Origin of the sequence: Frigoribacterium sp. CFBP 13707, assembly GCF_014842245.1 — a bacterium.
In the GTDB taxonomy this organism is placed as follows: domain Bacteria; phylum Actinomycetota; class Actinomycetes; order Actinomycetales; family Microbacteriaceae; genus Frigoribacterium; species Frigoribacterium endophyticum.
Window position 1 is genome coordinate 522,080 of the sequence record NZ_JACYVL010000001.1, and the last position, 227,131, is coordinate 749,210.

Sequence of the window (227,131 nt, forward strand, 5' to 3'; positions counted from 1 at the left end):
GGCCTCGCCTGGGCCGACGCCCGCACCCGCGAGTCGTCGTCGGCGCTGTACGACTGGGCCACCGCCTCCGAGTACGCCACGCCCTTCGTCGTCGACCCGTCGCACCGGTCGCAGGTCGTCGCGACGATCGACTTCGCCGAGTCGATCGACGCCGCCGCCGTGGCCGCGGCGCTGCGCGCCAACGGCATCGTCGACACCGAGCCGTACCGCAAGCTCGGCCGCAACCAGCTCCGCGTCGCGACGTTCACGGCCATCGAGCCCGACGACGTGCGCCAGCTGATCCGCTCGATCGAGCACGTGGTCGGCGCCCTCTAGGCCCCACCTCGCCGAGACCGCGGGACGCCCCCGTCACCGAGAGGTGGCGGGGGCGTCGTCGTGGGCCCAGGGACCGAGGAGTCGCGGGTCGGGTCGACCGGGTCAGCGGCGGCGACGTCGACGGCGCGGTGCGCTCTCCTCGCGGGGCGCCGCGTCGGAGTCGGAGTCGTCGTCCGAGTCGTCGGAGTCGGAGACTTCGTCGTCGTCGGAGTCGTCGTCCGAGCGGTCGTGCGAGTCGAGCCCGTCGATGTCGACGCCGTCGACGTCGCCACCGTGCACGACCGCCTGGGGCTCGTCGTCGTCGTCGGAGTCGTCGTCGTCCGAGTCGTCGTCGTCGTCGTCCGAGTCGTCATCGTCGTCGTCGTCGTCGTCGTCGTCGTCGTCGTCGTCGTCCGAGTCTTCGTCAGACTCGTCGTCGTCGTCCGACTCGTCGTCCTCGTCCTCGTCGGACTCGTCGTCCGCCCCCTGGGCGGCGAGGCGGTCGGCCCACGGCACCCACTCGGGCGCGACGAGCGCGTCGTCGCCGGGCAGCAGCTCGACCTCGAGCACGGTGGGCTCCTGGCCCTCGACCTGCGCGACGCTGACAGTCCACGCCCAGCCCGGGTAGCCGGGCAGCAGGGTGGCGAAGCGCACGCTGACGACGCCGTCGACCTCGTCGACCGGCTCGAGCTCGGCACCGATGGTGTCGGGCGGGGTGATCTCGGTGAGCGCCCGGCGAGCGAGCTCGGCGTGGGCCGACCCGGTCGGCTGCGCGGCGGCGTCAGACATCGAACGAGTCCGCGACGGTGCGGAGCAGCACGGCGATGCGGGCGCCGTTCTGCGGGTAGCGGCCGTGACGCAGGTCGCCGCCGGCCTTGTCGAGCACCTTCACGAGGTCCTCGACGATGACGGCCATGTCGTCGGCGGAGCGACGGTTCATCTTGGCGAGGCTCGGGGCGGCCTCGAGCACCCGGACGGAGAGGGCCTGGGCACCGCGCTTGCCGTCGGCGATGCCGAACTCCAGCCGGGTGCCGGCCTTGACGCCCACGGTGCCGGCGGGCAGGGCCGACGCGTGCAGGAACACCTCGGCGCCGTCATCGCTGGTGATGAAGCCGAAGCCCTTCTCGTCGTCGTAGAACTTGACCTTGCCGGTGGGCATGACGTGACTCCTCGTCGGGGGTTGGTGTCGGTGCTCGGTGGGGGTGCGCGGCCTCGGCCGCGGCTCCCGGGGGCTCCACCGCCCGGGTCTGCCGGACGGAGACCTCAGCTTAGGGCGCGCTCTCCGAGCACGCCCCACTATCCTGTGCACGTGGCAGAGATCAAAGACCCGACCGTGTCCGGCGGCGTCCATCGTACTGAACGCGTCCTGGTCTCCATGATCGCCGCCGTCGTGGGGCTCTCCGTGCTGGCCTTCCTGGCCCGCATCGTCGGCACCCTCGTCGGCGTCTCCGACTACACGGCGGGCGTCTGGCCCGCGGTGACCGTCCTGCCGCTGGTCGGCTTCCCCATCGCGATCCTGCTCATCATCGCCTTCGTCGTGGCCACCGTCGTCCGACGCGGTCGAGAGACCCGAGGCACCACACGCTAGCCGCAGCCGACGGCTGCGCGCCCCCAGGAGGACCCGCCCATGTCCAGTGCTCTCGACCTCGCCGGAGTCCTCCGCGACACCCCGCCCGACGAGCTGGTGCGGAGGCTCGCCCCACGGCTCGTCCGCGCCTCCTCGGTGAACGACGCCTTCGACCTCGCCGACACCCTCCTCGACCCCTCGTCCGTCCGTGACGCCCTGACGCGCCTCGACCGGACGGAGCTGCTCGTGCTCCAGGCGGCCCGCGTCCCGGGCGACGCCGACGCGCTGGCCGCGCGGCTCGACACCGTCTTCGACGTCGACAGCGACGGCGTGCGGGCGGCCGGCGACCACCTCGTCGACCTCTTCCTCGCCGTCCGCACCGGCGACTCCCTCAGCACCCTCGACGCGGTGGGCGAGCGGCTCGACGACGACCCCGAGCTCTCCCCCGCGCGGCTCGGCGCCGTGCACCCGCCCGTCGTGCTCGAGAGCGTCGGCGACGTCGACCGCGCCGCCGTCGACGCCCGGTCGGCCGAGCGGCTCTACGCCGTGGTGATCGAGGTCGCCGAGATCCTGCGCGCCCTCGACCGCTCGCCGGCCCGCGAGCTCGCCAAGGGCGGGCTCGCCCTGCCCGAGACGCGCCGCCTGGCCGAGGCCGCGCACCTCGACGTCGACGACGTGCCCGTCGTGCTCGCGATCGCGGCGCGGGCCGGGCTCGCCGCCTCGGGGCCCGACGGCTACGCGACCACCGCCGACGCCGTCGACTGGCTCGCCGCCTCCTGGCCCGACCGCTGGGAGCAGCTCACCCGGGCGTGGCTCGCGACCCTGCCGACCGAGATCCTCGCCGTGCTGTCGCAGCGGGTCGAGACGTCGTGGGGCGAGCCCCTGGCCGAGTTCACCGCGTGGGCCTACCCGGCAGGAGGCGCGTGGATCGGCGAGCGCCTCACCTCCTTCGAGCGGGCGGCCCAGCTGCTCGGCCTCACCTCGGGCGGCTCGCCGACCTCCGCCGCCGTCGCGCTCTTCCGCGAGGGGCCCGAGGCCGCGCGGGCCCGCGTCGCCGAGCTCCTGCCCGATGCGATCGACGAGGTGTACCTGCAGCACGACCTCACCGTCGTCTCGCCCGGCCCGCTCGCCCCGGCGCTCGACGCCCGCCTCCGCGTCGTCGCCGACGTCGAGAGCGCCGGCCTCGCCGCCACCTACCGCATCACCGAGGGCGGCATCCAGCGGGCGCTGACCCGGGGCGAGACGGCCGACAGCCTGCGCGAGTTCCTCTCCGGCATCTCGCTCTCGGGCATCCCGCAGCCGCTCGAGTACCTGATCCAGCAGTCGGCCGAGCGGCACGGGCGCTTCCGCGTCGCCGCCGCCGACCCCGCGGCCACCGACCTGCCCGAGGGCACGGCCTCGGTCGTCAGCGCCGTCGAGCGCTCCGACGTCGACACCCTCGAGGTCGACCACGCGCTCTCGCCCCTCGGGCTGCAGCGGCTCGACGGCCAGCGCGTCGCCAGCCGCTTCGAGCGCGAGACGGTGTTCTGGGCGCTCAGCGACGAGCGGTACCCGGTCGTGCTGGTCGACCCCGACGGCGACGAGTCGGCGCCGCCGGTGCGCCGTCGCCCGCGGCGACCGGCCCCGGTCGAGGCCCGCGACCCGCTCCGCGAGATGGTCGAGCGCCTCCGCGAAGCCGGCGCCGCGGCGGCGTCGGGCGGCAGCCCCGAGACGACCGACCGCGCCTGGATCGCCCGGCAGCTCGACGCCGCCGTGAAGGGCCGGCTCACGGTCACCGTGACCATCGCCATGCCCGACGGCAGCACCACCCACCTCGAGATGGAGCCCACCGGCATCGGCGGCGGACGCGTCCGGGGCCGCGACAAGAAGTCCGACGTCGAGCGCACGCTGCCGCTGTCGCACGTCGTCGCGGTGTCGAGCGCCACCTGAGCCGGCACCGGGCCGCTCCCCGTCACCCTGTGAGCGGTGTCGGGGGCCCCGCCTAGACTCGATCCTCATGACCGGCCCCCTGATCGTGCAGAGCGATCGAACCGTCCTGCTCGAGGTCGCGCACCCCGACGCAGGCGACGCCCGCCACGACCTCGCGGTCTTCGCGGAGCTCGAGCGTGCCCCCGAGCACGTCCACACCTACCGCATCACCCGACTCGGCCTCTGGAACGCCCGGGCCGCCGGCCACACGGCCGACGACATGCTCGGCACCCTCGAAAAGTACTCCAAGTTCCCGGTGCCGCAGAGCGTCAGCGTCGACATCGCCGAGACGGTCGCGCGCTACGGCCGCATCGTGATCGAGCGCGACGACGAGGGCGCCCTCGTGCTGCGGGGCACCGACTCCTCGGTGCTCAGCGAGGTCACGCGGGCCAAGAAGGTCGGCGAGCTGCTCGGCGTCCGCCGCAGCGACACCGAGTGGGAGCTCCTGCCCTGGGCCCGCGGCGAGGTCAAGCAGCAGCTGGTCAAGCTCGGCTGGCCCGCGGAGGACCACGCCGGCTACACCCCCGGCACCCCGCATGCGATCGAGCTCGACCCCGACGGCTGGGAGCTCCGCGGCTACCAGCAGCAGGCCATCGACAACTTCTTCGAGGGGGGCTCGGGCGTCGTGGTCCTCCCCTGCGGCGCGGGCAAGACCCTCGTCGGGGCGGGCGCGATGGCGAAGGCCGGCACGACGACGCTCATCCTCGTCACGAACACCGTGAGCGCGCGCCAGTGGCGCGACGAGCTCCTCAAGCGCACCTCCCTGACGGAGGACGAGATCGGCGAGTACTCGGGCTCCGTCAAGGAGGTCAAGCCGGTCACCATCGCGACGTACCAGATCCTCACCGCCCGACGCGGCGGCCAGTACACGCACCTCTCGCTGCTCGACGCCCTCGACTGGGGCCTCGTGGTCTACGACGAGGTGCACCTGCTCCCCGCACCGGTCTTCAAGCTGACCGCCGAGCTGCAGGCCCGGCGGCGGCTCGGCCTCACCGCGACGCTCGTGCGCGAGGACGGCCGCGAGAGCGACGTCTTCAGCCTGATCGGCCCCAAGCGCTTCGACGCCCCGTGGAAGGAGATCGAGGCGCAGGGCTACATCTCGCCGGCCAGCTGCTACGAGGTGCGGGTCGACCTGCCCCAGCACGACCGGCTCGAGTACGCCGCCGCCCCCGACGACGAGCGCTACCGCCTCGCCGCCACGGCGCCGGCCAAGCTCGACGTCGTCTCGCACCTGGTGCACCGCCACGAGGGCGAGCAGATCCTCGTCATCGGCCAGTACCTCGACCAGCTCGACGAGCTCGCCGCCGTGCTCGACGCCCCGACGCTCACGGGCGCGACGCCGATCGACGAGCGCGAGCGGCTCTTCCAGGCGTTCCGCGACGGCGAGCTCAAGGTGCTCGTCGTGTCGAAGGTGGCCAACTTCTCCGTCGACCTGCCCGAGGCGACCGTCGCGATCCAGGTCAGCGGCTCCTTCGGCTCCCGGCAGGAGGAGGCCCAGCGCCTCGGCCGCCTGCTCCGCCCCAAGAAGTCCGGCCTGCCGGCGTCGTTCTACACGCTCGTCAGCCGCGACACGGTCGACCAGGAGTTCGCGCAGAACCGTCAGCGCTTCCTCGCCGAGCAGGGCTACAGCTACACGATCCTCGACTCCCCCGCGCTGGCGGCATGAGCGACGCGCACGACCTGTCGCTGGGCGACGACGAGCTCTGGCGCGACAGCCTGCGGCGGGTGTTCCTGGCCGACCAGTCGGCGACGGCGACCTTCGGGCCGCTGGTCGCCTCCCTCGACCACGACGCGCTGGCGTTCGTCGGCCAGCAGGCGCGCGTCGCGGAGTGGGACGCCTCGGTGGTCGTCTCGGTCGAGCGCAGCTACGAGGTGCAGGGCGGGCTGCACGCCGGCTCCGTGCTGAGCGTCGTCACCTGGAGCCCCGACCCCGAGGTGCTCGAGCGCTCCGACCTCCTGGCGGGCTCGCCGGTCAAGGACCACCTCTTCGCCGGCCTGAGCGCCCTCGGCGAGCTGGACGACGCGGAGGAGGCGCGGGTCGTCTCGGCCCCGGTCGAGGCCTTCCCCGGGTGGCAGATCGCCCGCGCCTCCGGCTACACCGCCGTCCTCGAGCACCGCGACGGCGTGGCCTTCACCCTCGCCGTGCCCGACGAGCTGCTCGAGCTGACGACGCGCATCGCGCTCGTGCCCAACACGGACTGGCCCGGCGAGCACACGGCCCGGTGAGGGCGGGCACGCTGCGCTCACCCGGGTGACTCGCGCTCGGCTCACAGACAACACCGAGGAGGCGCGCAGATACTTGCGTGCATGAGTGACGGCCCCAAGATCCTGATCGTCGACGACGAGCCCAACATCCGCGACCTGCTGACCACGAGCCTGCGCTTCGCCGGCTTCGCGGTGCGAGCGGTCGGCAACGGCGCGCAGGCCATCTCGGCCGTGCTCGAGGAGGAGCCGGACCTGATCATCCTCGACGTGATGCTGCCTGACATGAACGGCTTCGGCGTCACCAAGCGCCTTCGCTCGTCGGGCTACACCTCCCCCATCCTCTTCCTCACCGCGAAGGACGACACGGAGGACAAGATCACCGGCCTCACCGTCGGCGGCGACGACTACGTGACGAAGCCGTTCAGCCTCGACGAGATCGTGGCGCGCATCAAGGCGATCCTGCGCCGCACCATGAACGAGGACGAGGACGCGATCATCCGCGCCGGCGAGCTCACCATGGACCAGGACACCCACGAGGTCACCATCGGCGACACGGCGATCGAGCTCAGCCCGACCGAGTTCAAGCTGCTCCGCTACCTGATGCTCAACCCGAACCGCGTGCTGTCGAAGGCCCAGATCCTCGACCACGTGTGGGAGTACGACTTCAACGGCGACGCCGGCATCGTCGAGAGCTACATCTCGTACCTGCGCCGCAAGCTCGACCAGTTCTCGGCCGAGCCGATCATCCAGACGAAGCGCGGCTTCGGCTACATGCTCAAGGCCGCCAAGGCCTGAGCCGCCCGAGCCCCGGCATCGTCGGCGGCGGACACCCTGCTCCAGCACTCTCCCGGGCGCCTGGGGGCCTCACCGGCTCCCAGGCGCCTCGCGCTAGATTGACCCCTCTATGCACGCACGCCTGTCGCAGTGGTGGAACGAGATCTCCATCCGCACGAAGATCACCGGCATCACGGTCACGCTGGTGACCCTCGGGCTGCTCGTCGCCGGCCTCGGCACGATGACCGTGCTGAGCACGTACCTCTACGGCCAGGTCGACATGTCGCTCGAGGCCGCGGCCAAGGGCTTCACCGGCGCGACGCCGAACACGACGAACGCGCAGTCGTGCACCGTCACGTTCGGCGACACGCGCAGCAGCTACGTCGCCCTGTACCGGGCCGACGGCACCCAGATCTGCGACAACAGCGACGAGCTGGCCGCGGGCACGGCCCCCGACCTCTCGTCCGTGCACATCCCCGCCGACGAGACCAACGACGAGGCCGAGAGCGTCTTCAACGAGGCCCACGACCAGCAGTGGCGGGTCTTCGCCTACAACACCACGCTGCAGACGACGTCGGGCGGGTCGGTCGAGCGCATCGACGCGACCATCGTCACCGGCACGAACCTCGCGGTCACCACGGCCCTGATCGGCCGGTTCAGCGGCATCTTCCTGGGCTTCGGCGTCTCGGTCGTCGTGCTCGGCGCCGCGCTCACCCGCCTGCTCGTCACCTCGACCTTCTCGCCGCTGCGCGACGTCGAGGCGACCGCGGCCCGGTTCGCGGACGGCGACTTCAGCCAGCGGCTCGACTCGACGACGCCCAACACCGAGGTCGGGCGCCTCAACCGCTCGCTCAACTCCATGCTCAGCCGGATCGACAGCGCGTTCGACGACCGGGCGCGCACCATCGACCAGATGCGCCGGTTCGTCGGCGACGCGAGCCACGAGCTGCGCACGCCCCTCGTCAGCCTGCGTGGCTACGCCGAGCTCTACCGGATGGGCGCCCTGACGAAGCCGGAGGACGTCGCCCAGGCGATGGACCGCATCGAGAAGGAGGCGATCCGCATGGGCGTGCTCGTGCAGGACCTCCTGGCGCTGGCCCGCCTCGACGAGTCGAAGCCGCTCGAGCTGGGCCCGGTCGACCTCGTGACGATCGCCCGCGACTCCGCCCTCGACACCATGGCGTCGAACCCCGACCGCGACATCGCGGTGGTCGTGCACGACCCGGTCGTGTCGGAGACCGGCGAGGAGGCGCCCGTCGGCCCGGACGCGCCCGCCAGCGTCCCCGAGACGGCCCTCGACCCCGGGGCGACGGGCCCCGTGTCGTTCGCGGGCGCGACCCTCGCCCGGCTGCGCAGCCTGCGGGCCCGCGCCACGCGGGCCGCCGACGAGGCCGCCGCCGGCACCGGTGACGGCACGGCCGGCCACGGCCCCGAGGCGCCCGCCGTCGTGCTCGGCGAGGAGAACAAGCTGCGGCAGGTGATCACGAACCTGATGGGCAACGCGATGCGCTTCACGGAGCACGACAGCCCCATCGAGCTCGTGGTGCAGTCCGACCCGGGCCGGGGCGTGGCGACGATCGACATCGTCGACCACGGTGAGGGGATCCCGCCGCAGATCCGCGAGAAGATCTTCCAGCGCTTCTGGCGCGCCGACTCGTCGCGCACCCGTGACACCGGAGGCTCGGGCCTGGGGCTGGCGATCGTGTCGGGCATCGTGGCGGCTCACCGGGGCAGCGTCGACGTCTTCGACACCCCCGGGGGCGGAGCCACCTTCCGCGTGGCCCTGCCGCTCTTCCCCGAGAACGGCGTCCCGCCCGAGACGCCGGCGACCGGCGTGCCCGGCCAGGCCCCCGCCTCCCCCGGCTCCGTCACGCTCGCGTAGCCCCCGCCTCCGCCGCTCCGTCCCGGTCGCCTAGCCCGCGCCTCCCTCGCTCCGTCCCGCTCGCGGCCCCTGCACGCCTCCGGCCTGCCCGCCGCCTCCCGGCTCGCGTCCCCCGGCGCGCCCGCCCCGCTCACCCGACGTCCGCCACGTCGTAATTTGAGAGAGATCGGGCGATCGAACGCCGGGGATCCCCGTGATCTGGTCCGCGGCGGACGGATCGCTCGCGTTCTTCCGCGGCCACGGGCAGCCCTCCTGCATGCCCAGAACGAGAGAGTTCACGGCGACAGCCCCCGAGAACGTGGTGCCGCAGAGCCCGTGGCCCAGGATCACTCTCAGATCACGAGCCCCGACCCGAGCGGCCGAGCGGACGCGGAGAGGCCGGGGGACGCGGGGAGGCCGGGCGGACGCCGAGCGGACGGGCACACGGGGCGCACCCCGGGAACGCCGAAGGGCGGCTCCCCCGGAGGGGAACCGCCCTTGAGCGTGGAACCGTGCGGACTAGAAGTCCATGCCACCCGTGGGGTCGCCGGCCGGGGCCGGGTTCTTCTCGGGCTTCTCGGCGACGACGGCCTCGGTGGTCAGGAACAGACCAGCGATGGAGGCGGCGTTCTGCAGGGCAGAGCGGGTCACCTTGGCCGGGTCGATGATGCCGGCGGCGATCATGTCGACGTACTCGCCGGTCGCGGCGTTGAGGCCGTGACCGATCGGGAGGCCGCGGACCTTGTCGGCGACGACGCCGGGCTCCATGCCCGCGTTGAAGGCGATCTGCTTCAGGGGAGCGTCGATCGCGACACGGACGATGTTCGCCCCGGTCGCCTCGTCGCCCTCGAGCTGCAGCTCGGCGAGGGCGGTCTTGCCGGCCTGGATGAGCGCGACGCCACCACCGGCGACGATGCCCTCCTCGACGGCGGCCTTCGCGTTGCGGACGGCGTCCTCGATGCGGTGCTTGCGCTCCTTGAGCTCCACCTCGGTCGCGGCACCTGCCTTGATGACGGCGACGCCGCCGGCGAGCTTGGCGAGGCGCTCCTGGAGCTTCTCGCGGTCGTAGTCGCTGTCGGTCGCCTCGATCTCGCTGCGGATCTGACGCACGCGGCCGGCGATCTGCTCGGCGTCGCCGGCACCCTCGACGATCGTGGTCTCGTCCTTCGTGATGACGACCTTGCGGGCACGGCCGAGCAGGTCGAGCGTGGCGTTCTCGAGCTTGAGGCCGACCTCCTCCGCGATGACCTGGCCACCGGTGAGGATGGCGATGTCCTGCAGCTGCGCCTTGCGACGGTCGCCGAAGCCGGGGGCCTTGACGGCGACCGACTTGAAGATGCCGCGGATCTTGTTCACGACGAGCGTGGCCAGGGCCTCGCCGTCGACGTCCTCCGCGATGATCAGGAGCTGCTTGCCCGACTGGATCACCTTGTCGACGATCGGCAGGAGGTCCTTGATGTTGGAGATCTTCGAGTTGACGATGAGCACGTAGGCGTCCTCGAAGACGGCCTCCTGGCGCTCGGGGTCGGTGACGAAGTACTGCGACAGGTAGCCCTTGTCGAAGCGCATGCCCTCGGTCAGCTCGAGCTCGGTGCCGAAGGTGTTCGACTCCTCGACGGTGACGACGCCCTCCTTGCCGACCTTGTCGATGGCCTCGGCGATGAGCGCACCGATGGTGGGGTCGGCGGCGGAGATCGAGGCGGTCGCCGCGATCTGCTCCTTGGTCTCGATGTCCTTCGCGTCGGCGAGGAGCTGAGCGGAGACCGCGGCGGCGGCCTTCTCGATGCCGCGCTTGAGCGAGATGGGGTCGGCACCGGCGGCGACGTTGCGGAGGCCCTCACGGACGAGCGCCTGGGCGAGCACGGTGGCGGTGGTGGTGCCGTCGCCGGCGACGTCGTCGGTCTTCTTGGCGACCTCCTTGACGAGCTCGGCACCGATCTTCTCGAACGGGTCGTCGAGCTCGATCTCCTTGGCGATGGAGACGCCGTCGTTCGTGATGGTGGGGGCGCCCCACTTCTTCTCGAGGACGACGTTGCGGCCGCGGGGGCCGAGCGTGACCTTCACCGCGTCGGCCAGGATGTTCAGGCCACGCTCGAGGCCGCGACGGGCCTCTTCGTCAAAAGCAATGATCTTAGCCATGTGTTACTCGTCCCTCCCGGACGTCATGAAGCAGAGGTACTTGGCACTCACCTGCGGCGAGTGCCAGAGCGATTCTGGCACTCCCACCTTGTGAGTGCAAGCCGTCCGGGCAGGCCCACGGCGAGCCCCCGGACGTGACGACGCCGCCCGCCCCGGGAGGGCGGACGGCGTCGTGTCGGAGGGGCCGAGGGGCCGAGGGGCGGAGCTCAGGCGAGCCGCACCGACTCCGCCTGCGGCCCCTTGCTCCCGGTGCCCACCTCGAAGACGACCGCCTGGCCCTCCTCGAGCACCTTGTAGCCGCTCATGTCGATGGCCGAGTAGTGCACGAAGACGTCCTGCCCGCCTCCCTCGACCGTGATGAAGCCGAAGCCCTTCTCCGCGTTGAACCACTTGACGGTCCCGTGTGCCATGGTGCTGCTCCCCTTGCTGTGTTCGTACGGCGGCCGGTCGGTGCCGGGGCCGGGTCGACGCAGTGGCCTGCGCACCCGAACGGTGCAGCCTCGCTCGTTCGGGGCGGGGCGGGCGGGCCGTAGGGGGCGACCAAGACCAGATGCTAGTGCGGCCCCCGGCGCCGACGACAGCCCCGAAGGCCGCAGAACGAACCCGCGGGCGCCCGTCGGCCCGATCCTTTACACGCCCGAAACAGAAGGGGCACGAGGAAGCCCCCGAGGAGGCGCGGAGCGGGGCCCCTGCCCCGGTCGCACCGCCCCCGCGCTCGCCCGCTACGACGAGAAGTCGGTGCCGAGCACGACGGTGATGGTCGCCCCCGGGAAGGCCGTGCTCTGCTGCGTCGCGTCGATGCCGAGCGACTCGGCGACGCCGAGCGCGGCCGCGCGGTCGGCGGCCGTGGCGTAGTAGACGGTGGAGGTGGCGGAGCGCTCGGGCGCGTTGCCCTGGCTGCCGACCGTCCAGCCGGCGGTGTCGAGCGTCGTCGCGGCCCGGCCGGCGAGGCCACTCGTCGTCGTCGCGTTGAGCACGGCGATCGTCGTCGAGGCGGGCACGTCGGAGGGGTCGGCCGCGGTGGCCGTCGGGGTCGGCGTCACGGCGGGCGTCTCGCCGGCGGCGTCGGTGGACCCGTCGGTCGCGGCCCCGTCGCCGTCGGTCGCCTCGTCGGACGGCTCGGTCGTCGCGTCGCCGGCCTCGGCCGAGCTGCTCGCGCTGGGGGCGACGAACTGGAAGCTGTCGTTGAGGACGCCCAGGGCGACCACCCCGGCGCCGACGAGGAGGCCGGTGGCGAGGGCCGCCCAGGCGACGACCACCCAGCCGCGCCCCCGGCGGGGCTCGGAGCGGTGCGCCCCGACCCTCTCCAGGTCGCGGGGCACCTCGTCGAAACGGTCGCGGGGGTACTTCGGCATGGTCTCCGTGGTCTTCCGGGTCAGCGGGGCGTGGGCCCGAACGAACGGTCGGCGCGGGCCCGGGCGCGCTGGTCGCGCAGGCGCTGCAGACGACCGACCACCAGGGGCGCGTAGGCCAGTGCAGCAGGTCGGTCGATGAGCGAGTTGAGCAACTGCTGATAGCGCGCGACGCCGAGCCCGAGCTCTCTCCGGATCAGCGCCTCCTTCTGGCCCGGCGTGGCCGGCGGGGACTGCTCCAGGTCGAGGATCGCGCGGTCGAGGGTCGACAACGCGCCCGCGCGCACGCCGGTGCCCCTGCTGCCCTCGTCGGTCACGTCCCGCCCTCTCGATCCTGGTCACCATAACGTCGGGGCGGGCCGTGACCGGGGAGGCGGGGCGCGGTTCGGCCCGTTCAGCCGACGGTCGTGAGGCGGGTGCCGTGGGCGTCGCCGACGGCGAGCGGCCGTCCGTCGAGCGCGAGCACCGCGAAGGCCGACGTGCGCTCGACGAGGGCCGGGTCGACGGCCCCGACGTCGTCGAGCAGGCCGATCCGCTCGTACGAGACCCAGGTGGCGCCGAGCCCCCGGACCGTGTCGACGAACTGCTGTCGTCGTCTGCCCGGCAGGTAGACGAGCGTGCCGGTCGAGACGACGACGAGACGTGCGTCGGCGGGCGCCGTCGCCGCGAGGGCCTCGAGGTCGTCGACGGCGTCGCCGCGGGCGACCCGGGGAGGCGCGGTGCGGGCGAGCGCGACCGCCCGCTCGAGCAGGTCGGCACGCTCCGTCGCCCCGGGCGGGAGCAGCGCGCGCAGCCAGGCGACGGCCTCGTCGTCGCGGACGTCGACGGGGTCGAGGTCGAGCCCGGCGCGCCAGACCACCGCCGGCAGCTCGACCGCGCCGAGCCCGGCGCCCGCTCCGCCGGGTGCGTCGTCGCCGCGGCCGTCCGTCACGTCGAGCGTCAGCTGGACGGGGCTGCGCGGGTCGCCCCACCGGACGTCGCCCGCGCGGTACGAGACGAGGTCGGGCAGCAGGCAGAGGCCGGCCGAGGCCCCCACCTCGAGCAGCGCGACCGGCTCGTCGAGGCGGGCCAGGGCGAGCGAGACCGGGCCGCTCCGGCGCAGGTCGTTCGTCTGCACGGCGCGTCGGCCGAGCTCCGCGACCACGGCGTCGGCGTGGTCGAGGAGCCAGCTCCGGAGGCGCGGCCAGGGCCCCGGGGGCGCACCCAGCCACCGGCACGTCGCGAGCACCAGGACGGGCTGGCGCCGCAACTCCGGCGCCCTCTCGACGACGGCCAGCGCGGCCTCGTCGGCGGCGAGGCCGGCGGCCAGCTCGGCCCAGCCGGGCGACCCCTCGGCGGCGGCCTGCGCCGAGTAGGCGAGGAAGCGGTCGGCGAGCGTCACGGGCCCGAGTCTAGGGAGCGCCGCGGGGCGTCACCCGGGGAATGGGGCTCAGCGGGACAGTGTTGGATGGGGAGTCCCCGAACGTGTCAGGAGTGCACCCATGACGAACGACAACAGCACGTACAAGGTCGAGAAGACCGACGAAGAATGGCGCCGCGAGCTCACCCCGGAGGAGTACTCGGTGCTCCGCCAGGCCGCGACGGAGCGCCCGTGGACGGGCGAGCTGCTCGACGAGGAGCGCGCCGGCACCTACGCCTGCGCCGCCTGCGGCGCCGAGCTCTTCAAGAGCGGCACCAAGTTCGACAGCGGCTGCGGCTGGCCGAGCTTCTACGAGTCCGTCCGGCCCGACGCCGTCGACCTGATCGAGGACTCCAGCCTCGGCATGGTCCGCACCGAGGTCCGCTGCGCGAACTGCGGCTCGCACCTCGGCCACGTCTTCCCCGACGGCTTCGGCACCCCGACCGGTGACCGCTACTGCATGAACTCGATCTCGCTGTCGTTCACCGAGGGCGACGCCGCCTCGACGGACTCGAAGTGACCGGCGTCGCCGACGCTGCCCGTCGGCGACGGTCACGGTCGAAGGTCACCGACGAGGCCCCGACGCGCGAGCAGCTGCTCAGCTACGTCGAGGCCGCGTCGACGGTGGCCGACCACTCGGGCCTGCACCCGTGGCGCCTGGTCGAGCTGCGCGGCGACGACCGTCGCGTGATCGGCCGGTCGCTGTCGGCGGCGACCGGGGCGGACGAGAAGTCGACCCGCAAGGCGGAGGAGAAGTCGCTCCGCGCGCCGCTCGTGATCGCGGTGGTGTCGTCGCCGGTGGAGAGCCGGAAGGTGCCCGAGTGGGAGCAGGAGTCGGTCGCCTCGGGCGTCGCCCACCTGCTGTCGCTCGTGCTCGACGACGAGGGCTGGGGCGTGATCTGGAAGACCGGGTCGGAGACCCGGCACCCGGTCGTGCAGGCCGCCCACGGGCTGACGGGCGACGAGAAGCTGCTGGGCTGGCTGTACGTCGGGGGCCACGGCGAGCGCGAGGCGAAGCCCCGCCGCCTGCTCGACCCGGCCGACTACGTCAGGCCGCTGACCGCGGGCTGACGGCGGCCGCTACCAAGTGCGGCGGCTGTTGCCCAGGACGGTCATCGGGATGCCGAACGACGCCGTCATCAGCACGATGCCGGCGAAGAAGATGAGCGCGTTGGGCTCGCCCGAGCCGAACGAGTACGCGAAGAGCGCGAAGCTCACGAAGAGCAGGACGATCGATCCGATCGCGGTCAGGATGTTGGTCATGGTGGCTCCTCGTCGTCACGGGCGGTGGCGCGCGGCCGACGCCGCCCGTCTACTTCACCACGTCGCCGTCGCCCGCGCCAATCCTGCGCCGAGCCTCGGCGGTGCGCCCCGCAGCGCCCGCGGCGAGCGCCGTGGTCGGTAGGATGGCCGAGCCCGCCGCCTTGGCGCAGTCCGGTAGCGCAGTGCTCTTGTAAAGCGAAGGTCGTCGGTTCGAATCCGACAGGCGGCTCCCCCGGCCCCGTGCCCGCCCTCCGGCGGCACGGGGCCTCTCCCGTCCCCCGCCGCTCCTCCTCCTCCTCCTCCTCCTCCTCCTCCTCCTCCTCCTCCGCGGCACCGTCCGTCGTCGACCGGGGTACAGCGATGCCGACAGACCCCGTCGCGCACCCCCGCGCGAGGGCGACCCGAGCTGGGGCTGACGACCCCCGGCGGCACGGAGCACGCTGGGAGGACGCCAGGGACCCGACCTCCCCGGCGTGAGCTCCTCCCCCCGGCCCGTCGTCACGACCCGCTCCTCCCGAGCCCCGCGACCCGGTCCACCCGCTCCACGCGCACCCGCTTGCCCTTCCCACACGCCACGGAAGGGTCCACCACGCCATGAACACCCGTCACCACCGCCGGGGCATCCCGGTCGTCGCCGCCGTCACGGCGGGCCTCGTCGTCGCCACCGGCCTCGTCGCGGCGAGCACGGCCAGCGCATCGGCCGCCACCACGACCCTCGACGCGGCCGCCGCCTCCACCACCCTCGTCACCGGCGACCTGCCCGGCTGGAAGCAGGTGCTGAAGGACGACTTCAGCACTCCGCTCGCCGCCGGCTCGTTCCCCGGGCCGTACGCGTCGCAGTGGATGACGTACGACGGGTTCCCCGACACGTGGAAGATCGGCGCCTACGACGCCGACACCCTCTCCGTCAGCGGCGGGCTGCTCGACATGCACCTGCACACGGGCGCGGACGGGGTGCCGCGGTCGGCCGCGCCGATCCCGCTCGTGAACGGGCAGTGGGGCGGGCAGACCTACGGGCGCTACTCGGTGCGCATGCGCGCCGACGCCCTCCCGGGCTACGGCACGGCCTTCCTGCTCTGGGACGACGAGAACGTCTGGGCCAACGGCGAGATCAACTTCCCCGAGGGCGGGCTCGAGGGCACCACCCACGCTTACAACCACCAGCTCGGCACCCCGTGGAACAACGACCTCGTGCACGACACGGGCGTCTCGTACCAGGCCTGGCACACGTACACGATCGACTGGACGCCGGGGCGCATCAGCTACCTGCTCGACGGCGTCACGGTCGCGACGACCACGACGAACGTCCCCCGCACGCCGATGCACTGGGTGCTGCAGACGGCGACGGACGGCACGAAGCCGGCCGCGTCGGTCGACGGCCACCTGCAGATCGACTGGGTGTCGCAGTACTCCTACGCACCGTCGACCGCGACCAGCGCGCCGGTGACCGCGCCCGCTCCGACTCCGGCTCCGGCTCCGGCTCCGGCTCCGAAGCCCACGCCCACGCCGGCTCCCGCGCCCGCCCCGACTCCCACGCCCGCCCCGAAGCCGACCCCCGCTCCGGCGCCGGCCCCCAAGACCCTGACGACCACGACCCCGACGGTCAGGGGCGACGTCAAGGTGGGCTCGACCCTGCGGGCGAGCGCCGACGGCTGGACCCCGGGCACGGCGGTCACCTGGTCGTGGCGCGTCGACGGCACCCCGGTGCCCGGCGCGACCGGCAGCACCTTCCGCGTCAGGGCCGGCGACGTCGACCGTCGCGTCACCGTCGTGGCGACGGGGTCGGCGGCCGGCTACACCACCGCCTCCCGCACCTCCGCGTCGCTGCTGGTGCTCCCGACGACGTACTTCAGCTGCGGCGCCCTGAACTCCGAGCACCCCGCCGGCGTCGCGAAGAACACCAGCGCCCGCGACCAGGTCGGCACGCGGACCCTCGCCCAGCCGGCCGGGACGACCGTCTCGGCGACCGTCTACGCCGCGAACGCGAGGCTCGACGTCGACCGCGACGGCCTGGTCTGCGAGCGCCGCTGACCGGCGCCCGCCCGGGGCGCTAGCCCTCGAGCTCGCGCAGCAGGGCCGGGAGGCCCCGCAGCAGGGCGTCCCGCTCGTCGCCGTCGAGGCCCGCGATCATCGCGGCCTCGGCGGCGACCTGCACGTCCAGGGCCTCGGCGAGCCGTCGGCGCCCCGGCTCCGTCGGCACGACGAGCCAGCCGCGGCCGTCGGCCGGGTTGGCCTCCCGGGCCACGAGCCCGGCGTCGAGCAGCACGCGGAGGCGCTTGGTGACGGCGGGCGCCGACAGCAGCGTCTCGTCGGCCAGGGCCGTCGGGGTCAGGGGCGCGTCGTGGCGGACGAGGGCGGCGAGCACGTCGAAGTCGGCCCGCCCGAGCCCCAGGTCGCGCAGCAGCTCGTCGCTGCGCCGCTGGATCAGGCGGCCCAGGCGCGTCACGCGGCCGACGACGAGCAGCGGCGACACGTCGAGGTCGGGCCGGAGGCGCCGCCAGCGGTCGTGGACGCGCTCGATCGCGTCGGGTCGGGCTGTGTCGGCGCGGGCAGGGTCGGCGGGGCTCACGTGTCGAGGGTAGCGGTGGTTCACGGGTAAACTATCGACGACCATCTAGTTCACCCGTGAAGCAGTTCGACGACGAACGCCCACCGTCGTCGAGAGGACCCCCGTGGCACCGTCCCGCCCCGAGCCCGCCGCCAGCCCCGCCCCCGGCGCTCCCGCCGCGCCCTCCTCCCCCGTTCCTCCCCCTGCCCCGCCCGCCCCCGCCGCCCGGCCGGCCGTGCTCCCCCGCCCCCGCGACTTCGTGCGCCTCGGCCCGCACGACGGCGCCCACGTGCCGGCCGCGCGGGTCGCCGTCAGCGTCGTGCTCCCGCTCGTCGTGCTCGCGGCAACGGGCCACCTCGCCTGGGCGCCCTACGCCGTGTTCGGTGCCTTCGCGTCGGCCTTCGGCCGCGGACTGCCCGTGGGCCCGCGGCTGCGGATGCAGCTCGAGGCCGGGGCGGTCCTCGTCGCCTCCGTGCTGCTCGGCGCCGTGCTCTCGACGAGCGGGGCCGACGTCGTGCTCGTCGTCGTCGTCATCGCGGCGGTCGCGGGCCTCGGGTCGCTGGTCGCCGACGTGCGGCGGTGGGCTCCCCCGGGGCCCCTCTTCCCCGTCTTCGGGCTCGGCGTGTGCGCGTTCCTGCCCGCCGCCTCCTCGTCCGTGGGCGTCGCCGCGGTGGTCGCGCCGGCGAGCCTGCTCGTGGCGCTGGCGGCGTCGGCGGCCGTGCTGCTGCTGCCCTCCGGCCGACGGCGGGACCGGGCCGCCCGCACCCGTTCGGTCGCGCCCGCCCCGGCCCTCGACCGTCGTCGGGCGCTCCTGCACGCCGCGGTCTGCCTCGTCGGCAGCCTGGTGGCGGGCCTCGTCAGCGTCGCGGTCGGCTTCGAGAACCCGTACTGGGCGATGGTGTCGGCGGTCGTGCCGGTGGTCGGCCGGGCCACGTCGACCCAGCTCGTGCGGGCCGGCCACCGGCTCGTCGGCACGCTGCTCGGCGTGGGCGTCGCGGCCGCGCTGCTCGCGCTCCGCCCCGGGGAGGTCGGCCTGATCGTCGCCTTCGGCGTGCTGCAGTTCGCCGCGGAGCTCGTCGTCGCCCGCAACTACGGGTTGACCCTGCTGTTCATCACGCCGATGGCCCTCGGCATGCGGGCCCTGGCCGGGCCGGTCGACATCGCGCCGCTGGTCGTCTGGCGGGCTGTCGACACCGGCGTGGGGGTCGGCGTGGCGGTGCTGCTGCTGCTGGCGACGCACCGGCTGCGGCGGGCGGCCCTGCCGCCGGCGGCTGCGCCTGTCGCGGCGACGTCGGCGTCGACGGCGGTTGCCACGGCGGTTGCCCGCCCGGCGCCGAGTCGGACGAGCTAGCCCTGGCGGACCGCCTCGCGGCGTCCGTCACGGCCCCACCAGACGAGGTCGGCGACGCCCTGGGCGACCAGCGCGACGGCGACCACCATGACGATCACGGTGGTGCCGGGCGTCTCCCGGTCGCTCGCGAGGGTCAGCACCTGCACCACCAGGCCGAGCAGCCCGACCGCGATCTCGAGCGCGGGCGGCAGCACCGACCCGGTCTTGGTCAGGGTGAACCAGGGTCGGCGCAGCTCGCTCATGCCGACGACCGTAGTCGACCCGACGGGGAGCAGGGCCCCGGAGGCGCGGGCCGGGTCGGCCCCGTAGCCTGGCCCCGTGAGACGGAAGACTGTCGAGATCGACCCCGACGTGCCGAACTGGCTGCTGACGAAGCAGGGCGGCCTGGTGCGCCCCGTCGTCACGATCGTCTGCGCCCTGCTGGTCGCGGCGAGCATCGTCGCCGCCCTCGCCGTCGGCGGAGGGTCGGTGACCGTCGTCACGGTCGTCGTGCTGCTCGCCGTCGCCGGGGCCGTGGTGTGGGCGGTCGCCGACCTCGTGTGGTGGTCGCGCGACGACCGGCGTCGCGTCGTGAAGCTGCCCCGGGGTCCGCGCGCCTGATCGACCCGGGCGGCTCAGCTCTGCTCCGGTGCCCTCGACCGCGCCCACCCGCGGGGCGGTCCCGCATCGCTGATCCACTCCGGAGTGGAGGAGCACCGTGTCGCTGTCACGACTCGCGGACGACTCGCGGACGGCTGTTCCACTCCAGAGTGGAGGAGCGTTCTCGGCGACCACTCCTGCTCCGCCCGACGGCCGAGCACCGGAGCGCAGACGTCGGCGGGGCCCGCGGGACGCACCGTCGCGGTCGGCAGACCCGTGCCTCCCTTGCTCGGTCCATGCCCTGATCGGCATGTCTGTGCCCCGGCAACCTGGCAACCGCCCAGCGACGACAGCCGTAAAGTAGGCGGGATGCACCCTCGCCGTGCACCCGACGCCCCGGCCCCCGACAGCCCCTCGCTCGCTCGTGCCCGGACGACGGTCAGGCGAGACGCGCACCGTCGCGACACAGACCCAGCACGACCCCGCACGACCCAGACACAGCACGACCCAGAACAGCACGCCCAGACACAGCCAGCCCAGGCACAACTCGACAGGGAGCCCCGTTGACCGGAGACGCCACGAGCGGCAACGCCACGACCCGCCACAGCAACGTCGCCCTGCTCGCCGTCACGAGCACCATGGCCGACCGGGTCACGACCTCCGCGAGCATCGACGAGAAGCTCCGCCCGGTGCTCAAGCGCCTGAAGCTGCCCACCGGCCTGCTGCAGCGCGTCGCCGGCGTGCACGAGCGCCGCAACTGGGGCGCCGACCAGAGTTTCGACGACGCCGCCGTCGACGCCGGCAAGCGCGCCATGGCCGAGGCGGGCATCCGGCCCGACCAGGTGGGCCTCCTGATCAACACCTCCGTCACGCGGCCGCACCTCGAGCCCTCCGTCGCCGTGCGCCTGCACCACGGGCTCGGCCTGCCGTCGTCGGCCACCAACTTCGACATCGCGAACGCCTGCCTCGGCTTCGTGAACGGCATGACCCTCGCCGCGCAGCTGATCGACGCCGGCCAGATCGAGTACGCCGTGATCATCGACGGCGAGGACGCCGACGACGTCCAGGTCAACACGATCGAGCGCCTGCTCACCAAGGGCTACGGGCGCGACGACTTCATGAGCGAGTTCGCGAGCCTCACGCTGGGCTCCGGCGCCGCGGCCGCCGTGCTCGGCCGCGCCGACCGTCACCCCGAGGGCCACCGCATCGTCGGCGGCGTCACGCGCGCCGCGACCGAGAACTACGACCTCTGCGTCGGCAGCGTCGACGGCATGTTCACCGACGCGAAGGCCCTGCTCAAGCGCGGCATGGAGCTCGTCGTCAGCGCCTGGCGCGAGGCGAAGCGCGACTGGGAGTGGCAGGGCATGGACCGCTACATCATGCACCAGGTCAGCGACGTGCACACGGGCGCCTTCGTGAAGGCCGCGGGCATCGACCGCGGGCGCGTCCCGCTCACGTACCCGACCCTCGGCAACGTGGGCCCCGCCTCCATCCCCATCACCCTCGTCGAGGAGTCCAAGACCCTCTCGAAGGGCGACCGTGTGCTGCTGATGGGCGTGGGCTCGGGCATCAACACGGCGATGATGGAACTCGCCTGGTGAGTCGCCTCCCCCGCGCCGCCCGGGCGACGTCGCCCGCGACGCTGCCGCCCGCGGGGCTCGACGGGCTCGACCCGGCGTGGTCCCGTCTCGTGACGGTGCCCGCGGGCACCGCAGGCACCGGGGGCGAGGGCCGTGCCGGAGGCGCGGAGCCGGTCGACCGCACCTGGCACCTCCTCGACACGGCGGGCTCCCTCGAGGCGCTCGGCGTCGAGCCGGTGGGCACCGTGCTCTGCGTGCACGGCAACCCGACCTGGTCGTACCTCTGGCGTCGTCTCGCCGCCCGCACCCTCGCGACCGCCGCCGCCGGCGGTGCTGCCTGGCGCGTGGTCGCCGTCGACCAGCTCGACATGGGCTTCTCCGAGCGCACCGGGGTCGAGCGCGGGCTGCCGCAGCGCGTCGCCGACCTCTCGGCGCTCACCGAGCACCTCGGCCTCGCCGGGCCCGTCGTCACGCTCGGCCACGACTGGGGCGGCGTCGTCTCGATGGGCTGGGCCGTCGACCACCCCGAGCTGCTCTCGGGGCTGATGCTGCTCAACACCGCGATCCACCAGCCCGCCGACGAGCCGATCCCGGCCCCGCTGCGGCTGACGCTCGCCCGGGGCGTGCTGGGTCGGGCGACCGTCGCCACGACCGGGTTCCTCGACGTGACGCTCGCGATCGCGCACCCGCGCCTCCCCCCGGAGGTCGCCGCGGGCTACCGCGCGCCCTACCGCGGCGCCGAGCGGCGCGGCGGGATCGGCGGCTTCGTCGCCGACATCCCCGTCGACCAGCGCCACCCGAGCCGGCCTGAGCTCGACCGCGTCGCCGACGCCCTGACCCGCCTCGACGTGCCCGCGCTGATGCTCTGGGGCCCGCGCGACCCGATCTTCGGCGACCGCTACCTCGACGACCTCGTCGACCGCCTCCCGCACGCCGACGTGCACCGGTTCGAGGGCGCCGGGCACCTCGTCGCCGAGGACGTCGACTACGCCTCCGCCGTCGAGACCTGGCTCGGCGACCGCGTCACGGCCGCCGTGCCCTCGGCCGCCACTGCCGCCGCGGCGAGCGACGCGCAGGAGGCGCCGCCCGCCGCTCAGGACCGCCCGCTCTGGCACCACCTCGACACGCTCGCCGAGAGCGACGACACCGCCCTGATCGAGATGGTGCCGCACGGCGCCGCCCGCGCCTCCGGCCCCCGTCGGGTCAGCTGGCGGCTGCTCAGCCGTCGCGTGACCGAGATCGCCCTCGGGCTGCGGAAGCACGGCGTCCGCCCCGGCGACCGCGTGTCGCTGCTGGTGCAGCCCGGCGCCGACCTCACCGCCGTGCTCTACGCCTGCGTGCGCCTCGGCGCGGTGGTCGTCGTCGCCGACGCGGGCCTCGGCGTGCAGGGGCTGACGCGGGCCGTCCGCGGCTCGTGGCCCGACCACGTCATCGGCCAGCTGCCCGGCCTCACCGCGGCGCGCGCGCTCGGCTGGCCCGGCCGGGTCGTCTCGACCCAGCGGCTGTCGCCGGTGGTCGCGGCAGCCCTCGACGTCGAGACGTCGCTGCCCGAGATCGCCGCGCTGGGTCGTCGTGCCGGGCGCGCTCTCGCCTCGCTGCCCGACGCGCCCGCCGCCGACGCCCCGGCCGCGATCCTCTTCACCTCGGGCTCTACCGGCCCGGCGAAGGGCGTCGTCTACACGCACGGCCAGCTGACCGCGCTGCGCGACGCCCTCGCCGACCAGTACGGCGTCGGCCCCGGCACGGGCCTCGTCGCCGGCTTCGCCCCGTTCGCGCTGCTCGGCCCGGCGCTCGGGGCGACGAGCGTGACCCCCGACATGGACGTCACCTCGCCGCGCACCCTGACGGCCCGCGCCGTCGCCGCGGCGGCGGCCGCGGTCGACGCCACCGTCGTCTTCCTCTCCCCCGCCGCCCTTACGAACGTCGTCGCGACGGCCGACGCACTCGACGCCCGCGACCGCGCCGCCCTGGCCGGGGTCGAGACCTTCCTGTCGGCGGGGGCGCCCGTCTCCGAGCGCCTCCTCGCGGCCGCCGGCGAGCTCATGCCGGGAGCGACGCCGCACACGCCGTACGGCATGACCGAGGGCCTGCTGATGACCGACGTCACGCTCGACGGCGTCCGCGCGGCCGCGGCCGACCCCGCCGCGAACGGGGTGTGCGTCGGCGTGCCGGCGGCGACCACCCGCGTGCTGATCGCTCCCCTCGACGACCGGGGGAGCGCCTCCGACACGGCCTCCGACGCCCCCGGCGTCACGGGCGAGATCGTCGTCTCGGCGCCGCACCTCAAGCGCGGCTACGACCGCCTCTGGCTGACCGACCGCGCGAGCGTGCGCGGCGTGCCGGGTGCCGCCGCGGGCGCGTCCGAGCGCTGGCACCGCACCGGCGACGTCGGGCACCTCGACGACCGGGGCCGCCTCTGGGTCGAAGGCCGGCTGCCGCACGTGCTCACCACCGCGTCGGGGCCGCTGACCCCCGTCGCCGCGGAGCAGGCGGTGGAGGCGCTGGCCGACGTCGCCCGCGCCGCCGTCGTGGGCGTCGGCCCGGTCGGCACGCAGCAGGTCGTCGTCGTCGTCGAGACCGCGGCCCGCTCGCGCTGCCCGGGGCTGGCCGCCGCGCCGCTCGCCGCCGCCGTGCGCGAGGCAGTGCACGCCGCCGTCGGGCACCGCGTCGCCGCCGTGCTGGTCGTGCCCGACCTGCCGACCGACGTGCGCCACAACAGCAAGATCGACCGCGCACGGCTCGCCTCCTGGGCCGGCTCGGTGCTCTCGGGCGGGCGGATGGTGCGCCCGTGAGGGTGCTCGTCAGCCGCCGGCCGGCTCACGAACGGGCGAGTTCGACACCACCGGGCCTGCGCGCACGCCCGACCTGGTCGCACACGCCCGCCCGGCCGACGCCGGCCCGGCCGACGCCGGCCCCGCCGACGCCGGCCCCGCCGACGCCGGCCGTGACGGGGCCGACCCCGTGAGGGTGCTCGTCACCGGCGCGAGCGGGCTGCTCGGCGGCGCCGTCGCCCGGGCCGTGGCGGACGCCGGGCACGAGGTCACCACGTTCCAGCGCCGCGCCTCGGGCGTGCCGGGCGCTCGCGACGTCGCCGGCTCGATGACCGACCCGGCCGCCGTCGACGCCGCAGTCGAGGGGCAGGAGGCGGTGGTGCACCTGGCCGCGAAGGTCTCGTTGGCGGGCGCCCCCGCTGAGTTCGAGGCCGTCAACGTGCACGGCACGAGGTCGCTGGTGGAGGCGATGCGCGCCTCCCGCGTGCCCCGCCTCGTGTTCGTGTCGTCGCCGTCCGTCGCGCACGGCGGAGCCTCGATCGTCGGCGACGACGCGGAGCCCGCCTCGCCCGAGCACGCCCGCGGCCACTACGCCCGCACCAAGGCCGCCGCCGAGCGGCTCGCCCTCGCCGCCGCCGACCCCGACCTGCGCGTCGTCGCCGTGCGCCCGCACCTCGTCTGGGGCCCCGGCGACACGCAGCTCGTCGAGCGCATCGTCGACCGAGCCCGCTCGGGCCGCCTGCCGCTGCTCGACCACGGCGCGGCGCTGATCGACTCGACCTACGTCGACAACGCCGCCTCGGGCATCGCCGCCGCGCTCGAGCGCGTCGACGCCGTGTCGGGCGGCGCCTACGTGCTGACGAACGGCGAGCCGCGCACGGTCGCCGACCTGATGGGCGGCATCTGCGCCGCGGCCGGGGTGCCGGCACCGCGCCTCCGCGTCCCGGCCGGGGTCGCCCGGGCGGCGGGGTCGCTGGTCGAGCGCGCCTGGGCCGTGCGCCCGGGCAGCGACGAGCCGCCGATGACGAGGTTCCTCGCCGAGCAGCTCTCGACCGCGCACTGGTTCGACCAGCGCCGCACGCAGCACGACCTGCGCTGGGCGCCGGCCGTCGACCTCGACGAGGGCCTGCGCCGGCTCGCGGCCTGGTACGCCGCGGGGTCGCCCGCCGTCTGACCGCGCGGTGCGGTGCGGTGCGACGCGGCGCGGTGCGGCCGCACCGACGACGAACGAGGTGCCCCGATCGGGGCCGTGAGCTGTGCCCAGGGCCCAGATCGGGGCACCTCGCTGTGAGCTAGATGACTCCCTCGCTCCAGGCGTCGGGGTTGCCGAAGCGGTGCGCCGTGATCGACACGGCCTGCTCGCGGAGGAACGGCAGCAGCTCGAGCCGGCCCGACGGCGTCACCGGGGCCGCGAACACCGCGACGGCGGGGTCGCCGCCGAGCGCGGAGGCGAGCTCCGAGGCGGCCGGCACCGAGGAGGCGCCTCCCGCGTCGCGCACTCCGGTCACCAGCCGCACGCGCTCGGTCTGCACCGCACCCGCGCGCACCCGGTCGTGCCAGGTCGCGTCGTCCTCGACGACGAGCGAGCCGGCCGCGAGGCCGAGGGCCGGGGCGAGCCCGGCGGGCAGGCCGATCGACGTCGACACGGTGAGCGGAGCCCCGGCACGGAGCCCGGCGAGCAGCACCCGCACGGCGTCGGCCGGCGAGGCCCCCTCGGCGACGCGCACGGTCACCGGCAGGGCGCGGTAGCGCAGCAGGTCGCGCTCGAGGCCCAGGGCGCTGACGTCGCGGGCGACGCCGAACTCGTCGGCCCAGTGCTGCTCGTCGGAGGCCGCGGCCGCGGCCACCGCCGCCCGCTGCGCGGCGTCGGCGAGCAGGGGCGCCGCGGCCGAGAGGGCGGCGGAGACGGCCTGGCCGGGCCGCGCCTCCTGGGGGCCGGTGAGCTCGCCGGGCGTCCACGACCCGAGGTGCACGAGGTAGTTCGGCCCGCCGGCCTTGGCCCCGGCGCCGACCGACGACTTCTTCCAGCCGCCGAACGGCTGGCGGCGCACGATCGCCCCGGTGATGCCGCGGTTGACGTACAGGTTGCCGGCGTCGACCCGGTCGAGCCAGGTGCCGAGCTCGGCGGCGTCGAGGGTGTGCAGCCCGGCCGTGAGGCCGTAGTCGGTCGCGTTCTGCAGCTCGATCGCCTCGTCGAGGGTCTCGGCCGTCATCACGCCGAGCACGGGCCCGAAGTACTCGGTGAGGTGGAACTCGCTGCCCGGGCGGACGCCGGCGCGGATGCCGGGCGTCCACAGCCGGCCGGAGTCGTCGAGCTGCCGCGGCTCGACGAGCCACGACTCCCCCGCGCCGAGCGTCGTCAGGCCGCCGAGCAGCTTGCCCGCGGCGGGCTCCACGATCGGGCCCATCTGCGTCGTGGGGTCGGTCGGGTAGCCGACGCGCATCGTCGAGGCCGCGTCGACGAGCTGACGGCGGAACCGCTCCGAGCTGCCGACCGACCCGACGAGGATCACCAGGCTCGCCGCCGAGCACTTCTGCCCCGCGTGGCCGAAGGCTGACTTGATGACGTCGCCCGCGGCGAGGTCGAGGTCGGCGCTCGGCGTGACGATGATCGCGTTCTTGCCGCTGGTCTCCGCGAGCAGCGGGAGGTCGTCACGCCACGAGCGGAAGAGGGCGGCGGTCTCGAAGGCCCCGGTCAGGACGACGCGGTCGACCGACGGGTGCGCGACGAGGTGCCGGCCGAGCTCGCCCTCCTCGACGTCGACGAGCCGCAGCACGTCGCGGGGCACGCCGGCCTCCCAGAGGGCCTCGACCATGACGGCGCCGCAGCGCTTGGCCTGGCCGGCCGGCTTGATGACGACGCTGCTGCCCGCGGCGAGCGCCGACAGCACCGAGCCGGCCGGGATCGCGACGGGGAAGTTCCACGGCGGGGTGACCACCGTGAGGCGCGCGGGCACGAACTCGGCGCCGTCGACCTCGTCGAGCTGCTCGGCGAGGTGGGCGTACCAGGTGGCGAAGTCGACGGCCTCGCTGACCTCGACGTCGCCCTCCGCGATCGTCTTGCCGGTCTCGCTCGCGGCGACCTCGATCAGGTCGGCCCGTCGGGCGCGCAGCGAGGCGGCCGCCCGGCGCAGCACCTCGGCGCGGCCGCGGCCGCCGAGCGCGGCCCAGCCGGGCGCGGCGGCGACGGCGCCCGCGACGATCTCGTCCACCGTCGCGGCGTCCGTGACGCGGGCCGCCTCGATCGCGGCGGTGCCGAGCGTGCTGGTGCGGGCCCGGCCCAGGATCTCGCGGCCCCACGCCCGGTTCGCGGCGAGCGCCGGGTCGGTGTCGGGCTCGTTCTCGAAGGGGGCCGTGGCGTCGGCGACCGGCTCCGGGGAGGCGCCCCGCGCCTCCTCGAGGCGGCTCTGGACCCGGTGGGGCGCGGGCACGACGTCGTCGACCTCGGCGAGCGAGGCGAGGAACCTGCCCTCCTCGCGGGCGAACAGGGCCTCGTTCGAGGCGAGCTCGAAGACGGCCGACATGAAGTTCTCGCTCGACGCGTTCTCCTCCAGCCGGCGGATCAGGTAGCTGATCGCGACGTCGAACTCGCGGGGGTGCACGACGGGCGTGTAGAGCAGCAGCCCGCCGACGTCGGCCTTGACGAGCTCGGCCTGGCCCTCGGCCATGCCGAGCAGCATCTCGAACTCGACGCGGTCGTGCACGCCGCGCGCCGTCGCGAGCAGGTGCGCGAACGCGATGTCGAAGAGGTTGTGGCCGGCGACTCCGACCTTCACCGCGCGCGTGCGCTCGGGCGTGAGCGCCCAGGCCAGCACGCGCTTGTAGTTCGTGTCGCTCTGCTGCTTCGTGCCGTAGGTCGCGAGCGGCCACTCGTGCAGGGTCGCGTCGACGGTCTCCATCGCGAGGTTGGCGCCTTTGACGACGCGCACCTTGATCGCGGCGCCGCCGGCGTCGACGCGGGCCGTGGCCCACTGGGTGAGGTGCTGCAGGGCGCCGAGCGCGTCGGGCAGGTAGGTCTGCAGCACGATGCCGGCCTCGAGCCCGCGCAGGCGCGGCTGGTCGAGGAGGCGCGTGAAGACCGCGATGGTCAGGTCGAGGTCGCGGTACTCCTCCATGTCGAGGTTGATGAACTTCGGCCGGGCGGAGCGGGCGGCGAGCTCGTAGAGCGGGGTGAGCTTCTCGACGACGCGCTCGACGGTCTCGTCGAAGGCCCACATCGAGAGCTGGCTGACGATCGACGACACCTTGATCGAGACGTAGTCGACGTCGTCGCGGGCGAGCAGGGCGCGGGTGCCGGCCAGGCGGTGCTCGGCCTCGCCGTCACCGAGGACGGCCTCGCCGAGCAGGTTGAGGTTGAGGCGGGTGCCCTCGCGCTTGATCCCGGAGATGGCGGCGCCGAGCTTCGCCGGCCGGGCGTCGGCCACGAGGTGGCCGACCATGCCGCGCAGCACGCGGCGGGCGACCGGCACGACGACGCCGGGCAGCACCGGGGCGAGCACGCCGCCGCAGCGCACGGCGAGGCGCATGTACCAGGGCAGGAAGGCCGGCACGCGGTGCGCGAGGCCGGCGAGGTTGCGGGCGGCGACGCTGAGGTCTTCGGGGCGGACCACCCGGTCGACGAAGCCGATGGTGAACGCGAGGCCCGACTCGTCCTTGAGCACCTGCGCGAGAAGCTGGGCCGAGCCGGTGCTGGGGGCGTGCGACGCCTCCTGCGCCCAGCGGCGGGCGAGGGCGACGGAGGCGGCGCCCAGGTCGGCGGGCAGGGCCGGCGACCCGGCGGGGGCGGCGCTGCCGGCCGCGGGGCTCGTCGTCGAGGGAGCGGAGGACGGCCCGGCCGTCTGGTCGAGGGAGGTCATGCGAGAACGGTACGACCAGAACTTGCCACCTGGCAAGGTTCGTCACGAGACCGTAACGTGGGGCGGGTGTCGGGGGCACCGACGGGGACGCAGCTCGTCGCGAGGCCGTGACGTGGCGCGGCGACGAGCCGTCCACAGCCGACGGATCGTCACTGGCGCACGGCCCCGCGGGCTGATATTTTGCTGCCCAGCACGGGACCGCACCGAGGCGTTCGGTGGCGGCCCGGCGACCGGCGGAGGCCACCATGGCGATGATCGAGGCGCGGGGCCTGACGAAGACGTACCGCTCGAAGTCCGGGCCGGTGCACGCGCTCACCGGGCTCGACCTCGTCGTGCCCGAGGGCACGGTGAAGGCGCTGCTCGGCCCCAACGGCGCGGGCAAGACCACGACGGTGAAGATGCTCACCACCCTCGAGGTGCCCGACGCGGGCACGGCGACGATCGCGGGCATCGACGTCGTCGCCGACCCGCAGGCCACGCGTCGCACGATCGGCGTCTCGGGCCAGTACGCGGCCGTCGACGAGAACCTCACCGGCTTCGAGAACCTCGACATGATCGGTCGGCTCTACCACCTGGGCGCGAAGGTGTCGCGGCAGCGGGCCCGCGAGCTGATCGAGGTCTTCGACCTGAGCGCCGCCGGCGACCGCCCGGTCAAGGGCTTCTCCGGAGGCATGCGACGGCGCATCGACCTCGCGGGCGCCCTCGTGACCAACCCCCGCGTGCTGTTCCTCGACGAGCCGACGACGGGCCTCGACCCCCGCAGCCGCCTGGCCCTGTGGGAGATCATCACGTCGCTCGTCGCGGGCGGCACCACGGTGCTGCTGACCACCCAGTACCTGGAGGAGGCCGACCGCCTCGCCGACGACATCGCCGTCATCGACGAGGGCCGCGTCATCGCGGAGGGCACGGCCGACCACCTCAAGGCGCAGGTCGGCGGGCACCGGCTCGTCGTGGCGCTGGTCGACGAGGCCCGCTCCGGCCAGGCCGTCGAGGTGCTGCGGCGCCACGGCGACGCCGAGCCCACGGTCAGCGGCGACGGGCGGCAGGTCGAGGTGGCCGTGACCGACGGCCCCACGGCGCTCCAGCGGTCGTTGGCCGACCTGGGCGCGGCGGGCATCGAGCTGCACGACGCGGGGATGCGCCGCCCCACCCTCGACGACGTCTTCCTCCAGCTGACCGGGCGGAAGGCCGTGGCCGACGACGACTCCCCCGACGACGCCGGCGCCGCGACCGGCCGGAAGGGCCGTTCGGCCCGGGAGAAGGAGGCCCGCCGATGACCGCCACGGCCCTCACCCAGACCCTCGTGCCGTCGTCGAGCGCCGGGCTCGGCACCTGGGCGTCCGACGGCTGGACGGTGACGAAGCGCAACCTGATCAAGGTGAAGCGCTCGCCCGACATGCTGATCTTCGCCGTGCTGCAGCCGATCATGTTCGTGCTGCTGTTCAGCCAGGTCTACGGCGGCGCCATCTCCGTCGAAGGCACCGACTACACGCAGTTCCTCATGGCGGGCATCTTCGCCCAGACCGTGGTCTTCGGCTCGACCTTCTCCGGCGCCGCCATGGCGCAGGACTTGAAGGAGGGCATCATCGACCGCTTCCGCACCCTGCCGATGAGCGCCTCCGCCGTCCTCATCGGGCGCACGAACAGCGACCTCGTGCTGAACAGCATCTCGATGGTGATCATGATGCTCACCGGGCTGGCCGTCGGCTGGCGGGTGAACGCCTCGCCCCTGTCGTTCGTCGGCGGGGTGGCCCTGCTGCTGCTCTTCAGCTACTCGTTCAGCTGGGTGATGGCCCTGCTCGGCATGAGCGTCAAGACGCCGGAGACGATCAACAACGCGTCGTTCATGATCCTCTTCCCCCTCACCTTCATCTCGAACGCGTTCGTGCCGAGCGACACCCTGCCGACGGTGCTCCGCGTCTTCGCGGAGTGGAACCCCGTCTCGGCGCTCGTGCAGGCCGCCCGTCAGTCGTTCGGCAACGTCGGCAGCACCCCGGTGCCCGACATCTGGACGCTGCAGCACCCCTACCTCACGGTGCTCGTCGGCATCGGGGTGATGCTCGTCGTCTTCGTGCCGCTCGCGGTGCGGAAGTTCCAGCGGATCAGCTCGAAGTAGGGCTCAGGGCCGGGCAGGAGTCGCGGGCCGGCCGGGCGCGTCGCCCGCGTCGCGGTCGGCGACCTCGGCCCGCACGGCGGCGTCGAGCTCGTCGGTCGACACCGTGAGCACGGTCGCCACGACGAGCCTCATCGTCTCGGCGACGTGCACCTCGTCGCGGCGGTACAGCCACTGCAGCTGCAGGCCGTCCTGCACGGCGAGCACGACGCGGGCCGCGGTCTCGGCGGTGAAGCCGTCGCGCAGCCAGCCCCGGCCCTCGGCGACGCCGAGGTACGCCGACGTCGACGACACGATGCGGTCGTAGTGGTCGGCGTAGTAGTCGTGGGCGGGGTGGTCGCTCGACGTGGCCTCGGCCGAGGCCGTGATGAACAGCGAGATCACCGCGGGCACGTCGACGTTGTACTCGGCCAGCTCGACGAGCTCGGCGAGGCGCATGCCGCCGACGTCGTCGAAGTGCTGGCGCAGCCGCTCGTCGCGGCGGCGGAGGACCGCCATCAGCAGGGCGTCCTTGGTCGGGAAGTAGTGCATCAGCGACTGGTGAGAGACCCCGCACTGCCGGGCGACCTCGCGGAGCGACGCGCCGTGGAACCCCACCTTGCCGAACACCGGCAGGGCGGCGTCGAGGATGGCCTCCCGCTTGGCGATGCCCTTGCGGTAGCGGCCCGGCGTGCGGGCGACGGGGTCGTCGGTCTCGGCGCTCATCGCGCCCAGCCTAGGTCGGGTGCCCGCGGGGCGACGGCGTGTGACGTCGCGGGAGGCCGAGGGCGGCGGGCACGGGCGGCGGCCGCGCACGGGCCGCAGGGCCGGGCGGGGGGAGCTCGCGGCCGCCGCGCGTAGAGTGCGCCGGGTGAGATGGTCGCTGCTGCGCATCCCGGCGTTCCGCGCCCTGTGGGTCGGGCGGCTGCTGTCGTGGGTCGGCAGCGGGCTCGCGCCCCTCGCCCTCGTCTTCGCGGCGATCGACCTCGGCGCCGACGCGGTGGGCGTCGGCCTCGTCGTCGCCGCCCGCTCCGTGCCGAACGTCGTGCTCGTGCTCGTGGGAGGCGCGGTGTCCGACCGCCTGCCCCGTCGCGTCGTGACCGTCGGCTCGTCGGTGCTCTCCGCGGCGTCGCTCACCGTGGCCGGCGCGCTCCTCCTCGCCGACCGCGAGACCCTGGTCACCCTCGCCGTCGCGGCGGCGGTCAACGGCGCCGCCGCCGCGTTCTTCGGCCCCGCGACGAGTGCGCTGCTCCGCGACGTCGTCCCCGACGAGGCCGTCCGCGACGGGACGGTGCTGGCGCGCACGAGCATGAACGCCGGCCTCGTCGTCGGCACGGCCCTCGGCGGCGCCGTCGTCGGGGTGTTCGGCACGGGCGCCGGACTGATCGTCGGGGCCGTGCTGTTCGGGGCGGCGGCCGTCGTGTTCGTGCGCGTCCCCGGGGGGCCGTCCCGCGCCTCCGGCGGGGCCTCGCTGCTGCGCGACCTGGCCGCCGGCGTCGCGTTCGTCTCCCGCTCGCGCTGGCTCACCGCGACCGTCGTGCTGACGTTCGTCTACCAGTTCGCGTTCGCCGGCGGGGTGCACGTGCTCGGCCCGCTGATCGCCGACCAGTCGTTCGGGCGCGTCGCCTGGGGGTTCGCCGGGGCCGTGCAGACGGCCGGGCTCGTCGTCGGCGCCGTCTGGGCGGGGTCGCTGCGGGGGCGGCTGCGCCTGGCCACCGCGGCGCTCGGGGCCGTCGCCCTCGTCGCACCGCTGATGCTGCTGGCGGGCACCCTGGTCGACCTGCCCTACGTGCTCGACCCGCCCCTGATCGACCCGCTGCACTGGTTCTTCTGGCTCTGCGTCGGGCTGTTCGTCGCGAGCGTGGGCCTCGAGGTCTTCACCGTGCCGCTCGACGTGGCCGTGCAGCTGCAGGTGCCGCGTTCGTACCTGGGGCGCGTCTTCGCCTGCCTGACGCTCGCGTCGCTCGCCGGGATGCCCGCGGGCGAGCTCGCCGTCGGGCCGCTGTCGCGGGTGATCGGCGAACCGCTGACGCTCACCGCCCTCGCGGGGCTCGTGACGGTCGTCGCCCTCGCCGTGGCCGTGACGCCGCGGGTGCGCCGCGTCGACGCACCGCTCGTGCCGGCCGGGCGTGCCGGTCAGGCCGGGCGTGCCGACCCGGCGGACGCGGGCCCCGCGGACGCGACGGGGGCGGCCCGACCCTGAGGTCGGACCGCCCCCGTCGTGGCTCGGTCAGCGGTAGTCGCCGCGGACGATGGCCTCGGCGTACTTGCGCACGTCCGGGCCGGGCTCGTAGTCGATGAAGCGGCCCTTGAGGCGCTCGTTGAGGGCCGCGAAGGCGTCCTCCCACGAGTCGCCCTCGCCGGTCTCGGCGGCCACGTCGCGGACGGCCTCCTGCAGCACGCGGTCGGCGTCGGTGAGGATCTTGTCGCGGGCCTCGTCGTTCCAGACGACGTCGGTGAGGTCTGCCATGGTCTTCGCTCCTACTTCTTCGCGGCGGTCAGGGCGGACTCCTTGTGGGCCGCCTCCGACCCGGACTTGTCGGACTCGACGATGAAGTACGGCTCGTCGCCCGAGGCCTTGAAGGTCTGGCCGTCGAACTCGAACTCCTTCACGCGCTTCTCCTTGACGGTGCCGTGGGTCTCGCCCTGCGGCGTGTTCCACGTCACGTGGTCACCCTTGCTGAACGTCATCGTTGCCTCCTGGCTGGCGGCCCGGGGTCGAGCCGCGGGTCGGTGATGGTGCGGTGCCGTGCACGCTACGCCGCGACTCCCCGGGGTTCTCGGCTCGTCGGGAGGAGGGGTACGACGACGGCCGCGCACCGCCTACGGGCGCAGCGCGGCGAGCGCAGCCTCGACCCGCCGGGCGCGGGTGGCCTCGGTCTTCGCGTCGGTGACCGACAGGGCCATGGCCTTCTGCTTGCCCGGAGGGAGGGCCGCCCAGGAGGCGCGGGACCCGTCGTCGCCGCCGATCGCCTCGTCGAGGGCGGCGGGCAGCTCGACCGTGCGGGGCTCCGTGTCGAGCCCCAGCGTGACCTCCACCTGCTGCCCGCCCTCGACGCCCGCCGCGGCGCGGTGAGCCGCCGACAGCGGCACGAGCGACAGCCCGCCCATCACGCCGACGGTGCTGCGGTAGGTGTGGCCCCCGACGGTGACGACGACCGGAGGGCGGCCGCCCGCGCCGAGGGCGGCGACGACCTCGGGCGGGACGACCAGGCCGGTGGCCGACACGCGCGCCTGGTGCACGGTCGTGGTGAAGGTGACGGGTGCGGGGGCGGCCGGGCCGTCGGCGGGGGTGCTCACGGTCGCGATCCTAGGGCGGCGGCGCGGGCGGCCACCACCCTGCGGACGCCTGCCGACCCTGCCGACGCACGAACCCCGTTCCGTTCATCGCACCCCTGCAGGACGGGGTGCGATGAACGGAACGGGGTGCGCTGCGCGCGGCGCGGCGCGGCGCGGCGCGGCGCTAGCGGCTGCGGCGCGGGCGGCTGCGGCCGGTGCCGCGCTGGGGCCCGCCGCGGCCCTTGGCCGGCGCCTTGCCCTTGCTGGCACCGCGCGGGTCGGGAGCCGACCCCTTGCGGGCCTTCGCCGGTGCGGGCTCGTCCTCGCGCCTCCTCGACCTGCTGCTGTTGGCGGTGCGGCCGCGCACGACGCCGATGAAGTCGTCGATGTCGTCGTCGAGCTGGCCGTCGGGCCAGACCAGCGCGATCGTCGTGGGGTCGAGGTCGGCGACGAAGCGGTGCGTGGTGCCCTTGACGCCGTGCAGACGGGCGAGCGACTGCGGCATGACGGCGACGCCGGCGCCCGTGGCGACGACGGCCACGGCCTCGGCGAGCGAGAGGGCGGGGTCGAGGTCGTGGCGGTGCTCGCCGTCGAGGTCGGCGAGCGCGACCTCCTCCTCCTTGCCGAGCGCCGCGATCGGGTGCTCCTTGTGCACGACGACCACGATCCGCTCCTCGTAGAGGGGGATCACCGAGAAGTCGTCGCCGGTGGGCAGCGGCAGGCGGCCGAGCAGCATCACGACCGGCTCGTCGCCGCCGAGGGCCGCGAGGGGCTCGTCGCCGTCGACCTCGACGACGTCGAGGGGCAGGTCGCCGCGCCGCTCCTCCCACATCCGCGACCACTTCGCGAGCGTCACCCCGGGCACGAACCCCAGGCGGAAGGAGGCGCGGGTCGGCTCGGTCGTCATCGGCCCAGGCTACCGGTGCCCCCGTCGCGCCCCNGTTCCGGTGCGAGGACGTGGTTCGCGGCCGCACGGTGCCGGGCCGGTACCCTGGGCGGATGAGCGACGAGACCCCCCGCGGCAAGGCCCCGCAGACCCTGAAGCCCTTCACGGCCGCGAAGAAGCTCGGGGTGCACCTGCCGGCGACGCCCGAGTCGTTCCAGTCGACCCCGATCACGCGCGACGAGTTCGCCGAGCTCACGGCGAACCCGCCCGAGTGGCTGGCCGAGCTGCGCCGCACCGGCCCGCACCCCCGCCCCGTCGTCGCGCAGAAGCTCGGCGTCACCATCTCGGGCCTCGCCCGGGGCGGCGTCGAGGAGGCGCTGACCACCGACGAGATCCACGCCCTGCTCGAGCAGATGCCGGCCTGGCTCGTCACCGAGCGCGCCAACATGGCCGAGGTGCGCGAGGAGGAGCAGCGCGTCAAGGACCGCGACGCCGGCCGCGCCGCCCTCCGCGCCGAGCGCGACGAGGCGGAGCGCCGCGAGGCCGAGCGCTCCGGCAAGTAGGCAGACCCCAGCCCGCCCCCGCCCCGCCCCGGGCGGCGGCCGGCGGGCGGCGGGCTCCCCCGTCGCGTAGCTTCTGAGCCATGTCCTTCAACGACGACGCCCGCATCGACAGCAGCAAGGTCACGCGGCGAGGCCGCGGCCGCACGATCGGCGTCGCCGGCGGCGGGGTCGGCATCGTCGGCGTGATCATCGTCGTGCTGATCGGGCAGTTCACCGGCGTCGACGTCAGCGGCGTGCTCGGCGGCGGCACCGGCTCCGACGGCGGTGCGCAGTCCGGCGAGCAGGGCGTGGCGAACTGCACCACCGGTGCGCAGGCCAACGAGGACGTCCAGTGCCGCATGGCCGGCGCCGCCGACTCCCTCGACACTTACTGGGCCACCGCGGCCCCGCAGCTCGGCGCGCAGTACGTGACGCCCGAGTTCGCCCTCTTCACGGCCGCCGTCGACACGGGCTGCGGCTCGGCCTCGAGCGCGACCGGCCCGTTCTACTGCCCGCCCGACCAGACCCTCTACGTCGACACCGACTTCTTCGAGCAGCTGCGCGAGCAGTTCGGCGCGACGGGCGGCCCGCTCGCCCAGATGTACGTCGTGGGGCACGAGTGGGGCCACCACATCCAGCAGCTGACCGGGGCGTTCGACCGGGCCGACCGCAGCGCGACCGGGCCGGGCTCCGACACCATCCGGCTCGAGGTGCAGGCCGACTGCTACGCCGGCGCGTGGGTCGGCGCCGCCTCCACCATCCAGGACGACCAGGGCACGACCTTCCTCGAGCCGGTCACCGACGCCCAGGTCGCCGACGCCCTCGACGCGGCGGCCGCGGTCGGCGACGACCGCATCCAGGCGCAGAGCGGCCAGGTCGACCCCGACACGTGGACGCACGGCTCGGCCGAGCAGCGTCAGCGCTGGTTCGAGGCCGGGCGCGCCGGCGGGCCCGGGGCCTGCGACACGTTCAGCGTGCCCGCCGCCCAGCTGTAGGAGGCGCGGGGCCGCCCCCGCGACCACGCTGCGGCCGTCCGCGTCGCCGGCCGGCCGACGACCACTGGCCGCTCCGTGAGAACTCCCAGCCAGCTCCCGACCTGTCGTCCCCCACCGGGAGCAGACTCAGGGCACGCTGCGAGGAGGCACGACATGGCACGTTCGGGCAAGGCGGTCGAGTTCGACCGGTACGGAGACATCGACGAGCTGCACTTCGTCGCCCAGGAGCTCCCCGTCCCCGCCGACGACGAGGTCGTCGTCGAGGTCGTGGCGGCGGGGCTCAACCACATCGAGAACTTCATCCGGCAGGGCGACTTCGTCGACCGCCTCCCCCTCGAGTTCCCCGCCCGGCAGGGCTCCTGCTTCGCGGGCATCGTCAAGAAGCGCGGCGCCGCGGTGCGCGACCTCGCGATCGGGGCCGAGGTGCTCGGCCACTCGATCGGCGGCGGGGCGCACGCGACCTGGGTCACCGTGCCCGCCACGGCGGTCGTCAAGAAGCCGATGAACGTCGAGTGGGAGGTCGCCGGCGGCCTCTACCTCGCCGGGGTCACCGCCTACGACATCGTCCGCGGGCTGCACCTCGGCGCGGAGGACGTCGTCGTCGTGACCGCCGCGGCCGGCGGCGTGGGGCACATCGAGTGCCAGCTCGCCAAGGCCGCGGGAGCGACCGTGATCGGCACCTGCAGCCCCCGCAACCACGACTACCTGCGGTCGATCGGCGTGATCCCGATCACCTACGGCGACGGCATCCAGGAGCGCATCGAGGCGGCGGTGACGCGCCCCGTCACGGCGTTCATCGACAACCACGGCGGCGACAACCCGGAGCTCGCGACCGCCCTCGGCGTGCCGGCCAGCCGGTTCAGCTCGAGCGACGACCGCCTCGACGTCGAGGTGCGCTTCATCACCTCCGAGCGTGACGACGCCGAGCCGGCGATGATCCTCGGCGCCCTCGCCAAGCTGATCGCCGAGAACAAGGTGCGCGTGCTCATCTCGGGCTTCTACCCGTTCGACGCGGTGGCGCAGGCGTTCGACGACCTCGCCGAGAAGCACTCCCGCGGCAAGGTCGTCGTCGGCATGCAGCCGGTCGAGACCGGCGCGCGCTCGCACTGGTACCTGTCGGGCAAGGCCAGGGCCGTCGCGGAGGCGCGGGACTGACGCGCTCCTAGCTCTCGTCGCCGGGGCGGCGCAGCAGCGCCCCCGGCGCGCGCACGGTGGCGGCGGCGACCGCCATGGCGTCGGTCAGCGCGGCCGCCCAGTCGGTCGAGCCGGGGCCGCTCGTGCCGGCGAGCAGGCTGGCGACGATCGACGCGAACGTCGCGTCGCCCGCGCCCATCGTGTCGACGACCTCGCCCGCCGAGACGGCCACGTCTCGGTGCAGCACCGGGCCGCCCGCGAGCTGCAGGTCGGCCCCGTCGGAGCCCCGCGTGGCCAGCACGGCCCCGGCGCCCGACGCGAGCAGCGCCTCCTGCCAGCCCTCGAGCGAGGTGCCCGCCACGAGCTCGGCGTCGTCGGAGCCGATCTTGACGAGCAGCGAGACGGCGGCCGCACGGGCGAACCCGGCGCGGAAGTCGTCGACGTCGCGGAGGAACCCGGGCCGCGGGTTCGGGTCGACCACCAGCCGCGGCGGTTCGGCGCCCACGTGCTGCAGCAGGCGCTCGGTGAGCCAGGCGTCGTCGAACGGGTACGAGCTGACGGCGACGAGGGGCGCCACGGTGATCGCCTCGACCTGCTCGGGCGAGAAGTCGAGGCCCCGCGCGACGGCGGCCTCGGTGAACGAGTAGCTCGGCTCGCCGTCGACGCGCTCGGAGACCGCGCGGCCGGTGCCGAGCGGGTTGACGGTCGCGACCAGCTCGACGCCGTGCTCGGCGAGGTGCGCGCGGATCGCCGCGCCGTCGGCGTCGTCGCCCACGGCGGCGAGCAGGGTGGTCGGCACGCCGAGCCGGGCGAGGCCGACGGCGACGTTGAGGCCGGCGCCGCCGACGTGGTCGTCGGAGCCGGCGGGGGTGCGGATCTCGTCGATGAGGGCGTCGCCGACGACGACGACCCGGCCTGCGGTCTGGTCCATGCGGGCAGCCTACCGAGGCCCGCCGTCACGGGCGACGGGCCCCGGTACGCTGTCGCCGTGACTGACTACGCTCTCGCCGTCGACGTCGGCGGCACGAAGGTCGAGGCCGCCCTCGTGGCCGCCGACGGCACGCTCGCCCCGGGCAGCCGCGACCGCCGCCCGACCGGCCGCGCCTCGAGCAGCGACGAGCTGGCCGGGGCGGTCCGCGACGTCGTGGCGCACGCCCTGGCCGCGGTCGGGCCCGACGACGTCGTCGTCGGCGCGGGCATCGGCAGCGCCGGCCCGGTCGACCTCGTGCACGGCACGGTCTCGCCCATCAACCTCCCCTCGTGGCGCGGCTTCCCGCTCCGCGACCTGGTCGCCGAGCTCGTCGCGGGCGTCGTCGCCCCCGACGCCCCGGTCACGCTGAGGCTCGACGGCGTCAGCCTCGCCCTGGCCGAGCACTGGGTCGGCGCGACGCAGGGGGCCGACAACGCCCTCGCGATCACGGTCTCGACCGGCGTCGGCGGCGGCCTCATCGTCAACGGCCGCCTGCTCTCGGGCGGCACCGGCAACGCGGGGCACATCGGCCAGATCCAGATCGCCGACCGGCCCGCCGGCCAGAACGCCTCGGCGGCGACGCTCGAGGTCATCGCCTCCGGCCCCAACGTCGTGGCGTGGGCCCGCGCGCAGGGCTGGCAGGGCGAGCGCGGGGAGGACCTCGCGGCCGGCTACCTCGAGGGCGACCCCCTCGCCGTCGCGGCCGTGCGCCGCTCGGCGAACGCCGTCGGCGAGGCCGTGTCGTCGGTCAGCACCCTGCTCGACCTCGACGTCGTCGCGATCGGCGGCGGGTTCTCCCGCGTCAGCGCCGACTACCTCGACCTCGTCCGCCGCACCGTCGACGAGGCCCCGGTCAACGACTACGCGCGGCGGGTGCGCGTCGTGCGCTCCGGGCTGAGCGACGAGAGCCCGCTCGTCGGGGCGGCCGCGCTCGTGTGGCAGGCCGGCCTGCTCGGCTGACCCGCGCCTCCCCCGCTTCTGCCTGCCGCAGACCGCCCCGGTGGGCGAGTTCGACGCGAGCGGGCGCGCGTACTGGCCCGCGCGGGTCGAACTCGCCCGCGGTCGCGCGCCCGCGGCACCCGGCCCGTGAGAACCGTTCCCGGCAGGAGCAGCCCCCCAGGAGGCGCGCCTAGGCTCGTGTCGTCCCCCACAGCGTCGTCGGAGATCAGCGCGCCCACAGGCGCGCGAGACACCCGCAACCCCCGGAGGTAACCCCGTGCCCACCACCGTCCCCGCTCTCGTCGCCGCCTCGGCCGGCGCCTCGTTCGAGCGCAGCACCATCCAGCGTCGCGACGTCGGCGCCCACGACGTGCAGATCGACATCGCCTTCGCCGGCATCTGCCACAGCGACATCCACCAGGCCCGCGAGGAGTGGGGCAAGGCCATCTTCCCGATGGTGCCCGGCCACGAGATCGCCGGCGTCGTCACCGAGGTCGGCTCCGAGGTCACGAAGCACAAGGTCGGCGACCGTGTCGGCATCGGCTGCTTCGTCGACAGCTGCCGCGAGTGCGAGAACTGCCTCGCCGGCGAAGAGCAGTTCTGCGTCAAGGGCAACGTGCCCACCTACAACGGCCGCGAGTACACGGGCGAAGAGACCTACGGCGGCTACAGCACGCAGATCGTCGCGAACGAGAACTACGTGCTGTCGATCCCCGAGGGCATCGCGCTCGACGAGGCCGCGCCGCTGCTCTGCGCCGGCATCACCACCTACTCGCCCCTGAAGCACTGGGGCACCGGCCCCGGCACGAAGGTCGCCGTCGTCGGCATGGGTGGGCTCGGCCACATGGCCGTCAAGATCGCGCACGCCATGGGCGCCGAGGTCACCGTCATCAGCCAGACGCTCTCCAAGCAGGAGGACGGCCTCAAGCTCGGCGCCGACCACTACTACGCGTCGAGCGACCCGTCGACCTTCGACGAGCTGAAGAGCTCGTTCGACCTGATCATCAACACGATCTCGGCCGACATGGACATCGACGCCTACGCCCGCACGCTGCGCCTCAACGGCACCATGGTCTTCGTCGGCCTGCCCGAGAACCCGCAGTCGTTCCGCGCCGGCTCGCTCATCATGGGCCGTCGCAGCCTCGCCGGCTCCAACATCGGCGGCATCCGCGAGACGCAGGAGATGCTCGACTTCTGCGCCGAGCACCACATCGGCGCCGAGATCGAGACGATCAGCGCCGACCAGGTCGACGAGGCCTACGAGCGCGTCGTCGCGAGCAAGGTGCGCTACCGCTTCGTGATCGACACCGCCACGATCTAGTCGCCCCGCAGCACGACGACGGCCCCCTCCCGACCAGGGAGGGGGCCGTGGTCGTCCCCGGGCGGGTCCGTCCACCCCGGGCGACGGTGTCAGCCCGTCGCTGTCGTGGTCGCCCGCCGTCGACCCCGAGGAGTCGCGGGTCGCCTACCGCGGGCCGGCGGGCGTGTTGAAGCGGTGCAGCCAGCCCGAGAACTGGGCGAGCTCGTCGTCCGTCCAGCCCTCGACGTGGCTGCGGAACACGGCGCGGTTCTCGTGCCGGACCTCGAGCATGCGCGCCTCGGCCCGCTCGGTGCTGCGCAGCGTCGAGACACGGCCGTCGGAGGCGTCGGCAACGACGTCGACGAACCCGGCGTCGCGCAGCAGGGCGACCTGCCGGCTCACGGCGCTCTTGTCCATCGCCATCGCACGGACGATCTCGCCGGCCGTGCAGGGCTGGTGCTTCATCACGTAGCGCAGCACGTAGAACGCCGTCGGCGGCACGTCGGGGTCGAAGCGGGAGGCCGCGGCGGCGATGGTGCGCTTGGCCTCCACCATGAGCGAGCCGATCTCGTCGACCACGCTGGCCATCAGGCCTTCTCGGCCCTCGTCGTCGGCCTCGGGGAGGCGCGGGGCGTCGAGCACCGCGCCTCCCGGCTGGCCGTCATCGATCGGCTGCGACATCCTTCTCCTCGACCAGGGACGAGAACACCGGGCTCTCGCTCAGCTCGTCGTCGGACACGGGGTGGCCCGCCACCTCGGCGGCCCCGGTCGCGATGATCGTATCGACGGTCCCGGTGCGCGGCTGCGCCTCGGCCGGGGCGCTCGAGACCGCGGGCGCGAGCCCGGCGGTCGCCGCGGCGCCCTTGGTCGCCGGGGAGGCGGCGGCTCCGTCGACCGGTGCCGCGCCTCCCTGGGGGCCGGCCGCGGCTGCGCGCTGGATGCCCGACTTCGTGCCGAGCTCGACGTTCGGCAGCAGGCAGACGAACACGATGGTGATGATCGCGAGCGGGGCCGCGATGAGGAAGACGTCGGCGACGCCCTGGCCGTAGGCCGACTCGATGATGGTGCGGATCGGGCCGGGCACGGTGCTGAGGTCGGGGATGCTCGTGGTCGACTCGCCGCTGCCGAGCGCGCTCGGGTCGACGCCGGCGTCGGTGAGGCCGTCGGTGATGTAGCCCGAGACCTTCGTGCCGAGCACGGCGCCCATGACCGAGACGCCGATCGTGCCGCCGAGGCTGCGGAAGAACGCGACGCTCGAGGAGGCGGCGCCGACGACGCTCACGTCGACGGAGTTCTGCACGACGAGCACGAGGTTCTGCATGACCATGCCGATGCCGAGCCCCATCATCGCCATGAAGACGGAGACGACGGCGAAGTTCGTGTCGTACTCGATGGTCGACATGAGGAAGAGGCCGGCGGCGAGGAGGATCGAGCCCACGATCATGTAGGGCTTCCACTTGCCGTACTTCGAGATGAGCGCACCGGCGACCATCGACGAGATGAGCAGGCCGAGCACCATCGGCAGGGTCAGGATGCCCGCCATGGTCGGCGACTGGCCGCGGGCCAGCTGCATGTACTGGCCGAGGAAGACGCTGGTGCCGAACATCGCGACGCCGACGCTCAGCGAGGCGATCACCGCGAAGGTGAAGGTGCGGTTCTTGAACAGCGTGAGCGGGATGATCGGCTCCTTCGAGCGGAACTCCACGACGACGGCGAGGGCGAGCAGCACAGCTGCGCCGAGGCCCATCAGCCAGCTGGTGGCCGAGGCCCACTCGAACTGCTTGCCGCCGAGCGACACCCAGATGAGCAGCAGCGAGACGCCGCCGGCGATCAGCCCGGCGCCCCAGTAGTCGACCACGACCTTCTTCTTCGGCTTGGCGGGCAGGTGCAGCGTGCGCTGGATGACGATCAGCGCGGCGATGCCGACGGGCACGCCGACGAAGAAGTTCCAGCGCCAGCCGATGGTGTCGGTGAGCACGCCGCCGAGCAGCGGGCCGCCGATCGTGCCGACGCTCATCACGGCGCCGAGGTAGCCCATGTACCGGCCGCGCTCACGCGGGCTGATGATGTCGCTCATGACGACCTGCACCAGGGCGGTGAGGCCGCCGGCGCCGAGGCCCTGGAAGACGCGGAAGGTGATCAGCGTCGCGGTGTCCTGCGAGAAGCCGGCCGCGACCGACGCGAGCACGAACAGCACGAGGGCCACCTGCAGCAGCACCTTGCGGTTCGTGAGGTCAGAGAACTTGCCCCAGAGGGGCGTGCTGACGGTCGTCGCGAGCAGCGTGGCGGTGATGACCCAGGTGTACGAGGTCTGGCTGCCGTTGAGGTCGCTGACGATGCGCGGCAGCGAGGTCGACACGACGGTCGACGAGAGGATCGCCACGAGCATGCCCATCAGCAGGCCCGACAGGGCCGTGAGGACTTCGCGGTGGCTCATGCCGGGCGCTTCGCCCGGTTCGTGGGGAGCCGCGGGCTTCGTGCCCGCGGCGGTGGTGGTCTGCGACAAGGTGCGCTCCGTGGTCGTTCTGAGATGGGGGTCGCTGACCGCCGTTGGTCAGGTAGTTGCTGAACGTCAACGATACGCCGTAGTTGACGGAACGCAACCATCTCGCTGCAGATCGTGCAGACTTTTTCCCGAGCTCCGTCCGCACACGACGGAGGCGCGGTGTGCGTCCTCCGCACACCGCGCCTCCGGCAGGCCCTCGCGGGCTAGCGCACTTCCTCCGGCCGTTTCTTCCGGAACATCTCCGCCGGCTGGTGCTCGCCGTTCCACACCTGCGTGATGCCCCAGACGACGGCCATCAGCGGCACGGCGATGACCGCGCCGACGACGCCGCCGAGGATGGTGCCGGCGGTCAGGGCGACCAGGATGACGAGGCCGTGCAGCTGCAGGGTGCGGCCCATCAGCACCGGCTGGAGGAAGTTGCCCTCGAGCTGGTTGACGAGCACGACGACCGCGATGACCCAGATGGCTGCCACGGGCCCGTTGGCCACGAGGGCGACGAGCGCCGCGAGGATGCCCGCGGCGGTGGCGCCGACGAGCGGGATGAACGCGGTGAGGAAGACGACCACGGCCAGGGGCAGCGCCAGCGGCACGCCGATGATCGCGAGGCCGATGCCGATGCCGATCGCGTCGACCGCGGCGACGGTGGCCGTGCCGCGCACGTAGCCGCCGAGGGTGGCGACCGTCTTGTCGCCGATGCGACGGGCCCGGGCGTACTGCTCGCCCTTGAACGGGCGGAGGAGGAACTCCCAGATGGCCGGGCCGTCCTTGAGGAAGAAGAACAGCACGACGATCATCAGCACGAGTCCGGTCGCGAAGCTGCCGATCGCACTCGCGCCGGCGAGGGCGCCCGAGCCGAACTGCGCGCTCGTCACGAAGTCGACGACGGTGTTCCGCACGGACTCGATCTGGTCGTCGGTGATCGAGAACGGCAGGGTGGTGATCCAGTCCTGAAGCTGGTTGAAGCCCTCCGTCGCCGACTTGGCGAGCGTCGACGCCTGGTTCTCGACGGCCCAGACGAGCAGCCAGCCGACGAGGCCCAGCACGACCACGACGCCGAGCAGGGCGATGATCGTGGCGAGGAGGCTCGGCACCCGGTGCCGGCGCAGGAAGGCGATCAGCGGGTACATCGCCGAGGCGAAGATCAGCGCGAGCAGCACGGGCAGCGTGACGAGGCTCAGCGAGAGGAAGGTGTAGATCACGGCGATGCCGACGACGACGACGGCGATGATCTGCAGGCTGCGGATGGCCAGGCGGCCGAACGCGTCGGTCCAGATGCTGCTCTGGACGGCGGCGTTGTGCTCGACCACCTCGGCGTCCTTGGTGCGGAAGAGTCCCACGGTTCGTCCTCGTCGTTCTGTGTGGTGGTCATGGTGCGCGGCCGGAGGGCGTGCGACGACGTCGTGCGGTGCACGACCGTCTCATCGAACTACCTGAGGGGCCCGGAGGGCCACCTGCCACGCGGGCGACGGGAGAGGAGCCGCCGGGCGGAGCCGCCGGGCGGAGCCGCGGGGCCCGTCAGGCGCGGGGCCGCAGACGACGCCAGACGGCGCGCGTGCGCAGCGGGTCGGCCCGCCACCAGCGGGTGAACGGCACCCCCGAGCGCCCGTGCACCGCGAAGACCCGCAGCGCGCGCCGCGTCCGCAGCCCCGGGTCGGCGCCCCGGTCGAACGGCCGCGCCGAGATGCCCGCCACGACGTCGCGCCGGTAGACGAGGCGGCCGCCCCGCGTCGGCGCCAGGTCGCCGAGGTGGAGGGCGAGGTCCATGTCGTCGTGCAGCCCCGTGTCGCGGCGGTGCACGACGTCGCTCACGGCGGCCCACGCCGACCGGCGCATCATCATGGTCGACCCGAACAGCGGCCAGTGCGCCAGCGCCGAGCCCACGAGCCAGTGGTACGCGCCGACGTACGCCGCCGAGAGCAGCCTCTGGGCCCCCACGGGCGCGTCGTAGAAGCGGGCGTTCGTCGTGACCGCGAGCACGTCGCCGTCGGCCTCGAGGGTGGCCGCGAGCTCGGCGACCCAGGTGCGCGGCAGCACGCTGTCGGCGTCGCAGCGGCCGATCAGGTCGCCGGTCGCGGCGTCGTACCCGGTGGAGGCGGCGGCCGCGATCCCGACGACGGGCTCGGTGACGACGCGCGCACCCGCCGCGGTCGCGACCGCCACGGTGTCGTCGGTGCTGCCGTTGTCGACCACGAGCACCTCGTCGGGCAGCCGCGTCTGGCGCGCGAGCGACCGGAGGCAGGCCTCGAGGTGCCGCGCGTCGTCACGGACCGGGATCACGACGGAGACTCGCACCGGCCCAGTCAACCGCGCCTAGCCTGGGCCGGTGACCACCACCGTCGTCGTCGTGTCCGACACCCACGTGCCGCAGAAGGCCCGCGCCGTGCCCGACGAGCTCTGGGCGGCGGTCGAGGCCGCCGACGTCGTCGTGCACGCCGGCGACTGGACCGGCATCGCGATCCTCGACGAGTTCGAGCGTCGCTCCCGACGCCTGGTCGGCGTCTGGGGCAACAACGACGGCGACGAGCTCCGGGCCCGGCTGCCGGAGGTGGCTCGCGAGACGATCGACGGCGTCCGCGTCGCCGTCGTCCACGAGACGGGACAGAAGGAGGCGCGGGAGGCCCGGGCGGACCGCCTCCACCCCGAGACCGACCTGCTGCTCTTCGGCCACAGCCACATCCCGTGGGACTCGACCACCGCCTCCGGCACGCGTCTGCTCAACCCCGGGTCACCGACCGACAAGCGGCGACAGCCGCGGGCCACGTACCTCAGCCTCGTGCTCGACGCGGGCACCGTGCGCGACGTCGTGCTGCACGAGCTGCCGCTCCGGCCGACGACCCGGTCGCGCCGGGCCGACCTGCCCGCGGGGCCGGTGCGGGAGATCGACGTGATCGTGCCCCACCCGCGCCGCCGCGACTGACGGCGACGCGAGCCGGGGCGGTCGGGCCGGGGAGTCGCCGCGGCTAGGAGGCGGGAGTCTCGGCCGGGGCCGGCGTCTCGGCCGGTGCCGACTCGGTGGGCTCGGGCGTCGGCGTGGCCGTCGACGTCGCCGAGTCGGAGTAGCTGTTGCCGGCCGCGGTCACGACGAAGTTGCGGAACTCCTCGTTGGTGAACGGCAGGCTCGGGTCGTACTGCTGGCCGTTGACCAGGACGGTGGGCGTGCCGCGGAAGGTCTCGACGTCGCTGTTCGGCAGCGGCCCGTCGAGCACGCGCTCGGTCGAGGCGCTGACCCAGGAGGCGAACGTCTGGTCGTCGATGCAGGTCTCGATCGCCGAGGCCTGCTGCACGCCGTCGACGCCCGTGGCGATGTCGGCGAGCTGCGAGTCGTCGAGGCCGCGCGTGCCCTCCTCCGGCTGCTGCTCGAACATGGCGGTGTTGAAGTCGAAGAAGGAGTCGGGCGAGTAGTTCGCGACGCAGGCGGCGGCGTTCGCGGCTCGGTTCGAGTACTTCGTGCCCAGCGAGCTGTTGGTCAGGATCGCGATCGGGTGGTACTCGACCGTCGCGGCGCCCGACGACACGAGGCCGGCGATGTAGTCGTTGTTGGCCGCCTCGAACTGGCCGCAGATCGGGCAGAGGTAGTCGAGGTAGACGACGATGTCGACGGTGTCGGAGGCCGCCGTGGTCTCCGTCGCGACGGGCTCGTCGCCCGCGTCGAGCGCGGGGGTCGTCTGCGCGACGAAGTCCTGGCCGATGCGGATGCCGTCGCTCGCCATGTTGGCGGGGCCGGGGCCGGCCGGCTTGATGCTGTTCGTGATGACCAGCACGACGCCGACGACGATCGCGACGACGACCAGGCCGAGGCCGCCCTGCAGCACCCAGCGGCTCGTCCGCTGACGGCGCTTCTGCTTCTTGCGGGCGAGCTGCGCCTTCTCGCGGGCGGCGGCCCGACGCTGGTTCTTGGTCAGCGACTTGTCGTTCTCAGTCATGGGGGTGCGGTTCTCCGATGCGCGACGGGGGTCGGGGCGTCGCGTCGTTGAGGGGCAGACGGGTAGGGCGGAGCGGGTCGGAGAGCACGTGGCGCGCCTCCGGCCCCCCGTGATCCTAGGAGAGCGCGCTGGGAGATGTCCGGACACCATCCCCCCGACCCCCCTCCGGCCACCCGTCCGGGGGCCCTGCCAGGGGCCGTTCTGTGGCATGCTGAGGCGCGGTGGTCATCGTCGACCAACACGGTTGATCACCGTCCATTCACAACGGATCGTCCGGCACGTACCTGCCGGTGAAGGAGAAACGAATCATGGCGTCCGTGACGTTCAGCAAGGCAACCCGTCTCTACCCCGGCTCGACCCGCGCAGCGGTCGACGCCATCGACCTCGAGGTCGCCGACGGCGAGTTCCTCGTCCTCGTGGGCCCCTCGGGCTGCGGCAAGTCGACCACCCTCCGCATGCTCGCCGGCCTCGAAGAGGTCAACAGCGGCGACATCTTCATCGGCGACCGCAACGTCACCGACGTGCCGCCGAAGGACCGCGACATCGCGATGGTGTTCCAGAACTACGCGCTGTACCCGCACATGACCGTCGCCGAGAACATGGGCTTCGCGCTCAAGATCGCCGGCGTCGGCAAGGAGGAGCGCGCGACCCGCGTCCTCGAGGCCGCGAAGCTGCTCGACCTCGAGCCCTACCTCTCGCGCAAGCCCAAGGCCCTCTCCGGTGGTCAGCGTCAGCGCGTCGCCATGGGCCGCGCCATCGTGCGCCAGCCCCAGGTCTTCCTCATGGACGAGCCGCTGTCGAACCTCGACGCCAAGCTCCGCGTCCAGACCCGCACCCAGATCGCCTCCCTGCAGCGTCGCCTCGGCGTCACCACGGTCTACGTCACCCACGACCAGACCGAGGCCCTGACCATGGGCGACCGCATCGCGGTCCTCAAGGACGGCGTCCTGCAGCAGGTCGGCACCCCCCGCGACCTGTACGAGAAGCCGCAGAACGTCTTCGTCGCCGGCTTCATCGGCTCGCCGGCCATGAACCTCCTGCCCGCCGACGTCGTCGACGGCGGCATCAAGTTCGGCACGGCCGTCACCTCGGTCGACCGCGACACCGTCGGCCAGGCCAACGGCAAGAGCGTCACCGTGGGCGTCCGCCCCGAGGACGTCGTGGTCAACACCACCGGCGCGGGCCTCGCGGTCACCGTCGACGTGGTCGAGGAGCTCGGCGCCGACGGCTACCTCTACGGCCACACCGAGGTCGACGGCGCGCGCGTCGACATCGTCGTGCGCGTCGACGGCCGCAACCACCCGGGCCTCGGCGACACGATCTACATCACGCCGCAGGCGCACCACGTGCACGTCTTCGACACCGAGAGCGGCCAGCGCCTCGGCGACAAGGCCGTCGTCAGCGCGTAGCCCCCGCACCCCCGATCGGCCCGTCGCGTCGCCAGGAGAACCTCTCCGAGCGACCCGGCGGGCCGATCGCCCGTTCCGCCCCCGACCACCCCCGATCGCCCGGCGCGCCCCGGCCGTCCGACCAGAGAAGACCCATGAGCGACTCCCTCAACATCACCTCGGCCACCGTCGACCCGGCGCTGCTCGACCTGCCGTGGTCCCTCCCCCTCGACGAGTGGCCCGACGAGGCCATCGCGGCCCTGCCGAAGGGCATCTCGCGGCACCTGGTGCGCTTCGCGCACCTCAGCGGCTACGTGATCGCGATCAAGGAGACCTCGGGCGAGATGGCCCGGGGCGAGTACGAGATGCTCCGCACCCTGCAGCGGATGGACATCCCCTGCGTCGACCCCCTGGCGGTCATCACGAACCGGCGCGACGTCGACGGCTCGCCCCTCAACCCCGTGCTCGTCACGCGGCACCTCAAGTTCTCGCTGCCCTACCGGGCGCTGTACTCGCAGACCCTCCGCCCCGACACCGCGAAGCGGCTCGTCGACGCGCTGGCCCTGCTGCTCGTGCGCCTACACGTCATCGGCTTCTACTGGGGCGACGTCTCGCTCTCGAACACGCTCTTCCGGCGCGACGCGGGGGCCTTCGCGGCGTACCTGGTCGACGCCGAGACCGGCAAGCTCTACCCGGGCGGGCTCTCGAACGGCCAGCGCGAGAACGACCTCGAGGTCGCCCGCGTCAACATCGCCGGCGAGCTGCTCGACCTCGAGGCCGGCGGACGCCTCGACGACAACCTCGACGCCGTCGACGTCAGCAACGGCATCGTCGCGAAGTACCGCAGCCTCTGGACGGAGCTGACCGGCAGCGAGACGTTCTCCAGCTCGGAGCGCTGGCGCATCACCGACCGGGTCGAGCGGCTCAACGACCTCGGCTTCGACATCGAGGAGCTCGCGATCAAGACGGCCGAGGGCGGCACCCAGGTGCGCATCCAGCCCAAGGTCGTCGACGCCGGCCACCACTCCCGCCGCCTGCTGCGCCTCACCGGCCTCGACGTGGAGGAGAACCAGGCCCGGCGCCTCCTCAACGACCTCGACGCCTACCGGCTGCGCACCGGCAACACCGACGCGGACGAGGAGATGGTGGCGCACGAGTGGGCCGCCCGGGTGTTCGAGCCGGTCGTCCGGTCCATCCCCCGCGACCTCCGCGGCCGCCTCGAGCCGGCGGAGGTCTTCCACCAGCTGCTCGAGCACCGCTGGTACCGCTCGCAGCAGGAGAACCGCGACGTGCCCATCGCCGAGGCGCTGACCTCGTACATCAACGACGTGCTGCGGCACCGCCGTGACGAGCGCACCGTCATCGACCCGGCCACCGAGTCGATCACCCTGCCCGACGCCGAGCTGCTCGAGGCCGAGGACGACGACGACGACTGGCGCTCCAAGGTCTGACCCCGACGCGGTCCCTTCCGTGACCACGCAGAGGAGGCGCGGTGCCGGTCGACCGGCGCCGCGCCTCCTCTGTGTCGGGGCTGACGAGCGCTACGAGCGCTCGGCGCGCAGCTTCGAGATCTCGTAGAGCGTGACGCTCGCGGCCATGCCGGCGTTCAGCGACTCGACGGCGCCCGTGATCGGGATCGACACGATGGCGTCGCAGGTCTCGGCGACGATGCGCGAGAGGCCCTTGCCCTCGCTGCCCACGACGACCACGAGCGGGCGGTCGGCGAGCTCGAGGCCCGGCAGCATGACGTCGCCGTCGCCGTCGAGGCCCAGCACGAAGACGCCCTGGTCCTTGAACGACTTGAGGGTCTGCGTCAGGTTCGACGCCATCGCGACGGGGATGCGCGCCGCGGCACCGGCCGAGGTCTTCCACGCCGAGGCGGTGAGGCCGACTGAGCGACGCTGCGGGATGATGACGCCCTGGCCGCCGAACGCGGCGACCGAGCGGATGATCGCGCCGAGGTTGCGCGGGTCGGTGATGCCGTCGAGCGCGACGAAGAGCGGGTTCTGGCGACGCTTGATCGAGCCCTCGAGCAGGTCGACCGGGTGCGCGTACTCGTACGGCGGCACCTTGAGGGCGACGCCCTGGTGCACCGAGTCGGGGCCCGTGAGGCGGTCGAGCTCGGGGCGCATGACCTCGAGGATCGGCAGCCCGCGACGCGTCGCGAGGTTGAGGATCTCCTTCGTGCGGTCGTCCATCTCGATGCGCGCCGCGATGTAGAGCGTCGAGGCGGGGATGCGCGTGCGCAGGGCCTCGAGCACCGAGTTGCGGCCGGTGACCATCTCGCTGTCGTCGGAGGTCTTCGGCTTGCGGCGGGGGGCGTCCTGCCCGCCGCGGCCGGCGATCGGCGACCCGGCGCGAGGACCGTTGCCCCCGCGGCCCCGGGCGGCGTCGAGGCGCTCGCGCGCCGCCTTCGCCTTGCCCGCGGGGTGGTACGGGCGGTCCTCCGCGGCGGGCGTGGGCTTCTTGCCCTCGAGCGCTTGGCGCCCCTGGCCGCCGCTGCCGACCTGCTTGCCCTTGCTGCCCTTGCGGACGGCGCTGCTGCTCGGCCGCCCCTTGTTCGCTCCGCTGGTGTTCTTCACTGTTCGAGGCTCCAATGCGACCCGCTGGGGGTGTCTTCGATGGTGACGCCGGCGGACGCCAGCATCTCGCGTACGCGGTCGGCCTGCGCGAAGTCGCGCGCGGCCCTGGCTTCCTGGCGGCTGGCGAGGAGGGTCTCGACGAGGGTGCCGAGCGCGCGGTGCGCGTCGCCCTCGTCGTCTCCGCGCCACTCGGGCGCCAGCGGGTCGATGCCCAGCACGGCCACCATGGCGGCGACGTGCTGGCGGTCGCGGGCGGCCGTGTCGAGGTCGCCGTCGTCGAGGGCGACGTTGCCCGACCGGACGGCGTCGTGCAGCACGGCGATCGCCTGCGGCACGTTGAGGTCGTCGTCCATCGCCTCGGCGAACTCGTCGGGCACGACACGGGCGCCGACACCGGCGAAGCGGGTGTCGGCCAGACGGCGCTCGGCGCGGGAGAGGAACGTCTCGACGCGGTCGAGCGCGGCCTCCGCCTCGACGAGCGCGCCGTCGTGGTAGTCGATGGTCGAGCGGTAGTGCGCCGCGCTGAGGAAGTAGCGGACGACGACCGGCCGCGCGAGGGCGAGGAAGTCGGCGGCGAAGATCGAGTTGCCGAGCGACTTCGACATCTTCTGGCCGTCGACGGCGACGAGGCCGTTGTGCAGCCAGTGGTGCGCGAAGGCGTCGCCGGCCGCGGTCGACTGGGCCAGCTCGTTCTCGTGGTGCGGGAACCGCAGGTCGAGGCCGCCGCCGTGGATGTCGAAGGCGCTGCCCAGGTAGCGCTTCGACATCGCCGAGCACTCGATGTGCCAGCCGGGCCGGCCGTCGCCCCACGGCGACGACCAGCTCGCCGAGGCGGGCTCGTCGGCCTTCGCGCCCTTCCAGAGCGCGAAGTCGCGGGGGTCGCGCTTGCCGCGCGGGTCGGCGTCGGCCGCGGGGGCCATGTCGTCGAGGCCCTGGTTGGTCAGGGCGCCGTAGCTCGGCCAGCTCGCGGTGTCGAAGTACACGTCGCCCGAGCCGTCGGGCGCGGCGTAGGCGTGCCCGCGCTCGATCAGCGTCGCGACGATCTGCTGCATCTCGGTGACGCTCGCGGTCGCGCGCGGCTCGTAGGTCGGCGGCAGCACGCCGAGCGCCTGGTACCCCGCGGTGAACTCGAGCTCGTAGCGGTAGGCGCGCGCCCACCACTCCTCGTCGGTGCCGCTCGAGAGCGCGAGGATCTTGTCGTCGATGTCGGTGACGTTGCGCACCAGGGTGACGTCGAGGCCGCGGTAGGTGAACCAGCGGCGCCACAGGTCGTAGACCAGCGCGCTGCGCAGGTGGCCGATGTGCGGCGACGACTGCACGGTGGGCCCGCAGACGTACAGCCCCACCCGGCCGGGCTCGAGGGGGACGAAGTCGACGAGCGCCTGCTCGCGGGAGTCGTAGAGGCGGATGGTCACGCGGTCAGCCTATTCAGTGGTCGTCGGCGGACGGGTCGGACGACCCGTCGTCGGTGAGCGAGGTCGGGGCGACGGCGCCCCGTGCCGGAGCGGAGGCGGAGCCAGGGCCCCGAGGAGGCGCGGTGCGCGCCGCCGGGTCGACGACCGACACCAGCGCGGTCGCGATCGCCGTGAGCCCCTCGCCGCGCCCGGTGAAGCCGAGCCCGTCGGTGGTCGTGGCCGACACGCTGACGGGAGCGCCGACGACCTGCATCAGCCGCTCCTCCATCTCGAGGCGGCGGGCGGAGAGCCGGGGCCGGTTGCCGACGACCTGGACGGCGACGTCGACGACGTCGACGCCCGCGTGCGTCAGGCGCTCGACGGCCGCGGTGAGGAAGACCTCGCCGCTCGCGCCGGCGAAGCGCGGGTCGTCGGTGCCGAACATCGAGCCGATGTCGCCGAGGCCGGCGGCCGAGAGGAGGGCGTCGACGACGGCGTGCGCGACGGCGTCGCCGTCGCTGTGGCCGGCCAGGCCCGCCTCGCCCTCGAAGTGCAGGAGGCCGAGGTGCAGCGGCGCGGCCGGGTCGAACGCGTGGACGTCGATGCCGAGCCCGGTGCGCAGGGCGGGGTCGGGCCGGAGGCGCGGGTCGGGAGCGCCGACCGCCGCGGCCTGCTGCGCCGCGATCGTCTCGGCGCGTTGGAGGTCCCACCGGGTGGTGATCTTGAACGCGACGGGGTCGCCCTCGACGACGACGACCTCGTGGCCGGCCGCCGCGAACAGGGCGGCGTCGTCGGTGTGCTCGGCCCGGGCCGCGGCGTAGGCGGCGTCGAGGGCCGCCCGCGGGAAGCCCTGGGGGGTCTGCATCGCGACCAGCTCGGAGCGGTCGACGGTGTCGAGCACCGTGCCGGCCGCGTCCACGCGCTTGATCGTGTCGCTGACGGGGAGCCCCGGCACGACGCCGCGTCCGGTCGCCTCGACCGTCGACGCGACGAGGTCGAACTGGGCGGTGGGGGTGAAGGGGCGCGCGCAGTCGTGCACCAGGACGGTCGCGACGTCGGGGGCGACCGCCCCGAGGCCGGCGGCGACGCTGGCCTGTCGGCTGGCGCCTCCCGCGACCACCGCGACGTGGTCGGCGACGTGCCCGGCCGCCGCGACGACGAGCTCCGTGGCGTCGGCGAGCTGCTCCTGCGGCACGACCACGACGATCTGGGTGGGCACCGCCGAGGCGAGCACGGCGTCGAGCGAGCGGGCCAGGATGCTGCGCCCGGCCACCTCGACGAAGGCCTTCGGCGTGCCGAGGCCGAGACGCGTGCCGCTCCCGGCCGCGACGACGACGACCGCCCGACCGACCCCCGTCAGGGAGCCGACCGTGCGGTCGTCGGTGGTGCTAGGACGCAAGAACCTCGTCGAGGACGCTCGACGCCTTCTCTTCGTCGGTCTTCTCCGCGAGGGCGAGCTCGCTGATCAGGATCTGGCGGGCCTTGGCGAGCATGCGCTTCTCGCCGGCGGACAACCCGCGGTCCTGGTCGCGGCGCCACAGGTCGCGGACGACCTCGGACACCTTGATGACGTCGCCCGACGCGAGCTTCTCCAGGTTCGCCTTGTAGCGGCGGGACCAGTTGGTGGGTTCTTCCGTGAACGGCGCACGGAGGACGTCGAACACGCGGTCGAGCCCCTCTTTGCCGATGACGTCCCGGACGCCGACCAGGTCGACGTTGTCTGCGGGTACCTCGATGGTCAGATCACCCTGGGTGACGCGAAGCTTGAGGTACAGCTTCTCTTCGCCCTTGATGATCCGCTTCTTGACTTCAGAGATCGTCGCGGCCCCGTGATGGGGGTAGACGACGGTCTCTCCGACCTCGAACTGCATGAATCAGGCTCCATTCTGCGACGCCCAGGATACCATGGAAGGTCGGTGGTAAGGCTGCCCTGACGAACCGCCCCGCTCTGCCCTCGCTAAGCTGGGGCAGACCTTTGCCGTGAACTGGATCCTGGAGGCACTCGTGCGAGTCGCATCTGCAATTGACCGTCGAGGCGTCCGCGCCCTCGCCGCCGCCACCGTGGGTGCCGCCGTGCTCGTCGTCGCCGCCGGCTGCAACTTCATCAGCCCCCAGCGCACGACCCAGTTCTACGACGCCAGCGACGGCACGAGCGTCACGGTCGGCGACGTCAAGGTGCTCAACGCGCTGGCCCTGACCGAGGACGGCGCCGAGGCCAGCCTCGTCATGTCGATCGTCAACAGCGGCGACGACGCCGCGCAGGTGAGCTTCCAGTACGAGACCGAGTCGGGCGACGAGACGCAGACCGTCGACGTCGACGCGAACTCGCAGGTCGACCTCGGCACCGAGGTCGGCCAGGAGCAGTTCGTGATGAGCGACCTCGACGTCACCCCCGGCGCGCTGCTGCCCGTCTTCGTCCAGTACGGCACCGAGACCGGCAAGAGCCTGCAGGTGCCCGTGCTGACCGGCGAGCTCTCCGAGTACGCGACCCTGCTCCCGACGCCGGGCGAGACCACGGCGCCCTCCGCCGAGTCGACGACGCTCCCGTCGCCCGAGGACGGCACGCCCTCGGCCACGCCGACCCCGTAGCGGCACGCGGCGCCCGAACGGCGCCGAGACGACCAGAGGCCCGGCCCGCGTCAGCGGGGCCGGGCCTCTCGTGCGTCGGCGGTCGGACGGAGGCCGCCCGCCGAGGGCGCCTCAGGCCTCGATGCGGTACCCGAGCCCGCGCACGGTCACGAGCGCCTTGGGCTCGGAGGGCACGGGCTCGATCTTCGAGCGGATGCGCTTGATGTGCACGTCGAGGGTCTTGGTGTCGCCGAAGTAGTCGGAGCCCCAGACCCGGTCGATCAGCTGACCGCGCGTCAGCACGCGGCCGGCGTTGCGCATCAGCAGCTCGAGCAGCTCGAACTCCTTGAGCGGCATCGCGACGTCCTCGCCGCGCACCGTCACGACGTGGCGCTCGACGTCCATGCGGATGTCGCCCGCCTCGAGCATGCCGTCGGCGAGGTCGTCGCCGTCGTCGGCCCGGCGACGGAGGACCGCCCGGATGCGCGCCAGCAGCTCCCGCGTCGAGTACGGCTTGGTGACGTAGTCGTCGGCGCCGAGCTCGAGCCCCACGACGATGTCCACCTCGCTGTCCTTCGCGGTCAGCATGATGATGGGCACCTGCGACCTCGAGCGCAGCACCCGGCAGACCTCCGTGCCGGGGATGCCGGGCAGCATCAGGTCGAGCAGCACGAGGTCGGCGCCCGACTTGTCGAACAGGGCCAGGGCGGACGGGCCGTCCTCGGCGACGGTGACGCGGTAGCCCTCGCGCTCGAGGATGAAGGCCAGGGGCTCGCTCAGCGACTCCTCGTCCTCGACGATCAGGATGTGGGTGCTCATCGGGTATCGGTGTCTCCTCGTGTGGTGACCATGACAGGGACGGAACGGGTGTCGGGGCGGGCCTCGAACTCGGGCAGCCGGATCGTGAAGGTCGACCCGCTGCCGACCTGCGACCAGACGCGCACCTCGCCGCCGTGGTTCTGGACGACGTGCTTGACGATCGCGAGGCCGAGGCCGGTGCCCCCGGTGCGGCGCGACCGGGCCTGGTCGACGCGGTAGAAGCGCTCGAAGACGCGGTCGAGCTCGTGCTCCGGGATGCCGTAGCCCTGGTCGCTGACCGCGATCGAGACGCCGCCCTCGTCGTCGACGGTCGCGCCGATGCCGATCCGCGACCCGTCGGGCGAGTAGGCGATGGCGTTCGAGACGAGGTTGTCGACGGCGGTGACGAGCATCGTCTCGTCGCCGAGCACCTGCGCCTTCTTGCCGCCCCGGACGACGAGCGAGATGCCCCGCACCTCGGCCTCGACCCGGTTGCGGTCGACGGCGGTGTCGACGACCGCCCGCACGTCGACGGGGTCGCTCGACTCGAGCGCGTCGGTGGCCTGCAGCCGCGAGAGCTCGATGATGTCCTGGGTGAGGCGGCCGAGCCGGTCGGCCTCGCGCGTCAGGCGGCCGGCGAAGTGGCGGACGCGCTCAGGGTCGGCCGAGGCCGCGTCGAGCGCCTCGGCGAGCAGGCCCACCGCGCCGATCGGGGTCTTCAGCTCGTGGCTGATGTTGGCCACGAAGTCGCGGCGCATGTCGTCGAGCCGGCGGCCCTCGGTGTGGTCCTCGGCGAGCACGAGCACGTAGCGGCCGCCCAGCACTGCCGCCCGCACGCCGAGGGCGACGGTGGCCTCGGAACCGGGGAGGCGCGCCAGGGTGAGCTGCGCCTCCTGCGGGTCGTCGCTCCGCCGCGCCAGGTCGACGAGGGCCTCGACCTCGGGGTGCACGAGGTGCTCCTGGGCGGAGACCAGGCCGAGCTGACGGGCGAACGGCGAGGCCTTCAGCACGTTGCCCGACGGGTCGACGACGAGCCCGGCCGACGAGAGGGCGTCGAGCACCGCGTCGATGCCGTCCGGCAGCGTCGTCTCGACGAGTGCCGCGACGCGGGCGGCCCGGCGCTGAGCCGACACCACCACCATCACGACCGCGGCGCCGACCAGGACGCCGAAGAGCAGCGAGGCCGGCACCAACCAGGTTGGTTCCATGCAGGTCACGATAGTGAACGCCCGGGGCGGGAACGGACGAGAGCCAGCCGGAGCGCTGTACTTTGGGCACTGTTGGGCCTCCCGTCACCGACCGTTAACCTCCACCCGTGAGAGTCGACGGGACTGTGCGGGCGGCTCCGCCGGCACAGCACGGGGCGGTCGCCCCGAGACCCGGACACCCCCGGAACGACGAGAGGCCCAGACTCCCATGCGCGAGGTATTCCAGCAGGAACTGCAAGAGGTGCAGGAGCGCCTCGTCGAGATCGCGGGCCTCGTCGCCGTCTCGATCGAGAACGCCACCACGGCCTTCAACGACTCCGACGTGACGCTGGCCGAGAAGGTCATCGCCGACGACGACCGCATCGACGAGCGCGCGATCGCCCTCGACGAGCTCGCCATCGACATCCTGGCCCGCCAGAACCCCGTCGCCCGCGACCTCCGCATCGTGGTCAGCGCCCTGCGCATCAGCGCGTCGCTCGAGCGCATGGGCGACATGGCCGAGCACATCGCCCAGCTCGCCCGGTACCGCTTCCCCGAGAAGGTCGTGCCGAAGTCGCTGCGCCCGACCTTCCAGGAGCTCGGCCGCCTCGACGTCGCCATCGCGAAGAAGCTCACCGAGCTGCTCACGACGGAGGACGTCCGCCTCGCGGAGGAGATCCGCAACGACGACGACCGCATCGACGAGCTGCACCTCAGCGTCTTCGACAAGGTGCTCGGCGAGACCTGGAAGGGCGCGGCGGTCGACACCGTCGACTCGACCCTCGCGTCGCGCTACCACGAGCGCTTCGCCGACCACGCGGTCTCGATCGCCAAGAAGGTCCAGTACCTCGCGACCGGCGACTGGGTGGCCGCCGAGGTCTGACCCGCTGCGGGATGATGGGGGGATGGCTTCTGTCGCGATCCTCGTCAACGGTCTGCCCGGCTCGGGCAAGACCACCGTCTCGGCCACGCTGGCCGGCGTGCTCGGCTGCCCCCTGCTCGCGGTCGACCCCGTGCAGGAGGCGCTGGCCGACCTGGCCGGGCCGATGATCGCCCCGCAGGCGGTGCGGCGCATCGCCGTGGACGCCGTCTGGGCGATGGCCGGCGAGGTCGAGGCCGGCGTCGTGGTCGACGCGTGCTGGCGGCCCGACGACGACCTCGACGGCGTGCGCGCCGGCGTCGAGCAGGCCGGCTCGCCCCGCGTGCTCGAGGTGTGGTGCGAGGTGGCTCCCGAGCTCGCGCTCGCCCGCTCGGCGGCCCGCGTCGAGGGCGGCGGCCGTCACCCCGTGCACGGCACGGCCGACGAGCTGGCCGCCGGCTGGGCCGACCGGGTCGAGGGCGCGGGGCCGCTCGGCGCGTGGCCGGTCGTGCGCGTCGACACGAGCGGCGAGGTCGACGTCGACTCCCTCGTGATGGAGATCAGCGCGCACTTCGTGTGACGGGCACTGCGTGTGACACGACGGAGCCCGCCCCCGCACGACGGCGGGGGCGGGCTCCGAGGGAGAGGACGCGCCTACAGGCCCTTTTTCTCCCCCTGCGCCGCGACGGCGGCCGCACCGGCGGCGGCGGCCTGCGGGTCGAGGTAGCGGCCGGGGCCGGTGGGGCGGAAGTCGTCGTCGAGCTCGTAGACGAGCGGGATGCCGGTGGGGATGTTGAGCTCGGAGATCTCGTCGTCGCTGATGCCGTCGAGGTGCTTCACGAGCGCGCGCAGCGAGTTGCCGTGGGCGGTGACCAGCACGACCTTGCCCTCGGCGAGGCTCGCGGTGATGTCGCTCTCCCAGTAGGGGATCATGCGCTCGATCACGAGGGCGAGCGACTCGGTGCGCGGGGCGTCGACGCCGAGCTCGGCGTAGCGGACGTCGTGCGCCTGCGAGAACTCGCTGTCGTCGTCGAGGGGCGGCGGCGGCACGTCGAACGACCGACGCCAGGTCTGGAACTGCTCCGGGCCGTACTGCTCGAGGGTCTGCGCCTTGTCCTTGCCCTGGAGGGCGCCGTAGTGGCGCTCGTTGAGCCGCCAGGAGCGCTTCACGTCGATCCAGAGGCGGTCGGCCTCCTCGAGGGCGATGTCGGCGGTCTGGATGGCGCGGGTGAGGCGCGACGTGTACAGGACGTCGGGCTGCATCTGGTGCTCGACGAGGAGCTCGCCGGCGCGCTTCGCCTCGGCGCGGCCCTGCTCGCTGAGGCGCACGTCGACCCACCCCGTGAAGAGGTTCGCCTGGTTCCACTCGCTGTTGCCGTGACGGAGGAGGATGAGCGTCGAAGTCATGCCTCCAGCGTATCGCCGACGCCCCGGGCTGTCAGACTCGGAGCCATGCCCATCGGATCGATCACGCGCGGCACGACCGGCACCAACCGGCTCCGCCGCGTCGACCGGTGGATCGCCGCGCACCCCGTGCTGCGCCGTGCCGACGACCCGTTGGTCGTCGACCTCGGCTACGGGGCCAGCGCGACCACTCCCCTGGAGCTGCACCAGCGCCTCCGGAAGGTCCGGCCCGACGTCGAGGTGGTCGGCATCGAGATCGACCCGGAGCGGGTGCGGCTCGCGTCGCTCTCGGCGCGGCCCGGCGTGAGCTTCCGGCTCGGGGGCTTCGAGGTGCCGCTCGACGGCGGCCGACGCCCGGCCGTGATCCGGGCCCTGAACGTGCTGCGGCAGTACGACGAGTCGCAGGTCGACGCCTCGTGGCGGCTGATGACGTCGCGGCTGCAGCCCGGCGGGGTGCTCGTCGAGGGCACCTGCAACGAGGTCGGCCGCGTCGCGAGCTGGGTGGACGTCACCGAGGCGGGGCCGCAGACGTTCACGGTCGCGCTGCACCTGGCCTCGCTCGAGGCCCCGTCGGTCGTCGCCGAGCGGCTGCCCAAGGCGCTCATCCACCGCAACGTGCCGGGCGAGCGCGTGCACGACCTGCTCGTCGACCTCGACCGGCAGTGGGCGATCGCGGCCCCGCTCTCGGTCTACGGGCCGGTGCAGCGCTGGATCGCGACGGTCGAGGGCCTGCGCGCCGCCGGCTGGCCCGTGCGGCACGGCCGGACGCGCTGGCGGCTCGGCGAGCTGACCCTGCCCTGGAGCGCGGTGGAGCCCCGCGCCTGAGCCCGTGGCCCGGGGTCAGACGACGGCGAGGCGGCGTCGAGCCTCGTCGTGCGGCAGGCCCGTGGCCATCAGCAGGTCGATGACGAGCGGGCGCATCATCAGCACCACGATCGCCTCGGTGACCGGGGCGCCGGGCGCGACGACGGCCGGGTCGAGGCGGCGGGCGACCGCGCTGAGCGCCTCCCTCGCCGCGGGCAGCCGCTCGACGTCGTCGACCGAGCCGCCGAGCACGACGACCGCGCGGCCGGTGCTCTCGACGAGGTCGGCGAGGCCGAGCCGGTCGCGCCCGTCGCCGAGCGACGTGTCGACCCGGCGGGCGATCACCCGGAGGTTGCGCACCGCGAGGTCGACGTGGAGCCGCAGCGACTGCTGCTGACGGAGGTGAGGGAGGCGCGACCTCAGGAAGGGCGAGAGGCGCGAGATCGAGACGGCCGACTCGAGCGTCGACGCCCAGTCGTCGAGCAGCGGCTGCGTCGACCTCAGGCGCCGGAGCGCCTCGTCGGCCCGGCGGACGTCGTCGGTGCGGAGCGCGACGACGAGCGCCTCGAAGGCCGCCCCCACCTCGGCGAAGAGGGCCCGGGCGTCGGCCCGCGCCAGCCCGACCGGGTCGCGGGGCACGATCGCCGTCACCGCGAGGGCGACGAGCCCGCCGACCGCGCCGTCGACGCTGCGCACGAAGGGGCCGCCCTCCGGGTCAGGCAGCAGCATGACGAGCATCGACTGGGTGGCGGCCGCCGCGGCGAAGGCGCTGCTCGGCGACGCGAACCGCGCGACCGCGAGCACGACCAGCAGCACGGCCGCGACCTGCCAGAGGCCCTTGCCGAGCACGAGCAGCATGACCTCGCTGAGGGCGATGCCGATCAGCACCCCGACCGCGTTCTCGAGCACGACGCGGGGCCGGGCATCGCGGGCCAGGCCGAGCGACGAGATCGTGATCGTGACGGCGAGCAGCGGCACCGCGTGGCCGAGCCCCAGGTGCGTGATCGCGTACGACGCGCTGGCGGCCACGACGATCTGCACGATCGCCGGCATCGACGTCACCGTGCGACGGGTCGCCGCCCGGGGGTCGAAGCCGCGGGAGGCGCGCGAAGCCGCCCGCCGGACGGCACCCGGCTGCCGGGTCGCCACCCGGGCCGCCTAGCGGCGGACGGCTCCCAGGCGCGGCAGCCGGGGCACCCCGGCGGCGGCGCCCGCGGAGGCCGGCACGATCGTCTGCGGAGCGGCGGCGACGACGATGTCGGCCGAGAGCACCGCGAGGGGCGCGGTCTCGTCGGTGGTGCGCTTGACCACGGCGAGCGCGATCGGGCCGAGCTCGTGGTGGACGGCGGAGCTCGTGACGCGGCCCACGGGGGCCAGGTCGGCGAGCGGGGCGCCGGCGGCGGTGGCCTCGGCGACGGCCGCCGCGGTGACGACGGGGTCGCCGGGGGCGGGCAGCACGGTGTCGGAGCCGTCGAGGTGCAGCATCACCAGGCGCCGCGGCGGGTGCCCGATGTTGTGCACCTTGGCCACGGTCTCCTGACCGCGGTAGCAGCCCTTGGCCAGGTGGACCGCGGAGCGGAGCCAGTCGAGCTCGTGCGGGATGCTGCGCTCGTCGACCTCGGTCGAGAGGCGCGGGCGCCACGCCTCGATGCGCAGGGCCTCGAGGGCGAGGGTGCCGGCGGCGGGAAGGTCGGACGCCGCGAGGGCCGCCAGGTCGGCCCGGTCGACGAGCACCTCGCGGTAGCTCCAGTCACGGCCGGGGTGGGTCTCGGCGTCGGCGTAGCCGTGGCCGCCGGGGGCGACCTCGCGCCAGGGGTCGACCCAGACCACGGGCACGCCGGCGGGGGCGAGCACCGGGACGGGCAGCTCGACCTCGGCCAGGGCGCCGATCGTCGCGACGTCGGCCGAGCGGTCGGCGACCTCGACCCGCAGCATGAACCGCATGCGGTCGAGCCAGGCCCGCAGGGGCTCCGCCTCCACGCGGTCGACGAGCAGCCAGGTGGTCTCGCCGTCGTCGACGACGCGCGCGGCGTGCTCGAGGCGGCCGTTCGCGTCGAGCAGGAGGGTCTCGGTCGACCGGCCCGGCTCGAGCCCGAGCAGGGCCTGGCTCGTGAGCGAGTTCAGCCAGCTGAGGCGGTCGGGGCCGCTGACGGTGAGCACGCCCCGGTCGGAGAGGTCGATGACCGCGACGCCGCGGACGAGCGCCCGCTGCTCGGTGAGGGGGTTGCCGTAGTGCGCGGCGACCCCGCTGCCGTCGTCGACGAAGCCGTCGCGCGCCGCGAACGGCGACACGACGACGAGGGCGGGGTCGGCGGACGGCGCCCCCGCGACTCCGGCGGCCGGGGCGTCAGTCAACGCGGGCCAGGCGCCCGGAGGCGTGGGTGCGGAGCTCCTGGCCGAGGGCCGCGATGTCCCAGGCCCAGAGCAGGTGGTTCTCGACGAGGCCGTACATGCGCGTGGCGGCCGAGTACTCCTTCGCGTTGCTCGAGCGGAGCACGGCGTCGGTCGACAGGTCGATGCGCGGGCCCTTGACGCGGCCGAGGTAGAGCTCGTTGACGCCCGTGGGGTGCACGAGCTGCACCTCGAGGCCGAACCCGTCATCGGGGCGGCGGAGGATCTCGACGGTCTGCGCCGACCGGAACGGCGCGACGCCCTGGCCGGGCAGCATGCCGGGCCCTCGGTCGCCCACCTCGGCGGGGCGCTCGAGGCGCCAGTAGCCGGTCTCGCTCGCCAGGGGCGTGCGCTCGTCGTCGAGCAGCCAGCTGAACGAGCTGTAGTTGAGGTAGGGCAGGCCGTCGTGGCTGAAGCTGACGCGCTGGCCGAACTCGTGCGTGCGACGGACGGCCGGGGGCGCGCCGTCGACAGGAGCGTCGGGGTCGCCCTCGCCGATCTTGTAGTCGACCACGCCCGTGCCCTCCCACACGCCGATGAGCCAGGACAGCGGGACGAGCTCAGCCGGGAGGTCGGTGGGGATGTCGATCACGGGTCTAGCGCTGGCCCTTGAAGAGCTTGACGAGGACGACGACGGAGACGAAGGCGATGGCCAGCGACGCGAGGGCGAGGAGCCCCACGTAGAACATCTCGAGGGCGAGCAAGGAATCCATGCCGCAAGACTACCCGCGCGGCACCGTCGGCGGGAGGGGCGGGAGGCGGTGCCCAGGGGCTGCCCAGCGGCGGCGGGGCACCGGGCTCAGTGGACGAGCGCGAGCACGCCCGTCGTCACGGCGAGGATGACCAGGCTGCCGCAGAGCGTGAGGACGCAGCGCGAGACCAGGCCGTCCTTCTCGCTGGCGGCGAGCTGCAGCACGAAGCTCAGGATGATGCTCGTGGCCAGCACGAGCGGCAGCCACACGTAGAAGTCGTCGCCGGGGGCGGCGACCGAGACGACGACCGCGACGATCAGCGTGAAGGCCCACACGGGCACCACGGTCAGCGGCTTGAGTCGCACGCGGCGGCTGGTGGGCGGGACGGCCGGGGTGGTCACTGCGCGGTTCTCCGTTCGTGGCCCGAGCACCGAGGGGCGTCGACACGTGGTCGAGCCGGGCATCACTCGTGTTTTAGACTGCCGACCATACATTCACTGGAGGTCCGTGTGGCGCAGCTGTTGGTCTTGACCTCTGCGGGCAGCCCTGACGTGCTCCCGGCTCTGGCTCTCCTCAGCCACCGTACCCGGCAGATCCCGGCCGAACCCGCACAGCTGGTGAACGCGCCCTCGAGCGACCTCATCTTCGTCGACGCCCGGACCGACCTCGCGAGCGCCAAGTCGCTCTGCAAGATCCTCCGCACGACGGGCGTCACGGTGCCCCTCGTGCTCGTGCTCACCGAGGGGGGCCTCACGGCGGTCAACTCCGAGTGGGGCGTCGACGACGTCATCCTCGAGACGGCCGGCCCCGCCGAGGTCGACGCCCGCATCCGCCTCGTGACGGGTCGGCTGGCGCAGTCGCAGACCGGCTCGAAGATCCACGCCTCGGGCGTCGTCATCGACGAGGCGAGCTACTCGGCCAAGGTGCACGGCCGCCCGCTCGACCTCACCTTCAAGGAGTTCGAGCTGCTCCGCTTCTTCGCGACGCACCCCTCCCGGGTCTTCACGCGCGAGCAGCTGCTCAGCGAGGTGTGGGGCTACGACTACTTCGGCGGCACCCGCACGGTCGACGTGCACGTGCGGCGCCTCCGCGCCAAGCTCGGCGACCTCGAGTCGCTGATCGGCACCGTGCGCAACGTCGGCTACCGCTTCAACGTGTACGACGACGACCTGCCGGGGCCCGGCGCGTGACCCCCGCCGACGTCGAGGCGCTCGCCCGCGCGGCCCAGGCGGTCGACGGCAGCCCGCCGGTCAACGACCAGGCGCTCGTCGAGGTGCGCTCGGGCGAGGCCCGGGTCGTCGAGGCGCCGCACGCGGCCGCCGTGCTGCGGTCCGTCAGCGGCGACGACGGCGGCCCGGCCGGCACCGAGGTCGAGCTGGTCGTGCACCCCGACCACCGTCGCGAGGGCCTCGGCGCCCTGCTCGTGCAGCGTGTCCTCGACGAGACGACCGGCCCCACCGCGTTCTGGGCGCACGGCGACCACCCGGGCTCCCGCGTGCTCGCCGCGCGCTTCGGGCTCGACGAGACCCGGCGCCTGCTGCAGCAGCGCGCGCCGGTGGCCCCGCGCACCCCGCGCCTCCGCGAGCGCGACCGCGTCGCCGCGTTCCGTCCGGGCACCGACGACGCGGCCTGGCTCGACCTCAACGCCCGCGCCTTCGCGAGCCACCCCGAGCAGGGCTCGATCGACCAGGCCGACCTCGACGCGCGCCGCGCCGAGCCGTGGTTCGACGCGGGCGACCTGCTCCTGCTGTGGCGGGGCGACGAGCTGCTCGCGTCGTGCTGGCTCAAGCTCGAGGCGGGCCAGCCCGGCGAGTTCTACGCCGTCGCGGTGAGCCCCGACCACCAGGGCGAGGGGCTGGGAGGCGCGGTGGTCGACGCCGGCTTCGCCCGCCTCGCCGAGCGCGGCGCCGACACCGCGGCCCTCTACGTCGAGGGCGACAACGAGCCGGCCCTGAGGCTCTACGCCGGCCGGGGATTCGTCGACCACGCGGTCGACGTGCAGTGGACCCTGCGGCGCTGACGCCGCCGGTCAGGACGACTCCAGGGGGAGAGACATGAGCGAGACACAAGGGACGCCGGCGGACGAGCCGCGCGACGGCGGGCAGGCCGGACGGGCCGACGGGGCCGAGGCAGCAGACCGGGCCGAGGGAGCCACCGGGGTCGCGGGCTCCCCCGCGGCGCCGCGGCGCCGGCGTCGTCGGCTCGTGCTGATCGGCGCGGGCGTGCTGCTCTTCCTGCTCGCGGCGGCGGCCGCCGTCGGGGTCGGGCGGACGGCGGCGTCGCACCGCCCCGAGGCCGCCGTGGCGGCGTACCTCGAAGCCGTGCAGCAGGGCGACGCCGAGCGAGCCTTCGCCCTCGACGGCACGGAGGTCGGCGACGACGACGTCCTCCTCACCGACGAGGCCTACGCCGCGGCGAGCGACCGGGTGAGCGACTTCGACGTCGCCCCGGCGGTCGTCGACGGCGAGTCGGCCACGGTGGAGGCGACGGTGCAGCAGGGCGGCGAGGCGGGCCCCCGGTGGCAGCAGTCGTTCGCCCTCGTGAGCGACGGCCGCGACCTCCTGGTCTTCCCGCGGTGGGAGCTGCAGCCGGTGGAGCTCGGGACGCTGACCGTCCAGGTCGGCGCGCCGTCGTCCGCGACCGTCTCGGTCGCCGGCGCCGAGCTGCCGCGAGGCGACTCGGCCACCGTGGAGCTGCGTGCGCTGCCGGGCAGCTACGACGTCGAGCTCGGCGGCGGCGGCGACCTCTGGGGCGCACCCGCCGCGACCGGCACGGCCTCGGGCGCCGGCAGCCGCGGCACCCCGGCCGTCCTCGTGGCCGAGCTGACCGAGGCGGGCGAGGCCTCGGCCCGGGCGGCCGTCGACGGCTGGGTCTCCGGCTGCGTCGGCAGCCCCGACCCCCGCCCCGACGGGTGCAGCTTCGCCCTGCTCAACGGCGACGGCGGCTACGAGCTGTCGAACCAGAAGTGGACCCTCGAGACGGCCCCGACCTACGACGTGGGCGCGTGGGACGGCACCGGCTGGGACGTCACCTCGGTGACCGAGGGCGCCGCCTCCTACAGCGCCGACGCCCGCGACGCGTCGGGGGCGACGGGCACCTTCGGCTCGGTCTCGCCCGTGCCCGTCCGCGTGGCCGGGGTCGTCACGGACGTGACTCCCGAGGGCGCCGCGTTCGAGGCCGGCCCCTTCCTCTAGGGCCGGGGTACATCGGGGTACGTGGTCGGGGCCGCCGGGAGCTACTCCGGCCCGGTCTCCGGGCTGCCACCTGGCTCCCAGCGCGACGGAGTGGATTGTGGGGACCGCACGATCCCCACGAGCTGCAGGAGAACACCATGAACCCCGTCCGTTTCCTCTCCGACCTCGGAGTCCAGAGCAAGCACGCCTACTGGGGCGGCTTCGCCTCCATCGTCATCGCCCTCGTGGCCTGGCTCGCGTCGCAGGGCAAGGACTCGAACGACAAGGCCCAGTCCGACCGCTGGGGCATCTTCATCGGCCACTGGGCGCCCACGTTCTTCGGGCTCGGCCTCGCGCTGAAGCTCGAGGAGAAGAAGTAGCACCAGCTCGAGCTGTGCCGAACGCCCCCGCGGAATCACGGGGGCGTTCGTCGTCCCCCTATTCTGTTCTGGACATGTGATATCTTCGATCTCAGTTCTGCCCGACGTCATGATCGGGTGACCGACCGAGGGGCCCCATGCGGATCGTCCACCTGACCGACTCCATGTCGAACACCGCCAACGGCATCGTCAACGTCGTCGTCGACCTCGCCACGACGCAGGCCGCCCAGGGGCACGAGGTCTGGGTCGTCTCGGCAGGAGGCGACTGGTACGACCTGCTCCACGCCCACGGCGTCTCGACGGCGGAGGTCGACTTCAGCCGCCGGGCGCCCCGCCAGCTGCCCGCCACCCTCCGTCGCGTCCGGGGCCTGCTCCGCCGCCTCGACCCCGACGTCGTCCACTCGCACACCCTCACGCCCGCCGTGCTCGCCTCCGTGGCCGCCCCCCGGGTGCCGTCGGTGGCGACGGTCCACAACGAGTTCCAGCGGGGCGTCGGCGTCATGGGCCTCTCCGACGCCGTCGTCTGCGTGAGCGGGGCCGTGGAGCGTGCCATGCGGCGCCGACCCCTCGCGCGCCGGAAGACCTGCACCGTCACGAACGCGACGATCGGCAGCCCCCGGCGCCCCGGGCGCCCGGCGGCCGCCGACCTCGGGCACCCCGCCGTCGTCGCCGTCGGCTCGGTGACGCGCCGCAAGGGCTCCGACGTGCTCGTCGCGGCGTTCGGCCGGGTCGCGGAGGCGCACCCCGACGCCCAGCTCTGGTTCGTCGGCAACGTCGACGAGCCCGACACGCTGGAGGCGGCGGCCGGCGCCCCGTGGAGCGACCGCGTGCACACGGTCGGCTCGGTCGCCGACCCGAGGCCCCACCTGTACGGCGCCGACATCGCGGTGACGGCCTCGCGCCGCGACCCGTTCCCCCTCGTCGTGGGCGAGCAGCGCGAGGCGGGCCTCGCCTGCGTCGTCAGCTCGGCGGACGGCCTGCCGGAGGCCGTCGACCACGGCGCGGCGGGCGTGGTCTTCCCGTCCGGCGACGTCGACGCCCTCGCGCGCACCCTCGACCGCCTGCTCGGCGACGAGGCGGCCCGAGCCGACCTCGGCGAGCGCGCCCGCCGCGGCCTCGAGCGCGCGCACGTGACCCGCATGACGGGCGAGTACCTCGCCGTCTACGACCGCCTGCTGGCCGAGGGGCGACGACGATGACCACGACCCGCACCGCTCCGTCCCCCGTCGACGGCACCCCCGTCTCCACCCGGTGGCGGCTGCTGGACAGCCTGCGGGGGTTCGCCCTCTGCGGGATCCTCCTCGTCAACGTCCCCGACATCACCCGGCTGGGCAGCGCGGTGCCGTTCGACGCCGACGCCCCCGCGAGCACCACGCAGACCCTGCTCGAGTTCGCCGTGCAGACCCGCTTCGTCCCGATCTTCGTCGTCCTCTTCGGCCTCAGCCTCCAGCTCGTCGTCGACTCGGCGCGGCGCCGCGGCACGGCCCCGTGGCTGCCGGTCGGCCTCCGCCTCCTCGCCCTCCTGGGCATCGGCTGCCTGCACGCACTCGTCTACCCCGGCGAGGTCCTGCGCGAGTACGCGGTCGTCGGGCTGCTCGCGCTCCCGGTCGTGCTCTGGGCGCCCCGGTGGCTGACCCTGGCGCTGGGCACCGTCGGCACGGTCGCGGCCTACGCCCTGTTCGGCGGCGGGCTCGCGTCGCTGCCCGGCCTGGTGCTGCTGGGGGCCGCCGCCGCCTCCTGGGGCCTCCCCCGCGCCCTCGAGCGGGGCGGCAGGCCGGTCGTGGCGACGCTGGGGGTCGCCGCCGCCGCGAGCGTGGCGGCCGTCGCCTGGCAGACCACCCAGCCCGGCGACCCCCGGTTCACGACCGCGGGCGGCGTCGCCGGGCTGACCCTGGCCGTGACGTACACGGCGGCGCTGACCTTGCTGTGGTCCACGCGCGCTCGGGTCGTCGTCGCGGCCGCGTTCGAGCCCCTCGGCCGGATGGCCCTGTCGAACTACGTGGGGGCGTCGGTCGTCGTCGTCGCCCTCGTGGCGGGCGTGCCCGCCCTCGACTGGACGCACATGACCTCGCCGCTGCCCGCCGTCGTCACGGCGGTGGTCGTGCTGACCGTACAGTCCGTCGTCAGCCGGGCCTGGCTCACGCACTTCCGCTACGGCCCCGTCGAGTGGGCGTGGCGCACCGTCACGTGGCGTCGACGAGCACCGTTCCGGGGAGGAGTGCTCTGACGCGGGCCGTCAGGCTCGCGGCGTCGCCTCGAGGAGCGAGCGCGCGACGGTGCGGGCGTGCTCGAGGGGCTGGTCGAAGGTCTCCATCCCGACCGTGACGATCGCCCCCTCGTGCACGAGCATGAGCGTCCGGGCCAGGTCGTCGGGGCGGGCGAGCCCCGCCTCGCGGCAGAGCTCGGCGAAGAGCGTGAGCAGCCAGCCCTTCTGCCGCGCCGCCTCGGGGAAGACGGCGTTGCCGTCGTGCCCGTCGCCGACCTCCGCCCGCGCGTTGATGGCGCTGCAGCCCTTGCCGCCGTGCTGCCGCGACCAGTCGACGGCGGCGTCGAACACGGCGAGGACCCGCGCGACCCCGGGCTCAGGCACCCGCGCCAGGTGGGCCGCGAGGTGCTCCCGCCACCGGGCGTCGCGGTGGCGGAGGTACGACACGACCAGCGCCTCCTTCGAGCCGAAGCGGTCGTAGAGCGTCTTCTTCGTGACCCCGGCCGCCTCGGCGATGGTGTCGACACCGACCGCGTGGATGCCCTGGTCGTAGAAGAGGTCGGAGGCGGCGTCGAGCACGCGACGGGCCCCCGGCGTGAGCGCGGGCAGGGCGGGGACGGCGAGGCTGCCGACGGGGCTGTCGAGATCGACCATGCCTCGACTATACCGATGTGTATAGTCGAGGCCATGAGTAAACAGATCGGTGTACCGAGTGGCCTCGTCGTGGTCGGCGGGGCGGCCGCGTTCGTCCTGGCCTGGAGCTCGGGCTTCACGCTCGCCGCCCTCGCGACCGTCGACGTGCCGACGACGACCCTCCTGGTCTGGCGGTTCGCCCCGCTCGCCCTCGTGCTGCTCGTCGTCACCGGCCTCCGGGGCGGCCTGCGCGGCGTCACCCGCGGCGACCTCGGGCAGCAGGCCGTCGTCGGGCTCCTGGCTCAGTTCGGCTACTGCGTCTTCGTCTACGCGGCCGTGGCCGCCGGGGTGGCGACGGGCACGACGGCGCTCGTCGACGCCGTGCAGCCGCTGGTCGTCGCGACGCTCGTCGGCCCGCTGCTCGGGCTCCGGGTGCGCGGCGGGCAGTGGGCGGGGCTCGCGCTCGGAGCGCTCGGCGTCGTGCTGGTCGTGGGCTCGCAGCTGGGGGACTCCTCCGCAGCGCCCGCCGCGTACGCGCTGCCCGCCCTGGCGATGGCCTGCCTGGTCGCCGGCACGCTGGTCGAGCGCCGCGCGCCCGTGCGCCTCCCCGTGCTGACCACCCTGACCCTGCACGTCTCCGTCACGGCGCTCGCCCTCGTCGTGCTCGCCGTCGCCACCGGCACCCTGCGGCCGCCCCTCGACGCCTCGTTCTGGCTGGCCGCCCTCCTCGCCGCGGCCCTGCCGACCCTCGCCGCCTACGGCCTGTACTGGTGGCTGATGCGGCGCCTCGGCGTGACGGCCGTCAACGCGCTCCTCTTCCTGGTCGCGCCGACGACGGCGCTGACCGGCGCCCTCCTGCTCGGCGAGCCGTTCTCGCTCGCCACGCTCGGGGGCTTCGCGCTCAGCGCCGCGGGCAGCGCCCTCGTGCTGGGCGGGGAGCGCGGGAGGCGCGGGGCAGCACCCGAGGAGCCCTCCCCCGGTGCCCGCCCCGCGCCTCCGTCACCTGCCGTTCACCGTCGGTGACCCCGACCGGTCACCGCGGGTGGCACGATGGGGGGCATGGACAGCGAACCACGCGTCGACGGCGCCGGCGTCACCCCTGATTTCCTCGACGACTTCGACGAGATCGTCAGCTTCGAGGAGGGCACGCTGCCCGCCGAGCGGTACCTCGACCGCGAGCTGAGCTGGCTCGCGTTCAACCAGCGCGTGCTCGAGCTCGCCGAGGACCCGTCGACGCCGCTGCTCGAGCGGGCCAACTTCCTCGCCATCTTCGCGAGCAACCTCGACGAGTTCTTCATGGTCCGCGTGGCCGGCCTCAAGCGCCGCATCGCCACCGGCCTCGCCGTGCCGACCAACGTCGGCCGCGGCCCGAACGAGGTGCTCGCCGACATCAGCGCGGCGGCCCACGACCTGCAGGAGCGGCACGCCCGGGCCTTCCTCGACCTCGTGCGGCCCGCCCTCGACGACGCCGGCATCCACATCGAGAACTGGTCCGACCTCGAGGAGGCCGACCGGGTGCGCATGCGCGAGATCTTCACCGAGCAGATCTTCCCCGTGCTGATGCCGCTAGCCGTCGACCCGGCCCACCCCTTCCCGTACATCTCGGGCCTGTCGCTCAACCTCTCGGTGCGGGTGCGCAACCCCAAGACGATGCGCCAGGAGTTCGCGCGACTCAAGGTGCCGCAGATGCTGCCGCGCTTCGTGCAGCTGCCCGACAACGACAGCGGTCGGGTGCGGTTCATCCCCCTGGAAGACCTGATCGCGAACCACCTGCAGGACCTCTTCCCCGGCATGGAGGTCGTCGAGCACCACGTCTTCCGCGTGACCCGCAACGAGGACGTCGAGGTCGACGAGGACGAGTCGGAGAACCTCATCCAGGCGCTCGAGCGCGAGCTGCTCCGTCGCCGGTTCGGCCCGCCGATCCGTCTCGAGATCACCGACGACATGGACCCGGTCACGCTCGAGCTGCTCGTGCGCGAGCTCGACGTCACCGACCAGGAGGTCTACCGCCTGCCGGCGCCGCTCGACCTCGCGGGCCTCTTCGAGATCACGAAGATGCCGCGGCCCGACCTCAAGTACCCCAAGCACCTGCCCACGACGGCCGTCCAGCTGCAGCCGACCGAGCCGAACATGAAGCCCGACATGTTCGCGAGCATCGCGCGCCGCGACATCCTCGTGCACCACCCCTACGAGTCGTTCGCGACGAGCGTCCAGGCCTTCCTGGAGCAGGCCGCGGCCGACCCGAACGTGCTCGCCATCAAGCAGACCCTCTACCGCACGAGCGGCGACAGCCCCATCATCGAGGCGCTGATCGACGCCGCCGAGGCCGGCAAGCAGGTGCTGGCCCTCGTCGAGGTGAAGGCGCGCTTCGACGAGCAGAACAACATCACCTGGGCCCGCAAGCTCGAGAAGGCCGGCGTGCACGTCGTCTACGGCCTGGTCGGGCTCAAGACTCACTGCAAGCTCGCCCTGGTGATCCGCCAGGAGAAGGGCACGCTGAAGCACTACACGCACATCGGCACGGGCAACTACAACCCGAAGACCAGCCGCATCTACGAAGACATGGGCCTCTTCACCGCCGACGACCAGGTCGGGAAGGACCTGACGCGGCTCTTCAACGAGCTCTCCGGCTACGCCATCGAGAAGAAGTTCAAGCGCCTGCTCGTCGCTCCCCGCTACCTGCGGCGCGGGCTGCTCAAGCAGATCCAGACCGAGATCGAGCACGCCCAGGCGGGCCGCGCCTCCGGCATCCGCATCAAGATCAACTCGATCGTCGACGAGCAGATCATCGACGCCCTCTACCGCGCCAGCCAGGCCGGCGTGCCGGTCGACGTGTGGGTGCGCGGCATCTGCACCATCAAGCCCGGGCAGCCCGGGCTCAGCGAGACCATCCGGGTGCGCTCGATCCTCGGGCGCTACCTCGAGCACTCGCGGCTCTTCTGGTTCGCGAACGACGGCGACCCGCAGGTCTTCATCGGCAGCGCCGACATGATGCACCGCAACCTCGACCGTCGGGTGGAGGCGCTCGTGCGCCTCACCCAGCCCGACCACCTCGACGAGGTCGGCTCGCTGTTCGAGCGCGCGATGAGCGACGAGACCGCCTCGTGGTGGCTCGCCGCCGACGGCACCTGGACGCGCCACGCCCGCGACGAGGCGGACAAGCCGCTCGTCGACATGCAGAATTCGCTGATGAAGATGATCACGCAGCGGAAGAAGAGCAGCCGGTGACGGTGGCCTCCACGACGGTCGTCGCGGCGGGCGCCGTGTGCTTCCGGTACGTCGGGGGCGCCGTGCGCGTGCTGCTCATCCACCGCGACCACCACGGCGACGTCTCGTTGCCGAAGGGCAAGGTCGACCCCGGCGAGTCGACGCCGCAGACCGCGGTGCGCGAGATCCACGAAGAGACCGGCTACCGCGTCTCGCTCGGGGCGCCGCTCGGCACGGCCGAGTACGTCATGCCCGGCGGGCGCGACAAGGTCGTGCACTACTGGGCCGCCGAGGTCACCGACGAGTCGTTCGCGGCGGCGGGCACGTTCGTGGCCAACAGCGAGGTCGCCGCCATCCGCTGGGTGCCGCTCGCCGAGGCGCGGGCCGCCCTCACCTACGAGCGCGACGCCGAGGTGCTCGACCGGTTCGCCGACCGCGTCGAGCGCGGGGCGGCGCGCACCTTCGCCCTCGTGGCGCTGCGGCACGCCAAGACCACGTCGCCGGCCGAGTGGAGCGGCTCCGACGCGACCCGCCCGCTCCTGCCGCAGGGGCGCCGGCAGGCCAAGACGATCGCCCCCGCCATCGCCGCGTGGGCCCCGCAGCGGCTCATCAGCAGCACCGCGGCCCGCTGCCTCGCGACCCTCGAGCCGCTCTCCGCCCTGACCCACGTGGGCGTCAAGCAGACCGACTCGCTCAGCCAGGACGCCTTCGAGCGCCACGACGACGACGTCGTCGGGGTCGTCGCGAAGAGGCTGAAGAAGAGGGTGCCGGCGGTGTTCTGCACGCACGCCCCGGTGCTGCCGGAGCTGCTGCGTCAGATCGCCACGAGCACGAAGGGGGGCGAGCGGCTCGACCTGCGCCGCGCCTCCTCGCTGAGCCCCGCCGAGTTCACGGTGCTGCACGTCTCCGTCGAGGGCGGCGCCCTGGTCGCCGTCGAGACCCACGGGCCGGTGGGCTGAGGCCGACCCCCACCCCGGCCCGCGGGTCGGGGCCGAGCCCCCCGGGCCGCCGTCGAGGCGGTGGCCCCGGGGGCTCCGTCGTCTCCGGGCGGCAGCACGGCGCCCGCGTCGCCGCAGCCCGTCGCGCCCGCGGCGGGCCGGATGCCCGGCCGATGTTCCCGCCTCGTTAACCTCCCGTTCACCGGCGCAGACGACCGTGGTCAACCAGCCGCCGTAGCGTCACGCACGGGCCGGCACCTGGCCCGCACACACAGCCAACACACTCCACGAAGGAACCTCTGTGAACTTCAAGCGCACCGGCAGCATCTTCGCGATCGCCGCGGTCGGCACCATGCTCCTCGCGTCCTGCGCCGGCAACGAGGGCGGCGCGGAGGCCGGCGACTCCGCCAGCGCCTCCGACCTCTCGGGCACCATCAACGGCATCGGCTCGTCCGCCCAGGGCACCGCCGAGACCACCTGGGCCGCGGGCTTCCAGACCGCCAACCCCGACGTCACCGTCAACTACGACCCGCAGGGCTCCGGCTCGGGCCGCACCAGCTTCATCTCGGGCGCCGCCGACTTCGCCGGCTCCGACGCCGCGCTCAAGGACGAGGAGCTCGCCAGCGAGTTCGCCGCCTGCGCTCCCGGCACGAAGGGCATCGACCTGCCCGTCTACATCTCGCCCATCGCCCTGGCCTACAACGTCGAGGGCGTCGACGACCTGACCCTCGACGCGGCGACCATCGCCGGCATCTTCAAGGGCACGATCACCACGTGGGACGACGACGCCATCGTCGCCCTGAACCCCGACGCCGACCTGCCGAGCGAGTCGATCACGGCCATCCACCGCTCCGACGACTCGGGCACGACGCAGAACTTCACCGAGTACGTCAAGGCGAACGCCGGCGACGTCTGGGACGCCGAGTCGGGCCAGACCTTCCCGTACAGCACCGGTGACGCCGCCAAGGGCACGTCGGGCGTCGTCGACGCGATCAACAACTCGACCAACTCGATCGGCTACGCCGACGAGTCGGGCATCGGCGACCTCTCGGCCGCCAAGCTGATGGTCGGCGGCGAGGCCAGCGAGCTGACCGCCGACGGCGCGTCGCAGGCCGTCGCCGCCTCGCCCCTCGCCGAGGGCCGCGAGTCGAACGACCTCGCGATCAAGCTCGACCGCACCTACGACGAGGCCGGCTCGTACCCGCTCGTCCTGGTCAGCTACCTGATCACCTGCTCCGAGTACGCCGACGCCGAGAAGGGCGCCGTCGTCAAGGCGTACGCCGAGTACGTCGCCAGCGACGAGGGCCAGAAGGCCGCTGCTGAGCAGGCCGGCTCCGCGCCGCTGTCGAGCGACCTCGCCTCGAAGGTCGCCGAGGCGATCGCCACCATCAAGTAGCACCTGCTGCACCCGGCCTGGGTCGCGCGCTCCCGCGCGGCCCAGGCCGCTCCCCTGCTGCGGCCCGCCGCAGCGCTCCTCCCCGACGGTGGCCCACCCGAAGGCCCGCCGCCGAGACACTCACCCGAGCAGGAAGAACCAGGGAATGACCGTCGCCGCCACCACCCCCACGACGAAGGCCACGGTGCGCCCCGGCGACCGCGTCTTCTCGGGGGCCACCCTCTTCTCCGGCATCCTCATCCTCGTGGTGCTCGCCGCCGTCGCGCTCTTCCTGGTCGTGCAGAGCCTGCCGGCGTTCGTCGCCGAGGCCGGCACCCTGCCGAACGACGCCACCAACTTCTGGTCGTACGTCGGGCCGCTCGTCTTCGGCACGGTGTGGGCGTCGCTCATCGCCCTGCTGATCGCCACGCCGCTCGCCCTCGGCATCGCGCTCTTCATCTCGCACTACGCGCCGCGCCGCATCAGCCAGGGCCTCGGCTACGTCATCGACCTGCTCGCCGCCGTGCCCAGCGTCGTCTTCGGCCTCTGGGGCGTCCTCGTGCTCGCCCCCGCCGTGCAGCCGTTCTACGCGAACCTCGTCGACTGGTTCGGCTGGGTGCCGCTCTTCGCCGGCCCCGTCTCCGGCACCGGCAAGACCATCCTGACCGCCGCGATCGTGCTCGCGGTCATGGTCCTGCCGATCATGACCGCCGTCATGCGCGAGATCTTCTTCCAGGCCCCGGTGCTGCACGAGGAGGCCGCGCTCGCGCTCGGCGCCACCCGGTGGGAGATGATCCGCCTCGCGGTGCTGCCCTTCGCCCGCTCCGGCATCGTCTCGGCGATCATGCTCGGCCTCGGCCGGGCCCTCGGCGAGACCCTCGCCATCGCCATCGTGCTCTCGCCCGCCATCGTCGTGAACTTCGCGCTGCTGGGCTCGCAGAACCCCAACACGATCGCCGCGAACATCGCTCTCCAGTTCAACGAGGCCGTCGGCGTCGGCGTCAACACTCTGATCGCCTCGGGCCTCGTCCTCTTCGTCATCACGCTGGCGGTCAACATGCTCGCCCGCTTCATCGTCAACCGCCGCAAGGCCTTCTCGGGAGCGAACTGATGTCGGTCGCCGCGCGCACCACCACGAACACCCTCACCGCGGGCAAGCTCCCCCGGGGCACCGCCTGGGGCCTGCTCGTCGGCAGCTGGGTCCTGTTCTCGGTCGTCTTCCTGCTGCTGCAGGCCGGGGGCATGACGGAGGACTTCAACATCGTCGGGGCCCTGTTCTTCGGGACGATCCTCTTCGACGTCCTGATCGTCGTCGTCTCCCGCATCGTCGAGGGCGGCCGCAAGGCCGTCGACCGGCTGATCACGTCGCTCGTGACGACGGCCTTCATCGTCGCCCTGCTGCCGCTCGTGTCGCTGCTCTACACGGTCGTCTCGCGGGGCCTGAACCGCTTCGACGGCGAGTTCTACACGTACTCGATGCGCAACATCATCGACTCGGGCGGCGGGGCGCTGCACGCCATCGTCGGAACGCTCGAGATCACGGCCTTCGCCGCCCTGATCAGCATCCCGATCGGCCTGCTGACCTCGATCTACCTCGTCGAGTACGGCCGCGGCGCGCTGGCCCGCAGCATCACCTTCTTCGTCGACGTCATGACGGGCATCCCGTCGATCGTCGCCGGCCTCTTCGCCTACGCCCTGTTCTCGCTGTTCGCCGGCCCCGGCGTCCGCTCCGGCGCGATCGGCGCCGTCGCGCTGGCCGTGCTGATGATCCCCGTCGTCGTGCGCTCCAGCGAGGAGATTCTCAAGATCGTCCCGAACGAGCTGCGCGAGGCGAGCTACGCCCTCGGCGTGCCGAAGTGGCTGACGATCCTCAAGATCGTCCTGCCGACGTCGCTCGCCGGCATCACGACCGGCATCATGCTGTCGATCGCCCGCGTCATCGGTGAGACGGCTCCGCTGCTGCTCACCGCCGGGTTCACGGCCAGCATGAACTACGACCTGTTCGGCGACCGCATGATGACCCTGCCCGTGTTCGCGTACACCCAGTACGCGAACCAGGGCCCCAACTCCTCCGACTTCCTCGACCGCGCCTGGACGGCGGCCCTGACGCTCATCCTGATCGTCATGCTGCTGAACCTCCTGGCCCGCCTCGTGTCGAAGCTCTTCTCCCCCAAGCTCGGTCGCTAGACCCGAACCGGCCCGACCCCAGAAGGAAGCACCGTGTCCAAGCGCATCGAGGTCAACGACCTCAACGTCTACTACGGCAAGTTCAAGGCCGTCGAAGACGTCAACATCACCATCGAGCCCCGCACCGTCACGGCCTTCATCGGCCCCTCCGGCTGTGGCAAGTCGACCTTCCTCCGCACGCTCAACCGCATGCACGAGGTCATCCCCGGCGCGTACGTCGAGGGCGAGGTGCTGATCGACGGCAACGACCTCTACGGTCCCGGCGTCGACCCGGTGCTCGTCCGGCGCCAGGTGGGCATGGTCTTCCAGCGCCCGAACCCCTTCCCCACGATGAGCATCCGCGACAACGTGCTCGCGGGCGTCAAGCTCAACAACCGCCGCATGTCGAAGGGCGACGCCGACGACCTCGTCGAGAAGTCGCTCCAGGGCGCCAACCTCTGGAACGAGGTCAAGGACCGCCTCGACAAGCCCGGCAACGGCCTCTCCGGCGGTCAGCAGCAGCGTCTCTGCATCGCGCGCGCGATCGCGGTCTCGCCCGACGTCGTGCTGATGGACGAGCCCTGCTCGGCCCTCGACCCGATCTCGACCCTCGCCATCGAGGACCTCATCGAGGAGCTCAAGCAGGAGTACACGATCGTCATCGTGACCCACAACATGCAGCAGGCGAGCCGCGTCAGCGACAAGACCGCCTTCTTCAACATCGCCGGCACCGGCAAGCCCGGCAAGCTCATCGAGTACGACGACACCGCGACGATGTTCTCGAAGCCCAGCGTCCAGGCCACCGAGGACTACGTCTCCGGCCGCTTCGGCTGATCGACGCCCGGCCCGCAGGGGCCGACCACGCGACGACGGAGGCGGCCCACCGGTCTGGTGGGCCGCCTCCGTCGTGCTGTGGGGGGAACACGACGGAGGCGGTCCACCGGTCTGGTGGGCCGCCTCCGTCGTGCTGTGGCAGGGTCGCGTCGCCGCGGCCGGCCCCTACGCGCTGCTGACCGCCATGATCGGCTCGCTGGTGGGGGCGTCGGAGCCGCCCGCCGGCTCGACCGTGAGGCCGATGGTGGCGCCGGGCGTCATCTCGCCCTTGAGCACCTGGGTGACCGTGGAGTCGGAGGCCGTGTCGAACGTGCCGGCCGGCACAGCTCCGCGGGCCTCGTCGATGTACCAGAGCTCGTACGTCTGGTCGCCGGGCAGCGAGGTGAGGCCGTCGAAGACGACCGCCGAGCGCTTGAGGTCCTCCGACCAGACCAGGGTCGCGGTGCCGCCGGTGCTGACGTCGGCCACCGAGCGCTGGAAGTCCTTCGCCGCGTAGATCTCGTCGAGGGCCGACGCGGTGGACTCGGTGCCCTGGCCGGGGCCGGAGACCTGCTGGAGGATCGCGCCGCCGCCGAAGAACAGGGCGGCAGCGGCCGCGGCCACGCCGAGCACCGCGACGGGGCGGGTGAACCAGCGGGCACGGGCCGTGCCGGTCGCCTCGAGGAGGCGGCCCGCGGTCTCGGACTCGGAGGGCTCCATCTCGGGCACCGACCGGCGGACGGGAGCGACCTCGTGGTCGTCACCCGCGCCTCCTGCGGTGTCGGGGGCGACCGAGGCCTGCTGCGCCGGGAGCTGCGGCAGGGTGCGGATCGCGTCGAGGACGCTGGAGCGGAGGGCCGCCGAGGGGGCGACCGGCGTCGCCGCGTGGGCGAGCAGCAGGACGGTCTCGCTCATGCCGGTCACCTCCTTCCTGGTGGTCTCGGAGCGGCTCATCAGAGCCTCGAAGTCGTGTCGTTCGTCGTCGCTCAGCGCGTTGAGGACGTAGCTGCCCGCGAGGGCCGCCGTCTCGTCGTCGCCGGGCTGTCGGTCGGTGCCCGTGGGCTCGTCGTGGTCGGTCACGAGGCCACCCCCATCTCGTCGCGCAGCCGGATCATGCCGTCGCGCAGTCTCGTCTTGACGGTGCCGATCGGCACCCCCAGCATCGCGGCCACCTCGCTGTGGCTGTAGCCGCCGTAGTACGCCAGCCGGACGGCCTGGCGCTGGAGTTCGGTGAGGCGCCCCAGGGCGCGTTCGACCCGCTCGTGCTCGATGCGGATCTCGACGGACTCGGTGACCGAGTCGAAGTCGGTGTCGAGGTCTCGGACCCCGATGCGCAGGTCGCGGTCGCGGCCGGCCTGCGAGGCACGGACCCGGTCGACGGCGCGGCGGTGGGCCATGGTGAGCATCCAGCTCGAGGCGCTGCCCCGGGCGGTGTCGAACCGGGTGGCCGTCTGCCAGATCTCGAGGAACACCTCCTGGGTGACCTCCTCGCTCTGCGCGTGGTCCTTCAGGAGGCGCTTGACGAGCCCCAGCACACGCGGTGCGGTCTGGTCGTAGAGCTCGGCGAACGCGAGCTGGTCTCCGCCGGCGACCCTGGTCAGCAGCTCGTCGGGAGTCGACGGCCGGAGATCGTCCTCCGGAGTCTCGGTTTCACGGGTCACGAGTTTCAGCATATGTCAGGTCTCACCTCGATCCCCTGGTCGCTCGGGTCCGTCACGGGATCGTGACGGTGTGGGACCGCCCCTCCGCGAGGCCGTCTGGGATGGCGATGAGGCCCGGACCCGCGGAGGGAGCAGCCCGCCCGGCGGGCCGTAGGGGGCCGTGTCGGGCGGAGGATCTGCACGATCCCTCACGTCAATGGTTCGGCACCGGGGAGCACCCGGATTGGGCGAGTTTCGCCCGGGGGACGAGAGATGCACGACGACGGTCGCGGAGCGGGGGCCTCGCCGGGAGGCGCGGTGGGCCTCGACGGGGCGTGCCCGGAGGACGAGGGTGCCGGACCGCAGGAACGCCTCTCGGCGCGAGTCCGCTCGAAGCGGCTGAATTTGGAGCCCGGGGTTACTGCGGCCCGACCTGGACGAGTTTAGCCGCCCGAGCCGGGGCTCGTCACAGGGTTCGCCGGGTGCGAACGGCGGCGCGCCTCCTGAGCGGTCCTGTTGCGCCGGTCTGCTCTGCTGCTCTGCCCCGGTCGCTACGCGAGGCCGCCGTCGCGCCAGAGCGCGGCACAGGCGGTGAGGTCGACGGCGAGCTCGGAGAAGCGGAGCGCCCGTCGGGTCAGGGTGGTCGCGAGGTCGGAGCCGATCGAGTCCTGGTCGTCGGCGACGCTCGTGGCGCCCGCGGCGGCGAGCCGGCAGAACGCCGCACCCCGCTCGAGGGCGAGGGCGAAGTCCCCGACGAAGACGCCGCGGAGGATGAGGTCGGCGAGCTCGACGACCTCCTCCGGGCTGGCCGGGGCCGGCGCGCCCGCGACGATCGGGTCGATGGTGGACGAGGCCGTGACGCCGCGGTCGAAGAGCAGGGCCACCTCGTCGGGGGCCTGCCGGATGACGGCACGGACGAGGTAGATGCGCCACAGCGCGCCGGGCAGCGTGTGTGCGGCGGCGTGCGCCCACAGCTCGGCGACCGCGTCGATGCCGTGCAGGTCGGTGTAGCTGACCAGGCGGTCGAGGATCTCGGGGTTCGGGTCGTCCTTCACCCGCGCGACGAGGGCCGCGGCCGACTCGTGGGCGACCCGGTTCAGCGTCGCCGGGTCGTCGCCGCCCTGGTACGCCTCGAACTGGGCGCCGGAGAACTGGGTGGGACGGTGGAATTCGCGAGGCATCACGCAGAGCTTAGGCGCGGTCGCCGGGCGACGTGCGGGCGGGCGCCGCCGCTTCGCTGAGGGCGGAGCGGGAGCCGGGGAGGCGCGGGTCGATGCCGGTCGGGCCCCCTCGGCCCATCCGGTCTTCCCGGGCCCTCCACCCCTTCTCAGCTCGCCCTCTTTCTCTCAAATTTGAGAGAGATCGACCACGAGACACGAGAGCTGCGCCGTGGAACGGTCCCCCTCGGCCGGATCCCTCTCGCTTTCCGACGACACAGTCGGGGAGGCGCGGGCCGGCCGCCGAGGACGCGCGGCATCCCGTATCGTTGAGCGCGCAGGGGCCTCTAGCTCAGTTGGTAGAGCATCGGACTTTTAATCCGCGGGTCGTGGGTTCGAGCCCCACGGGGCCCACGACGCACGCGCGTGACGCACAGGAGGCCCTCCCCGACTCGGGGAGGGCCTCCGACGTGCGAGGGTGGGGCCGTCATCACGTACCCCTACGTGGCGGCCCCACCGCAGGGGCGCGGACCCGAATCCTGCCCCCGACACCGGGCGTCTGGTCACCGCCCGGTACCCGACGAGCGTACGCCATCTCGCGGCACGACGGGAGGGGATCTCACCATCTCAGGGCCGTTCCGGGGGACACCACCCGGGTGGTCTCTGCGGGGCCGGAGTCGACTTGGGGCATGACCAGCAGTTCTCCGGTGCGGGGCGTCGCCCTGGCGAACCCGGAGGGGTTCAGGTGGCCCGACCCGAATCGGGCCACCTCGCGCGGGATCCGAGAGGATCTCCTGTCGCTTACCCGAGATCGATCAAACCACCGGCGGGAGCGGCCCCGCGTCCCCCATTCCGAGTGCCCCTCGCACGGGGACGATGCCCGACCGGGGCTCGACGGAGGCGCCACCAGGGCGTGAGGGAGCGCCGCCGAGCAGGGCCCCGGGGAGGAAGAGGCGTGCCCCCGCCGAGCGCGGTGCGCGGGCGGGGGCACGTGCGCCGACGATGCAGGACGCCATTCGGATCAGGAAAAGAGCGGCCTGCGTCTACGTCGACGGCGTTCGTCCGGTAACCAGCCGGAACGAGTCGACACGCTACCCCGATTCGCCCCCGCCGCAGAAGGATTCCCAGCAACTTGCGCAATTAGGACAATTTGCTGGTCACCCGACCCGCGCCTCCGGACAGGGCCAGGCGGAGGCGCGGGTCGGCCCGGCTGCCGCCCCCACGCCCGACGCCCGGTCAGCCCGCGACGTGGCGGATGCCCCAGGAGCCCGACCAGCGCTCGCCCGGCTCGAGGCGGAGGAGCCCCTCGCCGGTCGCGAGGGCGTTCGGCGGCGCCGTCATCGGCTCGGCGGCCACGGCCAGGCCGACGACGCCGTCGCGGGGGAAGTTGCGCGGGGTGAACACCTGCACGTAGCCGAACGAGGCGTCCTGCCAGAGCTCGGTCGCCGTGCCGTCCGGAGCCGTCAGGCGGGTGCGACGGACGCCGTCGTCGCCCGGTGCGACGTCACGGTAGGGGGTGTCGAGGTCGAGGTCGCCGACCACCGGCGCTCCGCGGAGGTCGTAGGCGGTGCCCTCGACCGGCTCGGTGCCGGTGGGGACGCCGCGCTCGTCGACGACGAAGCGCGTCGCCGCGTCGAGCGACACGGTGAGGTCGGCCACGTCGACGTCGCCCACGCGGAGGAAGGGGTGCGCCCCCACCGCGAACGGCGCCGGCCGCGCGCCGACGTTCTCGACCTCGTAGCTGACCCGCAGCCCGTCGGCGACGAGCTCGTGCCGCACCGTCAGGTCGAGCTGCAGCGGCCAGCCGTGCTGCGGGTAGACCGTCGCCGCCTGGGTGACCGCGTGCTCGTCGCGCTCGACGAGGCGGTAGCTGGTGTACCGCAGCAGGCCGTGGCTGGCGTTGCCCTTCGACGGCTCGGTGATGTCGAGCTGCTGCGCCTCGCCGTCGAGCGACCAGCGGCCGCCGTCGACGCGGTTCGGCCACGGGAAGAGCGTGATGCCGCACGCCGACGGCGGCACGACCGTGTCGGGGAAGGTCTCGGTCAGCGCGCGGCCGTCGACGGTCAGCGACCGCAGGCCGGCGGCGACGGAGGTCACCACGCCCTCGACGACGCGGCCGTCGACCTCTCGGCGCAGGTGCAGCTGGTCTCCGGTGGGTGAGCTCGTCACGGTCGTCCTCTCTCGTCGTCGTGGTCGGCCTCGACCACGGTCAGGCCCGCGGCGCGCAGGGCGGTGACCCGGTGCTCGTCGGCCCCGGCGGTCACGAGCCCCTCGAACACGTCGAGGGGGCCGATGACGCCGAGGTGCGCCTCCCCCAGCTTGCTCCCGTCGGCGACGATGTAGCTGCGTCGGGACGTCGTCGTCATGAGCCGCTTGAGGTCGGTCTCGGGCAGGTTGACGTTCGTGACGCCGTGGTCGGGGTGCACCCCGGTGCAGCCGATGAAGGCGATGTCGGCCGTGATCGCCGAGAAGACCGTGGTCGCGAGCGGGTTCACCAGGGAGTGCTGGAGCGGCCGGAGCGTGCCGCCCGAGACGATCACCGTGAAGCGCGGCACCGCCTGCTCGAGGGCGAGGGCGATCGTCAGGCTGTTGGTCACGACGACGACGCCCTCGAGCTCGTGCCGCTCGAGCAGCGCCAGCGCGATCTGCGTGGTCGTCGTGCCGACGTCGAGCACGACGCAGTCGCCCGACCGCACCAGGGCCGCGGCCCGCACGCCGATCGCGTGCTTGGCGTCGATGCCGACCGCGCTCTCCTCCTCGAAGGGGCGCTCGACCACCGGGCGGTCGACCGAGAGCGCGCCGCCGTGCACGCGCGAGACGAGCCCGTCGGCGGCGAGGCTCTCGAGGTCGGTGCGGATGGTGACCTCGGAGAGCCGGAACTCGCGGGCGAGCTCGGCGGTGCGGACGAAGCCCCGGCGGCCGACGAGGTCGGCGATGCGGTCGCGCCGCCGCTCGCCCGGGAGGGGCTGGTCGGCGGATTTGGCGTTCACGGGGTCATCTTCGTATGCTTTCACCTGCTTTCGCAAATGCAGGCTGCAGCCGTGGGAGCGCCGACCCCGAGGAGGGACAATGGCACCCATCGCCGTCCGCACGTCGACCCTGGCCGACGGTCGCGAGCTGATCTGGTTCGACGACGCCGACACGACGCTCGGCAGCGAGCGCCGTGTCGACTCGCGCGTGCTCGACCCGCGGCCCGAGACCGCCTCGATGCGACAGGACCCGCTCACCGGCGACTGGGTGTCGATCGCGGCGTCGCGCCAGAACCGCGTCTTCCTCCCCCCGGCCGAGCTCGACCCGCTCGCGCCCGCCAGCGAGACGAACCCCTCCGAGATCCCCGACGTGTACGACGTCGCCGTGTTCGAGAACCGCTCGCCGTCGTTCGGCCCCGCGCTGACCGATCCCGACGCCCCCGCCGGGCTCGACGACCTCGCCGAGATCGGCCTCGGCCGTGTGCGCCGCAGCGTCGGCCGCTGCGAGGTCGTCTGCTTCAGCCCCGACACCGTCGGCTCCTTCGCGACCCTCAGCGACTCGCGCGCCCGCACGGTGGTCGAGGCCTGGGCGCACCGCACCGAGGCGCTCAGCGCGCTGCCCGGCGTCGAGCAGGTCTTCCCGTTCGAGAACCGCGGCCAGGCCATCGGCGTGACCCTGCACCACCCCCACGGCCAGATCTACGCCTACCCCTACGTCACCCCTCGCACCGCGTCGCTGCTGCGGAGCATCGAGGCCTACGGCCCCGACCTCTTCCACGACCTGCTCGAGAGCGAGCGCCAGGGGCCCCGCGTCGTGCTGGCCGGCGAGCACTTCACCGCCTTCGTGCCGTTCGCGGCGCGCTGGCCCATCGAGATCCACCTGCTGCCGCACCGCCACGTGCCCGACTTCGCCGGCCTCACGAGCGACGAGCGCGACGAGCTCGCGGTCATGTACAAGACGCTGCTGCGCGGCCTCGACGCTCTCTACGGCGACGAGACGCCCTACATCGCCGCCTGGCACCAGGCGCCGGTCTCGGTCGGCCGCGACACCGTGCGGCTCATGCTGCAGATCACCTCGCCCCGCCGGGCCGAGACGAGGCTGAAGTTCCTGGCCGGCTCCGAGGCCGCGATGGGAGCCTGGGTGGGCGACCTCGTGCCCGAGGCCCAGGCCGACCGACTGAGAGAGGCGATGACGCGCGCATGACCACCACCGACACCCCGGGAGGCACGGGTCAGGCCCGCAGCTACGCCTCCGTCTTCGACTCCCCCGTGGCCGGCACGTGGTCGGCGCCCGGCCGGGTGAACCTCATCGGCGAGCACACCGACTACAACGACGGCTTCGTGCTGCCGTTCGCGATCGACAAGCGGACCGTCGTCACGGTCGGCCGTCGCGACGACCGCCTCCTCCGCGTCGCGAGCACCTTCGACGAGGGAGTCCACGAGATCTCGCTCGACGAGCTCGACCCCTCGGCCATGTCGGGCTGGTCGGCCTACGTCTTCGGCATCGCCTGGGCCCTGTCGGTCGCCCCGCAGCACGCCGACGCCCCCGCCTTCACGGCGGCCGGCGGCGACGTGTCGTCGATCGACCTGTCGGCCGCCTCCGGCCTCGACGTCTTCGTCGAGTCCGACGTGCCCATCGGCGCGGGCCTCTCGTCGTCGGCGGCCCTCGAGTGCTCCGTCGCCGTCGCCGTCACCGAGCTCTGGTCGCTCGAGGTGAACCGCCCCACCCTCGCCGCGGTCGGCCAGCTCGCCGAGAACGACGCGGTGGGCGCGCCCACCGGCATCATGGACCAGTCGGCGTCGCTGCTCGGCCGGGCCGACTCCGCGGTCTTCCTCGACTGCCGCAGCCTCGAGGCCGACGTCGTCGACCTGGGCTTCGCGGCCGCCGGGCTCGAGATCCTCGTGGTCGACACCCACGTCGAGCACGCCCACGCCACCGGCGGGTACGTCGACCGCCGGGCGTCGTGCGAACGCGGGGCGGAGGCGCTCGGCGTCACCTCGCTGCGCGACCTCTACGTCGACGACCTGCCGCGCGCCTCCGACCTGCTCGACGACGAGACCTACCGCCGCGTGCGCCACGTCGTCACCGAGAACCAGCGCGTGCTCGACACCGTGCGCACGCTGCGCACCGAGGGCCCGGCGGCCATCGGCGCCCTGCTCGACGCCTCGCACGTGTCGATGCGCGACGACTTCGAGATCTCGGTGCCGCAGCTCGACCTCGCGGTCGCGACCGCCCAGCGCTCCGGCGCGGTCGGGGCCCGCATGACGGGCGGCGGCTTCGGCGGGTCGGCCATCGCCCTCGTGCCGAGCGACCAGCGCGACGCGGTGGCCGAGGCCGTCACGGCGGCCTTCGCCGAGGCGGGCTACACCGCCCCGACGATCTTCACCGTGCACCCTGCCGAGGGCGCGCGCCGCGAGAGCTAGGCGCGGGCGGCCGCGGCCGCCGGGCGGGCCGGCTGGTGCCGGCCGGCGCCCAGCGGCGCCAGCCGGCGCTAGCCGGCGCTAGCCGGCGCCACCGGCACCCTCGACGACGGGCGAGTACGACGAAGGCGGGCCACCGTGGTGGCCCGCCTTCCTCGGACTCGCCNCCTCCACGACGTTCTTCAGCAGCATCGCCCGGGTCATCGGGCCGACGCCGCCCGGCACCGGCGACAGGGCACCGGCGACCTGCGCCACCGCCGGGTCGACGTCGCCCCGCAGCTTGTACTTGCCCGTCTCCTCGACGAGCACGCGCGTGATGCCCACGTCGATCACGGTCGCCCCGGGGGCGACCCAGTCGGGCTGCACCAGCCCGGCCACGCCGGCCGCCGCGATGACGATGTCGGCGCGGCGCACCTCGGCCGCGACGTCGACCGTGCGCGAGTGCGTGAGGGTGGCCGTCGCCTCGAGGCGGGTGAGCAGCAGGCCGAGCGGCCGCCCGACGGTGAGGCCCTGGCCGATGATCGTCACGTGACGGCCCGCGATCGGCACGTCGTAGGCGCGCAGCATCTCGACGATGCCGCGCGGCGTGCACGGCAGGGGCGTGTCGATCGAGCCCTTGCCGCCGGGCACCGCGAGCACGAGCTCGCCGAGGTTGACGGGGTGGAGGCCGTCGGCGTCCTTCGCCGGGTCCATCAGCTCGAGCATCGCCGTCGGGTCGATGCCCTCGGGCAGCGGCAGCTGGATGATGAAGGCGGTGACGGCGGGGTCGGCGTTCATCGTCTCGATCGCCGCGCGGATCTCCGCCTCGCTGGCCGTGTCGGGCAGGTCGAGGCGGATCGACTCGATGCCGACCTCCGCGCAGTCGCGGTGCTTGCCGGCCACGTACGACAGCGACCCGGGGTTGGCCCCCACGAGGATCGTGCCGAGCCCGGGCACCACGCCGCGGGCGCGCAGCGCGTCGACCCGGACGCGGAGGTCAGCCTTGACGGCGGCCGCGAGGGCCGTGCCGTCGATCTTCACCGCGCTGCCCGGCCCCGCGATGAGCGGGCGGTCAGCGGGCTCGACGGGTGCCGTCGCGGGAGCGCCGGGTGCCGCGTCGACCGCGGCTCCCGGCCCGACGCCGGCGCTCACGCGTAGAGCGGGAACGCGTCGGTGAGCGCCTTCACGCGCGCCGCGAGGGCCTCGATGTCGGGCTCGGGCATCAGCGCCAGGGCGATGACGTCGGCGACCTCGGTGAACTCCGCGTCGTCGAAGCCGCGGGTCGCGAGCGCCGGCGTGCCGATCCGGACGCCGGAGGTGACCATCGGCGGGCGAGGATCCCACGGGACGGAGTTCCGGTTGACGGTGATGCCGACCTGGTGCAGGAGGTCTTCCGCCTGCTTGCCGTCGACCTCGCTGGCGCGGAGGTCGACGAGCACGAGGTGCACGTCGGTGCCGCCGGTGAGCACGTCGATGCCGGCCGCCTTCGCGTCGGGCGCGGTGAGGCGGGCGGCGAGCAGCTGGGCGCCGCGGATGGTGCGCTCCTGGCGGTCCTTGAACTCGGGCTCGGCCGCGAGCTTGAAGGCCGTGGCCTTGGCCGCGATGACGTGCATCAGCGGGCCGCCCTGCTGGCCGGGGAAGACCGCGGAGTTGAGCTTCTTGAAGAGCGGCTCGTGGTTCGACAGGATCACGCCCGAGCGCGGGCCGGCCAGGGTCTTGTGCACCGTCGACGAGACGACGTGGGCGTGGGGCAGCGGCGACGGGTGCAGGCCCGCGGCGACGAGGCCGGCGAAGTGCGCCATGTCGACCCAGAGGTACGCGCCGACCTCGTCGGCGATGGCGCGGAAGGCCGCGAAGTCGAGCTGGCGCGGGTAGGCCGACCAGCCGGCGATGATGACCTTCGGCTTGTGCTCGAGCGCCTGGCGACGCACGGTCTCCATGTCGATGAGGTACGTCTCGGGGTCGACCTCGTAGGCCACGGCCTTGTACATCTTGCCGGAGAAGTTGAGCTTCATGCCGTGGGTCAGGTGGCCGCCGTGGGCGAGCTCGAGGCCCAGGATGGTGTCGCCGATGCTGGCGATGGCGGAGAGCACGGCGGCGTTGGCCTGGGCGCCCGAGTGCGGCTGGACGTTGGCGAAGTCGGCGCCGAACAGCGTCTTGGCCCGCTCGATGGCGAGGTTCTCGGCGACGTCGACGAACTCGCAGCCGCCGTAGTAGCGACGCCCCGGGTAGCCCTCGGCGTACTTGTTCGTCAGCACCGAGCCCTGCGACTCGAGCACGGCCCGCGGCACGAAGTTCTCGGAGGCGATCATCTCGAGGTAGTCGCGCTGACGGCCGAGCTCCTGCTCGAGCACCGCGGCGATCTCGGGGTCGACCTCGCTGAGCGGGGCGTTGAAGGTCGAGGGCGTCTTCTGGGGGGTCATGGCAGGGCTCTCTCTACACGGTCACGGGACGAGGGCGGCACGAGGTGCCGGTTCTTCAGGTGGCGTGGTGGCCCAGGCGTACGGCCACGTACCGTGTGTGCGTCGCTCCCCGATGGTCGACCATCTGAACGCCAGTCGCGACCCGTCGAGCATACCTCCGCGGGCAGGGGCGCGGGAGGCGCGGAGGCGGTCGTGCGGACCGCCGCGGCGTGGCACGCTGGGGGGCGTGACGCAGACCCTGGACGACACGCGCGTCGGCACCGAGACCGACCCGCGCCTCCTCGTCGCGCCCGACCGCCCGTGGGTCACGCTGGTCTGGGACGACCCGGTCAACCTGATGTCGTACGTGAGCTACGTCTTCCGCAGCTACTTCGGCTACTCGGCCCGCGAGTCGGAGCGGCTGATGATGCAGGTGCACACCACCGGCAGGGCCGTCGTCGCCACCGGCCCGCGCGAGGAGATGGAGCGGCACGTCGAGGCGATGCACGACTTCGGCCTCTGGGCGACCGTCTCGAAGGCCGACGAGTGATCCCCTTCCGTCGCGGCCGGGACGGCATGGAGCTGACGCTGCCCGACCACGAACGTGCCCTGCTGGCCGACCTCGTCGCGCAGCTCGTGACCGTGCTCGAGGGCGGCGACCCCGGCGACCCGGCCATGGCGCGCCTCCTGCCCTCCGCGTACCCGGACGACGAGGAGGCGGCGGCCGAGTTCCGCAGGTTCACCGCCGACGACCTGACCGCCCGCAAGGTCGCGAACGCCCGACGGGTGCTCGACGACCTCGGCCCGCCGCCGACCTCGCGGCTCGACGAGGCCGGGCAGCAGTCGTGGCTGCGCACCCTGACCGACCTGCGGCTGGTGCTCGGCAGCCGACTCGGCGTGACCGACGGAGGGCCGGCGCCGACCGACGACCCGGCCGCCCTCGTGATGAACGACGTCTTCGACTGGCTCGGCTACCTGCAGGAGAGCCTCGTGCAGGCGCTGACGCGCTGACCCCCGCTCGGGGTCGGCCACGGCACCGTCTCGGGCCTGCCGACGAGGGGGCGTCGCCGTAGGATGGGCCCCGGGGCGACGGCGGGGGCCCCGCCGTCCGAGGGGGAAGGGGGAGACGTGGCGCAGTCGCGATCCGGCGAGGCCCTGGGGGCGTCGTACCGCCTCGTCGAGCTGATCGGCTCGGGAGCGGCGGGCGAGGTGTGGCGCGCCACGGTCGCTCCGCACGACGACCAGGTCGCCGCCAAGCTGCTGAAGCCCGAGCACGCCGCCGACCCCGGGCTCGTCGAGCGATTCGTGCGCGAGCGCTCGGTGCTCGTCTCGCTGCGGCACCCCGGCATCGTCCGCGTTCGCGACCTCGTGGTCGAGGGCGACCGGCTCGCCATCGTCATGGACCTCGTGCCCGGCGGCTCGGTCGGCGACCTGCTCGAGCAGTCCGGCCCGCTGCCCGCCCGCGACGCCCTGACCATCGCGGCCGAGGTGCTCGACGCTCTCGCCGCCGCCCACCAGCGCGACGTCTCGCACCGCGACGTGAAGCCCGACAACGTGCTGCTCGCCGAGCCCTGGCACCCGGGGCTCGCGGGCGCCGTGCGCGTCAGCGACTTCGGCATCGCCTCCGTCGTCGGCGAACAGGACCGCCGCACGACCGGCCTCCTCGGCACCCCGCAGTACATGGCGCCCGAGCTCATCAGCAACGGGCGCTCGGGGCCCGCCGGCGACGTCTACGCGACCGGCGTCATGCTCTACCAGCTGCTCGCGGGGCGCACGCCGTTCGCCGGTCCGGGCACCGACTTCACCGTCGCCTACCGCCACGTCACCTCGACTCCCCCGCGGCTCGACCTGCCGGGCGACGTCTGGGCGGCGATCGACGGCCTGCTCGCCAAGGACCCGTCTGCGCGCCCCGCCGCGGCCGTGGCCGCCGAGCGCCTGCGCCGCCTCGCCGCCGCCCACGCCGACCTGCCCGCGCTGGCCGCCGTCGAGGCGCCCGAGGGCTTCGACGAGATCGAGCGTCCGGCGACGATCGTGCGCGGCGCCGCGGCCCCGGGAGGCGGCGCCTCCGACGGGTCGACCGCCGAGCTCGAGAGCGCGCTCGCCCACGGCACCGACGTCGCACCCGAGGTGCAGGAGGCGCGGCCCGACCTGGGCACGGACGGCTCGGCCACCGTGGTGCGGCCGCTGCGACGCCCCGTCGCCGAGCCGGCCACGGTCGTCGACGCTCCCCCGCCCACGCGGCTCGAGCGCGTCCGTCAGCTCGCCGGGTCGCGACCCGGCTGGCTCACCGGACGCGTCGCGGCCCTCGGCGGCGTCGGCGTGCTGCTCGTCGTCGCGCTGGTCGTGGGCCTCGTCGTGCTCGTGCCGTCCGGGATGGGCGGCGAGGCGTCCGCGCCCGCCACGGCCAGCGCCTCGGCGAACCAGCAGGACCAGGCGCTGCCGACCGGCCTCGGGGTCTCGCGCGACGCCTCCTCGGACACCGCCGCCGGCACGGTGACCCTGGCGATCACCTGGTCGGCGCAGGCCGCACCCCTCTCGGGCCCGCTGCTCGAGGTCGTGCCGGGGCTCGACTCCGACGCCGCGTGCCCGCCCGTGCGGTGGAGCTCCACCGAGGGGCCCGTCTCGGCGACCCGCAACCAGCCGTCGCTGACGGGCGTCTCGGCACCGTGCGGCTGGACGGTGTCGGGCGTCGAGGTGCCCGCCGGCGGCTCGGTCGAGGTCGAGGCGACGTTCCCCCTCGCCGTGGCGGACGCCGCGGCGCTCGACGAGTGGCTGGACGCCGCGGCGACCGCGACCAGCGAGGCCGTCGGGTCGGACCGCGTGAGCGGCACGGCGTACCCGGTGCAGCGCCTCCGCGACGTCGTCGTGACGACCCCGTCGCGCACCGTCAGCCAGACGGCCCTGCCGGTCACCCTGGTGCCCGTCTGGCCGAGCGGCCCCGACGAGCTGAACCCGCTCTACACGAGCCCCAGCACGGGCACGCCCTCGCAGATGCTGCAGGACGTCGCCGGCGGCGAGGCGGGCGTGCGCTTCGCCGACGGGTGCTCCGGGGCCCTGGCGGTCTCGACCGACGGCCTCGTCGTGACGGCGCTGTCGATCGCCCCGCAGTGCGTGCTCCGGGCCACCGTGGGCAACTTCACGGCCCTCGAGAGCTCGACGTTCGGCATCACCGCCCGCGACTGACCCGCGGAGAGCCGCCGGCCGGCAGTGGTCTGCAGACCGCCGCCCGCCCGCACTCCGAGGATCAGGCGCTCGGGCTGATGGTCTGCACGAGCCGCACCGCGCCTCCCACGCAGGCGTAGCCGCGCCCGCGGCTGAGCGCGACCGGCGCGCGCCGCGGCAGGGTGGCGCCGAGCAGGTCGCCGTCGTAGTCGACGTCGGGCTGCAGCAGCACGCCGCAGCGGGCCTTGCGGACCGTCTTCGTCCAGTGGCTGTAGAGGGTGCGCAGGTCGGCGGACCGGCCCGCGGCGACCACCGTCACCGGCGTGCGGCTCGCGAGCAGCGACGCGATCGACTGGTCGGCGTCGTCGAACCGCTCGGCGTCGTCGATCAGCAGCACGACCGGGCCGCGCTCCAGCCGCAGCGACGCGAGCAGCGCCGGGATCTCGTCGACGCCCACGGCGACGCGGTCGAGCCCGGCCGTCGCGAGGGGCGAGCGCCGGTCGCCGATGCCCCAGACCGCGGGACGGTCACCGGGCAGGGCGCGGATCGACTCGGCGAGGGCGCAGAGCAACGTCGACTTGCCCGACCGGGCGGGCCCGGCGATCATCACGTGCTCGCCCTCGTAGACCTCGAGCTGCGCGGGGGTCAGGTCGTCCTCGCCGATGCCGATCGGCAGCAGCCACGGCTCGCCCGTGAGCACGGGCGCGAGGTCGAGCTCGTCGACGCGGACGTCGTCGGGCAGCTGGCCGATGGCGTTGGCCTTCGGCGGCATGCCGGCCCAGGCCCCTCGCACCTGTGCCACGGCCGCGGCCAGGTCGCCCTCGGGCGTCGCGACGTGCATCTGCAGCCCCGTGACGGTGTCGACGCAGCGACCGGGCACCGCGGCCGGGACGCTCTTGCCCCGGATGCCGTAGGAGGCGTAGTCGTACTGGTCGGCGAGGCGGTACAGCCACTTCTGCGTCGTGACCTCGTCCATCGCCGACGGCACCGCCTTGGCACGGGTCGTCGACACGGCGAACGAGAGGCCGAGGCCGGGGCCGTCGGCGTAGACGCGGTAGAGCAGGTCGAGCAGCTGCTGCCCCTCGTAGTCCTGGTACTCGTCGCGGAGGGCGGCCAGGCCGTCCAGCAGGACGACCGCGCGCCTCCCCGTCCCCGGCGACGCCCGACGCACCTCGAGCTCGGTGCGCAGGTGCCGCAGGAACCGCGCCTGCTGCTCCTTGGCCCCCGTGCCCGAGCCGACGTACGCGACGGTGTGCGGCAGGTCGGCGAGCGGCGCGAGGCCGCGCGAGCCCATGTCGAGCACGTAGAGGTCGAGGTCGTCGGGCGAGGTCTCGCGGGCCATCGTCAGCGCGATGCTCGAGAGGGTCGTGCTCGTGCCGCTGCCGACGATGCCGAGCAGCATGAGGTTGCCCTCGTCGAGCCGCCAGCCGGCGGGGCTCTGCCGCTGCAGGTCGGGCTCGTCGGCGAGGGCCACGGCGACGAGGTCGCCCCGGACGCCGCCCACGACGGGCACGGCGGGCTCAGCGGGCAGGGCGGGCACGGCGGGGGCGGCGTCGGCTGCGGCCGCGACCGCGTCGTCGGTCTCGGGCCCGACCGCCTCGGCGAAGCCCTCCAGCGCGACCCGCTCGCCCAGCGCCTCCGGCCAGACCTGCCGCGGCGGCGCGATGCCGGCGTCGGCGTTCGCCTGCACGACCGCGTCGATCAGCACGTCGAGGTCGGCGGCGTCGTTCGCCGTGGCCCGAGGAGGCGCGGGAGCGGCCACCGGCACGCCGAACGCCCCGATCTCGCGAACGTCGACGGCGCCCGCGGCGACCTCCTGCGCGCGGCCCGTGACGAGGGCGGTCTGCACGGGGGTGATGTCGTCCTGGCCGAGCTTCACGTAGGCGCGGCCGGTCTGCGCACGCCCGATGCCGGCGGCCGCGGGCACGCCGATGACGTTGCTCGAGTCCTCCCGGCTCTGCACGCGCAGCGCGACGCGGAGGTTGGTGTTGGCGAGGATGTCCTCGTTGACGACGCCGGCGGGGCGCTGCGTCGCGAGGATCATGTGCACGCCGAGCGTCCGGCCCACGGCCGCGACGCTGACGAGCGACGACAGGACGTCGGGGAAGTCCTTGGCGAGCATCGCGAACTCGTCGACCACCAGCAGGAGGCGCGGCATGGGCTCCGCCGGACCGGTGCGGAGGTACGCGTCGAGGTTGTCGACGTCGTCCCCCGCCTCGGCGAAGACGCGCTGACGGCGCTCCATCTCGGCCTCGAGCGCCCGCAGCGCCCGGTCGGCGAGCTGCTCGTCGAGGTTGCTGATGGTGCCGATGGTGTGCGGCAGGCGCTCGCAGGCCTTGAAGGCCGCGCCTCCCTTGAAGTCGATCAGCACGAAGGTGAGGCGGGTCGGGTCGTTGCGCGCCGCGAGCCCGGCGACGAGCGAGCGGAGGAACTCGCTCTTGCCCGAGCCGGTGGTGCCGCCGACGAGGCCGTGCGGGCCGTCCTCGACCAGGTCGAGCGTGAGCACGCCCGTCTCGGCGGAGCCGATGGGCGTCGAGACGCCGGTGTCGGCCGCCCACATCGCGCGGATCGCCTGGGCGTCGAGGGCCTGGTGGCCGAGCAGCTCGGGGAGGCGCACCAGCGACGGCAGGGAAGCGCCGGGCACGATCAGCTCGGGGTCGTCGAAGTGCGCGAGGTGGCGGGCGCACTCCTCGGCGGCCTCGAGGGTGACGCCCGCGAGCACGACGTCGTCGACGCGGGCGCGGTCCTCCGGGCGGTGCACGGTCGCGGCCGCGTCGTCGCCGACGACGATGACGCTGGTGCAGGCGGCCGGGAGCTGCTCCTCGGAGGTCGCGATGACGATGCCGCTGACGCGGTGCGGCCGCTCGCCCGGGCGGAGGCTGACGCCGGGCACGCTCCGGCCGTGGCCGAGCAGGGCGCGGGCCGGGGCGTCGCGACCCTCGGTGAGCACCTCGGAGTCGAGCACGACGAGCAGGGCCGGGGTGGGCATCTCGTCGACGGTCTCGCGGAGGCCACGGAGCACGGAGGCGCTCGCCTCGCGCTGCGCCGACATCCACCGCTCGCCCGTGCTGCTGCCCGCGCGGCGGGTGTGCGGCAGCCAGGAGGCCCACTCCCAGTCGGCCTCGCGGCCACGGTCGCAGAAGGTGCCGACCGTGAGGTCGGCGGGCCCGCAGTGCACGGCCGCCTGCACGAGGAGGCTGCGGGCGAGGGCGAGCGCCCCGGCCCGGTCGCCGACGATGCCGACCACGCCGGCGTCGCTGAGGTCCACGACGACGGGCGCGGCGGGCAGGAGGCCGGCCTCGAGCGCCTCCTTGACCTTCTCGTCGCGGCGGGAGACGCCGCGGTCGTCGACCTCGGGCTTCCAGGGCACGTCGCCGATGCCGCCGTGCAGGGCGAGGAAGTCGTCGTCGCCCGCGCGGCGCTGCCACAGCTGGGTCGTCGGCACGGCCGGGCGTCGCAGCACCGTGGCCGGGTCGGGGGCGAGCTCCTGACGGCGGCGCACCTCCTGGGCCGCAGCGTCCGCGATCTCGCGGCGGAACGCCTCCACGGCGGTCGCGAAGCGCTCCTCCTCCTCCTCGAGGTTCTTCCTGCGGCGGTGCTTCTGCTCGAAGTACATGCCGATGGCCATCACCGGGCTGAGCAGGGCGAAGAGCGCGAAGCGGGCGTCGCCGAGCAGCAGCACCATGGCGCCGGCCAGCACGAGCGGCGCCACGACGGTGATGACGCTGAACTTCGAGGCCGGCGGCACGTCCTTGCGGGTGGGAGGCAGCACGGGCTCGATCTCGCCCACGCGGCCTGGGCGGGGCGGGCGGTTGAAGGGCGCCGTCGCGGCGGGTGTGAGGTTGTGCAGCGAGCCAGGAGCCGGCACGGGCGACTCGGGCAGGTCGGGGCGCACGATCAGCACCGCGCCGCCCACGATCACGGTGGTGCCCTCGGTGACGCGGACGCCCTCAGCGCCCACCTTCTCGCCGGCGACGACGGTGCCGTTGGTCGAGCCGGAGTCGCGGATCAGCACGCCGTCGTCGTCGAGCGCGACCGTACAGTGCTCCCAGGAGGCGCTGGCCGTCGGCAGCACGAGGTCGGCCTGCGGCGAGCGGCCGACGACGAGCGGGCGGGTGCGGGGCACCTCGACCACGCGCCCCACGGCGAGCCCGCCGGCGAGCGTGACGTTCCAGCCGGCGACGCGGGCCGGCCGCGTCGTGGCTGTGCGGGCGACGCGCGACCCCTCGAGCAGCACGAGCTCGCGCAGCGGCGTGCCGACCGACACGGCCGAGGCGTCGACGAACAGGTCGTCGTCGGGCCCGACGGAGCAGCCCGCGGCCTCGACCAGCTCGGCCAGGGTCGCGGAGCCGCGCCAGCGGTCGACCTCCACGCTGCGTCGCTGGTCGTCCAGCTCGATCACCACGCGCATGCGGGTCTCCCTCTCGTGCCGCGGGCCGAGCGGGGTCGGCCTCGTCGTCGGTGCGGGGGCGGCGGCGTGGACCACGACGCCGCCCGGGCGGTGCTAGTCGGTCGTCGGCCCGGCGAACCAGACCAGGCGGGCCACCCCGGCGTCGGCGGCCGGGCGGAGTCCGAGGGCCTGCGAGGAGGCGTGCAGCACCTCGACCTCGCCGGTGTCGGGCTCGTCGGCGCCGAAGTCGAGCGCCGGCCCGGCGATGCCGTCGGAGGCGACGAGCGAGAGCGAGCCGAGGGCCGCGGAGACCTCGGCCGGGTCGGAGCTGCCGGCCGCCGAGACGGCACGGACGAGCGCCAGGACGGCGTCGTGGCTGCGCGAGTCGGCCTGCGAGGCCACGGCCGAGAAGGGCTGGTCGCCCGTGAGGTTGACGGCGTCTCCGTCCCGGGCGAGCACGCGCACGCCGGCCAGGAAGGCCGACATCGTGCGGCCGGCGGCGTCGGAGCGGAGGGCCACGGCGTCGTCGGTCTGCACGCCCACGGTCGTGAGGTCGCCGGCCAGGCTGCCGCCGCGCTCGCTCAGCGCCGCGGTGAACGCCGGGCTCGTCGCCTCGGGCGTCAGCACGACCGGCACGGGCAGGTCGGCGGACTGGAGGGCGGCCACGAGGGCGGCCTGGCGCGTGGCCGAGCCGCTCAGCAGCACGGCGGTGGCGGGGACGGCGACGGCGGGGGGCGCCGCCTCCGCGGGGGCGTCGGGGTCGACGTCGGTCGACGGTGCCGCGCCGGCGAGCCGGGCGACCTCGTCGGCGACCGCGGTGTCGTCGCCGACTGCCGAGGCGACCAGGATGTCGGCCACGGCGACGCCGGCCGGGCTGCCGCCGCCGAGGTCGACGAGCAGCGTGTGCGTCGACCCGCCGAGCGCGGCCTGGAGGGCGGCGCCCGTGACGGCGGCGTCGGGCGCGGTCGACCAGGCTCCCTCGCCGGAGCCGCCGGGCACCTCCGCGTAGGGCAGCACGACGGACACGCCGGCCTCGCGGGCGGCGTCGACCGCGCCGGAGACGTGGCTGCCCGAGCTGGCGACGACGATGCCGGCGACGCCGTCGGCGACGAGCACCTCGACGGCCGCGCGGGCGCCCTCGGCGCTGCCGCCGTCGTCCTGCACGGAGAGCGACACGTCGCTGCCGCCGAGCTCGAGACGGCGCTCGGCGACGAGGCCGCCCTGGGCGGCTGCGGCCCACGCAGAGCCCTCGCCCTGCCCCAGCGTGATCACGACGCCGACGGTCGTGCCGTCGGGCACGTCGGAGGCGCGGACCGCCACGGGCACGGAGGCCGGCACCGGGTCGGCGACCGCACGCTGGTCGCCGCGCACGGCCACGACGACCGCGACGACGACGGCCGCGACGACCACCACGGCTCCCGCCGCGAGCAGGAGGCGGCGACGGGGGCGCCGCGGACGCGTCTCGTCGACGCCGGTCTGCTCGGCCCGCTCGGCCGCGGCCGTGCTGCGGGAGGAGGCGTCGGACGGGCTGGCGTGGCTCACTGGTCGGCTCCGATCCGGAAGGACCACAACGTGGTCGAGGTCGCGCCGGCCGGCACGTCGAGGTGGAACGCCGGCAGCGTGGCCGCGGCGTCGACCGACGCCGTGAACTGCGCCTGCTCGCGCATGATGCCCGCGACGTCCTCCGCGCGGATGTTGGCGTAGCCCGACGCGCTCTTCGAGGCGAGGGCCAGCTGGTAGTCGGCAGTGTCCGACTTCGCGGCGCTCGTGGCCATGGCCCCGAGGATGCCGGAGCCGTTCACCTGGCGGTCGCCGAGGTCGAGCATGACCGCGGCGAGGTCGGCCGTGAGCAGCGTGCGGGCACCGTCGACGTCGCGCGTCGAGGAGGCCGTGCTCTGGGCGATGCGCTCGAGGGTCGAGGCCGTCTGGGCGTCGACGGCCGTGGTGAGGGCCGCCGTCTGCTCGTCGATCGTGCCGCGCTGCTCCTCGATGGTCTCTCGGGCGTCGCCGACGACCACGTCCGACGTGGAGGTGAGGCCGGCGATCGAGCGGGTGAAGGCGTCGACGACCGAGGCCTGGCTGACGGCGCCCTGCTCGGCGACGACGCGCACCTGCTGGCCGACGAGGGCCTGGACCTGCTCGGCGACGTCCTCCGAGGTGTCGGCGAACGCCTCCTCGACCTGGTCGGCGAGGCCCTGCTGCTGGGTGCGGACGCGCTCCAGGCGGACGCCCAGGTCGGCCGTGTCGGCAGTGGTGACGGCAGCGGCCTCGCGGAGCTGCTCGACGGCGCCGTCGACCGAGCCGTCGCCCGCGGCGACCGCGCGACGGACGTCGGCCGCCGCGGCGGCCAGGTCGTCGCCCTGCTCGTCGAGGTCGGCGAGCACGAGGCCGAGGCCCTGCGTGTCGTCGTCGACGTCGGTGGTCGCGACCACGTCGTCCCAGGCTGCCAGCTGGTCGTCGAGGCGCTCGGCGAGGGAGGCGCGGTACGGGAAGGGTGCATCGAGCTGGGCCGGCGTCGGCGCGGGCTGCCCCGGCTCGACCTCCGTGCCCCCGTCGTCGGCGCAGCCCTCGGCGACCAGGTAGGAGCGGAGGCGCTCCACCTCGTCGCGGCTGATGCCGGGGCCCCCGCCGTCGTCCTGGACGACGTCGCAGAGCTCGGCGGCGACCTTCTCCGCCTGGGCGCGCATCGACCCGATCTGCTGCTCGTCGCCGATCTCGCGGCGGGCGCTCTCGGCGCGGTCGTGGAGGCCGTCGACCTGGTCGCGCAGCGTGCGGGTGCTGGTGCGCACCGACGTCACGGTGGCGTCGAGGGCGGTCAGGGCCGTGGCCACGGCCGAGTCGGACGGGTCGACGGCGAGGGCCTCGATCTGCGCGGAGAGGTCCACGAGGTCCGCCGTGACGTCGGCGTGACGGTCGAGGGCGGCGTCGGCGAGCTCGGGCTGGAGCGACTCGGCGAGCTCGTCGCCCTGGCCCACGAGGCCGACGAGTGCGAGGGTGACGAGCAGCGAGGAGCCGTAGAGCGAGCAGGTGAGCGACTGCTGCGTCGCGCAGATCTCGGCCGTGGGCTCGGCCGGGCCGACCGTCGATGCGAGCGACGCCGAGACCTCGTCGCGGCAGAGCGCGCTGGCCTGGGCGTAGGCGTCGAGCTGCGTCGCCATCTGCAGGAGGCTGCCGTAGACGCTGCCGGCCTGCTCGGGGGCGGGGACGACCGCGGCGCAGCCCTCGCCGTCGAGCGTCACGGCCGGCGCGGTCGCCGTCGTGTCGCCGAGCAGCGTGTCGACGCTCGTGACCGTCGTCTGCAGCTGGGAGAGGACCGTCGACTGCGTGGCGGTGACCGTCGCGCCGAGGTCGCTCTCGAGAGCGGTCAGCTGCCCGCTCAGGCCCTGCATGGTGCTCGCGAGGGAGGCGCTGCTGTCGCGGAGCTGCTCCGCCGTGCGGACGCCGAGGGTGTCGGAGGTGCTCTCGAGGTTGGTGCGCACCTCGGTGATCGTCTCGCCCGCGCGGCTCAGCACGAGGTCGACGTCGGAGACGAGGGCGATGGTGCGCTCCTGCAGCGCGAGCTCGCTGGTCGAGCTGTCGTCGAAGGCCGAGGCCAGCACGCCGTCGACGGAGAGGTCCGTGGAGAGCCCCGCCTGGGCGGCGAGGTCGAAGGTCGGCGATCGGAAGTCCGCGACGTCGGCGACGAGGTGCAGGGTCGTGCTGGCGCCCGAGCGGGGCGGGGCGAGCAGCGCGCCCCACTGGACGACGGCGTCGCCGCCGTCGTTCGTGCTGACGATGCCGTCGGTCGCCCCGGCGGCGCCGGAGGCGTCGGTGACGACCGAGCTCGGCGAGACGCCCTCGAGCACCGTCGAGGCCGCGAGGCTGAGGGGGGCGCCGACCAGCGCGGGGTCGGTGCGCGACGAGCCGGCGACGTCGTAGGTGAGCTCCTGCGGCGCCACCGTGAGGTTCTCGACGGTCAGGTCGATCTCGACCCGCCCGTCGAAGCCGTCGAGGTCGGCGAGGTCGGTGCCCGACCGGTCGCCGGCACGGTACGACGTGCTCACGCGGATCGGCAGGTCGTCGGCGACGTCGGCGGGCACGTGCTCGGTGCTGCTCGTCGAGGTCGTGCCGGTGGTGTCGTCGACGGAGACCGTCGTGCTGTCGACGGCCGTGATCGACCCGTCGCTCGACAGGGTGGTGGCGACCGACTGCAGGACGCGGGTGGGGTCGGTCACCTCGGGCGCGCCTCCCGTGCAGCCCGTCGCGACCACCGCGACCACGCCGACCACGGCGACCGCCGACAGTCCCCGGGCGCGGCGGAGCGCCCTCCCTCGTCGGGCGGAGCCGGTGCCCCGCGTCGTGCTCGTCTGCGCGTCGGAGCGCACGGCGACGCCCCCGTCGTTCGATCCCCAGGTCATGACGACCAGTCCCCTCGTGATGACGTTCCTCCGCCCAGAGTAGCCGGAGGCGGTGCACCGACAGATCGGTCGCACGCCCCCCGAAGGGGGACCGACGGATCGGTGCACGAGGGTGCATCCTCGACGAGACGAGGTAGTCTCGTCTCGTTCCGGCCCCGGGGGCGCGTCTCGCGCAGGGCCACACCACGATGAAGGGGTACATCACCATGTCTCGCGTTCTCTCCACCGAGCAGGCCAAGACGGCCATCCAGCAGCTGCAGTCGATCGTCAACGGCGGCTTCACCGACCAGATCACCCAGCTCGACGCCCAGGGCCGCATCCTCTCCGACGCCAACGTCTGGGACGGCCCCCTCGCCGCCACCTTCCGCGGCTCGACCTGGCCCGAGACCAAGGCCGCCCTCGACAAGGCCAAGACCGAGCTCGAGCAGCTCCGCACCCAGCTCGACAAGATCTCGCAGGACATCTTCACCGCCGGCGGCGGCGCGTAGCACCACCCGAGGTNTCCATCTGCACTCGGGGGAGAAGAGCACATGACCGATCCGTACGGCAACGAACCGCTGAAGTTCAGCTTCTGGGCGGCCGACAACCTGAAGTCGGCGTTCACGAACGCGGCGTCCGACGTCGAGGGGCAGACCGCCTCGCGCGCCTCCGCCGTCGAGACCGGCAAGCAGGAGTTCCGCGGGCTCTTCGCCGACCTCTTCGCCGAGAACGCGACCACGGCGGCGAGGGGCGCCGAGGGCCTGGTCGACAAGCTCCGCGAAGCTGCCGACTTCGTCGACCAGATCATGGAGTCGGCGAAGCGAGAGAACGCCCGCCGCAAGGAGGCGCGCGACTACACGCAGCGCCAGGCCGAGCGCAACGTGGTCGACCACGTCGTCGACGCCTTCACCGGCGGCGAGAAGGCCCCGACCACGAAGAAGGAGGACCAGCTCGTCCTCCGGGCGAGCTACACGCCGCCGCCCCGCGAGGTGCCCACGGGCGGGGGCGCGTCCGGCCCGACGTCGTCGGCCCTGCCGGCGAACCTGCGGTCGTTCTCCTCCTCGACGACGACGCTCGACGGCGAGCTCTCGTCGCGCCCCGGCACCCTGTCGTCCGCCCTCGACACCTTCTCGACGCAGTGCGACTGGGGCGAGTTCTCCGCCGACGGGCTCGTGCGCGCCCTCTCCGCCTGGCTCGACGACAACGCGAACGACGCCGCCTGGGCCACCACCGTCGCCGACAAGTTCGCGCAGGCCGGCGGCGAAGGGTCGGTGTCGACCCTCTCGAACGCCGCGATCGCCGCCTCGCTGCAGGCCGCCGGCATCGACCTCGGCCGCGACGACCTCGTCATCGAGCCACCGCAGGCCTACGGCGGAGCTCCGACGAACGGCTTCTCGGTCGACCCCGTCAACACCACCACCGGCAACTTCCTCGAGACCGAGGTCGACCTGCCGTTCGCGGGCGCCAGCACGACCCTGAGCGTCTCGCGCACCTACAACAGCCTCGACGGCACCGTCGGCCTCTTCGGGCCGGGCTGGTCGTCCGTCCTCGAGACGCGCCTGGAGCTCGACGACGAGGGCGCGACCTTCACGATGGGCGACGGCCGTCAGGTCGTCTTCCCGCGCCTCGGCGACGGCTGGGACCGCGCCGTCGGCGAGAACTGGTGGCTCGCCTCCGAGGGCAGCATGCTGGTCGTCCGCGACAACGCCGGCGCCCGCTGGGACTTCACCCCCTCGGGCACCTGGCTGGGGTCCGCCGGAGGCGCGGGCACGGCCGTGCAGGTCGCTCGCGGCTCCGACGACCTCCCGGCCCGCCTCACGCACGCCCGCGGCCGCTGGGTCGAGGTCGAGTACGTCGACGGCCGCGTCGCCGTGCTGCGCTCGTCGGACGGGCGCCGGGTCGAGCACTCGTACGACGAGGCCGGACGGCTGGTGGCCGCGACCACCGAGGCCGGCACCCGCCGCTACGGCTGGGACGACGCGGGGCTGATCACGACGGTGACCAGCGCCTCCGGCGTGGTCGAGGTGGTCAACTCGTACGACGACCGCCGACGCGTCGTCGAGCAGCTCACGCCCCACGGCCGCGCCGTGCGCTTCGCCTACCTGCGCGGCCGCGTCACGGTCGTCTCCGACCACGACGGCTCGCGCTCCGACACCTGGATCTCCGACGCCCGCGGCCGTCTCGTGGGCCTGCTCGACAGCTCCGACCAGCGCCAGTCGATGAGCTACGACGCCCACGGGAACCTCGTCTCGGTGATCGAGCGCGACGGCAGCGTGACCGTGCACGGGTACGACGAGCGCGGCCGCCGCGTGCGCACCGTCACGCCCGCCGGCGCCGACCTCACCTGGGGCTGGGACGACCACGACCGCGTCACCACCGTCGTCACCGAGTCGGGCGCCGTCGTGCAGTACGAGTACGCCGACGACGCCGATCGGGACCCCTCGACGATCGTCGACCCCGAGGGCGGGCGCACCGAGCTGGTCTGGCGCGACGGCCTGCTGCAGCAGGCCACCGACCCGACCGGCGTCGTGGTGCGCTGCCGCTACGACGAGCACGGCGACCTCGTCGAGACCGAGAACGCCCTCGGCGACGTCGCGCGCCTCGAGCGCGACCAGGCCGGGCGGCCCGTCGCCGCGGTGAGCCCGAGCGGCGCCCGCACGACCTTCCGCTACGACGCCGCGGGCATGCTCGTCTCGCGCCGCGACCCCGACGGCGCCACCTGGCGTTTCGAGAACGGCCCCGGCGGTCGCCGCACCGCCGTCGTGGACCCGCTGGGCGCCCGCACCGAGCTGAGCTACGCCGCGAACGGCGAGCTCGAGAGCACCACCGACGCCCTCGGCCGCGTCGTCACGCGCACGTTCGACGACCAGGCCGAGCTGGCCCGCGTCGTCCTCGCCGACGGCAGCGTGCAGTCGTTCACCTACGACGCCTTGTCTCGGCTGCGCACGGTCACCGACCCCACGGGGGGCGAGTGGACCCACGAGCACGACCTCGTGGGCGCGCTCACCGCCGTCGTCGACCCGACGGGGGTCAGGCAGGAGGCGCGGCGCGAGACCGCCGACGGCACGGCTACCCTGCGCGACGCGTTCAGCACCACGACCCTGCGCTTCGACGAGTTCGGGCGCCCGGTCTCGCAGACCTCCGCCGACGGCTCCGCCGAGCTGACGACCTACGACCGCTGCGGCCGCCCGGTCGAGCTCGTCGACGGCGAGGGCGGCCTCACGCGCCTCGAGCGCGACGCGGCCGGCCGCGTCGTCGCGGTCGTCTCCCCCGGCGGCGCCCGCACCTCGTACGAGTACGACGCATGCGGACGACCGGCCGCCAGCACCGACCCGCTCGGCGCCCGCACGACGCTGACCCACGACGCCGACTCCCGGGTCGTGGCCCGCACCCTGCCCACGGGCGAGGTCGAGCGCATCGCCTACGACGCCGTCGGGCGCGTCGTCTCGCGGCACGTGCCCGGCGCGGGCACCGCCCGCCTCGGCTACGACGCCGCCGGACGGCTGACCGCCAGCCAGGACACCCGCCACGGCCGGCGCCGCTTCCGCTACGACGCCGTCGGGCAGCTCGTCGAGGCCGTCGACGGCCTCGGCGGCGTGACCCGCTACGAGCACGACGAGCGGGGCCGCGTGGTCTCCGTCACCGACCCGCTGGGCGGCGTCACCCGCCGCGCGTTCGACGCCGCAGGCCGCCTCGTGAGCTCGACCGACCCGCTCGGCCGCACGACGACCACCGGCTGGGACGCCGCGGGCCGACGCGTGCTGCGTCGCGACCCCGACGGCCGCGAGACGCGGTGGAGCCACGACGCCGCCGGCCGCCCCGCCGCGATCACGGTCGACGGCCGCGAGACCGCGGCCCTCCACCTCGACCCCGCCACGCTCACCCTGCGCGTGGTCGACCGCTCGCGGGGCGAAGGCGTCGACGTCGAGCACGAGCTGGTCTTCGACCGGCGCGGGGCGCTCGTCCGCCGCGCGCGCGGCTCCGAGGCGATCACGTGGGAGCACGACGCCGACGGCCGCCTCGCCGCCCGCGTCGACCCCGACGGCACCCGCACCGAGTACCGCCGCGACGCCGCCGGCCGGGTCGTCTCCGTGTCTCACGCCGGGGTCGAGTCGACCCTGTCGCACGACGCCTCGGGACGCCTCGTCGGGTCGGTCGCGGGCGACGTGGCGCAGACCTGGCGCTACGACGACGGCGAGCTCGTCGAGCACGTCACGACCCGCCTCGACGGCGTGCGGAGCACGCTCGTCGAGCGCGACGACGACGGTCGCATCCGGCGCGTCGAGGGCGCCGACGGCGCTGTCGAGTACGAGTACGACGCGGCCTGCCAGCTGCGCTCGGTCCGCGCCTCCGGAGGTGCCCTCACCACCTGGGAGTACGACGCGGCCGGACGAGTCGTGAGCGAGTCGGCCGACGGTGCCGTGTCGCGCTCGACCTACGACGCGGCGGGCCAGCTCGTCTCGCGCGAGCTGCCCGACGGGCGCCGTCTCGACTACGTGCACGACGGCCTCGGCCGCCGCGTGCGGGAGATCGCCGACGACGGCTCGTACGTCGAGTACGCCTGGTCCGACCTCAGGTCGCTGGCCTCGGTCGTCGACCGCGACCCCGACGGCGCGGTCGTGCGCCGCACCGACCTCTGGGTCGATGCGCTGGGCGAGCTCGCCGCGATCGACGGCGTCGAGACCTGGTGGGACACCGCCAGCGCCGTCCCCGCCCTCGTCTCCGTCGGAGGCGCGTCGGTGTTCACCCTGCCGGGAGGCGCGACTCAGGTCGGCGACTACTGGCTCGGCCCGGCCTGGCGCGGCGTGCGGGCGACCGACGCGGGCGACCCCTGGGGCTCGGCCGACGCCTCCTCGGGGCTGGCGGGCCTGGAGCTGCCCGGAGGCGCGTCGCTGACCGCCACGGGCGGGCTGCAGATCGGCGGCCTCGAGTGGCTCGGCGCGCGGGTCTACGACCCGTCTGCCCGCGGGTTCCTCTCCGTCGACCCGCTCGCACCCGTCACGGGCGCGGCGTGGTCGGGCAACCCGTACTCGTACGCCGGCAACGACCCGATGCACGCCGTCGACCCGCTCGGGCTCCGGCCCGCGACCGACGCCGACATGAAGGCGTTCGCGACCGCGAACCAGGGCGCCTTCGCCGCCGCGGGCACGTGGTGGGACGAGAACTGGGAGTACGTCGCTGCGGGCGCCGCGATCGTCGGCGGCGTCGCGCTCATGTGCACCGGCGTCGGCGGGCCCGCCGGCATCGCCCTCATGGCGGCCTCGGGAGCCCTCCTCTCGGGCGGCATCTCGGTGGCGTCGCAGAAGGCCACGACCGGCGAGGTCGACTGGGCCAAGGCCGGCGTGGACACCCTGATCGGCGGGGTCATGGGAGGCGCGGGCGCCGCGGCCGGCGCCTGGGCGACCGGCAGCCAGGCAGCCCGGTCGGCCCTGGCCGTGTCGAACGGCATGAACCGCGTCGGCACCGCCGTCGGCGGCGCGGGGCAGCGTGCCCTCGCCACAGCCGGACAGGCGATCATGTCGGAGACCGGCAAGAAGGTGGTCGCGAACGGAGTCGTCGGTGCCGCAGGCAACTTCGGCACCTACGCGGCGACCACGGACGAGTGGCACTGGGACGAGGCTCTCGGGGCCGCCGGCAACGGCTTCGTCAGCGGCGGCACGGGAGCGTACGGCGGCCGCTTCACCGGCGAGCTCACCGGAGCGGCCGGGTTCCTGGCGAACGGTGCCGTCGGCGCCACCAGCAGCCTGCTCGGCGGAGGGGCCGAAGCCATCATCAGCAACGAGGGCTACCAGCCGGCCGACCTCCTCTGGAACGCGGGGAGCGGCTTCGTCCTGGGGCAGATGCCGGAGGCGGAGGGCACCCCGGGCACCGACCCCGGCTGGGGCATCCACTTCGGCAACGCCGGTGCCGGGCAGGTCGCCAGCTGGGGTGCGGACTCGATCCACGAGGTCGGCGTCGGCATTGGTATCTTGCCACGATGAGCAACGAGACAGCCAAGGGCAAGCCCCGGCGGGACCTGACGGACGACGAGATCGCGAAGGGCACGGTCGTGAACCGGTGGGTGCTCCGTGCCCTGGCCGCGGGCCTCGTCGCCTCGCTCGTCGTCGCCGCGGTGGTCGTGCTGAGGGTGCCCCTCGACACCACGATCGCCTACCGCGGGAACGGTCGCGACGTGGGCCTGCCCGTGCTGGCGCTGCTGCTCGTGCCGCTGATCTTCGTCATCGGGCTGTTCAAGTCACGCGGCCCGGATGCCGGCAAGGTCCCCGAGGCAGAACGCCAGTTCATCGTGGTCGGGTACCCGATCTTCATGCTGCTCGCCCTCGGCGGGCAGCTGTGGTTCGCGGCGTTGTTCTTCGACGCGGCAGGGGCCTGAGGCCGCGGCGGTGACCGCGGTGTCGACGGAGGAGGACCTCGAGGAAGGGCGCGTCGCCTACCTGTGGGGCAGCAGGGCGATCCTCGTGACGAGCCTGTTCCTCGCAGCTGGCTGCGGGGCAGGGGCCAGGACACGAAGGAACTGCCGCGAGCAGAGCGCTTCGTCATCGACATCGTCTACCCCGTCGTGCTGGCGGGGTTCATCTGGGCTCACCTCACGCTGGCGGCCGGGTTCCTCGCCGAGGGCCGCCAGCGGGCCTCGGCGAGGAGGCTGACGACTCAGCCCAGAGGCTCGTAGGGCAGGACGGTGCCGTCGCCGCAGCGCACGGAGTCCGAGGCGCCGGCGACCGAGAAGGTGATCTCCGGGGTCCAGTCGGACGCCTCGAAGTCGGCCAGCGTGCCCACGCTCTTGGGGTAGACCGCCGTCACGACGTCGCCGGAGGCCGTGGCGGCGTCGGGCACGTCCACGCCCTCGTCGTCGCCCACGGCCGCGGTGGCGGAGCGGAAGGCGCCGCCCACGAACTCGGACGACAGTAGCGCCTCGCCGTCGTCGCTGCCGAGGATGAGCTGGAAGGTCGCCTCCTCGGTGTCGCCGTCGACGGGCAGGCCCGTGAAGACGACCTCGTAGGAGTCGCTGGTCTCGGTCAGCTGGACGGTGCCGGTCACCGCGCCCTCGAGGTCGCAGGAGGCCTCGCCCGGCGTCGTCGCGGGAGTCGAGGTGCTCGCCTCGGGGCTGTCACCGCCGGCCGCCTCGTCGGACGAGCCCGCCGAGCAGCCCGCGAGCAGCACGCTCAGCAGCACCGCCCCGGTCGCTCCGATGGCCCGTGTGCTCGTCGTCGACGTCATGGTCGTCTCCCCCTCAGGTGGCGTGTGGCGCCCGGGTGGGGCCGCGTCGTCGACGCTAGCAGCCCGGCCACGGACCTGTCGGTCCGCCGGACGTCGCCCCGGGAGGGCTCAGCTCTCCTTGGGGAAGAGAACCCAGAGGACGACGTAGAGCAGCACCTGGGGGCCGGGGAGCAGCAGCGACGCGACGAAGATCACGCGCACGAGGAACGGGCTGAGGCCGAAGCGGTTCGCGAGGGCGGCGCAGACGCCCGCGATCATCTTGCCGCGGCGGGGACGAGTGAGGGTGGCCATGCGCTCAGCGTGCCAGTCGAGGCTGGGGCGTGCCCGAGCGCCGACGACGCCTCGGCCGCGGCTCGTCCCTCCCCAGGGCGTGCCCGTCCCCGGGAGCACGCCCGACCCGGCGCCGACCTCGGGGCTCGCCCTCCGGCCTGGGATGATGGGGGGATGAGCGCATCACTCGTGGCCAAGGGCCTCGCCGGCGGCCACGGGCACCGCACGCTGTTCGACGACCTCGACCTCACGGTCGCGCCCGGCGACGTCGTCGGCGTGGTGGGCGTGAACGGGGCCGGCAAGTCGACGCTGCTGCGCCTCCTCGCGGGCGTCGACGAGCCGCAGGCCGGCAGCGTCACCCTCAGCCCGGGCGACGCCTTCGTCGGCTGGCTGCCGCAGGAGCACGAGCGCGTGCCGGGCGAGACGGTCGCCGGGTACATCGGGCGCCGCACCGGCAGCACGCAGGCCACCGCCGAGATGGACGCCGCCGCCGCGGCCCTCGGCGAGGTCGACGCCGCCCCGCGCACCGACGGGCTCGACCCGGCCGACGTCTACTCGACGGCGCTCGACCGCTGGCTCGCGAGCGGGGCGGCCGACCTCGACGACCGCCTCCCCCAGGTGCTCGCCGACCTCGGGCTCGACAGCGACGGCGACGGCGCGGTCGGCCCCGCATCGCTGATGACCGCGCTGAGCGGCGGCCAGGCGGCCCGCGTCGGCCTCGCGGCCCTGCTGCTCAGCCGCTTCGACGTCGCCCTGCTCGACGAGCCCACCAACGACCTCGACCTCGACGGCCTCGAGCGGCTCGAGCGCTTCGTCGAGGGGCAGCGCGGCGGCATCGTGCTGGTCAGCCACGACCGCGAGTTCCTCGGCCGGTGCGTCACGAAGGTGCTCGAGCTCGACCTCGCCCAGTCGTCGAACCGGGTCTTCGGCGGCGGCTACGACTCGTACCTGGAAGAGCGCGAGACCGCGCGGCGTCACGCCCGCGAGGCCTACGACGAGTTCGCCGACAAGAAGGCCGACCTGGTCGGCCGGGCACGCACCCAGCGCGAGTGGTCGAGCCAGGGCGTCCGCAACGCGATGAAGAAGGCGCCCGACAACGACAAGATCCGTCGCAAGGCGTCCGCCGAGTCGAGCGAGAAGCAGGCGCAGAAGGTGCGCCAGATGGAGAGCCGCATCGCTCGGCTCGACGAGGTCGACGAGCCCCGCAAGGAGTGGCAGCTCGAGTTCACCATCGGCTCCGCACCGCGGTCGAGCGCGGTCGTGTCGACGCTCAGCGGCGCGGTGTTCCGCCAGGGCGACCCCGAGACGGGCGAGTTCGTGCTCGGGCCGGTGTCGCTGCAGGTGGCGGGCGGCGACCGCATCGGCATCACCGGGCCGAACGGCGCCGGCAAGTCGACGCTGCTGCGCGGCCTCCTCGGGCGGCAGGCGCCGACCGAGGGCGGCGCGAGCACCGGCACCAGCGTCGCCGTCGGCGAGATCGACCAGGCCCGCGCGCAGCTCGCCGGCACCGTGCCGCTCGCCGAGGCCTTCGAGGCGCTCGTGCCCGACTGGCCCCAGGCCGAGGTCCGCACGCTGCTCGCGAAGTTCGGGCTCAAGGCCGACCACGTCTCTCGCCCGGTCGACGAGCTCTCGCCCGGCGAGCGCACCCGCGCGGGCCTCGCCCTGCTGCAGGCCCGCGGCGTCAACGTGCTCGTGCTCGACGAGCCCACCAACCACCTCGACCTCGCGGCCATCGAGCAGCTCGAGCAGGCGCTCGAGACGTACGAGGGCACGCTCCTCCTCGTGACCCACGACCGCCGGATGCTCGAGACGGTCCGCCTCGACCGGCACTGGCTGGTCGAGGGCGGCAGGGTGACCGAGTCGTGAGGGCCGCACCGCGACTCCTCTCGCGCCTCGGCGTCGTCGCGGGCCTGGGGCTGCTCGGCCTCGGGCTGACGGCGTGCACCACGGGCGAGACGGCGCCCGCCGCGGAGACGTCGGGCTCGGCGAGCTCCCCCGCGCCGAGCGCGACGGGCCCGTCGGGCGCCTCCGGCTCCTCCTCGGCCGACGCCTGGGCGACCTGGGACGCCGCCCTGGCCGACGTCGACGTCGAGCCGGCCCGCTGGCTCGCCGTGGGCGACTCGATCACCGAGGGGCAGGGCGCCTCGTCGCTCGGCACCCGCTGGGTCGACCTCACGCGGGACGGGCTGCGGGCGGCGCACCCGGTCGAGGGAGTCGCGGGCGGGGTCGGCTACCGCCCGGCCGCCTTCGCGACGTACGGCCCCGACTCTCCCTGGGCGCAGTGGGCCACCGCCCGTGACGGCCGCACCACGGCGGTCGCCGACGTCGCCGACCTGGGGCACCGCGCCGTCGAGCTCGACCCGGGCTCCAGCCTCCGGTACGACACCGTCGGCACCGACCTCGACCTCTGGTGGACGCCGGGCGAGGGGGCGTTCTCGTACCGCGTCGACGCGCAGGCGGAGGTGGTGGTCGACACGGCCTCGGGAGCCTCAGGCGGCTCGAGCGGCTCGGACGGCTCGAGCGGCTCGGACGCCTCGGACGCCTCCGGCACGGTCGGCGTGACCGAGGTCACGGGGCTCGCCGCCGGGCCGCACGTCGTCACGATCTCGGTCGCCGACGACGCCCCGGCGAGCGTGGTGCTGCAGGGCCTGGCCCAGTTCGACGGAGACCGCGGGCGCGGCCTCACCCTGTACGACTCGGCACGCTCGGGCGCGACGGTGTCGACGTTCACCGACGACCTCGACGGGTTCCTCGCCGCGGCCGGGGCGGCGCAGCCCGACCTCGTGACGATCACGCTGGGCGCCAACGACGCCGTGACGACGAGCCCCGACGACCTCGCGGCCGGCTACACCACGCTGATCGAGGGGCTGCAGGGCCTCGACTCCGCCCCGTCGGTGCTGGTCGTGGACGAGTTCACGCCGGCGCTCAGCGTCGCCTCGGCGTGGAACGGATCCGCCGCCGACTACCGGAGCGCCGTCGAGGAGGTCGCCCGCCAGACGGGCTCCGCGCACGTGACGATCGACGACGCCCTGGCCGGGTCGGGGGTCGCCGACCTCGGCTCGCTGCTGTCGGCCGACGGGCTGCACCCGAACGACGCGGGGCAGCGTGTGCTGGCCGACTACCTGACGGCGACGCTCGCGCGGGGCTGAGCACTCGTCACCGGTCACCAGAGGGGGACCACGACCTCGCCAGGGGACCGGGCCGCGGCGCGGTGCCCGGGCGGGGTCGTGGTCCCGTCGGCTGCCCGGCTAGTCGAGCAGGGCGTACGTCAGCGCGAGGGTGTCGTCGGTCGAGAGCGGCTCGTCGCCCTCGCCGGCGGCGGTCGAGCCGACGATGACGAGGCCGTGCGGCGTGATGACGCTCGCCTGCGTGGTGGGCACGTCGGCCTGGTCGATCGTCGACACGAACGCCCGTCCGCCCACCGCCGAGGCGAGGCCGTCGTCGACGGACTCGGTGCCCTCGGACGCGGTGATCTGCGAGACCTGCTCGTCGATGGCCGCGGCGTCGAGCTCCTGCGCGCTCGCGAGGGCGATGATCGCCGAGCCCTCCTGGGGCTCGACGCCCGGCGTCGACCAGATGCACTGCACGCTGGAGGCGCTGGTGCTGCCGCCCTCCTGCAGCTCGAGGCCGTCGATCGAGCCGCCGAGCGCGGTGCCGACCTCGTCGCACGAGGCGAAGGAGGTGAGCGTGCCGCTCTCGGGAGCCTCGGCCTCCAGGGCCGAGCCGCCGGAGCCGCTGCCGCTGCCGCTGCCGTCGCTGCCCGCGCTGCTGCCGCCGCTCGCGTCGCCCGAGTCGTCGCCGCCGGCCGTGCAGCCGGTGAGCAGCAGGCCGAGCGCGAGGGCCCCGGTGGTGAGGGCGGTCAGCGCTGCCCTCGAAGTCGTCGTGGTCATGGGTCCCCCTGCTGTCGCCGGCGACGCTCGTCGTCGCCGGACCGGGCCACCCTACGCGGCGGGGCGACCGCCCGGCCCTGGCCGCGGAGCGCGCCCGGCCGGACGGCTCCCGGCGACGGCGGGTACCGTCGACCGCCCACGACCACCACGAAGGAGACCCTCATGGCCTCGTTGCTCCGCCGCCTCGCCCCCCTGCTCATCCCGATCATCATCCGCCAGGTCCAGAAGCGCACCGGCAAGGGCGGCTCGACCGGCAAGGGCGGCAGCACGCGCCGTCGCTGACCGACGCCACGGGCGACCCGTCACCTGAGGGAGGCGCGGTGCCGGCACCGGAGCGGGGTCGCGTCGAGCGCGACCCGCCCTCGGTCCCGGCACCGCGCCTCCGTCGTGTCCGGCCGCGCGTCCGTCGTGTCCGGCACCGCTACTCCGTCGTGTACCGGCACCGCGCCTCCGTCGTCCGGGGTGGACCCGGAGTGCGTCAGCGCGGCGAGCGCCGCATCAGGACGGCGTCGGTGACGAGCACGACGACGAGCATCACCGCGGCGACGACGACGTAGAGCAGCGGGAGCACGTCGAGACCGGCTCCGTCGAGCACGAGGGCGCCCATCAGGGCACCGCCGCCGATGCCGGCGTTGAAGCCGGTCGTGTAGAACGCGCTCGCGATGTCGCGGAGGCGTGACGGGGCGACCTGCAGCATCTTCGTCTGGAACAGCGGCGGCAGCGCGCCGAACGTCACGCCCCAGACGACGAACGCGACGAGCGACGGGCCGGGCTGCCCCTCCAGCGCCACCATCGCGAGCACGGCGACGACGACCACGGCCATGCCGACCGGGATGGTGATGCGCGGGCGCTTGCCGAGGAACCAGCCGACGAGCAGCAGGCCGACGCCGCCCGCGATGCCGAACGCGAACAGCGCGAGGCTGAGCTGCGACTCCTCGATGCCGGTCGAGCGCACCAGGTACGGCGCGATGTAGGTGAAGAACGAGTAGTGGCCGACCATGAAGACGGCGGTCACGACGCAGCTGAAGACGATGCCGAGCACCGACGGCGCGGGCATCCGGCGGCGTGCCGTGGTCGTCGCCGACGGCGTGGTCGCGGAGGCGGAGGCGGAGGCGGAGGCTGCGGCCGTCGAGTCGGCCGCGTCGATGGTCGGCACCGCCCCGGTGACGGTGCTCGGGTCGGGGGCGGGCACCGGCGGCAGCAGCCGCCAGACGAGCAGCGCGCCGAGCGCCATGGCTCCCGCGAGCACGCCGAACGCCGCGCGCCAGCCGAGGGCCTGGCCGAGCGCGGTGCCGAGCGGCACGCCCAGCACGAAGGCGAGGGTGCCGCCGCTCATGGCGACGGCGAGCGCGCGGCCCACCTGCTCACGGGGCACGAGGTGCGCCGCGTAGGCGCCGCCGATCGCCCAGAACATGCCGTGGGCGAGGCCGCCGAGGATGCGCGACGCCACGACCAGCTCGTAGCTCGGCGCGACCGCGGTGAGCGCGGCGCTCACGGCGAGCACGGCGATCAGGCCGACGACGAGCAGGTGCCGCGGCAGGCGGCGCGTGAGGTGCGTGAGGGTCGTGCTGGTGAGCACGACCGTGAACGCGAAGACGCTGACGAGCAGGCCGATGGCCGACTCGGTCACGCCGAGCTCGCTGCTCATCTCGGGCAGCAGCCCGGTCGGCAGCATCTCCCCGGAGATGGAGAGGAAGGTCGCGACGGCGAGCGCGAGCAGGCCGGCGAGGGGGAAGCGGGTGGAGCGTCCGTCACCGGCCGGGAGGCGCGGGGGACGCGGAGGTGCGAGGGTCATGGAGGGTCTCGGTCAGTCGGCGGGCGCCGTTCTCTCGACCCGTGGTGCACGGGGAGGATGGTGATCCCGACTGCGCGCTGTCGTGCACGCCCGGGGCCGCGCGTGACGCACGACCACCGTCGAGGGTACGCGACGCGGCCGCGAGGCGCCAGGGCGTGGGGCGGGCGGGCGGGCGGGCGCTTGGCGCTCGGCGCTCGGCGCTCGGCGCTCGGGGCTCGGGCGCGGCGGCGTGCGTGCGTGCGGCAGGCACGGGTGCGGCGGGTGCGTTCCCCGGGGCGGGGCGGGCGGAGGAAGACGCGAGTGATCCGGGGATCGGCCCCGCGCCTCCCGCCTGTTCTCGTCGTCGGCGGGCTGATCACTCTCAAATTTGAGAGGACAGGAAGAGCGGAGGAGCGGAAGAGCCGAGGAGCGGTAGGCGGGCGGGCGCTCGGCGCTCGGCGCTCGGGCGGCTCACGGAGGCGGGGAGCAGCATGGGGCCATGCCCGAGCACGACGAGAAGACCTGCCGCTCGTGCGGCCGCCGCATCGAGTGGCGCAAGAAGTGGGCCGCGAACTGGGACGAGGTCGCGTACTGCAGCGACGCGTGCCGAAAGCGCAAGGTGTCGGCGCTCGACCGGGAGCTGGAGGAGCGCATCCGGTCGCTCCTCGCCAGCCGGGCCGCCGCCTCCACCATCTGCCCCTCCGACGTCGCCCGGTCGATCGCTCCCGACGACGAGGCCGCCTGGCGTGACCTGATGGAGCCGGTGCGCCGCGCCGCCCGCCGCCTGGTCGCCGCGGGCGAGGTCGACATCACCCAGGGCGGGTCGGTCGTCGACCCGTCGACCGCGAAGGGACCGATCCGCATCCGTCGCCACCGCGGCTGACCCGCGCGCGGCCCGGCGAGCCGGCCGAAGCGAGCTGGCCGCCGCGAGCCGGTCGCCGCGTCGGGCACCACGTCCTCGCACGCGAACCACGCCGCGGCGTGGTTCTGGAGCGAGGAAGTGGTTCGTCGCCCCGCGGGGCTGCCCGCAGTAGCGTGAGGGGGTGACCGCGCGCCGCTTCCCCTCGTCCGTCTACGGCGTGGGCAGCGAGCCCGACGCCCGCTTCACGCTGGCGAACGAACGCACCTTCCTCGCGTGGATCCGCACCGCCCTCGCCCTGCTCGCCGGCGGCGTCGCCCTGGAGGCGCTCGGGCTGGGCCTCGAACCGCACCTCCGGCTGGCCGCCTCGCTCGTGCTCATCGTCGCGGGCGTCGCCACCCCCGTGCAGGCCTGGTTCGGCTGGGCCCAGGCGGAGCGGGCGCTGCGGCTCGGCCGCCCGCTGCCCTCGGCTCGGCTGGCGCTGCCGATCGGCGTCGCCGTCGTGGTGGCCGGGGTGCTCGTGCTGCTCGCGGTGGTGCTCGCGTGACCCGGGGGCCGGCCGGGACGTGCCGGGGGGCGGCGGGGCTCACGCGCGCGGCGCCGCGCCGGTCGGCTGCGGGGCGCCGGTCCACTGCAACTTGCACGCGCGCGGCACCGCGCAGGTCGGCGGCGGCGTGAGCGAGGGAGGCGCGGGTCGCGTCGACCGCTCCGCCCGCCCGTTCGACTCCGGGCTGCAGCCCGAGCGCACCGCGCTCGCGTGGCGGCGGACGGCGCTCGCCCTCACGGTGGGGTCGCTCGTCGGGCTCCGCGTGCTGCCCCTGCTGCTCGGCGACGGCGCCGCGACGTACGCGGTCGCCGGGCTCGGGGTCGCGGCGTCGGTCGCGGTGCTCGTGGGAGCGCACCGGCGGTACCGGCGGGTGCACCGCCTCCTCACCTCCGGGGCGGACGACCGCGCCCCGATCGGCGGCGGGCTGTTGCCGGCGGCGGTCGCGCTGCTGACGTTCGCGGCGGGCGTCGCGGCGCTCGCGCTGGCGCTGGCCGGCGCCGCGGGGGCCGGGCAGGGCTGAGCCGCGGCGGCGGCGCACCGCTGCTGCGGGTCGGCGGGTCGGCGGGTCATCGCGACCCCGGGCGGCAGCCGGGAACGAGCCGGCGGGTCGCCGTCACTGCCGGCGGGTCAGCGCCCGCCCGCCCAGGACGACGCCGACCCGCCGCACCTCAGCGACGCACGTCGTGGAGGTGGTGCACCGGGTCGTGCACGAAGTAGCGCGCGAGCGACTCCACCGTGAAGGCCGAGCCGTCCGACCGGAGGCCGGTGCGACCGAGCTGCTCGTCGGCCACGGCCTCGAAGCGGGCGGCGACGACCTCGGCCGCGGCGACCAGCTCGGCGGCGACCGCGGCCGGCTGCTGCTCGGAGTAGCGGTCGGCCACGGCGGTGGCGTCCTGGTCCCAGTTCGCGAAGGCGGGCGCCTCCTCGCGGAGCATCAGCGCGAGCCGCTCGTCGAACACCCGGAAGACGTCGCGCACGTGGGCGCCGTACTCGAGGGCCGACCAGGTGCGGTCGTCGGGGCGGACGGCCGCGTCGGGGGCCGCGAGCACCCCGGGCCACGCCGCCGCGTTGTCGCGGACGAGGCGCGGCACCTCGCGGAACTCCGTCGCCGGCCCGTCGTACCCGCAGTCGCTGCAGGTCTCGTCGAGCACCCAGGTCCAGTTCTTCGTGTCGGGGACGATCGCCATGTCGCGACGCTACCGACGCCCCGGGGAGGCGCGCCACCGACATCCTGCCGACCAGCGACGAGCGCCTGCCGCGGCCGCGTGGCCGAGGCTCGTTCGCCTCCTCCGGTGCCGCAATTCCCGACCATCTGCACCCGAGGGCACACCTGGTGCGGGAAAGATCACGTATTGCAGGCTCGGCGGTCGGCATTTGCAACCACCGGCACGCGAGCAGCGGCGGCGGCGCGGGTCAGACGGGCTGGAGCGGCGGCGGCGCGGGTCAGACGGGCTGCAGCGGCAGCGGCTCGCCGGCGGGCAGCTCGACGACGACCTCGTCGCCAGCACGCACGGTGCCGCCGACGAGCACGACCGACATGACGCCGGCGCGGCGCTCGACCTGGCCGTCGGGGCCCCGGCCGACCATCTGCTTCAGGAGCCCCGGCTCGAAGCCCTCGATCTGCGTGCAGGGGTTGCGCAGCCCGGTCACCTCGACGACGGCCTCCGCCCCGAGCCGCAGACGGGTGCCGGTCGGCAGGCCGAGCAGGTCGACGCCCCGGGTGGTGACGTTCTCGCCCATCTCGCCGGGCGAGACGTCGAGGCCGGCCGAACGCGCCTCCGCGAGGACCTCCTCGTGCATCAGGTGCACCTGCCGCAGGTTCGGCTGGCTCGGGTCGCGCCGCACGCGCGACCGGTGCTGCACCCTCGTGCCGGAGTGCGCGTCGCCCTCCACGCCGAGCCCCGCCACGAGCGTGATCTCGTCGACCACCGGCTTGCTGAAGCGGTGGGCGGAGTCGCGGCTGACGGAGACGACGGAGGCGCGGGTCATGACCACATCCTGCCCCCGGTCGGCGGCGGGGTCACCCCCTCCGCCCGATCTCAGCGCACGGCGGGGGTGACGAGGATCACGACCGACGCCGTGGGCTCCCAGCCGAGCGACCGGTAGAGCAGGGCGCCGTCGACCGAGGCCACGAGCAGCCCCCGGGTCGCACCGCGTCGCCGGGACTCGGCGACGAGGGCGTGCACGACCGCCCCGCCGAGGCCGCGGCGGCGGTGCTCGTCGTCGGTCTCGACGCGGTCGAGCACGGCGGTGCCCGCGGGGGTCAGGGCCGCCCGGCCGGTCGCGGCGTCGTCCCCCTCGCCGGGGTGGCCCTCGCCGACCCAGGCGGTCGCCCGCAGGACGGGGGCGGGGGCCGCCCCGACCTCCTGCACGTCGAGCTCGTAAGGCGCCGGCACGTCGCGCACGGCCTGCTGGTCGAGGGCGATGCCCATCAGCGACTCCTCGGCGCTCCGCACCTCGAAGCCGGAGCGCCGACCGGCCGCCACGACGGCCTCGGGGTCGTGGCCGACCACGGTCACCCAGACGCGGTCGCCGAGACGCCCGACCTCGGCGGCCTCGGCGAGCACGGCGGCGAGCTGCTCCGTGCGCGCGGCGCGGGAGGCGGCCGAGGAGGACGAGGTGGCCGAGGCAGCCGAGGAGGACGAACCCGCTCCGGGGCCGCCGTCGAGCGGCACCACGAACTCGGCCCAGCGGTCGGGGTGCCCGAACGGCACGCGCCACGAGCCGTCGCGCTCGACGGCGACGACACCGCGCGAGGCCGTCCAGCCCACGACCCAGTCGGCCACGACCTCGCGGAGGGGACGGGCGGAGGCGGGGGGCGGCACGGCGGGGTCGGTCACCCCCCGAGTCTGCCGCAGCCGGGCGCGGGCCCGCGGCAGGCCCGCGCCCGGGCGCCGGGTACGATCGGCGGACCCGTCCGCGCGCCCCGCGCGCCCTCCCCCGAGGAGCCCCCGTGTTCGAGATCGCCGACCGCCTGCTCGCCCGCCTCGACGCGGGCGAGCGCGTCGCGGTCGCGACCGCCGTCTCGGTCGTCGGCAGCGCGCCCCGCACGGTCGGCACCTCCATGGTCGTGACGGCCGAAGGCACCGTGATCGGCAGCATCTCCGGCGGCTGCGTCGAGGGGGCCCTCTACGAGGCGTGCGAGCGGGTGCTCGCCGACGGCGTGCCCCTGCTCGAGTCGTTCGGCTTCAGCGACGAGGCCGGCTTCGAGGTCGGCCTCAGCTGCGGCGGCACCATCGAGGTCGTCGTGCAGCGGCTCTCCGCCGACGACGACGAGGTCGTCCGCCAGCTGCGGGAGGCGCGGGCCGGCCGCCCGGCGTCGCTCACGCGGGTCGTCGGCGCGGCCGCCACGGCCGACGGGCGCGACGCCGCCGACCGGGACACCACGGGCGACGCCGACGCCACGCGAGGCACGGCCGGGCCGGCCGGCACGGCCGGCACGGCCGGCACGGCCGGCACGGCCGGCCCGCGCCTCGGCGACGTCGTCGACCCGGCCGACCTCGACGCGTGCGCGGGGCTCCGCCTGGTGACCGAGCGCTCGGTGCCGGCCCCGCGACTCCTCGTGGTCGGGGCCGTGGAGTTCGCGGTCGCCCTCTGCGCCGCCGGCTCCGCCCTCGGCTACCGCGTCACCGTCTGCGACCCGCGGCCGGTCTTCCTGACCCCCGAGCGCTTCCCCTCGGCCGAGGAGGTCGTCGTCGCCTGGCCGCCGACCTGGCTCGCGAGCACCGAGGTCGACGAGCGCACCGTCGTCGCCGTGCTCTCGCACGACGACCGGTTCGACGCCGAGCTGGTCGCGGCGGCGCTCGCCTCCCCCGCCGCGTACGTCGGCGCGATGGGGTCGCGCGGCACGCACGAGCGGCGCGTCCGCCAGCTGCGCGCCCTCGACGTCGACGAGGAGTCGCTGGCCCGCCTGCACTCCCCCATCGGGCTCGACCTCGGGGCGAGCACCCCGGAGGAGACGGCGATCTCGGTGCTCGCCGAGGTGCTCGCGGTGCGCTCGGGAGCGACGGGCGTGCGGCTGCGCGACCGCTCCGACCCCATCCACCGCTGACGGGCGCCCCGTCGCCGTCGCCGACGCCGACGAACTGACCACCGACTGATCAACGAACCACCTCGTGACGTGGTTCGTCGATCAGTCGGTGGTTCGGGGGCCCCGCTACCCTCGCAGGATGACCGAGCCGAGCCCCGTCGAGAGCACCGCCGCGCAGCCCGCCTGGGACCACGTCGTCGTCGGGGCCGGCGTCGTCGGCGCCGCGACGGCCCGGGCCCTGGCCCGGTCGGGCGCCCGCGTGCTCGTGGTCGAGCGGTTCGCGCGCGGCCACGAGGCCGGCTCGTCGCACGGCGCCACCAGGATCTTCCGCCGCGGCTACACGGCCGACGACTACGTCGCGATGACCGGCGCCGCCCTCGCCGAGTGGCGCGAGCTGGAGCGCGAGACCGGCCGCGACCTGCTCGACCTCACCGGCGCCGTCGACCACGGCGACCCCGCCGTGCTCGACGCGATCCAGGCCGCGTTCGAGCGCGCCGGCGTCGCCCACGAGCGCCTGGCCCCCGCCGAGGCCGAGGCCCGCTGGCCCGGGCTCCGCATCGACACGAGCGCGCTCGTCCACGCCGAGGCCGGCCGCCTGCGCTCCGCCGACGCCATCGAGGCGATGCTCGACTCCGCGGTCGCGCACGGCGCCGAGCTCCGCTTCGAGACCCGCCTGCGCGACCTCGACCTGACCGACGAGGGGGCGGTGCTCCGCCTCGAGGGCGCAGGAGGCGCCTCCTCGGTGGTCCGCGTCGCCAGCGTCGTGCTCGCGGTCGGCTCGTGGGCCCACGACCTCGTCGCCGAGCACGCCGCCGCGGCGGGCACCCCGCTGCCCCCGGTGCGCGTGACGCAGGAGCAGCCGGCGCACTTCGCCTCCGCCCTGCCCGACGAGGCGTGGCCGAGCTTCGTGCACTACCCCTCCGACCCGGCCCTGCGCTCCGTGGTGAGCAGCGTCTACGGGCTGCTGACGCCGGGCGAGGGCGTCAAGGTCGGCACCCACGGCACCGGCCGCGAGGTGCACCCGGACGAGCGCGACTTCGCGCCGACCGCCGAGGGCACGGCGGTGCTGCGCGAGTACGTCGAGCGGTGGGTGCCCGGCGTCGACGTCGACAGCCTCGTGCCGATCAGCTGCCTGTACGACACGACCCCGACCGAGGACTTCGTGCTCGACCGGGTCGGCGCGGCGACCGTCGCGACCGGGTTCGCGGGGCACGGCTTCAAGTTCGGGCCCCTGCTCGGCACGCTGCTGGCGGGCGTCGCGACGGGCACGCCGGCCCCCGAGAGGTTCCGGCTCGGGGCGGTCGCGGCGAGCTGAGGCGCCGGGCCGCCCCGCGCGGGCAGTCGGGCGAGCGGCTCAGCTCAGCCCTGTGCCTGGCTCTCGCCGCCGCCCGGGCGCACCTTGGCGGTGTCGGCGACGTCGATGCGCGTGACGCCGTCGGGGCGCTCCTCGGTCGTGATGCGCGGAGCCGCGTCCGTCTCGTCCGACTTCGGCGCCCGGGTGAGCTGGTCGTGGCGCTTCTCGTCGGCGGTCATCCCCGTGCTGTCGGGGGCGTCGTGCTCGCTGTCGTGGCTCATGCTGCGACGCTACGCGACCCGGTCGCCGCGCGGCCGGGGTACACCCTGGGACGACGCCCGGGCGGGCCGGGCGCAGGCTGGGGTCGACCGCGGGGAACGCCGCGGCGCCACCGACGCAGAAGGAGAACACCATGGCAGGCATCGCCGACAAGGCCGGAGACTTCCTGAACAGCGACAAGGGCGAGAAGGTCTCGGACGCCGGGCTCGACAAGGCCGGCGACGCGGCCGACAAGGCCACCGGCGGCGGCCACTCGGAGCAGATCGACAAGGCCACCGACGCTGCGGACGAGAAGGTCGGCGACTGATCCACGCCGTCCGTCCCGAGACCCGTCGCCCCGCCTCGCGGGGCGACGGGTCTCGTCGTCTCGGCCCCCGCACTGCATTGCGCTCAACCGAGTTGCGCGCGATGTGGTAGCGTCACGACCATGACGACGACGAGCGCGACCCCGGTGGCGGAGGCGACCACCGCCTCCCCGGCGACCGCTCCCCTGCTCGACGAGCAGATCTGCTTCGCCCTCTACGCGGCGTCGCGCGCCCTGACCGCCCGATACCGCGAGCTGCTCGAGCCGCTCGGCCTGACCTACCCGCAGTACCTCGTCATGCTCGTGCTCTGGGAGCAGGGCCCGACCGGTGTCTCCGCCCTCGGCGAGCGCCTGCACCTCGACTCGGGCACCCTCTCGCCGCTGCTCCGCCGCCTCGACGCCCAGGGCCTCGTGACCCGGGCGCGCGGCGGTCGCGACGAGCGCGCCGTGACGGTGTCGCTGACCGCGGCGGGCGACGACCTGCGCGGCCGGGCCGCGCGCATCCCCGAGAGCATCTGCGCCGCGACGGGGCTCCGGCCCGCCGACATCGCCGACCTGACCGAGACCCTCGGCACGGTGGCCGACAGCGTGCGCGCGGCGTCCTCGTAGGCCGCCCCGCGACTCCTCGGCCCTCGGCCCCCTGACTCCTCCGACCACCCGCGACACCCGACCCACACCGACGAAAGAGAGACAGCATGCCCACTCGCACCGCTCGCACCGCCTGGAACGGAAGCCTCGAGACCGGCGAGGGCCAGGTCGAGATGACCAGCTCCGGCGTCGGCACGTACGACGTGTCGTTCCCGAAGCGCGCCGCTGACGAGGCGAACGGCTCGACCAGCCCCGAGGAGCTGCTCGCCGCGGCCCACTCCGCCTGCTACGCCATGCAGTTCAGCGCCGTGCTCGGCGCGGCCGGCGGCACGGTCGAGGCGCTCGACGTCAAGGCCGACGTCACGCTCGGCCCGGACTCGGCCGGCGGGTTCCGCCTCACGGGCATCGCCCTCACCGTCCGCGGCGAGGTCTCCGGCATCGACGAGGCCGCCTTCCAGGCCGCCGCGCAGGACGCCAAGGAGACCTGCCCGGTCAGCAAGGCCCTCACCGGCGTCGAGATCACGCTCGACGCGACCTTCGAGGGCTAGGCAGCCGCACCGCCTCCCTCCCGGGCGCCCCGTCACGCACGTCGTGGCGGGGCGCCCGTGCGTGGTGGGCGCGAGCGCCGCGCCGGCACCGCCCCGGCACAGTGTCGGCACCGCGCCGGCACCGCCCCGGCACCCGGACTGGGGACGCCGCCGCACCCAACCCGGCGCGGCCGCGCCCCGAAGACTCCTCGACCGCCCGCCCCGACGACACCAGGAGGACACGATGACGCCGCGCGACTCCTCCCTCGACCGCCCCGCCCGCTGTGCCGAGTGCGGCGGCCCGGCCCGTCTCGTGCGGAACCCGTTCTTCGGCTCGGGGCTGTCGGTGCACCCCGAGCTGCTGACCTGCACCTCGTGCCGGTCGGTCACCTTCGTGCCCGCGCCGCCGCGGCGGGCCTGCACGCCGCCGGCCGGCCGACGCCGCGGCCTCCGTCGCGTCGCGCGCTGGTTCTGCCGCCGCTGACGCGCCGCCGCCGAGCCGAGCTGAGACACACCACGTCCTCGCCGGCGAACCACGCCGCGGCATGGTTCGGGTGCGACGACGTGGTTCGTCGCCGTCCGACCGCCGCGTCGGCGCTCAGGCGCCGAGCCGCCCGATCACGCGCCGAGCCGCCCGATCACGCTGTCGTCGAGGCCGCGCAGCAGAGCGGCCACGTCGTCGACGACCTCGGCCGCGCCGGCCTCGGTGAGCTCGCTGCGCGACATGCCGCCGGTCAGCACGCCGACGCAGGCGACGCCGGCCCGCCCGGCTGCCTCGACGTCCCACACCGCGTCGCCGACCATGACGGCGTGGTCGGCGTCGACCCCGGCCTCGTCGAGCGCGGCCTGGACGATGCCGGGGTCGGGCTTGGCCGTCTCGGCGTCCTCCGACGAGGTGACGGCCCAGAGGGCGCCCTCGACGTCGAGCAGGGGGCGCAGCACCTCGAGCTCCTCCTCGGGGGCGCTGGTCGCGAGCACGACGCGGTGCCCGCGGCGGCCGATCTCGGCGAGCAGCTCGGGCACCTGGTCGAAGACGTGCAGGTCGGTGTCGCCGTGGGGCAGGTAGTGCGCGGAGTGGCGCTCCTTCGCCTCCTCGCCCCGCGCCTCCGCGACGTCGTCGCCGAGGAGCGAGCTGAGCAGCAGCGAGCTGTCCTTCCCGATCGCGCGGTGGATCCGCCAGCTGTCGACGGGGTGCCCGATGTCGGCGAAGGCCTTCGACCAGGCGTCGACGTGCGCGTAGTTCGAGTCGACGAGCGTGCCGTCGATGTCGAAGAGGACGGCGGTCGTCGGGGCGTCGGACCCGGCGGAGTCGCGGGTCGGGTCGGAGGAGGAGGAGGAGGACTGGTCGGAGGCGCGGGTCGAGTCGGTCATGCCCCCAGCCTGCGCCTGCAGACCGTGCACCGTTCGGGGCTGGACACGCGCCTCCCGCGTCCTGTCGGGCCGGGCGACACGGCTGGGCGCCGCCTCCGAGATGGCTGGGAGCGGGAACACGCGGCCGCCCGACGGGCGTTGGCTGACGACATGACCACATACGGAATCATCGGAGCAGGCAACATCGGCAGCCAGGTCGCCCGGGCCCTCATCGCCCAGGGGCACGACGTCGTCATCAGCAACTCGCGCGGGCCCGAGACCCTCGGCGACCTCGTCGCCGACCTGGGCGAGAAGGCGCGCGCCGCGACGTCCGAGGAGGCGGCGGAGGCCGGCGAGGTCGTCGTCGTCACGGTGCCGCTGAAGAACTACGAGCAGGTGCCCGTGGCCCCGCTCGCCGGCAAGGTCGTCATCGACACGAACAACTACTACTTCGAGCGCGACGGGCAGATCCCCGCCCTCGACAACGGCCTCGACACCGTGTCGGGCATGCTGCAGCGCCACCTGCCCGAGAGCAAGGTCGCCAAGGGCTTCAACCACATCATGGCGAAGGACATCACGACCGACGGCAAGCCCGCGGGCGACCCCGACCGTCGTGCGCTCGCCACCTCGAGCGACTTCGAGGAGGCCGCCGAGCTCGTGCAGCGCCTCTACGACGAGATCGGCTTCGACACCGTCAACGTCGGCCCTCTGAGCGAGAGCTGGCGCGTCGAGCGCGACCAGCCCGCCTACGTCGTGTCGCAGACCCGCTCGGAGCTCGTCGAGAACCTCGCGAAGGCCACCCGCGCCACCGCGACCGCCGAGCCGGCGCCGCACCCCTCCGAGGCGTAGCCCCCTCGCCCCGCCCGGCGTGAGCTGAGCGGTGCGGTCGGCACCACGCGTCGAGCCCCGGACCGGACGCCGCACCCTGACCACAGGGCGCGGCGACCGGTCCGGGGCTCTCTCGTTCCCGCCGGCCTAGCGCGTCACGACGACGAACCCGCCGGCCTTGACGAGCACCACGCTGCGGCCCGACACGGCCTTCTCCGACACGAGCCGGCCGCGCGAGTCGTAGCTCGACACCGTCGACCGGGTGCCGGATGCCCCGACCGTCGCCGGCAGCGGCAGCCGCGACGTCGACGACACCAGGTCGGTCGCCCGCCCGCCGGCCCCGGTCAGCGACAGCCGCTGCACGAGCGGCCGCACGATCAGCGCGTCGATCGTCACGGGCTGCGAGCCCCGGGCGGTCACGGTGACCGCGGTGGCGCCCGGGCCGACCGGCACGGGCAGGGTCTGCGGCAGCAGGGCCCCGGAGGCGCCGGTCACCCCCTGCGCGCCGACCCGCGTCGACAGCGTGCCGAGCGGCACCTTGCCGGCACGCCAGACCGAGGTCGAGACGACTCCCTCGGCACCGAGCAGCACGGGCTCGACGTGGCGGAGCCCCGACCCGGCGGGCACCGTGATGGTCGCGGTCTGCCCGGGCCGGAGCGTGAGCGCCGAGCCACCGCTGAGCTGCGACTCCCCCGTCCACGCCGACTCGGGCGTGACGACCGTTCCCGTGGTCGCCGTGGCAGCCTCGGCCTCGACCGTCGTGAGGCCGTCTCGGGCGGCGACCGTCGTCGACGCCTGCGCGAGCGCCGAGACGTCGGGCGCACCGTCGAGCGCGATCATCGAGAGGAGGCCGTGGATGGTGCTCTCGGCCCCGCTGTTGCGGTTGACGCTGCCGTCGGCCTGCACGCCGTCGTTCGTCACGCCCGTCGCCCGGTCGTAGACCGGCTGCCCGGCGCGGTTCGTGCCGAAGTACCAGCTGGCGGCCGCCGCGGCGACCTCCCGGAACCCGGCGCCGCCCGAGGCGTCGGCCACGGCGAGCGCCGACTGCAGGCGCGAGTCGGCGCCGTAGGCGATCTGCGTCTGGTCGACCGGCGTCGGGTACCAGGCGTTGTCGGGGCCGCTCGCGGTGAGCAGGGTCGTGGTGAACGACGCCGTGTCGACGACGGCGGGCGCGAGCAGGTCGGCACGGCCGAGCACGGTCGAGGCCCGCGCGAGCGCGGCCGGCATCTGCGACGCCCACGAGTGCCACATCGACCGCGAGTTCGTCCAGGGCAGCACGGCCCCGTAGGGCCAGGTCTGCGGGTCGCCGGAGGCCATGCGGGCCACGCCCTCGGCGAGCTGCGTCGTGGCCGTCCGCACGACGGCGTCGTCGGGGGCCGCGGCGACGTACGCGCCCAGGCCGAGCACCGCCTCCGCCGTGGCGTCCGCGCCGTCGACGATCAGCCAGGCGGGCACCTGCACGCCGTCGGCGACGTCGTACTGCCCGTACCGCGAGAGGGTGTCGCGCTGCAGCGCCGCGACACCGAGCTGGAGGCGCTGCTGCAGGAAGGCCGCGAACTCCGGGTCGTCGTCGCGGAAGGCCGCGAAGCCCTCGCCGAACGCCCAGAGGCTGCGGGCCAGCCAGTAGCTGTTGCCGCTGTCGGACGGGTCGGGCAGCTCGACCGGCACCGGGCTGCGGTTGAACGTCCCGTCGGGCTGCATCCACAGCACGACGTTGCCCGCGGCCGGGCCGGAGGTGGTCTGGAAGTACGCGGTCGCGCGCAGCAGTTCGTACGCCTTCTCGCGGCTCGCCTGAGCCCCGGTCAGCTGCCAGTCGCGCAGGTAGACGACGGCCGCCCGCGAGACGTCGTCGGAGTTGTACGCGCCCTGGCCCCAGTACCCGGTGGCCGGGTCGAGCGGCCCGCCGCCCACGCGGGCGAAGGCGCCGCCGTCGCGGGCGTCGGCGTACGTCCACGGCAGCGTCAGCGTCGGCTCGGAGTCGAGCCGGTAGGAGGTGTGGCCCTCCTCCGGCGCCGGCGTCGCCTGGTCGAGGAGGAAGTCGAGGTGGGCGAGGTTCGTCAGCGGTGCCGGGGCTGCCGCGGGCGCGCCGGCCGCCGGGGTGGGAACCGCCGGAGCCGCAGGGGCGGGAGCCGCCGGGGCGGGAGCGGCGGGAGGCGCGGCGGAGGCGGGCAGCGCCCCCGTCGCCCCCAGCGCGAGGGCTGTCGTGGCGGCCAGGGCGAGCCCGGCCCATCGTGCGGTGCGTGCGGTCATCGTCGACCGCCTCCTTCTGTCTCGTCGTGCGGGGTGCTGGGGGTCAGGCGCGGCGGTGGGGGTCAGGCGCGGTCGAGGCGGGCGACGCCGATCTTGGAGTCGGCCATGCCGTAGAAGACCCACGGCACCCCGTCGACCTCCTCGATCGCGGTCGGGAAGACGACGTTCGGCACGATGCCGGCGCGCTCGTCGTCGGTCTCGGCCTCGAGCAGCGGCTCGGCCGAGCGGGCGAGCACCCGGGAGGGGTCGTCGGCGTCGAGGATCATCCCGCCCGCGGCGTAGTTGACGTTCTGCTGCTGCGCGAAGGCGTCCTCGATGACGCCGGTGACGCCGTGGTGCAGCAGCAGCCAGCCCTCGGGCACGCGGCGCGGGGGCGGGCCGCCGCCGATCTTGAGCTCCTCGAACGGGGCCGCGGGCCCGGCGACCGGCCGGTGCTGCCCCCAGCGGGCGAGGGCGCGCAGGTCGCGCTCGACGGCCTCGACCGGCACGTAGCTGATCCAGATCGAGTGGCGGCCGTCGGTCACCCCCGCCGGCAGCGGGCTGCCCTCGCCCGGCACGGTCGCGCCGATGTGCCACATCGGCCGGTGCAGCACGGCGAAGCTGCGCACCCCGTCGGGCGCCGTCACCGCCTCGGGGAAGAACGTCGTGTCCTTGTTGTGGAAGAGGCCGAGGTCGGTGTCGAGCTCGTCGACGTAGTCGAACGTCACGGGCCCGAGCCGGCGCCACTCACGCAGGTCGTCGCTGACGGCGACGGCGGTGCGCGGGCCGAGCGGCCCGTACGCGACGTAGGTCATGACGTGCAGGCCGAGCTCGTCGACCCGGGTGACGCGGGGGTCCTCGACGCCGGAGTGCGTGGCGCCGCGCTCCCAGCCGCGGTCGGGGGCGAGCACGACGCCCTGGCGCTCGACGCCGACGGGCACGCCGTCGTCGACGAGCACGCGGGCGAGGCCGACGCGCGAGACGTTGCCCGCGGCGACGAGCCGCGGCAGCAGGTAGAGCTCGCCGTCGGGCCCTCGGCCCGAGCCGGGGTTGAGCACGCCCTCGGCCTCGAGCGGGTCGCCCGGGTCGGGGGTCATGACGACCCCGGCGCGGGTCAGCCGGTAGGGGAAGGCGCCCGGCGCGACGGCGGTGGCGGAGCCGCCCGAGGGGCCGGTGGAGGCGGTGGAGGCGGTGGTGGGGGATGCGGTGGTCACGGGGATCTCCTGTCAGCCCTTCACGCTCGAGCCGACGTCGGTCGAGATGAAGTAGCGCTGGAACACGATGAACAGCACGACCACGGGCGCCGCGAGCACGACGGCCCCGGCCAGGGTCGCGCCGAAGGGGTTGGCGGCGGTCGCGGCGACGTTCGAGATGTAGTTCGCCAGCGAGACCGCGAGCGGCTGCATCGATGCCTCCTTCGTGATGAGGAACGGCCAGAGGAACTCGTTCCACGGCCCGATGAAGGTGAGCAGCAGCGCCGTGACGAGGGCCGGCCGCACGAGCGGCAGTGCGATGTTCCACAGCAGCCGGAACTCGCCGGTGCCGTCGATGCGGGCCGCCTCGAACAGCTCGCGCGGCAGCTGGAGGAAGTACTGCCGGAAGATGATGACCGCCGTCGAGTTGATGGCGAACGGCAGGATCATGCCCAGGTAGCTGTCGCTGAGGCCGTAGTTGCGGGCGATCAGCACGTAGAGCGGGATGACCAGCAGCTGGAACGGCACGACCTGCACGAGCAGCGCCAGCGCGAACGTCACCCCGCGCCCCCGCCACTGCAGCACGGCCAGCGCGTAGCCGACGAGCACGCCGAAGACGACCGTGCAGACCAGCACGCCCCCGGTGAAGATGCCCGAGTTCACCAGCCCGGTCAGCAGACCGATGCGGCTGTCGATGGCGGCGTAGTTCGCGCCCGTCAGGTTCGACGGGTGCGGGAAGGCCCCGGCGACGGTGGGGTCGGGCTTCGTCTGCAGCGAGCCGATCACCATGTAGTAGAAGGGGAAGAGGAACGCGAGCGCCCCCACGGCGAGGACGACGCCCCGCAGCACGACCTGGAACCTCGACATGTCAGTCCTCCTTCCCGCCGGCGAAGCGGTTCTGCAGCAGCGCGATCACGAGCACGAGCACGACGAGCACGACGCCGATGGCGGCCGCCTGGTCGGGGTTCCCCTGCTCGATGCCCTTCTGGTACATCAGCAGGACGGGCGAGGTCGACGCGCCGTTCGGCCCGCCTCCCCCGGTCAGCAGGTAGGGCTCGGTGAACAGGTTCGCGCCCGTCACGGTCGAGACGAGCAGCACGAGCACCGTCGCGGGCCGGACGCCCGGCACGGTCACCGTGAAGAACGACCTGACCACGCCGGCGCCGTCGCTCGACGCCGCCTCGTAGAGCTCCTTCGGCACGTTCTGCAGCGCCGCGAGGTAGAGCAGGATGTAGAACCCGAGCTGCTTCCACGTGACGAACAGCGCGATCGAGGGCATCGCCCAGGCCGAGTTGATGAGCCACGACGGCGACGGCGCCAGCGGCCCGAGCACCTGGTTGACGAGCCCGTTGCCGTTGAACAGGAAGAGCCACACCGCGACGACCGCGACGCTCGCGGTGAGGTACGGCACGTAGTAGGCCACCCGCAGGAAGCCCTTGAACCGCACGACCTTGTTGAGCGCCGTCGCGAGCACGATGCTCAGCACGACCGTGAGCGGCACGTTGATGACCAGGAACACGCCCACGTTGCCGAACGACCGCAGCACGGCCGGGTCGGTGAACGCGGTGACGAAGTTCTGCAGCCCGACGAACGGGCGCTCGACCTGGGCGCCGGGGGCCGTGAAGAAGTAGTCGTGGAAGGCGATGTACACCGCGTAGCCGAGCGGGTACGCGAAGACCGCGAGCACGAAGACCAGGTACGGCGCGCTGAACAGCAGGCCGAGGGGGTTCTTGCCGAGCGGGCCGCCGCGACGACGACGCACGGGGCCGCGACCGCCCGACCGGGCCCCGCCGGGGCGGGGGCGACCCGAGGAGGCGCGGGGCGCCTCCTCGGAGCCGCCGCCGGCCGCCGGCGTGGCCGGCTCGGCGCTGAGGGTCGACACGGCCTAGCCCTGGGCCGCGAGCTCGTCGACCTTCGTGGCCGCGTCGCCGAGGGCCTGGTCGACGTCGCCCTCGCCGAAGATGACGCTCTTCGACCAGGCGTCGCGGAGGGCCTGCAGCTCGGCCACGGTGTTCGGGCCGGACGGGACCTCGATGGTGCGGGCCGCCTGGTCGCCGAAGAGCGCGTAGGCGGGGTTGGCCTCGAAGTAGTCGGCGTACGTCGTCGCGAGGTCGGTGCGGATCGGCATCTGGCCGGTCGTCTCGAGCAGCGCGCGGTCCTGCTCCTCGCTCGTGGAGAACTTCAGGAACTCCCACGCGGTGCCCTGGTTCTCGCACGCCGTGTACATGCCGACGTTCTTGGCGTCGCTGAAGGTGTACGTCTCGTCGGCGGGCGTGCCGTCCTCGGTCGGCACGGGCACGGCGCCCCAGTTCACGTCCGAGTAGACGTTCACGGCCCACGGCCCGACGATCGACATCGCCGCCTCGCCGTCGGCGAACGAGTCGCCGGTGTACTGCTCCTGGCCGGCGAGGCCCTGGTCGTAGAGGTCGCGCCAGAACCCGGCGACGGTCTCGCCCTCGTCGTCGGCGAAGGTGGCCTTGCCGTCCTCGACGAGGCCGGTGCCGCCGGTCGCCGCGGCGTAGAGCGGCATGAAGTCGAACTGCGTCTGGAAGAACTCGCTGGTCGGCGCCGGGTGGATCGCGTAGTCGGAGACGCCCGCGTCGACGAGCGTCTTGCTCGTGGCCAGGAAGTCGTCGTAGGTCGAGAGCGCGGGGGCCTCGGCGTCGAGGCCGGCCTGCGTGAAGAGGTCCTTGTTGTAGAAGATCATCACGGGGTTCGACTTCCAGGGCAGCTGGTAGTACTTCCCGTCGGCGTCCTGGTACTGCTCGGCGAGGTCGCCGCTGCGCTCCTCGACGTAGTCGGCGCCGTCGTCGAAGCTCGACAGGTCGACGAGCCCGCCCTGCTTCTGGAACTGGCCGACGGCGCTGGGGGCCGTGTTGTAGACGAGGCAGGGTGCGTTGCCGGCCGTGATGGCGGCGCCGATGACCTCTTCGCTCGACTTGCCGGCGGGGATCTCCTGCCCCTTCACCTGCTCGTCGGGGTGGTCGGCGTTCCAGGCCTCGACGGCGGCCTTGCCCCAGGCGACCTCCGACTCGTTGTTCGAGTACCAGATCGTGATCGGCCCCTTCGCGGTGAGGGCGTCGCCGCCGCCTCCCCCGCCGCCGGAGCAGGCGGTCAGGCCGAGGCCGGCGAGCAGGACGGTGGCGCCGATGAGTGTGGTGCGTCGTTGCACGGTGTTCTCCTTGATCGGGTGGTGCGCTGTGAGGGGGTGCCGCCACCGGCGAGCCGGCGCGGGCGGAGGTCAGGAGGCGCGGGTCGGGCCCGCCGCCTCGCGGTAGACGTAGAGCTCGCGGCGGCCGGGAGGCGCGTCCCAGCCCTGTGCGAAGGTCCAGCGGCCGTCGACCCGGCTGAGCCCGCCCCAGCTGAGCGAGCCGCCCGGCGTGAGGGCGAGCTGCTCGAACGGGCGAGCGACGTCGTAGAGGGCCTGGCTCGCGGCGAAACGTCCGTCCACGTCGTGGAAGACGTCGAGCACGAGGTGCCCGTCGCCGGTGACGATCGCCGCGGCGACCTCGTGCAGGTGGCCGCCGACGCTCGACAGGTCGAGGTAGTCGACCGGCTCGAAGGCCCAGGTGCGCATGTCGTCGGAGCGGCCGACGTGCAGCACGCCGTCGAAGCCCTCGCTGACGAACATCAGGTACTCCCCGCCGAGGCGGACGGCCTCGCCGTGCTCGTCGCGGGGCACCACGGCGCCCTTCGCCCAGAGCCTCGTCTGCTCGGGCGGGGCGATCGGGCCGAGGCGCTGCCAGGTCACGAGGTCGTCGCTGACGGCGAGCATCATCTCGCAGCCGACCGCCCCGACGGGGTAGCCCGTGCTCGGGAACGCGGCCCGCGCCTCCTCGGTGATCGGGTGGACGCCGTTGTAGAACAGCCACCAGCGGCCCTCGGCGCGGTACACCTTCGGGTCCTCGGTGCCGAGCAGCTCGAGGTCGTCGGTCGGGCGGACGACCGGGTTGGCGGGGTCGTCGACCCACGAGGCGCCCGGGGCCGTGAGGTCGAGGGTCGCGTGGCCGATGCGGCTGCCGAGGCTCTCCTTGACGGGCGACGCCCGGTAGAAGAGGTGCAGCGTGCCGTCGTGCTCGACCATCGAGGGGTTGTAGAGCGACGAGCTCGTCCAGCCGATGCCGTCGGGGTCGCTCCACTGGCCCTCGAGCGTGAAGGTCAGGGCGGGGTCGGGCTCGAACGGGCCGACGGCCCAGTCGGGGCGGTCGGGGCCGTAGGCGGCCGGGCCGGAGAAGGTCAGCTGCGCGAGGGCGCCGGTCTGCTCGTTCTCGTGCACCAGCGCGTCGTCGAGCACGGCGCGGAGGGCGTCGGGCGTGAGCGGCTCGAGGCGACGGGCTGCGTCGGTGCTGGTGTTGCTGCTGGCGGGGGTCATGGGGCTCCGACTTCGTCGTCGTGGCGGTCTGGCTGGCGTGGCTGATGGTTACCGAAACGTTTCGGTAGACAGGAAGCTAACACGGCCGGGCACCGAGCGGAAGGGGCTCGGCCGACGAGGCGCCGGGCTCAGCGCGCGGCGGGGGCGGTGGAGTCGCGGACGAGCAGGCGGGCCGGCGCCACCGAGGCGTCGGGCCCGGCCTGGCCCTCGACGGCCGCGAGCAGCAGCCGGGCGGCCTCGGCCCCGATCAGCCGGGGCGTCGTCGTGAGGGTCGTCAGCGCGGGGCGCACGTACGAGCCGAGCTCGATGCCGTCGAACCCGGCGACGCTGACGTCGTCGGGCACGCGGACGCCGAGCCGGTCGGCCTCGGCCATGAAGCCGATGGCGGCCAGGTCGTTCGCGCAGAAGACCGCGGTGGGCCGCTCCGGGCGCGACAGGAGGTCGGCCGCGGCCCGACGCCCGCCGTCGTAGGTGAAGTCGGCCTCGACGACGACGCCGGGGTCGTGGCCGGCGGCGACCAGCGACTCCTGCCAGGCCTCGACGCGGTGGACGGCGTGCACGAAGCGGGCGGGCCCGGCGACGTGCGCGAAGCGGCGGTGCCCCAGCCCGACGAGGTGGTCGACGAGCTCGCGCACGCCCGCGGCGACGTCCTGCCGGACCGCCGGGAGGGGGAAGCCGGGGGCGGGGTTGACGCCGACGGCGGGCAGGCCGAGCTGCTGCACGAGCGGCACGCGCGGGTCGTCGACGACGAGCTCGTTGAGGAACACCCCGTCGACGCGGCGCCCGGCGGCGAGGCGGCGGTAGCGGTCGAGGGTCTCGTCGGCCGCGGAGCCCATCTGCAGGATGAGCGCCCAGCCGCGGGGGTCGAGCACCGACTCGAGGCCGCCGATGAAGCTGCCGAAGAACGGGTCGCTCTCGAGCACGAACGGGTCGCGGTGCACGACGAGGCCGACGGTGAACGCGCGCCCGGAGCTGAGCGAGCGGCCGCGCACGTTCGGCACGAAGCCGAGGTCGGCGGCGGCCTGCTTGATGCGCGCGCGGGTCTGGTCGGAGACCCCGGGCCGGTCGTTGAGGGCGCTCGACACCGAGCTGATCGCGACCCCGGCGCGGGCGGCGACCTCGACGATGGTGACCCGCTGGGTCATGTCGCGCCTCCTCGCCTCGCCCGTGACGGCTCCGCCGCGGCGAGCGCCGCGGACCGGGTCGATGCTACGGCAGGCGTCGCGGCGCCTCGCGGCCTGGCCGTTCAGCGCGCGTGCACGAGCGGGTCTGCGGACTCACAGCCGTTCCATCGGATCCCGCCAAGAGACTGCACGACATGCACCTTCCCTGGCACCGCGGGCGCGCGGACGACGACGCGGCCACCTCGACGGGCACTGCCGACCTCGACGTGTCGGTCGCGTCTCCCCGGGCTCCTGCCGCGACGGTCGTGCCGGAGGCGGCGGTCGCCTCCGCGGGCGCGGTCGTGCCGGAGGCGCGGGTCGCCTCCGCGGGCGCGGTCGCGCCGCCTGCCCCCTCGCCCCCGGCCGCCTCGGCCGTCCCGCCCGCGATGCAGCTCGCCGGCGCCTGGGGCTGGCGGCTGCTCGTCGTCGCCGGCTGCCTCGCCGTCGCGGGCTGGCTGATCGCGACCCTCGAGGAGATCGTGGTGCCGCTGCTCATCGCGATCCTCATCTGCGCCCTGCTGCAGCCTGTCGTGCGCCTGCTCACGCGCCGCCGCCTCCCCCACTGGCTCGCGATCGTCATCGCGCTTCTCGGCCTCGTCGTCGTGGTCGGCGGGCTGCTCGTGCTCGTCGTCACGCAGGTCCGGGCCGGCGCGGACGACCTGACGGCGAAGGGGGTGGCGTCGTACGACGCGCTGCGGGAGTTCCTCCGCACCTCGCCGCTGCAGCTCACCGACCGGGAGTTCGACCAGTACGTCGGCCAGGCCGGGCAGGCCCTGCAGGACGCGAGCCAGCAGATCCTGAGCGGGGTGGCAGCCATCGGCTCCGCGGCCGGGCACGTGCTCGCGGGCGGGCTGCTGACGCTGTTCGCGACGATCTTCCTGCTGATCGACGGCCGCGGCGTGTGGCACTGGGTCGTGGCGCTCTTCCCGCGCGCGGCGCGGCCGGCCGTCGACGGCGCAGGGCTCGCCGGGTGGCAGACGCTCGCGTCGTTCGTGCGGGTGCAGGTGGTCGTGGCCGCGGCCAACGCGGTGGGCATCGGGCTGTTCGCGGCCTTCCTCGGGCTGCCGCTGGCCATCCCGATCGCCATCCTCGTCTTCCTCGCGTCGTTCATCCCCGTCATCGGCGCGATCGTGACCGGGGCCCTCGCCGTGCTGCTCGCGCTCGTCGTCGCGGGCCCGGTGCAGGCGCTCGTGATGCTCGGCGGGGTGCTGCTCGTGCACCTGCTCGAGGCGCACGTGCTGCAGCCGCTGGTCATGGGAGGCGCGGTGCGGGTGCACCCGCTCGCCGTCGTCTTCGCGGTGGCGACCGGGTCGCTCGTCGCGGGCATCCCCGGCGCGCTGTTCGCCGTGCCGACGGCGGCGACGGTGAACGTCATGGTGAAGCACGTCGCCTCGGGGCGGTGGCGGGCGGCGGTCGAGGGGCCGGCCCTGCCCGACGGCACGCCCGCGAAGGGCGCCTAGCGGCGGGCGGGCCCCCGGGCCGGCCAGGGGTCGACGGAGCGCGAGCCCGCACGGGAGCGCTGCTCGGAGCGGAGCAGCCAGCGGCCGAGGCGGCCCCGGAGGGTCGCCTTCTGCGCGGCGTCGCGCGCCCACCGTTCGTCGATCATGTCGACGATGGCCCGGAACTCCGCGAGCACCGCAGAACGAGCTGCGTCGTCGTCGGTCATGGCTCTTCTCCCGCCTCAGGGTCGCGACGACCCTCCTCGTCACCGAGGTCGAGCCGCGCGATCTCGATTCCGATCACACGTGCTATCGCTTCATCCTCCCGGGTCGCCCAGGGCGACGCAAGGAGGACGCACATCATCGCCGCACCAGCACGCTGCTGGTCGGTGCTGCGCCCCAGGCACCTCTCCAGGGTCCACGACCACCTCGTCCACCACTGCTCACGCACGGTCGCGGCGTCGAGGCGGCGTCGTGACCGGCGAGCGTCGGCCACGGTCGCCCCGACGCTGACGACGGAGACGACCGCGGAGACGCAGGCCGCGAGGAACACGGCGGCGGCGCCCGGCGGCCAGGCGGCGAGGTCGAGGAACGGCATGGCTCCAGGCTGACCCACCTCCAGGGGCGGACGGAGACGACACGGCTCCGCCTGTGGACGGCGGGACCTGTGGACATGGAGGGAGCTCGAGGGCCGGGGCCGACCCGTGCGGCTCGTCGGCGTGCTTCGCTGGGCGGATGCGCATCGGAGTGTTCGTCTCGAGCTGGGAGCAGGGCTGCTGCGGCACGGCGGCCGGCATCGGCGACGAGGTGACGTGGGAGCTGACCTGGGGCCGCGAGTGGATCGAGGCGTCGTACGGCCCGGAGGAGGCGGCCGGCGTCGACTTCGCCGAGACACACCACGGCGGGGACGATGCGCCCCGGGTCGCCGTGGCCGGGCGGATCCTCTCCGTCGACGCCGTCCGACAGCGCTCCCACCGACCGGACCCCGGGGGCCCGTGGACGAACGTCGTCGGCGAGTCGACCAGCGTCGCCGTCGAGCGCCTCCCCGGCCACGGCGAGGACGAGGACGAGGCCGGGGCAGCGGTCGCGGTCTCGGTCGCTCTCTCGGACGAGAACGACGCCTCTCGACCGTTCGGGCCAGGCTTCATCCTGCGGTCAGCGGGGCCCGACGCCCTCGACCTCGCCGGGCAGAGCGGCGTCGCCGGGTGGAGGGTCCGCCTCGACGTCGACGACGGCACCGCCCTGCCGGACGCTCGCTGACGGGCCCTGGCCGACGACGCGGACCAGGCACGGCCCGGACGACGACCGTCGGCGTACTCTCGAGCGGCCCTGGCCCGGCCTCAGCCCCGCCCCTCCCCCACCGGCAGCCACACGCGCATCGTCGACGGCCCGCGGTTGCCCCACGAGGCGTAGGGCACGAGGTCGACGCGGCCGAGCTGCTCGACCGTCGCCGCGACGGACTGGCCGTACGGCCAGGGCGCCGGCCGGGTCCAGCTGCGGGTCAGCGCCACCCGGGCGCCGGTCGGCGTCGTGACGGGGGCGACCCGGGTGTCGACGAGGACGTCGGCGACGCTGCCCGAGGGCAGGTCGACCGACTCGAGCGCCAGCACCAGGGGCCCCCGCTGCACGGCCACCTGGCCGCGCACCGCGTCGATCCGCGGGTCGGGGTGCACCCAGGAGGCGCGGGTCGGCAGGTCGAGGACGACCACGTCGCCCGCCGCGAACGCCTGCCGCACGACCACCGTCGAGGTCGCGTGCCGGCTGACCTCGCCGTCCGGCGCGACCAGGGTGACGGCCGCGCCCTCCGTCCACGACGGCACCCGGAGCGTCAGCTCGACCTCGCGGTCGGTGGCCTCCCGCCAGGTCACCTCGACGCGGCCGTCGAACGGGTACCCGCTCGCCACCGAGAGGGCGACGGGCGTGCCGTCGGGCAGCTCGACGTCGACGTCGTAGCTGCCGTACTGGTGCAGCTGCACGCCGTCGTCGGTGCGGGTCGCGAAGTACTGCTCCACGCTCGCCAGCGTCCGCGCGACGTTCGTCGGGCAGCACGACACCTCGAACCACGGCGCTCGGAGGCTCGACAACGCGCGGGCGTTGACCTCGAGCTCGTCGGGCGCGGTGCCCTCGGTGCGCTGGTGCAGCGTGTTCGTGTAGAAGAAGGCGCGCCCGTCCTCGCGGGGTGACGCCAGGACGACGTTGAGCAGCGTGCGCTCGATCAGGTCGGCGTACCGGGCGTCCCCGTCGGCCAGCAGCAGCCGCCACGACAGCATCGTGGAGGCGATGCCGGCACAGGTCTCGGAGTACGCGCGGTCGGGCGGAAGCTCGTGGTCGGCACCGAACGCCTCGTCCTGGTGGTGGGAGCCCATGCCGCCGGTCACGTACGTGCGGTGCGCGACCGTCGCCTCCCACTGTCGGCGGACGGCGTCGGCCAGCTCGTCGTCGCGCGTCTCGACGGCGACGTCGAGGGCTCCGGCGGCGAGGTACAGCGCGCGCACGGCGTGGCCGCGCAGCACGTCGGCCTCGCGCACGGGCCGGTCGTCCTGGAAGTACTCGGCGCCGTACTCGATCTCGGCGAGCAGGCCCCGGCCGCGACGGTCGACGAAGAGCCGGGCGAGCTCGACCCAGCGGGGCTCGTCGAGCGCGCGACCGAGCTCGGCCAGGGCCACCTCGATCTCGGGGTGACCGCAGATCGCGACCCGCCCCTCCGGCCCGAACTCACGCCACAGGTGCTCGGCCAGACGGCGACCGACCTCGACGAGGCGGGGGCCGGTGCCCGTCCGCTCCGCGGCGACGACGGCCTGCAGGAGGTGGCCCATGGAGTACAGCTCGTGGCCCCACTCGAAGTCGCTCCACCGGGCGCGCTGCCAGGGGCGGCCGAAGCTGGTGTGCAGGTAGCCGTCGTCGTCCTGCGCGCCCGAGACGCGCTCGACGAGGTCGTCGTAGCGGCGCTGCAGGTCGGGGTCGTGCTGACGGCCGAGCTCCCACGCCATGCCCTCGAGCAGCTTGTAGACCTCGCTGTCGACGAACTCGATGCCGGAGTGCTGCCACTCCACGTCGACCTGGTCACGGCCCGCGGCGGCGAGGTCGAAGTTGCGGATCCAGCCGATGCGCTCCATCCAGTCCTCACAGTGCCGCAGCACGACGTCGGCGTTGAGCTGCTGCTTCTCGGCCCAGAACCCGCCGGTCAGGCGCACCTGGGTCGCGTCGAGGGGGGTCAGCGTCGACGTGCGGGGGTCGACGGGCCCGGCGAACCGGCGCCGGTCGCCCGCGAGCGTGGTGGGGCGGGGGGAGGTGGTGGTCACGGTGGTGCTCCTGGTCTCGGGGGGTACGGCGACGGGCTGCGCGGCGAGGGGCCGGGTGGTCACGGTCAGTCCTTGACGGCGCCGGCGGTGACGCCGGCGGCGACGTAGCGCTGGGCGACGACCAGCAGCACCGTCGCGGGGATCGAGGCGACGACCGCGGTCGCCATGATCGAGTTCCACTCCTGGTTGTTGTTGCCGATGTAGCGGTAGATGCCGAGGGTGATGGTCTGCGCGTCGCCGCCGCTGTTGAGGGTCGACGAGAAGACGAAGTCCGACCAGGCCCAGAGGAACGCGAAGAGACCGACGGTCACGGCCGAGTTGCGGCTGACCGGCAGCACGATCGAGACGAAGGTGCGCCAGGTGCCGGCCCCGTCGAGCTTCGCGGCCGAGAGGAGCTCGTCGGGGATGCCCTGCATGAACGCGGTGAAGATCAGCACGCCGAAGGGCACCGCGAGGGTCGAGTCGGCGATGACGAGGCCCCACCACTCGTTGAGGATCCCGAGGTTGAGGTAGATGGCGTAGAAGCCCATCGCCATGATCACCTGCGGGATCATCTGCGCGACGATCATCACGAAGCTCAGGGCTCCGCCGCCGACGGGCCGCAGCTTGGCGAGCGAGTAGGCCGCGGGGGCCGACAGCGCGATCGTCACCACGACGGTGCCGAGCCCGACGAGCAGGCTCGTGCCGAGGTACGGCAGCTGCTCGCTGACGACGGCGCGGTAGCCGTCGAGGGTCGGCTGCGCCGGGAACCACGACGGCGGGCTCTGACGCATCTGCGCCGTCGGCGTCAGCGAGACGTTGATCATCCAGTAGATCGGGAACAGCATCACGGCGGTCAGCGCGACGCCGACGACGGTGGTGCCGAGGCTGCGCCGGCCGAGGCGCCTCGAGGAGGCGCGGCGTGCGTCGCTGGGCGGGCTCGCTGCCCCGGTGGGCCGGGTGGTGGTGGCGGCGGTCACGAGTTCGCCTGCTTCCTCTGCACGCGCAGGTAGACGAGGCCACAGATGAGGGCCATGACGATGAGGAGGTTGCCCACGGCGGCCGCGGGCCCGAAGGTGGGCAGCGTCGAGCCGAAGCCGAGCTGGTACGACCAGATGGCGAACGTGGTCGAGGCGTCGCCCGGCCCGCCGCGCGACATGATCCAGATGATGTCGAAGACCTTCAGCGTGTAGACGAGGCCGAGCAGGATCGTGATCGCCGAGACCGGCCCGAGCAGCGGGAAGGTGATGCGCCAGAACGCCTGCCACGCGTTCGCGCCGTCGAGCGAGGCGGCCTCGTAGACGTCCGCGGAGATGTTCTGCAGCCCGCTGTAGAGGATGACGAGGTTGAACGGGATGCCGATCCAGATGTTGGCGATGATCACGCTCGTCAGCGCCCACTGCGGCGAGGTCAGCCAGTTGACCTGCTCGCCGCCGACGGCACGGATGACCGAGTTGACCACGCCGCTCTCGCTGTTGAGCATCCACGACCAGGTCGAGGCGCTGACGATGAGCGGCAGCAGCCACGGCACGAGGAAGAGCGCCCGGAGCGTCGACGAGAGCGGGAACTTCTGGAAGAAGAAGACCGCGAGGGCCATGCCGATCGAGAACTGGAACGCGATCGAGATCGACGTGAAGAGGAGGGTGTTGACGAGGGCGGGGCCGAAGGTGGGGCTCTGGAAGACCTCGACGAAGTTCTGCAGCCCGATGAAGGGCGCGGTGCCGTCGATGAACGACCGCACCGTGTAGTCCCGCACGGAGAGGTCGACGTTCCGCAGCAGCGGGTAGACGTAGAAGACGGCGAGGTAGGCGACCACCGGGGCGAGGAACGCCCAGGCCGCGGCCTGGCCCGGCTCGACGCGTCGACGGCGGCGCGCCGCGGAGGGGTCCGGCGGGGCGCCGGGGGCCGGCGGGGAGGCCGGCCGTGCTGCTCGGGTCGCCTCCGGGCGGGGGACGGTGTCGGTGGTCATCTGCTGCTGCTCCTCGTCGGGGGACGGTGCGGGGGTGCCGCGGGGGCCGGGGCGCCGTGCGCGCCCCGGCCGGGTGCCAGGCCGGGGCCTCGCTACTTCGTGGCGGACTCGGCGGCCTGCTGCGCCTCCTGCAGGGCCTCCTCCGGGGTCGACGACCCGCTCAGGCTGTTCTGCACGGCCTTCCAGAGCTGCTCCGAGATCTTCGGGTAGTCCGTGCCGAGGTCGTCGCTGGTGCGGCCCTTCGCGTCGGCGACCGCGTCGACCCAGGGCTGGAGGTCGGGGTCGGCGGCGACCTGCGCCTCCTGCGCCTCCGTCGTCGGGGCGACGTACGAGAGCGTCGTGTCGGTCGCGACGAGGTTGTCGGTGCTCGTCAGGCAGGCCTGGATCTTCTCGGAGACCGCGTAGCGCGCGTCGTCGGACTGCACGGGCACCGTCAGGAACTCGCCGCCGGTCGGGGCCGGGGCGGCGCCGCCGTCCTTCGAGGGGATGGAGATGATGCCGTAGTCGATGCCCGACTCCTTGACCCCGGCCAGCTGCCAGGTGCCGTTCTCGCCGAAGGCGTAGTCGCCGGTGAGGAACTCCTGCCAGCTGGTCGTCTGCGTGTTGCCGATCACCGAGTTGGGGGCGTAGCCCGCGTCGACCCAGTCGGTCCACAGGGCGAGGGCCGACTGCCCGTCGTCGGAGTCGAGCGTGGTCAGGTCGGCGCCCGAGCCCCAGAACCAGGGCAGGAACTGGAAGCTGCCCTCCTCGGTGCCGATGGCCGAGAAGGTGATGCCCTTCTTCCCCGCCGCGGTGACCGCCTCGAGGGCGGTGGTCAGGCTGTCCCAGTCGGTGATCGAGGCCGGGTCGACGCCGGCGGCGTCGAGGACGCTCTTGTTGTAGTAGAGAGCGAGCGTGTTGGCGCCGATCGGGACGCCGTAGGTCTTCCCGTCGAGCTGGCCGGCGGCGAGCAGGTTCGCCTCGACGGCGGAGGTGTCGGCGCCGGTCTCGTCGGTGTCGGTGAGCAGGCCTGCCTCGGCGAGCGTGGAGACGACGGGGTTGTCGACGAGCAGCAGGTCGGGGCTGTTGCCCTGCTGGCCGGCGAGGAGCGCCTTGCTCGTCAGGTCGGAGGTGTCGTAGCCCGTGCGCTCGATCGTGACGCCGGCGTCGGTGCCGCACGAGGTGACGAGTTTGGCCCAGTCGCTGGAGTCGTCGAACTGGGGGTACGGGTCCCAGAAGGTGTAGGTGCCGGACGCGGCGTCGGACGAGCCTCCGCCCGATCCGCCGGCGCAGCCGGTGAGCGCGGCCGCGGTGGCGAGCCCGACGACGGTGACGATGGCGGCCTTGCGGCGAGTGTTCGTGTTCACGGTGATCCTCTCTGGTGCTGCAGGGATCTCGCAGAGAGGCCGCGCGGTCCGCGCATCTCACCGTCGAGAAAGTAGGGGGTGTCGGCTCCGGTGCGGGGTGGACACCGAAACTGGTTTCGGGGATGAAGCTATGCCTGCTCGGCTTGCTTGTCAACACAGACATGAACTAATTTCGGTACATGGCCACGACAGGGGACAGGGCGGGGTCGACGACGGTCACCCTCGCCGACGTGGCGCGGGTCGCGGGGGTCTCGGTGGCGACGGCGTCGAAGGCCCTGAACGGCCGGGCCCAGGTCGCGGCCGGCACGCGGCTCAAGGTCGAGGAGGCCGCGGCGGCCCTCTCGTTCACCCCGAACTTCTTCGCGAGGGCCCTCAACTCGGCTCGCACCGGGACCATCGGCATGGTGACGAGCGACCTCGACAACCGCTTCGTGCTGCCGATCCTCCTCGGGGCGGAGGACGCCTTCGGCTCCGGCTCGCTCTCCGTGCTGCTGGCCGACGCCCGCGACGACGCCCTCCGCGAGCAGCTGCAGATCGACTCCCTCCTGACCCGACGGGTCGACGGCCTCCTCATCGTCGGCCGGACGACGAACCCGCGGCCGCCCGCCGCCGTGCCCGCCGACGTGCCGGTGGTCTACGTGTACGCGCCCTCGACCGGCGACGGCGACGTGTCGTTCACGCCCGACAACGTCCAGGCCGGCACCGCCGCGGCCGAGCACCTGCTCGGCCTGGGCCGCCGACACATCGCCCTCGTCAACGGCGAGGCGTCGTACGCCGCCGCCCGCGACCGCGCCGCCGGGGTCGCCGGGGCCCTGCGCGCGGCCGGGCTCGGCCTCGTCGGCGGCGACTCGCTCTACGGGCAGTGGGGCGAGGCCTGGGGCCGCGACTGCGCGCGCTTGCTCGTGCGCGGCAGCGACCCCCTCGACGCCGTCGTCGCGGGCAGCGACCACATCGCCCGGGGCGTGCTCGACACGCTCCGCGACGAGGGCCTGCGGGTGCCCGACGACGTCGCGGTCGTCGGCTTCGACAACTGGGACCTCCTCGTGCGGGAGTCCCGCCCCCCGCTGACGAGCGTCGACATGGAGCTCGAGGTGCTCGGGCGCACCGCGGCGCAGCACCTGGTCGACATCATCGAGGGGACCGTCTCCGCCGGCGTGTTCCCACAGCCGGTGCGCGTGCAGGCGCGGGCGTCGACGATCCCGCGCACCGACGCCGGGGCGTGACGCCCGACGTGAGGCGCTGAGCCCGCGCCTGCGCCGTGGCCCTCGTCGTCGGCCGAGGGCGAACTCGCTCGCCCTCGTCCGAGGGCGAGCTCGCCCGAGCTACGGCCGGGCGACCCTTGACCTCGCGTCCTCGAAACCACTTCAGGGCACCTTCTTGCTTAATCTGTAGGCCTCTGTCAGTCTCAGCGAAAGCGGTTTCGGACAATGCCGTCCCACGCGGCGCCGCTCGTCCACGCGAAGGAGCACAGGATGAGAAAGACCAAGAAGACCATGGGGGCCGTCCTCGCCCTCGGCCTGAGCGCAGCCGTCGTCGCGGCGCTCGTCACCCCGGGCGCGACGGCCAGCGCCGCCGGGAACACGCTCGTCGTCGACGCGTCGAGCAGCATCCGGCCGGTCACCCACGTCGGGGCCGGCGGCCTGTACGCCGTCTCGAGCACCACGGAGCCGGCGCCGGGCCTGCTGACCCCGCTGCGGCTCAAGCAGCACACCCAGCCGGCGCCCGGGGTCCAGCAGCTCGGCAACGGAGCCACCGTCCCCTCCGGCGACGTCCTCGTGACGGCGCCGGCGTTCACGCGCGACGGTGCGCAGTCGTACGCCCGCATGCCCGACGTGTACCCGGACTTCCCGTACCGCTGGATCAGCTGGGCCGACTGGACCCAGAAGATCGACACGATGGTGAAGGCGCGCGTCGACGCCACCGGCACGACGAACATCAACGGCTGGGAGCTCTGGAACGAGCCCGACGGCACCTGGGACACCGCGAAGGCCGGCCCCTTCCTCGACGGCTGGACCCGCACCTACCGCCAGGTGAAGCTGCAGGACACGACGACGCCCATCGTCGGCCCGAGCTACAGCCGCTACTACCCCGACCTGATGCGCGACTTCATGGCCCGGGCCAAGGCCGACGGCACCCTGCCCGACGTCGTGGTCTGGCACGAGCTGGAGGACGAGACCTACAACACGGTCGACGAGCACGTCGCCGACTACCGGGCCATCGAGCGCTCGCTCGGCATCAGCCCGCGCCCCATCTCGATCAACGAGTACGGCTCGCCGTCGCAGGTCGACACCCCCAGCGTCGCGGCGCACTACATCGCCCAGTTCGAGCGCACCGGCATCAACGATGCCGAGCGGGCGTACTGGTACGAGTCGGGCACCGTCGGCGGGCTCGTCTGGAACGGCGCCCCCACCGGCTCGTACTGGCTCTACAAGTGGTACGGCGAGATGGCCGGGAACATGCTCGCCGTCACGCCCTCGGGCGACCTCGACGGCTTCGCGTCGTACGACTCGACCCGCAAGATCGTCAACGTCGCCCTGGGCGGCACCTTCGGCGACAACGCCGTCCAGGTCAGAGGCCTCGCGAGCTTCGGCGCACAGGCCAAGGTGACGGTCAACTACACGCCCCGATCCGGGCGCATGACCAACGTCTCGGCACCCACCCAGATCTCGAGCACGACCGTCTCGATCGTGAACGGAGCCGTCACGGTGCCGATCACGAACCAGGACTACCTGGGCGCCTACCAGGTCGTCGTCACGCCGGCCGCCGGGCCGACGACGTCGTACCAGCAGGTGTACGAGGCCGAGAACGCCACGGTCGTGAACGCGCAGCGCCTGTCGTCGGCCACGGCCTCGAACGGCGGCTACGTCGGTCGCATCGACGGCCTGGGCGACGGCCGCTCGAACAGCTTCGTCGACTTCGTCGTCGAGGTGCCGACCGCGGGCGCCTACTCGCTGACGACCCGGTACGCCAACGGAGGTGCGGCCACGTCCACCCAGGGCCTCGCCTACAACGGGGGCGCGTTCTCGACGGTCTCGTACCCGACCACGGGCGGATGGGGCCGGTTCGCCGACTCCGCCGCCGCCCCCCTCACCCTGAAGGCCGGCTACAACGTCATCAGGCTCGCGAAGGGCTCGCCGAACTACGCCGGCGGCAGCGGCTTCGCGGAGATCGACTCGATCACGGTCCGGCCCCGCTGACCCGGGCCGGGCAGAGCCGACGGCCACGTCACGGGAGCCCCGTGACGTGGCCGTCGGCCTGTGCGGTGGCCACCGTCGCGGCTGGTGCCCGGAAGGGGGCGTGAGCCCCGTCGAGGTCGTCGCCCGAGGGGCGTCCCCGACGCCTCGATTGGTCCTTCTGCCCCAAAAGTCAGAGAATTGCTCCTCATGTCAGGAAACCAGCAGGCCCCCCGACCTACCGATCCGCCCGGCGACCACCGCCACGACCGCAGCGCCGGAGGCGCGCGACGCCTCGTCCGCGACTTCACCGAGCCGCCGCCGAGCGGGGTGCACCCCGCCCTGATCCCGGGCCTCGGCGTCGAGCAGACCGGCCGTGTGTTCCGCACCGACCGCACCGTCTTCGGCGTCGCCATCCTCTTCGCGGTCGCCTTCCTGGCGTGGGGCGTCCTCGGCGGCGGGAGCCTCGCCTCCACCGCCTCGGCCGTCCTGGCCTGGGTGATCGAGTACACCGGCTGGTTCTTCACGTCGATCGCGACCGTGATCATGGTCTTCATGCTCTGGGTCGGGTTCGGCCGCTTCGGGCGCATCCGCCTGGGGCGTGACGACGAGGCGCCCGAGTTCTCGATGTTCTCGTGGATCTCGATGCTCTTCGCCGCCGGCATGGGCATCGGCCTCGTGTTCTGGGGAGCGGCCGAGCCGCTGACGTTCTTCGAGACGCCTCCCCCCGGCACCGACGAGGCCGAGACGGTGGAGGCGATGCACACGGCCCTGACGCAGGTCCTGTACCACTGGGGCCCGCAGGCGTGGTCGTTCTACGCCCTCATCGGCGGCGCGATCGCCTACGGCGCGTACCGCCGCGGCCGCACCCCGCTGATCTCGTCGATCTTCGCGTCGCTGCTGGGCGAGGGCCGCACCCAGGGCCCCCTCGGCAAGACCATCGACATCTTCGCCATCATCGTGACGCTCTTCGGCACGGCGGCCTCGCTCGGCCTCGGCGCCCTGCAGATCGGCCACGGCGTCGAGCTGATCAGCGGCATCGGCCAGGCCGGCAACACGCTGCTGGTCGGCGTCATCACGGTGCTGACCATCGCCTTCATCATCTCCGCCGTGTCGGGGGTCTCGCGCGGCATCCAGGCCCTCTCGAACATCAACACGGTCGTGGCGCTCCTGCTGGCGCTCTTCGTGTTCTTCGTCGGCCCGTCCATGCTGATCCTCAACGTGATCCCGTCGGTCGCCGCCCAGTTCGTCGGCGACCTGCCGATGATGATCGGGCGCTCCGGCTCGCAGGGCGAGGAGGCCCAGGCCTTCCTGTCGAGCTGGACCATCTTCTACTGGGCGTGGTGGATCTCGTGGTCCCCCTTCGTCGGCATGTTCATCGCCAAGATCTCGCGCGGCCGCACGCTGCGCCAGTTCGTCTCCGTCGTCGTGGTCGTGCCGTCGATCGTGTCGTTCATCTGGTTCGCGATCTTCGGCGTCACCGCCATCGACCAGCGCATGAAGGACGCTCCGCTGCCCAGCAGCCCGCCCGAGGAGGTGCTGTTCGGCATGCTCGGCGGCCTTCCGCTGGCGGGCGTCACGACGGTCATCGCCGCGATCCTCGTCGCGATCTTCTTCGTCACCGGCGCCGACTCGGCGTCGCTCGTGATGGGCACGCTGTCGCAGCAGGGCCGCCCCGAACCGTCGCGCTGGGTCACCGTGACCTGGGGCGTGCTCGTCGGCGCGATCGCCGCGGTGCTGCTCGTCGCCGGCGGGGAGGACGGCGCGGGGCTGAGCGCGCTGCAGAACGTGACGATCATCGCGGCGCTGCCGTTCGCGATCATCATGGCGTTCATCATGATCGCGTTCCTCAAGGACCTCCGCCGCGATCCGCTCATCCTCCGCGACCAGTACGCCGAGCGCGTCGTGCGCCACAGCGTGCGCAACGGCCTCGAGGAGTTCGGCGACGACTTCGCGCTGGTCCCCGCCGCGTACGACCACTCGAAGGACGACCTCGCCTGGGTCGAGCACGACGCCGACGAGGGGCTGAGCGCCTCCTACGCGGCGGTCGNACCCGGGGAGGCGCGGACGACGCCTCCGTCGCCGAGGGAGCCGTCCCCGGCAGCGGCGAGCAGCACCGCTCCTAGCCGTCCACCACCCGAGGGCGCCCCGCACGACAGCCGTGCGGGGCGCCCTCCGTGCGCCCGGCGGCGCCGAGCGAGGTCGTGCGGACTCGACGGGGCCCCTTGCGGTCACCGGGGATGTCGCTAGCGTGTCGTGATGAACACCGCCACGGTCGTCGTCACCCTCATCGTCCTGGGCATCGTCGCGGCCACGGCCGTGGTGGTCCTCCGCGAGCACCGGTCGCGCGTCCTCGCCGCGCGGCTCGACGCGCAGGAGCACGAGTCGGGCCTGCGCGCCCAGGCCGAGGCCGAGCGACAGCAGGAGGGCCCGCGCGGCGAAGCCGGCGGCATGTCGTGGTCGGCCGGCGGGCACAACTCGGCCTGAGGGCGGGGGCGGCCGTCGGGCCCTGCCTCGAGGATGTCCGCCCCCGCGAACTCGTCGCCTGATGTCGACAGTGGCCTAGCCTGACCAGATGTCGAAGAAGAACGTGGGGGCGGCCGCACTCGCCGTGCTGACCGTCGTCGGGGGCCTGCTCCTGACTGGCTGTGCGTCGGGGAACGCGGCGGCCGGGGCTCCGTCGCAGACGTCGTCGCCCCAGGCCGCCGTCGGCACGGGCGCCGGCGGCGACGACTGGCCCGACGGCGCCGACGCGAGCACGCCGGCGTGCCAGGACGCGTCGGCCGCGACCCTGGCCGTCGTGAACACGTCGCTGCACGAGGCATCCGTCGCGAACGGCACGGTCGAGTCCGTCCTGCCGTGGCTCAGCGCCCGACCCGACACCGACCTCGGCACGTGGACGCTGACCGGCCTCGTCGAGAACGCGCAGACCGCACAGGGCACGGAGGGCGGCTACTTCGTCGTCTTCGCGACCGACTCGGACCCCACCTCACCGACGTTCGACGGTCAGGTCTCGGCGGTCGGAGGCGCCAGCGCCGCCGTGACGACGCTGCCTCCCCTCCAGCCGGCCTACGTCGGGCCGACCGACATGGACGACGTCCCGGCGGGCGCGCTCGCCTGCGGCACGCAGCGGTCGCGGGAGTCCTGACCGCGCGACCCCCACGACGAACGACGTGCCGCACACCCCGAGGGGCGTGCGGCACGTCGTGTCGGCGGCTGCGACCTAGCGCGGGTCGCGCACCGCCTCGTCGGCGGCGTCCTGCGTCGCCGTCAGGGGCTCGAGACCACGGCGCCGGGCGACGACCGCTGCCGAGCCGAGGCCGAGCAGGGCGAGCGCCAGCATCGCCAGGACTCCGGTCGCGACGCCGGGGCCGGTGTACGCGAGGTCGGAGGCACCGGCACCGGAGCCCGGGCGGGCCGTGATCGGCGTGGCACCGGAGGCCGCGGGCACGACCGGCACCGCGACTCCTGCACCCGCACCGGGCGCACCCGGGGCCGGCGCACCGGGCGTGCCCGGGTCGACCGGAGCCGGGTCGACGGGCGTCGGCACGACGGCCTCGGCACCCACGCGGTAGCTCGCCGTCGCGGTCAGGCCGGAGCCCGCCCCGAGCGCGCTCACCGTGCGGACCCCGTCGGGGGCGTCGGCCGCGATCGTGCTGACCAGCGCGAAGGAGCCGGCCGAGTCGGCGATCACGGTCTCGACGAGGGGCTCGCCCTCGTCGACCACCGCGACGGTCGGCGCGCCGGGGGCCGTGGCGGCCTCGGGGGCGATCGTCACCGCGACGGCCTCGCCGACCCGGAAGCCCGAGCCCGAGATCGTCAGCGACTGGCCCTGCTGCACGACGTCGTCCGACACCGTGAGCGTGCCGGCCTCGGCCTGCGCCTCGGCGCACGCGTCGCCCTGCACCCCGACGGCCGGGGCCATCGGCAGCACCGTCGCGGGCACGGTCGCCGTCGGCACCGTCACCACCGCGTCGTCCTCGCGCACCGTCACCCAGCCGAAGCTGTCGCCGATGGTCGAGCCCTCCTGCGTGTTCGAGATCGTCGCGCGGAACCGCGTCGTCGCCGTCGGGCTCGAGAGGTCGTCGCCCGTCGTCGGCACCGTGACCACCTTGCAGGTCTCGCCGGGCGCGAAGGTCAGGGGCCGCATCGCGACGTCGACCTTGCCGCTCGGCGTGCCGATAGCGCTGAACCACGCGGTGGTCGGGGCGTCGGAGGCGCGGCTGAGCAGCACCGGGACGTCCACCGACCCGAGGCCGTCGCCCTCCTCGATCGCCACGTCGGGCACCGAGACGAACGGACGGGTCGAGATCGCGGCCGTGCCGACGCTCGGCGCCGCGAGGAACGACAGGTCGCTGAGCAGCGCACCGCCGGCGACGCGGGGAGCCGTGAAGCGCACCTCGCGCACGTCGGCCAGGTCGACGCCGGTGAACGACGCGACCGGGATCTCCAGCTGCTGCAGCAGCAGCTTGCGGAGCGGCGCCTTCGTGCCGGGCAGCACCTGCAGGGCGTCGCCGAACTCCGAGGCGGGCAGGCTCGCCGAGCCGCCCTTCCCGTCGACGAGCGTGACGACCAGGTCGGTGCGGGCCGCGACGGTCTCGTCGGGGCTCACACGGAACGACAGCCGCTCGTAGCCGGAGACGTCGGTCGAGCCGCCGGGCATCGGGACGCGCAGCTCGGCCGGGGCGGCGGTCGCCGACGAGGGCTCGGTCCAGGTGAACCGCAGCGACGGCGTGGTCGGCACCGACGGCGCGAAGTTCGCCGGGGTGAAGTCGGGCACCTGGGCCGACAGCAGCGAGGTGGCGCAGTAGGGCTGCGTGCCGGGCACCGGGCGACCGGCGAGGCTGGCGCACCAGGCGTACGTGCCGGCGCCGGCCACGCGCACGGCGGGGTCGGGCACGGCGAACGTCTGCACGTCGAGGCGGGTCGAGGCGGGCTGCGAGGCGGTGACGCGCACGTCGGCGCGGCCGGCCGAGGCGGGCACCTCGTCGGAGCCGTCGAACATCGGCAGGAACTGCTGCTCGCCGCCCATGGTCAGGCGGAAGAAGCCCGTGAGGTACGCGGTGCCGACGTCGTACTGCTCGTCGTCGGTGAGGCGGGCGGGCGCCGTGCCGTAGCCGCAGTCGGGGTCGACCTGCTGGCGGTCCTGCGCGGCCCAGTCGTCGCTGGCCGAGTAGGCGTACTTGCTCGGCGTCCACGTCGTGTTGTAGAAGTTGTGGTTCGTGCCCATCACCAGCACCGACGAGCGCAGCACGTTGTCGCCGTAGGCGAGGCGCGAGTCGTCGAAGAAGTGCTGGCCCTGCAGGTTCGACACGTCGCCGTCGCAGTACGGCAGCACGACGGCCATCGGCACGTCGGGCAGCGTCATGCGGCCGAAGTCGGTCGGTGCGAGCGGCAGCACGGCCTCGATGCCGAAGGGCTCGGGCAGCTCGGCGTTCAGCAGCGCGGCGCGCACGGCGCCGTCACCGCCGCGCGAGTGGCCCATCAGCCCGACGTGGTCGAGGTCGAGGCGCCCGGCGAGGGCGGGGCTGAGGCCGACGGCCGTGCCGGAGTTCGCCTGCTCGAGCAGCGCGAGGTGGTCGAGGATCAGCTGGGCCCGGGCGACCGCGCCGTTGTCGTCGGAGAGCGTGCCGTCGAGGGCGTTGATCGCGTTGGCCGAGATCGAGACGACGGCGTAGCCCTGGCTGGCGAGCACGTCGGCCGAGTCCTGGTACCCCAGGTAGCTCTCGACGTCGACCTGGTCGGGGCTGCAGGGCCAGGCGAGCGGGTTGCGGGTGCCGCCCGAGCACGAGGTGTGGCGCCCGTGCAGGAACATCACGACCGGACGCTCGCCGGTCGCCCCGACGGGCATCGTGACCGACGCGCGCATCTCGCCGAGCCGCCCGAAGCCGCGGATCTCCTCCGCCTCGTCGCCGAGGTCGTAGTCGAGCCGCTCGGTGCCGTAGGCACCGGTCGTCGCGGGGTCGGCCGCGAGCAGGCGCTGCGCGTCGGCGACGCCGTCGTCGGGCACGGCGTCGGTGGTGGGCGCGGGCGCGGCCTGGCGCCGCTGGGCCTGGCCGCCGGGGGCGCGGGCCGGGTCGCCCTCGCCCGTCCAGCCCGCCTGCACCGAGGAGGCGGTGGCCGCGACGGGCAGGGTGGTCACGACGGTGAGGGTGAGACCGTCGAGGCTCTCGGTCGCGACGCCGAGCTCGACGCCGTCGGCCCACAGGGTCGGGGCGGCGCTGCGCTGCTCGACGGGGGCGTCGAGGGTCTTGGTGACGACGTACCCGCCGGCGGCGGGCGTGACCGACCAGTCCGAGCCCTGGGCGAGGGTCGTGACCGTGGGAGGCGCGGCGGAGGCCGGGGCCCCGAACGCGAGCGTGCCGGCGGCGACGCAGAGGGTGGTGGCGACGGCGACGCGTCGCCAGAGGCGGTCGAGCGGACGCGACGGGGCGCGACCGGCGGAGGGCCTGGGGGCAGGCCGAGGGGCAGACGAGGGCACGGGTCTCCTGGGTGAGGGGGCGATGACGGACGGTCGTCCGCCCCCGGGCTCCGTCGGCGGCGTGCTCTCCGACGCCCCGGCTCTGGGCGGATCCAGGGGAACCATAGAGCCGTTCCACAGGCCCCCAGGTCGTTTCGTATACGTTCTTCACACAGCCGAAACGGGGCCGTAACACCGGGTGCCAGAAGGCGAACGGAGCCCCGCCCACGAGGGAGGGGCCCTAGAGTCGGCCCCATGCTCATCGCCCTGATCGCCGGCGCCCTCGCCGCGCTGCTGCACGTCTACATCTTCGTCATGGAGTCCGTGCTGTGGACGACCCCGCGGGTCCGCGCCACGTTCGGCATCTCGAGCGACGCCCAGGCCGAGCACACGAAGCCGCTCGCCTACAACCAGGGCTTCTACAACCTCTTCCTCGCGATCGTCACCGTGGTCGGCGTCGTGCTGATCGCGTCCGACGACTCGGCGGGCGCCTCCCCCGCGGGCGTGGCCCTGCTCGTCGCGGGCACCGGCTCGATGCTCGCCGCCGCCCTCGTGCTCGTGCTGAGCGACCGCACGAAAGCCCGCGCGGCGACGCTGCAGGGCGTGTTCCCGCTGGTAGCGCTCGTGGCGCTGCTGATCGCCACGGTCGCGTAGCACGCCCGCCGCCCGCACTACCCTGGGCTGGTGACCGACCCGACCAGCGACTCCCCCACCACCACGCACTGGACCTTGACGCTGGTCTGCGAAGACCAGCCCGGCATCGTGCACGCCGTCAGCGGGGCCGTGGTGGAGGCGGGGGGCAACATCACGGAGTCGGCCCAGTTCTCGAGCCACGACACCGGCACCTTCTTCATGCGCCTGCAGGTCGAGGCCCCCGGCGAGCGCGCCGCCTTCGAGGCGCAGCTCGCCCCGGTCGTCGAGCGCTACGGCATGCAGCACGCCCTCGACGTGGTCGGGCGCCCGACGCGCACCCTGGTGCTCGCGAGCAAGGCCGCGCACTGCGTCAACGACCTGCTCTTCCGGCAGCGCGCCGGGCAGCTGCCGATCGAGGTGCCGCTCATCCTCGCCAACCACGACGACCTGTCAGGCCTCGCCGAGTTCTACGGCAAGCGCTTCGAGCACCACCCGGTCACCGACGCCGCGTCGAAGGCCGCCTTCGAGGCCCGCGTGCTGCAGGTCGTCGACCGCTACGACATCGAGCTCGTCGTGCTCGCCCGCTACATGCAGATCCTCAGCCCCGAGCTCTGCGCGGCGCTCGAGGGGCGGGCGATCAACATCCACCACTCGTTCCTGCCCGGGTTCAAGGGCGCGAACCCGTACCGCCAGGCCCACGCCCGCGGCGTCAAGCTGATCGGCGCGACGGCCCACTTCGTCACGAGCGACCTCGACGAGGGCCCGATCATCGAGCAGAACGTCGTGCGCGTCGACCACACCCGCAGCGCCCCCGAGCTGATGGCGATCGGCCAGGACGAGGAGAGCCGCACGCTCACCCAGGCGGTGCGCTGGTTCGCGGAGGACCGCGTGCTGCTCGACGGTGCCCGCACGATCGTCTTCCGCTAGGAGCGGCGGGGGTCGGGCGCCGGGGCGGGGGCGGCGCCGACGCTCGGGCCGTCCCGCCCGCGGTGCCGGGGCGGGCGCCGAGCCGCCGGACGTACGCTGGCCCGGTGACACCGACCTCCTCCGCGCCTCCCCCCGGCCCCTCGCGCACCGGGCCCGTCACGCCGCTCGGCGTGCTGCGCGTCGCGACGATGGCCTTCGGCCTGCTGAGCCTCGCGGCGTGGGGCTACCTGGCGTGGCCGTTCCCGTGGCCGGCGGTGCTGGCCATGGTCGCCGCGCCGCTGTTCGCCGTCGCCGTGTGGCTGCTGTTCCGGTCGCCCCGCTCGGTGGTGCGGACCGACCGGGTCGGCAAGACCCTGGTCGAGACGGCCGTCGTCGGCGCGGTCGTCGTCGTCTGGGTGCAGCTCGGCTACCCCGTGGTCGCGGTCGTCGTCGCGGTCGTCGCGCTCGTGACCGGCGTGCTGGTCGCGAGGCGGGAGGGCGACTCCTGACCGTCCTGTTCCGCGGTGCGCACGCCGTCGACGCCTCGGGCGAGCGGCCCGGCACGTGGCTGCTCGTCGACGGCGACCGCATCGTCGCGACCGGTCGCGAGGTCGACCTCGACATCGACGTCGACGTCGACGTCGACGTCGACGCGGACCCCCGGGCCTCGGCGCCCGGGCAGCCTGCAGGAGGCGCGGTGCCGGTCGCCGACGCCACCGTCGACCTCGCGGGGGCCCGCCTGACGCCGGGGATGGTCGACCTGCACTCCCACGGGGCCGGAGGCGCCTCCTGGGACGACGACCTCGCCGACGTCGAGGGCGGCCTGGCCGTGCACCGCGCGCACGGCACCACGCGCTCCGTCCTGAGCCTGGTCTCGGCGCCCCTCCCGCGCCTCCGGCGGTCGCTCGAGCGGGTCGCCGCGCTGCGGGAGCGCGACCCGCTCGTGCTCGGGGCGCACCTCGAGGGGCCCTTCCTCGCCCCGGGGAGACGGGGCGCCCACGACCCGCGCCACCTCGTCGCGCCCTCGCCGGAGGCGGTCGACGCCCTGCTCGCCGCTGCGCCCGGCGTGCTGCGACAGGTGACCGTCGCGCCCGAGCTGCCGGGCGGCCTCGAGGCGATCGAGCGGCTCGTGTCGGCGGGCGTCGTGGTCGCCGTGGGCCACACGGAGGCCGACCACGCGCTGACGGCCGCGGCGTTCGAGCGCGGGGCGACGGTGCTCACGCACGCCCTCAACGCGATGCCCGGGCTGCACCACCGGGAGCCCGGGCCGGTCGGGGCGGCCGTCGGCGACGAGCGCGTGACGCTGGAGCTCGTGCTCGACGGGCGGCACGTGCACCCGCAGGTGGCGGCGCTGCTCTTCGCCGCCGCGCCCGGTCGGGTCGCGCTGGTGACCGACGCCATGGCCGCGACGGGTGCGGGCGACGGTGAGCACCTGCTGGGAGGGCTCGCCGTCACCGTGACGGACGGGCGCGCCGTGCTGGCGGGCACCGACACGCTGGCGGGCTCGACCCTGACGCAGGACGCGGCCCTGCGCCTCGCCCTCGGCCCCGCGCGGCAGTCGCCGGTCGCGGCCGTGACGGCGCTGACGCTGACGCCGGCGAGGGCGCTCGGCCTCGCCGCGGCGCCTGCCGGATCGGCCGGTGCGGGAGCGGGCACGGAGGCGGGGCTGGGGGCGGAGGCGGGGGCGGTGGCACCTGCACCCGCGATCGCCGCGGCGCCTGCCGCGGGGGCAGCCCCTCTCGGGCTGCTGGCGCCCGGCCACGCCGCCGACCTGGTCGTCTGGACCGACGACTGGCACGTCGCCCGCGTCTGGGCCGCCGGGGTCGAGCTCGACGTCGGCCGCGCCCCCGGGGGCCGGTGACGGCGTCTCGGCGCAGCGGGCCGTGCCGCCGGGGGTGCGTGACCGCATCCCGACGCCGTCCGACCGGCTGATGCCCGTCGGGCTGGCGGTCGCCCGGCGGGGCGGCGGTGGCCCGGCGGGGCGGCGGTCGCCCGGCGGGGCGGAAGCGACGGTCCAGGACGCTCGATCCACTCCGGAGTGGAGCAGCCGCCCGCCCGGTCCGCCCGCCTAGATCCGCTCCTCCACTCCAGAGTGGAACGGCGAACCGCCCGCGCCCGCGCTCCCGCCGCTCCGGCACTCGCACTGCACGACCGCTGTTCCACTCCGGAGTGGAGCAGCCGCCCGCCCGGTCCGCCCGCCTAGATCCGCTCCTCCACTCCAGAGTGGAACGGCGAACCGCCCGCGCCCCCGCCGCGCCGGCACTCGCACTGCACGACCGCTGTTCCACTCCGGAGTGGAGCAGCCGCCCGCCCGGTCCGCCCGCCTAGATCCGCTCCTCCACTCCAGAGTGGAAGAGGGATGCCAGGGGGTCGCTCCGGCGCGGGACGCAGCCGTGGCGACGGGGACGCACCACGTTCTCGCACGGGAACCACGCCGCGGCGCGGTTCGGCGGCGAAGACGTGGTGCGTCGTCGCCGGGCTGGTGCGACGGGACGCGGGCCGAGGGGGAGACGAGGTTCCCGCGCGGAGCGTGCGGTGACGCACCCTGTCCTCGCAGGCGAACCCCGCCGCGGCGGGGTTCGGGTGCGAAGACGGGGTGCCTCACCGGGCCCGGCCCGGCCCTGCGCAGCCCGGCCCGAGCGGGCCCGGCCCGGCCCAGCCCGGCCCGGCCCAGCCCGGCCCGGCCCCAGAGCGTGCGGCCCGAGCGGGCCCGGCCCAGCCCTAGAGCGTGCGGCCCGCGTTCGCGTCGAGCCACGCCTTCGGGTCGACCTGCGTCGAGCCCCCGACGAGCACCTCGAAGTGCAGGTGCTCACCCGTGGCGACTCCGGTGCGGCCGACGGCTCCGACGAGCTCGCCGACCCCCACCGACTGGCCGGTGACGAGCGGGCTGGAGCCGAGGCGCATGTGCGCGTACAGCGTGCTGATCTTCTGCCCGTCGATCACGTGGTCGATGACGACGTACTGGCCGAACTGCGCGTGCAGCCCCGAGACCCGCACGACCCCGTCGGCGACGGCCCCGATCGGCGTCCCGCCGCCGGGCGTCATGTCGAGCCCCATGTGCATGCTCGAGCAGGCCGCGCACGGCGCCGCCCGCGGGCCGAAGCCCGAGCTCAGCACGACGCTGCCGGGGAACGGCCAACGGATGTCTCCCGTGCCGCTGTTCACGACGGTCCCGGCGCCGGACGCCGCACCGCGCGGTGCCGCACCGGACGAACCGCGCGCCGACGACCCGCTCTGCGTCGCGGTCGACGACTCGGCGGCCACCTCCACCGGCGGCGGCGGGGGCGGAGGCGGCGGGTCGGTGACGCCGAAGCCGTCGCGGTCGTCGACGGTCAGCACGACGAGCGAGGCCGCGAGGGTCTGGCCGGGCAGCGGCGCCGTGGCCGACGTCTGCACGCCCGAGCCGCCGAGCTCGGTCGCCGTCGCCGGCGTGACGTTGGAGGAGAAGAACAGGGTGACGGCGACCAGCGCGAGAGCGGGCACGGCGGCGTCGCGGACGCTCCGCAGCGCGCTCCGCACCGAGCGGGCCGGGCGCCCCGAGCGAGCGGAGGCGGGGGTAGCGCTCGTGGCGCCAGCGACCTGCGAGGCCGCCACCGACCGCAGCGACGCCGGCTGCCGGAGGCGCGGTGCCGGTCGACCCGACCCCTCGCCCCGGGGCACCGAGACGGGGTGGCGCGTGGTCACCGTGCGCCGTGCGGCGGCCGGCAGGACCACGGGCCCCGCCGCGGGCGGCTCGACGGGCTGGACGACCGAGGGCACGACGGGCTCGAGACCGGACTCCGACGCAGCAAGAGCGGGAGCGACCAGCCCGGCGGCGGTCGCCTCGGCGGCACGCTCGAGGGCCCTGGCCTCACGCCGCGTGAGCGGCACGGGCGACGATGCGGGGTCGGTCACGAGAGGCCTCTCACCGGGCTCGCGCTGCTGATCACGGTTCTCCTCGTCGACGGACCTTCCGACCCTAGTCACCATCCTGCCCGCTGACCAGCAGCTCAGGCCGATCCGACGGCACCGCCGACGCCCCCAGAGCGGGCGACGAACGGACGACGAGCGAGCGAGAGCCGCGCCTCAACGCACCCGCAGCCCCGGGAAGTCCTCGTCGCGCCACTCCCCGTCGAGGCGCTCGCCCGACCGGGCCGCCGCCTCCTCGCGCTCCCGCAGCTCGACCCGGCGGATCTTGCCCGAGATCGTCTTCGGCAGCTCGTCGGTGAACTCGACGCGGCGCACGCGCTCGTAGGCGGGCAGGCCTGTGCGGGCGTGGGCGAGCACGGCGCGCGCCGTCTCGGCGGTGGGCTCCCAGCCCGCGGCGAGCGTGACGTACGCCTTCACGACGGCGAGGCGCACGGGGTCGGGGGCGGGCACGACGGCCGACTCCGCGACGGCCGGGTGCTCGATCAGGACGCTCTCGACCTCGAACGGCGACACCTTGTAGTCGGAGGCCTTGAAGACGTCGTCGGTGCGGCCGACGAAGGTGATCATGCCGTCGGCGTCACGGGTGGCGACGTCGCCGGTGTGGAAGAGGCCGTCGCGGGTCGCGGCCGCCGTGCGGGCCTCGTCGCCGAGGTAGCCCGTCATGAGGTTCACGGGGCGCACCCGCAGGTCGAGGCAGATCTCGCCCTCGTCGCCCTGCTCGCCGGTGACCGGGTCGACCAGCACGACGTCGACGCCGGGCAGCGGGCGGCCCATCGACCCGGCGACGACGCGGCCGCCGGGCGGGTTGGCGATGATCGCCGTCGTCTCGGTCTGGCCGTAGCCGTCGCGGATGTCGAGCCCCCACGCCTGCTGCACGCGGTCGATGACCTCCGGGTTGAGGGGCTCGCCGGCCGACAGCGCCTCGCGCAGCGCGACCGGCGCCTCCCCCAGCGACGACTGGATCAGCATGCGCCAGACCGTCGGCGGCGCGCAGAACGAGGTCACGCGGGCCCGGTCGAGCTGCTCGCGGAGGGCCGCCGCCGAGAACCGCGCCTGGTTGTGGACGAAGACGGTGGCCTCGGCGATCCACGGGGCGAAGAAGCAGCTCCAGGCGTGCTTGCCCCAGCCGGGCGACGAGATCGTCAGGTGCACGTCGCCGGGGCGCAGGCCCAGCCAGTAGGTCGTGCTGAGGTGCCCGACCGGGTACGACGCGTGGGTGTGCACGACCATCTTCGGCTTGCTCGTCGTGCCCGAGGTGAAGTAGACGAGGCAGGGGTCGTCGGTCGCCGTCGCGACCTCCGGGCGGGCCGGGGAGGCGCGGTGCGAGTCCTCGAAGGAGGCCCACCCCTCGAGCTCCCCGCCCACCACGATGCGACCGACGCCCGGGTCGACCCCGTCGAACTTGGCCGCGTCGGCGACGTTGACGAGCACGTGCCGCACGTCGCCGCGCACGACGCGGTCCTCGACGTCGTGGTCGGCGAGCACCACCGAGGTGGGCAGGATGACCGCACCGACCTTCATGACCGCGAGCATCGCCTCCCACAGCTCCACCTGGTTGCCGAGCATCAGCAGCACGTGGTCGCCGGGGCGCACGCCGCGCTCGACGAACCAGCTCGCGACCTGGTCGGAGCGGCGGCGCATCTCGTCGAAGCTGACCGTCGTCTCGCGGCCGTCCTCCTCGACGATCCAGAGCGCGGTGCGGTCGTTGCCCTCGGCGACCACGTCGAACCAGTCGACGGCCCAGTTGAAGCGGTCGCCGACGTCGGGCCAGCGGAAGGAGTCGCGGGCCGCGTCGTGGTCACCGGCGGCGGCCGCCGAGGCGAGCGAGTCGCGCGCCGCGCGGAACGCGTCGGTCGCGGCCGGGTCGCGCGGGGCGGCCCGCGGCGTGGGGGCAGGGCCGGGGGTCGAGCTCGGGTCCGGGATCGTGGTCGGGTCTGCATCGTCGAGGGGCACGCCACCATGATGCTCGCTCGCCCATGCCGACGACGGAATGCGCCGCCCGCCCCTCAGAGCGTGACGACGAGCTTGGTCGCCGACACCCCCTCGCCGAGCCGGTCGAGCGCGGCCTGCACGTGCTCGAGCCCGTGCCCCACGACCTCGGCCCGGGGCGCCGGCACGAACCGGCCCTCGGCGAGCGCGGCGGGCAGGTAGCCGGCCCAGAGCATCGGGCCGACCTCGTCGTGCATCAGCGAACTGCCCCAGACGAAGGTCGCCCGCACCCCGCGGAGGCGGCTGCGCACCATCACCGCGGCGGTGCGGCTGCCGAGCGCGACGACGGTGCGCACGAGGCCGAGGCTCAGGCCGGGTCGCCGGGGCACGCCGCCGAACGAGACCGAGGGGCTCGCCATGCTGACCCGGGGCGCGCCGGTGCGGGCGGCGATCGTCACGCACGGGCCGGCCGACCCCGTGCCGATCGCGAGCACGCCCGCCACCCGGCGACCGTGCAGGGCGGCCACGACGTCGTCGACGACGCCGGCGTCGCGGTAGTCGAGGAGCTGCGAGGCGCCGAGGGCGCGCAGCCGCTCGTGGTTCGCGGGCGAGGCCGTCGCGACGACGTCGTAGCCCGCAGCGACGGCGAGCTGGATCGCGGCGCTGCCGACGCTGGTCGTGCCGCCCCAGACGACGACGACCTCCCGGGCGCCCTCGATCGGGGCGGGCCCGGCGCCGACGGGGTGCCGGAGCCCGAGCTGGCCGCCCTGGAAGAGCGCGCTGGCGGCGGTGCTGACCGCCAGGGGCAGGACCACCGCCTCCTCGAACGCCGTGCCCGCGGGCACGGGGGCGGCGAGCGCCTCGCGCACGAGCACGAGCTGCTGGAAGCCGCCGCCGGGGGCGTGCTCCTCGCCCTTCTCGACGCCCACGGCGAGCGCCACGACCCGGTCGCCGACCGTGAACCGGGTGACGGCCGAGCCGACCGCGACCACGTCGCCCGCGACGTCCTCGCCGAGCACGGCGGGGGCGGGCAGCCAGCGGTACAAGAGGTCGCCGGTCGTCTGCTTGACGACGTCGACCGGGTTCACGGCGACGGCGCGGGCGCGCACGAGCAGCTCGTGCGGGCCGGGCGCGGTGACCGGGGCGGGGCGCACCGTGAGGTCGGCGAACGGCGCGTCGAGCCAGGCGGCGACGTTGGTCAGCCCCGCGAGGTCGGGGCCGGAGGCGCGGGCGGGGGTGGTGGCGTCGGTCACGGTGTCCTCCTGGACGTCGGCGAGGTGATGTCACCTCGTGTCGTCACTGTACACACGATGTCACTCCGTGTCATCACTAGGATGGGCGCATGAGCAGATGGCAGCCCGACGCCCGCGGGCGACTGGAGCAGGCCGCGCTCGAGCTCTTCCGCGACCGGGGCTTCGCCGAGACGACCGTGCCCGAGATCGCCGCGCGGGCGGGCCTGACCCCGCGCACCTTCTTCCGTCACTTCGCCGACAAGCGCGAGGTGCTGTTCGCCCGGCAGTCGGAGGTGCCCGCCCTCGCGCGGCGGATGATCGCCGAGGCGCCCGCGTCGCACTCGCCGATGCGGATCATCGCCGAGAACCTCGACGCCGTCGCCGCCGCGCAGTTCCCCGACGGGGTCGAGGCGGTGCTCGCCCGCAAGGTCGTCATCGACGGCGACGAGGGCCTGCGCGAGCGCGAGCTGCACAAGATGTCGGCCCTCGGCGACGCGCTCCGTGAGGGCTTCGCCGAGCGGGGGGTCGACCCGCTCACGGCCGCGCTGACCGCCCAGGTGACGATGACGGTGTTCGGCGTCGCGATCGGCCGCTGGCTCGCGGGCGGCGACGACGACGCGCTGCCCGGGCTGCTGCACGACACGCTCGAGTCGCTGCGCGGGCTGCTCGCCGACGGCTAGCGGCGCGTCCGTCACGGGCGGCTCCGACACCGGAAGCTCCGTCACGGGCCGGCACCGCGCCTCCGCCCGGCTGCCTCGTCGCTCGACCCGCGACTCCCCCCTGACCTCGGCCGCGCCACGCCGGGCGGGCGCGCCGCCGCCCCGCCGCGGGTGCACAGTGGAGCGATGACGCAGAAGACCCTCCTCGTGATCGGCGGCACCGGTCAGATCAGCGCCTCGTGCGTCCGGCTGGCCGTGCGCGACGGCTGGGCCGTGACGGTCGTGAACCGCGGCAGCACCTCGATCCGTGCGCTGCCCGCCGAGGTCGAGCACCTGACCGCCGACGTCCGCGACGAGGAGTCGCTGGCCGGCGCCCTGCGAGGCCGCCGGTTCGACAGCGTGGCCGACTTCCTGACCTTCACCCCCGAACAGCTCGCGACGATGCTGCGCGTCGTGGCCGCCAGCACGGGGCAGTACGTCTTCGTCGGCTCGGCGTCGACCTACCAGAAGCCGCCCGCCGTGCTGCCGATCACGGAGGCGACGCCCCTGTTCAACCCGTGGTCGCAGTACGCCCGCGACAAGATCGCCTGCGAGCGCCTGCTGCGCGACGAGCACCTCGCCGGGCGGGTGCGCGCGACGGTCGTGCGCCCCTCGCACACGTACGACGAGACGCACGTGCCGCTGCTCGGCGGCTGGACGGTCATCGACCGGATGCGCCGCGGCGAGCCCGTCGTGCTGCACGGCGACGGCACCTCGATGTGGGCGATGACGCACTCCGACGACTTCGCGCCCGCGTTCGTCGGGCTGCTCGGCCGCGACGAGGCGCTCGGCGAGGCCTACAACATCATGGGCCCCGAGCTGTTGACGTGGAACGGCATCGTCCGCTGCCTGGCCGACGCGGCGGGCGGGTCGCTGCAGCTGGTGCACCGCACCACCCACGACCTCGTCGAGCTCGCCCCGGAGTGGGACGCCGACCTGCGCGGCGACCGCAGCCACCCGGCCCTGTTCGACACGACGAAGATCCGCGCTCTGGTGCCCGACTGGGAGCCGCGGGTGCCGTTCGCCGAGGGTGCCCGCCAGATCGTGGCGTGGCACGACGCCGACGCGTCGCGCCGCGTCGTCGACCCCGCGGTCGACGCGCTGTACGACCGGCTCAGCGCGTAGCTCGCGGCCGGACGGGACGGGCCGGGGGCTCGTCCTCCCCGGGCCGACGTCCCCGGGCCGGCCGCGGGGCCGGCCAGGGCCGCCCGCTAGGCGCCGGTGACCACGGCCGTCCGGCGCACCCAGGCGTCGTCGCCGAGCTGGGCGAGCATGAAGCGGGCGACGTCGCCGCGGCTGATCGAGCCCGACGCCCCCTCGGGCAGACGCTCCCCCACCGCGACCTCGCCGGTGGCCGGGCCGTCGAGCAGGCGCGTCGGGTAGACGAGCGTCCAGTCGAGGTCGCTGGCACGCACCTCGGCGTCGGCGACCTCCTTGGCCTCGTAGACCTTGCCGAGCACGGTGTGGAAGAACATCTTCTGGAAGGCGTTGGCGTCGCGCTCGGAGTCGCCGACGCCGAAGGCCGAGCAGACGACCAGGCGCCGGACCCCCGCCGCGGTCATCGCGGGCAGCAGCGCCCGCCCCACCTCGACCTCGACCGGGTGCCGCACCTGGCGCGATCCCACGGCGTTGACCACCGCCTCCTGCCCGGTGACCGCGGCGGCCACGTCGGAGGCCGACGTCGCGTCGCCGACCACCACGCGCACGCCGTCGTCGACGTCGAGCTGCGACGCGTCGCGCACCAGCACCGTGACCTCGTGGCCGGCCGACAGCGCGAGGCGCAGCACGTGCGACCCCACTCCGCCGGTGGCGCCCAGCAGCAAGACCTTCATGGTGCCTCCTCGTCGACGGCGGTCGGGCCCGCGCGTCTCGCTCGTGTCGCCACAGCGAACACCGTCGGGCCAGGAGCGGGCCGAGAGGCCGCTGCACGGTCGCCGACGGGCGGCGGGTAGGCGGGGCGGCGGGGCGGGCGGGGGCCAGCGGGCCGGTGCGCCGGGTCAGCCCTCGAGCAGGTACGTCCGCACCGGCAGCCCGAGCAGCGGGTGCTCGTGCAGCTCGCCGTGGGGCCGCCAGCCGTGGGCCTCGTAGAGCCGCACCGCCGGAGCGTTGCTCGGCATGACGTGCAGCGAGAGGCGGGCGTGCCCGGCCGCGCGGGCGTCGGCCGCGACCGCGTCGAGCAGCGCGCCGCCGAGGCCGCGGCGCGCGTGGCCCGGAGCGACGCCGAGCATCGACAGGTACGCCGCGTCGGGCGGGTCGGTCGGGTAGCCCGAGCCGGGCGCGGTGACCAGGGCGAAGCCGAGGAGTGGCGCCGCCGGCGAGCCCGCCGCCCCCGCGCCCGGGGCGGTCAGGTCGTGCACCCCGCGGCCGGCGACCCACGGCGCGGCGAACTTGGCCGCCGCCCGCTCCGCGGTGCCCCGCGCCGGCTCCGCCCCGTCACGCTCGCGCAGCGCCGCGAGCCAGACCTCGACGCAGGCGGCGGCGTCTCCGCGCTCGAGGGGGACGGTGGGGACGGGCTCGGTCACGGCAGGCACGCTCCCATGCTGCCAGGGCAACCCCCTCCCCCACGGCTGGTGCGCCGCCGGGACCGCCACTAGCCTGGGCCCATGACCGGCCTGCGCCTCGAAGAACTGTCCGCCTCCACCGTCGTGGCGGCCAACAACCTGACGCTCAAGCCCGGTCAGGAACAGTACGTCGCCCCCGTCTCGCACTCGATCGCCGAGGCCTACGTCAACCCGACGACGGCCTGGCCGCGCGTCGTGGTCGACGACGACGAGGTGGTCGGCTTCATCATGGGCAACTTCGACGCCGAGAGCGACGACGACACCCTCCGCAGCTGCATCTGGCGCATGAACGTCGCCGCCGACCAGCAGGGCCAGGGCATCGGCCGGTTCGCCGTGCACGCCCTCGCCGACGAGGCCCGGCTCCGGGGCTTCGACCGCCTCACGGTGGTCTACGAGCCCGGCGACGACGGCCCGGAGGAGTTCTTCCGGCACATCGGCTTCGAGGTCGTCGGCGAGACCCCCTACGGCGAGCACGTCGCCGCGCTGACGATCGCCCCCTCGCCCCACGCGGAGTGACCGCGGCGGCGGCGGCGGCGTCGGGCGGGGCCCAGTCGAGCGGGGCGCCGTCGGGCGGGGCGCCGTCGGGCGGGGTGCCGTCGGGCGGTGAGCCGTGGGCAGGTGCGCCCGTCGGCGATCTGACGGGCGCGCCGTCGGCCGGCGACGACTTCGCCTCGCGGGTGGTCAGCGTGGTCGAGGCGATCCCGCCGGGCCACGCGATGACGTACGGCGGCGTCGCCGCGGCCGTCGGGTCGCGCTCCTCCCGCGGGGTCGGCCAGGTCATGGCCCACGCGGGGTCGGAGCTGCCGTGGTGGCGGGTCGTGCGCGCCTCGGGGCTGGCGCCGCAGGGGCACGAGCAGCGCGCCCTGGAGCAGTACCGGGTGGAGGGCACACCGCTGCGCTGGGCGCGGACGGGCACCTTCCGGGTCGACCTGACCCGCGCCTCCTGGTGGCCCGAGGGCTGACCGCCCCTCCGGGCGGCCACGGCCGCGCCCCGCGTGCCCGTGTGCCCGTGTGCCCGTGTGCCCGTGTGCCCGTGTGCCTCGTCGGTGAAACGGAGAGTGATCCGGTCGCCGGGACCCGGCAGAGCCTGGCTCTGGGGGCCCAGCGGTCGGATCACTCTCAAATTCGGAAGGGGTGCGGGCCTGGCCCGGCGCGAGGGGATCGCCGGCGCGACCGGCTCAGACCAGCGAGTCGCGCCAGGCGGCGTGCAGCTGGGCGAAGCGGCCCGTGCCGGCGATGAGGTCGGCGGGCGTGCCGTCCTCGACGACGCGGCCGTGCTCCATGACGAGCACCCGGTCGGCGATCGCGACCGTCGACAGTCGGTGCGCGATGATCACCGCGGTTCGGTCGGCGAGCAGCGTCTGCAGCGCCTCCTGCACCATCCGCTCGGAGGGGATGTCGAGCGACGCGGTCGCCTCGTCGAGGATGAGCACCGCCGGGTCGGCGATGAACGCCCGCGCGAACGAGAGCAGCTGCCGCTGGCCGGCCGACACCCGCCCGCCGCGCTTCGCGACGTCGGTGTCGTAGCCGTCGGGCAGCGCCATGACGAACTCGTGGGCGCCCACGGCCCGGGCGGCCCGCTCGATCTCCTGGCGCGTCGCGTCGGGCTTGCCGAGAGCGATGTTGTCGGCGACGCTGCCCGAGAAGAGATACGCCTCCTGCGTCACCATGACGATGGCCCGGCGGAGGTCCTTCGGGTGCAGGTCGCGCAGGTCGACGTCGTCGAGGGTCACCGTGCCGCGGGTGGGGTCGTAGAACCGCGACATCAGCTTCGCGAGCGTCGACTTGCCCGCACCGGTCGAGCCGACGAGCGCGATGGTCTGGCCCGCGGGCACGTGCAGGTCGAACTGCGGCAGCACGACGGCGTCGGCCGAGTAGGCGAACTCGACGTCGTCGAAGTCGACCGCGCCCCTCGCGTGCCGCAGGTCGACCGGGCGCACGGGGTCGGGCACGCTCGGCTGCTCCTCGAGCACGCCGGAGATCTTCTCGAGCGCGGCGGAGGCCGACTGGTAGCTGTTGTAGAACATCGCCATCTCCTCCGCCGGGTCGAAGAAGCGCTTGGCGTAGAGGGCCACGGCGAGCAGCGCGCCGATCTCGAGCGTGCCGCCGATCACGCGGAAGCCGCCGAACAGCACCACGGCCGCGAGGGTCGCGTTGCCGATCAGCACGAGACCGGGGTCGAAGGTGCCGAAGAGCGTGAACACCTTCGAGTTGGCGCCGCGGTTGCCCTCGACCTCGCCGGCGTACTCGACCTCGTTGCGCGCCTCCTTGCGGAAGGCCTGCACGGCCCGCATGCCGGTCATCGTCTCGACGAAGTGCACGATCACCCGGGCGCTCGTGACGCGCGTCGCGCGGAAGAGGCGCTGCGAGCGCACCTGGAACCACCGCGTCAGCGCGACCAGCGGCACGAGCGCGACGGCGAGCACGAGCCCGCTCGGGGCGTCGAGGCTGACGAGCGCGATCGCGGTGAAGACCATGTAGAGCAGGCCCTGCACGAGCTGGTTGATGCCCGAGTCGAGCAGCTCGCGGATGGAGTCGAGGTCGCTGGTCTGCCGCGAGATGATGCGGCCCGACGTGTACGTCTCGTGGAACTCCAGGCTGAGCCGCTGGGTGTGGAGGAAGAGCCGCTTGCGCAGGTCGAAGAGGATCGCCTGGCTGATGCGCGCCGAGAGCACGGTGTACTGCGCCATCAGCACCGCGCCGACGACGCCGGTGGCGAGGTAGACGCCGACGACGAGCAGCGCCGGCGCCCAGTCCTGCTCGCTCATCAGCGCGGGCAGCGCGCGGTCGATGCCGGCCGCGATCAGCGCCGGCCCGGCCACCTGGCACGCCGTGCTGACCACGACGACGAGCGCCATGACGACGAGGCGCCAGCGGAGCGGCCGCACCAGCGACCCGAGGAGGCGCAGCGAGCGCCCCCGGAGCCGCTTGCTCTCCGCCGCGGTGAAGTCGTCCCTCTCCTCGCCGCGGACCCCCTCGGTCGAGGAGCCCTGCCCGATCCGCTTCTGCGCGGGCGTGCGGCCGTCGAGCTTGGCGTGCTCGGCGGGGGCGTCGGGGCGGTCGCCCGGGAGTGCCTGGTCGCTCACGCGAGCACCTCTTCTCGGCTGGGGACGTCGCCGTCGTCGAGCGACGAGATGACGTAGCGGTAGTGCTCGTTCGTGGCGAGCAGGTCGGAGTGGGTGCCGACCGCGGTGACGACGCCGTTCTCGAGCAGCGCGACGCGGTCGGCGAGGGTGACGGTCGACGGGCGGTGGGCGACGATCAGCGACGTGGTCGACGCGAGCACGCGCCGGAGCCCCGCCTCGACCCGGGCCTCGGTGTCGACGTCGAGCGCCGACAGCGGGTCGTCGAGCACGAGCACCGCGGGCCGTGCCGCGATCGCGCGCGCGAGGGCGAGCCGCTGCCGCTGGCCGCCCGAGAGGCTGAGCCCCTCCTCGCCGACGCGCGTGTCGACTCCCTCCGGCAGCTCGTCGACGAACTGCGCCTGCGCGATGTCGAGCGCCTCGCGCAGCACCCGCTCGGACTCGACGGGGTCGTCGACCAGGTCGGGGCGGCCGAGCAGCACGTTCTCGCGCACCGAGGCGCTGAACAGCGTCGCGTCCTCGAAGGCCATGCCGATGTGGCGGCGCAGCTCGGCCCGGGTGAGGTCGCGCACGTCGACCCCGTCGAGCAGCACGCGGCCGCCGGTGACGTCGTAGAGGCGCGGAACGAGGGCGAGCAGGGTGGTCTTGCCCGAGCCGGTCAGGCCGACCAGGGCCATCGTCTCGCCGGGCTCGACGACGAGGTCGACGCCGTTGACGAGGTCGTCGAACTGCGCCGGGCTGTCCTGGTAGCGGAAGTGCGCGGCCTCGAACTCGAGCCAGCCCAGCGGCTCGGCGATCGTCTCGGGGTGCTCGGGGTCGGTGACCGTGTTGACGCTGTCCATCACCTCGAAGAAGCGGTCGACCGCGGTCCGGGTGTCGAAGGTCATCGACAGCAGGAACCCGATCGACTCCACCGGCCAGCGCAGCACGGTCGCCGTGGCGAAGAACGCGAAGAGCTGGCCGACCGTCAGCTGGCCGTCCGCGGCGAGCCAGATGCCGCCGAGCAGGCAGAGCGCGAAGGCGACGTCGGGCACGAGCAGCAGCCACAGCCAGAGCTGCGAGATGGCCTTCGCCTTCTCGATCTCGGTGCCGCGCAGGTCGTCGGCGCGCTTCGCGAACTCGCGCAGCGAGTGCTTCCCCCGCCCGAACGCCTTGAGCACGCGGATGCCGTGCACGCTCTCCTCTACGCTCGTGGCGAGGTCGCCGACCTGGTCCTGGCTGCGGCGGGCCACGACCGAGTAGCGGTTCTCGAACGCGAGGCTGACGACGAAGACCGGGATCGATGCGACGACGAAGATCAGCGCGAGCACCCAGCTGTAGAAGAAGAGCACGACGAAGCCGACGACGATCGTCAGGAGGTTGACGACGAGCAGCACGACGCCGAAGGCCAGCCAGCGACGGATGAGCGACAGGTCGCTGACCGACCGGCTGAGCAGCTGCCCGCTCTGCCAGCGGTCGTGGAACGCCACCGGCAGGTCTTGCAGCTTGGCGTACAGCGCGTTGCGCATGGTGGCCTCGACGTGGGTGCTCGGGGTGAGCACGAGCCGGCGGCGAGCGGCGATCATGCCCGCCTCGACGACGCCGAGCACCAGCACGACGGCGAAGGCCGGCCACACCTGCGCGGTGTCGCCGCTCGAGAGCGGGCCGTCGACGAGCAGCTGCAGCACGGCGGGGATGACCAGGGCGACGACGGCGGCCAGCAGCGCGGCGACCATGCCGAGCACGATGCGCGGCAGGGCGGGCGCGACGTAGGGGCGGAGGCGCGCGAGCGACCGGACGGTCGACGGGCGACCCGGCTCGGAGCGCGCGGGGGCGGAGGGCTGGCGTGACATGGGTGGTCCAAGTGTCGTGATCGGAGCGCGACGCCGGGGCGCGGCGTCGCGGAGCGTGGAGCGGAGGGCCGCCGGGGCTCCTGGGGAGGAGCGGGGCGGGCGGCCGCCGGAGGTGCCGGTCGGCGCAGTGGAGGAGGGACGGAGGCGACGGTCGTCGGCTGCGGGCAGCCTCACAGACTATGTGATCCGTTGCGCACCCCGCAAGACCAGGTGGTTCGGACGAACGAGCCGGACGCCGGACGACGGCCGCCCCGCCACGACGGGTCGTGACGGGGCGGCCGGAGAGCGACGCGGGCGGCGTCAGTGGAAGAAGTGGCGCTCCCCCGTGAAGTACATCGTCACGCCCGCGGCCGTCGCCGCGGCCACGACCTCCTCGTCGCGGATGGAGCCGCCGGGCTGCACGACGGCGCGCACGCCGGCCTCGAGCAGCACCTGCAGGCCGTCGGCGAACGGGAAGAACGCGTCGGAGGCGGCGACCGAGCCGGTGGCCCGCTCCCCCGCCCGGGTCACCGCGAGGTGGCACGAGTCGACCCGGTTGACCTGGCCCATGCCGACCCCGACGGAGGCGCCTCCGTCGGCCAGCAGGATCGCGTTCGACTTCACGGAGCGGCAGGCCCGCCAGGCGAACTCGAGGTCGGCGCGGGTGGCGGCGTCGGCCTCCGGCCCGGCGACCAGCGTCCAGCCCTCGGACGAGAAGGCGTCGAACGAGTCGACCTCCTGCACGAGCAGGCCGCCGGAGACCTGGCGCACCTCCTGCGTCGGGCGGGCGAAGCCCTCGGGCAGCACCAGCAGGCGGATGTTCTTCTTCGTGGTGAGGACCTCGAGCGCCTCGGGCTCGAAGGCCGGCGCGATGACGACCTCGGTGAAGATGTCCTTCACGACCTCCGCCATGGCGCGCGTGACCGGGCGGTTCGCGGCGATGACGCCGCCGTAGGCCGACACCGGGTCGCAGGCGTGGGCGCGGCGGTGCGCGTCGGCGATCGCGTCGGCGGCGTCGGGCGAGGCGACGGCGATGCCGCAGGGGTTGGCGTGCTTGATGATCGCGACGGCCGGCTCGGCGAAGTCGTACGCGGCGCGGAGGGCCGCGTCGGCGTCGACGTAGTTGTTGTACGACATCTCCTTGCCGTGCAGCTGCTCGGCCTGCGCGATGCCCGTGCCCGCGGGCGAGGCGTAGAGGGCCGCCGCCTGGTGCGAGTTCTCGCCGTAGCGCAGGGTGGCGAGGCGGTCGCCCTCGAGGGCGACGTGCTCCGGGAAGCCGACCCGCGACTCCTCGGCGCCTGCCTCGGTGCCCGCTTCGGTGTCTGCGGCGTCGTGCTCGGCGCGGACTCCGACGTTGTCGGCGAACCAGGCCGCGACGGCCGTGTCGTAGGCGGCGGTGTGCGCGAAGGCCTCGCCGGCGAGGCGCTGACGCTGCGCGAGGGTCGTGCCGCCGAGCGTGAGCGACTTCACGATCTGCGCGTAGCTGGCGGGCGAGACGGCGATCGCGACGTTGGCGTGGTTCTTCGCGGCGGCGCGCACCAGGGCGGGGCCGCCGATGTCGATGTTCTCGACCACCGTCGGGGCGGCGGCGCCCGAGGCGACGGTCTCGACGAACGGGTACAGGTTGACGACGACGAGCTCGAACGCGGCGATGCCGAGGTCGGCGAGCTGCTGCTCGTGCGACTCGAGGCGGAGGTCGGCGAGCACCCCGGCGTGGATGCCCGGGTGCAGCGTCTTGACGCGACCGTCGAGCGACTCGGGGAACCCGGTCACGGCGCTGACGTCGGTGACGGAGAAGCCCGCGTCGCGGATCGTGGAGGCGGTGGAGCCGGTCGAGACGATCTCGACCCCGGCGGCGGAGAGCGCCTCGGCGAGGTCGAGCAGGCCCGTCTTGTCGCTGACGCTGATCAGCGCCCGGCGCACCGGCACGGCGTCGCGGTCGCGGTAGAGGGCGGGGTCGATAGCGTGACCGCTCATGCGGTGGGCTCCTGTTCGAGGTCGATGGTCTTCGTGGCGATGTCGTGCACCGTGCGGACGAGCAGCTCGCGCTCGACGATCTTGATGCGGTCGTGCAGCGACGACTCGTCGTCGCCCGGCAGCACCGGGATGCGGCGCTGCGCGAGGATCGGCCCGCTGTCGACGCCGGCGTCGACGACGATGACGCTGGCGCCGGTCTGCTCGACCCCCGCCGCGATCGCGTCGCGGACGCCGTGGGCACCGGGGAACTCGGGCAGGTAGGCGGGGTGCGTGTTGATGAGGTGCGGGCTGAGCGCCTCGACCACCCGCGGCGGCAGCAGGCGCATGAAGCCGCTGAGCACGACGAGGTCGGCGCCCCAGCCGGTCAGCTGCGCGAGCAGCTCGTCGCCCCAGCTCGCGCGGTCGGGGAACGCCGTGAACGGCACGGTGAAGGTCGGGATGCCGAACGCCTCCGCGTGCTCGAGCCCGTCGGCGTCGCGGTCGGCCCCGACGGCGACGACCCGCGCGGGGTAGTCGGCGTGCTGCGCGGCCTCGAGCAGGGCACGCAGGTTCGAGCCGCCACCGGAGATGAGCACCACGAGCTTCAGCACCCGGCAAGCCTAGCGGTGGCCCGACGGGGCCCCGGTCAGCGGGTCAGGCCGTCGATCTGCTCGGTGACGTCGCCGTCGTCGTCACGGGCGCCACGGCCGCTTCCGGTGGCGGTGCCGGTGCCGGCGGGCTCGGGCGGAGTCGCGACCACGTCGATCGGGCCGGTCGCGTCGTCGTCGTGCTCACGGCGTCGCCGCGACGGGATCGACGGCAGGCTCGGCAGGCTCGGCAGCGACGGCAGGGAGGCGCGGGTCGGCAACCGAGGGAGCCGGCGTCGCGAGGGCGTCGCCTCCGCGTCACCGTGGTCGTCGGTGATCTCCGGCCCGACGGCATGCGCCCCGTCGCGGTCGCGGTCGCGGTCGCGGTCGCGCCCGGCTCCGGCGGCACGGAGGTCGTCCTCGCGCCGCGCGTCCTCGCGCCGCGCGTCGTCGCGCCTCGCGTCCTCGCGCCTCGCGTCCTCGCGCCGCGCGTCCTCGCGCCGGTCGTCCTCGCGCCCGTCGTCGTCGCGCCCGTCGTCGTCGTGCCCCAGGAACTTGCGGATCGACACGGTCAGCGCCAGCGCCGCGGGCAGCCCGACCTCGAGCGCCGCGAAGGCCCCGACGAGCAGCGGGTCGGGGCCGACGTCGACGAGACGGCCGGGCCCGACCGAGCCGGAGGCGGCCCAGGCCAGCAGTCCGACCGCGAGGCCCCCGACGACGCCCGCGGCGACGCCGACCACGACGCGGCGCAGCAGGTCATCGACGCCGGCCCGGCGCAGGGCGGCGTGCACTCGGCCGCGCAGCAGCGTGGCGACGACGAAGGAGGCGACCACGGGCACGAGCAGCCCGACGAAGCCGAACGGGAGGTCGGCCGTCGGCAGGGCGCCGAGGAAGGGCACGGCGGGCAGCGGCCCCACGGTCGTGCCGAGCGGCGAGACGCCCGAGCCGGTGCCCAGCGCGAAGCCCGGGCCGACGAGCCAGGAGGCCGCCCAGACGACGAGGTCGGGCAGCAGGGCGAGCTGGCCGAGGGTGAGCGCGAGGCCGCCGAGGAACCCGCCGTGGGCGCCCTCGTAGAGCGTGATGAGCTCGGCGTAGCTGGTCACGAGCAGCAGGCCGACGACGAGGCCCGAGACGGCGAGCAGCACGGCGGCGCTGCCGACGCCGATGCGCAGGGCGGCGGCCGTCACGACGCGGACGGCGTCGGGGAGCCGGCCGACGGTGCGGGCGACCCAGCCCGTGACCGGGTCGGGCTCGGCGTCACGGCGACGCCGCGTCACCTCCGCCATGGCGACGAGCGGCACGGCGTAGACGAGCGTGGGCAGCACGATCCCCTGCATGAACGACGGCGTCGCGAGCTCGTGCCGGGCACTGGCGGCGAGGCCCGTGCTGAGCAGCGCGAAGGCCCCGATGCTGACGAGGACGCCCATGACGCGGTGCGGCGTCTCGGCGATCGCCCGCCCCGCCCGCACGGCGAGCAGGACGGTCAGCACGGAGAAGCCCAGGGCGGCGATCGTCACCGAGATGGGCGCGTCGGCGCCGGCGACCCCGGAGGCCGCCGCCGTGGCGGGGCTGAGCTGGAGGGTGAGGTCGACGCCGTGGCCGACGAGCCAGACGTCGACGGCGGCGCGCCAGAAGACGATCCAGTCGATCTGCAGGCCGTACTGGAAGGCCCAGAGCGAGCTGAGCACGACGACCGGCAGCCCGACGCCGATGCCGACGACGAGCAGGGCCTCGAGGGCCGCGAAGACGGCGGTGACTGGGCGGTTCATCGGGCTCGACTGTACCGGGGCCGCGCGGGGCCGCCGACCCGCCCCGCGGGCGCGCCGCGCCCCGGCCGCGGCACGACGAACGGGCGTGTGCGACGTCCCTGGGCGGTCGTGACCGCCCGCGGACGCCGCACACGCCCGTCGTGCCGACCGGGGTCGGCGGGGCCGGCGAGGGCCGGCGAGGGCGTCGCGCCTAGAGCGCGGCGTAGACCTCGCGCAGCAGGGCCGCGGTCTCGCTCGGCGTCTTGCCGACCTTGACCCCGGCGGCCTCGAGGGCCTCCTTCTTGGCCTGTGCGGTGCCCGCCGAGCCCGAGACGATGGCGCCGGCGTGGCCCATGGTCTTGCCCTCGGGCGCGGTGAAGCCGGCGACGTAGCCGACGACCGGCTTGGTCACGTGGGCCGCGATGTAGTCGGCCGCGCGCTCCTCCGCGTCGCCGCCGATCTCGCCGATCATGACGATCGCCTTGGTGTCGGGGTCGGCCTCGAACGCCTCGAGGGCGTCGATGTGGGTCGTGCCGATGACGGGGTCGCCGCCGATGCCGATGGCGGTCGAGAAGCCCAGGTCGCGCAGCTCGAACATCATCTGGTAGGTCAGGGTGCCCGACTTCGAGACGAGGCCGATCGGGCCGCTGCCCGAGATGCTGGCCGGCGTGATGCCGACGAGCGACTCGCCCGGCGTGATGATGCCGGGGCAGTTCGGGCCGATGATGCGCGTGGTGCCCTTCGCCTTGGCGAGCGACCAGAACTCCGCGGCGTCCTGCACGGGGATGCCCTCGGTGATGACGACGACGAGCGGCACCTCGGCCTCGATGGCCTCGATGACGGCGTCCTTCGCGAAGGCCGGGGGCACGAAGACGATCGAGACGTCCGCGCCCGTCTTCTCGACGGCCTCCACGACCGTGCCGAAGACGGGCAGCTCGACGTCGCCGTGGGTGACGGTCGTGCCGGCCTTGCGGGCGTTGACGCCGCCGACGACCTGGGTGCCGGCCTTGAGCATCAGGGCGGTGTGCTTGGTGCCCTCGCCGCCGGTGATGCCCTGGACGATGACCTTGCTGTCGCGGGTGAGGAAGATCGACATTGTTCTGAGGTCCTTTACTTCGAAGCCAGCTCGGCGGCCTTGTCGGCCGCCTCGTCCATGGTCGCGACGACGGTGACGAGCGGGTGCGCCGCCTCCGCCAGGATGCGTCGGCCCTCGTCGACGGCGTTGCCGTCGAGGCGGACGACGAGGGGCTTGGTGGCCGAGTCGCCGAGGATGCCGAGGGCCGCGACGATGCCGTTGGCGACCGCGTCGCAGGCCGTGATGCCGCCGAAGACGTTGACGAAGACGCTCTTGACCTGCTCGTCGCCGAGGATCACGTCGAGGCCCGCCGCCATGACCTCGGCGCTCGCTCCGCCGCCGATGTCGAGGAAGTTCGCGGGCTTGACTCCGCCGTGCGCCTCACCGGCGTACGCGACGACGTCGAGGGTCGACATGACGAGCCCGGCGCCGTTGCCGATGATGCCGACCTCGCCGTCGAGCTTCACGTAGTTGAGGCCCGAGGCCGCGGCCTTGGCCTCGAGCGGGTCGGCCGCGTCGGCGTCCTCCAGCTCGGCGTGCGCGGGGTGGCGGAAGGCGGCGTTCTCGTCGAGCGAGACCTTGCCGTCGAGGGCGACGACGTCGCCCTGCTCCGTGAGCACGAGCGGGTTGACCTCGACGAGCGTCGCGTCCTCCCCCTCGTAGACCGCGTAGAGCTTGACGATGACCGGGGCCACCTTGCCGACCAGCTCGTCGGGGAAGCCGCCGGCGCGGGCGATCTCCTCCGCCTTCGCGAGGTCGATGCCGGCGCGCGGGTCGACCTCGACGCGCGCGAGGGCCTCGGGCTTCTCGACGGCGAGCTGCTCGATCTCCATGCCGCCCTCGACGCTGCAGAGCGACAGGTACGAGCGGTTCGCTCGGTCGAGCAGCACCGAGAAGTAGAACTCCTGGGCGATCTGGGCGCCGCCGGCGACCATCACGCGCTTGACGACGTGGCCCTTGATGTCGAGCCCGAGGATGGCCTCCGCCGCGGCCTGCGCCTCGTCGGGGGTCTTCGCGACCTTGACGCCGCCGGCCTTGCCGCGACCGCCGACCTTGACCTGGGCCTTGACCACGGTGACGCCGCCGAGCTGTTCGGCCGCCGCGCGCGCCTCCTCAGGGGTGTCGGCGACGATGCCCGGCAGGACGGGCACGCCGTAGGACTCGAACAAGTCCCTGGCCTGGTACTCGAAAAGATCCACGCTGTTCTTCCAATCCGCATCGCTGCGCCAGTGCTAGCTCGGTCGTGCCGCAGGGCGGCACCGGCCTCGTCACGGCTCAGCCGAAGTGTCTCGACGTCGTGACGAACAGGCCTCGGCCAGCCTAGCGCCTGGCCTGTGAGCCGCCCTCGGGAGCCGTGACGGGGGTACCCTCCCCGGCCGGGGTACGGATGAGGAGGGATCTCTGCCGATCGCCTGTGCAGCCTGAGCGTGTCGCCGGGGCCGGGAATCTCATGGTCACTCCCGGCGCACCACGGCGCCGCCCGCACCACGAGGAACGCCATGAGCCGCACCGCGAAGAAGCCCGCCCACACCGCCCCCGACGCCGCCACGATCGCGGAGACCGCCGCCCGCCTCTTCGAGTGGGACGAGCTGCGCCCCGCCCAGGCCGAGGCCATCACGGCGGTGCTCTCGGGCCGCGACACGTTCGGCATCATGCCCACGGGCTCGGGCAAGAGCGCGATCTACCAGGTCGCCGGCGCGCTGCTCGACGGCCCGACCGTCGTCGTCTCGCCCCTCATCGCGCTGCAGGCCGACCAGGTCGCCGGGCTCGTGGGCCACCCGGACGCTCCCCCGGCCGCCGACATCAACTCCGGGCACTCCGACGCAGAGAACGACGAGAGCTGGCGTCGCATCGAGGCGGGCGAGATCACCTACGTCTTCCTCGCGCCGGAGCAGCTCGCCCGCGACGAGACGGTCGAGCGCCTGTCGCGCGCGGGCGTCGCCCTCTTCGTCGTCGACGAGGCGCACTGCGTGTCGTCGTGGGGCCACGACTTCCGCCCCGACTACCTGCACCTCGGCGAGGTCGTCGAGGCCCTGGGCCGCCCGCCGGTGCTCGCGCTCACCGCGACCGGCTCGGGCCCCGTGCGCGACGAGGTGATCGAGCGCCTGCGCCTCCGCGACCCGCTCGTCATCAGCCGCGGCTTCGACCGCCCCAACCTGTCGCTCTCGGTCGTGCGCCACGAGGACGACGCCGAGAAGCGCCGTGCCGTCGTCGAGCAGGTCGCGGAGCTCGTGACCCCCGGCATCGTCTACGTCGCGACCCGCTCCGAGAGCGAGCGCTACGCCGACGAGATCGGCGAGCGCTGCCCCGACCGCACCGTCGAGGCGTACCACGCGGGCCTCCGCTCGGCCGAGCGAGGTGCCCTGCACGAGCGCTTCCACGCCGGCGAGATCGACGTCGTCGTGGCGACGAGCGCCTTCGGCATGGGCATCGACAAGCCCGACGTGCGCTTCGTCGTGCACGCCGACGTGCCCGAGTCGCTCGACGAGTACTACCAGGAGATCGGGCGGGCCGGGCGTGACGGCGAGCCCGCCGACGCGACGCTGCACTACCGGCCGGAGGACCTGGGGCTGCGGTCCTTCTTCGCGTCGGGGCTGCCGTCCCGTGCCGAGCTGCGGTCGGTGTACGAGGCGGTCCGCGCCTCCTCGGGGCCGGTGCGGCGCACGACTATCGCCGAGGCGACCGATCTCAAGCCGCGGCAGGTGTCGCGCCTGGTCGACCTGCTGCTCGAGGCGGGCACCGTGCGGGAGGAGAAGGAGGGGTACACCGCGACCTCCGGCGTCGACGCCGAGACGGCCGCCGAGCGGGCGAGGGAGACCGCGGAGGCGCGTGACCGGGTCGAGAAGTCGCGCATCGCGATGATGCGCAGCTACGCCGAGGGCCGGGGCTGCCGCCGACGCTTCCTGCTCGGCTACTTCGGCGAGGAGGCGCCCGAGCGCTGCGGCAACTGCGACGACTGCCGCGCGGCCGAGGAGGCTCCCGAGCTGCCGGCCGCCGAGGAGTCGCGGGTCGGGTCGGATGCTCCGGCCCCGCTCTTCGACGCCGACACCCGCGTCACGCACCCCGCCTGGGGCGAGGGCACGGTCATGAGCACGGAGGACGACCGGCTGACGGTCTTCTTCGAGAGCGAGGGCTACAAGGTCCTCGCCGTCGAGGCCGTCGTCGAGCACGACCTGCTCAAGGCCGTCTGACACCCCGGCGGAGTAGACCGGGAGCGACCCGAGCACCACCCCCGACCACCGCACCAGGACCACTAGGAGACACGCATGTCGAAGGACAAGAACCTCGCCGCCCAGCAGCTGATCGGTGAGATCCTCACCGCCCGGGAGGTCGACCGCCTCGGCGAGGGCTTCCACGCCGACGTCGTCGACCACGACCCGGCGCCGGGCGCGCCCGCGGGCGTCGCGGGCATCAAGGCGTTCTGGAGCGACTTCTTCACGGCCTTCCCCGACGTCGACCTCGCGGTCGAGACGCTCGTGGCCGACGACGAGAACGTGACCGCCGTGTTCACGATCTCGGGCACGCACACCGGGCCGTTCCAGGGCCACGAGGCGACCGGGAAGTCGTTCACCGTGCGCGGCATCCAGGTCGGCCGCTTCGACGACGACGGCCTGCTCGTCGAGCGCTGGGGCGCCACCGACGAGGCCGGCCTGATGCAGCAGCTCGGCCTGAGCTGAGCGGCTGCTTCTCTCACCACCCACCGCTGTTCCATCCATCCCTGACCCACCACCGGAAGGACGCACCATGAGCGACACCCACGTGCCCGCCGCCTCGGGCGACGAGCCCTACGACGAAGAGACCGAGTTCGAGGAGAGCCAGCAGATCGTCACGAACGACGCGGTCGCCGGCGAGACCGTGCGGCCGGGCCTCGGCGACGGCAACGACGGCCCCACCGGCGGGTCGCCGCGCGAGGCCGAGCCGGGCCTCGCCGACAACGACCTCGCGGGCGAGGACATCGACCTCGACGAGACCGAGTAGACAGCAGCACCGCTACGACGCCCGCCCACCTAACTACGGCGGGCGGGCGTCGTCGTGTCCGGTGTGAGCCGAAGTCGCGCGCTGTCGTCAGTCGCGTCGTTCATCCACCACCCGCAATGGGCAGGGCAGCGCGCACGGGTCCACGGTCGTCTCCGAGCTCACGAAGGCGACGGTCTGCCACCATCACGCGTCGGTGGCAGGCTGCCGCTACGCGAGGACTGTGAGTGGCGATGATGAAGCTGGTTCCGCTCTCCTGAAGACGGGTGAAGAGATCGAGGATCTCGCCTTCGGTGTCCTCGTCGAGGGCGCCGGTGGGCTCGTCAGCAAGGATGAGGGTGGGACGCCTGATGATCGCTCGCGCGATCGCGACACGTTGGGCCTCCCCCCCGGAGAGCTTGGTGACCGGCTTCTTGCCCATGCCCTCCAGCCCTACCAACGCGAGGGCCTCCCTCGTCCGGCGCTCCGGTTGCTCCAGTCCGCGGGCGCCGAAGAGGACGTTCCGTTCAACGGTGAAGTCGTCGAGGAGATCGTAGGACTGCGCGACGAGGCCGATGTGCCGTCGTCGGTGGTCAGCGAGCGGATCGAGGTGCTTCGCCAGCGCCGTGCCTTGGAAGACGTACTGTCCGTCGTATCGACCATCCAGGCCGGCGATGATTCGCAGCAGCGTCGTCTTGCCGCTGCCGCTTCGCCCGAGGAGTGCCACCGAACGCTCGTCAGATGCCATGGTGAAGGTGAGGCTGTCGAATATCGGGCGCATGGCGCCGTTGGGCTCGCGCACGGCTTTGGTGAGCGACTGCAGCCCGAGGAGTTCGGTCATGGTTCGTTCCTTGGACGGTGTCGGATGGTGTGTCGGAGCTGCGTACGGCAACGCAACAGATCCGCGGCCCCCAGCAGGGCGATGAGCGTCAGGCAGAATGTCCGTGCGGACGAATCCTGGTTCGGAAGCAGGTGCGTGACCGCGAGGAATACGACAGCAAGGCTGGCGTACTCGATGGCGACGATGGTCAGCACTGCTCGTCCGAGGTCGCTGCGGCTCTGCCCGAGCTCCCACGCGATGCGAATTCGTCGTTCTCTGCGTCGGGTCGCGCTGTTCGTCAGGATGCCGCTCATCACGAGAGATGCCGCCGCTACAAGGCACTCGACGGTCAGCACCAGGGCGAAGTTGTCGTGAACGAGAGCGCGGACTGAGGCGAACTGCGTCAGGTAGCTCGGCACGCTCAGCAAGGCGTATTGGTCGAACCCTGATGACGTCGCTGCGCTCTGCAGTGTCGTGAAGACCACCGTATCGGGCTGGCCTCGGTCGACGGCGATGTTGGCGTTCAGCATCGCGAAGGCGAGGATGCCGTAGAACCCCGGATCGGCCTCGGCCGCCCCGGTGATGCTTCTCGGGTAGGGAACGACGAGGTGGTCGTCCAGAAAATGATTGATGTCGCCCTGGTAGAACATCGAGGCGTTCGGCGGGAGGAACCCGGCGACCCGCATGCGGGTGGGCTTGAAGTAGTAGTTGACGGTGAGGCGGTCGCCGACGGCGTAGACACCGTCGTAGTCGGCCCCGAGGAGGACAGGAATCGTTTCGCTGTCGTAGTCGACAGCACCCCAGTCCAGATCGATGTCGTTCTGACCCGCGAGGTTGTAGAAGTCGAAGGTGGATTCGCTCAGCTGCACGGATTTGACGTTCACGACCTGCTTGCCCAGGACCGGATCCTCGTAGGGACCCTGCACTGTCTCCTGGGTTCCGTAGCCTTGCTCGAACGCCTGCCCGCCCGCGAAGTCCGCGACCGGCATGGCCTGATCGAACGCAGAGAGCAGCCGCACGCCTGCAGGGGCGCCTTGCTCGAGGGAGTCATAGAAGGTGGTGACCTTCTCAAGGTTCGCCAGGGACTTCCGGTACTGCTCGAAAAGCGCAGGGTCAGTCAAGCGATCGGTCAGGCCGTACATGTCGACTTCGGCGGAGTCGTCGAAGCTCTGGCTGACCGCATCCTGGGTCGACCGCGAGAAGCTGAATACGTTGTAAAGACTCGTCACGAGGAAGGCGAGCACGAAGACCTTCGCCACGAGACGGCCGTAGGTGCCGCGCAGCAGCGACGACGCGTTCATCTGTCCCTCACCCAGAGCGATGTTGCGAGGGCCCCCGCAGAGACGACGGTGCTCAGCACGAGCGGTGCGCCCGCTGCGGCCGCGAGTTCCGTCGCAGAGCGCAACGCTCCCGCTGAGGCCAGCGCGAGGCCCCAGACCGTCACGAACACAGCCCCAGCGAGCGAGGCGAGAGGGAGAACGCTCAACATCAGCACGCGCAGGCGTCGAGAACCGAGCCGGTACTGAACGGCTGCGACCGGCCTGCGGAAGCCCGCGATGAGCAGCCCGGAGGCCCCCGCACCGAAGAGCGTGAGTCCCCACCCGCACAGGATCACGATCGGTGAGACGTAGTCGATATTGGTGCGTTGATCTGTTCGCCCGCCTACCGGTTCCGTCGCTCTCACCCTCATGTCTGGCAGCGCCTGCGCGCCGCCCTCTACGTCGACAATGACAGGCCCGTCGACGCTGGCGAGGTCCCGGTCCTGCAGCAAGACGTCATGGGCGAGTCCGCTGTCGGCACGGACACCGAGACGGCCGATGACCAAGAACGCCTGCCCCTCGTAGTCGACGTAGCGCCGCCCGTTGTTCAAGCGTGTAGCCACCTGGTGGCCGACGAGAGCAACACGCTCGTCGGTGGCGCGGAACTGTCTTCCTTCGTGGATCGGCAACGGTTCAGGTCGGCCCAGCGTGCGAACCACCCGCAGGTGGCCGCTACCGTCGAGCTCCTGGAAGAGGCGGCCGGTGGGGGGTGTCCTGTCGAGCTCTGCTCGATCGACGACATCGAGCGAGTCGAGCCTCACCGCCGTGGCGCTGTAGAGGTTTCCTCCCTCCAAGGCAACGGCACTGCGGACATCGGCGTAGACGCCGATCCCTGCGCCGAGGGCGCTGAACAGTACTAGGAGCGTCACGCTCAAGAGAGGTTCTCGACGGTTCATGAGGTTCCCGAATGGCTAGAAGCGAGAAGGGGGGGGGGAGGGCAGAACCCTCCCGCCCCGAGGTCCTACCGGCCGTAGTAGGACTTCGCTGACCCCTTGCCGTAGGTGTGGTTCGCGACGAACCACGGCGACGTGGCCTGCGTGCCGCTCGTGCCCCACTGACGACCCGAGCTGGTGAGAACCGTGCTGCCGCTCTCCATCCGAGCAGTCGTGTAGTGGCGCACGCCTACCCACGTCGTCCAGCCCTTCGCGCGCTTGTTCGTGTACCCGTTGACGACCTTCTCTTCAGATGCACCCCGGTGGTTCACCGCGGTCACCGCCGCCGATCTGCCACCGATCTCAGGGCCGGATGAGGTCGAGAACGAACCGGTGTTCTCATCCCACCCACCCAGCTCAGCCGCGCCGGCAACACCAGCCGGCAGAGCTACGGCACCGACAACGAGCGCCGCGACGGCTATCGACATCTTCATTTTCTTCATTTCGATCCTCACCATTGACTGCGAAGAAGGGCAATGGGGCTCCTTGCATACGACTGATGTCGTGCAGCAAGTGACGCCGAACGCCCAGTCGAACCCCAGCGGAAAGTCCGCTTCCCAGCGGCATCCTGCCAGTATTGACATGTTCCACACAAGAACTGGGCGGTATTCAGATCGGCAGCCTGACGACGACGGCCTGGCCAGCGAGCGCTGGCGAGCCACGAGGAGGCCTGCCTGATGCGGCAGCTCGGGCGTGCCGCGCCCTACGGCGAGGAGACCACCTTGGAGGAGAGCCAGCAGAACGCCAGGAACGAAGCCGTCGCCGGCGAGACTCGGCTGCCTAGCGAACGGTTCGACAAACGGCCTCTACTCGACCGGCGCGCTCTGCCGCATAGCCAAGCTTGCAGACCCAGGCGCGCCCCTAGACAGGATCCCTCTAGCCGCAAGCTACAGCCATGTGGCCGAAGACCTGGTCGAGGCATCAGCTCGTGGTCCACTGCACGTGAAGGGGCTCGACGTCGTCGACGAAATGCAGATCTTCGTCGGAGGGCGCAGCCATGAGTGGAACCCCGCTAGGTGTCCGGCGCACACCCACGAGAGGGCTTTCATCCATTTCGCGGTTGTCTGTCATCGCTAGACCAACTTCTCGATCGGCGCGACCTTCATCAGCAGCTTCTTGCGGCCAGCCGTGTCGAAGAGCACCTCGGCGATGCGGCGGGCACCGACGCCGGTGACGGCCATGACGCGCCCCTCGCCGAAGTCGACGTGCGAGATGCGGTCGCCCTGCTCGAGCTCGAGGTCGCCGTTGTCGCGCACGGTGCCGGTGACCCGGTTCGACCACTCCGTCTTCGGCTTGGTCTTGGCCGCCGCGGTCGCGCGGTCGTAGCTGCCGCCGCCGTAGCCGCCGCTGGCGCGCGGGGACGAGCCGAGACGGTCGCCCGCACCGCCCTCGCGACGCGCGTTGAGCGCCCGCGGCTGCGTGCCTCCTCGACTGTCGGCCATGCCGGGCGACTGCTTCCAGTCGATCAGCTCGACCGGGATCTCTTGCAGGTACCGCGACGGCATCGCCACGTTCACCTCGCCGAACTGGGCCCGCGTCATCGCCAACGACAGGAAGAGGTGCTTGCGGGCGCGCGTGATGCCGACGTAGAACAGCCGTCGCTCTTCAGCAGGGCCGCCGGGCTCGCTCGCCGACATGCGGTGTGGTAGCAGGTCTTCTTCGACGCCGGTGAGGAAGACGGCCTCGTACTCGAGGCCCTTCGCCGTGTGCAGCGTCATCAGCGACACGGTGCCGCTCGTGTCGTCGAGATCGTCGGCCGCGGCGACCAGCGTCACCTCGGTGAGGAAGTCGAGCAGGGTGCCGTCGGGGTTGTTGCGCTGGAACTCCTTCGTCACCGCCACGAGCTCGTCGATGTTCTCGGCGCGGGCCTCGTCTTGCGGGTCACGCGACGCCCGCAGCGCCTCGATGATGCCGCTGCCCTCGATCAGCGTGGTGAGGATCTCGTGCACCGGCGCCGTCGCGGCCGTGGCCTGCACGCCGTCGAGCAGCTGGCCGAGGCCCGTGATCGCCCCGGTCACCTTCGGGCCGAGACCCAGCTGGTCGGCGTTGCGCAGCGCCTCGCGCAGCGGCGCCTCGTGCTGGTCGGCCCAGCGCTGCATCGCCGTCTCGGTCGCCGGCCCGATGCCGCGCTTCGGCACGTTCATGATGCGGCGCAGCGCCATCGGGTCGAGCGGGTTCGCGACGGTGATCAAGTACGCCATGGCGTCCTTGATCTCGGCGCGCTCGTAGAACTTCGTGCCGCCGAGCACCCGGTACGGGATGGCCGAACGGATGAAGATCTCCTCGAGAGCTCGGGTCTGCGAGTTGGTGCGGTAGAACACGGCCATGTCTTTGTAGGCCATGCCGCCCTCGCGCAGCTTGGCGATCTCGTCGGCGACGAACTGGGCCTCGTCGTGCCCGGTGTAGCCCGTGAACCCGGTGATCTTCTCGCCCGCACCGACCGTCGTGAAGAGGTTCTTCGCCTGGCGGTCGAAGTTGTTCGAGATGACGGCGTTGGCCGCGTCGAGGATGTTCTGGGTCGAGCGGTAGTTCTGCTCGAGCAGGATGACCTTCGAGTTGGGGAAGTCACGCTCGAACTCGACGATGTTGCGGATGTCGGCGCCGCGGAAGGCGTAGATCGACTGGTCGGAGTCGCCGACCACGGTGAGGGAGGCGCCGGGGATCCGCCCGCTGCCGTCGCGCATCGACTGCACGTACTGACCGCCGCGCTCGAGGTCGTCGACGATCTCGGGGTCGACCGGCCGCGTCAGCTCGCGGATCAGCGCGTACTGCGCGTGGTTCGTGTCTTGGTACTCGTCGACGAGGATGTGCCGGAACCGCCGCTGGTAGAGCGCGGCCACGTGCGGGAAGGCCCGGAAGAGGAAGACCGTCTGCGCGATCAGGTCGTCGAAGTCGAACGCGTTCGCCCGCTGCAGCTCGCGCGTGTACTGCCGGAAGATCTCGAGGAACATCACGTCTTGCGGGTCGCCCGCGTTGATCTGCCGCGAGTAGGTCTCGACGTCGGTCAGCTCGTTCTTCAGCTTCGAGATCTTGCCCGACGCCTGGCTGACCGTGAAGCCGAGCGAGTCGGCGTCCAGCTCTTTCAGGATGCGCTTCAGCAGCGCCCGGGAGTCCGCCGAGTCGTAGATGGTGAAGCTCTTCGTGAAGCCGAACTGCTCGGCTTCGCGCCGGAGGATGCGCACGCAGGCGCTGTGGAACGTGCTGATCCACATTCCCTCGCCGGCCTGGCCGACGAGGTGGCCGACCCGCTCGCGCATCTCGGCCGCGGCCTTGTTCGTGAAGGTGATGGCGAGGATCTGGCTCGGCCAGGCCTCGCGCGACGCGATGAGCCCGGCGATGCGCCGGGTCAGCACGCTCGTCTTGCCCGAGCCGGCACCGGCCACGATCAGCAGCGACTGCCCGCGGTACTCGACCGCTTCTTTCTGCTGGGGGTTCAGCCCCGCGGTCAGAGGGTCGCCGGAACCGCCGGCAGCGTCAGAGGGCTCGAGCACGATCGTCATGGCGGGCCCAGTCTAGGCGGGGCCCCCGACACCGGGCAGGGGGCCGCCCAGCGCCTCCTCAGAGCCCGTCGCGCACCGCGATCGCGAGGTCCGGCTGGTCGGCGAAGACCCCGTCGACGCCGAGCTCCATCAGCGCCTGGAACTCCGACTCGTAGTCGCCCGTCGCGGCCTTCCCGCCGGCCTGGCGGTTCGCCTTCGCGAGGAAGTGGTTCTCGATGCGCAGCGTCCAGGTGAAGACCTCGAGGCCCGCCGCGTGTGAGCGGTCGACGACCCGCGACTCCGTCGTGCCGTCCGGGGCGACCAGGGTCGACTTGTCGAGCGAGACGCCGTGCAGCCCAGCCGCGGCGAAGCCCGCCAGCGAGGCCTCGTCGAGCTGGTCGACGTAGGGCGTCGCCGCCGAGCCGTCGCGGGCGACGAGGTCGGCCGCGGCACCCGCCTTCTCGAGCAGGTAGACCTGCCGGCCGCCGACCCCCCGCTCGCGCAGCTGGCCGAGCACCGTCTGCTCGAAGCTCTCGACGGTGAGGCGCGGGTCGTCCGTCCAGCCCGCGGCGGCGAGCTCGGCGGCGAGCAGCTCGTCGAGCGGCAGCCCGATCGAGGCGAACCACGTCGCGTGCTTGACCTCGGCCACGAGCCCGACCGGGCGGTCGGCCCCGTCGAGGATCGCGAGGAGGTCGCTGAGGCGCTGCACGCGCCCCTCCCCGTCGTGCGCGGCGCTGCCGGGCCGGAGCTGCGGCAGGCGTTCGCGCACCCGGAGGGTGGACAGCTCGGGCCAGGTGAAGTCCTCGGTGAACCAGCCCTCGACGACCCGGCCCTCGATCTCCTTGGTCGTGCGGCGGTCGGCGAACTCGGGCCGGTCGGCGACGTCGGTCGTTCCCGAGACCTCGTGCTCGTGCCGGAGCACGAGCACGCCGTCGCGCGTCGCGACGAGGTCGGGCTCGATCGCGTCCGCGCCGAGCTCGACGGCCAGGCGGTAGGCGGCCTCGCCGTGCTCGGGGCGGTAGCCGCTCGCGCCGCGGTGGGCGATCACGAGGGGCGTGGCGGCGCGCGGGGAGTCGGTGGTCGAGGAGGCGGGGGAGGTCACGTCGGCCACGCTAACCGCCCCCGCCCGGCCGACGCCCCCGTGGGCCCGACGAGCGCCCCCATCCGTGCAGACAGTGCACGTTCGCCCGTCGCGAATGTGGCTCTCATCAGGCAGATCCCCAGCCCGTGCCCGGCCGACACGCGTTAGCCTTTCCCCACGGCGACACGGGTGGACGAGAGCGAGCCCGCGCCGGGCCACGTGGCCCGGCGGCGACCCGGCAGCACCACTCCGGGTCACCACGTCACCGTCGACAACGCGATCAGAAGAGGAACCCCTTGGCATTCTCGAATCCCGGCTTCAGTCAGTCGCCGGCCTTCTCGGAGAAGGGCGGGCCCGTCATCCGCCAGCAGCAGGCCGACGCCCGCACCGTCGCCTACGACGGCATGACGGCCGAACAGCTGCAGGAGCTCTACACGAAGCCCGCGGCCGGCCCCGACCAGACCGACCGCATGACCTACGAAGACACGATCACGAAGACGCTGATCGCGTTCGCCGTGGTCGTCGTCGGCGCGGCCGTCGGCTGGTTCATCCCCGCCCTGGCCTTCGTGGGCGCGATCGCCGGCTTCGTGCTGGCCCTCGTCAACATCTTCAAGAAGAAGCCGTCGCCCGGCCTCGTGCTCGCCTACTCGGCCGCGCAGGGCCTGTTCGTCGGTGGCATCTCGAGCATCTTCGAGGCCCAGTGGGACGGCATCGTCACCCAGGCCCTGATCGGCACCGTCTCGGTCTTCGTCGTCACGCTGCTGCTCTTCAAGAGCGGCAAGGTGCGCGAGTCGGCCCGGGCCACCAAGGTCTTCATGATCGCGATGATCGGCTACGCCGTCTTCTCGCTGCTCAACGTGGGCCTGATGCTCTTCGGCGCCAACACCAACCCGTGGGGCCTCCGCGGCGCCGAGATCTTCGGCATCCCGCTCGGCTTCATCATCGGCATCCTCGTCGTCGTCATGGCGGCCTACTCGCTGGTGCTCGACTTCACGCAGGTGAAGACGGGCGTCGAGCGCGGCGCCCCCCGCATCTACGGCTGGTCGGCCGCCTTCGGCATCGTCATGACCGTGATCTGGCTCTACGTTGAGATCCTGCGCATGCTCGCGATCCTGCGGGGCAACGACTAGCCGACACGGCTGCACCACATCGAGCGGGGCTCGTTCCGAGAGGGGCGGGCCCCGCTCTTGTGTGCGGGGAGGAGCCGCCCGCGCCGTTCGTGGGCACGCGGCTGCGGTCGGGGCCGAGGCCGGGGACTGGCACCCAGTTCTCGCACGGGAACCCTGCCGCGGCGGGGTTCGTGTGCGAGAACGGGGTTCGGGATGGGACGGGGGTGGGCGGGACGGGTGCGACCCTGGAGTGCGTGAGCCTGGATGGCTGGGGCGGGCGTGGCCTATGCCGTCGTAGGTACCGGGTGGGGACGCTACCGGGTGGGCACCGGGGGCGGGGGCGCCCCCGGAATGACCGGGGCTGAACGCTTCGCGTTCAGAGCGGCCCGGCGGGGCTGAACGCTTCGCGTTCAGAGCGGCCCGGGGCGGGCGTGGCTGGCGTCGTCGTAGGTACCGGGTGGGGACGCTACTAGGTGGGCACCGGGGGCGGGGGCGCCCCCGGAATGACCGGGGCTGAACGCTTCGCGTTCAGACCGCCCCGGTCATTCCCACTCGATGGTTCCCGGGGGCTTGCTGGTGACGTCGAGCACTACTCGGTTGACGCCGTCGACCTCGTTCGTGATGCGGTTCGAGATCTTGGCGAGCACGTCGTAGGGCAGGCGCGTCCAGTCCGCCGTCATGGCGTCCTCGGACGAGACGGGGCGCAGCACGATCGGGTGACCGTACGTGCGGCCGTCGCCCTGAACGCCGACCGAGCGGACGTCGGCGAGGAGCACGACCGGGCACTGCCAGATCTCCTCGTCGAGGCCGGCCGCGGTGAGCTCGGCGCGGGCGATCGCGTCGGCCTTCCGCAGCAGCTCGAGTCGCTCGTGCGTGACCTCGCCGATGATGCGGATGCCGAGGCCGGGCCCGGGGAAGGGCTGACGGCCGACGATGACCTCGGGCAGGCCGAGCTCGCGGCCGATGGCGCGCACCTCGTCCTTGAAGAGGGTGCGCAGCGGCTCGACGAGCTCGAACTGCAGGTCCTCCGGCAGGCCGCCCACGTTGTGGTGGCTCTTGATGTTCGCCGTGCCCGTGCCGCCGCCGCTCTCGACCACGTCGGGGTAGAGCGTGCCCTGGACGAGGAACTTCACCGTCGCGTCGCCCTCGGCCGCAGCCTCGAGCACGAGCGCCTCGGCGGCGCCCTCGAAGCTGCGGATGAACTCGCGGCCGATGATCTTGCGCTTCTGCTCCGGGTCGGTCACGCCGGCCAGCGCGTCGAGGAACTGCTGCTCCGCGTCGACCGTCACGAGGCGGACGCCCGTCGAGGCGACGTAGTCCTCCTCCACCTGGCGACGCTCGTCGGCTCGCAGCAGGCCGTGGTCGACGAAGACGCAGACGAGCTGGTCGCCGACGGCCTCGTGCACGAGGGCGGCCGCGACGGCCGAGTCGACACCGCCGGAGAGGCCGCAGATGACGCGCGACGAGCCGACCTGCTCGCGGATGCGGGCCACCTGCTCGGCGATGACGTTGCCGCTGTTCCAGTCGGCGGGGATGCCGGCGGCGCGGTGGAGGAAGTTCTCGAGCACGGCCTGGCCGAACGACGAGTGCTTGACCTCGGGGTGCCACTGCACGCCGTAGAGCCTGCGGGCGTCGCTCGAGAAGGCGGCGACGGGGGTCGCGGCGCTCGAGGCGAGCACGTCGAAGCCCTCGGGGGCCTTCGAGACCGAGTCGCCGTGGCTCATCCACGTCGTCTGCGAGGTCGGCTGCCCCGAGAGCAGGGTGCTCTCACCGGCGGCGAGGGTCACGTCGGTGGCGCCGTACTCGCGCTGGCCCGTCTGCGCGACCTCGCCGCCGAGGGCCTTCGCCATCGCCTGGAAGCCGTAGCAGATGCCCAGCACGGGCACGTCGAGCTCGAGGATCGCCGGGTCGAGGGCGGGCGCGCCCTCTTCGTAGACGCTGGACGGGCCGCCGCTCAGCACGATGCCGACCGGGTTCTTGGCCGCGATCTCGGCGGCGGTGATCGTGTGCGGCACGATCTCGGAGTAGACGTTGGCCTCACGCACCCGTCGGGCGATCAGCTGCGCGTACTGCGCACCGAAATCGACGACGAGGACGGGGCTCTGCGCCGTCTCGGTGGCTTCTGTCACGCGGGGGCTCCCTGGGTCTTCGGGGTGGGCTCGGCGACCAGCTCCGCGTGCTCACGCAGGGCCAGCTTGGTCATGTGGCTCTCGACGAAGAACGAGAGGAAGGGCACGACACCGCCGAGCGCGATGATGATGAACCGCGAGAACGGCCAGCGCATCAGGCTCCAGAGGCGGAAGTCGGCGAAGAGGTAGACGACGTAGAGCCAACCGTGGGCGATCAGGATGGCCGTCGAGAGGTTGAAGCCCTCGGTGATGCTGTCTTTCGGGACGAGGAAGCCGCCCTGCCCGCCGAGCTGCATCTCGAGCTGCAGCGGCGTGTACTTGAACACCATCTCGAAGACGAGCAGCAGCAGCATCACGCCCGTGACGTAGGCGGAGATCTTGTAGAACTTCACGGCACCCGGGATCTTCGGGATGTCGCGTTGCCGGGGCTTCAAGGGCATGGGGTCGATCCTACTCGGGGCGGGACGGGGGTCGAGCGCCGCTGCGGCGGGCGACCCGGAGGTCGGGAGGGGAGACGGGAGGAGCGGGTCAGGCGGCGACGTCGGCCGCCAGCCGCGCCTCCTCCGCCTCGTCGATCTCGCGCTCGAACGCGTCACGGACGAGGCGGAACCAGAGGAAGACGGCGAAGCCGGCGAACACGACCCACTCGATCGCGTAGAAGACGTTCAGCCAGTTCAGCGACACGTCGTCGACCGGCGCCGGGGAGTAGATGGCGTCGAGGCCGCCCCATGGCTCGGAGGCCACGACGTAGCCGGCGTAGACGTCGCCGCTGAAGTCGGACCACTCGTTGACGAGCGCCGCGACCGAGACGACCGTCTCACGGCCGTCCTGGTAGGCGCCGTCGGAGGGCGCGTCGCTCGGCGAGTACCGGCCGACCAGCGACACGTCGGAGCCGACCGGCACGGCGGCCTCGGCCGCGACGGCCTGGTCTTCGGTGGGGGCCCAGCCGACCGCGACCGCCACGGAGGCGCCGTCGGAGTCGTCGACCAGGCGGCCGATCAGCCACCAGCCCCGGTCGCCGTCGTTGACGCGGTCGCTGACGACGCGGAAGTCGTCGGCGTCGAACTGGCCGGTGACGCTGACCATCTGACCCCCGACGCGGTCGAAGAACGGGGACTGCGGCTCGACGGTGTCGGAGAGCACCTTGACGGTCTCGGTCTCGGGGTTGACGACCTTGCCGCTCTCGATGCTGCGCTCGATCTGCCAGTGGCCCAGCCAGGCGAAGATGCCCGCGATGACGAGCGCGAGCGCGAGCATGGCGATCCAGCGCGGCCGACGGGCCACCTGCCACATGGAGTCGGGGAGGTCGGAGCCGTCGGGAGCGCTCGTGACGGGATGGACCTCGAGGCGACTCACGGGGGCCATCGTACCGTCGGCCCCCGACGGCCCCGCTGTGCGTCCGCTGCGCTCAGCCTGGCGCTCCGCGTCGAGCAGCGCCCCCCCGATGACGCTCAGTACTCGGGGTCGCGCTGCCGCGTCGCCCGCTGGTCGGACTGCTGCCCGGCCTGCTCGGCCCACATGGCCCGCTCGGCCGCGCTCATGCCGTCGACCTCCGAGTCGTCGTCGAGGTCGCCGTCAGGGTCGCCGTCGCCGCCGGCGGCGCCGGTCGGCGAGGTCGCCACGTCGAGCTCGTCCACGACCGGCCGTGCGTGGTCGAGCTCGTCGACCACCACGGTCCGTCGACGGCGGGGCACCGGCGGGTCGTCGAGGTCGGGGTCGTCGAACAGGCCGGAGTCGGGGTCCGGGTCGCGAGCGATCGTGTCGCCGGGCTCCTCGCCGGCGAGCGCCGCCTCCATCAGGGCGATCTCGTCGGCGTGACGCCCCTCGCGCTGCTGGCGTCGCGCCTCCGCCGCGGCCTTCTCGGCCCGGTGACGCGACCGGAACAGCACGGCGCCGATGCGCTCGGAGTTCGCGGCGAGCAGCGGGCCGATCACGGCCATGATCAGCACGTAGAGGCCCGCGAAGGGCTGCAGCAGCGGGTTCAGCCCGGCGCCCGCCGAGAGCGTCGCGAGGATGAGCGCGAACTCGCCGCGGTTCTGCAGGATGAACGAGGTGTTCAGCCCCGCCTGCGGCCCGAGCTTGTTGAGCCACGCGACGAACTGGCCCGCGACGAGGTTCAGGCCGATCGTGATGCCCACGGCCGCGGCCACCGGGCCGAGCACGCTCGGGAAGAGCGACGGGTCGAGCCCGAGGCCGAAGTTGAGGAAGAAGAAGGCGCCGAAGACGTCGCGCATCGGCAGGGCGAACTGCTCGACCCGGTTGCGGTACTTGGTCGCCCCGATGATCAGGCCGATGAGGAAGGCGCCGATCGCGTCGGTGACGCCGAGCACCTCGCCGAGGCCCGCGAAGAGCACGGCGAGCCCGAAGAAGAGCACGGTGAAGAGCTCGTCGTCGCGGGTGCGCATCAGCTTCGACACGACGCGGCCGCCCCACCGCGCGACGCTGAACATCACGACGAGGAAGACGAAGGCGATGCCGAGCTTGAGCACCACCGGCCCCGGGTCGGTCTCGCCGCTCAGCACGACGGAGACGATGGCGAGGTAGATCGCGATGAAGATGTCCTCGACGACGGTGACGCCGAGGATCATCGGCGTCTCGCGGTTCGCCAGGCGGTTCAGCTCGATGAGCAGCTTCGTGACGATCGCGCTCGACGACGTCGCGGTCATGCCCGCGACGATCAGGGCCTCGCGGGTGCCCCAGCCGAGCATGAAGCCGAAGGCCAGGCCGACGCCCATGTTGACGGCGATGTAGGTGCCGCCGGAGACGATCAGCCGGCCCGCGTTCGAGAAGAACTCGTCTTGATCGAACTCGAGGCCCAGGTTGAACAGCAGCAGGATCAGGCCGAAGATCGCGATCAGCTCGATGCTGTGCGCGTCGAAGCTGAGCGGGAACCAGCCCGTGTTCGTGCTCGCCAGCAGCCCGACGAGCATGTAGATCGGGATCGACGGCAGGCCGATCAGCTTGCCGAGCCGCCCGAGCACGTAGGCGAGCAGGAGGAGGATGCCGAGGACGATCAGCTCTTCACCCAGGTGCACCGGCGATCAGCTCCCGGGCGGCGAGTCGACCGGGGCGCGGTGCCCGAACGTGCCCGTGCGGTACCAGGAGAACGCCTTCGCGACCTTCTCCGGCGACCCGGCGACGACGAGCGTGTCGCCCGGGAACACCTTGAAGTCGCCCGACGGGGCGGGGTTCGCCGCGTCGCCGCGGACGACGGCCACGACCGTGAGTCCCACGACGCCCTTGGCGCCGAGGTCGCCGAGCGGCTGCCCGGCGATGTGGTCGTCGTAGTCGACGGTGAACCAGTCGATGCTGAGGCCGGGGATCTGGTCGAGCGCGGAGAGCGACTCGGTGATGCGCGTGCCGCCGAGCAGCTCGGCGAGGGTGTGCGCCTCGTCTTCGCTGAGGCGCAGGGAGACCTTCGTGACGTCGGCCCCGTCGGCGTCGTCGCTGAAGGTGATCAGGTCGCTGTGGCCCGAGCGGTGCGTGATGACGCCGCACTTGCCGCCGTCGTCGGTGATGAAGGTGTGCAGCACACCCACGCCGGGGAGCTTGACTCGACGCACGTCAACCATGGTTGGTCTCCAGGAGGATCGGGGGCAGTCGTCTCAGCCTAGCGGCGGGCTCCGTCGCGCTGGCCGGGCTGCTCATGGTGGGCACAACAGGGCCCCGGGCCCCGGTGTTCCCTCCTCGTGGCCGCGTTCTCGGCGGGCGGGCCTGCGGGAGGCGCGGTGCCCGCCCCACGGGCACCGCGCCTCCTGCAGCCTGGTCGCGTCGCGACCCCGCCTCGCCCTCGGCTCAGCCCTCGCGGCCTCCCGGCTCGCTGGCGCGCGCCGGCTCGTCGGCGGGCGTGCCGGCCGGCTCCGCCACCGTCTCGCCCGGCTTCGGCGCGCCGCCCTGGTCGGCGCCCGGCACCTTCATGTCGTCCTCGTCGAATCCGAACGTGATGTCGGGCGCCTCGAGCCGCACTCGGTCGGCCGAGGCGTCGTCGGGCTCGAGCTGGCTGGCCCGCTCGGCGGCGACGCGCTTGAGGTAGTTGCCGACTTCCTCCTCCGTCTCGGAGTCGGACCAGCCGTGCACCTCGGCCATGAGGCGGGCGGCCACGGGCGCGGCGGACTCGCCGCGGTCCCACGCCTCGATCGAGATGCGGGTACGACGGGCCAGGACGTCCTCGAGGTGCAGGGCGCTCTCGTGGCTGGCCGCGTAGACGACCTCCGCGGCGATGTAGTCGTCGGCGCCGGGCAGCGGTTCGGCGAGCTCGGGCCGCTCGCGGATGAGGTCGAGCAGCTCGTCGGTGAGCGTGCCGTAGCGGTTCAGCAGGTGCTCGATGCGGACCTTGTGCACGCCGAACGCCTTCGCGATCTTGCCGCGCTTGTTCCAGGCCGCGTGGTAGCCCTCGGCGCCGAGCAGCGGGATCTCCATCGTCGTGCTCTCGGGGATGCGACCGTCGAGGGCGGCGACGGCCTCGTCGATGGCGTCCTCCGCCATGACGCGGTAGGTCGTCCACTTGCCGCCGGCGACGACGACGAGGCCGGGCACGGTGTGCGCCACGATGTGCTCGCGCGACAGCTTCGAGGTCTGGTCGGACTCGCCGGCCAGCAGCGGCCGGAGCCCGGCGTAGACGCCCTCGACGTCGTCGCGCGTCAGCGGCACGGCCATGACGCGGTTGACGTGCTCGAGGATGTAGTCGATGTCGGCGGCCGTCGCGGCGGGGTGCGCCTTGTCGAGGTCCCAGTCGGTGTCGGTCGTGCCGACGAGCCAGTGACGGCCCCACGGGATGACGAACAGGACGCTCTTCTCGGTGCGGAAGATCATGCCCATGTCGGAGTGGATCCGGTCGCGGGGCACCACGAGGTGCACGCCCTTGGAGGCCCGCACCTTGAACTGGCCGCGCTCCCCCACCATCGCCTGCGTGTCGTCCGTCCAGACGCCGGTCGCGTTGACGACCTGCTTGGCGCGGATCTCGAAGTGCTCGCCGGTCTGGTAGTCGTGGGCCTTCACCCCGACGACGCGCTCGCCGACCTTCACGAAGCCCTCGACGCGCACGCGGCTGGCCGCGTGGGCGCCGTAGCTCGACGCGGTGCGGACGAGCGACGAGACGTAGCGCGCGTCGTCGACCTGGGCGTCGTAGTAGGTCAGGCCGCCGACGACGGCGTCCTTCGAGAGGCTCGGGATCGCGCGCAGCACCTGGGTCTTGCTGAGGTGCCGGTGGTGGGGCACCCCGGGCGGGCGACCGCCCGTCCAGCTGAAGATGTCGTAGAGGGCCATGCCGGCGCCGATGTAGAAGCGCTCGTAGACGGGCTTGCTCAGCGGGTAGAGGAAGCGCACGGGCTTGACGAGGTGCGGGGCGAGCCGCTGCAGCAGCAGGCCGCGCTCGATGAGCGCCTCGCGCACGAGGCGGAAGTTGAGCTGCTCGAGGTAGCGGATGCCGCCGTGCACGAGCTTCGACGACCGGCTCGACGTGCCGGAGCCCCAGTCTCGTGCCTCGACGATGCCCACGCTGAGGCCGCGGGTCACGGCGTCGAGGGCGGAGCCCGCCCCGACGATGCCACCCCCGATCACGAGGATGTCCAGCTCTTTCTCCTTGAGCGCCTCGATGGCGTCGGCCCGTTCCTCCGGACCGAGCTTCGAGGAGAGGGATGCGGACGCGGTCGTAGCCATGCGGGGCCTCCATCGTTGGATCGGCGCGGGCCTGAGCCCGCCTCATCGCCCATCCAACGCCCGTCAGCCTGACAACGGCGCGTGAGATCGCCCCGCTGGGGACGGATCGAGGTCTAGTGCGGCTGGTAGGGGGCCACGACGACCTCGCTGCGCTGGAACTCCTTGAGGTCGCTGTAGCCGGTCGTCGCCATCGCGCGACGCAGGGCGCCGACCAGGTTGGCCTGGCCGTCGACCGTGGAGGCCGGGCCGTAGAGGATCTTCTCGAGCGGGCCGACCTGGCCGACGTGCACGCGACGGCCGCGGGGCAGCTCGGGGTGGTGCGCCTCGGCGCCCCAGTGGTAGCCGCCGCCGGGCACGTCGGTGGCGCGCGCGAGGGCGGCACCGAGCATGACGGCGTCGGCGCCGCAGGCGACGGCCTTGACGATGTCGCCCGAGGTGCCGAGCCCGCCGTCGGCGATGACGTGCACGTAGCGCCCGCCCGACTCGTCGAGGTAGTCGCGGCGAGCGCCCGCGACGTCGGCGACCGCGGAGGCCATCGGAGCGTGGATGCCGAGGGAGGCGCGGGTCGTCGAGGCAGCGCCGCCCCCGAACCCGACGAGGACGCCGGCCGCGCCCGTGCGCATGAGGTGCAGCGCTGCCGTGTACGTGGAGGCGCCTCCCACGATCACGGGGACGTCCAGCTCGTAGATGAACTCCTTGAGGTTCAGGGGCTCGGTGCTCTTCGACACGTGCTCGGCCGAGACGGTCGTGCCGCGGATGAGGAAGAGGTCGACGCCGGCGTCGACGACGGTCTGGTAGAGCTCCTGCGTGCGCTGCGGGCTGAGCGAGCCAGCGACGGTGACGCCGGCGGCGCGGATCTCGGCGATGCGAGCGGTGACTAGCTCGGGCTTGATCGGCTCGGCGTAGATCTGCTGCATGCGGGCGACGGTCTCGTCCTCCGGCAGGTCGCGGATCTCGGCGAGGACGGACTCGGGGTCGTCGTACCTCGTCCAGACGCCCTCGAGGTCGAGCACGCCGAGGCCGCCGAGCTGGCCGATGCGGATGGCCGTCTCGGGGCTGACGACGGAGTCCATCGGCGCGGCGATGATCGGCGAGTCGAACTGGAACGCGTCGATCGACCAGCTCACCGACACGTCTCGGGGGTCGCGGGTGCGCCGGCTCGGGACGATCGCGATGTCGTCGAACGCATAGGCGCGGCGCGCGCGCTTGGAGACGCCGATCTCTACCTCAGTCACCGTGCCACCCTACCGGGTGCCGCCCCGCGCCGAGCCCGGCGGCCCGCGGCCCACCCCGGCGCCCGGCCCCGGCACGGCCCCGGCGTCCGTCGCCCGCACCCTCGGAGCACGGGCGAGTCCGACCCCGACGGTCTACGACGCTCGCCCCCGTTGGTCGTACTCGCCCGGAACGTGTCGGCGGGGGACGACGAGACCCGCCGAAGCCAACCTCGCGGCGAGCCGACCGAGGTCGAGGGCGTCGTCCCATCCTCATCGGGCGAAGCCGTTCACCTCAGGAAGGCGTCGCACGGCGTTCTCGCGGTCCTTCTCGTGGAGGAGCGCCTCCTTCGACGAGCGCCCCGCCACCATGCCCTCGTCGACGTACTTGTCGGTCCCGTCGGCTTCGCCGGCCACTCCCTCGCTCGCCCACCAGAAGTCGAGGGTGGCGACGTGGCGACCCTCCTCGCGGAGGACGTGCTGGAGGACCGGGTCGGGCAGCCCCAGGAGGCGGATGCCCACCCGGCTGACCGACTCGAGGGGCGACGCGGCGCGGGGATCGGCGAACTCCACGACCGCTCCGACCCGGCGAGCACCGCGGATCGTGCCTCGGGACTCGAAGTCCGCGAGGAGCTCGGCGAGCGTGACGACACGTCGACGCAGGGCATCGTCCGTCATCACGACGGCGCGGAGGAACGTCTCGGTGAGGCAGACGTCGACCAGCGTCGTGGCCACGGACGTCACGAGCACGCCCTGCACGACGTCGAGCCCTTCTCGGCCGACGGCCCGGGCGTGCTTGACGAAGCCGTGTTCACGGCGGCTTCCGCCCGCGGGCGGGACGAGGACGTGCACGGCGGCCCCGGGCGCTCCGACGACAGGGAGCCCGTGCAGCACGGCCGCGGAGAGATGGCTGACGACGACGTCCGACCGGCAGGCGGCCGCCGCCGCCACCGCGGTGGTCGCGTGGCGCTCCTCCACGCCCATCTCAGCCCAGACGGACGTCTCGACGTACGCCCCGCGGCGGACCCGCACCAGGGCTCCTCGGGCGTGGGACCGTCGGAGCATCGCCGGGTCGAGACCGAGCGAGGAGACGTCGCGACTGAGCAGGAGTCCGGGGCGGTGGACGGTGATGAGCATCCGCCCAGGATCGTCCGGGGCAGGCGGCGGCTCCTCCCCCGGCGCTCCACACGGGGACCACGGGCCACGCGCACCCCCTGGGAAGGGACGATCGCCCGGGACGACGACGGGCGAGTCCGAGCCGGGCGGGCGTCCAGGGACGCCCGCTCGGGTCGAACTCGCCCGGGGTTGGCGAGGGCGGCGGGCTAGCGGCGGTAGTTGGGCGCCTCGACGACCATCTGCAGGTCGTGCGGGTGGCTCTCCTTGAGGCCGGCCGCGGTGATGCGGACGAACTTGCCCTTCATCTTCAGCTCGTCGACGGTGCGGCCGCCGACGTAGAACATCGACTGACGGAGGCCGCCGGTGAGCTGGTAGACCACGTTGCTCAGCGCGCCGCGGTAGGGCACCTGGCCCTCGACGCCCTCGGGGATGAGCTTGTCGTCGCTGGGGACGTCGGCCTGGAAGTACCTGTCTTTCGAGTACGACGTGTTCTTGCCGCGCGTCTGCATGGCGCCGAGCGAGCCCATGCCCCGGTACTTCTTGAACTGCTTGCCCGCGACGAAGACGAGGTCGCCGGGGCTCTCGTCGCAGCCGGCGAGCAGCGAGCCGAGCATGACCGTGTCGGCGCCGGCGACGAGCGCCTTCGCGATGTCGCCCGAGTACTGGAGGCCGCCGTCGGCGATGACCGGCACGCCGGCCTCGCGGGCCGCGAGCGACGCCTCGTAGACGGCGGTGACCTGCGGCACGCCGACGCCGGAGACGACGCGGGTCGTGCAGATCGAGCCCGGCCCGACGCCGACCTTGATCGCGTCGGCCCCGGCCTCGATGAGCGCCTCGGCGCCCGAGCGGGTGGCGACGTTGCCGCCGATGACGTCGACGGAGGCGAAGGTCGGGTCGGCCTTGATGCGCTTGATCATGTCGAGCTCGCCGGCGCTCTCGCCGTTGGCCGTGTCGACCACGAGGACGTCGACGCCGGCGTCGCGGAGGGCGCACGCGCGCTCCCACGCGTCGCCGAAGAAGCCGATGGCGGCACCGACGCGGAGCCGTCCCTCGTCGTCCTTCGTGGCGTCGGGGTACTTCTCGCTCTTGTCGAAGTCCTTGACGGTGATGAGGCCGCGGAGCTTGCCCGCCTCGTCGACCAGGGGCAGCTTCTCGATCTTGTGCTGGGCGAAGATCGCGATCGCCGAGTCGGGGTCGACGCCCTCGGGGGCCGTCACGAGGGGGGCCTTCGTCATGACGTCGCGGACGAGCGTGGTCTGCATCTCGAAGGGCGAGACGAAGCGCATGTCGCGGTTGGTGATGATGCCGACGAGCGTGCCGTCCTCCTCGACGACCGGGAGGCCGGAGACGCGGAACTGGCCGCAGAGGGCGTCGACCTCGGCCACGGTGGCGTCGGGGGTGGTGGTCACCGGGTTGGTGATCATGCCCGACTCGCTGCGCTTGACCTTGTCGACGTGGGCCGCCTGGTCGGCGATCGAGAGGTTGCGGTGGATGATGCCGATGCCGCCCTGGCGCGCCATGGCGATGGCCATGCGCGACTCGGTCACGGTGTCCATCGCGGCGGAGAGGAGGGGGACGGCGACGCGGATGCGCTTCGTGAGGCGGGACGAGGTGTCGGCCTCGCTCGGGATCACGTCGGTGCGCCCCGGGAGGAGCATGACGTCGTCGTACGTGAGTCCGATGAATCCGAACGGATCCGGCTGGTCCATGAGTCCCCTTCGAAGGAGCGAGATGAGGTGGTCGGTGGCACCGGATCGCCGTCGACTCCGGTGCTCCATGTTAAGCCGCCCCGTGCCTCCTGAATTCCGCCCTCGGAGGACGCTCTCGTGCGTCGATGTCGCTATTTCGTAACGAATTGTCGTCATTGGCCTGTGTCCTGCACGAAACACGGCCGACACACAGCGAAAGTAGCGTCACCAACGACGGTCGCCAGCGGCACCCGGGGCATCGCCCCGACTGGCACCTGTCCAGGAGGTCCCGTGAAACCCGACACGACCATCGCAGGCAGAGCTCCGCTCCGCCCTGCCCTGATCGTCACCGTCCTCGCTCTGCTGCTCGGCCTCGCCGGCGCGTTCGTCTCGGTGACCCTGGCTCCCTCGGCCGCCCACGCGCAGGGCGGGGCCACGGCCTCGTGCCAGGCCGACGCGAGCACGGGCTGCATCCAGGGCAGCATCAGGACCTCCGACGGCGAGCCGGCCACCGGCGTCGTCGTCGACGTCACGGGCCCCGGCGGCTTCGAGGGCACGGCCGAGGTCGACGGCACCGGCCGCTGGGCCGTCCCCGTCACCGAGGCCGGCGAGTACGCCGTCCAGCTCGACGAGGAGTCGCTGCCCGACGGGCAGTTCCTCCGCAACGCCGAGACCGAGCGCAGCGTCGACGCGACGCTCGGCGCCAACAAGAGCGTGATCTTCCAGCTCACCCAGACCGAGGGCGAGGTCTCCGGCGCCGCCGCCTCCTCCTTCAACTGGGACCGCCTCGCGCAGCAGTTCGCCTCGGGCATCCGCCTCGGCCTGCTGCTCGCCCTCGCCGCGATCGGCCTCTCGCTGATCTACGGCACCACCGGCCTCAGCAGCTTCTCGCACGGCGAGCAGGTGACCCTCGGCGGGCTGCTCGCCTACGTCTTCGCCAACCAGCTCGGCATGAACATCTTCCTGGCGGCGACGATCACGGTGATCCTCTGCGCGGCCACCGGGTTCATCCAGGACTGGGCGATCTGGAAGCCGCTCCGACGGCGGGGCCTCAGCCTCACCCAGCTCATGATCGTCACGATCGGCCTGTCGATCGCCCTGCAGTACGCGTTCCAGTACTTCTTCGGCGCCGCGACCGTCCGCATCCAGACGGCCAACCCGACCACGGTCACCTTCGCGGGCGTCACGCTCACGGTGCAGTCGTACGTCGCCATGGGCATCTCGGTGATCGTGCTCGTGCTCACCGGCCTCTTCCTCACGAAGACCCGCACCGGCCGCGCCACCCGCGCCGTCTCCGACAACCCCGCCCTCGCGGCGGCGTCGGGCATCGACGTCGACCGCATCATCCGCCTCGTGTGGACGGTCGCGGCGGGCCTCGCCGGCCTCTCGGGCGTCATGCTCGGCCTCGTGCTCAACGGCGTCAACTGGATGACCGGCCTGCAGATCCTGCTGCTCATGTTCGCGGCGGTCACGCTCGGCGGGCTCGGCACCTCCTTCGGCGCCCTGGCCGGCTCGCTCATCATCGGCGTCATCGTCGAGCTGACCAACCTGGTGCTGCCGGGTGACTTCAAGTACGCCACCGCGCTGCTGATCCTGATCGTGATCCTGCTGTTCCGTCCGCAGGGCATCTTCGGTCGCGCCGAGCGGATCGGTTAAGGGGACAACACATGGACTACGTCATCGACCTCATCCGCCAGCTCACCGGCGAGGCGCTCGCCCCGACCACGGCCGCGTTCGCGATCGCCGCGATCGGCCTCAACATCCACTTCGGCTTCACCGGACTCATCAACATGGGCCAGGCGGCGTTCCTGCTGCTCGGCGCCTACGGCTTCGCGATCTCGCTGACCAGCGGCCTGCCCCTCGGGCTCGCGGTGCTGATCGGCATGGCATGCGGCCTCGTCTTCGCGCTCATCCTCGGCGTCCCGACGCTGAAGCTGAGGGGCGACTACCTCGCCATCGTGACCATCTGCGCGGCGGAGATCATCCGCATGGTCGGCCGGTCGAGCATCCTCACCGACGTGACCGGCGGCTCGAACGGCATCACCGGCTCGTCGTACCGTGACCCCTTCACGGCGCTCTCCCCCCTGCCCGACGGTCAGACCACCGTGCTGTGGTTCACGTACGACAACAACGGCGTCAACGGCTGGTGGATCCGCATCGTGGCCTGGGCGCTCGTGGCCCTGCTCTGCGTCATCGTGTTCCTGCTCAGCCGCAGCCCGTGGGGCCGCGTGCTCAAGGGCATCCGCGAGGACGAGGACGCCGTGCGCAGCCTCGGCAAGAACGTCTTCTCGTACAAGATGCAGGCGCTCGTCTTCGGCGGCGTGATCGGCTCGCTGGCGGGGATCATCTACGTGCTGCCCTCGTCGGTGCAGCCCGACGCCCTCGGCCGCTCGACGACGTTCTTCATCTGGACGGCGCTCCTGCTCGGCGGCGCGGCCACGGTCTTCGGCCCGGTGCTCGGCGCGATCCTGTTCTTCGTCGTCCGCCTGCTCATCCGCACCCTGGCCGGCGACTTCATCCCCGCGAGCATCATGAGCAACCAGCAGGCCGACCAGTTCTCGTACGTGCTCGTCGGCGTCGCCCTGATGTGCCTGATCATCTTCCGACCGCAGGGAATCCTCGGCAACAAGAAGGAGCTGTCGTTCAGTGTCTGAGACCACGACCACCGGCACGGCCGGAGCGCCCTCGGGCCGCGACCGCAAGCCCGGCTACGACTACGACCGCACCGTGCTGCGCCAGAAGCTCACGACCGTGGGGCGCACGCCCGGCTCGTCGAAGCCCGACCCCATCCTCACCGTCGACAACGTCGTGCGCCGCTTCGGCGGCATGACCGCCGTCGACGTGGGGCACGTCGAGGTGCAGCGCGGCGCGATCACCGCGCTGATCGGCCCCAACGGCGCCGGCAAGACGACGTTCTTCAACCTGCTCACCGGCTTCGACAAGGCGTCCTCCGCCCCGACCGCGTTCAAGCGCGGCGAGGGCACGGCCAAGTGGGTCTTCGACGGCAAGCCGATGGGCAACGTCGGCGCGGCCAAGGTGGCCCGGGCCGGCATGGTGCGCACCTTCCAGCTGACGAAGGCGCTCTCGCGCCTCACCGTGATGGAGAACATGCTGCTGGGCGCCCGCGACCAGCCGGGCGAGAACTTCTTCGTCGGCATCGTGCCCCCGCTGTGGAAGGCCCGCGAGCGTGAGATCACCGTCAAGGCGGAGGAGCTGCTCGCGCGCTTCAAGCTGCTCGAGAAGAAGGACGACTACGCCGGCAGCCTCTCCGGCGGCCAGCGGAAGCTGCTCGAGATGGCCCGCGCCCTGATGAGCGACCCCGAGATGATCATGCTCGACGAGCCGATGGCCGGCGTGAACCCGGCGCTGACGCAGTCGCTGCTCGGCCACATCCAGTCGCTGCGCGACGACGGCACGACCGTGCTCTTCGTCGAGCACGACATGCACATGGTCCGGCACATCTCCGACTGGGTGATCGTCATGGCCGAGGGCAAGGTCGTGGCCGAGGGCCCGGCCGACACCGTCATGGACGACCAGGCCGTCATCGACGCCTACCTCGGCGCGCACCACGACACCGACCTCGGCGACGACTCGCTGCTCACCGACGAGGCGTTCGACCAGATCGAGGAGGAGGTGGCGGCCGAGGACGCGGCCCGCGAGGGCGACCCGACCCGCGCCTCCTCGACCACCACCGCGGGCGGCGTCGCCGGGCGCGACCTGCCGGGCTCGCCCGACCCCTCCACCCCCACCGCGACGAACGCGGCCGACGACCAGCAGAGCGGAGACAGGGCATGAGCGCCTCGACTACGGAGATGCACCCCGGCACGGAGAAGTTCGCCGGCACCGAGCCGATCATGAACGCCAGCGGCCTCGTGGCCGGCTACCTGCCCGGCGTCAACATCCTCAACGGCTGCGACCTGGTCTGCTACCCCGGCGAGCTGATCGGCATCATCGGCCCGAACGGCGCCGGCAAGTCGACGCTGCTCAAGGCCCTGTTCGGCCTCGTCAAGATCCACGAGGGCAGCGTCACGCTCGGCGGCGAGGACATCACGAACCTCAAGGCCAACAAGCTCGTGCAGGCCGGCGTCGGCTTCGTGCCGCAGACGAACAACGTCTTCCCGTCGCTGACCATCGAGGAGAACCTGCAGATGGGCATGTTCCTCCGCCCGAAGGCCTTCACCGAGCGGCTCGAGTACATCTACGACCTCTTCCCCGTGCTCGGCGACCGTCGCGGCCAGCGCGCCGGATCGCTCTCGGGCGGCGAGCGCCAGTCGGTCGCCATGGCTCGCGCGCTGATGATGGACCCGAAGGTGCTGCTGCTCGACGAGCCGTCGGCCGGCCTCTCGCCGGTGCGCCAGGACGAGACCTTCATCCGCACCCGCCGCATCAACAAGGCCGGCGTCTCGGTGATCATGGTCGAGCAGAACGCCCGCCGCTGCCTGCAGATCTGCGATCGCGGCTACGTGCTCGACCAGGGCCGCAACGCCTACTCGGGCACCGGCCGCGAGCTCGCCGACGACCCGAAGGTGATCGAGCTGTACCTCGGCACGCTCGCGAAGGACGTCGACGAGACGCACTGACCCCGGCGCCGAGCGCCACGGGGGCCCCCACGCTGGGGCGTGTGGCCCCTCGGGCGTCGTGGGGGGGGGGCTCGTGTGGCGGGAGGCTCGTGCGGCGGGGGCGCTGGGCCTGCGGGAGGCGCGGTGCCGGTCCCACGCACACCGCGCCTCCCTGCGGCCCTCGCTGCGGATCGTGGCCGGTGCGGCGGGTCGGCGTCACTCCCGGCGGGCCCGCGCCGGCCCGCCCCGGAGGACACCGACCCGCCGCACCCGGGGCTCTGCCGGAGAACGCGAGGGATCCGTCGGGCGCCGACGCAAGGAGGCGGGCCGCCGAACCATCGCAGCACGGATCACGCTCAAATTTGAGAGCACGAGGCTGTAGGAGGCGCGGAGTCCGTCCCGCGCACACCGCGCCTCCTGCAGGCCCTCGGTGGTGGACCGTGGCCGAAGCGGCGGGTCCCCGTCACCCCCGGCGGGTCAGCGCCCACCCGCCCAGGAGGACACGGACCCGCCGCACACGCCTTCACCGCACCACGCACCCCACACACGGAGAAGGCCCCGACGCCGNGAACTGGTAGATGCCGATGAAGGCCGACGACGGGTCGTTCTTGTCGTCGAACGGTCCGATGCCCGAGGGGCCGGTGTAGTGGATGTCGCCGCCGCCGTCGAGCGCGGTGACGCACTCCTCGAAGGTCGAGCACTCCGTGCCGTCGGTCGCCCCGGAGACCCCGGCCATGTTGGCCTGGATCGTGCCGGCGTCGGTGCCGCCGCCCTTCACCGCGGCGAGCGCGGCGAGGATGGTGGCGTCGTAGGACTCCTGTGCGTACGAGTAGTCGGCGAGGGGGCTGCCGGCCGTGCGCTGGTAGAAGTCGCTGAAGCGGGCCTGCAGGTCGGTCGACGGGAACGCGCCGGGGATGGTGCCCTTGGCGCCCTCGAGGGTGCCCGGGTCGAAGTCCTCGCTGTAGTCGGCCGTGTTGCCGTCCGACATGTAGACCTTGCTCATGTCCCAGCCCTGCGAGACGAGCTCGGGCACGATCGACGCGGTCTCGTCGAAGGCGAGGATGACGATGGCGTCGGGATCGGAGCCGATCGCCGCGGTCACCTCGGACGAGAACGTGGTCTGGCCGGGCGGGAACTCCTGGCCCTCGCCCTCGGCGCCGTAGACGACGGTGCCGCCGGAGGACTCGATCGAGGCCTGGGTCGAGTTACGGAGGCCGGTGCCGTAGGTGTCGTTGAAGACGATGAACGCGACGTTGGCGTTGCCGTCGTCGACGATCTGCTGGCCGAGCGCCGAGCCCTGGACGGAGTCCGGCGGCGCGGTGCGGAAGTAGTACGACGAGTAGCCGCTGAGGTCGGTCGCCGTGTTGGCGGGCGAGATCTGCACGATGCAGGCCGCGGTGATCTGGTCGATGACGTTCAGCGTGACGCTGGAGGACTCCGCGCCGATGGCGACGGGCACCTTGGCGTCGATCAGCTGCGTCGCTGCGGCGCTCGAGACGGTGAGGTCGTTGCTGTCGCCCGAGTCGGTGCTGGGGTCGATCGTGACGTCCTGGCCGAGCACGCCGCCGGCGGCGTTGATGTCCTCGACGGCGAGGCCGACGCCGGACTCGGCGGGCGGGTTGAGGTACGCGAGGGTACCCGTGCTCGGCAGGATGGTGCCGATGCGGAGAGCGTCCTGGCTGGGGCTGCTGGGCGCCTCGCAGGCGGCAGCGGGGTCGGTCTTCGCCGACGCCGACGCGCTCGACGAGGAGGTGTCGTCGCTGGGCGTCGAGGTGGACGAACAAGCGGCGAGGAGGACGGAGGCGGCTCCTGCGAGCGCCAGAGCCTTCAGCCCTTTGGTGGATCGGATCATCCGTGGTCCCTTTCTGGAAGCGCGTGCAGCCGGACCGCCACTAGGCAGACGGTCCTCGCGATTGAGAAGAAACTAGGGCTCGATTGTTTCCGGCGCGTGTTCTGGTCGTCACTCAGGGGTTTCGTTAGCAATTCGTGACATGCCCTCAGGAGGCGCGGTGCGGGCCCCGGACGGACGTCACGCCACGGCGGGCCGCGGCCGTGCCCGGCGGCTCGCCGACACCATGTCGACGGTCAGCACCACGAGGGCGACCCAGACGATCGCGAAGCCGACCCAGCGGCTGGTCGGCATCTGCTCGTGGAGCAGGACGACGCCGACGACGAACTGCAGCACGGGCGCGAGGTACTGGGTGAGCCCGATCGTCGCGAGGGGCAGCCGTCGCGCGGCGGCCGCGAAGAGCAGCAGCGGGACCGCGGTCACGACGCCCGAGCTGATCACGGTGAGGGTGTGCAGCAGGCTCACCGAGCCGAACACGACGCCGCCGTCGACGCCGGTCGCCGCGATCACGACGAGGGCGACCGCCGCGACGGGCGCGACCGCGAGCGTCTCGAGGGTCAGGCCGCTGACGGCGTCGACGCGACCGCCCATCTGCTTCTTGACGAGCCCGTAGGCGCCGAACGAGAACGCCATGATCAGCGACGCCCACGGCACGCCGCCGGTGCCGAGGGCGATCACGACGACGGCGACGGCGCTGAGGCCGATGGCGGCCCACTGGGCGGGCCGGAGGCGCTCCCGCAGCACGACGACAGCGAGCAGGACGGTGACGATCGGGTTGATGAAGTAGCCGAGGGCCGCCTCGACGACGTGCCCGGCGAGCGTCGCGACGATGAAGGTCGTCCAGTTGACGACGATGAGCACGCCCGCGAGCGCCATCGGCGCGACGACGCGGCCCTGGCGCAGCAGCGCCAGGAAGGCCTGGAAGCCGCGCGTGACGGCGAGCAGCACCAGGCAGAACGCCAGCGAGAAGAGGATGCGCCACGAGACGATCTCGAACGGCCCCGAGGGCGACATGAGAAGGAAGAAGATCGGCAGCACGCCCCACAGGCCGTAGGCGCTGACCGCGTAGGCGAGGCCGGAGCCGGCTCGCTCGGCCGGGCCCGAGGGCCGGGCGGGGCCGACGGGCTCGACGGGGGCGGAGGAGGCGCGGGCACGGTCGTCGGTCACGTCACGACTCTAGGGCGAGCCCCCGTCGCCGACCGGCCCGGTGCTGCCGTGGACCGTGCCGCTCCTGCCGATCTCGCGCACGGGCGGCCCGCACAGCGCCTCGACGGGACGGCGCCCCGTCTCGCGCCGCCCGCGCACGACGAAGGCCCCCGCCGTGTGGCGGGGGCCTCCGGGTGGAGCAGGGTGTCGACCGACTAGCGGACGATGACGGCGAGCACGTCGCGGGCCGAGAGGACGAGGTAGTCCTGGCCGTCGTACTTGACCTCGGTTCCGCCGTACTTGCTGTAGATGACCTTGTCGCCGACGGCGACGTCGAGCGGGACGCGGTTGCCGTTGTCGTCGATGCGACCCGGACCGACCGCCACGACCTCGCCCTCCTGGGGCTTCTCCTTGGCGGTGTCGGGGATCACGAGGCCGGAAGCCGTGGTCTGCTCGGCTTCGACCTGCTGGATGACGATGCGATCTTCGAGCGGCTTGATGGAGACCGACACGGTTGACCTCTGCTTTCTCGGAACTTCGTAGAACGTGGGGTGGCACTCACCACGTGCGAGTGCCAGGAACAACTGTAGGGGCCCGCTGGCACTCGGTCAACACGAGTGCCAGCGGCACGGCGTCGATGCGCGAGACTGGAGCCCATGGACACCACCGAGCTGCTCGAGATCCTCTCGCCCGAGGGGCTCCGGCTGCTCGACTCGCTGCCGGCGCGGCGGAGCGACGACGACGTCGTCGGCACGGTCGCGGCGCTCCGCAAGCAGGGCCACTCCCCCGCGCTCGTCGCCGCCGTGCTGAGCCAGGCCCGGCTCCGGGGCCGTGCCGTCGCCAAGTTCGGCGACTTCGCCAGCCGCATGCTCTTCACCGAGGCGGGCCTCGAACAAGCCACGCGCCTCCCCGTGGCCGCCCGGCACGCCGGCCGGTTCCGCGCCGCCGGGGCCCGGCGGGTCGCCGACCTCGGCTGCGGCATCGGGGGCGACGCGATGGCCCTGGCCGCCCTCGAGCTCGACGTGCTCGCGGTCGAGCGCGACGAGGTCACCGCCGCCGTCGCCGCGTACAACCTCGCCCCCTGGTCGGGCGCCCGCGTCGAGCACGCCGACGCCGCCGACGTCGACCTCGCGGGCGTCGACGCCGTCTTCCTCGACCCGGCCCGGCGCACGGCGGGCCACAGCGGCACCAAGCGCCTCGCCGACCCGGCCGACTGGTCGCCCTCGCTCGACGTCGCCTTCGGGCACGCCGAGCACCGCCCGACCGGGGTCAAGCTCGGCCCCGGCATCGACCGCGAGCTGCTGCCCGCCGACGCGGAGTGCCAGTGGATCTCCGTCGACCGGGAGGTCGTCGAGCTCGGGGTCTGGTTCGGGGCGCTCGCGCGGCCCGGCGTCGGGCGGTCCGCCCTCGTGGTCACCGCCTCCGGCACCGCCGAGCTCACCGCGCCCGCCGACTCCGACGACGTCGAGGTGGGCGACCTCGGCGAGTGGCTCTACGAGCCCGACGGCGCCGTCATCCGGGCCCGCCTGATCGGCGACCTCGCCCGGAGCCTCGGCGCCCGGACGGTCAGCCGCGACATCGCCTACCTCACCTCCGACACGCCGGTCGAGACGCCCTTCGCCCAGGTCTTCCGTGTGGTCGAGGCCCTGCCCCTCGACGAGAAGACCCTCAAGCGCGAGCTGCGCGCCCGGGGCGTCGGCCGCCTCGAGATCAAGAAGCGCGGGGTCGACGTCGACCCCGCCGCGTTCCGCAAGCGCCTGTCGCTGCAGGGCACCGGCTCAGCGACGCTGGTGCTGACGCGCGTCGCCGGGCGGCACACGGCCCTGCTCTGCGAACGCGTCTGACCCGACACGACGACGGCCGCCGCACCGGGGTGCGACGGCCGAGGTCGTCAGGAGGCGCGGGCCGGGCGGCGAGCACCGCCGCCGGACCGCCTCGGGTCAGTACCCGTAGTAGCTGCTGTCGGCGACGGTGCTGAAGAACGTCGCCCAGCCGATCCAGACGACGATCGCGAGGGCGATGCCCGCGTAGCCGACGATGAGGCCGGTCAGCCAGAACCCGCGCGAACGGGGCTCGCGCTTCTGGGCGATGTGGCCGAGCACCACTCCGGCGATCGAGAAGATGATGCCGGCCCCGAAGGTGACGACGAGGATCGTGATGAACGCGCCGAAGATCGACCCGATCATCGCGAGCAGGCTGAGCACGCTCGACGGCTTGGTGGGCCCGGCCGAGGCGTAGGGGGCGTAGGGCGAGCCGTAGGGCTGCTGCGGCTGCGGGGCGCCGTAGGGCTGGCCGTACTGCTGCTGCGGCTGGCCGTACTGCTGCGGGGGCTGACCGTACGGGCCCGGCTGCGGCTGGCCGTAGGGGCCGGGCTGCTGCGGCTGACCGTACGGGCCCTGCTGCGGCGGCTGCTGCCCGTACTGCCCCTGCTGCGGCTGCTGCCCGTACTGCTGCGAGCCCGGCTGGCCGGGTGCCGCCGGGCCGGACGGCGCGGCGTAGCCGGGCCGGGGCGGCTGAGGAGCACCGTACGGCGCGGACGCGGGGGCCCCGTAGGGAGCCGACTGCGGGGCACCCTGCGCCGGCGCACCGTAGGGCGCCGACTGCGGAGCGCCCTGCCCCTGTGCCGGGGCACCGTACGGCGCCGACGGCGCACCGCCCTGCGCTGAGCCCGGCTGGGGCGCCGCGAACGACGACCGCTGCGGGGCCGGGGTCTGCCCCGGGGCGACGAACGGGTCGTGGGCGGGGCGCGCGGCGGGCTGGGACGCGGCGCCGGGGAAGGAGGTGGGCGGCAGCGGCGGCGACTGCTGGTCGCCCGCGGGCGCGGGCGGAGGCGTCGGCGCCTGCGTCGGCTCGGACTGCGGCGCGTCAGCGGACTGCGGTGCGCGCCCGGACTGCTCGGGGGTGGTGTCGTCGGTGGCCATCAGGAGCCTTTCGCGTGCGGGCGGCGGAGCATCGGTGGAGTCGCGGTGCGGTGTCGCAGATCAGGTGCGGTGCCGTGCGGTGTCGCCCCGGCCGAGGTGGACCGGACGGACGACGGGGCCCATGCCGTCGGCGTGGACCCCGTCATCGTATCGACGCCTCCGATGAGGCAGCCATGAAGCCCGTGGGCGTCGCCTCAGTACGTCGAGTAGTCGAGCTGGCCCGAGCTGGCGAGCGCCCCGAAGAGGACGGCGAAGCCGACGGCCAGGAGGATGCCGCCGATCAGCACGACGTAGCCGAGGATGGTGCCCCAGAGCGCCATGCCGCGCCCCTCCTCGCCCGTCTTCTTGATCTGGCTGAGCGAGATGTGCCCGACGACGATCGCGGCGATGCTCGCGACGCCGGTGAAGAAGCCCGCGATGCCGAGGATGAGGGCGATCAGCGCGAGGCTGTTGCGGGGCGCCGGGCCGTAGCCCGGGCCGCCGGGCGCGCTGTAGCCCTGGCCGACGGGGGCGCCGTAGGCCGGCGGCTGCTGGCCGGAGGGCGTGCCGTAGCTGTCCTTCTGCGGCTGGCCCTGGGGGGCCGGGTACTGGTCGGTCATGTCCCGTGGTCTCCTCGTCGTGCGCCCGGCTCGTGCCGGTGGTCTGGTCCGCTCGATGCTACCGGCAGCGGCCCCGGCTCAGACCGCCTGCACCACGGTGACCGGCAGCGTCGAGTCGGCGTCGAAGTCGAGCGGCGAGGGCGCGTGACCGCGGGCCACCAGCTGGGCCCCCAGTGCGGCGATCATCGCCCCGTTGTCGGTGCAGAGCGAGAGCGGGGGCACGCGCAGCTCGACGCCCGCCGCCGCGCAGCGCTCGGCCGCCAGCGCGCGGACCCGGGCGTTGGCGACGACCCCGCCGCCGAGCAGCAGCCGCGGCACGCCCCGGTCGGCGCACGCGGCGAGGGCCTTCGTGAGGAGCACGTCGGCGACGGCCTCGCGGAAGCTCGCGGCCACGTCGGCCACGGGCACCTCGAGCCCCTCGTCGCGACGACGCTCGACCCAACGGGCGACCGCGGTCTTCAGCCCCGAGAACGAGAAGTCGTACCGGTGCCGCACGAGGTCCTTCGGGAGGGTCAGCCCGCGCGGGAACCGGATCGCCGCGGGGTCGCCCTCGGCGGCCACCCGGTCGATCTGCGGCCCGCCGGGGTAGGGCAGGCCGAGCAGGCGGGCGACCTTGTCGAAGGCCTCGCCCGCAGCGTCGTCGATGGTCTCGCCGAGCAGCTCGACGTCGTCGACGAGGTCGCGCACGTGCAGCAGCGAGGTGTGGCCGCCCGAGACGAGGAGCGCGATCGTCGGCAGCTCGAGGTCGCTGCCGTCCTCGCGCAGCACGTCGGCGCCGACGTGGCCCACGAGGTGGTTGACGGCGTAGAGCGGCGTGCCGGTGGCGAGCGCGAGGGCCTTAGCCGCGCCGACGCCGACCATCAGGGCCCCGGCGAGACCGGGGCCGCTCGTGACGGCGATCGCGTCGAGCTGGTCGAGGGTGACGTCGGCCTCGGCGAGCGCGGCGCGCAGGGCCGGCTCCATCGCCTCGAGGTGGGCGCGGGCCGCGACCTCGGGCACGACGCCGCCGTACCGGGCGTGCTCGTCCATCGACGACGAGATGACGTTGGCGAGCAGGGTCGTGCCGCGCACGATGCCCACGCCGGTCTCGTCGCAGCTGGTCTCGATGCCGAGCACGAGCGGGCCCGAGTCGCCGGACGCGGCTGCGGGCGCGACGGACGGTGCCGGGGAGGCGGTGGTGGCGGTCACGGGGTCGGCTCGCTCTCGGTCGCGGCCGGCCGGGTCTCGGTCGGCGGAACGGTCAGGCGCATCACGACGGCGTCGACGCCGTCGGGCATGTAGTAGCGGGGGCGGACGGCGATGGCCTCGAAGCCGGCGGTCTCGTAGAGGTGCTGCGCTCCCGGGTTGTCGGCTCGCACCTCCAGGAAGACCTCGCGGGCGCCGCGCCGCCGGGCCTCGGCGACGAGCTGGGTCAGCAGGGTGCGCCCCAGGCCGCGGCCGCGCGCGGCAGGGACGACCGCGATGGTCTGCACGTCGGCGTCGGGGGCCCCGGGCAGCGAGAGCAGCCCGGCGTAACCCTCGACGACGGTGTCGTCGGCCTCGGGAGTGGCGACGAGGTAGTAGCCGTCGCGCGACGCGAGCTCGTGCGCCATGCCGCTCCGCGACCACGCGTCGGTGGCGAAGACCGACGTCTCGATCGCCATGACCGCGTCGAGGTCGTCGACGTCGGCCCGGCGCAGCCGCCAGCTCACCGGCCGACCGGCTTCGGCCCTGCCGAGGGCGTCACGTCGGGCTCGCGGAGGTAGAGCGGCTCGGGCGCCGCGAAGGCGCGGCCGTGCTCGAACAGGCGCTCGGCGAGCATGCCGAGGGCCGCCGCCGAGACCACGGTCGCGTCGGGGTCGGTGCGGGGCGACCCCGAGGAGGCGCCCGTCGCGTCGTCGAGGTCGGCCGGGCGCACCAGCGCGGGCCCGTCGAGCAGCACGGGCAGGCCGTCGTCGTCGAGCCCGGCCCACGCGCTCCAGGCCACCTCGCGGCGGCGGGCGTCGGTGACGACGACGAGGGGCGCGTCGAGGCGGCCGCCGGCCTCGGCGACGTCGCGCCCGGCCTCCGCCGAGAGCCGCTCGAAGGCGACCGCGTCGTGGCTGCCGACCGCGAGGCAGGGCACCCCGGCGCCGAAGGCGAAGGCGCGCGCGGCGACGATGCCGACCCGCAGCCCGGTGAACGGCCCGGGGCCGACGCCGGCGACGACCGCGCTCAGGCGCGAGGGCTCGACGCCCGCGGCCCGGAGGGCCTCGTCGATCAGGGTGCCGATCACCTCGGCGTGCCGCCGGGTGTCGGCGACCGCGCACTCGGCGAGCACGCCGCCGTCGCGGTCGACCACGGCGACGGCCGAGCCGGCGGAGGTGTCGATGGCCAGGATCACGCACCGATCGTACGCGGTCCCGGGGAGGCGGCCCGCGCCTCCCCGGGGCCTCCCCCGTCGACGAGGCGGACCGCCGCCCCGAGGCCCGGGGCGAGCCGGCGCCGCGTCAGTGCGCGCTGAGCACGCGCAGCACGTCCGCGTGCCGCCCCTCCGCCTCGGCGTCGCGGAGGAAGCGGACGCGGTCGACCAGGACCTCCTCGACGTCGGGCTGCTCGGTGAGGACGCGCATCGTCTCGTCGAGGTACTCGTCGAGCGGCATGGCGTTCGGGTCGTCCGACTGGCCCATCAGGGTCGTCTGCACCGCGGGCGGCACGAGCTCGACGACCTGCAGCGGGGTGTCGGCCCACTGCACCCGGAGGCTCTGCGTGAACGAGTGCACGGCCGCCTTCGTCGCCGAGTAGGTCGGCGCAGCCGGCAGCGGCACGCTGGCGAGGCCCGACGAGACCGTCACGAGCACGCCGTCGGGCTTCGCGGCCAGGAAGGGCGCGAACGCCGTCGTCGTCCGGATGGTGCCGAGCAGGTTCGTCACCACCGTCGCCTCGGCGGTCTCGAGGTGGGCGGGGTCGCGGAGGTCCTCGGGCAGCATGATGCCGGCCATCGTCACGACGACGTCCAGGGCGGGGTGGTCGCGCGTGACGCTCTCGGCGGCGGCCGCGATCGAGGCGGGGTCGGCGACGTCGACGACGACCGACGACATGCCGGGGTTCGCGGCGACGATCTCGTCGAGCAGGGCGCGGCGGCGACCGCCCACGACGACGGTGTCGCCGCGGGCGTGCAGGCGCTCGGCCAGGCCGCGGCCGATGCCCGAGGTCGCGCCGGTGATCAGGACGGTGTTGCCGGTGGTCTTCACGGTGCCTCCAGGGCGGTGAGGGGGTTCTCGGGGTGACGGGCGCCGTCGGGGCGCCCACGACGACCCTCCTCCGTCAGCACCGGGGAGGGAAGGGAGCACCGGTCGGGGGAGCGGCGCTCCCTGGCTGGCGGGCGCCGACCACGGCAGGATGGCGGCATGGACCGCTCCGGGCTCGCCGACTTCCTCCGCCACCGCCGTGAGCACCTGCAGCCCGCCGACGTGGGGCTACCCGCAGGGGCCCGACGACGCACCGCGGGGCTGCGCCGCGAGGAGATCGCCGGGCTCGTCGGCATGTCGACGGACTACTGGTCGCGGCTCGAGCAGCAGCGCGGCCCGCAGCCGTCCGACCAGATGCTCGCCGCCATCGCCCGGGGGCTCCGCCTCGGCCTCGACGAGCGCGACCACCTGTACCGCCTCGCCGGCCAGGCCGTGCCCCGCCGCGCCCGCCACACGCCGCACGTCAGCCCGGGGCTGATGCGGGTGCTCGACCGGCTCGACGACTCCCCCGCCCTCGTGATCACCGAGGCCGGCGAGACCCTCGCCCAGAACCGGCTCGCGACCTCGCTCTTCGGTGACCACATGGCCCGTGCGGGACTCGACCGCAGCGCCGTGCACCGCTGGTTCGCCCGGCCGGAGGCGCGGCGCCCGTACCCGGAGCGCGAGCAGCCCCGGCAGGCCCGCCTCCAGGTCGCCCAGCTGCGGGTCGCGACCGCGTCGGCCGACCCCGACCCCCTGGCGGTGCGCGTCGTCGAGAGCCTGCTCCGGGTCAGCCCGGAGTTCGCCGAGCTCTGGCGCCTGCAGGAGGTCGTCACCCGCTTCGACGACCACAAGACGCTGTGGCACCCGGAGGTCGGCGAGATCGAGGTCGACTGCCAGGCCCTCTTCACCGAGAACCAGGCCCAGGTGCTGCTCGTGCTGACGCCGCGGGCGGGCACGACGGCGGCGGAGTCGCTCCGCCTGCTCGGGGTGCTCGGCGCCCAGGCCTTCAGCTCGTCGGGAGCGTGACCCCGGCCCAGCGCGGGCCGTGCGCGGTGACCGTGACGCGGCGCGGCTCGTCGTGGACGTCGTCGGCGGCGGCCACGTCGTCGGCGAGCGCCTCGTCGGCGAGCGCGTCCTCGGCGACCGGCACCCCGCCTCCGGCGCCCGTCGGCCGTTCGATCACGACGTCGAGCCACGAGTCGGCGACTCCGTCGAGCAGCCCGGCGCCCCACTCGACGACGACCACCGAGCCCTCGTAGTCGAGGTCGAGGTCGTCGAGCTCGGCCGCGCCGCCGAGGCGGTAGGCGTCGACGTGCACGAGGGGCACGCCCGACTCGCTGGGGTGCGTGCGGGCGAGCACGAAGGTGGGGCTGGCGACCTGGCCCCGCACGTGCAGGCCCTCGCCGAGGCCGCGGGTCAGCGTGGTCTTGCCGGCGCCGAGCGGCCCCGTCAGCACCAGCAGGTCGCCCGCCCGCAGGAGGCCGGCCAGGCGACGGCCGAGCGACTCCATGGCGTCGGTGTCGACGACGGCGCCCGCGAAGAGCGCTCGCCCCTCGTCGACCGGGGCCGCGTCGTCGGTCACGCGCGACCGCCCGTGTACACCCGCTCGACCCGGGCGCCGATGCGGCACGAGACCTCCTCGGGCACGCTGCCCGTCAGGTCGGCCCACTCGCCGATGGTGAGCTCGCCGCGGTCGCCGGGGCCGAAGAGCACGACCTCGTCGCCCACCGCCACGTCGTGGTCGCCGACGTCGACGAGGAACTGGTCCATCGCGACCCGGCCGACGATCGGGTGGCGGCGACCCGCGATGGTCACCTCGACGCCGTGCTGGGCCCGGCGGCTGACGCCGTCGGCGTAGCCGATCGGCACGAGGGCGAGGGTCGTGTCGTGCGGCGCCCGCCAGGTGTAGTCGTACGAGACGCCCGTGCCGGCGGGCACGCGCTTGACGCGGACGACGCACGCGCTCACCGTCAGCACGGGGCGGAGGCCGCGGTCGGCGGCCGTCACGCCCTCGGTGACCGGGTTGCCGTAGCCGTTCGAGCCCATGCGCACCATGTCGAAGCGGCGCTCGGGGTGCTCCATGCCCGCCGAGCTCGACGACATGTGGCGCTTCTCGAAGGTCGCGCCGAGGGCGGCGGCGTCGTCGAGGGCGCGGCGGAAGACGAGGGAGGCGGCGTGGTCGTCGGCCTCGCTGGTCTCCGACACGTGCGAGAAGCAGCCCCGGAGGCGCACGACGCCCTCGTCGCGTAGCTCGACGGCTCGGGTGACGAACTCGGCCCAGTCGGCGGGCAGGCAGCCCTCGCGGTGCAGGCCGGTGTCGATCGTGAGGTGCACGAGGGCCTCGTGGCCGGGGCCGGCGGCCCGGGCGGCGGCGGCGAACGCCTCGAGCTGCTCGAGGGTCGAGACGCCGAGGTCGACGCGCAGCCGCACCGCGGCGTCCCAGTCCTCGTCGGGGCCGAGCTGCCAGGCGAAGTACGAGGCGTCGTCGCCGACGCCCTCGCGCCGCAGGCGGTACGCCGGCTCCGGCTCGACGGTGCCGAACCAGCGGATGCCCGCGGCGAGCGCCTCGGGCACCAGCACGTCCACGCCGAGCGAGTAGGCGTCCGCCTTGACGATCGCGAGCACCTCGACCGGGGCCATGCGCTCGATCAGCGAGGTGAGGTTCGCCCGGTAGGCGGCGAGGTCGATCGTCGCGCGGCGGAGGTACCCGGCCGCGGGGCGCGCCGCGACGGGCGCGGGGCCGGTCTCGGGGGCGGTGCCGGTCTCGGGGGCGGTGCCGGTCTCGGGGGCGGTGCCGGTCATGCGTAGCTCCTCGGGAGGCGGGCCGACAGCGACGCGACGACCTCGTAGGTGATGCCGTCGAAGGCCCGGGCCCAGTCCTCCGCGCCCTGGTGCCCGAGGGCGGGGTCGCCGAACAGCACGACCTCGTCGCCCACCTCGACCGGGTCGTCGCCGACGTCGATGACGAGGGCGTTCATCGCGATCCGGCCGCGCACCCGGTAGGTGCGCTGCCCGATCGTGACGGAGGCGCGGTCGCTGGCGGCACGGTCGACGCCGTCGGAGTACCCGACCGGCACGATGGCGATGGTCGTGTCGCGCTCGGGCCGGAAGACGTAGCCGTACGAGACGCCCTCGCCCGCGGGCACCCGCTTGACGGTCGTCACGGGCGCGCGCATCGTCAGCGCCGGGCGCAGCCCGAGGTCGGCCGCGCGGCGGTCGGGGAAGGGGCTGAGCCCGTAGGCGGCGAGCCCGAACCGCACCATGTCGACGGGCCCCTGGCCCACGTCGGCGAAGTGCAGGGCCGCGGCCGAGGCGGCGACGTGCCGGAGGCGCGGCTCGAGCCCCAGCCCCCCGAGCGTCTCGATCGCGGAGAGGAAGGCGGCGACCTGCGCGCCGTCCTCCTCCGGGGAGGCGTTCGACAGGTGGGTCATCACGCCCTCGACCGGCAGGCGGTCGGCGAGCGCCGCGGCGCGGGCGAAGAACTCGGGCCACTCCGCGGCCACGGCGCCGTTGCGGCTGAGGCCGGTGTCGACGCAGAGGTGCACGGCCCGGACCCCGGCCGCCGCCGCGGCCTCGAGCTGCGCGACGTCGGAGACGGCGGGCGTGACGTCGTGGGCGGCGGCACGCTCGAAGGTCTCGCCGGGAGCGTGCAGCCAGGCGAGCACCGGGGCCGTGACCCCGGCCTCCCGGAGCTCGACGGCCTCGTCGAGATCGGCGACGCCGAGCCAGTCGACGCCGGCGTCGACGAAAGCGCGGGCGCACTCCACGGCGCCGTGCCCGTAGGCGTTGGCCTTCACCACGGCCATCACGCGGGCCGGCGCCACCGCGGCCTTCAGGGTCGCGACGTTGTGCCGCAGGGCGGCGGTGTCGATGGTCACCCGGATGTCCTGCGTCACGCGTCGGCTCCTGTCTCGGTCTCGGCGGTCTGGGTCGGGCGGTGGTCGTGCTGCGGGGGCTCGTGCTGCGGGGGCTGGTGCTCCGGGGGCTCGTGCACCGGGGGCTGGTTCTGCGGGGCACGCTGGTCGGTCTCGGCCACCACGTAGGCCACGGCGACTCCCCCGTCGTGGCTCAGCGAGAGGTGGAGGCGCGTCGCGCCCCGCGACTCCGCCAGCGACCGCGCTCCCCCGGTCAGCCGGAGCGAGGGGGCGCCGCTCGCGTCGGAGACGACCACGATGTCGTGCCACCGCACGCCGGTCGACCCGCCGAGGGCCTTGATCAGCGCCTCCTTGGCGGCGAACCGGGCCGCGAGCGACCGCACCGGTCGGGGGCTGCCGTCGGCGAGCACCCTCTCGGCGTCGCCGAAGAGCCGGGCGGCGAGCGCGCCGGTGCGCTCCAGCGAACGCTCGAAGCGCTCGAGGTCGACGACGTCGACCCCGATGCCGACGATCACGGGCGGGCGCGGGTGCTCATGCGGCCGGGTGCCCTACTCGACCGTGACCGACTTGGCGAGGTTGCGCGGCTGGTCGACGTCGAGGCCCTTGGCCGCGGCCAGCTCCATGCCGAAGACGTGCAGCGGCACCACCGAGAGCAGGGGCTCGAAGAGCGGGGCCGCGAGCGGGATGTGCAGCACCTCGTCGGCGAAGGGCAGCACCGCGGCGTCGCCCTCCTCCGCGATCGCGATGACGCGGGCGCCGCGCGCGCGGATCTCCTGGATGTTCGAGACGACCTTGGGGTGCAGCGACCGCGGGTCGCGCGGGCTCGGCACGATCACGAAGACGATCTGGCCGGGCTCGATCAGGGCGATCGGCCCGTGCTTCAGCTCGCCGGCGGCGAAGCCCTCGGCGTGGATGTAGGCGAGCTCCTTGAGCTTGAGCGCCCCCTCGAGGGCGATCGGGTAGCCGACGTGGCGGCCCAGGAAGAGGACGGACCGGGTGTCGGCCATCCAGCGCGCCAGGGTCGCGATGCGCTCGGACGACTCGAGCACCTTGCGGATCTTGTCGGGCACGGCCTGGAGGTCGGTGACCTGATCGGCGATCTGCTCGGCGGTCAGGGTGCCACGCAGGGTCGCGAGGTGCAGGCCGAGGAGGAACAGTGCAGTGCCCTGCGCGACGAACGCCTTCGTCGACGCGACGGCGACCTCCGGACCGGCGTGCGTGTAGATGACGGCGTCGCTCTCGCGGGGGATGGTGGAGCCCTGCGTGTTGCAGATCGACAGCACCTGCGCGCCCTGCTCGCGGGCGTACTTGACCGCCATCAGCGTGTCCATCGTCTCGCCGGACTGGCTGATCGAGACGACGAGGGTCTTCTCGTCGAGCACCGGGTCGCGGTAGCGGAACTCGTGCGCGAGCTCGACCTCGACGGGCACGCGGGCCCACTGCTCGATGGCGTACTTGCCGAGGATCCCCGCGTAGGCGGCCGTGCCGCAGGCGATCACGATCACGCGGTCGACGGTGAGGAGGCGGTCGCGCACGCCGTCGAGGTCGGTGAGGGTGACGGCGCCGTCGTGCACGCGGCCGAGGAGGGTGTTGGCGACGGCCTCGGGCTCCTCGCTGATCTCCTTCGCCATGAAGCTCGACCAGCCGCCCTTCTCGGCGGCCGAGGCGTCCCAGTCGACCTCGAAGGTGCTGGTCTCGACCGGCGCGCCCTCGAAGTCGACGACGTCGACCGAGTCGGGGCGGATCGTCACGATCTGGTCCTGCCCGATCGACATGGCGCGGCGGGTGTGGGCGACGAACGCGGCGACGTCGCTGCCGAGGAAGTTCTCGCCCTCGCCGAGCCCGACGACGAGCGGGCTGTTGCGGCGGGCGCCGACGACGACCCCGGGCTGGTCGGCGTGGACGACGAGCAGCGTGAAGGCGCCGTCGAGCGTGTTGACGACCACGCGGAGGGCCTCGGTCAGGTCGCCGGAGGCGCGGTAGGCACGGGCGACCAGGTGGGCCGCGACCTCGGAGTCGGTCTCGCTCGAGAACTCGACGCCCTCGGCGAGCAGCTCGGCCTTGAGGTCGGAGAAGTTCTCGATGATGCCGTTGTGGATCAGCGCGAGGCGCCCGCCGTCGGAGAGGTGCGGGTGCGCGTTCGCGTCGGTCGGGCCGCCGTGGGTGGCCCAGCGGGTGTGCCCGATGCCGGTCGCCCCGTCGGTCAGCGGCTCGGCCTCGAGGTCGTCGACCAGCACCTTGAGCTTGCCGGCGCGCTTGCGCGTGCCCAGCTGGCCCGCCGCGTCGACGACGGCCACGCCGGCCGAGTCGTAGCCGCGGTACTCGAGGCGCTTGAGCCCGCCCAGCAGGACCTCGATGCTCTTCTCGCCGACGCCCGAGGCGCCGACGTAACCCACGATTCCACACATGCGACCGATCCTATGCGGTCCCGTCCGCGCCTCCTGTGCGGTCGTCCCGCGCGCCCGACCGGGTAGCCTCGCCGTCATGGCCGAAGCCCCTCCGTCGACGACGACCCCCGCGCCGGGCCAGGCCGCGCACGCCGCACACGCTCCCCACGCGCCGACGCACGCCACCCCGTTCGTCGAGATCGGGCGCGACGCCTGGGCCGACCTCGCCCCCGCGACGCGCCTGCCGCTCACCGAGACCGAGATCGTGCAGCTGCGGGGCCTCGGTGACCGGCTCGACATGCGCGAGGTGCAGGACGTCTACGTGCCGCTCAGCCGCCTCCTCAACCTCTACGCCGCGGGCGCCCGCAACCTGCACCGGGCGACCAGCGACTTCCTCGGCGAGCGCGCCCAGCGCACGCCCTTCGTGATCGGCGTCGCCGGCTCGGTGGCCGTCGGCAAGTCGACGGTCGCCCGTCTGCTGCGCGAGCTGCTCAGCCGCTGGGACGACACCCCCCGCGTGGAGCTCGTCACGACCGACGGCTTCCTCTACCCGAACGCCGAGCTCGAGCGCCGCGGCCTCACCGACCGCAAGGGGTTCCCCGAGTCGTACGACCGCCGGCACCTGCTGCGGTTCGTCTCGCAGGTCAAGAGCGGGGCGGAGGAGGTGCGGGCGCCGTTCTACTCGCACACCAGCTACGACATCATGCCGGGGGCCGAGGTCGTGGTGCGGCGCCCCGACATCCTCATCGTCGAGGGCCTGAACGTGCTGCAGCCGCCGACCCCCGGCCGTCTCGCCCTCAGCGACCTGTTCGACTTCACGATCTACGTCGACGCCCGCACGAGCGACATCGAGTCGTGGTTCGTCGAGAGGTTCCTCGCCCTGCAGAAGGGCGCCTTCACCCAGGAGCGCTCGTTCTTCCACCGCTTCGCCGGCATGGACGAGGCGGAGGCGCGCGCCCTCGCGTCCGGCGTCTGGCGGTCGGTGAACGAGCCGAACCTCGTCGAGAACGTGCTGCCGACGCGGTCGCGGGCGACCCTGGTGCTGCGCAAGGCGGCGGACCACGCGGTGAGCTCGGTGCTGCTCCGCAAGATCTGAGCGGGCCTGCGGTGCGGCCACCGCGACTCCTCGGCGGCCGGAGCCCGGGAGGCGCGGGTCGGCTCACACGGGCAGCAGCGACCAGACGGCGGTGAGGCCCACCAGGGCGACCGCCACCGCCACCGCCACCGCGTTGAGCCGGCGGTGCTCGACCATGATCGCGACGTACTCGCGGAGGAAGGCGCTCGGCACGTAGTACGCGGCCGTCGGCGAGCCCACCACCTGGGCGTCGCTGCCGATCGACCGGGCCAGCAGGGCGGCCCGCAGCACGTGGTAGTCGTTCGTCACCACGAGGGTGCTGCCGTCCCGCCCCGCGTCGCGCTGCACCTCGCGCGAGTAGAGCAGGTTCTCGCGGGTGCTCGTCGAGGCGGTCTCGGGCCGGACGTCGGCGGGGTCGGCCCCCTGCGCGAGGAGGTACTCGGCCATGGCGTCGCCCTCGGCGCGCGGCTCGTCGGAGCCCTGGCCGCCCGACGGCACGAGCAGCGGCCTCGCGGCGGTGCCGGGCACGGAGCGGTAGACCGAGAGCGCCTTGTCGAGACGGCTGCGCAGGAGCGGCGGCACCTCGCCGCGGACCAGGCCGGAGCCGAGCACGACCACCGTCGCGGGCGTGCGCGTGTGGCGGTAGCGGCTGTAGACCAGCGAGTAGAGCCCGAACGCGGCGAAGGTCGCGGCCGCGTACCCCGCGACGAAGACGAGGAGGACTCCCAGGGCGACGAGGACGACCCCGACCGGCCCCGGCAGCTCGGCGACGTCGGGCCCGAAGACCAGCGCGGCCGCCGCGACCGGCACGAGCAGGATGGCGACGCCCGCCAGCAGCGACAGCAGATTGCCGAGGCTGCGCCCCTCGGAGCGCAGCATGGTGACGCCGTTGCCGAGCAGGAAGAGCGCGAGCACCACGACGAGCAGGCCGGCGACCACGACGCCGAGCAGGACGGCGCTCTGCTGGGCGGGCCCGGTCGCGGCGACCTCGAGCACGCCGGCCACGAGGAGGCAGCCGAGGGCCGCGACGAGGAAGACGCCGTTGCGCAGACGCCGCGCGTCGCGGCGGCGGCTGACGACGTAGAGCACCGCGAAGACGACGGCGGGCAGCAGGAGGAGCATGCGCCCATGGTGCCCGATGCGGGCACGGGGGCGGGGACGCCGGGCCTGCGGGAGGCGCGGGTCGGGCCCGCTAGAGCGCCAGTCGCTCGCGGACGACGTCGGCGAGCTCGTGCGCGACGCGGTCGGCGGTCGCCTGGTCGGCGGCCTCCACCATGACCCGCACGACGGGCTCGGTGCCCGACGGGCGGAGCAGCACGCGGCCGGTGTCGCCGAGCTCGGCCTCCAGGGCCGCCACGGCGTCGGCGACGCCCTGGTCGCCGTCGAGACGCTCACGGTCGACGCCACCGACGTTGATGAGGATCTGCGGGAAGACCGTCATCACCCGGGCCAGCTCGGCCAGGCTCTTGCCGGTCTCCGCCATGCGCGCGACGAGCGACAGCCCGGTGAGGATGCCGTCGCCGGTGGTGGCGTGGTCGCCGAAGACGATGTGGCCGGACTGCTCGCCGCCCAGCGTGTAGCCGCCGGCGCTCATGTCCTCCAGGACGTAGCGGTCGCCGACGCGGGTCTGACGCACGGCGATGCCGTGCTGCTCCATGGCGCGGATGAGGCCGAGGTTGCTCATCACCGTCGCGACGAGGGTGTCGTGGGCGAGGCGCCCGTGCTCCTTGTGCGCCAGGGCGATGATCGCCATGATCTGGTCGCCGTCGACGACGGTGCCGGTCGCGTCGACCGCGAGGCAGCGGTCGGCGTCGCCGTCGTGCGCGATGCCGACGTCGGCGCCGTGCTCGAGCACGGCGCGGGCGAGGTTGTCGAGGTGCGTCGAGCCGACGCCGTCGTTGATGTTGACGCCGTCGGGGTCGGCCCCGATCAGGGTGACCTTCGCGCCCGCGTCGGTGAAGACCTCGGGCGAGACGGCCGAGGCGGCGCCGTGGGCACAGTCGAGCACGACGTGCAGGCCGTCGAGGCGGTGGGGCAGGGCCCCGAGGAGGTGCAGGACGTAGCGGTCCTCGGCGTCGGCGAACCGTCGGATGCGACCGACGTCGCCCCCGACGGGCATCAGCTGCGGCTCGGCCATGGCGGCCTCGATGCGGTCCTCGACCTCGTCGGGCAGCTTCGTGCCGCCGAACGCGAAGAACTTGATGCCGTTGTCGGGCGCCGGGTTGTGCGAGGCGCTGATCATCACGCCGAAGTCGGCGCCGATGTCGTCGACGAGGAACGCCGCCGCGGGGGTCGGGATCACCCCGGCGTCGAGCACGTCGACGCCGGAGCTGGCCAGGCCCGCGCACACGGCGGCGGTCAGGAACTCCCCCGAGATGCGGGGGTCACGGGCTACCACCGCGACGGGTCGTCGCCCTTCAGCACGACGAGCGTCGGCGTGGTGGCCCTTCGTGAGCACCACCGCGCTCGCCTGGGCGAGGCCCAGGGCGAGCGCGGCGGTCAGCTCACGGTTGGCGAGGCCCCGAACACCGTCGGTACCGAAGAGACGCGACATCGCGAGACCTGCCTGTGGGGATGTGTGACTAGCGCTTCGAGAACTGCGAGGCCTTGCGGGCCTTCTTGAGACCGGCCTTCTTGCGCTCGATGACGCGGGCGTCACGGGTGAGGAAGCCGGCCTTCTTGAGCGTGGCGCGGTTGTTCTCGCGGTCGATCTCGTTCAGCGTGCGGGCGATGGCGAGGCGCAGGGCGCCCGCCTGGCCGGAGGGGCCGCCGCCGGTGACCTTGACGGTCACGTCGTAGGCGCCGAGCAGGTCGAGCACCTTGAACGGGTCGTTGATCAGCTGCTGGTGCAGCTTGTTGGGGAAGTACTCCTCGAGGGTGCGGCCGTTGACCACGAAGGTGCCGGAGCCGGGGACGAGGCGGGCACGAGCGATGGCCTCCTTGCGACGTCCGACGGCGGAGCCGGAGACGTTGAGGACGGCGCGGGGGGTCGCCGAGGCCTCGGGAGCGGAGCTCTCCGTGGTGAAGCTCTCGGGAGCCTGGTCGATGGAATCTGCGATCTGAGCCACTGTGTGGGGGTCCTTAAGTCTGAAGGCGGACGCTACTGAGCGACCTGGTCGAGGGTGTGAACCGTGGGCTGCTGAGCAGCGTGGGGGTGCTCGGCACCCGCGTACACCTTCAGCTTCTTGATCTGGGCACGGCCCAGCGAGTTCTTCGGCAGCATGCCGCGGATCGCCTTCTCGACGGCGCGCGTGGGGTGCTTCTCCACCATCTCGGAGTACGTGGTGGCGGTGAGGCCGCCCGGGTAGCCGGAGTGGCGGTAGTAGAGCTTCTCGGCCAGCTTGGAGCCGGTCAGGGCCACCTTGTCGGCGTTGATGATGATGACGAAGTCGCCCATGTCCATGTGGGGGGCGAAGGTCGGCTTGTGCTTGCCGCGCAGCAGTGCTGCCGCGTGGCTGGCCAGACGGCCGAGGACGACGTCGTTGGCGTCGATGATCAGCCAGTTCGGCTGGACGTCAGCCGGCTTGGGGGAGAAAGTGCGCGTCACAGTAGTGCTGCTTCCTGGTCGAGGTGAGGTGTTCGTGGATCCCGCTCCGTTGCCGTTGTCGCCGAAGAGACGGCGAGAACGAGTCAGGTGGAGGGCTCAACTTCGGGCGCCGCGCGCAGTTGCGCAGACACCAAGGGTCGACGATACCCGACACGCCCGGGGCCGTCAAACGGCGTCACGCGCCGCCGAGCGCCGCCAGGGGCTGGCCGTCGAGCCGGAACGTGGTCCACTCGTCCATCGACGTCGCGCCGAGCGACCGGTAGAAGCCGATCGACGGCTCGTTCCAGTCGAGCACGGCCCACTCGACGCGGGCGAGGCCCCGAGCCGTCGCCTCCTGCGCCAGGCGCGTCAGGAGGGCCCGCCCGTGGCCGGAGCTCCGGTGCTGCGGCGCGACGTACAGGTCTTCCAGGTGGATGCCGTGGACGCCCTCCCAGGTCGAGAACGTCAGGAACCAGACGGCGAGGCCCGCGAGCTCGCCGGGCTCGTCGCCGTCGACGACGAACGCGAAGACGGCGGGGGCGTCGGCGAAGAGCGCCCGGCGGAGGTCGCCCTCGGTGGTCTTCACCGCCTCCGGCTCCTTCTCGTAGACCGCCAGCTCGACGATCAGGCGCAGCATCTCGGGGACGTCGGAGGGGGTCGCGGGGCGGGGAGCGGTCATCCGTCGAGGCTAGCGGCCGACCGCTTGACCTGGGTGAGCACGACCCGGGCCGCCACCTCGTCGTCGGGCGGGTAGCCGACCTCGACCATGGTCAGCCCCGTGGCGGGGACGACGCGGAACTCACCGTTGCGCTCGGCCTCCCGCCGGACCCCGACGGCCCGGTGCTCCGGCATCGACCCCTCGCCGACGGCGACGCACGCCCCGACGAGGTTGCGGACGAGGTTGTGGCAGAAGGCGTCCGCCTGCACGGTGGCGACCAGCACGCCGTCGGCCTCGCGCCTCCACGTGAAGTGCTGGAGCTCGCGGATCGTCGTCGCGTAGTCGCGGTGGCGGCAGTACGCCGCCCAGTCGTGCAGGCCGACCAGGCCCGCGGCCGTCGCGTTCATCAGGTCGAGGTCGAGCAGGTGGTCGTACCAGAGGGTGTGGCGGCGGCGTGAGGGGTCACGCTCGGCCCCGCGGTCGGCGATGCGGTACTCGTAGCGGCGCCACAGCGCGCCGAAGCGCGCGTGGAACCCGGGAGGCGCCACCCGCGCCCCCGAGACCACGATCTCGTCGGAGGCGCCCGCCAGCCCGTTCAGCCGACGCGCGAGGACGGTGGGCGCGTCGAGCGGCGAGCGGTCGACCATGCCCCGGTGCGGCCGCTGCAGCTGGGCGACCTGCTCGGCCGTGAGGTCGAGGTGGACGACCTGGCCGCGGGCGTGGACGCCGGCGTCGGTGCGGCCGGCGACGGTCACGGTGGGCACGTGCTCGTGCCGGCCGAAGAGCACGCGGAGCGCGGCCTCGACCTCGCCCTGGACGGTGCGGCGGCCGGGCTGCTCGCTCCACCCGGAGAAGTCGGTGCCGTCGTAGGCCACGGTGAGCCGCACCCGGGTCATGCCGGGGTCGAGGTCGGGCACCAGGCCGGAGGCGGGGGCCGGGGCCGGGTCGTCGCTCGTCACGTCGACCATGGTACGAGCCCGCGGGGCGCCGGGGCGCCGGGGCGCCGCCGCCTGCACGGCAGCTCGCGGCGCACGCCGACGGCGGCGGCCGGGGCACGGTCTCCCGCGCCCCGGCCGCCGCCGTGGTCAGCTGGAGCGGGCTACTCCCCCGCGGCCAGGCGACGACGCTGCACGAGCACCGTGCCGCCGGCGGCCATCAGCGCCAGGGCGAGCACCGCCCAGCCGACGACGCCGTCAGACCCGGTGTAGGCCAGGCCGCCCGAACGCGTCGGGGCGGAGGCGACGGGGGCGCTGCCGGCCGGAGCCGTGCCCGCGCCCGTGCCGGCACCCGCGCCCGCACCGGGCGCGACCGGCGTGGCCGGGTCGGTCGGCACCGGGGTCGGCGCGACGACGTCGGCGAGCAGGTCGACGCCGACGACGACGGGGTCGTGGTCGCTGGCGCGGAACTGGTCGAGCTGCAGCAGGTCGCGCACGTTGTAGTTGAAGCGGCTGTACTCGAGGCCGACCGACTCACCCGAGTTGATGTTCCAGATGTCGACGCCCGTGACGGCCTCGAGGGCGGCGGGCGAGGCCAGCACGTGGTCGAGCGAGCCGCTCAGGCCGCTGAACACGTAGCTGTACTCCTCGCCGTCCTCGGTCGAGCCGAGGTCGGTGAAGCCGGCGGTGCGCAGCACCTCGATCGGGTCCTCCTGCGAGTAGGCGTTGAAGTCGCCGAGCAGGAACACCTTGTCGGTGCCGACGGCGGCCTCGCGCTCGGCGGCGAAGGCCACGAGGGCGTTCGCCTGGTTCACGCGGGAGGCGTTCGAGCCGCCCTGGCCGTCTCCCAGGTCGGCGTCGGCGCCGGACCCGCTGCCCTTCGACTTGAAGTGGTTCGCGATGGCGAGGATCGTCGAGTCGACGTCGCCGCCGACGGGGCGGAACGCCTGGGCGAGGGGCTGACGCGCGTTGCTGAACGCCGCAGAGCCGGTGAGGATGCTCGAGTCGCCGACGCTCTCGACCACGCCGGCCTTGTAGATGAACGCGAGGCGGATGACGTCCTCGTTGGCCGGCAGGGCGGTGGGCGACGGGACGAACTCCCAGACGTCCGACCCGGCGTCGGCGTTGAGGGCGTCGACCAGGATCGACAGGGCCGAGTCGCGGTCCTTGCCGAAGCGGGCGGAGTTCTCGATCTCCTCCAGCGAGACGACGTCGGCACCGAGGGCGTTGATCGCCGTGACGATCTTGGCCTGCTGCCGCTGCAGGTCGTCCTGGTTCGCCGCGCCGCGGGCGTCGCAGCCGCTGTTGACGGTGACGGGGTCGCCGGCACGGTCGCGGTAGTAGGTGCAGCCGGTCAGCGAGTCGCCGGTGGTCGGGAAGTAGTTCAGCACGTTGAAGCTGGCGAGCCTGACGTCGCCGCCGACCTCACGGGGAGCCTCGGTGCGGACGTTCTCGAAGGTGACGGGCAGGTCGGCGTACGCGACGTCGCCCGTGACGCGGCTGGTGGGCTGGTACTTCCAGGCCGAGTTCCGGAAGTCGAGGACCACCGGCTCGGTGAAGGCCACCGAGGCACCGACCGTGACCGGGTTCTCGTTCGACAGGTACGGCACCGGGATCGACTGGTTCGCCGCGGTGAGGAAGTTCGTGGTGGCACCGTCGTCGAGCGTCACGGCCCGAGCGGCGTTGTCGGCGATCGTCGCCGCGTACTTCGCGCTGCCGGGGCGTCCGACCTCGGTCGGCTGGATCAGCGGGGTGCTGCCCGACGCGAGCTTCACCTCGCCGTACTGGTTCGTCGTGTAGGTGTCCGCGACCGTGAACTCGCCCTGCGGCAGCAGGAGCATGCTCTCGATCGACTCGCGCTGCGCGTCCGTGGCGGGGAACCCGACCGTGGCCGGCGCCGGGGCGACGACGGTGGAGGCGTCCAGCTGCGTGACCTGGTCGGTGCCGTCGACCGTCAGCTCGGTCAGCCCGAAGAACTCGGTGACCTCGCCGACGAGCTCGACGTAGTCGCCGACCTCCACCGAGGAGGCGGTGGCCGAGGAGTACACGAAGACCGCGTCCGACGAGAGGTGCGTCGAGAGGTCGAGCGCGCCTCCGGTGCCCGGGGTCTGGACGACGTAGCCGTCCAGGCCGCCGGTCGGGTACGTCGCCGTGACGACGCCGCGGGTGGTGACGGTGCGGCCCGCGTAGGGGCTCGTGTCGGTGACGCCCTGCAGCTGCGCCACGGTGACGTCCGCCTCCGACACCGGCGGGGTCGGCGGCGCGGGCGGAGTGGGCGCCGTGCCGGTGCTCGCGGCGTTCTGCGGCGTGATCTGGCCCTGCTGGACGAAGTCGGCCGCGTTGACGTCGCTGTCGGAGAACGCCGTGCGGACGTACGAGGTCGGGACGGGGTTGGCCGATCCCACCTCCGCCGCCGTCGTCTCGAACGTGTTCGACGTCCCGTAGCCGAGAGCGTCGACGACGCCGGGCGTCGCGGTGGAGATCGACCCCGCCGGGAGGGCCAGGGCGGTCGTCGTGCTCGCCAGCACGAGGGTGCCGCTGGCACCGCCGGGGTTGACCGTCGTGACGACGTCGGGCGTCGGCAGCGGCGCGCCCGTGGTCCCGTTGGACGACATCTGCACGAGCAGGTAGCCGCCGGGCGCGATCGACCCGCTCAGGGCCCCCACGCCGGTGAACGTGCCGCTCGACGTCGCCGAGCGGTACTGGATCGACCAGCCCGCGACGGAGACGGAGGCGGTGGTCGGGTTGTAGAGCTCGACGAACTTGTTCGCGAACGGAGCGTTCATGCTGCCGCCCTTGAGGTAGGCCTCGTTGATGACAACGCCGGTGCCGCCGGGGGCCGCGGAGGCGGCGACGGGCACGAGCGGAGCGAGGCA

The 227,131-nt window shown here is 73.6% G+C and carries 199 protein-coding genes, 2 tRNA genes, 5 pseudogenes and 1 riboswitch (2 of these 207 cut by a window edge); of the genes and pseudogenes, 91 read left to right on the forward strand and 115 right to left on the reverse strand.

Annotation, left to right across the window (positions count from 1 at the left end):
- On the forward strand, nucleotides 1-315 hold the 3' end of the coding sequence (gene serC, locus IFT45_RS02315) for a phosphoserine transaminase (RefSeq protein ID WP_056056963.1). Its footprint begins 798 nt before the window's first position; only the last 315 of its 1,113 coding nucleotides appear in the window; the start codon falls outside the window, past its left edge; its stop codon occupies nucleotides 313-315.
- A gap of 102 nt (nucleotides 316-417) precedes the next feature.
- On the opposite strand, the gene IFT45_RS02320 is transcribed toward serC, so the two are convergent.
- Both IFT45_RS02320 and IFT45_RS02325 read right to left on the reverse strand, forming a co-directional pair.
- Nucleotides 418-1,083, reverse strand: coding sequence for a DUF3027 domain-containing protein (locus tag IFT45_RS02320; RefSeq protein ID WP_192126496.1), 666 nt, complete (start codon nucleotides 1,081-1,083; stop codon nucleotides 418-420).
- Nucleotides 1,076-1,453, reverse strand: a complete 378-nt coding sequence (locus IFT45_RS02325; RefSeq protein ID WP_056056967.1) for a cold-shock protein — start codon at nucleotides 1,451-1,453, stop codon at nucleotides 1,076-1,078. Before IFT45_RS02325 ends, IFT45_RS02320 begins: the two co-directional genes overlap by 8 nt.
- A 150-nt stretch (nucleotides 1,454-1,603) precedes the next feature.
- On the opposite strand from IFT45_RS02325, the gene IFT45_RS02330 reads away from it, so the two are divergent.
- From IFT45_RS02330 to IFT45_RS02355, 6 genes are all read left to right on the forward strand, one after another.
- Entirely contained in the window at nucleotides 1,604-1,882 is a 279-nt protein-coding gene (locus IFT45_RS02330; protein ID WP_156370090.1) for a hypothetical protein, read from the forward strand.
- 39 nt (nucleotides 1,883-1,921) lie between these two features.
- Nucleotides 1,922-3,790 (forward strand): helicase-associated domain-containing protein, encoded by a 1,869-nt coding sequence (locus IFT45_RS02335; protein WP_192126498.1) that lies wholly within the window; start codon nucleotides 1,922-1,924, stop codon nucleotides 3,788-3,790.
- A gap of 67 nt (nucleotides 3,791-3,857) precedes the next feature.
- Nucleotides 3,858-5,495: a DNA repair helicase XPB gene (locus IFT45_RS02340; protein WP_056056974.1), complete on the forward strand. Its 1,638-nt coding sequence runs from the start codon at nucleotides 3,858-3,860 to the stop codon at nucleotides 5,493-5,495.
- Nucleotides 5,492-6,055 (forward strand): hypothetical protein, encoded by a 564-nt coding sequence (locus IFT45_RS02345; RefSeq protein ID WP_056056976.1) that lies wholly within the window; start codon nucleotides 5,492-5,494, stop codon nucleotides 6,053-6,055. The genes IFT45_RS02340 and IFT45_RS02345 overlap by 4 nt, the downstream gene beginning before the upstream one ends.
- An 81-nt stretch (nucleotides 6,056-6,136) precedes the next feature.
- Nucleotides 6,137-6,829: a response regulator transcription factor gene (locus tag IFT45_RS02350; RefSeq protein WP_056056979.1), complete on the forward strand. Its 693-nt coding sequence runs from the start codon at nucleotides 6,137-6,139 to the stop codon at nucleotides 6,827-6,829.
- 109 nt (nucleotides 6,830-6,938) lie between these two features.
- Nucleotides 6,939-8,690 carry a cell wall metabolism sensor histidine kinase WalK gene (locus IFT45_RS02355; RefSeq protein WP_185233647.1) on the forward strand — a complete coding sequence of 584 codons (1,752 nt, stop codon included), beginning with the start codon at nucleotides 6,939-6,941 and terminating at the stop codon, nucleotides 8,688-8,690.
- Between the two features lie 498 nt (nucleotides 8,691-9,188).
- On the opposite strand, the gene groL is transcribed toward IFT45_RS02355, so the two are convergent.
- The 5 genes from groL to IFT45_RS02380 form a co-directional block, all read right to left on the reverse strand.
- The gene (groL, locus tag IFT45_RS02360; protein ID WP_056056983.1) at nucleotides 9,189-10,808 is read right to left on the reverse strand and encodes a chaperonin GroEL; all 1,620 of its coding nucleotides are present in this window, start codon (nucleotides 10,806-10,808) and stop codon (nucleotides 9,189-9,191) included.
- A 206-nt stretch (nucleotides 10,809-11,014) separates the two neighbouring features.
- The gene (locus tag IFT45_RS02365) at nucleotides 11,015-11,218 is read right to left on the reverse strand and encodes a cold-shock protein (RefSeq protein ID WP_056056985.1); all 204 of its coding nucleotides are present in this window, start codon (nucleotides 11,216-11,218) and stop codon (nucleotides 11,015-11,017) included.
- A gap of 312 nt (nucleotides 11,219-11,530) precedes the next feature.
- Nucleotides 11,531-12,163 (reverse strand): LytR C-terminal domain-containing protein, encoded by a 633-nt coding sequence (locus IFT45_RS02370; protein ID WP_185233649.1) that lies wholly within the window; start codon nucleotides 12,161-12,163, stop codon nucleotides 11,531-11,533.
- 20 nt (nucleotides 12,164-12,183) lie between these two features.
- On the reverse strand, nucleotides 12,184-12,477 hold the full coding sequence (locus tag IFT45_RS02375) for a DUF3263 domain-containing protein (protein ID WP_156370092.1): 294 nt from the start codon (nucleotides 12,475-12,477) through the stop codon (nucleotides 12,184-12,186).
- A gap of 77 nt (nucleotides 12,478-12,554) precedes the next feature.
- Nucleotides 12,555-13,541: a DUF2332 domain-containing protein gene (locus IFT45_RS02380; RefSeq protein WP_192126500.1), complete on the reverse strand. Its 987-nt coding sequence runs from the start codon at nucleotides 13,539-13,541 to the stop codon at nucleotides 12,555-12,557.
- Nucleotides 13,542-13,641: 100 nt separating this feature from the next.
- Here IFT45_RS02380 and msrB point away from each other — a divergent pair, with 100 nt between their 5' ends.
- Both msrB and IFT45_RS02390 read left to right on the forward strand, forming a co-directional pair.
- On the forward strand, nucleotides 13,642-14,079 hold the full coding sequence (gene msrB / locus IFT45_RS02385; RefSeq protein WP_056056991.1) for a peptide-methionine (R)-S-oxide reductase MsrB: 438 nt from the start codon (nucleotides 13,642-13,644) through the stop codon (nucleotides 14,077-14,079).
- Nucleotides 14,076-14,630 (forward strand): nitroreductase family protein, encoded by a 555-nt coding sequence (locus IFT45_RS02390; protein ID WP_056056993.1) that lies wholly within the window; start codon nucleotides 14,076-14,078, stop codon nucleotides 14,628-14,630. Before msrB ends, IFT45_RS02390 begins: the two co-directional genes overlap by 4 nt.
- A 9-nt stretch (nucleotides 14,631-14,639) precedes the next feature.
- Here IFT45_RS02390 and IFT45_RS02395 read toward each other — a convergent pair whose 3' ends face one another.
- Nucleotides 14,640-14,822 (reverse strand): hypothetical protein, encoded by a 183-nt coding sequence (locus tag IFT45_RS02395; protein ID WP_192126503.1) that lies wholly within the window; start codon nucleotides 14,820-14,822, stop codon nucleotides 14,640-14,642.
- A gap of 155 nt (nucleotides 14,823-14,977) precedes the next feature.
- On the opposite strand from IFT45_RS02395, the gene IFT45_RS02400 reads away from it, so the two are divergent.
- Nucleotides 14,978-15,051: transfer RNA gene (locus tag IFT45_RS02400), tRNA-Thr, on the forward strand.
- A 365-nt stretch (nucleotides 15,052-15,416) separates the two neighbouring features.
- Nucleotides 15,417-16,853 (forward strand): family 16 glycosylhydrolase, encoded by a 1,437-nt coding sequence (locus tag IFT45_RS02405; protein ID WP_192126505.1) that lies wholly within the window; start codon nucleotides 15,417-15,419, stop codon nucleotides 16,851-16,853.
- A gap of 19 nt (nucleotides 16,854-16,872) precedes the next feature.
- On the opposite strand, the gene IFT45_RS02410 is transcribed toward IFT45_RS02405, so the two are convergent.
- Nucleotides 16,873-17,391 carry a MarR family transcriptional regulator gene (locus IFT45_RS02410; protein ID WP_192126507.1) on the reverse strand — a complete coding sequence of 173 codons (519 nt, stop codon included), beginning with the start codon at nucleotides 17,389-17,391 and terminating at the stop codon, nucleotides 16,873-16,875.
- Between the two features lie 103 nt (nucleotides 17,392-17,494).
- Between IFT45_RS02410 and IFT45_RS17415 the strand changes: the two genes are divergently transcribed.
- A complete protein-coding gene (locus IFT45_RS17415) occupies nucleotides 17,495-18,721 on the forward strand; it encodes an FUSC family protein (RefSeq protein ID WP_192126509.1) in 1,227 nt (408 codons plus the stop codon).
- On the opposite strand, the gene IFT45_RS02420 is transcribed toward IFT45_RS17415, so the two are convergent.
- Nucleotides 18,718-18,963 (reverse strand): hypothetical protein, encoded by a 246-nt coding sequence (locus IFT45_RS02420; RefSeq protein WP_056057002.1) that lies wholly within the window; start codon nucleotides 18,961-18,963, stop codon nucleotides 18,718-18,720. The genes IFT45_RS17415 and IFT45_RS02420 overlap by 4 nt on opposite strands.
- Before the next feature lie 76 nt (nucleotides 18,964-19,039).
- Between IFT45_RS02420 and IFT45_RS02425 the strand changes: the two genes are divergently transcribed.
- The 4 genes from IFT45_RS02425 (at nucleotide 19,040) to IFT45_RS02440 (ending at nucleotide 24,825) form a co-directional block, all read left to right on the forward strand.
- Nucleotides 19,040-19,321, forward strand: a complete 282-nt coding sequence (locus IFT45_RS02425) for a hypothetical protein (protein ID WP_156370098.1) — start codon at nucleotides 19,040-19,042, stop codon at nucleotides 19,319-19,321.
- Between the two features lie 617 nt (nucleotides 19,322-19,938).
- Nucleotides 19,939-20,901, forward strand: a complete 963-nt coding sequence (locus tag IFT45_RS02430; protein ID WP_156370250.1) for a 3-oxoacyl-ACP synthase III — start codon at nucleotides 19,939-19,941, stop codon at nucleotides 20,899-20,901.
- Nucleotides 20,898-23,672 (forward strand): alpha/beta fold hydrolase, encoded by a 2,775-nt coding sequence (locus IFT45_RS02435; RefSeq protein WP_371810856.1) that lies wholly within the window; start codon nucleotides 20,898-20,900, stop codon nucleotides 23,670-23,672. The genes IFT45_RS02430 and IFT45_RS02435 overlap by 4 nt, the downstream gene beginning before the upstream one ends.
- A gap of 169 nt (nucleotides 23,673-23,841) precedes the next feature.
- Nucleotides 23,842-24,825, forward strand: a complete 984-nt coding sequence (locus tag IFT45_RS02440) for an NAD-dependent epimerase/dehydratase family protein (protein ID WP_192126511.1) — start codon at nucleotides 23,842-23,844, stop codon at nucleotides 24,823-24,825.
- A gap of 118 nt (nucleotides 24,826-24,943) precedes the next feature.
- Here the strand turns inward: IFT45_RS02440 and IFT45_RS02445 are convergent, their stop codons facing one another.
- Complete coding sequence (locus tag IFT45_RS02445; protein WP_192126513.1) at nucleotides 24,944-28,507, reverse strand: bifunctional proline dehydrogenase/L-glutamate gamma-semialdehyde dehydrogenase; 3,564 nt, start codon at nucleotides 28,505-28,507, stop codon at nucleotides 24,944-24,946.
- A gap of 245 nt (nucleotides 28,508-28,752) precedes the next feature.
- Between IFT45_RS02445 and IFT45_RS02450 the strand changes: the two genes are divergently transcribed.
- Together IFT45_RS02450 and IFT45_RS02455 are read left to right on the forward strand one after the other, a co-directional pair.
- A complete protein-coding gene (locus tag IFT45_RS02450; RefSeq protein ID WP_192126515.1) occupies nucleotides 28,753-29,784 on the forward strand; it encodes an ATP-binding cassette domain-containing protein in 1,032 nt (343 codons plus the stop codon).
- On the forward strand, nucleotides 29,781-30,623 hold the full coding sequence (locus IFT45_RS02455; protein WP_056057014.1) for an ABC transporter permease: 843 nt from the start codon (nucleotides 29,781-29,783) through the stop codon (nucleotides 30,621-30,623). The genes IFT45_RS02450 and IFT45_RS02455 overlap by 4 nt, the downstream gene beginning before the upstream one ends.
- A gap of 3 nt (nucleotides 30,624-30,626) precedes the next feature.
- Here IFT45_RS02455 and IFT45_RS02460 read toward each other — a convergent pair whose 3' ends face one another.
- Nucleotides 30,627-31,325 carry a TetR/AcrR family transcriptional regulator gene (locus tag IFT45_RS02460; RefSeq protein WP_185233667.1) on the reverse strand — a complete coding sequence of 233 codons (699 nt, stop codon included), beginning with the start codon at nucleotides 31,323-31,325 and terminating at the stop codon, nucleotides 30,627-30,629.
- Nucleotides 31,326-31,470: 145 nt separating this feature from the next.
- Between IFT45_RS02460 and IFT45_RS02465 the strand changes: the two genes are divergently transcribed.
- Nucleotides 31,471-32,802: an MFS transporter gene (locus IFT45_RS02465; protein WP_192126517.1), complete on the forward strand. Its 1,332-nt coding sequence runs from the start codon at nucleotides 31,471-31,473 to the stop codon at nucleotides 32,800-32,802.
- 27 nt (nucleotides 32,803-32,829) lie between these two features.
- On the opposite strand, the gene IFT45_RS02470 is transcribed toward IFT45_RS02465, so the two are convergent.
- The 4 genes from IFT45_RS02470 to IFT45_RS02485 all read right to left on the reverse strand — a co-directional run bounded on the left by IFT45_RS02470 (nucleotide 32,830) and on the right by IFT45_RS02485 (nucleotide 34,785).
- Nucleotides 32,830-33,069 (reverse strand): hypothetical protein, encoded by a 240-nt coding sequence (locus IFT45_RS02470; protein WP_056057020.1) that lies wholly within the window; start codon nucleotides 33,067-33,069, stop codon nucleotides 32,830-32,832.
- A gap of 11 nt (nucleotides 33,070-33,080) precedes the next feature.
- Nucleotides 33,081-33,290, reverse strand: coding sequence for a DUF2945 domain-containing protein (locus IFT45_RS02475; protein ID WP_056057022.1), 210 nt, complete (start codon nucleotides 33,288-33,290; stop codon nucleotides 33,081-33,083).
- 132 nt (nucleotides 33,291-33,422) lie between these two features.
- Nucleotides 33,423-33,899 carry a DUF1905 domain-containing protein gene (locus IFT45_RS17685; protein ID WP_192046262.1) on the reverse strand — a complete coding sequence of 159 codons (477 nt, stop codon included), beginning with the start codon at nucleotides 33,897-33,899 and terminating at the stop codon, nucleotides 33,423-33,425.
- Nucleotides 33,900-34,062: 163 nt separating this feature from the next.
- A complete protein-coding gene (locus IFT45_RS02485; protein WP_192126519.1) occupies nucleotides 34,063-34,785 on the reverse strand; it encodes a LysR substrate-binding domain-containing protein in 723 nt (240 codons plus the stop codon).
- A 92-nt stretch (nucleotides 34,786-34,877) separates the two neighbouring features.
- Here IFT45_RS02485 and IFT45_RS02490 point away from each other — a divergent pair, with 92 nt between their 5' ends.
- From IFT45_RS02490 to IFT45_RS02500, 3 genes are all read left to right on the forward strand, one after another.
- The gene (locus IFT45_RS02490; protein WP_056057024.1) at nucleotides 34,878-35,327 is read left to right on the forward strand and encodes a DUF5997 family protein; all 450 of its coding nucleotides are present in this window, start codon (nucleotides 34,878-34,880) and stop codon (nucleotides 35,325-35,327) included.
- Nucleotides 35,328-35,407: 80 nt separating this feature from the next.
- The gene (locus tag IFT45_RS02495; protein WP_056057026.1) at nucleotides 35,408-36,301 is read left to right on the forward strand and encodes a neutral zinc metallopeptidase; all 894 of its coding nucleotides are present in this window, start codon (nucleotides 35,408-35,410) and stop codon (nucleotides 36,299-36,301) included.
- Between the two features lie 153 nt (nucleotides 36,302-36,454).
- Complete coding sequence (locus tag IFT45_RS02500) at nucleotides 36,455-37,456, forward strand: NADP-dependent oxidoreductase (protein ID WP_192126521.1); 1,002 nt, start codon at nucleotides 36,455-36,457, stop codon at nucleotides 37,454-37,456.
- A gap of 7 nt (nucleotides 37,457-37,463) precedes the next feature.
- On the opposite strand, the gene IFT45_RS02505 is transcribed toward IFT45_RS02500, so the two are convergent.
- Nucleotides 37,464-38,366, reverse strand: coding sequence for a carbohydrate kinase family protein (locus tag IFT45_RS02505; RefSeq protein ID WP_192126524.1), 903 nt, complete (start codon nucleotides 38,364-38,366; stop codon nucleotides 37,464-37,466).
- A gap of 57 nt (nucleotides 38,367-38,423) precedes the next feature.
- On the opposite strand from IFT45_RS02505, the gene IFT45_RS02510 reads away from it, so the two are divergent.
- A complete protein-coding gene (locus IFT45_RS02510) occupies nucleotides 38,424-39,365 on the forward strand; it encodes an ROK family protein (protein WP_185233677.1) in 942 nt (313 codons plus the stop codon).
- Nucleotides 39,366-39,621: 256 nt separating this feature from the next.
- Nucleotides 39,622-40,665 carry an alcohol dehydrogenase catalytic domain-containing protein gene (locus IFT45_RS02515; RefSeq protein ID WP_192126526.1) on the forward strand — a complete coding sequence of 348 codons (1,044 nt, stop codon included), beginning with the start codon at nucleotides 39,622-39,624 and terminating at the stop codon, nucleotides 40,663-40,665.
- A gap of 318 nt (nucleotides 40,666-40,983) precedes the next feature.
- Here IFT45_RS02515 and IFT45_RS02520 read toward each other — a convergent pair.
- The 4 genes and pseudogenes from IFT45_RS02520 to IFT45_RS02535 form a co-directional block, all read right to left on the reverse strand.
- Nucleotides 40,984-41,325: pseudogene (locus IFT45_RS02520) on the reverse strand (MarR family transcriptional regulator); the annotation flags it as partial.
- Entirely contained in the window at nucleotides 41,306-43,081 is a 1,776-nt protein-coding gene (locus IFT45_RS02525) for an MDR family MFS transporter (protein WP_167261332.1), read from the reverse strand. The pseudogene IFT45_RS02520 and the gene IFT45_RS02525, both read right to left, overlap by 20 nt.
- 272 nt (nucleotides 43,082-43,353) lie before the next feature.
- The gene (locus IFT45_RS02530) at nucleotides 43,354-44,487 is read right to left on the reverse strand and encodes an AI-2E family transporter (protein ID WP_185233682.1); all 1,134 of its coding nucleotides are present in this window, start codon (nucleotides 44,485-44,487) and stop codon (nucleotides 43,354-43,356) included.
- Nucleotides 44,488-44,665: 178 nt separating this feature from the next.
- The gene (locus tag IFT45_RS02535) at nucleotides 44,666-45,442 is read right to left on the reverse strand and encodes a glycosyltransferase family 2 protein (protein WP_056057039.1); all 777 of its coding nucleotides are present in this window, start codon (nucleotides 45,440-45,442) and stop codon (nucleotides 44,666-44,668) included.
- Between the two features lie 31 nt (nucleotides 45,443-45,473).
- Here IFT45_RS02535 and IFT45_RS02540 point away from each other — a divergent pair, with 31 nt between their 5' ends.
- Complete coding sequence (locus IFT45_RS02540) at nucleotides 45,474-46,067, forward strand: YfcE family phosphodiesterase (RefSeq protein WP_192046267.1); 594 nt, start codon at nucleotides 45,474-45,476, stop codon at nucleotides 46,065-46,067.
- Nucleotides 46,068-46,110: 43 nt separating this feature from the next.
- On the opposite strand, the gene IFT45_RS02545 is transcribed toward IFT45_RS02540, so the two are convergent.
- On the reverse strand, nucleotides 46,111-47,073 hold the full coding sequence (locus tag IFT45_RS02545) for a thioredoxin domain-containing protein (RefSeq protein ID WP_192126528.1): 963 nt from the start codon (nucleotides 47,071-47,073) through the stop codon (nucleotides 46,111-46,113).
- A 308-nt stretch (nucleotides 47,074-47,381) separates the two neighbouring features.
- On the opposite strand from IFT45_RS02545, the gene IFT45_RS02550 reads away from it, so the two are divergent.
- On the forward strand, nucleotides 47,382-48,482 hold the full coding sequence (locus tag IFT45_RS02550) for an ABC transporter ATP-binding protein (protein WP_192126530.1): 1,101 nt from the start codon (nucleotides 47,382-47,384) through the stop codon (nucleotides 48,480-48,482).
- Between the two features lie 134 nt (nucleotides 48,483-48,616).
- Nucleotides 48,617-49,912 (forward strand): DUF4032 domain-containing protein, encoded by a 1,296-nt coding sequence (locus IFT45_RS02555; protein WP_056057045.1) that lies wholly within the window; start codon nucleotides 48,617-48,619, stop codon nucleotides 49,910-49,912.
- A gap of 90 nt (nucleotides 49,913-50,002) precedes the next feature.
- On the opposite strand, the gene rlmB is transcribed toward IFT45_RS02555, so the two are convergent.
- The 4 genes and pseudogenes from rlmB to IFT45_RS02575 form a co-directional block, all read right to left on the reverse strand.
- Complete coding sequence (gene rlmB / locus IFT45_RS02560) at nucleotides 50,003-51,043, reverse strand: 23S rRNA (guanosine(2251)-2'-O)-methyltransferase RlmB (RefSeq protein WP_192126532.1); 1,041 nt, start codon at nucleotides 51,041-51,043, stop codon at nucleotides 50,003-50,005.
- A complete protein-coding gene (gene cysS / locus IFT45_RS02565; protein ID WP_192046269.1) occupies nucleotides 51,040-52,458 on the reverse strand; it encodes a cysteine--tRNA ligase in 1,419 nt (472 codons plus the stop codon). The genes rlmB and cysS overlap by 4 nt, the downstream gene beginning before the upstream one ends.
- 148 nt (nucleotides 52,459-52,606) lie before the next feature.
- Nucleotides 52,607-53,836, reverse strand: a pseudogene (gene ispD / locus IFT45_RS02570) (2-C-methyl-D-erythritol 4-phosphate cytidylyltransferase); the annotation flags it as partial.
- Nucleotides 53,826-54,308, reverse strand: a complete 483-nt coding sequence (locus IFT45_RS02575; RefSeq protein ID WP_043597211.1) for a CarD family transcriptional regulator — start codon at nucleotides 54,306-54,308, stop codon at nucleotides 53,826-53,828. The gene IFT45_RS02575 and the pseudogene ispD, both read right to left, overlap by 11 nt.
- Nucleotides 54,309-54,417: 109 nt before the next feature.
- Between IFT45_RS02575 and IFT45_RS02580 the strand changes: the two genes are divergently transcribed.
- The gene (locus IFT45_RS02580; RefSeq protein WP_156370104.1) at nucleotides 54,418-55,026 is read left to right on the forward strand and encodes a DNA modification methylase; all 609 of its coding nucleotides are present in this window, start codon (nucleotides 54,418-54,420) and stop codon (nucleotides 55,024-55,026) included.
- 111 nt (nucleotides 55,027-55,137) lie between these two features.
- Here the strand turns inward: IFT45_RS02580 and IFT45_RS02585 are convergent, their stop codons facing one another.
- Both IFT45_RS02585 and IFT45_RS02590 read right to left on the reverse strand, forming a co-directional pair.
- A complete protein-coding gene (locus IFT45_RS02585) occupies nucleotides 55,138-55,824 on the reverse strand; it encodes a response regulator transcription factor (RefSeq protein WP_056057051.1) in 687 nt (228 codons plus the stop codon).
- The gene (locus IFT45_RS02590; protein WP_056057053.1) at nucleotides 55,821-57,011 is read right to left on the reverse strand and encodes a cell wall metabolism sensor histidine kinase WalK; all 1,191 of its coding nucleotides are present in this window, start codon (nucleotides 57,009-57,011) and stop codon (nucleotides 55,821-55,823) included. The genes IFT45_RS02585 and IFT45_RS02590 overlap by 4 nt, the downstream gene beginning before the upstream one ends.
- Before the next feature lie 208 nt (nucleotides 57,012-57,219).
- Here IFT45_RS02590 and phoU point away from each other — a divergent pair, with 208 nt between their 5' ends.
- Nucleotides 57,220-57,873, forward strand: a complete 654-nt coding sequence (gene phoU, locus IFT45_RS02595; protein ID WP_056057055.1) for a phosphate signaling complex protein PhoU — start codon at nucleotides 57,220-57,222, stop codon at nucleotides 57,871-57,873.
- A gap of 22 nt (nucleotides 57,874-57,895) precedes the next feature.
- Nucleotides 57,896-58,429, forward strand: coding sequence for an AAA family ATPase (locus IFT45_RS02600; RefSeq protein ID WP_192126534.1), 534 nt, complete (start codon nucleotides 57,896-57,898; stop codon nucleotides 58,427-58,429).
- A 74-nt stretch (nucleotides 58,430-58,503) separates the two neighbouring features.
- On the opposite strand, the gene IFT45_RS02605 is transcribed toward IFT45_RS02600, so the two are convergent.
- Nucleotides 58,504-59,256, reverse strand: a complete 753-nt coding sequence (locus tag IFT45_RS02605; protein ID WP_185233693.1) for a phosphoglyceromutase — start codon at nucleotides 59,254-59,256, stop codon at nucleotides 58,504-58,506.
- 45 nt (nucleotides 59,257-59,301) lie between these two features.
- Between IFT45_RS02605 and IFT45_RS02610 the strand changes: the two genes are divergently transcribed.
- The gene (locus IFT45_RS02610) at nucleotides 59,302-60,078 is read left to right on the forward strand and encodes a class I SAM-dependent methyltransferase (protein ID WP_192126536.1); all 777 of its coding nucleotides are present in this window, start codon (nucleotides 59,302-59,304) and stop codon (nucleotides 60,076-60,078) included.
- Nucleotides 60,079-60,093: 15 nt separating this feature from the next.
- Here the strand turns inward: IFT45_RS02610 and IFT45_RS02615 are convergent, their stop codons facing one another.
- The 4 genes from IFT45_RS02615 to IFT45_RS02630 form a co-directional block, all read right to left on the reverse strand.
- A complete protein-coding gene (locus IFT45_RS02615) occupies nucleotides 60,094-61,206 on the reverse strand; it encodes an aromatic acid exporter family protein (RefSeq protein WP_192126538.1) in 1,113 nt (370 codons plus the stop codon).
- Nucleotides 61,207-61,215: 9 nt separating this feature from the next.
- Nucleotides 61,216-62,349: a folate-binding protein YgfZ gene (locus tag IFT45_RS02620; RefSeq protein WP_192126768.1), complete on the reverse strand. Its 1,134-nt coding sequence runs from the start codon at nucleotides 62,347-62,349 to the stop codon at nucleotides 61,216-61,218.
- 55 nt (nucleotides 62,350-62,404) lie between these two features.
- Nucleotides 62,405-63,040, reverse strand: coding sequence for an FABP family protein (locus tag IFT45_RS02625; RefSeq protein ID WP_056057068.1), 636 nt, complete (start codon nucleotides 63,038-63,040; stop codon nucleotides 62,405-62,407).
- Nucleotides 63,041-63,247: 207 nt separating this feature from the next.
- Entirely contained in the window at nucleotides 63,248-63,541 is a 294-nt protein-coding gene (locus IFT45_RS02630) for a hypothetical protein (RefSeq protein ID WP_192126540.1), read from the reverse strand.
- Between the two features lie 108 nt (nucleotides 63,542-63,649).
- Here IFT45_RS02630 and IFT45_RS02635 point away from each other — a divergent pair, with 108 nt between their 5' ends.
- The 6 genes from IFT45_RS02635 to IFT45_RS02660 all read left to right on the forward strand — a co-directional run bounded on the left by IFT45_RS02635 (nucleotide 63,650) and on the right by IFT45_RS02660 (nucleotide 68,920).
- Entirely contained in the window at nucleotides 63,650-64,330 is a 681-nt protein-coding gene (locus IFT45_RS02635; RefSeq protein WP_192046274.1) for a winged helix-turn-helix domain-containing protein, read from the forward strand.
- Entirely contained in the window at nucleotides 64,327-65,160 is an 834-nt protein-coding gene (gene mshD / locus IFT45_RS02640) for a mycothiol synthase (RefSeq protein ID WP_192126542.1), read from the forward strand. The genes IFT45_RS02635 and mshD overlap by 4 nt, the downstream gene beginning before the upstream one ends.
- A 34-nt stretch (nucleotides 65,161-65,194) precedes the next feature.
- Complete coding sequence (locus IFT45_RS02645) at nucleotides 65,195-66,334, forward strand: hypothetical protein (RefSeq protein ID WP_192126544.1); 1,140 nt, start codon at nucleotides 65,195-65,197, stop codon at nucleotides 66,332-66,334.
- A 137-nt stretch (nucleotides 66,335-66,471) separates the two neighbouring features.
- Nucleotides 66,472-66,693 carry a hypothetical protein gene (locus IFT45_RS02650; RefSeq protein WP_056057078.1) on the forward strand — a complete coding sequence of 74 codons (222 nt, stop codon included), beginning with the start codon at nucleotides 66,472-66,474 and terminating at the stop codon, nucleotides 66,691-66,693.
- Nucleotides 66,694-66,830: 137 nt separating this feature from the next.
- Nucleotides 66,831-67,892, forward strand: a complete 1,062-nt coding sequence (locus tag IFT45_RS02655; protein WP_192126545.1) for a glycosyltransferase family 4 protein — start codon at nucleotides 66,831-66,833, stop codon at nucleotides 67,890-67,892.
- Nucleotides 67,889-68,920 (forward strand): DUF418 domain-containing protein, encoded by a 1,032-nt coding sequence (locus IFT45_RS02660; protein WP_192126547.1) that lies wholly within the window; start codon nucleotides 67,889-67,891, stop codon nucleotides 68,918-68,920. The genes IFT45_RS02655 and IFT45_RS02660 overlap by 4 nt, the downstream gene beginning before the upstream one ends.
- A 9-nt stretch (nucleotides 68,921-68,929) precedes the next feature.
- On the opposite strand, the gene IFT45_RS02665 is transcribed toward IFT45_RS02660, so the two are convergent.
- On the reverse strand, nucleotides 68,930-69,553 hold the full coding sequence (locus IFT45_RS02665; protein WP_192126550.1) for a TetR/AcrR family transcriptional regulator: 624 nt from the start codon (nucleotides 69,551-69,553) through the stop codon (nucleotides 68,930-68,932).
- 33 nt (nucleotides 69,554-69,586) lie between these two features.
- On the opposite strand from IFT45_RS02665, the gene IFT45_RS02670 reads away from it, so the two are divergent.
- From IFT45_RS02670 to pstB, 7 genes are all read left to right on the forward strand, one after another.
- Nucleotides 69,587-70,555 carry a DMT family transporter gene (locus IFT45_RS02670; RefSeq protein WP_192126552.1) on the forward strand — a complete coding sequence of 323 codons (969 nt, stop codon included), beginning with the start codon at nucleotides 69,587-69,589 and terminating at the stop codon, nucleotides 70,553-70,555.
- Nucleotides 70,556-70,591: 36 nt separating this feature from the next.
- The gene (locus IFT45_RS02675) at nucleotides 70,592-72,760 is read left to right on the forward strand and encodes an RNA degradosome polyphosphate kinase (protein ID WP_056057086.1); all 2,169 of its coding nucleotides are present in this window, start codon (nucleotides 70,592-70,594) and stop codon (nucleotides 72,758-72,760) included.
- On the forward strand, nucleotides 72,757-73,698 hold the full coding sequence (locus IFT45_RS17615; protein WP_185233706.1) for an NUDIX hydrolase: 942 nt from the start codon (nucleotides 72,757-72,759) through the stop codon (nucleotides 73,696-73,698). Before IFT45_RS02675 ends, IFT45_RS17615 begins: the two co-directional genes overlap by 4 nt.
- Nucleotides 73,699-73,978: 280 nt before the next feature.
- The gene (gene pstS, locus IFT45_RS02685; protein ID WP_185233708.1) at nucleotides 73,979-75,073 is read left to right on the forward strand and encodes a phosphate ABC transporter substrate-binding protein PstS; all 1,095 of its coding nucleotides are present in this window, start codon (nucleotides 73,979-73,981) and stop codon (nucleotides 75,071-75,073) included.
- Between the two features lie 145 nt (nucleotides 75,074-75,218).
- Entirely contained in the window at nucleotides 75,219-76,163 is a 945-nt protein-coding gene (gene pstC, locus IFT45_RS02690; RefSeq protein ID WP_192126554.1) for a phosphate ABC transporter permease subunit PstC, read from the forward strand.
- Entirely contained in the window at nucleotides 76,163-77,239 is a 1,077-nt protein-coding gene (pstA, locus tag IFT45_RS02695; protein WP_192046281.1) for a phosphate ABC transporter permease PstA, read from the forward strand. The genes pstC and pstA overlap by 1 nt, the downstream gene beginning before the upstream one ends.
- 33 nt (nucleotides 77,240-77,272) lie before the next feature.
- Entirely contained in the window at nucleotides 77,273-78,052 is a 780-nt protein-coding gene (gene pstB / locus IFT45_RS02700; protein WP_056057094.1) for a phosphate ABC transporter ATP-binding protein PstB, read from the forward strand.
- 165 nt (nucleotides 78,053-78,217) lie between these two features.
- Here pstB and IFT45_RS02705 read toward each other — a convergent pair whose 3' ends face one another.
- The 3 genes from IFT45_RS02705 to IFT45_RS02715 form a co-directional block, all read right to left on the reverse strand.
- The gene (locus IFT45_RS02705; RefSeq protein ID WP_192046282.1) at nucleotides 78,218-79,111 is read right to left on the reverse strand and encodes an anti-sigma factor domain-containing protein; all 894 of its coding nucleotides are present in this window, start codon (nucleotides 79,109-79,111) and stop codon (nucleotides 78,218-78,220) included.
- The gene (locus IFT45_RS02710) at nucleotides 79,108-79,704 is read right to left on the reverse strand and encodes a sigma-70 family RNA polymerase sigma factor (protein WP_082514589.1); all 597 of its coding nucleotides are present in this window, start codon (nucleotides 79,702-79,704) and stop codon (nucleotides 79,108-79,110) included. Before IFT45_RS02710 ends, IFT45_RS02705 begins: the two co-directional genes overlap by 4 nt.
- A gap of 518 nt (nucleotides 79,705-80,222) precedes the next feature.
- A complete protein-coding gene (locus tag IFT45_RS02715; protein ID WP_056057098.1) occupies nucleotides 80,223-80,852 on the reverse strand; it encodes a hypothetical protein in 630 nt (209 codons plus the stop codon).
- A 317-nt stretch (nucleotides 80,853-81,169) separates the two neighbouring features.
- On the opposite strand from IFT45_RS02715, the gene IFT45_RS02720 reads away from it, so the two are divergent.
- Nucleotides 81,170-81,242 (forward strand) — tRNA-Lys (locus IFT45_RS02720).
- A gap of 822 nt (nucleotides 81,243-82,064) precedes the next feature.
- Here IFT45_RS02720 and IFT45_RS02725 read toward each other — a convergent pair.
- Together IFT45_RS02725 and IFT45_RS02730 are read right to left on the reverse strand one after the other, a co-directional pair.
- Entirely contained in the window at nucleotides 82,065-82,997 is a 933-nt protein-coding gene (locus tag IFT45_RS02725; protein WP_192126556.1) for an aldose 1-epimerase family protein, read from the reverse strand.
- Entirely contained in the window at nucleotides 82,994-83,818 is an 825-nt protein-coding gene (locus IFT45_RS02730) for a DeoR/GlpR family DNA-binding transcription regulator (protein WP_255465524.1), read from the reverse strand. The genes IFT45_RS02725 and IFT45_RS02730 overlap by 4 nt, the downstream gene beginning before the upstream one ends.
- Before the next feature lie 79 nt (nucleotides 83,819-83,897).
- Here IFT45_RS02730 and galT point away from each other — a divergent pair, with 79 nt between their 5' ends.
- Nucleotides 83,898-85,001, forward strand: coding sequence for a galactose-1-phosphate uridylyltransferase (gene galT, locus IFT45_RS02735; RefSeq protein WP_192126558.1), 1,104 nt, complete (start codon nucleotides 83,898-83,900; stop codon nucleotides 84,999-85,001).
- Complete coding sequence (gene galK / locus IFT45_RS02740) at nucleotides 84,998-86,221, forward strand: galactokinase (RefSeq protein ID WP_192126560.1); 1,224 nt, start codon at nucleotides 84,998-85,000, stop codon at nucleotides 86,219-86,221. Before galT ends, galK begins: the two co-directional genes overlap by 4 nt.
- Before the next feature lie 164 nt (nucleotides 86,222-86,385).
- On the opposite strand, the pseudogene IFT45_RS02745 reads toward galK, so the two are convergent.
- Nucleotides 86,386-87,259, reverse strand: a pseudogene (locus IFT45_RS02745) (bifunctional methylenetetrahydrofolate dehydrogenase/methenyltetrahydrofolate cyclohydrolase); the annotation flags it as partial.
- Nucleotides 87,260-87,345: 86 nt separating this feature from the next.
- Nucleotides 87,346-88,620, reverse strand: a complete 1,275-nt coding sequence (glyA, locus tag IFT45_RS02750; RefSeq protein ID WP_056057107.1) for a serine hydroxymethyltransferase — start codon at nucleotides 88,618-88,620, stop codon at nucleotides 87,346-87,348.
- Between the two features lie 63 nt (nucleotides 88,621-88,683).
- A riboswitch (ZMP/ZTP riboswitch) is annotated at nucleotides 88,684-88,769 on the reverse strand.
- 77 nt (nucleotides 88,770-88,846) lie between these two features.
- On the opposite strand from glyA, the gene clpS reads away from it, so the two are divergent.
- The 3 genes from clpS to IFT45_RS02765 all read left to right on the forward strand — a co-directional run bounded on the left by clpS (nucleotide 88,847) and on the right by IFT45_RS02765 (nucleotide 91,782).
- A complete protein-coding gene (gene clpS, locus IFT45_RS02755) occupies nucleotides 88,847-89,149 on the forward strand; it encodes an ATP-dependent Clp protease adapter ClpS (RefSeq protein WP_056057109.1) in 303 nt (100 codons plus the stop codon).
- Nucleotides 89,146-89,610, forward strand: coding sequence for a DUF2017 domain-containing protein (locus tag IFT45_RS02760; protein ID WP_371810857.1), 465 nt, complete (start codon nucleotides 89,146-89,148; stop codon nucleotides 89,608-89,610). The genes clpS and IFT45_RS02760 overlap by 4 nt, the downstream gene beginning before the upstream one ends.
- A 117-nt stretch (nucleotides 89,611-89,727) precedes the next feature.
- The gene (locus tag IFT45_RS02765; RefSeq protein ID WP_192126562.1) at nucleotides 89,728-91,782 is read left to right on the forward strand and encodes a protein kinase; all 2,055 of its coding nucleotides are present in this window, start codon (nucleotides 89,728-89,730) and stop codon (nucleotides 91,780-91,782) included.
- A gap of 61 nt (nucleotides 91,783-91,843) precedes the next feature.
- On the opposite strand, the gene IFT45_RS02770 is transcribed toward IFT45_RS02765, so the two are convergent.
- The 3 genes from IFT45_RS02770 to IFT45_RS02780 form a co-directional block, all read right to left on the reverse strand.
- Complete coding sequence (locus tag IFT45_RS02770) at nucleotides 91,844-96,172, reverse strand: FtsK/SpoIIIE domain-containing protein (RefSeq protein WP_192126564.1); 4,329 nt, start codon at nucleotides 96,170-96,172, stop codon at nucleotides 91,844-91,846.
- Nucleotides 96,173-96,265: 93 nt separating this feature from the next.
- Nucleotides 96,266-97,693, reverse strand: a complete 1,428-nt coding sequence (locus IFT45_RS02775) for a hypothetical protein (protein WP_192126566.1) — start codon at nucleotides 97,691-97,693, stop codon at nucleotides 96,266-96,268.
- Nucleotides 97,690-100,548 (reverse strand): hypothetical protein, encoded by a 2,859-nt coding sequence (locus IFT45_RS02780; RefSeq protein WP_192126568.1) that lies wholly within the window; start codon nucleotides 100,546-100,548, stop codon nucleotides 97,690-97,692. Before IFT45_RS02780 ends, IFT45_RS02775 begins: the two co-directional genes overlap by 4 nt.
- 206 nt (nucleotides 100,549-100,754) lie before the next feature.
- Here IFT45_RS02780 and IFT45_RS02785 point away from each other — a divergent pair, with 206 nt between their 5' ends.
- From IFT45_RS02785 to IFT45_RS02795, 3 genes are all read left to right on the forward strand, one after another.
- Complete coding sequence (locus IFT45_RS02785) at nucleotides 100,755-101,036, forward strand: hypothetical protein (protein ID WP_056057119.1); 282 nt, start codon at nucleotides 100,755-100,757, stop codon at nucleotides 101,034-101,036.
- Nucleotides 101,037-101,078: 42 nt separating this feature from the next.
- Nucleotides 101,079-106,508: a DUF6531 domain-containing protein gene (locus IFT45_RS02790; RefSeq protein WP_192126570.1), complete on the forward strand. Its 5,430-nt coding sequence runs from the start codon at nucleotides 101,079-101,081 to the stop codon at nucleotides 106,506-106,508.
- Nucleotides 106,505-106,900: a hypothetical protein gene (locus tag IFT45_RS02795; RefSeq protein ID WP_192126572.1), complete on the forward strand. Its 396-nt coding sequence runs from the start codon at nucleotides 106,505-106,507 to the stop codon at nucleotides 106,898-106,900. The genes IFT45_RS02790 and IFT45_RS02795 overlap by 4 nt, the downstream gene beginning before the upstream one ends.
- 278 nt (nucleotides 106,901-107,178) lie before the next feature.
- On the opposite strand, the gene IFT45_RS02800 is transcribed toward IFT45_RS02795, so the two are convergent.
- On the reverse strand, nucleotides 107,179-107,745 hold the full coding sequence (locus tag IFT45_RS02800; protein WP_192126574.1) for a hypothetical protein: 567 nt from the start codon (nucleotides 107,743-107,745) through the stop codon (nucleotides 107,179-107,181).
- Between the two features lie 108 nt (nucleotides 107,746-107,853).
- On the reverse strand, nucleotides 107,854-108,036 hold the full coding sequence (locus IFT45_RS02805; RefSeq protein ID WP_056059034.1) for a PspC domain-containing protein: 183 nt from the start codon (nucleotides 108,034-108,036) through the stop codon (nucleotides 107,854-107,856).
- A gap of 153 nt (nucleotides 108,037-108,189) precedes the next feature.
- Here IFT45_RS02805 and IFT45_RS02810 point away from each other — a divergent pair, with 153 nt between their 5' ends.
- Both IFT45_RS02810 and IFT45_RS17690 read left to right on the forward strand, forming a co-directional pair.
- Nucleotides 108,190-109,881 carry an ABC-F family ATP-binding cassette domain-containing protein gene (locus IFT45_RS02810; RefSeq protein WP_192126576.1) on the forward strand — a complete coding sequence of 564 codons (1,692 nt, stop codon included), beginning with the start codon at nucleotides 108,190-108,192 and terminating at the stop codon, nucleotides 109,879-109,881.
- Nucleotides 109,878-111,164: an SGNH/GDSL hydrolase family protein gene (locus IFT45_RS17690; RefSeq protein WP_192126577.1), complete on the forward strand. Its 1,287-nt coding sequence runs from the start codon at nucleotides 109,878-109,880 to the stop codon at nucleotides 111,162-111,164. Before IFT45_RS02810 ends, IFT45_RS17690 begins: the two co-directional genes overlap by 4 nt.
- 99 nt (nucleotides 111,165-111,263) lie before the next feature.
- Here the strand turns inward: IFT45_RS17690 and IFT45_RS02820 are convergent, their stop codons facing one another.
- Complete coding sequence (locus IFT45_RS02820) at nucleotides 111,264-111,905, reverse strand: hypothetical protein (protein ID WP_192126579.1); 642 nt, start codon at nucleotides 111,903-111,905, stop codon at nucleotides 111,264-111,266.
- 478 nt (nucleotides 111,906-112,383) lie between these two features.
- Nucleotides 112,384-113,700: an MFS transporter gene (locus tag IFT45_RS02825; RefSeq protein WP_192126581.1), complete on the reverse strand. Its 1,317-nt coding sequence runs from the start codon at nucleotides 113,698-113,700 to the stop codon at nucleotides 112,384-112,386.
- A 478-nt stretch (nucleotides 113,701-114,178) separates the two neighbouring features.
- On the opposite strand from IFT45_RS02825, the gene IFT45_RS02830 reads away from it, so the two are divergent.
- The 3 genes from IFT45_RS02830 (at nucleotide 114,179) to IFT45_RS02840 (ending at nucleotide 115,605) form a co-directional block, all read left to right on the forward strand.
- The gene (locus tag IFT45_RS02830) at nucleotides 114,179-114,562 is read left to right on the forward strand and encodes a DUF2256 and DUF3253 domain-containing protein (RefSeq protein ID WP_056057139.1); all 384 of its coding nucleotides are present in this window, start codon (nucleotides 114,179-114,181) and stop codon (nucleotides 114,560-114,562) included.
- A 160-nt stretch (nucleotides 114,563-114,722) separates the two neighbouring features.
- Entirely contained in the window at nucleotides 114,723-115,085 is a 363-nt protein-coding gene (locus tag IFT45_RS02835) for a YidH family protein (protein ID WP_056057140.1), read from the forward strand.
- A 91-nt stretch (nucleotides 115,086-115,176) separates the two neighbouring features.
- Nucleotides 115,177-115,605, forward strand: a complete 429-nt coding sequence (locus IFT45_RS02840; protein WP_197982116.1) for a DUF202 domain-containing protein — start codon at nucleotides 115,177-115,179, stop codon at nucleotides 115,603-115,605.
- A 148-nt stretch (nucleotides 115,606-115,753) separates the two neighbouring features.
- On the opposite strand, the gene IFT45_RS02845 is transcribed toward IFT45_RS02840, so the two are convergent.
- From IFT45_RS02845 to IFT45_RS17695, 3 genes are all read right to left on the reverse strand, one after another.
- Nucleotides 115,754-116,272: a DinB family protein gene (locus IFT45_RS02845; protein WP_192126583.1), complete on the reverse strand. Its 519-nt coding sequence runs from the start codon at nucleotides 116,270-116,272 to the stop codon at nucleotides 115,754-115,756.
- A 256-nt stretch (nucleotides 116,273-116,528) separates the two neighbouring features.
- A complete protein-coding gene (locus IFT45_RS02850; protein ID WP_192126585.1) occupies nucleotides 116,529-117,074 on the reverse strand; it encodes an MOSC domain-containing protein in 546 nt (181 codons plus the stop codon).
- Between the two features lie 50 nt (nucleotides 117,075-117,124).
- Nucleotides 117,125-117,925, reverse strand: a complete 801-nt coding sequence (locus IFT45_RS17695) for a GNAT family N-acetyltransferase (RefSeq protein WP_192126587.1) — start codon at nucleotides 117,923-117,925, stop codon at nucleotides 117,125-117,127.
- A gap of 113 nt (nucleotides 117,926-118,038) precedes the next feature.
- Between IFT45_RS17695 and IFT45_RS02860 the strand changes: the two genes are divergently transcribed.
- Together IFT45_RS02860 and IFT45_RS02865 are read left to right on the forward strand one after the other, a co-directional pair.
- The gene (locus IFT45_RS02860; protein WP_371810858.1) at nucleotides 118,039-119,136 is read left to right on the forward strand and encodes an XdhC family protein; all 1,098 of its coding nucleotides are present in this window, start codon (nucleotides 118,039-118,041) and stop codon (nucleotides 119,134-119,136) included.
- 118 nt (nucleotides 119,137-119,254) lie between these two features.
- Nucleotides 119,255-120,430, forward strand: coding sequence for an FAD-dependent oxidoreductase (locus tag IFT45_RS02865; RefSeq protein ID WP_192126589.1), 1,176 nt, complete (start codon nucleotides 119,255-119,257; stop codon nucleotides 120,428-120,430).
- Nucleotides 120,431-120,474: 44 nt separating this feature from the next.
- Here IFT45_RS02865 and IFT45_RS02870 read toward each other — a convergent pair whose 3' ends face one another.
- Nucleotides 120,475-120,690, reverse strand: coding sequence for a hypothetical protein (locus tag IFT45_RS02870; protein WP_056057146.1), 216 nt, complete (start codon nucleotides 120,688-120,690; stop codon nucleotides 120,475-120,477).
- Between the two features lie 131 nt (nucleotides 120,691-120,821).
- Between IFT45_RS02870 and IFT45_RS02875 the strand changes: the two genes are divergently transcribed.
- The 4 genes from IFT45_RS02875 (at nucleotide 120,822) to IFT45_RS02890 (ending at nucleotide 122,591) form a co-directional block, all read left to right on the forward strand.
- Nucleotides 120,822-120,995 carry an antitoxin gene (locus tag IFT45_RS02875; protein ID WP_192126591.1) on the forward strand — a complete coding sequence of 58 codons (174 nt, stop codon included), beginning with the start codon at nucleotides 120,822-120,824 and terminating at the stop codon, nucleotides 120,993-120,995.
- Nucleotides 120,996-121,115: 120 nt separating this feature from the next.
- Nucleotides 121,116-121,601, forward strand: coding sequence for a MarR family winged helix-turn-helix transcriptional regulator (locus IFT45_RS02880; RefSeq protein WP_192126593.1), 486 nt, complete (start codon nucleotides 121,116-121,118; stop codon nucleotides 121,599-121,601).
- 86 nt (nucleotides 121,602-121,687) lie between these two features.
- On the forward strand, nucleotides 121,688-122,128 hold the full coding sequence (locus IFT45_RS02885) for an OsmC family peroxiredoxin (protein ID WP_056057151.1): 441 nt from the start codon (nucleotides 121,688-121,690) through the stop codon (nucleotides 122,126-122,128).
- Between the two features lie 223 nt (nucleotides 122,129-122,351).
- Nucleotides 122,352-122,591, forward strand: a complete 240-nt coding sequence (locus tag IFT45_RS02890) for a hypothetical protein (RefSeq protein ID WP_056057152.1) — start codon at nucleotides 122,352-122,354, stop codon at nucleotides 122,589-122,591.
- 134 nt (nucleotides 122,592-122,725) lie between these two features.
- Here IFT45_RS02890 and IFT45_RS02895 read toward each other — a convergent pair whose 3' ends face one another.
- Nucleotides 122,726-123,478 (reverse strand): HAD family hydrolase, encoded by a 753-nt coding sequence (locus IFT45_RS02895; protein WP_192126595.1) that lies wholly within the window; start codon nucleotides 123,476-123,478, stop codon nucleotides 122,726-122,728.
- A gap of 150 nt (nucleotides 123,479-123,628) precedes the next feature.
- On the opposite strand from IFT45_RS02895, the gene IFT45_RS02900 reads away from it, so the two are divergent.
- A complete protein-coding gene (locus IFT45_RS02900; protein ID WP_056057153.1) occupies nucleotides 123,629-124,306 on the forward strand; it encodes an NADPH-dependent F420 reductase in 678 nt (225 codons plus the stop codon).
- A gap of 126 nt (nucleotides 124,307-124,432) precedes the next feature.
- Here the strand turns inward: IFT45_RS02900 and IFT45_RS02905 are convergent, their stop codons facing one another.
- The 7 genes from IFT45_RS02905 to IFT45_RS02935 form a co-directional block, all read right to left on the reverse strand.
- A complete protein-coding gene (locus tag IFT45_RS02905; protein ID WP_192126597.1) occupies nucleotides 124,433-126,535 on the reverse strand; it encodes a hypothetical protein in 2,103 nt (700 codons plus the stop codon).
- 62 nt (nucleotides 126,536-126,597) lie between these two features.
- Nucleotides 126,598-127,611, reverse strand: coding sequence for a glycosidase (locus tag IFT45_RS02910; RefSeq protein ID WP_192046380.1), 1,014 nt, complete (start codon nucleotides 127,609-127,611; stop codon nucleotides 126,598-126,600).
- 129 nt (nucleotides 127,612-127,740) lie between these two features.
- Entirely contained in the window at nucleotides 127,741-128,574 is an 834-nt protein-coding gene (locus IFT45_RS02915) for a carbohydrate ABC transporter permease (protein WP_056057158.1), read from the reverse strand.
- Nucleotide 128,575: 1 nt separating this feature from the next.
- Nucleotides 128,576-129,589 (reverse strand): carbohydrate ABC transporter permease, encoded by a 1,014-nt coding sequence (locus IFT45_RS02920; protein WP_370543620.1) that lies wholly within the window; start codon nucleotides 129,587-129,589, stop codon nucleotides 128,576-128,578.
- Nucleotides 129,590-129,592: 3 nt separating this feature from the next.
- Nucleotides 129,593-130,879 (reverse strand): sugar ABC transporter substrate-binding protein, encoded by a 1,287-nt coding sequence (locus IFT45_RS02925; RefSeq protein WP_082514597.1) that lies wholly within the window; start codon nucleotides 130,877-130,879, stop codon nucleotides 129,593-129,595.
- A 69-nt stretch (nucleotides 130,880-130,948) separates the two neighbouring features.
- Nucleotides 130,949-132,079, reverse strand: coding sequence for a hypothetical protein (locus IFT45_RS02930; RefSeq protein ID WP_192046306.1), 1,131 nt, complete (start codon nucleotides 132,077-132,079; stop codon nucleotides 130,949-130,951).
- A 128-nt stretch (nucleotides 132,080-132,207) separates the two neighbouring features.
- Nucleotides 132,208-133,224 (reverse strand): LacI family DNA-binding transcriptional regulator, encoded by a 1,017-nt coding sequence (locus IFT45_RS02935; protein ID WP_185233767.1) that lies wholly within the window; start codon nucleotides 133,222-133,224, stop codon nucleotides 132,208-132,210.
- 173 nt (nucleotides 133,225-133,397) lie between these two features.
- Here IFT45_RS02935 and IFT45_RS02940 point away from each other — a divergent pair, with 173 nt between their 5' ends.
- Nucleotides 133,398-134,702, forward strand: coding sequence for an AI-2E family transporter (locus IFT45_RS02940; protein ID WP_244637589.1), 1,305 nt, complete (start codon nucleotides 133,398-133,400; stop codon nucleotides 134,700-134,702).
- On the opposite strand, the gene IFT45_RS02945 is transcribed toward IFT45_RS02940, so the two are convergent.
- Nucleotides 134,699-134,908, reverse strand: coding sequence for a hypothetical protein (locus tag IFT45_RS02945; protein ID WP_185233769.1), 210 nt, complete (start codon nucleotides 134,906-134,908; stop codon nucleotides 134,699-134,701). The genes IFT45_RS02940 and IFT45_RS02945 overlap by 4 nt on opposite strands.
- Entirely contained in the window at nucleotides 134,905-135,279 is a 375-nt protein-coding gene (locus tag IFT45_RS02950; protein ID WP_192126598.1) for a hypothetical protein, read from the reverse strand. Before IFT45_RS02950 ends, IFT45_RS02945 begins: the two co-directional genes overlap by 4 nt.
- Before the next feature lie 137 nt (nucleotides 135,280-135,416).
- Here IFT45_RS02950 and IFT45_RS02955 point away from each other — a divergent pair, with 137 nt between their 5' ends.
- Complete coding sequence (locus IFT45_RS02955) at nucleotides 135,417-135,941, forward strand: DUF6578 domain-containing protein (RefSeq protein WP_192126600.1); 525 nt, start codon at nucleotides 135,417-135,419, stop codon at nucleotides 135,939-135,941.
- A gap of 80 nt (nucleotides 135,942-136,021) precedes the next feature.
- Here IFT45_RS02955 and IFT45_RS02960 read toward each other — a convergent pair whose 3' ends face one another.
- The 4 genes from IFT45_RS02960 to IFT45_RS02975 form a co-directional block, all read right to left on the reverse strand.
- On the reverse strand, nucleotides 136,022-137,983 hold the full coding sequence (locus IFT45_RS02960) for a beta-L-arabinofuranosidase domain-containing protein (protein ID WP_192126602.1): 1,962 nt from the start codon (nucleotides 137,981-137,983) through the stop codon (nucleotides 136,022-136,024).
- Nucleotides 137,984-138,048: 65 nt separating this feature from the next.
- A complete protein-coding gene (locus IFT45_RS02965; protein WP_167261346.1) occupies nucleotides 138,049-138,810 on the reverse strand; it encodes a carbohydrate ABC transporter permease in 762 nt (253 codons plus the stop codon).
- A gap of 128 nt (nucleotides 138,811-138,938) precedes the next feature.
- Nucleotides 138,939-139,931, reverse strand: a complete 993-nt coding sequence (locus tag IFT45_RS02970) for a carbohydrate ABC transporter permease (RefSeq protein ID WP_056057170.1) — start codon at nucleotides 139,929-139,931, stop codon at nucleotides 138,939-138,941.
- 92 nt (nucleotides 139,932-140,023) lie between these two features.
- Nucleotides 140,024-141,277 carry an extracellular solute-binding protein gene (locus IFT45_RS02975; protein WP_192126604.1) on the reverse strand — a complete coding sequence of 418 codons (1,254 nt, stop codon included), beginning with the start codon at nucleotides 141,275-141,277 and terminating at the stop codon, nucleotides 140,024-140,026.
- 179 nt (nucleotides 141,278-141,456) lie between these two features.
- Between IFT45_RS02975 and IFT45_RS02980 the strand changes: the two genes are divergently transcribed.
- From IFT45_RS02980 to IFT45_RS03000, 5 genes are all read left to right on the forward strand, one after another.
- Nucleotides 141,457-142,500 (forward strand): LacI family DNA-binding transcriptional regulator, encoded by a 1,044-nt coding sequence (locus IFT45_RS02980; RefSeq protein WP_056057174.1) that lies wholly within the window; start codon nucleotides 141,457-141,459, stop codon nucleotides 142,498-142,500.
- Between the two features lie 249 nt (nucleotides 142,501-142,749).
- Nucleotides 142,750-144,474 carry a CBM35 domain-containing protein gene (locus IFT45_RS02985; protein ID WP_244637591.1) on the forward strand — a complete coding sequence of 575 codons (1,725 nt, stop codon included), beginning with the start codon at nucleotides 142,750-142,752 and terminating at the stop codon, nucleotides 144,472-144,474.
- 186 nt (nucleotides 144,475-144,660) lie between these two features.
- The coding region (locus IFT45_RS02990; RefSeq protein WP_192126777.1) for a BCCT family transporter at nucleotides 144,661-146,500 on the forward strand (1,840 nt) is incomplete at its 3' end.
- A 209-nt stretch (nucleotides 146,501-146,709) separates the two neighbouring features.
- Nucleotides 146,710-146,937, forward strand: coding sequence for a hypothetical protein (locus IFT45_RS02995; RefSeq protein WP_185233781.1), 228 nt, complete (start codon nucleotides 146,710-146,712; stop codon nucleotides 146,935-146,937).
- 88 nt (nucleotides 146,938-147,025) lie between these two features.
- A complete protein-coding gene (locus IFT45_RS03000) occupies nucleotides 147,026-147,598 on the forward strand; it encodes a hypothetical protein (protein ID WP_185233783.1) in 573 nt (190 codons plus the stop codon).
- Nucleotides 147,599-147,673: 75 nt separating this feature from the next.
- Here IFT45_RS03000 and IFT45_RS03005 read toward each other — a convergent pair whose 3' ends face one another.
- Nucleotides 147,674-150,931, reverse strand: a complete 3,258-nt coding sequence (locus IFT45_RS03005; protein ID WP_192126606.1) for a hypothetical protein — start codon at nucleotides 150,929-150,931, stop codon at nucleotides 147,674-147,676.
- 234 nt (nucleotides 150,932-151,165) lie between these two features.
- Here IFT45_RS03005 and IFT45_RS03010 point away from each other — a divergent pair, with 234 nt between their 5' ends.
- The 4 genes from IFT45_RS03010 to IFT45_RS03025 all read left to right on the forward strand — a co-directional run bounded on the left by IFT45_RS03010 (nucleotide 151,166) and on the right by IFT45_RS03025 (nucleotide 154,310).
- Nucleotides 151,166-151,564, forward strand: coding sequence for a DUF1304 domain-containing protein (locus IFT45_RS03010; protein WP_192046314.1), 399 nt, complete (start codon nucleotides 151,166-151,168; stop codon nucleotides 151,562-151,564).
- A gap of 30 nt (nucleotides 151,565-151,594) precedes the next feature.
- Nucleotides 151,595-152,470, forward strand: coding sequence for a formyltetrahydrofolate deformylase (purU, locus tag IFT45_RS03015; RefSeq protein ID WP_192126608.1), 876 nt, complete (start codon nucleotides 151,595-151,597; stop codon nucleotides 152,468-152,470).
- A 104-nt stretch (nucleotides 152,471-152,574) separates the two neighbouring features.
- Complete coding sequence (locus IFT45_RS03020; RefSeq protein WP_192126610.1) at nucleotides 152,575-152,958, forward strand: DUF2568 domain-containing protein; 384 nt, start codon at nucleotides 152,575-152,577, stop codon at nucleotides 152,956-152,958.
- A 188-nt stretch (nucleotides 152,959-153,146) separates the two neighbouring features.
- Entirely contained in the window at nucleotides 153,147-154,310 is a 1,164-nt protein-coding gene (locus IFT45_RS03025; protein ID WP_371810859.1) for an N-acetylglucosamine-6-phosphate deacetylase, read from the forward strand.
- Nucleotides 154,311-155,170: 860 nt separating this feature from the next.
- Here IFT45_RS03025 and IFT45_RS17700 read toward each other — a convergent pair.
- The 3 genes from IFT45_RS17700 to IFT45_RS03040 form a co-directional block, all read right to left on the reverse strand.
- A complete protein-coding gene (locus tag IFT45_RS17700; RefSeq protein WP_192126612.1) occupies nucleotides 155,171-156,343 on the reverse strand; it encodes a M23 family metallopeptidase in 1,173 nt (390 codons plus the stop codon).
- A gap of 171 nt (nucleotides 156,344-156,514) precedes the next feature.
- Nucleotides 156,515-158,311: an AMP-binding protein gene (locus IFT45_RS03035; protein ID WP_371810860.1), complete on the reverse strand. Its 1,797-nt coding sequence runs from the start codon at nucleotides 158,309-158,311 to the stop codon at nucleotides 156,515-156,517.
- A 53-nt stretch (nucleotides 158,312-158,364) separates the two neighbouring features.
- Complete coding sequence (locus IFT45_RS03040; RefSeq protein WP_371810861.1) at nucleotides 158,365-159,540, reverse strand: zinc-binding alcohol dehydrogenase family protein; 1,176 nt, start codon at nucleotides 159,538-159,540, stop codon at nucleotides 158,365-158,367.
- A gap of 89 nt (nucleotides 159,541-159,629) precedes the next feature.
- Between IFT45_RS03040 and IFT45_RS03045 the strand changes: the two genes are divergently transcribed.
- Nucleotides 159,630-160,199 (forward strand): TetR family transcriptional regulator, encoded by a 570-nt coding sequence (locus IFT45_RS03045; protein ID WP_056057194.1) that lies wholly within the window; start codon nucleotides 159,630-159,632, stop codon nucleotides 160,197-160,199.
- A gap of 165 nt (nucleotides 160,200-160,364) precedes the next feature.
- Entirely contained in the window at nucleotides 160,365-161,342 is a 978-nt protein-coding gene (locus tag IFT45_RS03050; RefSeq protein ID WP_056057196.1) for an NAD-dependent epimerase/dehydratase family protein, read from the forward strand.
- Between the two features lie 86 nt (nucleotides 161,343-161,428).
- Here the strand turns inward: IFT45_RS03050 and IFT45_RS03055 are convergent, their stop codons facing one another.
- Both IFT45_RS03055 and IFT45_RS03060 read right to left on the reverse strand, forming a co-directional pair.
- On the reverse strand, nucleotides 161,429-162,049 hold the full coding sequence (locus tag IFT45_RS03055) for an NAD(P)-dependent oxidoreductase (protein WP_056057198.1): 621 nt from the start codon (nucleotides 162,047-162,049) through the stop codon (nucleotides 161,429-161,431).
- A 165-nt stretch (nucleotides 162,050-162,214) separates the two neighbouring features.
- Nucleotides 162,215-162,739: a GNAT family N-acetyltransferase gene (locus tag IFT45_RS03060; RefSeq protein WP_192126614.1), complete on the reverse strand. Its 525-nt coding sequence runs from the start codon at nucleotides 162,737-162,739 to the stop codon at nucleotides 162,215-162,217.
- Nucleotides 162,740-162,820: 81 nt separating this feature from the next.
- Here IFT45_RS03060 and IFT45_RS03065 point away from each other — a divergent pair, with 81 nt between their 5' ends.
- Entirely contained in the window at nucleotides 162,821-163,294 is a 474-nt protein-coding gene (locus IFT45_RS03065) for an N-acetyltransferase (RefSeq protein WP_056057201.1), read from the forward strand.
- Complete coding sequence (locus tag IFT45_RS03070; protein ID WP_371810862.1) at nucleotides 163,291-163,740, forward strand: MGMT family protein; 450 nt, start codon at nucleotides 163,291-163,293, stop codon at nucleotides 163,738-163,740. Before IFT45_RS03065 ends, IFT45_RS03070 begins: the two co-directional genes overlap by 4 nt.
- A 216-nt stretch (nucleotides 163,741-163,956) precedes the next feature.
- On the opposite strand, the gene IFT45_RS03075 is transcribed toward IFT45_RS03070, so the two are convergent.
- From IFT45_RS03075 to sucC, 7 genes are all read right to left on the reverse strand, one after another.
- Entirely contained in the window at nucleotides 163,957-165,777 is a 1,821-nt protein-coding gene (locus IFT45_RS03075; protein ID WP_192126789.1) for an ABC transporter transmembrane domain-containing protein, read from the reverse strand.
- Nucleotides 165,778-165,860: 83 nt separating this feature from the next.
- Complete coding sequence (locus IFT45_RS03080) at nucleotides 165,861-167,693, reverse strand: ABC transporter ATP-binding protein (protein WP_192126616.1); 1,833 nt, start codon at nucleotides 167,691-167,693, stop codon at nucleotides 165,861-165,863.
- Between the two features lie 300 nt (nucleotides 167,694-167,993).
- Nucleotides 167,994-169,649 carry a bifunctional phosphoribosylaminoimidazolecarboxamide formyltransferase/IMP cyclohydrolase gene (purH, locus tag IFT45_RS03085; RefSeq protein WP_192126618.1) on the reverse strand — a complete coding sequence of 552 codons (1,656 nt, stop codon included), beginning with the start codon at nucleotides 169,647-169,649 and terminating at the stop codon, nucleotides 167,994-167,996.
- A complete protein-coding gene (purN, locus tag IFT45_RS03090) occupies nucleotides 169,646-170,239 on the reverse strand; it encodes a phosphoribosylglycinamide formyltransferase (protein WP_056057207.1) in 594 nt (197 codons plus the stop codon). Before purN ends, purH begins: the two co-directional genes overlap by 4 nt.
- 35 nt (nucleotides 170,240-170,274) lie before the next feature.
- Nucleotides 170,275-171,984 carry a DUF6350 family protein gene (locus tag IFT45_RS03095; protein ID WP_192126620.1) on the reverse strand — a complete coding sequence of 570 codons (1,710 nt, stop codon included), beginning with the start codon at nucleotides 171,982-171,984 and terminating at the stop codon, nucleotides 170,275-170,277.
- 190 nt (nucleotides 171,985-172,174) lie between these two features.
- Nucleotides 172,175-173,059 (reverse strand): succinate--CoA ligase subunit alpha, encoded by an 885-nt coding sequence (gene sucD / locus IFT45_RS03100; RefSeq protein ID WP_056057209.1) that lies wholly within the window; start codon nucleotides 173,057-173,059, stop codon nucleotides 172,175-172,177.
- A 14-nt stretch (nucleotides 173,060-173,073) separates the two neighbouring features.
- Complete coding sequence (gene sucC, locus IFT45_RS03105; protein WP_185233800.1) at nucleotides 173,074-174,237, reverse strand: ADP-forming succinate--CoA ligase subunit beta; 1,164 nt, start codon at nucleotides 174,235-174,237, stop codon at nucleotides 173,074-173,076.
- Nucleotides 174,238-174,537: 300 nt separating this feature from the next.
- On the opposite strand from sucC, the gene IFT45_RS03110 reads away from it, so the two are divergent.
- From IFT45_RS03110 to IFT45_RS03120, 3 genes are all read left to right on the forward strand, one after another.
- Nucleotides 174,538-176,229: a RecQ family ATP-dependent DNA helicase gene (locus tag IFT45_RS03110; RefSeq protein ID WP_192126622.1), complete on the forward strand. Its 1,692-nt coding sequence runs from the start codon at nucleotides 174,538-174,540 to the stop codon at nucleotides 176,227-176,229.
- Nucleotides 176,230-176,304: 75 nt separating this feature from the next.
- Nucleotides 176,305-176,715, forward strand: coding sequence for an ester cyclase (locus tag IFT45_RS03115; protein WP_056057216.1), 411 nt, complete (start codon nucleotides 176,305-176,307; stop codon nucleotides 176,713-176,715).
- A 67-nt stretch (nucleotides 176,716-176,782) separates the two neighbouring features.
- Nucleotides 176,783-177,016, forward strand: a complete 234-nt coding sequence (locus IFT45_RS03120) for a hypothetical protein (RefSeq protein WP_192126624.1) — start codon at nucleotides 176,783-176,785, stop codon at nucleotides 177,014-177,016.
- A 100-nt stretch (nucleotides 177,017-177,116) separates the two neighbouring features.
- On the opposite strand, the gene IFT45_RS03125 is transcribed toward IFT45_RS03120, so the two are convergent.
- The 6 genes from IFT45_RS03125 to IFT45_RS03150 form a co-directional block, all read right to left on the reverse strand.
- Nucleotides 177,117-177,833, reverse strand: a complete 717-nt coding sequence (locus IFT45_RS03125) for an ABC transporter ATP-binding protein (RefSeq protein ID WP_185233808.1) — start codon at nucleotides 177,831-177,833, stop codon at nucleotides 177,117-177,119.
- Nucleotides 177,830-179,113, reverse strand: coding sequence for a hypothetical protein (locus IFT45_RS03130; RefSeq protein WP_192126626.1), 1,284 nt, complete (start codon nucleotides 179,111-179,113; stop codon nucleotides 177,830-177,832). The genes IFT45_RS03125 and IFT45_RS03130 overlap by 4 nt, the downstream gene beginning before the upstream one ends.
- Nucleotides 179,110-180,006, reverse strand: a complete 897-nt coding sequence (locus tag IFT45_RS03135; RefSeq protein ID WP_192046323.1) for a hypothetical protein — start codon at nucleotides 180,004-180,006, stop codon at nucleotides 179,110-179,112. The genes IFT45_RS03130 and IFT45_RS03135 overlap by 4 nt, the downstream gene beginning before the upstream one ends.
- 86 nt (nucleotides 180,007-180,092) lie before the next feature.
- Nucleotides 180,093-180,506 (reverse strand): hypothetical protein, encoded by a 414-nt coding sequence (locus tag IFT45_RS03140; protein ID WP_185233814.1) that lies wholly within the window; start codon nucleotides 180,504-180,506, stop codon nucleotides 180,093-180,095.
- Nucleotides 180,507-181,136: 630 nt separating this feature from the next.
- Nucleotides 181,137-183,563 (reverse strand): ATP-dependent helicase, encoded by a 2,427-nt coding sequence (locus IFT45_RS03145; protein ID WP_192126628.1) that lies wholly within the window; start codon nucleotides 183,561-183,563, stop codon nucleotides 181,137-181,139.
- A gap of 58 nt (nucleotides 183,564-183,621) precedes the next feature.
- Nucleotides 183,622-184,644: a glycerophosphodiester phosphodiesterase family protein gene (locus tag IFT45_RS03150; protein ID WP_371810863.1), complete on the reverse strand. Its 1,023-nt coding sequence runs from the start codon at nucleotides 184,642-184,644 to the stop codon at nucleotides 183,622-183,624.
- A gap of 275 nt (nucleotides 184,645-184,919) precedes the next feature.
- On the opposite strand from IFT45_RS03150, the gene IFT45_RS03155 reads away from it, so the two are divergent.
- Nucleotides 184,920-185,753 carry a Bax inhibitor-1/YccA family protein gene (locus IFT45_RS03155; protein ID WP_056057249.1) on the forward strand — a complete coding sequence of 278 codons (834 nt, stop codon included), beginning with the start codon at nucleotides 184,920-184,922 and terminating at the stop codon, nucleotides 185,751-185,753.
- Between the two features lie 521 nt (nucleotides 185,754-186,274).
- Here the strand turns inward: IFT45_RS03155 and guaA are convergent.
- The 9 genes from guaA to guaB all read right to left on the reverse strand — a co-directional run bounded on the left by guaA (nucleotide 186,275) and on the right by guaB (nucleotide 197,555).
- Entirely contained in the window at nucleotides 186,275-187,861 is a 1,587-nt protein-coding gene (gene guaA / locus IFT45_RS03160) for a glutamine-hydrolyzing GMP synthase (protein WP_185233834.1), read from the reverse strand.
- Nucleotides 187,858-188,301 carry a DUF3817 domain-containing protein gene (locus IFT45_RS03165; protein ID WP_056057264.1) on the reverse strand — a complete coding sequence of 148 codons (444 nt, stop codon included), beginning with the start codon at nucleotides 188,299-188,301 and terminating at the stop codon, nucleotides 187,858-187,860. Before IFT45_RS03165 ends, guaA begins: the two co-directional genes overlap by 4 nt.
- Nucleotides 188,302-188,389: 88 nt before the next feature.
- Entirely contained in the window at nucleotides 188,390-189,217 is an 828-nt protein-coding gene (locus IFT45_RS03170) for an SURF1 family protein (protein WP_162240275.1), read from the reverse strand.
- A gap of 95 nt (nucleotides 189,218-189,312) precedes the next feature.
- Nucleotides 189,313-190,896: a cation:proton antiporter gene (locus IFT45_RS03175; RefSeq protein WP_185233838.1), complete on the reverse strand. Its 1,584-nt coding sequence runs from the start codon at nucleotides 190,894-190,896 to the stop codon at nucleotides 189,313-189,315.
- Between the two features lie 6 nt (nucleotides 190,897-190,902).
- Entirely contained in the window at nucleotides 190,903-191,433 is a 531-nt protein-coding gene (locus IFT45_RS03180) for a cation:proton antiporter regulatory subunit (RefSeq protein WP_056057274.1), read from the reverse strand.
- A 223-nt stretch (nucleotides 191,434-191,656) separates the two neighbouring features.
- Nucleotides 191,657-193,519, reverse strand: a complete 1,863-nt coding sequence (locus IFT45_RS03185; protein ID WP_082514601.1) for a glycerol-3-phosphate dehydrogenase/oxidase — start codon at nucleotides 193,517-193,519, stop codon at nucleotides 191,657-191,659.
- Between the two features lie 113 nt (nucleotides 193,520-193,632).
- A complete protein-coding gene (locus IFT45_RS03190) occupies nucleotides 193,633-194,754 on the reverse strand; it encodes a GuaB3 family IMP dehydrogenase-related protein (RefSeq protein WP_056057277.1) in 1,122 nt (373 codons plus the stop codon).
- 249 nt (nucleotides 194,755-195,003) lie between these two features.
- Nucleotides 195,004-195,867, reverse strand: a complete 864-nt coding sequence (locus IFT45_RS03195; protein ID WP_192126632.1) for a type IV toxin-antitoxin system AbiEi family antitoxin domain-containing protein — start codon at nucleotides 195,865-195,867, stop codon at nucleotides 195,004-195,006.
- 185 nt (nucleotides 195,868-196,052) lie between these two features.
- Nucleotides 196,053-197,555, reverse strand: coding sequence for an IMP dehydrogenase (gene guaB / locus IFT45_RS03200; protein WP_192126634.1), 1,503 nt, complete (start codon nucleotides 197,553-197,555; stop codon nucleotides 196,053-196,055).
- Between the two features lie 270 nt (nucleotides 197,556-197,825).
- Between guaB and IFT45_RS03205 the strand changes: the two genes are divergently transcribed.
- The 4 genes from IFT45_RS03205 to IFT45_RS03220 all read left to right on the forward strand — a co-directional run bounded on the left by IFT45_RS03205 (nucleotide 197,826) and on the right by IFT45_RS03220 (nucleotide 202,114).
- Complete coding sequence (locus IFT45_RS03205; protein WP_235491277.1) at nucleotides 197,826-199,190, forward strand: branched-chain amino acid ABC transporter permease; 1,365 nt, start codon at nucleotides 197,826-197,828, stop codon at nucleotides 199,188-199,190.
- Between the two features lie 11 nt (nucleotides 199,191-199,201).
- The gene (locus IFT45_RS03210) at nucleotides 199,202-200,188 is read left to right on the forward strand and encodes a branched-chain amino acid ABC transporter permease (RefSeq protein WP_056057285.1); all 987 of its coding nucleotides are present in this window, start codon (nucleotides 199,202-199,204) and stop codon (nucleotides 200,186-200,188) included.
- Between the two features lie 73 nt (nucleotides 200,189-200,261).
- Entirely contained in the window at nucleotides 200,262-201,329 is a 1,068-nt protein-coding gene (locus IFT45_RS03215; protein ID WP_167261366.1) for an ABC transporter ATP-binding protein, read from the forward strand.
- A gap of 17 nt (nucleotides 201,330-201,346) precedes the next feature.
- Nucleotides 201,347-202,114, forward strand: coding sequence for an ABC transporter ATP-binding protein (locus tag IFT45_RS03220; protein WP_370543627.1), 768 nt, complete (start codon nucleotides 201,347-201,349; stop codon nucleotides 202,112-202,114).
- A 547-nt stretch (nucleotides 202,115-202,661) separates the two neighbouring features.
- Here IFT45_RS03220 and IFT45_RS03225 read toward each other — a convergent pair.
- The 3 genes and pseudogenes from IFT45_RS03225 to groES form a co-directional block, all read right to left on the reverse strand.
- Nucleotides 202,662-203,945: pseudogene (locus tag IFT45_RS03225) on the reverse strand (ABC transporter substrate-binding protein); the annotation flags it as partial.
- Nucleotides 203,946-204,122: 177 nt separating this feature from the next.
- Nucleotides 204,123-205,109, reverse strand: a complete 987-nt coding sequence (rarD, locus tag IFT45_RS03230; protein ID WP_192126637.1) for an EamA family transporter RarD — start codon at nucleotides 205,107-205,109, stop codon at nucleotides 204,123-204,125.
- Nucleotides 205,110-205,303: 194 nt separating this feature from the next.
- On the reverse strand, nucleotides 205,304-205,600 hold the full coding sequence (groES, locus tag IFT45_RS03235; protein WP_056057293.1) for a co-chaperone GroES: 297 nt from the start codon (nucleotides 205,598-205,600) through the stop codon (nucleotides 205,304-205,306).
- A 144-nt stretch (nucleotides 205,601-205,744) separates the two neighbouring features.
- Between groES and IFT45_RS03240 the strand changes: the two genes are divergently transcribed.
- Nucleotides 205,745-206,932, forward strand: coding sequence for a class I SAM-dependent methyltransferase (locus IFT45_RS03240; RefSeq protein WP_192126639.1), 1,188 nt, complete (start codon nucleotides 205,745-205,747; stop codon nucleotides 206,930-206,932).
- 96 nt (nucleotides 206,933-207,028) lie between these two features.
- On the opposite strand, the gene IFT45_RS03245 is transcribed toward IFT45_RS03240, so the two are convergent.
- The 6 genes from IFT45_RS03245 to IFT45_RS03270 form a co-directional block, all read right to left on the reverse strand.
- Entirely contained in the window at nucleotides 207,029-208,009 is a 981-nt protein-coding gene (locus IFT45_RS03245) for a hypothetical protein (RefSeq protein WP_192126801.1), read from the reverse strand.
- 194 nt (nucleotides 208,010-208,203) lie between these two features.
- On the reverse strand, nucleotides 208,204-208,608 hold the full coding sequence (locus IFT45_RS03250) for a DUF4190 domain-containing protein (protein WP_192046703.1): 405 nt from the start codon (nucleotides 208,606-208,608) through the stop codon (nucleotides 208,204-208,206).
- Nucleotides 208,609-208,686: 78 nt separating this feature from the next.
- Complete coding sequence (tsaD, locus tag IFT45_RS03255; protein ID WP_192126791.1) at nucleotides 208,687-209,724, reverse strand: tRNA (adenosine(37)-N6)-threonylcarbamoyltransferase complex transferase subunit TsaD; 1,038 nt, start codon at nucleotides 209,722-209,724, stop codon at nucleotides 208,687-208,689.
- Between the two features lie 68 nt (nucleotides 209,725-209,792).
- Nucleotides 209,793-210,299 (reverse strand): ribosomal protein S18-alanine N-acetyltransferase, encoded by a 507-nt coding sequence (rimI, locus tag IFT45_RS03260; protein ID WP_056057304.1) that lies wholly within the window; start codon nucleotides 210,297-210,299, stop codon nucleotides 209,793-209,795.
- Nucleotides 210,296-210,970 (reverse strand): tRNA (adenosine(37)-N6)-threonylcarbamoyltransferase complex dimerization subunit type 1 TsaB, encoded by a 675-nt coding sequence (tsaB, locus tag IFT45_RS03265; RefSeq protein ID WP_192126641.1) that lies wholly within the window; start codon nucleotides 210,968-210,970, stop codon nucleotides 210,296-210,298. Before tsaB ends, rimI begins: the two co-directional genes overlap by 4 nt.
- A gap of 106 nt (nucleotides 210,971-211,076) precedes the next feature.
- A complete protein-coding gene (locus tag IFT45_RS03270; protein WP_192126643.1) occupies nucleotides 211,077-211,820 on the reverse strand; it encodes an SDR family NAD(P)-dependent oxidoreductase in 744 nt (247 codons plus the stop codon).
- A gap of 156 nt (nucleotides 211,821-211,976) precedes the next feature.
- Here IFT45_RS03270 and IFT45_RS03275 point away from each other — a divergent pair, with 156 nt between their 5' ends.
- A complete protein-coding gene (locus tag IFT45_RS03275; protein WP_192126645.1) occupies nucleotides 211,977-212,825 on the forward strand; it encodes a helix-turn-helix transcriptional regulator in 849 nt (282 codons plus the stop codon).
- Here IFT45_RS03275 and tsaE read toward each other — a convergent pair.
- From tsaE to glmS, 5 genes and pseudogenes are all read right to left on the reverse strand, one after another.
- Nucleotides 212,806-213,309 carry a tRNA (adenosine(37)-N6)-threonylcarbamoyltransferase complex ATPase subunit type 1 TsaE gene (gene tsaE, locus IFT45_RS03280; RefSeq protein WP_192046768.1) on the reverse strand — a complete coding sequence of 168 codons (504 nt, stop codon included), beginning with the start codon at nucleotides 213,307-213,309 and terminating at the stop codon, nucleotides 212,806-212,808. The genes IFT45_RS03275 and tsaE overlap by 20 nt on opposite strands.
- A gap of 68 nt (nucleotides 213,310-213,377) precedes the next feature.
- Nucleotides 213,378-214,601 carry an alanine racemase gene (gene alr, locus IFT45_RS03285; RefSeq protein ID WP_192126646.1) on the reverse strand — a complete coding sequence of 408 codons (1,224 nt, stop codon included), beginning with the start codon at nucleotides 214,599-214,601 and terminating at the stop codon, nucleotides 213,378-213,380.
- Complete coding sequence (gene alr / locus IFT45_RS03290) at nucleotides 214,598-215,695, reverse strand: alanine racemase (RefSeq protein ID WP_192126648.1); 1,098 nt, start codon at nucleotides 215,693-215,695, stop codon at nucleotides 214,598-214,600. The genes alr (IFT45_RS03285) and alr (IFT45_RS03290) overlap by 4 nt, the downstream gene beginning before the upstream one ends.
- Nucleotides 215,696-215,820: 125 nt before the next feature.
- Nucleotides 215,821-216,189: pseudogene (locus IFT45_RS16925) on the reverse strand (holo-ACP synthase); the annotation flags it as partial.
- 33 nt (nucleotides 216,190-216,222) lie between these two features.
- Entirely contained in the window at nucleotides 216,223-218,082 is a 1,860-nt protein-coding gene (gene glmS, locus IFT45_RS03300; RefSeq protein ID WP_192126650.1) for a glutamine--fructose-6-phosphate transaminase (isomerizing), read from the reverse strand.
- Between the two features lie 76 nt (nucleotides 218,083-218,158).
- Between glmS and coaA the strand changes: the two genes are divergently transcribed.
- A complete protein-coding gene (gene coaA / locus IFT45_RS03305) occupies nucleotides 218,159-219,157 on the forward strand; it encodes a type I pantothenate kinase (protein ID WP_192126653.1) in 999 nt (332 codons plus the stop codon).
- A 63-nt stretch (nucleotides 219,158-219,220) separates the two neighbouring features.
- On the opposite strand, the gene IFT45_RS03310 is transcribed toward coaA, so the two are convergent.
- The 7 genes from IFT45_RS03310 to IFT45_RS03340 all read right to left on the reverse strand — a co-directional run.
- Nucleotides 219,221-220,258, reverse strand: coding sequence for a YdcF family protein (locus IFT45_RS03310; protein WP_192126655.1), 1,038 nt, complete (start codon nucleotides 220,256-220,258; stop codon nucleotides 219,221-219,223).
- A gap of 70 nt (nucleotides 220,259-220,328) precedes the next feature.
- Complete coding sequence (gene glmM, locus IFT45_RS03315; RefSeq protein ID WP_185233871.1) at nucleotides 220,329-221,690, reverse strand: phosphoglucosamine mutase; 1,362 nt, start codon at nucleotides 221,688-221,690, stop codon at nucleotides 220,329-220,331.
- 28 nt (nucleotides 221,691-221,718) lie between these two features.
- Nucleotides 221,719-222,204 carry a 30S ribosomal protein S9 gene (gene rpsI, locus IFT45_RS03320; protein ID WP_082514606.1) on the reverse strand — a complete coding sequence of 162 codons (486 nt, stop codon included), beginning with the start codon at nucleotides 222,202-222,204 and terminating at the stop codon, nucleotides 221,719-221,721.
- A 32-nt stretch (nucleotides 222,205-222,236) separates the two neighbouring features.
- Nucleotides 222,237-222,683: a 50S ribosomal protein L13 gene (gene rplM / locus IFT45_RS03325; protein WP_056057329.1), complete on the reverse strand. Its 447-nt coding sequence runs from the start codon at nucleotides 222,681-222,683 to the stop codon at nucleotides 222,237-222,239.
- A gap of 175 nt (nucleotides 222,684-222,858) precedes the next feature.
- Entirely contained in the window at nucleotides 222,859-223,341 is a 483-nt protein-coding gene (locus IFT45_RS03330; protein WP_192126657.1) for a GNAT family N-acetyltransferase, read from the reverse strand.
- Nucleotides 223,338-224,288, reverse strand: a complete 951-nt coding sequence (locus tag IFT45_RS03335; protein ID WP_370543621.1) for a tRNA pseudouridine(38-40) synthase TruA — start codon at nucleotides 224,286-224,288, stop codon at nucleotides 223,338-223,340. The genes IFT45_RS03330 and IFT45_RS03335 overlap by 4 nt, the downstream gene beginning before the upstream one ends.
- 131 nt (nucleotides 224,289-224,419) lie before the next feature.
- A protein-coding gene (locus tag IFT45_RS03340; RefSeq protein ID WP_197982118.1) for an ExeM/NucH family extracellular endonuclease crosses the window boundary here: on the reverse strand, nucleotides 224,420-227,131 show its 3' portion. The gene runs 63 nt beyond the window's last position; only the last 2,712 of its 2,775 coding nucleotides appear in the window; the start codon falls outside the window, past its right edge; the stop codon is at nucleotides 224,420-224,422.

What these genes read in the sequence shown, in the direction of transcription:
- IFT45_RS02320 (WP_192126496.1), bottom strand. Translation starts at nt 1,083, where the DNA reads ATGTCTGACGCCGCCGCGCAGCCGACCGGGTCGGCCCACGCCGAGCTC.
- IFT45_RS02325 (WP_056056967.1), bottom strand. Translation starts at nt 1,453, where the DNA reads ATGCCCACCGGCAAGGTCAAGTTCTACGACGACGAGAAGGGCTTCGGC.
- IFT45_RS02335 (WP_192126498.1), top strand. Translation starts at nt 1,922, where the DNA reads ATGTCCAGTGCTCTCGACCTCGCCGGAGTCCTCCGCGACACCCCGCCC.
- IFT45_RS02340 (WP_056056974.1), top strand. Translation starts at nt 3,858, where the DNA reads ATGACCGGCCCCCTGATCGTGCAGAGCGATCGAACCGTCCTGCTCGAG.
- IFT45_RS02345 (WP_056056976.1), top strand. Translation starts at nt 5,492, where the DNA reads ATGAGCGACGCGCACGACCTGTCGCTGGGCGACGACGAGCTCTGGCGC.
- IFT45_RS02350 (WP_056056979.1), top strand. Translation starts at nt 6,137, where the DNA reads ATGAGTGACGGCCCCAAGATCCTGATCGTCGACGACGAGCCCAACATC.
- IFT45_RS02355 (WP_185233647.1), top strand. Translation starts at nt 6,939, where the DNA reads ATGCACGCACGCCTGTCGCAGTGGTGGAACGAGATCTCCATCCGCACG.
- groL (WP_056056983.1), bottom strand. Translation starts at nt 10,808, where the DNA reads ATGGCTAAGATCATTGCTTTTGACGAAGAGGCCCGTCGCGGCCTCGAG.
- IFT45_RS02365 (WP_056056985.1), bottom strand. Translation starts at nt 11,218, where the DNA reads ATGGCACACGGGACCGTCAAGTGGTTCAACGCGGAGAAGGGCTTCGGC.
- IFT45_RS02370 (WP_185233649.1), bottom strand. Translation starts at nt 12,163, where the DNA reads ATGCCGAAGTACCCCCGCGACCGTTTCGACGAGGTGCCCCGCGACCTG.
- msrB (WP_056056991.1), top strand. Translation starts at nt 13,642, where the DNA reads ATGACGAACGACAACAGCACGTACAAGGTCGAGAAGACCGACGAAGAA.
- IFT45_RS02395 (WP_192126503.1), bottom strand. Translation starts at nt 14,822, where the DNA reads ATGACCAACATCCTGACCGCGATCGGATCGATCGTCCTGCTCTTCGTG.
- IFT45_RS02405 (WP_192126505.1), top strand. Translation starts at nt 15,417, where the DNA reads ATGAACACCCGTCACCACCGCCGGGGCATCCCGGTCGTCGCCGCCGTC.
- IFT45_RS02420 (WP_056057002.1), bottom strand. Translation starts at nt 18,963, where the DNA reads ATGAGCGAGCTGCGCCGACCCTGGTTCACCCTGACCAAGACCGGGTCG.
- IFT45_RS02430 (WP_156370250.1), top strand. Translation starts at nt 19,939, where the DNA reads ATGGCCGACCGGGTCACGACCTCCGCGAGCATCGACGAGAAGCTCCGC.
- IFT45_RS02445 (WP_192126513.1), bottom strand. Translation starts at nt 28,507, where the DNA reads ATGACCTCCCTCGACCAGACGGCCGGGCCGTCCTCCGCTCCCTCGACG.
- IFT45_RS02450 (WP_192126515.1), top strand. Translation starts at nt 28,753, where the DNA reads ATGGCGATGATCGAGGCGCGGGGCCTGACGAAGACGTACCGCTCGAAG.
- IFT45_RS02455 (WP_056057014.1), top strand. Translation starts at nt 29,781, where the DNA reads ATGACCGCCACGGCCCTCACCCAGACCCTCGTGCCGTCGTCGAGCGCC.
- IFT45_RS02460 (WP_185233667.1), bottom strand. Translation starts at nt 31,325, where the DNA reads ATGAGCGCCGAGACCGACGACCCCGTCGCCCGCACGCCGGGCCGCTAC.
- IFT45_RS02470 (WP_056057020.1), bottom strand. Translation starts at nt 33,069, where the DNA reads ATGGCAGACCTCACCGACGTCGTCTGGAACGACGAGGCCCGCGACAAG.
- IFT45_RS02475 (WP_056057022.1), bottom strand. Translation starts at nt 33,290, where the DNA reads ATGACGTTCAGCAAGGGTGACCACGTGACGTGGAACACGCCGCAGGGC.
- IFT45_RS02485 (WP_192126519.1), bottom strand. Translation starts at nt 34,785, where the DNA reads ATGACGACCGAGCCGACCCGCGCCTCCTTCCGCCTGGGGTTCGTGCCC.
- IFT45_RS02490 (WP_056057024.1), top strand. Translation starts at nt 34,878, where the DNA reads ATGAGCGACGAGACCCCCCGCGGCAAGGCCCCGCAGACCCTGAAGCCC.
- IFT45_RS02495 (WP_056057026.1), top strand. Translation starts at nt 35,408, where the DNA reads ATGTCCTTCAACGACGACGCCCGCATCGACAGCAGCAAGGTCACGCGG.
- IFT45_RS02500 (WP_192126521.1), top strand. Translation starts at nt 36,455, where the DNA reads ATGGCACGTTCGGGCAAGGCGGTCGAGTTCGACCGGTACGGAGACATC.
- IFT45_RS02505 (WP_192126524.1), bottom strand. Translation starts at nt 38,366, where the DNA reads ATGGACCAGACCGCAGGCCGGGTCGTCGTCGTCGGCGACGCCCTCATC.
- IFT45_RS02525 (WP_167261332.1), bottom strand. Translation starts at nt 43,081, where the DNA reads ATGAGCCACCGCGAAGTCCTCACGGCCCTGTCGGGCCTGCTGATGGGC.
- IFT45_RS02545 (WP_192126528.1), bottom strand. Translation starts at nt 47,073, where the DNA reads ATGACTGAGAACGACAAGTCGCTGACCAAGAACCAGCGTCGGGCCGCC.
- IFT45_RS02550 (WP_192126530.1), top strand. Translation starts at nt 47,382, where the DNA reads ATGGCGTCCGTGACGTTCAGCAAGGCAACCCGTCTCTACCCCGGCTCG.
- IFT45_RS02555 (WP_056057045.1), top strand. Translation starts at nt 48,617, where the DNA reads ATGAGCGACTCCCTCAACATCACCTCGGCCACCGTCGACCCGGCGCTG.
- IFT45_RS02575 (WP_043597211.1), bottom strand. Translation starts at nt 54,308, where the DNA reads ATGCAGTTCGAGGTCGGAGAGACCGTCGTCTACCCCCATCACGGGGCC.
- IFT45_RS02585 (WP_056057051.1), bottom strand. Translation starts at nt 55,824, where the DNA reads ATGAGCACCCACATCCTGATCGTCGAGGACGAGGAGTCGCTGAGCGAG.
- IFT45_RS02590 (WP_056057053.1), bottom strand. Translation starts at nt 57,011, where the DNA reads ATGGAACCAACCTGGTTGGTGCCGGCCTCGCTGCTCTTCGGCGTCCTG.
- phoU (WP_056057055.1), top strand. Translation starts at nt 57,220, where the DNA reads ATGCGCGAGGTATTCCAGCAGGAACTGCAAGAGGTGCAGGAGCGCCTC.
- IFT45_RS02600 (WP_192126534.1), top strand. Translation starts at nt 57,896, where the DNA reads ATGGCTTCTGTCGCGATCCTCGTCAACGGTCTGCCCGGCTCGGGCAAG.
- IFT45_RS02605 (WP_185233693.1), bottom strand. Translation starts at nt 59,256, where the DNA reads ATGACTTCGACGCTCATCCTCCTCCGTCACGGCAACAGCGAGTGGAAC.
- IFT45_RS02610 (WP_192126536.1), top strand. Translation starts at nt 59,302, where the DNA reads ATGCCCATCGGATCGATCACGCGCGGCACGACCGGCACCAACCGGCTC.
- IFT45_RS02645 (WP_192126544.1), top strand. Translation starts at nt 65,195, where the DNA reads ATGAGCGAGACACAAGGGACGCCGGCGGACGAGCCGCGCGACGGCGGG.
- IFT45_RS02650 (WP_056057078.1), top strand. Translation starts at nt 66,472, where the DNA reads ATGAACCCCGTCCGTTTCCTCTCCGACCTCGGAGTCCAGAGCAAGCAC.
- IFT45_RS02655 (WP_192126545.1), top strand. Translation starts at nt 66,831, where the DNA reads ATGCGGATCGTCCACCTGACCGACTCCATGTCGAACACCGCCAACGGC.
- IFT45_RS02660 (WP_192126547.1), top strand. Translation starts at nt 67,889, where the DNA reads ATGACCACGACCCGCACCGCTCCGTCCCCCGTCGACGGCACCCCCGTC.
- IFT45_RS02665 (WP_192126550.1), bottom strand. Translation starts at nt 69,553, where the DNA reads ATGGTCGATCTCGACAGCCCCGTCGGCAGCCTCGCCGTCCCCGCCCTG.
- IFT45_RS02670 (WP_192126552.1), top strand. Translation starts at nt 69,587, where the DNA reads ATGAGTAAACAGATCGGTGTACCGAGTGGCCTCGTCGTGGTCGGCGGG.
- IFT45_RS02675 (WP_056057086.1), top strand. Translation starts at nt 70,592, where the DNA reads ATGGACAGCGAACCACGCGTCGACGGCGCCGGCGTCACCCCTGATTTC.
- pstC (WP_192126554.1), top strand. Translation starts at nt 75,219, where the DNA reads ATGACCGTCGCCGCCACCACCCCCACGACGAAGGCCACGGTGCGCCCC.
- pstA (WP_192046281.1), top strand. Translation starts at nt 76,163, where the DNA reads ATGTCGGTCGCCGCGCGCACCACCACGAACACCCTCACCGCGGGCAAG.
- IFT45_RS02710 (WP_082514589.1), bottom strand. Translation starts at nt 79,704, where the DNA reads ATGCTGAAACTCGTGACCCGTGAAACCGAGACTCCGGAGGACGATCTC.
- IFT45_RS02715 (WP_056057098.1), bottom strand. Translation starts at nt 80,852, where the DNA reads ATGCCTCGCGAATTCCACCGTCCCACCCAGTTCTCCGGCGCCCAGTTC.
- galT (WP_192126558.1), top strand. Translation starts at nt 83,898, where the DNA reads ATGGCACCCATCGCCGTCCGCACGTCGACCCTGGCCGACGGTCGCGAG.
- galK (WP_192126560.1), top strand. Translation starts at nt 84,998, where the DNA reads ATGACCACCACCGACACCCCGGGAGGCACGGGTCAGGCCCGCAGCTAC.
- glyA (WP_056057107.1), bottom strand. Translation starts at nt 88,620, where the DNA reads ATGACCCCCCAGAAGACGCCCTCGACCTTCAACGCCCCGCTCAGCGAG.
- IFT45_RS02770 (WP_192126564.1), bottom strand. Translation starts at nt 96,172, where the DNA reads ATGCGCGTGGTGATCGAGCTGGACGACCAGCGACGCAGCGTGGAGGTC.
- IFT45_RS02780 (WP_192126568.1), bottom strand. Translation starts at nt 100,548, where the DNA reads ATGACCTGGGGATCGAACGACGGGGGCGTCGCCGTGCGCTCCGACGCG.
- IFT45_RS02785 (WP_056057119.1), top strand. Translation starts at nt 100,755, where the DNA reads ATGTCTCGCGTTCTCTCCACCGAGCAGGCCAAGACGGCCATCCAGCAG.
- IFT45_RS02790 (WP_192126570.1), top strand. Translation starts at nt 101,079, where the DNA reads ATGACCGATCCGTACGGCAACGAACCGCTGAAGTTCAGCTTCTGGGCG.
- IFT45_RS02795 (WP_192126572.1), top strand. Translation starts at nt 106,505, where the DNA reads ATGAGCAACGAGACAGCCAAGGGCAAGCCCCGGCGGGACCTGACGGAC.
- IFT45_RS02800 (WP_192126574.1), bottom strand. Translation starts at nt 107,745, where the DNA reads ATGACGTCGACGACGAGCACACGGGCCATCGGAGCGACCGGGGCGGTG.
- IFT45_RS02805 (WP_056059034.1), bottom strand. Translation starts at nt 108,036, where the DNA reads ATGGCCACCCTCACTCGTCCCCGCCGCGGCAAGATGATCGCGGGCGTC.
- IFT45_RS02810 (WP_192126576.1), top strand. Translation starts at nt 108,190, where the DNA reads ATGAGCGCATCACTCGTGGCCAAGGGCCTCGCCGGCGGCCACGGGCAC.
- IFT45_RS02820 (WP_192126579.1), bottom strand. Translation starts at nt 111,905, where the DNA reads ATGACCACGACGACTTCGAGGGCAGCGCTGACCGCCCTCACCACCGGG.
- IFT45_RS02825 (WP_192126581.1), bottom strand. Translation starts at nt 113,700, where the DNA reads ATGACCCTCGCACCTCCGCGTCCCCCGCGCCTCCCGGCCGGTGACGGA.
- IFT45_RS02830 (WP_056057139.1), top strand. Translation starts at nt 114,179, where the DNA reads ATGCCCGAGCACGACGAGAAGACCTGCCGCTCGTGCGGCCGCCGCATC.
- IFT45_RS02845 (WP_192126583.1), bottom strand. Translation starts at nt 116,272, where the DNA reads ATGGCGATCGTCCCCGACACGAAGAACTGGACCTGGGTGCTCGACGAG.
- IFT45_RS02850 (WP_192126585.1), bottom strand. Translation starts at nt 117,074, where the DNA reads ATGACCCGCGCCTCCGTCGTCTCCGTCAGCCGCGACTCCGCCCACCGC.
- IFT45_RS02865 (WP_192126589.1), top strand. Translation starts at nt 119,255, where the DNA reads ATGACCGAGCCGAGCCCCGTCGAGAGCACCGCCGCGCAGCCCGCCTGG.
- IFT45_RS02870 (WP_056057146.1), bottom strand. Translation starts at nt 120,690, where the DNA reads ATGAGCCACGACAGCGAGCACGACGCCCCCGACAGCACGGGGATGACC.
- IFT45_RS02875 (WP_192126591.1), top strand. Translation starts at nt 120,822, where the DNA reads ATGGCAGGCATCGCCGACAAGGCCGGAGACTTCCTGAACAGCGACAAG.
- IFT45_RS02880 (WP_192126593.1), top strand. Translation starts at nt 121,116, where the DNA reads ATGACGACGACGAGCGCGACCCCGGTGGCGGAGGCGACCACCGCCTCC.
- IFT45_RS02885 (WP_056057151.1), top strand. Translation starts at nt 121,688, where the DNA reads ATGCCCACTCGCACCGCTCGCACCGCCTGGAACGGAAGCCTCGAGACC.
- IFT45_RS02890 (WP_056057152.1), top strand. Translation starts at nt 122,352, where the DNA reads ATGACGCCGCGCGACTCCTCCCTCGACCGCCCCGCCCGCTGTGCCGAG.
- IFT45_RS02895 (WP_192126595.1), bottom strand. Translation starts at nt 123,478, where the DNA reads ATGACCGACTCGACCCGCGCCTCCGACCAGTCCTCCTCCTCCTCCTCC.
- IFT45_RS02900 (WP_056057153.1), top strand. Translation starts at nt 123,629, where the DNA reads ATGACCACATACGGAATCATCGGAGCAGGCAACATCGGCAGCCAGGTC.
- IFT45_RS02905 (WP_192126597.1), bottom strand. Translation starts at nt 126,535, where the DNA reads ATGACCGCACGCACCGCACGATGGGCCGGGCTCGCCCTGGCCGCCACG.
- IFT45_RS02910 (WP_192046380.1), bottom strand. Translation starts at nt 127,611, where the DNA reads ATGACCCCCGACCCGGGCGACCCGCTCGAGGCCGAGGGCGTGCTCAAC.
- IFT45_RS02915 (WP_056057158.1), bottom strand. Translation starts at nt 128,574, where the DNA reads ATGTCGAGGTTCCAGGTCGTGCTGCGGGGCGTCGTCCTCGCCGTGGGG.
- IFT45_RS02930 (WP_192046306.1), bottom strand. Translation starts at nt 132,079, where the DNA reads ATGACCCCCGCCAGCAGCAACACCAGCACCGACGCAGCCCGTCGCCTC.
- IFT45_RS02935 (WP_185233767.1), bottom strand. Translation starts at nt 133,224, where the DNA reads ATGACCCAGCGGGTCACCATCGTCGAGGTCGCCGCCCGCGCCGGGGTC.
- IFT45_RS02940 (WP_244637589.1), top strand. Translation starts at nt 133,398, where the DNA reads ATGCACCTTCCCTGGCACCGCGGGCGCGCGGACGACGACGCGGCCACC.
- IFT45_RS02945 (WP_185233769.1), bottom strand. Translation starts at nt 134,908, where the DNA reads ATGACCGACGACGACGCAGCTCGTTCTGCGGTGCTCGCGGAGTTCCGG.
- IFT45_RS02950 (WP_192126598.1), bottom strand. Translation starts at nt 135,279, where the DNA reads ATGCCGTTCCTCGACCTCGCCGCCTGGCCGCCGGGCGCCGCCGCCGTG.
- IFT45_RS02955 (WP_192126600.1), top strand. Translation starts at nt 135,417, where the DNA reads ATGCGCATCGGAGTGTTCGTCTCGAGCTGGGAGCAGGGCTGCTGCGGC.
- IFT45_RS02965 (WP_167261346.1), bottom strand. Translation starts at nt 138,810, where the DNA reads ATGCTGTTCCCGATCTACTGGATGATCAACGTCTCGCTGACGCCGACG.
- IFT45_RS02970 (WP_056057170.1), bottom strand. Translation starts at nt 139,931, where the DNA reads ATGACCACCGACACCGTCCCCCGCCCGGAGGCGACCCGAGCAGCACGG.
- IFT45_RS02980 (WP_056057174.1), top strand. Translation starts at nt 141,457, where the DNA reads ATGGCCACGACAGGGGACAGGGCGGGGTCGACGACGGTCACCCTCGCC.
- IFT45_RS02985 (WP_244637591.1), top strand. Translation starts at nt 142,750, where the DNA reads ATGAGAAAGACCAAGAAGACCATGGGGGCCGTCCTCGCCCTCGGCCTG.
- IFT45_RS02995 (WP_185233781.1), top strand. Translation starts at nt 146,710, where the DNA reads ATGAACACCGCCACGGTCGTCGTCACCCTCATCGTCCTGGGCATCGTC.
- IFT45_RS03000 (WP_185233783.1), top strand. Translation starts at nt 147,026, where the DNA reads ATGTCGAAGAAGAACGTGGGGGCGGCCGCACTCGCCGTGCTGACCGTC.
- IFT45_RS03010 (WP_192046314.1), top strand. Translation starts at nt 151,166, where the DNA reads ATGCTCATCGCCCTGATCGCCGGCGCCCTCGCCGCGCTGCTGCACGTC.
- IFT45_RS03045 (WP_056057194.1), top strand. Translation starts at nt 159,630, where the DNA reads ATGAGCAGATGGCAGCCCGACGCCCGCGGGCGACTGGAGCAGGCCGCG.
- IFT45_RS03050 (WP_056057196.1), top strand. Translation starts at nt 160,365, where the DNA reads ATGACGCAGAAGACCCTCCTCGTGATCGGCGGCACCGGTCAGATCAGC.
- IFT45_RS03055 (WP_056057198.1), bottom strand. Translation starts at nt 162,049, where the DNA reads ATGAAGGTCTTGCTGCTGGGCGCCACCGGCGGAGTGGGGTCGCACGTG.
- IFT45_RS03065 (WP_056057201.1), top strand. Translation starts at nt 162,821, where the DNA reads ATGACCGGCCTGCGCCTCGAAGAACTGTCCGCCTCCACCGTCGTGGCG.
- IFT45_RS03080 (WP_192126616.1), bottom strand. Translation starts at nt 167,693, where the DNA reads ATGTCACGCCAGCCCTCCGCCCCCGCGCGCTCCGAGCCGGGTCGCCCG.
- purH (WP_192126618.1), bottom strand. Translation starts at nt 169,649, where the DNA reads ATGAGCGGTCACGCTATCGACCCCGCCCTCTACCGCGACCGCGACGCC.
- IFT45_RS03095 (WP_192126620.1), bottom strand. Translation starts at nt 171,984, where the DNA reads ATGAACCGCCCAGTCACCGCCGTCTTCGCGGCCCTCGAGGCCCTGCTC.
- sucD (WP_056057209.1), bottom strand. Translation starts at nt 173,059, where the DNA reads ATGTCGATCTTCCTCACCCGCGACAGCAAGGTCATCGTCCAGGGCATC.
- IFT45_RS03110 (WP_192126622.1), top strand. Translation starts at nt 174,538, where the DNA reads ATGAGCCGCACCGCGAAGAAGCCCGCCCACACCGCCCCCGACGCCGCC.
- IFT45_RS03115 (WP_056057216.1), top strand. Translation starts at nt 176,305, where the DNA reads ATGTCGAAGGACAAGAACCTCGCCGCCCAGCAGCTGATCGGTGAGATC.
- IFT45_RS03120 (WP_192126624.1), top strand. Translation starts at nt 176,783, where the DNA reads ATGAGCGACACCCACGTGCCCGCCGCCTCGGGCGACGAGCCCTACGAC.
- IFT45_RS03125 (WP_185233808.1), bottom strand. Translation starts at nt 177,833, where the DNA reads ATGACCGAACTCCTCGGGCTGCAGTCGCTCACCAAAGCCGTGCGCGAG.
- IFT45_RS03130 (WP_192126626.1), bottom strand. Translation starts at nt 179,113, where the DNA reads ATGAACGCGTCGTCGCTGCTGCGCGGCACCTACGGCCGTCTCGTGGCG.
- IFT45_RS03140 (WP_185233814.1), bottom strand. Translation starts at nt 180,506, where the DNA reads ATGAAGAAAATGAAGATGTCGATAGCCGTCGCGGCGCTCGTTGTCGGT.
- IFT45_RS03145 (WP_192126628.1), bottom strand. Translation starts at nt 183,563, where the DNA reads ATGACGATCGTGCTCGAGCCCTCTGACGCTGCCGGCGGTTCCGGCGAC.
- IFT45_RS03165 (WP_056057264.1), bottom strand. Translation starts at nt 188,301, where the DNA reads ATGCCCTTGAAGCCCCGGCAACGCGACATCCCGAAGATCCCGGGTGCC.
- IFT45_RS03180 (WP_056057274.1), bottom strand. Translation starts at nt 191,433, where the DNA reads ATGGTTGACGTGCGTCGAGTCAAGCTCCCCGGCGTGGGTGTGCTGCAC.
- IFT45_RS03185 (WP_082514601.1), bottom strand. Translation starts at nt 193,519, where the DNA reads ATGGCTACGACCGCGTCCGCATCCCTCTCCTCGAAGCTCGGTCCGGAG.
- IFT45_RS03195 (WP_192126632.1), bottom strand. Translation starts at nt 195,867, where the DNA reads ATGCTCATCACCGTCCACCGCCCCGGACTCCTGCTCAGTCGCGACGTC.
- guaB (WP_192126634.1), bottom strand. Translation starts at nt 197,555, where the DNA reads ATGGACCAGCCGGATCCGTTCGGATTCATCGGACTCACGTACGACGAC.
- IFT45_RS03210 (WP_056057285.1), top strand. Translation starts at nt 199,202, where the DNA reads ATGGACTACGTCATCGACCTCATCCGCCAGCTCACCGGCGAGGCGCTC.
- IFT45_RS03220 (WP_370543627.1), top strand. Translation starts at nt 201,347, where the DNA reads ATGCACCCCGGCACGGAGAAGTTCGCCGGCACCGAGCCGATCATGAAC.
- IFT45_RS03240 (WP_192126639.1), top strand. Translation starts at nt 205,745, where the DNA reads ATGGACACCACCGAGCTGCTCGAGATCCTCTCGCCCGAGGGGCTCCGG.
- IFT45_RS03245 (WP_192126801.1), bottom strand. Translation starts at nt 208,009, where the DNA reads ATGGCCACCGACGACACCACCCCCGAGCAGTCCGGGCGCGCACCGCAG.
- IFT45_RS03250 (WP_192046703.1), bottom strand. Translation starts at nt 208,608, where the DNA reads ATGACCGACCAGTACCCGGCCCCCCAGGGCCAGCCGCAGAAGGACAGC.
- IFT45_RS03275 (WP_192126645.1), top strand. Translation starts at nt 211,977, where the DNA reads ATGGACCGCTCCGGGCTCGCCGACTTCCTCCGCCACCGCCGTGAGCAC.
- tsaE (WP_192046768.1), bottom strand. Translation starts at nt 213,309, where the DNA reads ATGGAGTCGCTCGGCCGTCGCCTGGCCGGCCTCCTGCGGGCGGGCGAC.
- alr (WP_192126646.1), bottom strand. Translation starts at nt 214,601, where the DNA reads ATGACCGGCACCGCCCCCGAGACCGGCACCGCCCCCGAGACCGGCACC.
- glmS (WP_192126650.1), bottom strand. Translation starts at nt 218,082, where the DNA reads ATGTGTGGAATCGTGGGTTACGTCGGCGCCTCGGGCGTCGGCGAGAAG.
- coaA (WP_192126653.1), top strand. Translation starts at nt 218,159, where the DNA reads ATGGCCGAAGCCCCTCCGTCGACGACGACCCCCGCGCCGGGCCAGGCC.
- IFT45_RS03310 (WP_192126655.1), bottom strand. Translation starts at nt 220,258, where the DNA reads ATGCTCCTCCTGCTGCCCGCCGTCGTCTTCGCGGTGCTCTACGTCGTC.
- glmM (WP_185233871.1), bottom strand. Translation starts at nt 221,690, where the DNA reads ATGTCGCGTCTCTTCGGTACCGACGGTGTTCGGGGCCTCGCCAACCGT.
- IFT45_RS03330 (WP_192126657.1), bottom strand. Translation starts at nt 223,341, where the DNA reads ATGACCGCTCCCCGCCCCGCGACCCCCTCCGACGTCCCCGAGATGCTG.
- IFT45_RS03335 (WP_370543621.1), bottom strand. Translation starts at nt 224,288, where the DNA reads ATGGTCGACGTGACGAGCGACGACCCGGCCCCGGCCCCCGCCTCCGGC.